Source organism: Candidatus Poriferisodalis sp. (genome assembly GCF_965208485.1).
In the GTDB taxonomy this organism is placed as follows: Bacteria; Actinomycetota; Acidimicrobiia; order Acidimicrobiales; family Poriferisodalaceae; genus Poriferisodalis.
Genome location: NZ_OZ242344.1, coordinates 3,843,190 through 4,073,875, shown reverse-complemented (window position 1 = coordinate 4,073,875; position 230,686 = coordinate 3,843,190). Strand labels below are relative to the sequence as shown.

Annotated in this window: 196 protein-coding genes, 1 tRNA gene and 1 riboswitch (2 of these 198 running past the window's edge); of the genes, 90 read left to right on the top strand and 107 right to left on the bottom strand. The window is 66.1% G+C overall.

Features of this window, described 5'->3' with window-relative positions:
• Together ACOGXQ_RS18675 and ACOGXQ_RS18670 are read left to right on the top strand one after the other, a co-directional pair.
• Positions 1 to 47, top strand: the 3' portion of a protein-coding gene (locus ACOGXQ_RS18675) for a hypothetical protein (RefSeq protein WP_419945106.1). The gene continues 175 nt to the left of window position 1, outside the view; only the last 47 of its 222 coding nucleotides appear in the window; its start codon lies off the left edge, out of view; it ends in the stop codon at positions 45 to 47.
• A 213-nt stretch (positions 48 to 260) separates the two neighbouring features.
• Positions 261 to 2,135 carry a transposase gene (locus tag ACOGXQ_RS18670; protein ID WP_419945105.1) on the top strand — a complete coding sequence of 625 codons (1,875 nt, stop codon included), beginning with the start codon at positions 261 to 263 and terminating at the stop codon, positions 2,133 to 2,135.
• A gap of 465 nt (positions 2,136 to 2,600) precedes the next feature.
• On the opposite strand, the gene ACOGXQ_RS18665 is transcribed toward ACOGXQ_RS18670, so the two are convergent.
• Entirely contained in the window at positions 2,601 to 2,738 is a 138-nt protein-coding gene (locus ACOGXQ_RS18665; protein WP_419945104.1) for a hypothetical protein, read from the bottom strand.
• A gap of 477 nt (positions 2,739 to 3,215) precedes the next feature.
• Here ACOGXQ_RS18665 and ACOGXQ_RS18660 point away from each other — a divergent pair, with 477 nt between their 5' ends.
• The 6 genes from ACOGXQ_RS18660 (at position 3,216) to ACOGXQ_RS18635 (ending at position 9,031) form a co-directional block, all read left to right on the top strand.
• The gene (locus ACOGXQ_RS18660) at positions 3,216 to 3,446 is read left to right on the top strand and encodes a DUF3107 domain-containing protein (protein ID WP_419945103.1); all 231 of its coding nucleotides are present in this window, start codon (positions 3,216 to 3,218) and stop codon (positions 3,444 to 3,446) included.
• Between the two features lie 7 nt (positions 3,447 to 3,453).
• A complete protein-coding gene (locus ACOGXQ_RS18655) occupies positions 3,454 to 5,052 on the top strand; it encodes a sensor histidine kinase (protein WP_419945102.1) in 1,599 nt (532 codons plus the stop codon).
• Between the two features lie 211 nt (positions 5,053 to 5,263).
• Positions 5,264 to 6,400: an AAA family ATPase gene (locus ACOGXQ_RS18650; protein ID WP_419945101.1), complete on the top strand. Its 1,137-nt coding sequence runs from the start codon at positions 5,264 to 5,266 to the stop codon at positions 6,398 to 6,400.
• A gap of 640 nt (positions 6,401 to 7,040) precedes the next feature.
• Positions 7,041 to 7,433, top strand: a complete 393-nt coding sequence (locus ACOGXQ_RS18645) for a very short patch repair endonuclease (protein ID WP_419947429.1) — start codon at positions 7,041 to 7,043, stop codon at positions 7,431 to 7,433.
• A 151-nt stretch (positions 7,434 to 7,584) separates the two neighbouring features.
• A complete protein-coding gene (locus ACOGXQ_RS18640; protein ID WP_419945100.1) occupies positions 7,585 to 8,793 on the top strand; it encodes an ATP-binding protein in 1,209 nt (402 codons plus the stop codon).
• A 67-nt stretch (positions 8,794 to 8,860) separates the two neighbouring features.
• Positions 8,861 to 9,031, top strand: coding sequence for a type II toxin-antitoxin system HicB family antitoxin (locus tag ACOGXQ_RS18635; protein ID WP_419947428.1), 171 nt, complete (start codon positions 8,861 to 8,863; stop codon positions 9,029 to 9,031).
• 163 nt (positions 9,032 to 9,194) lie between these two features.
• On the opposite strand, the gene ACOGXQ_RS18630 is transcribed toward ACOGXQ_RS18635, so the two are convergent.
• Positions 9,195 to 9,914, bottom strand: a complete 720-nt coding sequence (locus tag ACOGXQ_RS18630; protein ID WP_419945099.1) for a NaeI family type II restriction endonuclease — start codon at positions 9,912 to 9,914, stop codon at positions 9,195 to 9,197.
• Between the two features lie 128 nt (positions 9,915 to 10,042).
• On the opposite strand from ACOGXQ_RS18630, the gene ACOGXQ_RS18625 reads away from it, so the two are divergent.
• Both ACOGXQ_RS18625 and ACOGXQ_RS18620 read left to right on the top strand, forming a co-directional pair.
• Entirely contained in the window at positions 10,043 to 11,236 is a 1,194-nt protein-coding gene (locus ACOGXQ_RS18625; protein WP_419943792.1) for an ISL3 family transposase, read from the top strand.
• 66 nt (positions 11,237 to 11,302) lie between these two features.
• Positions 11,303 to 11,671 (top strand): hypothetical protein, encoded by a 369-nt coding sequence (locus ACOGXQ_RS18620; protein WP_419945098.1) that lies wholly within the window; start codon positions 11,303 to 11,305, stop codon positions 11,669 to 11,671.
• Between the two features lie 564 nt (positions 11,672 to 12,235).
• Here ACOGXQ_RS18620 and ACOGXQ_RS18615 read toward each other — a convergent pair.
• Positions 12,236 to 12,700, bottom strand: a complete 465-nt coding sequence (locus ACOGXQ_RS18615; protein ID WP_419945097.1) for a hypothetical protein — start codon at positions 12,698 to 12,700, stop codon at positions 12,236 to 12,238.
• A gap of 196 nt (positions 12,701 to 12,896) precedes the next feature.
• Here ACOGXQ_RS18615 and ACOGXQ_RS18610 point away from each other — a divergent pair, with 196 nt between their 5' ends.
• The gene (locus tag ACOGXQ_RS18610) at positions 12,897 to 13,070 is read left to right on the top strand and encodes a hypothetical protein (RefSeq protein WP_419945096.1); all 174 of its coding nucleotides are present in this window, start codon (positions 12,897 to 12,899) and stop codon (positions 13,068 to 13,070) included.
• A 182-nt stretch (positions 13,071 to 13,252) separates the two neighbouring features.
• Here ACOGXQ_RS18610 and ACOGXQ_RS18605 read toward each other — a convergent pair whose 3' ends face one another.
• Positions 13,253 to 14,335, bottom strand: a complete 1,083-nt coding sequence (locus tag ACOGXQ_RS18605; protein ID WP_419945095.1) for a DNA sulfur modification protein DndB — start codon at positions 14,333 to 14,335, stop codon at positions 13,253 to 13,255.
• Between the two features lie 603 nt (positions 14,336 to 14,938).
• Between ACOGXQ_RS18605 and ACOGXQ_RS18600 the strand changes: the two genes are divergently transcribed.
• Both ACOGXQ_RS18600 and ACOGXQ_RS18595 read left to right on the top strand, forming a co-directional pair.
• A complete protein-coding gene (locus tag ACOGXQ_RS18600; RefSeq protein ID WP_419945094.1) occupies positions 14,939 to 15,871 on the top strand; it encodes a hypothetical protein in 933 nt (310 codons plus the stop codon).
• A 436-nt stretch (positions 15,872 to 16,307) separates the two neighbouring features.
• Entirely contained in the window at positions 16,308 to 17,501 is a 1,194-nt protein-coding gene (locus ACOGXQ_RS18595; protein WP_419943792.1) for an ISL3 family transposase, read from the top strand.
• Here ACOGXQ_RS18595 and ACOGXQ_RS18590 read toward each other — a convergent pair.
• Positions 17,493 to 17,699 carry a NaeI family type II restriction endonuclease gene (locus ACOGXQ_RS18590; protein WP_419945093.1) on the bottom strand — a complete coding sequence of 69 codons (207 nt, stop codon included), beginning with the start codon at positions 17,697 to 17,699 and terminating at the stop codon, positions 17,493 to 17,495. The two genes, ACOGXQ_RS18595 and ACOGXQ_RS18590, sit on opposite strands and share 9 nt — an antisense overlap.
• A 50-nt stretch (positions 17,700 to 17,749) precedes the next feature.
• On the opposite strand from ACOGXQ_RS18590, the gene ACOGXQ_RS18585 reads away from it, so the two are divergent.
• Positions 17,750 to 19,081 (top strand): IS1380 family transposase, encoded by a 1,332-nt coding sequence (locus tag ACOGXQ_RS18585; protein ID WP_419943892.1) that lies wholly within the window; start codon positions 17,750 to 17,752, stop codon positions 19,079 to 19,081.
• 320 nt (positions 19,082 to 19,401) lie between these two features.
• Here ACOGXQ_RS18585 and ACOGXQ_RS18580 read toward each other — a convergent pair whose 3' ends face one another.
• The 4 genes from ACOGXQ_RS18580 to ACOGXQ_RS18565 all read right to left on the bottom strand — a co-directional run bounded on the left by ACOGXQ_RS18580 (position 19,402) and on the right by ACOGXQ_RS18565 (position 21,453).
• Positions 19,402 to 20,319 (bottom strand): DNA cytosine methyltransferase, encoded by a 918-nt coding sequence (locus ACOGXQ_RS18580; RefSeq protein WP_419945092.1) that lies wholly within the window; start codon positions 20,317 to 20,319, stop codon positions 19,402 to 19,404.
• A 167-nt stretch (positions 20,320 to 20,486) separates the two neighbouring features.
• The gene (locus ACOGXQ_RS18575) at positions 20,487 to 20,741 is read right to left on the bottom strand and encodes a hypothetical protein (RefSeq protein WP_419945091.1); all 255 of its coding nucleotides are present in this window, start codon (positions 20,739 to 20,741) and stop codon (positions 20,487 to 20,489) included.
• Complete coding sequence (locus ACOGXQ_RS18570; RefSeq protein ID WP_419945090.1) at positions 20,738 to 21,052, bottom strand: hypothetical protein; 315 nt, start codon at positions 21,050 to 21,052, stop codon at positions 20,738 to 20,740. The genes ACOGXQ_RS18575 and ACOGXQ_RS18570 overlap by 4 nt, the downstream gene beginning before the upstream one ends.
• 41 nt (positions 21,053 to 21,093) lie before the next feature.
• Entirely contained in the window at positions 21,094 to 21,453 is a 360-nt protein-coding gene (locus tag ACOGXQ_RS18565) for a hypothetical protein (RefSeq protein WP_419945089.1), read from the bottom strand.
• Between the two features lie 525 nt (positions 21,454 to 21,978).
• Between ACOGXQ_RS18565 and ACOGXQ_RS18560 the strand changes: the two genes are divergently transcribed.
• Positions 21,979 to 22,143, top strand: coding sequence for an SCP2 sterol-binding domain-containing protein (locus tag ACOGXQ_RS18560; RefSeq protein ID WP_419945088.1), 165 nt, complete (start codon positions 21,979 to 21,981; stop codon positions 22,141 to 22,143).
• Positions 22,144 to 22,245: 102 nt separating this feature from the next.
• Complete coding sequence (locus ACOGXQ_RS18555) at positions 22,246 to 22,668, top strand: DUF3237 domain-containing protein (RefSeq protein WP_419945087.1); 423 nt, start codon at positions 22,246 to 22,248, stop codon at positions 22,666 to 22,668.
• A 38-nt stretch (positions 22,669 to 22,706) separates the two neighbouring features.
• Here ACOGXQ_RS18555 and ACOGXQ_RS18550 read toward each other — a convergent pair whose 3' ends face one another.
• Positions 22,707 to 24,266 carry an MFS transporter gene (locus ACOGXQ_RS18550; RefSeq protein ID WP_419945086.1) on the bottom strand — a complete coding sequence of 520 codons (1,560 nt, stop codon included), beginning with the start codon at positions 24,264 to 24,266 and terminating at the stop codon, positions 22,707 to 22,709.
• Positions 24,259 to 25,509: a mandelate racemase/muconate lactonizing enzyme family protein gene (locus ACOGXQ_RS18545; RefSeq protein ID WP_419945085.1), complete on the bottom strand. Its 1,251-nt coding sequence runs from the start codon at positions 25,507 to 25,509 to the stop codon at positions 24,259 to 24,261. The genes ACOGXQ_RS18550 and ACOGXQ_RS18545 overlap by 8 nt, the downstream gene beginning before the upstream one ends.
• Before the next feature lie 79 nt (positions 25,510 to 25,588).
• On the opposite strand from ACOGXQ_RS18545, the gene ACOGXQ_RS18540 reads away from it, so the two are divergent.
• The 6 genes from ACOGXQ_RS18540 (at position 25,589) to ACOGXQ_RS18515 (ending at position 30,316) form a co-directional block, all read left to right on the top strand.
• Complete coding sequence (locus ACOGXQ_RS18540) at positions 25,589 to 26,512, top strand: TauD/TfdA dioxygenase family protein (RefSeq protein WP_419945084.1); 924 nt, start codon at positions 25,589 to 25,591, stop codon at positions 26,510 to 26,512.
• Positions 26,513 to 26,543: 31 nt separating this feature from the next.
• Positions 26,544 to 26,831 (top strand): DUF1330 domain-containing protein, encoded by a 288-nt coding sequence (locus ACOGXQ_RS18535; protein WP_419945083.1) that lies wholly within the window; start codon positions 26,544 to 26,546, stop codon positions 26,829 to 26,831.
• A gap of 54 nt (positions 26,832 to 26,885) precedes the next feature.
• On the top strand, positions 26,886 to 27,272 hold the full coding sequence (locus ACOGXQ_RS18530) for a RidA family protein (RefSeq protein WP_419945082.1): 387 nt from the start codon (positions 26,886 to 26,888) through the stop codon (positions 27,270 to 27,272).
• 125 nt (positions 27,273 to 27,397) lie between these two features.
• Positions 27,398 to 28,867 carry an AAA family ATPase gene (locus ACOGXQ_RS18525; RefSeq protein ID WP_419945081.1) on the top strand — a complete coding sequence of 490 codons (1,470 nt, stop codon included), beginning with the start codon at positions 27,398 to 27,400 and terminating at the stop codon, positions 28,865 to 28,867.
• A gap of 180 nt (positions 28,868 to 29,047) precedes the next feature.
• Entirely contained in the window at positions 29,048 to 29,488 is a 441-nt protein-coding gene (locus ACOGXQ_RS18520; protein WP_419945080.1) for a hypothetical protein, read from the top strand.
• Between the two features lie 90 nt (positions 29,489 to 29,578).
• Positions 29,579 to 30,316 (top strand): ISL3 family transposase, encoded by a 738-nt coding sequence (locus ACOGXQ_RS18515; RefSeq protein WP_419945079.1) that lies wholly within the window; start codon positions 29,579 to 29,581, stop codon positions 30,314 to 30,316.
• Between the two features lie 497 nt (positions 30,317 to 30,813).
• Here ACOGXQ_RS18515 and ACOGXQ_RS18510 read toward each other — a convergent pair whose 3' ends face one another.
• From ACOGXQ_RS18510 to ACOGXQ_RS18500, 3 genes are all read right to left on the bottom strand, one after another.
• Complete coding sequence (locus ACOGXQ_RS18510; protein WP_419945078.1) at positions 30,814 to 31,242, bottom strand: TA system VapC family ribonuclease toxin; 429 nt, start codon at positions 31,240 to 31,242, stop codon at positions 30,814 to 30,816.
• Positions 31,239 to 31,460, bottom strand: a complete 222-nt coding sequence (locus ACOGXQ_RS18505) for a CopG family transcriptional regulator (RefSeq protein ID WP_419945077.1) — start codon at positions 31,458 to 31,460, stop codon at positions 31,239 to 31,241. Before ACOGXQ_RS18505 ends, ACOGXQ_RS18510 begins: the two co-directional genes overlap by 4 nt.
• Positions 31,461 to 31,647: 187 nt before the next feature.
• Positions 31,648 to 32,289, bottom strand: a complete 642-nt coding sequence (locus ACOGXQ_RS18500) for a nitroreductase family protein (protein WP_419945076.1) — start codon at positions 32,287 to 32,289, stop codon at positions 31,648 to 31,650.
• Between the two features lie 235 nt (positions 32,290 to 32,524).
• Between ACOGXQ_RS18500 and ACOGXQ_RS18495 the strand changes: the two genes are divergently transcribed.
• From ACOGXQ_RS18495 to ACOGXQ_RS18465, 7 genes are all read left to right on the top strand, one after another.
• Positions 32,525 to 33,829 carry an ATP-binding protein gene (locus ACOGXQ_RS18495; protein WP_419945075.1) on the top strand — a complete coding sequence of 435 codons (1,305 nt, stop codon included), beginning with the start codon at positions 32,525 to 32,527 and terminating at the stop codon, positions 33,827 to 33,829.
• A 70-nt stretch (positions 33,830 to 33,899) separates the two neighbouring features.
• Positions 33,900 to 34,586, top strand: a complete 687-nt coding sequence (locus ACOGXQ_RS18490) for an ion transporter (protein ID WP_419945074.1) — start codon at positions 33,900 to 33,902, stop codon at positions 34,584 to 34,586.
• A 169-nt stretch (positions 34,587 to 34,755) separates the two neighbouring features.
• Positions 34,756 to 35,916: an exonuclease domain-containing protein gene (locus ACOGXQ_RS18485; protein WP_419945073.1), complete on the top strand. Its 1,161-nt coding sequence runs from the start codon at positions 34,756 to 34,758 to the stop codon at positions 35,914 to 35,916.
• A 336-nt stretch (positions 35,917 to 36,252) separates the two neighbouring features.
• Positions 36,253 to 38,472 (top strand): DEAD/DEAH box helicase family protein, encoded by a 2,220-nt coding sequence (locus ACOGXQ_RS18480; RefSeq protein WP_419945072.1) that lies wholly within the window; start codon positions 36,253 to 36,255, stop codon positions 38,470 to 38,472.
• A 26-nt stretch (positions 38,473 to 38,498) separates the two neighbouring features.
• Positions 38,499 to 38,690 (top strand): hypothetical protein, encoded by a 192-nt coding sequence (locus ACOGXQ_RS18475; RefSeq protein WP_419945071.1) that lies wholly within the window; start codon positions 38,499 to 38,501, stop codon positions 38,688 to 38,690.
• Positions 38,687 to 40,828: an AAA family ATPase gene (locus ACOGXQ_RS18470; RefSeq protein ID WP_419945070.1), complete on the top strand. Its 2,142-nt coding sequence runs from the start codon at positions 38,687 to 38,689 to the stop codon at positions 40,826 to 40,828. The genes ACOGXQ_RS18475 and ACOGXQ_RS18470 overlap by 4 nt, the downstream gene beginning before the upstream one ends.
• Complete coding sequence (locus ACOGXQ_RS18465) at positions 40,825 to 41,253, top strand: hypothetical protein (RefSeq protein WP_419945069.1); 429 nt, start codon at positions 40,825 to 40,827, stop codon at positions 41,251 to 41,253. Before ACOGXQ_RS18470 ends, ACOGXQ_RS18465 begins: the two co-directional genes overlap by 4 nt.
• 9 nt (positions 41,254 to 41,262) lie before the next feature.
• Here the strand turns inward: ACOGXQ_RS18465 and ACOGXQ_RS18460 are convergent, their stop codons facing one another.
• The 7 genes from ACOGXQ_RS18460 to ACOGXQ_RS18430 all read right to left on the bottom strand — a co-directional run bounded on the left by ACOGXQ_RS18460 (position 41,263) and on the right by ACOGXQ_RS18430 (position 51,901).
• Positions 41,263 to 43,461, bottom strand: coding sequence for a hypothetical protein (locus ACOGXQ_RS18460; protein WP_419945068.1), 2,199 nt, complete (start codon positions 43,459 to 43,461; stop codon positions 41,263 to 41,265).
• Between the two features lie 12 nt (positions 43,462 to 43,473).
• Positions 43,474 to 44,322 carry a phosphoadenosine phosphosulfate reductase family protein gene (locus ACOGXQ_RS18455; protein WP_419945067.1) on the bottom strand — a complete coding sequence of 283 codons (849 nt, stop codon included), beginning with the start codon at positions 44,320 to 44,322 and terminating at the stop codon, positions 43,474 to 43,476.
• Positions 44,315 to 47,896 (bottom strand): hypothetical protein, encoded by a 3,582-nt coding sequence (locus ACOGXQ_RS18450; protein WP_419945066.1) that lies wholly within the window; start codon positions 47,894 to 47,896, stop codon positions 44,315 to 44,317. Before ACOGXQ_RS18450 ends, ACOGXQ_RS18455 begins: the two co-directional genes overlap by 8 nt.
• Positions 47,893 to 48,969 (bottom strand): DUF4007 family protein, encoded by a 1,077-nt coding sequence (locus ACOGXQ_RS18445; protein ID WP_419945065.1) that lies wholly within the window; start codon positions 48,967 to 48,969, stop codon positions 47,893 to 47,895. The genes ACOGXQ_RS18450 and ACOGXQ_RS18445 overlap by 4 nt, the downstream gene beginning before the upstream one ends.
• A gap of 1 nt (position 48,970) precedes the next feature.
• Complete coding sequence (locus ACOGXQ_RS18440) at positions 48,971 to 50,149, bottom strand: cysteine desulfurase family protein (protein WP_419945064.1); 1,179 nt, start codon at positions 50,147 to 50,149, stop codon at positions 48,971 to 48,973.
• A 274-nt stretch (positions 50,150 to 50,423) separates the two neighbouring features.
• The gene (locus tag ACOGXQ_RS18435; protein WP_419945063.1) at positions 50,424 to 51,278 is read right to left on the bottom strand and encodes a DUF3800 domain-containing protein; all 855 of its coding nucleotides are present in this window, start codon (positions 51,276 to 51,278) and stop codon (positions 50,424 to 50,426) included.
• 50 nt (positions 51,279 to 51,328) lie between these two features.
• On the bottom strand, positions 51,329 to 51,901 hold the full coding sequence (locus ACOGXQ_RS18430; RefSeq protein WP_419945062.1) for a MarR family transcriptional regulator: 573 nt from the start codon (positions 51,899 to 51,901) through the stop codon (positions 51,329 to 51,331).
• Positions 51,902 to 52,410: 509 nt separating this feature from the next.
• On the opposite strand from ACOGXQ_RS18430, the gene ACOGXQ_RS18425 reads away from it, so the two are divergent.
• From ACOGXQ_RS18425 to ACOGXQ_RS18415, 3 genes are all read left to right on the top strand, one after another.
• On the top strand, positions 52,411 to 52,989 hold the full coding sequence (locus ACOGXQ_RS18425; RefSeq protein WP_419945061.1) for a carboxymuconolactone decarboxylase family protein: 579 nt from the start codon (positions 52,411 to 52,413) through the stop codon (positions 52,987 to 52,989).
• Positions 52,990 to 53,284: 295 nt separating this feature from the next.
• Positions 53,285 to 54,679: an RNA-binding domain-containing protein gene (locus ACOGXQ_RS18420; protein WP_419945060.1), complete on the top strand. Its 1,395-nt coding sequence runs from the start codon at positions 53,285 to 53,287 to the stop codon at positions 54,677 to 54,679.
• Positions 54,680 to 54,891: 212 nt separating this feature from the next.
• Positions 54,892 to 55,362: a phosphoribosyltransferase gene (locus ACOGXQ_RS18415; RefSeq protein WP_416246710.1), complete on the top strand. Its 471-nt coding sequence runs from the start codon at positions 54,892 to 54,894 to the stop codon at positions 55,360 to 55,362.
• Between the two features lie 22 nt (positions 55,363 to 55,384).
• Here the strand turns inward: ACOGXQ_RS18415 and ACOGXQ_RS18410 are convergent, their stop codons facing one another.
• Both ACOGXQ_RS18410 and ACOGXQ_RS18405 read right to left on the bottom strand, forming a co-directional pair.
• Positions 55,385 to 55,843 carry a Fur family transcriptional regulator gene (locus ACOGXQ_RS18410; protein ID WP_419931265.1) on the bottom strand — a complete coding sequence of 153 codons (459 nt, stop codon included), beginning with the start codon at positions 55,841 to 55,843 and terminating at the stop codon, positions 55,385 to 55,387.
• A gap of 62 nt (positions 55,844 to 55,905) precedes the next feature.
• Positions 55,906 to 56,739 carry a metal ABC transporter ATP-binding protein gene (locus ACOGXQ_RS18405; RefSeq protein WP_419945059.1) on the bottom strand — a complete coding sequence of 278 codons (834 nt, stop codon included), beginning with the start codon at positions 56,737 to 56,739 and terminating at the stop codon, positions 55,906 to 55,908.
• 193 nt (positions 56,740 to 56,932) lie between these two features.
• Here ACOGXQ_RS18405 and ACOGXQ_RS18400 point away from each other — a divergent pair, with 193 nt between their 5' ends.
• Positions 56,933 to 58,264: a metal ABC transporter solute-binding protein, Zn/Mn family gene (locus tag ACOGXQ_RS18400; RefSeq protein ID WP_419945058.1), complete on the top strand. Its 1,332-nt coding sequence runs from the start codon at positions 56,933 to 56,935 to the stop codon at positions 58,262 to 58,264.
• A 71-nt stretch (positions 58,265 to 58,335) separates the two neighbouring features.
• The gene (locus ACOGXQ_RS18395) at positions 58,336 to 59,235 is read left to right on the top strand and encodes a metal ABC transporter permease (protein ID WP_419945057.1); all 900 of its coding nucleotides are present in this window, start codon (positions 58,336 to 58,338) and stop codon (positions 59,233 to 59,235) included.
• A gap of 30 nt (positions 59,236 to 59,265) precedes the next feature.
• Here the strand turns inward: ACOGXQ_RS18395 and ACOGXQ_RS18390 are convergent, their stop codons facing one another.
• The 8 genes from ACOGXQ_RS18390 to ACOGXQ_RS18355 all read right to left on the bottom strand — a co-directional run bounded on the left by ACOGXQ_RS18390 (position 59,266) and on the right by ACOGXQ_RS18355 (position 68,020).
• Positions 59,266 to 60,147, bottom strand: a complete 882-nt coding sequence (locus tag ACOGXQ_RS18390; RefSeq protein ID WP_419945056.1) for an SDR family NAD(P)-dependent oxidoreductase — start codon at positions 60,145 to 60,147, stop codon at positions 59,266 to 59,268.
• 40 nt (positions 60,148 to 60,187) lie between these two features.
• Positions 60,188 to 61,324 carry a nitronate monooxygenase gene (locus ACOGXQ_RS18385; RefSeq protein ID WP_419945055.1) on the bottom strand — a complete coding sequence of 379 codons (1,137 nt, stop codon included), beginning with the start codon at positions 61,322 to 61,324 and terminating at the stop codon, positions 60,188 to 60,190.
• A 79-nt stretch (positions 61,325 to 61,403) separates the two neighbouring features.
• Positions 61,404 to 61,730 (bottom strand): type II toxin-antitoxin system PemK/MazF family toxin, encoded by a 327-nt coding sequence (locus tag ACOGXQ_RS18380; RefSeq protein WP_419945054.1) that lies wholly within the window; start codon positions 61,728 to 61,730, stop codon positions 61,404 to 61,406.
• On the bottom strand, positions 61,727 to 61,948 hold the full coding sequence (locus ACOGXQ_RS18375) for an antitoxin MazE family protein (RefSeq protein WP_419945053.1): 222 nt from the start codon (positions 61,946 to 61,948) through the stop codon (positions 61,727 to 61,729). The genes ACOGXQ_RS18380 and ACOGXQ_RS18375 overlap by 4 nt, the downstream gene beginning before the upstream one ends.
• Positions 61,949 to 62,005: 57 nt before the next feature.
• On the bottom strand, positions 62,006 to 63,841 hold the full coding sequence (locus ACOGXQ_RS18370; protein WP_419945052.1) for a hypothetical protein: 1,836 nt from the start codon (positions 63,839 to 63,841) through the stop codon (positions 62,006 to 62,008).
• Positions 63,838 to 65,775, bottom strand: a complete 1,938-nt coding sequence (locus tag ACOGXQ_RS18365; RefSeq protein WP_419945051.1) for a hypothetical protein — start codon at positions 65,773 to 65,775, stop codon at positions 63,838 to 63,840. Before ACOGXQ_RS18365 ends, ACOGXQ_RS18370 begins: the two co-directional genes overlap by 4 nt.
• 79 nt (positions 65,776 to 65,854) lie before the next feature.
• Positions 65,855 to 66,106, bottom strand: a complete 252-nt coding sequence (locus ACOGXQ_RS18360) for an antitoxin MazE-like protein (protein ID WP_419945050.1) — start codon at positions 66,104 to 66,106, stop codon at positions 65,855 to 65,857.
• Positions 66,107 to 66,133: 27 nt separating this feature from the next.
• Positions 66,134 to 68,020: a hypothetical protein gene (locus ACOGXQ_RS18355; RefSeq protein ID WP_419945049.1), complete on the bottom strand. Its 1,887-nt coding sequence runs from the start codon at positions 68,018 to 68,020 to the stop codon at positions 66,134 to 66,136.
• A 112-nt stretch (positions 68,021 to 68,132) separates the two neighbouring features.
• Between ACOGXQ_RS18355 and ACOGXQ_RS18350 the strand changes: the two genes are divergently transcribed.
• On the top strand, positions 68,133 to 69,050 hold the full coding sequence (locus ACOGXQ_RS18350; RefSeq protein ID WP_419945048.1) for a DapH/DapD/GlmU-related protein: 918 nt from the start codon (positions 68,133 to 68,135) through the stop codon (positions 69,048 to 69,050).
• A gap of 90 nt (positions 69,051 to 69,140) precedes the next feature.
• The gene (locus ACOGXQ_RS18345) at positions 69,141 to 69,476 is read left to right on the top strand and encodes a DUF7508 domain-containing protein (protein ID WP_419945047.1); all 336 of its coding nucleotides are present in this window, start codon (positions 69,141 to 69,143) and stop codon (positions 69,474 to 69,476) included.
• 34 nt (positions 69,477 to 69,510) lie between these two features.
• Here ACOGXQ_RS18345 and ACOGXQ_RS18340 read toward each other — a convergent pair whose 3' ends face one another.
• The 6 genes from ACOGXQ_RS18340 to ACOGXQ_RS18315 form a co-directional block, all read right to left on the bottom strand.
• On the bottom strand, positions 69,511 to 70,656 hold the full coding sequence (locus tag ACOGXQ_RS18340) for a CaiB/BaiF CoA transferase family protein (RefSeq protein ID WP_419945046.1): 1,146 nt from the start codon (positions 70,654 to 70,656) through the stop codon (positions 69,511 to 69,513).
• 72 nt (positions 70,657 to 70,728) lie between these two features.
• A complete protein-coding gene (locus ACOGXQ_RS18335) occupies positions 70,729 to 71,895 on the bottom strand; it encodes an acyl-CoA dehydrogenase family protein (RefSeq protein ID WP_419945045.1) in 1,167 nt (388 codons plus the stop codon).
• A gap of 680 nt (positions 71,896 to 72,575) precedes the next feature.
• Positions 72,576 to 73,907 carry an IS1380 family transposase gene (locus ACOGXQ_RS18330; RefSeq protein WP_419945044.1) on the bottom strand — a complete coding sequence of 444 codons (1,332 nt, stop codon included), beginning with the start codon at positions 73,905 to 73,907 and terminating at the stop codon, positions 72,576 to 72,578.
• Positions 73,908 to 74,091: 184 nt separating this feature from the next.
• Positions 74,092 to 74,865 (bottom strand): SRPBCC family protein, encoded by a 774-nt coding sequence (locus ACOGXQ_RS18325; RefSeq protein ID WP_419945043.1) that lies wholly within the window; start codon positions 74,863 to 74,865, stop codon positions 74,092 to 74,094.
• Positions 74,866 to 74,934: 69 nt separating this feature from the next.
• A complete protein-coding gene (locus ACOGXQ_RS18320) occupies positions 74,935 to 77,478 on the bottom strand; it encodes a S8 family peptidase (RefSeq protein WP_419945042.1) in 2,544 nt (847 codons plus the stop codon).
• Positions 77,478 to 78,452: an AAA family ATPase gene (locus ACOGXQ_RS18315; RefSeq protein ID WP_419945041.1), complete on the bottom strand. Its 975-nt coding sequence runs from the start codon at positions 78,450 to 78,452 to the stop codon at positions 77,478 to 77,480. Before ACOGXQ_RS18315 ends, ACOGXQ_RS18320 begins: the two co-directional genes overlap by 1 nt.
• A gap of 165 nt (positions 78,453 to 78,617) precedes the next feature.
• Here ACOGXQ_RS18315 and ACOGXQ_RS18310 point away from each other — a divergent pair, with 165 nt between their 5' ends.
• Positions 78,618 to 78,845: a hypothetical protein gene (locus tag ACOGXQ_RS18310; protein ID WP_419945040.1), complete on the top strand. Its 228-nt coding sequence runs from the start codon at positions 78,618 to 78,620 to the stop codon at positions 78,843 to 78,845.
• 71 nt (positions 78,846 to 78,916) lie between these two features.
• The gene (locus ACOGXQ_RS18305; protein ID WP_419945039.1) at positions 78,917 to 80,089 is read left to right on the top strand and encodes a HEPN-associated N-terminal domain-containing protein; all 1,173 of its coding nucleotides are present in this window, start codon (positions 78,917 to 78,919) and stop codon (positions 80,087 to 80,089) included.
• 24 nt (positions 80,090 to 80,113) lie between these two features.
• On the opposite strand, the gene ACOGXQ_RS18300 is transcribed toward ACOGXQ_RS18305, so the two are convergent.
• The 5 genes from ACOGXQ_RS18300 to ACOGXQ_RS18280 are packed head-to-tail and all read right to left on the bottom strand — an operon-like array spanning position 80,114 to position 89,006.
• Positions 80,114 to 80,932 (bottom strand): M48 family metallopeptidase, encoded by an 819-nt coding sequence (locus ACOGXQ_RS18300; protein ID WP_419945038.1) that lies wholly within the window; start codon positions 80,930 to 80,932, stop codon positions 80,114 to 80,116.
• Positions 80,929 to 84,162 carry a type I restriction endonuclease subunit R gene (locus ACOGXQ_RS18295; protein WP_419945037.1) on the bottom strand — a complete coding sequence of 1,078 codons (3,234 nt, stop codon included), beginning with the start codon at positions 84,160 to 84,162 and terminating at the stop codon, positions 80,929 to 80,931. The genes ACOGXQ_RS18300 and ACOGXQ_RS18295 overlap by 4 nt, the downstream gene beginning before the upstream one ends.
• The gene (locus tag ACOGXQ_RS18290; protein WP_419945036.1) at positions 84,159 to 85,547 is read right to left on the bottom strand and encodes a restriction endonuclease subunit S; all 1,389 of its coding nucleotides are present in this window, start codon (positions 85,545 to 85,547) and stop codon (positions 84,159 to 84,161) included. The genes ACOGXQ_RS18295 and ACOGXQ_RS18290 overlap by 4 nt, the downstream gene beginning before the upstream one ends.
• Entirely contained in the window at positions 85,540 to 87,924 is a 2,385-nt protein-coding gene (locus tag ACOGXQ_RS18285) for an N-6 DNA methylase (RefSeq protein ID WP_419945035.1), read from the bottom strand. The genes ACOGXQ_RS18290 and ACOGXQ_RS18285 overlap by 8 nt, the downstream gene beginning before the upstream one ends.
• A 23-nt stretch (positions 87,925 to 87,947) precedes the next feature.
• Complete coding sequence (locus ACOGXQ_RS18280) at positions 87,948 to 89,006, bottom strand: hypothetical protein (protein WP_419945034.1); 1,059 nt, start codon at positions 89,004 to 89,006, stop codon at positions 87,948 to 87,950.
• 150 nt (positions 89,007 to 89,156) lie between these two features.
• On the opposite strand from ACOGXQ_RS18280, the gene ACOGXQ_RS18275 reads away from it, so the two are divergent.
• The 7 genes from ACOGXQ_RS18275 to ACOGXQ_RS18245 all read left to right on the top strand — a co-directional run bounded on the left by ACOGXQ_RS18275 (position 89,157) and on the right by ACOGXQ_RS18245 (position 97,715).
• The gene (locus ACOGXQ_RS18275; RefSeq protein WP_419945033.1) at positions 89,157 to 90,272 is read left to right on the top strand and encodes a helix-turn-helix domain-containing protein; all 1,116 of its coding nucleotides are present in this window, start codon (positions 89,157 to 89,159) and stop codon (positions 90,270 to 90,272) included.
• Positions 90,273 to 90,761: 489 nt separating this feature from the next.
• Entirely contained in the window at positions 90,762 to 93,098 is a 2,337-nt protein-coding gene (locus ACOGXQ_RS18270) for a DUF4365 domain-containing protein (RefSeq protein WP_419945032.1), read from the top strand.
• An 81-nt stretch (positions 93,099 to 93,179) separates the two neighbouring features.
• Positions 93,180 to 94,373 (top strand): ISL3 family transposase, encoded by a 1,194-nt coding sequence (locus ACOGXQ_RS18265; RefSeq protein ID WP_419945031.1) that lies wholly within the window; start codon positions 93,180 to 93,182, stop codon positions 94,371 to 94,373.
• A 118-nt stretch (positions 94,374 to 94,491) separates the two neighbouring features.
• Entirely contained in the window at positions 94,492 to 94,878 is a 387-nt protein-coding gene (locus tag ACOGXQ_RS18260) for a hypothetical protein (protein WP_419945030.1), read from the top strand.
• Between the two features lie 15 nt (positions 94,879 to 94,893).
• Positions 94,894 to 95,910, top strand: coding sequence for a hypothetical protein (locus ACOGXQ_RS18255; protein WP_419945029.1), 1,017 nt, complete (start codon positions 94,894 to 94,896; stop codon positions 95,908 to 95,910).
• Positions 95,907 to 96,590, top strand: coding sequence for a hypothetical protein (locus tag ACOGXQ_RS18250; RefSeq protein ID WP_419945028.1), 684 nt, complete (start codon positions 95,907 to 95,909; stop codon positions 96,588 to 96,590). The genes ACOGXQ_RS18255 and ACOGXQ_RS18250 overlap by 4 nt, the downstream gene beginning before the upstream one ends.
• Positions 96,591 to 96,629: 39 nt before the next feature.
• On the top strand, positions 96,630 to 97,715 hold the full coding sequence (locus ACOGXQ_RS18245; protein WP_419945027.1) for a hypothetical protein: 1,086 nt from the start codon (positions 96,630 to 96,632) through the stop codon (positions 97,713 to 97,715).
• Positions 97,716 to 97,934: 219 nt separating this feature from the next.
• Here the strand turns inward: ACOGXQ_RS18245 and ACOGXQ_RS18240 are convergent.
• Both ACOGXQ_RS18240 and ACOGXQ_RS18235 read right to left on the bottom strand, forming a co-directional pair.
• Positions 97,935 to 98,008 (bottom strand) — tRNA-Met (locus ACOGXQ_RS18240).
• A gap of 317 nt (positions 98,009 to 98,325) precedes the next feature.
• Positions 98,326 to 101,352, bottom strand: a complete 3,027-nt coding sequence (locus ACOGXQ_RS18235) for a UPF0182 family protein (RefSeq protein WP_419945026.1) — start codon at positions 101,350 to 101,352, stop codon at positions 98,326 to 98,328.
• A gap of 83 nt (positions 101,353 to 101,435) precedes the next feature.
• Between ACOGXQ_RS18235 and purN the strand changes: the two genes are divergently transcribed.
• The 3 genes from purN (at position 101,436) to ACOGXQ_RS18220 (ending at position 105,508) form a co-directional block, all read left to right on the top strand.
• A complete protein-coding gene (gene purN, locus ACOGXQ_RS18230; protein ID WP_419945025.1) occupies positions 101,436 to 102,062 on the top strand; it encodes a phosphoribosylglycinamide formyltransferase in 627 nt (208 codons plus the stop codon).
• Complete coding sequence (gene purH / locus ACOGXQ_RS18225) at positions 102,059 to 103,630, top strand: bifunctional phosphoribosylaminoimidazolecarboxamide formyltransferase/IMP cyclohydrolase (protein ID WP_419945024.1); 1,572 nt, start codon at positions 102,059 to 102,061, stop codon at positions 103,628 to 103,630. Before purN ends, purH begins: the two co-directional genes overlap by 4 nt.
• A gap of 75 nt (positions 103,631 to 103,705) precedes the next feature.
• On the top strand, positions 103,706 to 105,508 hold the full coding sequence (locus tag ACOGXQ_RS18220; protein WP_419945023.1) for a D-alanyl-D-alanine carboxypeptidase: 1,803 nt from the start codon (positions 103,706 to 103,708) through the stop codon (positions 105,506 to 105,508).
• Between the two features lie 221 nt (positions 105,509 to 105,729).
• On the opposite strand, the gene ACOGXQ_RS18215 is transcribed toward ACOGXQ_RS18220, so the two are convergent.
• The 7 genes from ACOGXQ_RS18215 to ACOGXQ_RS18185 form a co-directional block, all read right to left on the bottom strand.
• On the bottom strand, positions 105,730 to 106,245 hold the full coding sequence (locus tag ACOGXQ_RS18215; RefSeq protein ID WP_419945022.1) for an RES domain-containing protein: 516 nt from the start codon (positions 106,243 to 106,245) through the stop codon (positions 105,730 to 105,732).
• A complete protein-coding gene (locus ACOGXQ_RS18210; RefSeq protein WP_419945021.1) occupies positions 106,242 to 107,003 on the bottom strand; it encodes a helix-turn-helix domain-containing protein in 762 nt (253 codons plus the stop codon). Before ACOGXQ_RS18210 ends, ACOGXQ_RS18215 begins: the two co-directional genes overlap by 4 nt.
• 114 nt (positions 107,004 to 107,117) lie before the next feature.
• A complete protein-coding gene (locus ACOGXQ_RS18205) occupies positions 107,118 to 108,575 on the bottom strand; it encodes a HipA domain-containing protein (protein ID WP_419945020.1) in 1,458 nt (485 codons plus the stop codon).
• Entirely contained in the window at positions 108,572 to 108,823 is a 252-nt protein-coding gene (locus ACOGXQ_RS18200; RefSeq protein ID WP_419945019.1) for a helix-turn-helix domain-containing protein, read from the bottom strand. The genes ACOGXQ_RS18205 and ACOGXQ_RS18200 overlap by 4 nt, the downstream gene beginning before the upstream one ends.
• 1,155 nt (positions 108,824 to 109,978) lie before the next feature.
• A complete protein-coding gene (locus ACOGXQ_RS18195) occupies positions 109,979 to 110,968 on the bottom strand; it encodes a malate dehydrogenase (protein ID WP_419945018.1) in 990 nt (329 codons plus the stop codon).
• Positions 110,969 to 111,098: 130 nt separating this feature from the next.
• Complete coding sequence (locus tag ACOGXQ_RS18190) at positions 111,099 to 111,944, bottom strand: bifunctional 5,10-methylenetetrahydrofolate dehydrogenase/5,10-methenyltetrahydrofolate cyclohydrolase (protein ID WP_419945017.1); 846 nt, start codon at positions 111,942 to 111,944, stop codon at positions 111,099 to 111,101.
• A gap of 93 nt (positions 111,945 to 112,037) precedes the next feature.
• Positions 112,038 to 112,316, bottom strand: a complete 279-nt coding sequence (locus ACOGXQ_RS18185; protein WP_419945016.1) for a hypothetical protein — start codon at positions 112,314 to 112,316, stop codon at positions 112,038 to 112,040.
• Between the two features lie 84 nt (positions 112,317 to 112,400).
• Between ACOGXQ_RS18185 and ACOGXQ_RS18180 the strand changes: the two genes are divergently transcribed.
• Positions 112,401 to 112,706 (top strand): hypothetical protein, encoded by a 306-nt coding sequence (locus ACOGXQ_RS18180; protein ID WP_419945015.1) that lies wholly within the window; start codon positions 112,401 to 112,403, stop codon positions 112,704 to 112,706.
• A gap of 48 nt (positions 112,707 to 112,754) precedes the next feature.
• Here ACOGXQ_RS18180 and ACOGXQ_RS18175 read toward each other — a convergent pair whose 3' ends face one another.
• Positions 112,755 to 114,011, bottom strand: coding sequence for an NAD(P)/FAD-dependent oxidoreductase (locus tag ACOGXQ_RS18175; protein WP_419945014.1), 1,257 nt, complete (start codon positions 114,009 to 114,011; stop codon positions 112,755 to 112,757).
• Positions 114,012 to 114,087: 76 nt separating this feature from the next.
• Between ACOGXQ_RS18175 and ACOGXQ_RS18170 the strand changes: the two genes are divergently transcribed.
• Positions 114,088 to 114,690, top strand: coding sequence for a TetR/AcrR family transcriptional regulator (locus ACOGXQ_RS18170; protein WP_419945013.1), 603 nt, complete (start codon positions 114,088 to 114,090; stop codon positions 114,688 to 114,690).
• A complete protein-coding gene (locus ACOGXQ_RS18165; protein ID WP_419945012.1) occupies positions 114,687 to 116,324 on the top strand; it encodes an aromatic ring-hydroxylating oxygenase subunit alpha in 1,638 nt (545 codons plus the stop codon). The genes ACOGXQ_RS18170 and ACOGXQ_RS18165 overlap by 4 nt, the downstream gene beginning before the upstream one ends.
• 4 nt (positions 116,325 to 116,328) lie before the next feature.
• Here ACOGXQ_RS18165 and ACOGXQ_RS18160 read toward each other — a convergent pair whose 3' ends face one another.
• Positions 116,329 to 116,811 carry a VOC family protein gene (locus ACOGXQ_RS18160; RefSeq protein ID WP_419945011.1) on the bottom strand — a complete coding sequence of 161 codons (483 nt, stop codon included), beginning with the start codon at positions 116,809 to 116,811 and terminating at the stop codon, positions 116,329 to 116,331.
• Between the two features lie 219 nt (positions 116,812 to 117,030).
• Between ACOGXQ_RS18160 and ACOGXQ_RS18155 the strand changes: the two genes are divergently transcribed.
• The 5 genes from ACOGXQ_RS18155 to ACOGXQ_RS18135 all read left to right on the top strand — a co-directional run bounded on the left by ACOGXQ_RS18155 (position 117,031) and on the right by ACOGXQ_RS18135 (position 119,886).
• Positions 117,031 to 117,858, top strand: coding sequence for a glucose 1-dehydrogenase (locus ACOGXQ_RS18155; protein ID WP_419945010.1), 828 nt, complete (start codon positions 117,031 to 117,033; stop codon positions 117,856 to 117,858).
• Positions 117,859 to 117,911: 53 nt separating this feature from the next.
• Positions 117,912 to 118,259, top strand: a complete 348-nt coding sequence (locus ACOGXQ_RS18150) for a putative quinol monooxygenase (protein WP_419945009.1) — start codon at positions 117,912 to 117,914, stop codon at positions 118,257 to 118,259.
• Positions 118,256 to 119,098 carry an SDR family NAD(P)-dependent oxidoreductase gene (locus ACOGXQ_RS18145; protein ID WP_419945008.1) on the top strand — a complete coding sequence of 281 codons (843 nt, stop codon included), beginning with the start codon at positions 118,256 to 118,258 and terminating at the stop codon, positions 119,096 to 119,098. Before ACOGXQ_RS18150 ends, ACOGXQ_RS18145 begins: the two co-directional genes overlap by 4 nt.
• A gap of 345 nt (positions 119,099 to 119,443) precedes the next feature.
• Complete coding sequence (locus ACOGXQ_RS18140) at positions 119,444 to 119,734, top strand: hypothetical protein (RefSeq protein ID WP_419945007.1); 291 nt, start codon at positions 119,444 to 119,446, stop codon at positions 119,732 to 119,734.
• Entirely contained in the window at positions 119,731 to 119,886 is a 156-nt protein-coding gene (locus ACOGXQ_RS18135) for a hypothetical protein (RefSeq protein ID WP_419945006.1), read from the top strand. Before ACOGXQ_RS18140 ends, ACOGXQ_RS18135 begins: the two co-directional genes overlap by 4 nt.
• Positions 119,887 to 119,918: 32 nt before the next feature.
• Here ACOGXQ_RS18135 and ACOGXQ_RS18130 read toward each other — a convergent pair whose 3' ends face one another.
• Positions 119,919 to 121,367: a Fic family protein gene (locus ACOGXQ_RS18130; protein ID WP_419945005.1), complete on the bottom strand. Its 1,449-nt coding sequence runs from the start codon at positions 121,365 to 121,367 to the stop codon at positions 119,919 to 119,921.
• Positions 121,368 to 121,646: 279 nt separating this feature from the next.
• Entirely contained in the window at positions 121,647 to 121,943 is a 297-nt protein-coding gene (locus ACOGXQ_RS18125; protein WP_419945004.1) for a transposase, read from the bottom strand.
• A gap of 306 nt (positions 121,944 to 122,249) precedes the next feature.
• Here ACOGXQ_RS18125 and ACOGXQ_RS18120 point away from each other — a divergent pair, with 306 nt between their 5' ends.
• Together ACOGXQ_RS18120 and ACOGXQ_RS18115 are read left to right on the top strand one after the other, a co-directional pair.
• The gene (locus ACOGXQ_RS18120) at positions 122,250 to 123,047 is read left to right on the top strand and encodes an SDR family NAD(P)-dependent oxidoreductase (RefSeq protein ID WP_419945003.1); all 798 of its coding nucleotides are present in this window, start codon (positions 122,250 to 122,252) and stop codon (positions 123,045 to 123,047) included.
• A gap of 9 nt (positions 123,048 to 123,056) precedes the next feature.
• Positions 123,057 to 124,031: a hypothetical protein gene (locus ACOGXQ_RS18115; protein WP_419945002.1), complete on the top strand. Its 975-nt coding sequence runs from the start codon at positions 123,057 to 123,059 to the stop codon at positions 124,029 to 124,031.
• Positions 124,032 to 124,299: 268 nt separating this feature from the next.
• Here the strand turns inward: ACOGXQ_RS18115 and iolG are convergent, their stop codons facing one another.
• From iolG to ACOGXQ_RS18080, 7 genes are all read right to left on the bottom strand, one after another.
• On the bottom strand, positions 124,300 to 125,325 hold the full coding sequence (gene iolG / locus ACOGXQ_RS18110) for an inositol 2-dehydrogenase (protein ID WP_419945001.1): 1,026 nt from the start codon (positions 125,323 to 125,325) through the stop codon (positions 124,300 to 124,302).
• Positions 125,322 to 127,367: a thiamine pyrophosphate-dependent enzyme gene (locus tag ACOGXQ_RS18105; RefSeq protein WP_419945000.1), complete on the bottom strand. Its 2,046-nt coding sequence runs from the start codon at positions 127,365 to 127,367 to the stop codon at positions 125,322 to 125,324. The genes iolG and ACOGXQ_RS18105 overlap by 4 nt, the downstream gene beginning before the upstream one ends.
• Positions 127,368 to 127,409: 42 nt before the next feature.
• A complete protein-coding gene (locus ACOGXQ_RS18100; RefSeq protein ID WP_419944999.1) occupies positions 127,410 to 128,639 on the bottom strand; it encodes a Gfo/Idh/MocA family protein in 1,230 nt (409 codons plus the stop codon).
• A gap of 8 nt (positions 128,640 to 128,647) precedes the next feature.
• Positions 128,648 to 129,424, bottom strand: coding sequence for an ATP-binding cassette domain-containing protein (locus ACOGXQ_RS18095; protein ID WP_419944998.1), 777 nt, complete (start codon positions 129,422 to 129,424; stop codon positions 128,648 to 128,650).
• Positions 129,421 to 131,715: an ABC transporter permease gene (locus ACOGXQ_RS18090; protein WP_419944997.1), complete on the bottom strand. Its 2,295-nt coding sequence runs from the start codon at positions 131,713 to 131,715 to the stop codon at positions 129,421 to 129,423. The genes ACOGXQ_RS18095 and ACOGXQ_RS18090 overlap by 4 nt, the downstream gene beginning before the upstream one ends.
• 8 nt (positions 131,716 to 131,723) lie before the next feature.
• The gene (locus tag ACOGXQ_RS18085; RefSeq protein WP_419944996.1) at positions 131,724 to 132,752 is read right to left on the bottom strand and encodes a substrate-binding domain-containing protein; all 1,029 of its coding nucleotides are present in this window, start codon (positions 132,750 to 132,752) and stop codon (positions 131,724 to 131,726) included.
• Positions 132,753 to 132,813: 61 nt separating this feature from the next.
• The gene (locus ACOGXQ_RS18080; protein ID WP_419944995.1) at positions 132,814 to 133,707 is read right to left on the bottom strand and encodes a sugar phosphate isomerase/epimerase family protein; all 894 of its coding nucleotides are present in this window, start codon (positions 133,705 to 133,707) and stop codon (positions 132,814 to 132,816) included.
• Between the two features lie 190 nt (positions 133,708 to 133,897).
• Here ACOGXQ_RS18080 and ACOGXQ_RS18075 point away from each other — a divergent pair, with 190 nt between their 5' ends.
• Complete coding sequence (locus tag ACOGXQ_RS18075) at positions 133,898 to 134,041, top strand: hypothetical protein (RefSeq protein ID WP_419944994.1); 144 nt, start codon at positions 133,898 to 133,900, stop codon at positions 134,039 to 134,041.
• 148 nt (positions 134,042 to 134,189) lie between these two features.
• Here the strand turns inward: ACOGXQ_RS18075 and ACOGXQ_RS18070 are convergent, their stop codons facing one another.
• The 8 genes from ACOGXQ_RS18070 to ACOGXQ_RS18035 form a co-directional block, all read right to left on the bottom strand.
• Complete coding sequence (locus ACOGXQ_RS18070; protein ID WP_419944993.1) at positions 134,190 to 136,589, bottom strand: DNA translocase FtsK 4TM domain-containing protein; 2,400 nt, start codon at positions 136,587 to 136,589, stop codon at positions 134,190 to 134,192.
• 30 nt (positions 136,590 to 136,619) lie between these two features.
• Complete coding sequence (locus ACOGXQ_RS18065) at positions 136,620 to 137,339, bottom strand: hypothetical protein (protein ID WP_419944992.1); 720 nt, start codon at positions 137,337 to 137,339, stop codon at positions 136,620 to 136,622.
• 193 nt (positions 137,340 to 137,532) lie between these two features.
• The gene (locus ACOGXQ_RS18060; RefSeq protein WP_419944991.1) at positions 137,533 to 145,083 is read right to left on the bottom strand and encodes a fibronectin type III domain-containing protein; all 7,551 of its coding nucleotides are present in this window, start codon (positions 145,081 to 145,083) and stop codon (positions 137,533 to 137,535) included.
• A 292-nt stretch (positions 145,084 to 145,375) separates the two neighbouring features.
• Positions 145,376 to 154,165 carry a cadherin domain-containing protein gene (locus tag ACOGXQ_RS18055; RefSeq protein WP_419944990.1) on the bottom strand — a complete coding sequence of 2,930 codons (8,790 nt, stop codon included), beginning with the start codon at positions 154,163 to 154,165 and terminating at the stop codon, positions 145,376 to 145,378.
• Positions 154,162 to 154,953, bottom strand: coding sequence for a hypothetical protein (locus ACOGXQ_RS18050; RefSeq protein ID WP_419944989.1), 792 nt, complete (start codon positions 154,951 to 154,953; stop codon positions 154,162 to 154,164). Before ACOGXQ_RS18050 ends, ACOGXQ_RS18055 begins: the two co-directional genes overlap by 4 nt.
• Positions 154,954 to 155,194: 241 nt before the next feature.
• The gene (locus ACOGXQ_RS18045; RefSeq protein WP_419944988.1) at positions 155,195 to 164,374 is read right to left on the bottom strand and encodes a cadherin domain-containing protein; all 9,180 of its coding nucleotides are present in this window, start codon (positions 164,372 to 164,374) and stop codon (positions 155,195 to 155,197) included.
• Positions 164,375 to 164,989: 615 nt separating this feature from the next.
• Positions 164,990 to 167,341 carry a CAP domain-containing protein gene (locus ACOGXQ_RS18040; RefSeq protein ID WP_419944987.1) on the bottom strand — a complete coding sequence of 784 codons (2,352 nt, stop codon included), beginning with the start codon at positions 167,339 to 167,341 and terminating at the stop codon, positions 164,990 to 164,992.
• A 194-nt stretch (positions 167,342 to 167,535) separates the two neighbouring features.
• Positions 167,536 to 169,503 (bottom strand): hypothetical protein, encoded by a 1,968-nt coding sequence (locus ACOGXQ_RS18035; protein ID WP_419944986.1) that lies wholly within the window; start codon positions 169,501 to 169,503, stop codon positions 167,536 to 167,538.
• 281 nt (positions 169,504 to 169,784) lie between these two features.
• On the opposite strand from ACOGXQ_RS18035, the gene ACOGXQ_RS18030 reads away from it, so the two are divergent.
• Positions 169,785 to 170,285, top strand: a complete 501-nt coding sequence (locus ACOGXQ_RS18030) for a hypothetical protein (protein ID WP_419944985.1) — start codon at positions 169,785 to 169,787, stop codon at positions 170,283 to 170,285.
• 57 nt (positions 170,286 to 170,342) lie between these two features.
• Here ACOGXQ_RS18030 and katG read toward each other — a convergent pair whose 3' ends face one another.
• The 5 genes from katG to ACOGXQ_RS18005 all read right to left on the bottom strand — a co-directional run bounded on the left by katG (position 170,343) and on the right by ACOGXQ_RS18005 (position 175,249).
• Complete coding sequence (katG, locus tag ACOGXQ_RS18025; RefSeq protein WP_419944984.1) at positions 170,343 to 172,556, bottom strand: catalase/peroxidase HPI; 2,214 nt, start codon at positions 172,554 to 172,556, stop codon at positions 170,343 to 170,345.
• Between the two features lie 14 nt (positions 172,557 to 172,570).
• Positions 172,571 to 173,014, bottom strand: a complete 444-nt coding sequence (locus tag ACOGXQ_RS18020; RefSeq protein ID WP_419944983.1) for a Fur family transcriptional regulator — start codon at positions 173,012 to 173,014, stop codon at positions 172,571 to 172,573.
• A 111-nt stretch (positions 173,015 to 173,125) separates the two neighbouring features.
• Positions 173,126 to 173,569: an SRPBCC family protein gene (locus ACOGXQ_RS18015; protein ID WP_419944982.1), complete on the bottom strand. Its 444-nt coding sequence runs from the start codon at positions 173,567 to 173,569 to the stop codon at positions 173,126 to 173,128.
• 264 nt (positions 173,570 to 173,833) lie between these two features.
• Entirely contained in the window at positions 173,834 to 174,178 is a 345-nt protein-coding gene (locus ACOGXQ_RS18010; protein WP_419944981.1) for a type II toxin-antitoxin system PemK/MazF family toxin, read from the bottom strand.
• A 129-nt stretch (positions 174,179 to 174,307) separates the two neighbouring features.
• Complete coding sequence (locus tag ACOGXQ_RS18005; protein WP_419944980.1) at positions 174,308 to 175,249, bottom strand: oxidoreductase; 942 nt, start codon at positions 175,247 to 175,249, stop codon at positions 174,308 to 174,310.
• A 110-nt stretch (positions 175,250 to 175,359) separates the two neighbouring features.
• Here ACOGXQ_RS18005 and ACOGXQ_RS18000 point away from each other — a divergent pair, with 110 nt between their 5' ends.
• The 6 genes from ACOGXQ_RS18000 to ACOGXQ_RS17975 are packed head-to-tail and all read left to right on the top strand — an operon-like array spanning position 175,360 to position 179,175.
• Complete coding sequence (locus ACOGXQ_RS18000; RefSeq protein ID WP_419944979.1) at positions 175,360 to 175,971, top strand: dimethylsulfonioproprionate lyase family protein; 612 nt, start codon at positions 175,360 to 175,362, stop codon at positions 175,969 to 175,971.
• 34 nt (positions 175,972 to 176,005) lie between these two features.
• Positions 176,006 to 176,284 (top strand): hypothetical protein, encoded by a 279-nt coding sequence (locus ACOGXQ_RS17995; RefSeq protein WP_419944978.1) that lies wholly within the window; start codon positions 176,006 to 176,008, stop codon positions 176,282 to 176,284.
• A gap of 26 nt (positions 176,285 to 176,310) precedes the next feature.
• On the top strand, positions 176,311 to 177,204 hold the full coding sequence (locus tag ACOGXQ_RS17990) for an AAA family ATPase (RefSeq protein WP_419944977.1): 894 nt from the start codon (positions 176,311 to 176,313) through the stop codon (positions 177,202 to 177,204).
• Positions 177,197 to 178,336, top strand: a complete 1,140-nt coding sequence (locus tag ACOGXQ_RS17985; RefSeq protein WP_419944976.1) for a vWA domain-containing protein — start codon at positions 177,197 to 177,199, stop codon at positions 178,334 to 178,336. The genes ACOGXQ_RS17990 and ACOGXQ_RS17985 overlap by 8 nt, the downstream gene beginning before the upstream one ends.
• Before the next feature lie 34 nt (positions 178,337 to 178,370).
• A complete protein-coding gene (locus ACOGXQ_RS17980) occupies positions 178,371 to 178,655 on the top strand; it encodes a hypothetical protein (RefSeq protein WP_419944975.1) in 285 nt (94 codons plus the stop codon).
• Positions 178,656 to 178,707: 52 nt separating this feature from the next.
• Positions 178,708 to 179,175 (top strand): hypothetical protein, encoded by a 468-nt coding sequence (locus tag ACOGXQ_RS17975; protein ID WP_419944974.1) that lies wholly within the window; start codon positions 178,708 to 178,710, stop codon positions 179,173 to 179,175.
• Positions 179,176 to 179,185: 10 nt separating this feature from the next.
• On the opposite strand, the gene ACOGXQ_RS17970 is transcribed toward ACOGXQ_RS17975, so the two are convergent.
• From ACOGXQ_RS17970 to ACOGXQ_RS17910, 13 genes are all read right to left on the bottom strand, one after another.
• Positions 179,186 to 179,548 (bottom strand): hypothetical protein, encoded by a 363-nt coding sequence (locus tag ACOGXQ_RS17970; RefSeq protein WP_419944973.1) that lies wholly within the window; start codon positions 179,546 to 179,548, stop codon positions 179,186 to 179,188.
• Positions 179,545 to 179,835: a hypothetical protein gene (locus tag ACOGXQ_RS17965; protein ID WP_419944972.1), complete on the bottom strand. Its 291-nt coding sequence runs from the start codon at positions 179,833 to 179,835 to the stop codon at positions 179,545 to 179,547. The genes ACOGXQ_RS17970 and ACOGXQ_RS17965 overlap by 4 nt, the downstream gene beginning before the upstream one ends.
• Position 179,836: 1 nt before the next feature.
• Positions 179,837 to 180,115 (bottom strand): hypothetical protein, encoded by a 279-nt coding sequence (locus tag ACOGXQ_RS17960; RefSeq protein ID WP_419944971.1) that lies wholly within the window; start codon positions 180,113 to 180,115, stop codon positions 179,837 to 179,839.
• Between the two features lie 13 nt (positions 180,116 to 180,128).
• A complete protein-coding gene (locus ACOGXQ_RS17955) occupies positions 180,129 to 180,356 on the bottom strand; it encodes a hypothetical protein (RefSeq protein ID WP_419944970.1) in 228 nt (75 codons plus the stop codon).
• 11 nt (positions 180,357 to 180,367) lie between these two features.
• The gene (locus ACOGXQ_RS17950; RefSeq protein ID WP_419916528.1) at positions 180,368 to 180,619 is read right to left on the bottom strand and encodes a hypothetical protein; all 252 of its coding nucleotides are present in this window, start codon (positions 180,617 to 180,619) and stop codon (positions 180,368 to 180,370) included.
• 10 nt (positions 180,620 to 180,629) lie between these two features.
• Complete coding sequence (locus ACOGXQ_RS17945; protein ID WP_419944969.1) at positions 180,630 to 181,214, bottom strand: SRPBCC family protein; 585 nt, start codon at positions 181,212 to 181,214, stop codon at positions 180,630 to 180,632.
• Complete coding sequence (locus tag ACOGXQ_RS17940) at positions 181,214 to 182,287, bottom strand: XdhC family protein (protein ID WP_419944968.1); 1,074 nt, start codon at positions 182,285 to 182,287, stop codon at positions 181,214 to 181,216. The genes ACOGXQ_RS17945 and ACOGXQ_RS17940 overlap by 1 nt, the downstream gene beginning before the upstream one ends.
• Positions 182,284 to 184,665 (bottom strand): aerobic carbon-monoxide dehydrogenase large subunit, encoded by a 2,382-nt coding sequence (locus ACOGXQ_RS17935; protein ID WP_419944967.1) that lies wholly within the window; start codon positions 184,663 to 184,665, stop codon positions 182,284 to 182,286. Before ACOGXQ_RS17935 ends, ACOGXQ_RS17940 begins: the two co-directional genes overlap by 4 nt.
• Before the next feature lies 1 nt (position 184,666).
• Positions 184,667 to 185,221: a (2Fe-2S)-binding protein gene (locus tag ACOGXQ_RS17930; RefSeq protein ID WP_419944966.1), complete on the bottom strand. Its 555-nt coding sequence runs from the start codon at positions 185,219 to 185,221 to the stop codon at positions 184,667 to 184,669.
• Position 185,222: 1 nt separating this feature from the next.
• On the bottom strand, positions 185,223 to 186,095 hold the full coding sequence (locus ACOGXQ_RS17925; protein ID WP_419944965.1) for an FAD binding domain-containing protein: 873 nt from the start codon (positions 186,093 to 186,095) through the stop codon (positions 185,223 to 185,225).
• 118 nt (positions 186,096 to 186,213) lie between these two features.
• Positions 186,214 to 186,456, bottom strand: coding sequence for a hypothetical protein (locus tag ACOGXQ_RS17920; RefSeq protein WP_419944964.1), 243 nt, complete (start codon positions 186,454 to 186,456; stop codon positions 186,214 to 186,216).
• An 83-nt stretch (positions 186,457 to 186,539) separates the two neighbouring features.
• Positions 186,540 to 186,848: a type II toxin-antitoxin system PemK/MazF family toxin gene (locus ACOGXQ_RS17915; RefSeq protein ID WP_419944963.1), complete on the bottom strand. Its 309-nt coding sequence runs from the start codon at positions 186,846 to 186,848 to the stop codon at positions 186,540 to 186,542.
• A complete protein-coding gene (locus ACOGXQ_RS17910; RefSeq protein ID WP_419944962.1) occupies positions 186,835 to 187,080 on the bottom strand; it encodes a ribbon-helix-helix domain-containing protein in 246 nt (81 codons plus the stop codon). The genes ACOGXQ_RS17915 and ACOGXQ_RS17910 overlap by 14 nt, the downstream gene beginning before the upstream one ends.
• Positions 187,081 to 187,259: 179 nt before the next feature.
• Between ACOGXQ_RS17910 and ACOGXQ_RS17905 the strand changes: the two genes are divergently transcribed.
• The 5 genes from ACOGXQ_RS17905 to ACOGXQ_RS17885 all read left to right on the top strand — a co-directional run bounded on the left by ACOGXQ_RS17905 (position 187,260) and on the right by ACOGXQ_RS17885 (position 195,097).
• Entirely contained in the window at positions 187,260 to 188,261 is a 1,002-nt protein-coding gene (locus ACOGXQ_RS17905; RefSeq protein WP_419944961.1) for a sterol desaturase family protein, read from the top strand.
• Positions 188,262 to 188,345: 84 nt separating this feature from the next.
• Positions 188,346 to 189,092, top strand: coding sequence for a sulfotransferase family protein (locus ACOGXQ_RS17900; protein WP_419944960.1), 747 nt, complete (start codon positions 188,346 to 188,348; stop codon positions 189,090 to 189,092).
• 257 nt (positions 189,093 to 189,349) lie between these two features.
• Positions 189,350 to 193,054: a cell wall-binding repeat-containing protein gene (locus tag ACOGXQ_RS17895; RefSeq protein ID WP_419944959.1), complete on the top strand. Its 3,705-nt coding sequence runs from the start codon at positions 189,350 to 189,352 to the stop codon at positions 193,052 to 193,054.
• Positions 193,055 to 193,115: 61 nt separating this feature from the next.
• Positions 193,116 to 193,835, top strand: a complete 720-nt coding sequence (locus tag ACOGXQ_RS17890; protein ID WP_419944958.1) for an HAD family hydrolase — start codon at positions 193,116 to 193,118, stop codon at positions 193,833 to 193,835.
• A 50-nt stretch (positions 193,836 to 193,885) separates the two neighbouring features.
• A complete protein-coding gene (locus ACOGXQ_RS17885; RefSeq protein ID WP_419944957.1) occupies positions 193,886 to 195,097 on the top strand; it encodes a hypothetical protein in 1,212 nt (403 codons plus the stop codon).
• A 65-nt stretch (positions 195,098 to 195,162) separates the two neighbouring features.
• Here ACOGXQ_RS17885 and ACOGXQ_RS17880 read toward each other — a convergent pair whose 3' ends face one another.
• Both ACOGXQ_RS17880 and ACOGXQ_RS17875 read right to left on the bottom strand, forming a co-directional pair.
• Entirely contained in the window at positions 195,163 to 195,489 is a 327-nt protein-coding gene (locus tag ACOGXQ_RS17880) for a transposase (RefSeq protein ID WP_419944956.1), read from the bottom strand.
• Positions 195,450 to 195,716, bottom strand: coding sequence for a hypothetical protein (locus ACOGXQ_RS17875; RefSeq protein ID WP_419944955.1), 267 nt, complete (start codon positions 195,714 to 195,716; stop codon positions 195,450 to 195,452). The genes ACOGXQ_RS17880 and ACOGXQ_RS17875 overlap by 40 nt, the downstream gene beginning before the upstream one ends.
• Before the next feature lie 238 nt (positions 195,717 to 195,954).
• Between ACOGXQ_RS17875 and ACOGXQ_RS17870 the strand changes: the two genes are divergently transcribed.
• The 4 genes from ACOGXQ_RS17870 (at position 195,955) to ACOGXQ_RS17855 (ending at position 197,405) form a co-directional block, all read left to right on the top strand.
• The gene (locus ACOGXQ_RS17870; RefSeq protein WP_419944954.1) at positions 195,955 to 196,212 is read left to right on the top strand and encodes a ribbon-helix-helix domain-containing protein; all 258 of its coding nucleotides are present in this window, start codon (positions 195,955 to 195,957) and stop codon (positions 196,210 to 196,212) included.
• A complete protein-coding gene (locus tag ACOGXQ_RS17865) occupies positions 196,209 to 196,517 on the top strand; it encodes a type II toxin-antitoxin system PemK/MazF family toxin (RefSeq protein ID WP_419944953.1) in 309 nt (102 codons plus the stop codon). Before ACOGXQ_RS17870 ends, ACOGXQ_RS17865 begins: the two co-directional genes overlap by 4 nt.
• 177 nt (positions 196,518 to 196,694) lie before the next feature.
• Entirely contained in the window at positions 196,695 to 196,925 is a 231-nt protein-coding gene (locus ACOGXQ_RS17860) for a CopG family transcriptional regulator (RefSeq protein ID WP_419944952.1), read from the top strand.
• 6 nt (positions 196,926 to 196,931) lie between these two features.
• Positions 196,932 to 197,405 carry an AAA family ATPase gene (locus tag ACOGXQ_RS17855; RefSeq protein ID WP_419944951.1) on the top strand — a complete coding sequence of 158 codons (474 nt, stop codon included), beginning with the start codon at positions 196,932 to 196,934 and terminating at the stop codon, positions 197,403 to 197,405.
• Positions 197,406 to 197,465: 60 nt separating this feature from the next.
• On the opposite strand, the gene ACOGXQ_RS17850 is transcribed toward ACOGXQ_RS17855, so the two are convergent.
• Positions 197,466 to 197,759, bottom strand: coding sequence for a DUF2442 domain-containing protein (locus ACOGXQ_RS17850; protein ID WP_419944950.1), 294 nt, complete (start codon positions 197,757 to 197,759; stop codon positions 197,466 to 197,468).
• A gap of 126 nt (positions 197,760 to 197,885) precedes the next feature.
• A complete protein-coding gene (locus ACOGXQ_RS17845) occupies positions 197,886 to 199,175 on the bottom strand; it encodes an ATP-binding protein (RefSeq protein ID WP_419944949.1) in 1,290 nt (429 codons plus the stop codon).
• 371 nt (positions 199,176 to 199,546) lie between these two features.
• Between ACOGXQ_RS17845 and ACOGXQ_RS17840 the strand changes: the two genes are divergently transcribed.
• On the top strand, positions 199,547 to 200,731 hold the full coding sequence (locus ACOGXQ_RS17840) for an ATP-binding protein (protein WP_419944948.1): 1,185 nt from the start codon (positions 199,547 to 199,549) through the stop codon (positions 200,729 to 200,731).
• Between the two features lie 177 nt (positions 200,732 to 200,908).
• On the opposite strand, the gene ACOGXQ_RS17835 is transcribed toward ACOGXQ_RS17840, so the two are convergent.
• Together ACOGXQ_RS17835 and ACOGXQ_RS17830 are read right to left on the bottom strand one after the other, a co-directional pair.
• Complete coding sequence (locus ACOGXQ_RS17835; RefSeq protein ID WP_419944947.1) at positions 200,909 to 201,655, bottom strand: amidase family protein; 747 nt, start codon at positions 201,653 to 201,655, stop codon at positions 200,909 to 200,911.
• A 40-nt stretch (positions 201,656 to 201,695) separates the two neighbouring features.
• A complete protein-coding gene (locus ACOGXQ_RS17830; RefSeq protein WP_419944946.1) occupies positions 201,696 to 202,181 on the bottom strand; it encodes an amidase family protein in 486 nt (161 codons plus the stop codon).
• Between the two features lie 336 nt (positions 202,182 to 202,517).
• On the opposite strand from ACOGXQ_RS17830, the gene ACOGXQ_RS17825 reads away from it, so the two are divergent.
• From ACOGXQ_RS17825 to ACOGXQ_RS17815, 3 genes are all read left to right on the top strand, one after another.
• Complete coding sequence (locus ACOGXQ_RS17825; RefSeq protein WP_419944945.1) at positions 202,518 to 202,805, top strand: antitoxin; 288 nt, start codon at positions 202,518 to 202,520, stop codon at positions 202,803 to 202,805.
• 17 nt (positions 202,806 to 202,822) lie between these two features.
• The gene (locus ACOGXQ_RS17820; RefSeq protein ID WP_419944944.1) at positions 202,823 to 203,218 is read left to right on the top strand and encodes a type II toxin-antitoxin system VapC family toxin; all 396 of its coding nucleotides are present in this window, start codon (positions 202,823 to 202,825) and stop codon (positions 203,216 to 203,218) included.
• A gap of 541 nt (positions 203,219 to 203,759) precedes the next feature.
• Positions 203,760 to 204,803, top strand: a complete 1,044-nt coding sequence (locus tag ACOGXQ_RS17815) for a nucleotidyltransferase domain-containing protein (RefSeq protein ID WP_419944943.1) — start codon at positions 203,760 to 203,762, stop codon at positions 204,801 to 204,803.
• Between the two features lie 310 nt (positions 204,804 to 205,113).
• Here ACOGXQ_RS17815 and ACOGXQ_RS17810 read toward each other — a convergent pair whose 3' ends face one another.
• Positions 205,114 to 206,094: a transposase gene (locus tag ACOGXQ_RS17810; RefSeq protein WP_419944942.1), complete on the bottom strand. Its 981-nt coding sequence runs from the start codon at positions 206,092 to 206,094 to the stop codon at positions 205,114 to 205,116.
• Between the two features lie 203 nt (positions 206,095 to 206,297).
• Here ACOGXQ_RS17810 and ACOGXQ_RS17805 point away from each other — a divergent pair, with 203 nt between their 5' ends.
• Genes ACOGXQ_RS17805 through ACOGXQ_RS17790 form a run of 4 tightly spaced genes read left to right on the top strand, consistent with a single transcriptional unit; the run spans position 206,298 to position 210,795 of the window.
• On the top strand, positions 206,298 to 206,978 hold the full coding sequence (locus ACOGXQ_RS17805) for a hypothetical protein (protein WP_419947427.1): 681 nt from the start codon (positions 206,298 to 206,300) through the stop codon (positions 206,976 to 206,978).
• On the top strand, positions 206,975 to 207,232 hold the full coding sequence (locus ACOGXQ_RS17800; RefSeq protein WP_419944941.1) for a hypothetical protein: 258 nt from the start codon (positions 206,975 to 206,977) through the stop codon (positions 207,230 to 207,232). The genes ACOGXQ_RS17805 and ACOGXQ_RS17800 overlap by 4 nt, the downstream gene beginning before the upstream one ends.
• Before the next feature lie 59 nt (positions 207,233 to 207,291).
• Complete coding sequence (locus ACOGXQ_RS17795; protein ID WP_419944940.1) at positions 207,292 to 208,488, top strand: DUF1214 domain-containing protein; 1,197 nt, start codon at positions 207,292 to 207,294, stop codon at positions 208,486 to 208,488.
• A gap of 24 nt (positions 208,489 to 208,512) precedes the next feature.
• Positions 208,513 to 210,795: an SDR family NAD(P)-dependent oxidoreductase gene (locus ACOGXQ_RS17790; protein ID WP_419944939.1), complete on the top strand. Its 2,283-nt coding sequence runs from the start codon at positions 208,513 to 208,515 to the stop codon at positions 210,793 to 210,795.
• A 10-nt stretch (positions 210,796 to 210,805) separates the two neighbouring features.
• On the opposite strand, the gene ACOGXQ_RS17785 is transcribed toward ACOGXQ_RS17790, so the two are convergent.
• Both ACOGXQ_RS17785 and ACOGXQ_RS17780 read right to left on the bottom strand, forming a co-directional pair.
• On the bottom strand, positions 210,806 to 211,300 hold the full coding sequence (locus ACOGXQ_RS17785) for a hypothetical protein (protein ID WP_419944938.1): 495 nt from the start codon (positions 211,298 to 211,300) through the stop codon (positions 210,806 to 210,808).
• On the bottom strand, positions 211,297 to 212,727 hold the full coding sequence (locus tag ACOGXQ_RS17780; RefSeq protein WP_419944937.1) for an AAA family ATPase: 1,431 nt from the start codon (positions 212,725 to 212,727) through the stop codon (positions 211,297 to 211,299). The genes ACOGXQ_RS17785 and ACOGXQ_RS17780 overlap by 4 nt, the downstream gene beginning before the upstream one ends.
• Positions 212,728 to 212,921: 194 nt before the next feature.
• Here ACOGXQ_RS17780 and cysD point away from each other — a divergent pair, with 194 nt between their 5' ends.
• From cysD to ACOGXQ_RS17755, 5 genes are all read left to right on the top strand, one after another.
• Complete coding sequence (gene cysD / locus ACOGXQ_RS17775; protein ID WP_419944936.1) at positions 212,922 to 213,845, top strand: sulfate adenylyltransferase subunit CysD; 924 nt, start codon at positions 212,922 to 212,924, stop codon at positions 213,843 to 213,845.
• Entirely contained in the window at positions 213,845 to 215,827 is a 1,983-nt protein-coding gene (cysC, locus tag ACOGXQ_RS17770) for an adenylyl-sulfate kinase (RefSeq protein ID WP_419944935.1), read from the top strand. The genes cysD and cysC (ACOGXQ_RS17770) overlap by 1 nt, the downstream gene beginning before the upstream one ends.
• A 23-nt stretch (positions 215,828 to 215,850) precedes the next feature.
• On the top strand, positions 215,851 to 216,441 hold the full coding sequence (gene cysC / locus ACOGXQ_RS17765; protein WP_419947426.1) for an adenylyl-sulfate kinase: 591 nt from the start codon (positions 215,851 to 215,853) through the stop codon (positions 216,439 to 216,441).
• 308 nt (positions 216,442 to 216,749) lie between these two features.
• Positions 216,750 to 216,995, top strand: coding sequence for a hypothetical protein (locus ACOGXQ_RS17760; protein ID WP_419944934.1), 246 nt, complete (start codon positions 216,750 to 216,752; stop codon positions 216,993 to 216,995).
• 38 nt (positions 216,996 to 217,033) lie between these two features.
• A complete protein-coding gene (locus tag ACOGXQ_RS17755) occupies positions 217,034 to 217,345 on the top strand; it encodes a hypothetical protein (protein ID WP_419944933.1) in 312 nt (103 codons plus the stop codon).
• Positions 217,346 to 217,566: 221 nt separating this feature from the next.
• Here ACOGXQ_RS17755 and ACOGXQ_RS17750 read toward each other — a convergent pair whose 3' ends face one another.
• From ACOGXQ_RS17750 to ACOGXQ_RS17735, 4 genes are all read right to left on the bottom strand, one after another.
• The gene (locus ACOGXQ_RS17750; RefSeq protein ID WP_419944932.1) at positions 217,567 to 218,955 is read right to left on the bottom strand and encodes a hypothetical protein; all 1,389 of its coding nucleotides are present in this window, start codon (positions 218,953 to 218,955) and stop codon (positions 217,567 to 217,569) included.
• A gap of 79 nt (positions 218,956 to 219,034) precedes the next feature.
• On the bottom strand, positions 219,035 to 220,291 hold the full coding sequence (locus ACOGXQ_RS17745; protein ID WP_419944931.1) for an acyl-CoA dehydrogenase family protein: 1,257 nt from the start codon (positions 220,289 to 220,291) through the stop codon (positions 219,035 to 219,037).
• A gap of 133 nt (positions 220,292 to 220,424) precedes the next feature.
• Positions 220,425 to 220,937 carry a hypothetical protein gene (locus ACOGXQ_RS17740; protein WP_419944930.1) on the bottom strand — a complete coding sequence of 171 codons (513 nt, stop codon included), beginning with the start codon at positions 220,935 to 220,937 and terminating at the stop codon, positions 220,425 to 220,427.
• Positions 220,934 to 221,803, bottom strand: coding sequence for an HAD family hydrolase (locus ACOGXQ_RS17735; RefSeq protein WP_419944929.1), 870 nt, complete (start codon positions 221,801 to 221,803; stop codon positions 220,934 to 220,936). Before ACOGXQ_RS17735 ends, ACOGXQ_RS17740 begins: the two co-directional genes overlap by 4 nt.
• A 101-nt stretch (positions 221,804 to 221,904) precedes the next feature.
• On the opposite strand from ACOGXQ_RS17735, the gene ACOGXQ_RS17730 reads away from it, so the two are divergent.
• Positions 221,905 to 222,057 (top strand): hypothetical protein, encoded by a 153-nt coding sequence (locus ACOGXQ_RS17730; protein WP_419944928.1) that lies wholly within the window; start codon positions 221,905 to 221,907, stop codon positions 222,055 to 222,057.
• A 46-nt stretch (positions 222,058 to 222,103) separates the two neighbouring features.
• Here ACOGXQ_RS17730 and ACOGXQ_RS17725 read toward each other — a convergent pair whose 3' ends face one another.
• The 3 genes from ACOGXQ_RS17725 to ACOGXQ_RS17715 form a co-directional block, all read right to left on the bottom strand.
• Complete coding sequence (locus ACOGXQ_RS17725; protein ID WP_419944927.1) at positions 222,104 to 223,039, bottom strand: PaaI family thioesterase; 936 nt, start codon at positions 223,037 to 223,039, stop codon at positions 222,104 to 222,106.
• Positions 223,036 to 223,662, bottom strand: a complete 627-nt coding sequence (coaE, locus tag ACOGXQ_RS17720; protein WP_419944926.1) for a dephospho-CoA kinase — start codon at positions 223,660 to 223,662, stop codon at positions 223,036 to 223,038. The genes ACOGXQ_RS17725 and coaE overlap by 4 nt, the downstream gene beginning before the upstream one ends.
• A 162-nt stretch (positions 223,663 to 223,824) precedes the next feature.
• Positions 223,825 to 224,604, bottom strand: coding sequence for a TIGR03084 family metal-binding protein (locus ACOGXQ_RS17715; RefSeq protein ID WP_419944925.1), 780 nt, complete (start codon positions 224,602 to 224,604; stop codon positions 223,825 to 223,827).
• An 81-nt stretch (positions 224,605 to 224,685) separates the two neighbouring features.
• Here ACOGXQ_RS17715 and ACOGXQ_RS17710 point away from each other — a divergent pair, with 81 nt between their 5' ends.
• Complete coding sequence (locus ACOGXQ_RS17710) at positions 224,686 to 226,785, top strand: acetoacetate--CoA ligase (protein ID WP_419944924.1); 2,100 nt, start codon at positions 224,686 to 224,688, stop codon at positions 226,783 to 226,785.
• 29 nt (positions 226,786 to 226,814) lie between these two features.
• Here the strand turns inward: ACOGXQ_RS17710 and ACOGXQ_RS17705 are convergent, their stop codons facing one another.
• The 3 genes from ACOGXQ_RS17705 to ACOGXQ_RS17695 form a co-directional block, all read right to left on the bottom strand.
• Positions 226,815 to 228,479 carry an ABC transporter permease gene (locus ACOGXQ_RS17705; RefSeq protein ID WP_419944923.1) on the bottom strand — a complete coding sequence of 555 codons (1,665 nt, stop codon included), beginning with the start codon at positions 228,477 to 228,479 and terminating at the stop codon, positions 226,815 to 226,817.
• 23 nt (positions 228,480 to 228,502) lie between these two features.
• Positions 228,503 to 229,633 (bottom strand): thiamine ABC transporter substrate-binding protein, encoded by a 1,131-nt coding sequence (locus tag ACOGXQ_RS17700; RefSeq protein WP_419944922.1) that lies wholly within the window; start codon positions 229,631 to 229,633, stop codon positions 228,503 to 228,505.
• A riboswitch (TPP riboswitch) is annotated at positions 229,621 to 229,729 on the bottom strand. It overlaps the preceding gene by 13 nt.
• A gap of 70 nt (positions 229,730 to 229,799) precedes the next feature.
• Positions 229,800 to 230,686 carry the 3' portion of a 6-phosphofructokinase gene (locus ACOGXQ_RS17695; protein WP_419944921.1) on the bottom strand. The gene runs 181 nt beyond the window's last position, so only the last 887 of its 1,068 coding nucleotides appear in the window; its start codon lies off the right edge, out of view; its stop codon occupies positions 229,800 to 229,802.

The window sequence follows — 230,686 nt, the reverse complement described above, 5'->3', positions numbered from 1 at the left end:
CTCACGGCTGTGTGCTCGATGCTGGTGGGCGGGTCGTTCTTTTCTGACGCGGACAGGCTGCGGGCAGGCTCGGCTGGGGCGGTGGTGGGGTTCGCGCCGGTGGCGCCGTCCACGCTGGGGACCTTCGCCCGGTCGTTCACGTGGGGTCATGTGCGCCGGCTGGACCGCGTCGGGGAGCTGGTGTTGGGCCGTGCGTGGGCGACGGGCGCAGCCCCGGCGGCGAAGGCGGTCACGGTCGATGTCGACTCCACGCTGTGGGGGTGCGCAGCGACGCGAAGCACGGCGCCGCGTACGGGCACGGCGGTCGGCTGGGGTATCACCCGCTGGTGGCTTCACGCGACGACACCGGCGAGATCGTGCACTCCCGGATGCGCAAGGGCTCCTCGCAGCGGGGCCATGTCCGCTTGTTCGCCGAGACCGTCAACCGGATGCGCCGCCTGGCGCCCGACGCGGCGCTGAGGGTGCGCGCGGACGCGGGGTTCTTGTCGTGGGGCCTGATCGACAAGCTCGACGCGCTCGACGCCAGGTTCGTGATCGCTGTCGACTCCAACCCCGCCGTCGACAGGGCCATCGCGGCCGTCGACGATGCGGACTGGACCCAGATCGGCTGCACCGACGACGGCGAGGCCCAAGTCGCCGAGACGACGCTCACCAGCGCACGGCGGCCCAACCCCAAGCCCAGCCGCACGGTGCGGCTGGCGGTGCGCCGCACTCGCCTGGTCGGCGCCCAGGCCGACCTGTTCCCCGACTGGCGTCACCACGCCTGCGCCGCCGACATCGACGCCCGGGCGCTCGACGCCAAAGCAGCCGACGCCGCCTGCCGATCCCACGCACGCGTCGAGCTCGCCACCGCCGACCTCAAAGCCGGCGGCCTCGCCCACAGCCCCTCAGCCGGCTTCACCGCCGACGCAGGTCTGGGCGCGTCGAGCTATGGGGAGCTGCGGGACCGCATGGTTGACCTGGTCACTGAGCGCAATCGCATCGAAGGCGAATACCTGGCCGTGGTGGGCGAGCTGACGGCCCTGCACGGCGCCCAGTCGGTCGCCTATGAGCTGCGCGAGCTGACCCGCATGAACGCCTCCCAAGCCCGCTCGGAGTCCCGGCTGGCCCACAGCCTCGCCACACAAGCGATGTCCGACACCGTCGAGGCGCTGCGAGCCGGCCAGATCCACATGTCCCACGCCAAGGTCATCGCCCGCGAAGCCCCCAAGCAGCACCGCCGCAGCGAAGAGAGCTTCCTGGGCCTGTGCCGCGCTTATCCCTCCGACACCGTCGCCCGCCACACCCTGGCCTATGAGAGCCAGCAGGTCTACGCCGACCTCGCCGCCGAGTCCGCCGCCAAGAATCTCGACCCCGTCGACGCAGAGCTGGCCCTTCAACGGCACAAGCGCAAGGTCTCTCTGCGCTGCGGCGACGACGGCATGTGGGACCTGCGAGGCCGCTTCGACTTTCTCGCCGGCCGACGACTCAACCTCGCGCTCCAAGCCGAAGTGCGTTCACAGCGCCAGCACGGCGAGCACCGCGCAGACCACGCGAGCAGACCCGGCGACGATTCCGAAGCCAACACGGGAGACATGCCGCAGCCCACCACCGCGCAGCTCACCGCTGACGCGCTCGCACAACTCGTCTGCGGCACAGCGAACTCGCGACGCTCAGGCACGAGCCTTCTGATCATCGCGGACTACGACGCCACGAGCGACCGGCTCGCCAATCCCCGCCTCGACGACGGCACGCCGCTGTCGGCGCAATTGCTCGCCGAGCACGCCGTTGACGCGAACGTGCTGCCAGCGGTATTCAAGGCCGACTGGAACGAACTGGCACTCGGGCGCACTCGCAACGCCAGCGATGCCCAACGCCTCGTCCTCGCTGCACGCGACGGCGGCTGCATCGGCTGCGAGCTCACCTCAGAGCACACCGAAGGCCACCACATCGACCGCTACGAGACCGGCGGCCTCACCGAGATCCCGAACCTCGCCTCACTGTGCCGGCCCTGCCACAAAGATCTCCACCAACACGGCCGCCAGATCGAGACCTCACCCGACGGCCGACCCCGGCTCCAACCTCCCGAACCCACCGACAACGCACTGCGCAGCCCCGATCCCGGCAAAGAACCGACTGCCGCACAAGGCCCCTAGCAGGCTGGTCGGAAATGGGGATCTTGCCGACACAGCAAGTCCCTGACCTGCGGGTTTGCATCTGGCAAACGCCGAAATAGCGGCTTTCCGACCATCTTCCTAGCAGGCTGCTGAAATATGCAGGTCTGGCGGGAAACGCAAGCCCCTGACCTGCGGGTTTGCAACTGGACACCGCCCGAAAATCGACTTTTTCAGCAGCCTGCTAGTGCCGTGTCAAGCAACCTTCGCTGTGGCGGGGATCGCTGGAGGGCCTGCTCGCAGGCGAAGCGACGGCGCCAGCAACCGCGCAAACGTTTGCTGACGCGGCACTAGTGGTGCGTCGGCAATTTGCACAGGGCCTGCCGAAGCCTGTTTCCGCAGGTCAGCGGGCCGCGACCTGCCCGCAAGAAAACCGCGACACACCACTAGCCGATCGCGCATGCGGTAGGCACCAGTAGCCGCGCTGCCATGCCTAGCCCTGACTATTCACGAGTACGGCTCCGCAGCCAGCTCTGGCACCTGCCTGCTGCGGTGTGCCGCAGCGCACGACGCGTCCTGTTGCGCCTGCCCCAACAGCACCCAGGCGCCGAAGCGCTGCTCGCCGTCGCCCACCCCCGCTGACACCGCGCCCCCCTATCCCAAACCGGCACCCAACCGTCCCCGGCGGGCCAGCCCCAGCACACCCCAACAGCCCCACCCGCACCGGCCCCGCCACCTCACACCGCCAAAAGACGAGCGGGCTTGGGAATGGCTGACGACTCACGACGAGCGCAGCTACTCCTATGTCGACTATGTCGACGCCACGAGCTTCGAGATCATGCGCCGCGAGAGAATCACTGAGGCGCTCGCATTCGGCGGCGACTTCAGCGCCGCAGGATTCGCTGCTCAGCACCACCCTCGCTGTCGCCATGCCGACACGAACCGAGCTGTCAAGCGTGCTTAGCTACACTCGTAGCAACAACAGACGTTTGATCATGGTCTCGGCATGCTGGCGCGAGCGTGTCCGTTGCGCCGGAATCGAATTCACGAGGCAGAACTGAGCGCCAGCTACTCGATCCGGTCCGGCAGTCGCGGAGGGTGCCACCGGTAGCCTGCGGGGCCATGGACATCCGAATCGGCATCACGCACGGCGGCCGCGAGCTCAGCGTCGAGATCGACGACGATTCCGCTGATGACGCCGCAGCCGCGCTTGAAGGCGCGCTGGGAGGCGATGCGACGGTGCTGTGGCTGACAGACCGCAGCGGGCGCCGCGTCGGCGTGCCCGTCGACAAACTGGCCTTCCTCGAGCTGGGTCCGACCGGGGATCGGCGCATCGGCTTCGCCGCGGACTGAGGCATCGATGCGGGCGCCCGCTGATCGGCCCCAGCCCGCACCGCACGCGCTCGACAGCCCGCGCGAGCAGCTGCGCCGGCTCATGGCGTGGTGGTCGCTGCTTGCAGACCTGTCGTTCTCGGACCTGCTGCTGTTCGTGCCTGGGCAGGTGAACTCGCTTGACGAGCTGCCCGAGGACTTGGTGGGGACTGCTCCACACGGCGGCGGCAGTGAAGACCGACCGACGCGCCAACTTGGCTCCAGCGCACAGATCACTGTCATCGGCCAGATTCGGCCCACCACCGGGCGCACGCTGTACCGCGACGACCACGTAGGGCTGTGCGTGACGGCCGGCGAGCGGCCTTTGGTGTCCGAAGCGTTCGCCCGCGGCGAGATCGTGACGGGCGAGGGCCTGCGGGTGCCGGGGGACCGCCGGGCGCGCATCACCGCAGTGCCGGTCACCTTTGACGGCGAGACGATCGCCGTGATGAGCAGCGAAGTCACCCCGCGCTTCACCGACATCCGCGACCCGGGCGAGCTGGAGCGAACCTACATCGCCACGTTCGGGCGGCTCGCCCGCATGATCGCTGACGGGTCGTTCCCCTACCGCGGGATCGACATCGCGGGCGAGGGGGCGCCGCGCGTGGGCGACGGACTGCTCCTCGCGGACGAGACGACACGAATCGGCTTTGCCTCGCCGAATGCCGTGAGCGCGCTGCACCGCATCGGTGTCGGCGGCAACGTTCAGGGGCGGCGCGTACGGGACCTCGATCTGGGCCCCGACGTGGTGGGACGCGCGATGAGCAGCGGCACCTTGGCCGTGGGCGAGGTTGAGCACCGCTCCGTCACGGTGCAGCTGCAAGCGCTGCCGTTGACAGACACCCCGGTGCGCAATGCGCTGGTGCTGCTGCGCGACGTCACCGAGCTGCGCCGCCGTGACCGGCTGCTCATCTCCAAGGACGCCACCATCCGCGAGATCCACCATCGGGTGACCAACAACCTGCAGACGGTCTCCTCGCTGTTGCGCATCCAGGCGCGTCGATTGGAGTCACGCGAGGCCAACCGGGCGCTCGAGGAGGCAGTCCGGCGCATCCGCGCCATCGCTCTCGTCCACCAGACGCTCTCGAGCGAAACCACCGACGACGTGGATTTCTGCGACGTTGCCGAGACGTTGACCGAGACGATGCGCCAGAGCATCACGTTTCCGGAGCGGCCGATCGAGTTCACGGTTGCCTGCGAGGCAGGCATGCTGCGATCCCAGACGGCGACGGCGCTGGCGGTGGTGCTCAATGAGCTGCTGCAGAACGCTGTCGATCACGCCTTCCCCCAGTTGTGGGACATCGAGAACGAAGCGCTCGCCGCTGCTCCGAGCCTCGATGAGAGTCCCATAGGTCGTGTCGACGTCGAGATCACGCGGCCTTCCGCGGATGTGCTGTCGATGGTCGTGCGAGATGACGGGGTCGGGATCCCAGACGGCTACGACACCCAGCGTTCAGGCGGGCTGGGCACCTCGATCGTGCGGGCGCTGTGCGGCGCCGACCTCGGCGGCACCTTCGAGGTGCGACGGCGGACACCGCCGCCGGGCTCGGAAGCCATCGTGCAGACCCCGCTGCGCACCACGACCTGACCGATCTGGGGCCATCTGCCGGACCAGCGAATCAGTGGATGGACGCTCAGTCAGGAGCGAACGCCTGCTCCAGTATCTGCAGCGGGTTGGCGCCCAGCCACAACCCGGCAGCATGTGACGCTGCCATCGCTGCGGACGGCAACATTCACAAAAATTGCAAAATTTGCAAAAGTGACAAAAGGCGCAGCTTGGACTCGGCTACGCTGAGACGGTGGCAAGGAACAACCCGTTCTCGCCGACGTTCGGCACCTCTCCGCCTGCACTGGCAGGGCGAGACGAGATCTTGGAAGACCTCGACGAGGCGTACGAGACCGGACCGATGCACCCCGACTTCACGGTCTTGTTCATCGGCGTCCGGGGTGCGGGCAAGACGGCGATGCTCAATGCCGCTGAGGACATTGTCCGCGAGCAGGGCTGGCTGGTCATCACTGAGCAAGCGAGTCCTGACGGACTCATCGAGCGCCTGACGAACCGGGCTGTCACCCTCTTGGCGGGATTTGCCGGGGAGTCGAGGCGTCGCGTCGGATCTGTGCAGGCTGCGGGCTTCGGCGTCTCGTTCGAGCCTCGTGCCACGACGGAGCACCCACCCGACCTGCGCGCGGCCCTCACCGAACTCGGCGATCGACTCGGGGAGGCCGGCAGCGGCGTGCTCATCACCATCGACGAGTTGCATGCAGCCGATCTCGGCGAAGTGCGCGAGTTCGGCGCGATTCTCCAGCATGTGACCAGACGCGAAGGCCGACCCGTCGCCTTCGCGGGCGCAGCGCTGCCGTACATCGAGGACGACCTCCTCGAAGGCCGAGCGGCCACGTTCTTGCAGCGCTGCTCCCGTTACGACATCGGGCTGCTCGACGCCGCCGCCACCCGCCATGCCCTCAAAGTCCCGATGGACCGATCATCGGCGGCGATCGAAGCGGGCGCACTTGACCGCGCTGTCGAGGCCTCCAACGGCTACGCGTTCATGGTTCAGCTTGTCGGTTTCTACACCTGGAAAGCCGCTCACGACCCGAGCGCAGGGATCAGCGACGCCGAGGTCGCCGACGGCATCGACAGGGCCGAGAGGAGGATCGGCCGCCTGGTCATTGCGCCGACATGGAACGATCTCTCCAACACTGATCGGCGTTTCCTCGCCGCCATGACGGCAGACACTGGCGGATCGTCGCTCGCTGCCATCGCACAGCGCATGGGAGTGTCCACCAGCTACGCCCACGTCTACCGGCGTCGGCTGGAACGGGCAGGGATGATCGCGACCTCTGACAGGAACATTGTGCGGTTCGCTTATCCCACGGCGAAGGCCTGGGTCACCAGCAAGGCCGCGGAGCTGTCGCTGCAGCAGCCCGCTCCATAGCGAATCTGGGCGAGGAACTGCAGGGGAGCCGGCAGCAGCCGACGCGGGCGCGGGCACAGTGTGGGCGCAGCAACGGCATCCTCGGCCGAGCCGTCAGTGTCGACAAGCCAAGGAACTCGCGACGGCGCTGCGTGCTGAGGGCGTGAGCCTGCGCAAGGTTGGCATCGTCCTCGAAGCGGCCGGACTTCGCACCCCCACGGGCAAGTCCGCCTGGTCGCACGCCAGCGTCCAAGTCCTCCTGCGTAGCTTCGAACTTGTCGAGCCTTCGCGTTTTTGTGGGATGGGGCTGCTGGGCTCGGCGGGGTCAGGTTAGGTGATGAGGATGCCGCGGGCTTCGAAGTTCGTGTGGTTGGTGGAGCCGTGGGCTCGGCGGCGCCACGACGTATGGAGTCGAGATCGAGTCATGTCCAAGTTTCCGGTCTGCTGCAGGACTGTTGCCCCATAGGCGGTCGGCAGCGTAGGAGCAGGGCTGCGGCACAGCACGCTCGGTTCACCTTGTTGGTGGTGCTGTCATCCTTGGTCTTGCTGTCATCCTTGGTCTTGCTGTCATTTCGGCCCGCGCACTTCCAGCGTCCCGCCTCCGGCTGGTAGAACCGACCAGGTGGAGCCGAAAGCGCTGCCCGGACCAGCGTCGGAACGCATGTCCAAGCAGCGGTCCCGCGACACGGGACCGGAAAGGCTCATCCGCTCAGCGCTGCACCGGCGCGGTCTGCGCTACTTCGTGCACCGACGTCCGCTGCCTGAGGTGCGCCGCGAAGCCGACTTGGTGTTCCCCCGCCTGCGGGTAGCAATCTTCGTGGACGGCTGCTTCTGGCACGGCTGCCCCGAACACGGAACGAAGCCCCGCCGCAACGCCGAGTACTGGGAGACCAAGATCGCCCGCAACCGCGCCCGCGACGCAGACACCGACGCCCGCCTCGAGACCGCCGGCTGGACCCCTGTACGCATCTGGGAACACGAACCACCCGACGAAGCCGCCGACCACATCGAACAACTCATCCGCGCCCGCGCCCGCGACCTCGCGAACCCCTGACGCCCCGTCTGTTGCGACCACGGATACTCACTATTCCGCGCCAAACATGTAGTAGTTCGCGTGTAAAAGTAGTACTCCATAGTGTGCAAAAATTGTATTCAAGATCGTGCAGAATTAGTATCCTCCCGGCATGACCGGATACATCCCTCGAATGGCTGATGCCAGGATCGAGTTCTTGGCCGAGTCCCCTGCAGCACTGTTTGTCACCGGTGCTCGTGCTACCGGCAAGACGACGACAGCTCGCAGGCACGCAGCGACAGTGATCCAACTGGACAACGCCGAAGAGGCCGCGGCTGTGCGTGCTGACCCCGACGCCGTCCTGCGAGATCTCGAACCGCCAGTCCTGCTCGACGAGTGGCAGTTTGTCCCCGAAGTGCTCAGTGCAGTCAAACGAGCCGTCGACACCGACCGTTCGCCGGGAAGGTTCATTCTCAGCGGTTCGGTCCGTTCTGGCCGCGACCCCGCCCTGTGGCCCGGAACAGGTCGCTTGCTCGGAGTGACCATGCATCCAATGACGGTGCGCGAACAGCTCGGCACGATTGGCGTCGAATTCCTCGATCTACTGCGCGCCGGCGTTGACATCCGGTTGCCAGCGGACCCACCTGACCTGCGTGGCTATGTCGAATTGGCGCTGCGGGGCGGCTTCCCCGAAGCAATCCTCGAAGGCGAGCCCGCACGCCGGGACGCATGGCTCAACGGCTATCTCAGCCACATGTTGAGCCGAGATCCCTCGACACTGGGCGCGTCACCCGACAGCGCCCGTCTCGGCCGCTTCTTCAGCGCGTATGCGCTCAACAGCGCCGGCCTGGCGACGGACGCCACGCTCAATAGCGCTGCTGCGATCAACCACCGGACCGGCACCGCCTACACGCAGCTGCTGAGCGACCTCGGCGTCATCGCTGAGATGCCTCCGTGGCACAGCAACCGGCTCGCGCGACTCGTCAAGGGACGCAAGCGCCTCGTAGCCGATGCGGGCTTGTGGGCAGCAGCGGTCGGCGTCGACATCGCGACCGTGATGTCCAGCGGTGACCTGCTCGGGAGGCTCTTGGAGACCTTCGCGATCAACCAGCTCCGGGCCGAAACGGTGCTGATGACCCGGAGTCCACAGCTCTGCCACCTGCGGGCAGCGGACGGTCGCCGTGAAGTCGATCTGATCGCCGATTTTGGCGCTCGCGGCATCGTGGCCGTCGAGATCAAGGCAACTACTGCGCCAGATGCCGACGATGCCCGCCATCTCACATGGCTCCGCGACGAACTTGGACCGCGGTTCGCAGCGGGCGCCGTGCTGCATGTCGGTCGTCGCAAGTACCGCCTGTCAGACCAGATAGACGCCATCCCCATCTGCGCCCTCTGGGCCTGACTTACGGCGATACGGTGCACGAGTACGCCCACAATCGGCCCTGAAGGGCACAGTCGAGGCGATGCCGATGCAGAACTTCACTGCTGTTGTCGAACGTTGCGCCGACACCGGCCTCTTCGTCGGCTACGTCCCGGGATTCCCGGGTGCGCACTCCCAAGGCGAGACGCTCGAAGAACTCAACCACAACCTCAAGGAAGTCATCGCGATGATCTTCGAGGACGGTGCCTGTCGCAGCTAGCAGGCTGCTGAAATATGCAGGTCTGGCCGGAAGCGCAAGCCCCTGACCTGTGGGTTTGCAACTGGACACCGCCTGAAAATCGACTTTTTCGGCATCCTGCTAGCTGGTCACACGCGGGCCATGCTTGTCTCCACCATGAGCGCCGAGTGGTTGCGCCGATTCGCTACTGAGACGGCAGTTCTGGCGCTGCAACAATCGGGTCGTCATCTCGTGCTAGGCGCCAAAACGCACCATCGATCACGACGGCAGGACCTTCGCCGGGCAGGGCCGGGTAAACGCGGCTCGTAACGGTGTCTCCAAGGCCAGGTACGGACAGACCCAGGGCTTCTGCGACCAGCTGATGGCGCTCGTACTGACCCAGGATGATGATTCCTTCCGGCCGAAGATCGCTGCGAGCACCACCATTGCCACGCAATCGCTTCATGTAGTCAACCTGTTGAGCCACCGTCGCAACGATTTCCCTTCGGATGATCGTGCGCTGCACCAGCCGACACAGTCTTCGGACGCGCTCGGCACCCGATCCACCAGCCATGATCTCGTCGGTGACACCCCGCTCCAAGTGCAGCAGCGTGTTCTTGGCAAGTACGCCACAACTGAAAATCCAGCAGACGGCCTTCCGGCCCTCTCGGTTTAGCGTCGCCTTGGAGTCGCGGTTCGAGCCGCTCAGGAGTTCGTCCTTGGCGCGCACCAAACCCATTTTCCAGCGTGACGCCTCATCGCTCGCCCAGAGGACCATACATATCTCGCCGCGGGCCTCCGGCGGGATCATCCACCGACCTTCATCTTGAGAGTACTTGCAGTCGACGTCGAAGCCCGCGATGTTGAAGTCCTGCGTCTCGCCGTCATCGAAATCGAATTCGCGTTGCATGTTGATCTCGACCAAGGTCCCGCAATGTGTCTTTTCGGTCCTTCGCCTTTTTGTGGGATGAGGGGCGGTTGAGGGTCCGCTTGTAGGGGTCGAGGCCCTGCTGGGATCGGTGTTTGAGAGACGCCGAACCCCAGGGGGCCTCGATGAAGCGTGATGTTATGTCGGTGCGGCTGTGGCTGCCGCGTATTGAGGTGCTGGAGGTCGCGGTCGACGCGCCTTTGGAGCTGGTGGTGCGGGTGCGCTCGGCGGTGCGTCGCCCCGAGTGCCCGGGTTGTGGGACGCCGAGCGGGAGGGTCCATGACCGCCGGGACCGCGAGATCCGCGACTTGGAGGTGTCGGGCCGGCCGACCACGTTGGTGTGGGATCGGCGGCGGATGGTGTGCGAGCCGTGCGGGCGGCGGTTCATGGAGGACCATCCGGCGTTCGAGGGCAGCGTCACGGCGCGTCTGGCGCGGCGGGTGGTCCAGGACGCACGCGCGATGACGGTCAACGCGGCAGCCAAGCGCCATCAGGTGGGCTGGAAGCTGGTCAATGCTTTGGTGGTCGCCTATGCGGGGCTGGTCGCCGGTCATCGACGCCGCCGACGGTGCCGTGTTCTGTTGGTGGACGAGACCTCGATCCGCAAGCGGCACCGCTATGTGACGGTGCTCGTGAACGGCGACACCGGCGAGGTGCTCGCCATGGTGCCGCATCGCAACAGCCAAGCCCTGTCGGGGTTTCTGGCTGCTCAGGGCCACAAATGGTGCAAAGGCGTCAAAGTCGTGGTGTCCGACGGTTCCAAGGCATACAAGGCCGCCATCGAGGCGCGGCTCGGCCACGCCCGCCACGTGCTGGACCGGTTCCATGTGATCCGATGGTTCGCCGCCGGGCTGACCGCGGTGCGCCGAGACGTGCAGCGCCGCCCCGAAGGCTCCAAGCCTGTGTTCGACCGCGACGTGTTCCGGGCCAGGTTCTTGCTCATGAGACGGCCCGACAAGCTCGACGCCGCCGAACGCCAACGGCTCGAGGAGCTGTTCGCCGCCCACCCGCGGCTCAAAGCCGCGTGGGACGCGCTCGGCGAGCTGCACGGCCTCTATCTCGCCAAGGACCGAAAGGGCGCCCTCGAAGCGCTCGACCGGTTCGCGGACATCTACGGCACCGGGCTGATCCCCGAGTTCAGCGACACAGTCGACACCTTCTTGGCGTGGCACCCCCAGATCCTCGACTGGCACCAAGCCGGCCGGCCCAGCAACGGACCCATCGAAGGAACCAACAACCTGCTGCAGATCCTGCGCCGCAAAGCCCACGGCTTCACCAACTACACGAACTTCGAAGCCCGCGGCCTGCTACTAACCTGACCCCGCCGAACCCAGCAGCCCGAATCCCACAAAAGGACGAAGGCTCGTATTGCAAGACCGGCCATCATGACCGAACACTCGCAACCACCAGTGGAGTTCGCCAACACACTCAACGAGATCAAGAACAACCAACTCCGTACACGCGCACTCATGCCCATCACTGAGAACAACCCTGACTTCTCGCGCATGCACGGATACCGCCAAGACAGCGAATCGCTCAACAGCGATTTCGAACGGCGGCTGATTGCGGGGCGCGCCAACGCCGTCACCCGCGAACGATTCCAACTCGAACTCACCGGCTATCAGCAGTCCTGCTGCATCAGAGCGCTCGCCTGCTACATGATCGAGAACAAGACCAGCAAGCTCCGCGAGTGGTTCGGCGAGCACGAACTCCCCGACTACGTCATCAAGTCCAGACTAAGAGCCGGTCTCTGACGAGGAAAGTACCTCCCCGGACCAGCCCGAGTCCTACAGCGCCAGCGTGCCCGCTGAGGTTGAATCCGTGACGCCACAGCGCGACACGTCCCCCACACCGCATCGGTAGCCTCCACGCGGTGCCGAATCCGACGCAAACAGCCGCCTCAGATCACTGAAGCGGAGAAACGCGCCACGTTTCGCGCCACCCCCGGCCCGAGAGCGCTGGCGCGAAATTGCATATGCGCAGGTCAGCCAGTTGCGCGACATGGCGTCTGAAGGCAATTGCACGCAAATTGGAAAGGGATTTCGTCCAAGTTGGAAAGCTGCCTTCAGCTGCGGTTCGCGAAACCGCAGGTCAGAGGCTTGCACCCACCGACGTGACGGAACTGCCCGGCGCTGACGTGTCCGAGCTAGAGAGTCTTAAACATGCTGGTCACAGCGTCGCGACGTTCAGCGCAGCCTGCGGGGACTGTTCCTCAAGGTGCACCCGCGGGTGGACACGAGTTCCAAACTCCTCAGCACCTATGCGGATTTGCGGGCGCTTCATCGTTGACGCACACGCCTGAGCGCGCTGGCGAAGCGCTACCGCGAATGGGCGTTGATGTCCAGCGAGAATCGAATGCGCCGCCCGCGATGCACGCTCCCTGCGGCAGTCGTGACCCGCGGACGGAGCGTTGCTGTAGTGCGTCGGGGCGAGGAACTAGGCGACCATGCCTTGAGCACTCCGGCGATCGTCTCCGCTGGGAAATGCCACGTTTCAGCGGTATCGGGAAGAAGCCGCGCAGGCAGTTGCGGGTTGGGTGGCACCGGAGGCTCGGCTTTCGGAGGAAATCCCCACTTGCGAGCGAGCATGAGACGGACGTCCCGTATCTCGATCGTGCGACTTCCTCTGACCGCGACCTCGACCTTGACGGAGTTCTGCGCGTAGCCGTATTCCCATGTCGGCGGGTTGGGTGACTCCTCGGAGGTCACGCGCACCCGCCATCGCCAGTAGAACCAGTACTTCAGGAGGTTCAGCAAGACGGTCGCCAGCCCGACAGCTTCCACGACGAGATCCTATGGAGCAGATCCTCAGCCGCTCTCAACTGCCAACCCGACCGCAGGGGTGTCCGAGTTAGCGCACCCGAGCTTGATCTGCCCGACACGGGAACAGCTTGCAGGGGGTCGACCACGATTGAGCAGCGTCGCCCAGTTCGCATGGAGTGGTGAGGCGAACCGAACGAGTGCTCAGTAGCTTCGCGGCGTGGCGACCTATGAGACCTATCGCGGGCTAACTCTGCCCGAAGCCTTGCTGGAGCTTGTCGAGCATCACGGCAACGCACGCACCCGGCATCTGAGCCAGTACGAGTGCAAGCTGCTTGAGGTCGCCGCCGACTGGTTGGACCGCAACGGGTGCCGCATCCATGTGCCGCAGTAGCGGCAGCCCGACGGCGAACACTCCACTCATCGGCAGAGTGTCACCCTTTCACAGTGCGTTGCCGAGGACATTCTCTCTTTCGCGCACGGGTGCGGAGTCCCGTGTCCGTCCCGTCCGCGGCGGCAAGTCCGGTCGCCTGACAGATTTCGTTTCTCGCCACCGCGGACGGGAAGTGCCGTGGTCTACGGCAGTTGGAGGACTGCGTCCGGAGCATCAGGGCGAAGCCCGAGCTTGTGCTTGAGCAATTCGCCGGTGGCGTCGCGTGTTGATGTTCTGGTGATGATGTCGTTGCCGAGGATGCAGATGCCTTCCCATTCGGGGTTGTCCTTGCGCCAGTCCACGTCAGCGAGAGCGCTGAGGGCATCGAGGCTCGCGCCTCGCTCTCTCAACACAGCGCCGACGCGTCCGAGTGCCCACAGGACCAGCGTGTACGAGGACAGGTAGTCCTGGCGTGCTTCGACCGCGGACATGATCCCCTCAGCGATTTCCGACCAGGGCTGTACGAACTCCGTAGTGCGCTTCCAGAATTCGATTGCGTAGTCACGTGCTTCGGCGACCGTCGCTTCGTCGGCGTCCTCGGGGATGTCGCCCAGAAGCTGCGTGTTGGCTCGCTGCAGTCCCGACAGCGTGGCGAAGTTGCGGTTCCTCACCGACAGCGACACGCGTTCCTTGTCGGTGCGACCCCGAAACAGCGGCACCGCCTTCACGCAGTCCATCGTGATCTGATTGATCGGCAAACGGTGGTCATAGAGGATGTCGAGCGACTTGGACGTCTTGTGGACCGTGCGGTTCAGGTCGCTGAAAATTTGCTGGCTGCGCTTAGTGCCGCCGTCGGGCAGCACGACTACAGAGATGGAGTCATTCTTGAGCGTGGGGTCGTCGCGCAGCGCCCGCTCGATACCAGCGATGCGATGCTGACCATCGTTGACGATGTAGTCCGCTTCCGCAGGCAGGTGGAGCCAGCCGATGTCGCTGTCGCCGCCGATCGGCTCGAAGTCGAACTTCTCGACGCCGACCGAAACGGTCACTGCCGAGAAGATGTAGTCCTCGTGACTCAAGATGTAGTCGGCGATCTCGGGCACACGCCGCGTCTTCAGCTCTCGCTGAGTGCGGTCCTCGGCTGCGAGCAGCGGCATGTTGGCGGGGTCGAAGGTGAACACCTTGACGACGATCCCGAACGGCAGCGAGGTCGTGAAGTACTCGGTCTTGCCCATCTTGCCCCGCGTGGCGGGCACCCTAAAGGTCGCTTGCATTGAGGTAGGCATCTGTCTGTGTCCTTTCTGAGACAAAATATGTCTCTAGGGAGTTGTGTATATGTATTTTACACTGTATTTCCGATGTACACAGCTCACAACTCGATAGACGCGCCAATTCTCGATTTCTCAGCAACGGTGCGGGTTCCCGCACTCCCATGCAAAGAGCGCTACCCGATCAGATCGCGCGGCGAACACACCATGCCCCTGCCACGAGCGCCTCTGGCAGCGCACCGTCACGGAGTCGCATGCCCAGACGCGAACAAGGGCAGTGCTAGGAGCGGAGCGAACGGTTCCCCAACACCGCCGCGGCGAGACGCTCAGCGTACGAATTCACGACAGTCGCGCCGGAGCTGCCCGGCGCAGGAACGGCTTGGGCTGCTGGTTAGCGAAAGCAGAGCGGTCGCACGATGCGTTCCATGCACCGAGGCAGGTCGACAGTACGTCCGGTGTGATGTTGCTGACTGGTCTGGTCGCGCGGTCGGCTCTTCGCAGAGGGCGGCGCGACAGCACCGAACGCCGTAGAACCGCTGTGTTTACTGGGGTTTCGGCAGTTGCGAACTACCGGTGTGAAATTCAGTTTGTCCACAGGTTCAGTGTGTCCATAATCGGTTTATGGAGACCGCTACGCGCAACTTCGGACAGCTTGACGCGGGCAGCTTGCTGGTGGATGCCGCAGCGACGATGACTCGGTGGGATGCCTTGGTGGGTCTAGGGGTTGGCGCGCGCCAATCTGCGCAGACTTTCAGCGCTGTCGAATCCACGCTCGGGCGTTTGGACCACTCGCATTCCTTGTCGGCGATCGGATCGTGGCGAAGCGACCTGGGTCGCATGTCGAACTCGACACTCGGACTCGACGCTCACCTGCTCGGACGTCCTGGCGTGCACGTCGAGCACATACTGAGCAAGCTCAATGCGCTCGCCCGGGCTGGCGTCGTGACGCGGTATCGCGTCGATCCGACGGACCTCGTGGACTCAGAGCATCTGGCTGTGCTGATCGCCAACGACTGGTACCTGCCATTCGAGGCAACCGACGCAGAGATCCGTGCTGTTGTCGAACAGTTCGAGCACGACAAGGCTGGCGCGAACGAGCGGATGTGCCGCCTGATCCGGGACCACCTCGACCGGATCGAAACTGACATCGTGCAGCAGTCCCCACATCGCGAGTCGATCCTGCGCGAAGCGTTCGCGGCACATCGAGAAGGACGCTTCAATCTGTCGATACCAGCGATCCTCCCCCAGATCGACGGCATCTGGCACGAACGCTGCGGGCACAATCTGTTCGGAAGCGACATACGCAAGGTCGTCGCAGCAGCCCAGGACCCACAAGTCAAGGGCGGCATCATCGCACGACTGCTGCAATCCCTGACCAACCCGGAATGGAAGCTCCGGCAACCGCGAAGAAAGCGGGCAGCAGGCTTCGTCGCCCTAAACAGACATCAAGTCCTGCATGGCGAGGTGACTGACTACGGCACGGAGGAGAACAGCCTCAAAGCGATCGCACTGCTGCATTTCAGCAGCTTCGTTCTGCCGTCACCAGCGGACTGATCGCTCGGCTATCAGAGCGGCATCCGCTCGATCCACCATGCCAACGCCATCATCGCAGCCAGATACGGTGCCTGAGCGCGCATGTTGTTGACAGCGTGTGCAGCCGGTCGGAGCCAGTCGGGGTGATAGACGGTCAGTTTGCCGCTGGTATTCGTGTCCTTCGCGCCCGGGAGGCGAAGTCTGCGTTGGTCCGGCTGCGCGGGAACGTCACCGGACTGCTCGATCCGAATGAACCTGCCGATCCTCTCGTCGCTGCGGTTGACGAGTGCTCCGACCAGATTCAGCGAGAACCATCCCGCAACCGCGACAACTGTCCAGAGAATCGAATTGGTCCTTCGCCTTTTTGTGGGATGAGGGGCGGTTGAGGGTCCGCTTGTAGGGGTCGAGGCCCTGCTGGGATCGGTGTTTGAGAGACGCCGAACCCCAGGGGGCCTCGATGAAGCGTGATGTTATGTCGGTGCGGCTGTGGCTGCCGCGTATTGAGGTGCTGGAGGTCGCGGTCGACGCGCCTTTGGAGCTGGTGGTGCGGGTGCGCTCGGCGGTGCGTCGCCCCGAGTGCCCGGGTTGTGGGACGCCGAGCGGGAGGGTCCATGACCGCCGGGACCGCGAGATCCGCGACTTGGAGGTGTCGGGCCGGCCGACCACGTTGGTGTGGGATCGGCGGCGGATGGTGTGCGAGCCGTGCGGGCGGCGGTTCATGGAGGACCATCCGGCGTTCGAGGGCAGCGTCACGGCGCGTCTGGCGCGGCGGGTGGTCCAGGACGCACGCGCGATGACGGTCAACGCGGCAGCCAAGCGCCATCAGGTGGGCTGGAAGCTGGTCAATGCTTTGGTGGTCGCCTATGCGGGGCTGGTCGCCGGTCATCGACGCCGCCGACGGTGCCGTGTTCTGTTGGTGGACGAGACCTCGATCCGCAAGCGGCACCGCTATGTGACGGTGCTCGTGAACGGCGACACCGGCGAGGTGCTCGCCATGGTGCCGCATCGCAACAGCCAAGCCCTGTCGGGGTTTCTGGCTGCTCAGGGCCACAAATGGTGCAAAGGCGTCAAAGTCGTGGTGTCCGACGGTTCCAAGGCATACAAGGCCGCCATCGAGGCGCGGCTCGGCCACGCCCGCCACGTGCTGGACCGGTTCCATGTGATCCGATGGTTCGCCGCCGGGCTGACCGCGGTGCGCCGAGACGTGCAGCGCCGCCCCGAAGGCTCCAAGCCTGTGTTCGACCGCGACGTGTTCCGGGCCAGGTTCTTGCTCATGAGACGGCCCGACAAGCTCGACGCCGCCGAACGCCAACGGCTCGAGGAGCTGTTCGCCGCCCACCCGCGGCTCAAAGCCGCGTGGGACGCGCTCGGCGAGCTGCACGGCCTCTATCTCGCCAAGGACCGAAAGGGCGCCCTCGAAGCGCTCGACCGGTTCGCGGACATCTACGGCACCGGGCTGATCCCCGAGTTCAGCGACACAGTCGACACCTTCTTGGCGTGGCACCCCCAGATCCTCGACTGGCACCAAGCCGGCCGGCCCAGCAACGGACCCATCGAAGGAACCAACAACCTGCTGCAGATCCTGCGCCGCAAAGCCCACGGCTTCACCAACTACACGAACTTCGAAGCCCGCGGCCTGCTACTAACCTGACCCCGCCGAACCCAGCAGCCCGAATCCCACAAAAGGACGAAGGCTCGTCTTTTCGGTCTTGTACAGCTGGTCCCAGCGGTACCGTCCGGTGCGCACACCGTCGTAGAGCTGATCGAGCGTCTGCCTAAGCCCCGATCCACCGGTTCGGTTGGGCTGGTGGGGGTTTGCGTCCACCAGAAAGGCCTCCTGACGTGGCATTTTGCCGGTTGTGAGAACGCGGCGTGATGCCATGACGGGAGGCACTTTCTGTGAGCGATGATACGCGGTTGTTGGACCGGGTCGAGGCAGTGTTCGACGAGGGCTCTTTGGTGGGGGACGCGGGTCTGCTGGCGGTGGGCACCTTGGCGGGCCGGCTGGGCTTGGAGGGCTTGATCGACGAGACTGTGCGTCCGCCGGCGGCGGGCCGCGGGTCGGGAGCGAAGGTGCTCACGGCGGTGTGCTCGATGCTGGTGGGCGGGTCGTTCTTCTCTGACGCGGATCGGCTGCGGGCCGGCTCGGCTGGGTCGGTGCTGGGGTTCGCGCCGGTGGCGCCGTCCACGCTGGGGACGTTCGCGAGGTCGTTCTCGTGGGGTCATGTGCGCCAGCTCGACCGCGCCCAGGAGCTCGCGTTGGGCCGTGCGTGGGCTGCTGGGGCCGCCCCGGCCGCGGAAGCGATCACGGTCGACATCGACTCCACGCTGTGCGAGGTGCACAGCGACGCGAAGCACGGCGCCGCGTACGGCCACGGCGGGCGGCTCGGCTATCACCCGCTGGTGGCGGCCCGCGACGACACCGGTGAGATCGTGCACTCCCGGATGCGCAAGGGCTCCTCGCAGCGGGGACACGTCGATTTCGCCGCGGAGACCTTGGCGCGGGTGCGCCGCCTGGCGCCGGGCGCGGCGCTCACGCTTCGAGCTGACGCGGGGTTCTTCTCGTGGGACCTGATCGACAAGCTCGACGCGCACGGCACGAGGTTCCTGATCGCGATCGCCCGCAACCCTGCTGTCGACAAGGCGATCGCCGCCATCGGCGACGACGACTGGACACCGATCGGCTACACCGACGACGGCGAAGCCCAGGTCGCCCAGGCCACGCTGACCAGCGGCCGACGCGCTGCGGGCAAGCCCAAGCGCACGGTCCGCCTCGTGGTGCGCCGCACCCGCCTCGTCGGCGACCAAGCCGAGCTGTGGCCGAACTGGCGCCACCACGCGTTCGTCACCGACATCGACGACGACGAGCTCGACACCAAAGCAGCCGACACCGCCTACCGCGCCCACGCCCGCGTCGAACAAGCAATCAAGGACCTCAAAGCCGGCGGCCTCGCCCACAGCCCCTCAGGACGGTTCGCGGCCAACGCCGCCTGGCTCGCCTTCGCCGTCCTCGCCCACAACATCGCACGCTGGACCGCGCGCATCGGCCGGGTCCACGAACCCCGCAAGCTCACCGTCGCAGCCACCATCGCCCGACGCCTGCTCAACATCCCCGCCCGGCTCGTCAACCGCAGCGGCCGACCCACCCTGCGGCTGCCCGCCAAATGGCCCTGGGCAGCCCAGTTCACCGCCGCGCTGCGACACATCCGCAACCTGCCCCAGCGCTGCTGAGCAAACCCCAGCGCCACGCAGCGCCGCGCAGCACACCCCAGGCGCAGCACACAAACCAACCCCCGAGCCGACGCCGACCAACCACGCGTCCGCCCAGCCCTCACCCCGCCCCCACGACAAACCGCGCCACCGACATCCCGCCCAACCCGACACCGCACACCCCACCGGTGGATCGGGGCTAAGCACCCGAGCTGTGCGTTGGCCACCCGGATCTAGGCCCCGCAGCGCAACAGCCACCTCTGTCAAATCAGAATCGGGGTCGGGCTCTGCTTCCGGGACCTGCTCCACGTCGCGGGTCTAGCGATGTGAGGCCTGCGCCGTCAACCCGGTTGCAGCGCCTCAGCGATGTGCAGTGCTATGGCGCGTGCCATCAGCGGCGGGACTGCGTTCCCAATCTGGCGAGCGATTTCGATCTTGGTGCCTTCGAAGATGAAGGTGTCCGGGAAGCTCTGCAGCCGCGCCGCTTCGCGGTGAGTGATCGGACGATCAGCCTTCGGGTGGAGATAGCGCCCCTTCTCGGGCTTGTAGAACTCGGTTCGAATCGTCTGAGCTGGCCGATCCCACCACAGACGGCCCATGACATCCGTGGTTCCCGTCGGCTTGTTGGCCCAGCAAGGTGGCGTCAGGTCCGGCCGTTCGCGCTGTAGGTCAAACCGGTTGCCACCTTCGGGAATGGCCTGATAGCGCTCCAACGAAGTTGGGCGCGGGTTGCGCTTGATATGGAGGTCTTGCAGGTCTCCGCGCATCACAGGCTGACCCGTCGTCGGCGTTTCGGGCAGGTCGCCGATGGCATCGCCCACCGTCCGGAACGGCAGCTGGCCATGCTCGACGACACCGTGGGTGGCAGGTGGCGGCCATTCGACGCCTTGACCGAGGATGCCCACGAGGATGCCTCGGCGGCGCGTCTGGGGCACGCCATAGTCCGCTGCATTGAGCACCCCGTATCCGAGTCCATAGAGCCGCAGGAACGAGTCCGACCCAAGGCGGCGCAGCAGTTCTTCGAACTCCGCCGATTTCTGGAACTGAGGCACGTTCTCGATGACGAAGGCCAGCGGTCGCACGACAGCGATCGCCTCTAGGCAGTGCTCCCAGAGCCCATTCAGCTCAGCGCGCGATTCCTCGTCGCGATCCCGGCCGAGCGGCGAGAACCCTTGACACGGCGGTCCAGCCAAGATCACATCGGCCCTCGGGTACGCGGCCGAGTCAAAAGCCTCGATGTCGCCATCGAACACGGTCACGCCGAAGTTCGTCTTGTAGGTGCGCGCCGCCGCCGCATCGTGCTCGACGGCGAAGTCAGACGCAACACACCGGCCCGGAGTCCTTGAGACGCGCGACGGCGTCTTCGACGTCGGCGTGTTTTCGCGTGAGCTTGTCGAGCTGGGCCGGCGGCGTCGGTGAGGAATCCTCAGCAGCGGAAGTTCTCCGACTCGAACAGGCTGCGCTGCGCGTCCGGGTGCAGCGGCTCGCGTCGGAACATCAGCGGTGTCCGTTGTGGCCGGCCTGACAGGTCCACCAGATCGGTCAGCTCCGCGACATGGGCTTTGGGGTGCCGCTGGTTGGGGTTCGCCACAGCAGCGATCCAGCGTCGGGGATCGCAGCGGGCAGCCGCGATAGCGGCGTCGGTGCCTGCGGTGGCCCGAGCGGACACGAAAAACGTCACGCTGCGGTCCCCGCATGCCTCAGCGACACGCGCCGAGCAGCCGCCGGCGCCCGCAGCACCATCTCGCGTCCCCCCAGCGCCGCGGCGTCGCCCGCGCGGCGGCCTGCGGCGTCCTCGTCGGGCAGCACCGATATCGCAGCGTCGAGCACCTCTACGCGATCGGCGACGTCGCCCGAGCGCAGCTTGACCCACAGCGGCTCGCCGCCGCCGGCCAAGCACATCATCGGATGAAACCCGTAGCCGCCCTTGCAACGAGGCGCGGCGCCCTGCTTGTCCTCCGAGCGGACCTCCCGCCAGCGCCGAGCCGACATCGACCGCCAACAGTCCCCGGCGACGACGCTGGGACCACGCCTCAGCGCGCGAGGCCGCCGCGGCCCCCCACAACGCGCCCAGCGCCGAGCCGCCGACGCCGCGCAGCACCCGATACAGCGTCGAGCGCGACCCCACCGCCCCGAATAGCTCCCGCTGAGAACGCAGATGCTCGATATCTGCGCACGCCCCCGCCGCCAGCCAGCACCGACAACAGATGAACCAACAACACGCCCCGGCCATGAACCGGCGCCCACTCGCCCCGCCCAAGCACCGCCGCCGACAACGCCCCGGTCAGCCCCACCCAGCCCGCGAAACCGCCCAAAGCGAACAACCCCGCACCCCACACCACCCGATCCCCGCCACCAGCCAGACGCGCATTCGCCACACTGCTAAATCCCACCTCGAAGACGCCCCCTGAACCGCCCGACACAAACAACAACAACAACACCCATCATCGCAGACCAACAGAACTCTTCCGCGAACCACCACAGCCCAGCCCACCAGACTCACGCACAATCAAGGCTAGTGGTGTGTCGCAGTTTTCCTCCGGGCATCATGCATCTCGCTGACCTGCAAGAATGGGCTTGCTTCAGCCCCAGCCATTTCAGCGACACACCACTAGAGGCGGGCGGCGTGCGCTGAACATCCCTTAGATCTAGAAGGTTTCCTCCGTAGGAACCGCGCGGAAGAGCAACAACCCGCCAGTCGTCGCACCGGGACGGCTGTAGTGCAGACTGCTATGCAATGGGTTCATCGACGGTTACCGCGAGCCGGTCATGACGCGCAGATACTGTTGACCGAAGCCACTTGGCCGGCTGCGAGATTGACGCCTACCGGCTGATCAGGGTCATGACGCGCAGATATTGTCGACCGAAGCCACCAGCGAGCTAACCCTTGTGATAGGAGCGCCCGTGAGGTTGATCAAGTGGACAGCTCAGATGTGACGCTGCACTGCGATTCGATGGCGTTCATGGACCTCACCTGCGGGCGCATCAACCCTGAGGGCCCGATCGCTGCGGGACAGGTGACGTGGTCGGGTGATGCCGAGCTCGGCGCGCACGCCGCCCGCAACCTGCGCTTCACGATGTAGTCCCTCGCCAAGGCCTGATCTCGATAAGCCCCGTCTCGATAAGCCCCGTCTCGATAAGCCCCGTCTCGATAAGCCCCGTCTCGATAAGCAAGGAGCACCCAGATGTCAGAGACATCCCTGCCAGTGCGGCACCTGTTCAGAATGGACATCGATGCCGACCTGTCGAATGCCACTCGGATCCGCGGCGGGCCCGCAGGCACCCGGATGGTCGCCTCGGTCGACAGCGGCACCGTCACCGGCGAGCGCATCAACGGCACCATCCTGGGCCCGTCGGGCGACTGGCTGTACCGATCGGCCGACGGCACGATGCACCTCGACGTGCGCATCTCGATCCGCACCGACGACGAGGTCGACATCTTGATGGAGTACCAGGGGAAGATCTACCCTGACGGCACGCCGCGCTCCGCGCCCACCTTCCAGACATCCATGGAGGGCCCGTACAACTGGCTCAACAAGATCCAGGCCATCGGCATCGGCTCGATCGACGGCGGCAAGCTTGCCTACGAGGTCTACGAACTGCTGTAGCCCGTTGGCGCGCCCGCCCGCGCCCGTTCCGAGTCGCGTCATCTAGCGCTCGAGGGGCCGCGCGGGTAGCCGAACCACATCAGCGGGATGCACAGCGCCTGCAGCAGGCCCAGCAGCAGCCACATCCAGTTGTAGAGATGCACCTGGTGGGTGCCGCCGAGCACCGCTATCGCGACGGCCACGCCGACGGCGGCCAGCCCGTAGCGCAATGACTGGTGGACGCCATTGGCTGTCGCGATCGAGGCGGTCGGGATGTCGGCGAGCGCGGCGGAGTTGAGCTGGCTGGCGAGCACGCCGAGGCCGAGCCCGAACAGCATCGTCGAGGGGAACATCGCGAACCAGTAGCGCACGTTCTCATCGAGGAAGAACAGCAGCCACAGCATCCCGGCAGTGGCGAAGATCGATGCCAGGGTCATCAGTCCCCGGAATCCGTGCTTGTCGGCCCAGCGGCCACTCAAGATCGCCACCGCGCCCGAGACGACGGGCGCCGGCGTGAATGCCAGACCGACCCCCAGCAGGCTGTAGCCCCAGACGCTCGTGAGAAAGAGCGGCCACAGGAACCAGCTCGTAAAGGCGCCAATCATCGAGAGCGCGACGGCGAGGTTCGCCACGGCAAAGCTGCGAATCCGGAACAGGCGCGGATCGAACAGCGGCTCTGGGTGCCGGGCCGATCGCAGCAGCAAGAGCGGCAGCAAAATGGCACCCCCGCCGAAGCACGCCAAGGTCCACGTGGACGACCAGCCCCAATGGCGGCCCTGCAGCGTTCCGAGCACGATCAGGAACACCGCCGCTGTGCCCATGATGACGCCGAGCAGGTCCAGGGGCGTACTGAGGTCCCGCTTGGCCGTCTCGTACAGGAATCTCAGTGATCCCAAGAATGCAAGGGCCGCTATGGGGACGATCGCCAGGTACACGCCCCGCCAGCTCGAGACCTCCAAGATGACGGCGGCCAGTCCCGGAGCGATGCCGGAGGCGACCATGCCCGCGGCTGCCCAGATGCCGATGACGCTGGCTTGGCGTCCTGCGGGGAATTGCGGCAGCACGAGGGCCAGCGATGAGGGAACCGTCAGTGCGCCGCACAGGCCTTGGATGGCGCGGGCAGCGAGCAGGACGCCGACGCCCGGCGCCAGCCCCGCAATGATCGACGAGACCACAAGCCCCAGCACCCCGACACGGAAGACCAGCAGACGGCCGTAGCGGTCAGCCAGGCGACCGCCGACGATGATCGTCGAGGCGAATGCCAGCGCGTAGCCGCTGACGATCCAGCCGGTGATGGCATCGGACACGCCCGGAAATGACCGGACGATGTCGGGGAACGCCACGTTGGTGACCGTGACGTTGACGGTGCCGAGCACGAATGCCAGCGACCCTGTCGCCAGCGCGAGGCCTGCCCGGCGGCGGGGAGGCTCGGCATCGCCGGAGGCCCGCCGCTCGACCGCCGGCGGCGCGGGCTGCGGGGGCTGCGGCGGCGTGGCGCGGCCGATGCGAACCGGCGCGGCACTGACCGCAGCCGGCACCGGGCGCGATGCACCGCCAGCGAGCCGGAAGTGGACGACCCGCGGTACGGAGCGGGACGCGGAGGCGGGACCCTCAGTCATCGCCCGCCGGTGGGCGCCGGTCTCGGAGGCCGTCGAGCCGTGTCGGATGTGCCGCGAGGGCTTCTTCGATGGGCTCGGTCCCCCACCCGGGTGCATCGCCGAGCACCAGGTGGCCGTCGACGTAGTCCGGAGCGACCGTGACGATCTCGTCGTCCCAACCGATGCGGTCGATGTCGGTCTCCATGATGATGATGTTGGGGGTCGCTGCCGCCCAGTGCGCGTTCATCATCGTGGCCAGGTGGCCGTAGAAGTTGTGCGGCGCCACGCTGTGGCCCATGCCGTCGGCCATCGCGGCCATCTTGGAGGACTGCCAGAAGCCGTTCCAGATCCCGTCGATGATCGGCACGTCGAACGAGCCGGCCTGCAGGTACGGGTAGAGCTCGCGCACTCCGAACAGGCTCTCTCCCCCGCTGATGGTGCAGCCGGCCTTCGAACGGATGTGGGCCATGGCGTCGGGATGGTCGGAGTCGATCTCGATCCAGAACATCCCGAAGTCGGCCAGCTCGCGCACGATGCGGACGTAGCCCTCGGTGCGGGCGTTGAAGTTCAGGTCCAGCAGCAGATCCATGTCGTCGCCGGCGCCATCCCGGAATGCCCCCAGGACAGCCAGGATCTCGTCGATGAGACGGCGCGACACGTTCAGCTCGGGCTCGGCAGGCGTGCCGAATCCGGGAAACCAGCCCCGCAGGCCTTCGGGTGTCTGGCGGAAGATGTTCGTCTTGAGGGCGGTGAAGCCCCTCTCGGCAACCTCCGCCCCGAGCGCACGGACGCCGTCGAGATCGGTGACGCGATTGCCGTAGATGTGGCCCAGGTTGATGCGCCAGGTCCCGCAGTGCGACCAGTACACCCGGATGCGGTCACGCACCCTGCCGCCGAGCAGGTCGTAGCAGGGCACCCCCAGCGTGCGGGCCTTGGCGTCGAGCAGCGCATTCTCGATGGCGCCGATGGCCTCGCCGATGATGCCGCTGGCGGCCTGGCGGGTGCGGGCGAACAGGTACTGGTAGGTGGGTTCGTGATCGAACACCGAACGGCCGACTACGAGCGGCGCCAGCGCCTCGATGGACGTGGTGAGGCCAGGCGAGGAGAACCCCTCGTCGTACTCGGCCCAGCCGACCACGCCGTCGGCGGTCGTGAGCTTCAGGAAGTGGTAGTTCCGCCACGCGGCATCGCACGACAGCGTCTCGATGCGCTCGACCAGTGTTCCGCGGTGCGGCGATCCGGTGTGCCCAGTCATGTCACTCATTGCTGCCCTTCGGGGATCAGGCGTGCGAGACCGCCCGCCAGCCCTGAAGCTAATTCGGGGCCGGTGGTACGATCCGGCCATGACGGCTGTCCCGCTCAACATCGAACCGCTCGATGCCACGTTCGGAGCGTGGGTGCACGACATCGAGCTGCGATCCATCGACGACGCCACCTTCGAGGCACTGCACGAGACGTGGCTGGAGTACGCGCTGCTGATCTTCTCAGATCAGTTCCTGGCCAATGACGAGCAGGACGCGTTCGCTCTGCGCTTCGGCAGCCTGGAGTTCAACGCGGCCCCGATCTCGAACGTCGGCAAGGACGGCAAGGTCCACCACGAGCCCGGCGACGATCTGGTGAAGTCGCTGAAGGGCAACTGGGGCTGGCACCACGACAGCACCTACATGCCGCTGCAGGCCAAGGGTGCAGTGTTCACCGCCGAGCTGGTGCCCGAAGACGGGGCCGACACCGGCTGGGCCGACATGCGGGCTGCCTATGACGTGCTCTCCGACGAGGACCGTGAGCTGGTGCACACGCTGGAGGCGCACCACTCGCTCTACTACAGCCAGGGTCGGGCGGGGCTGCTGCCGAAGCAGAAGGACGACGGCAGCTACGGCATGTACGGCTACCACGACCTGGATGTCTCGGTCCGGCCGCTGGTGAAGTACCACCCCGACACCGGGCGGCCGAACCTGCTGATCGGCCGGCATGCGCACGACATCATCGGCATGGATCCGCAGGAATCGGTAGCGCTGCTGGACCAGCTCAACCGAGAGGCCTGCCAGCCACCGCGCATCTACCAGCACGCGTGGACCGCGGGCGAAGCCGTGATCTGGGACAACCGCCGACTGATGCACCAGGGCGTGCCCTTCGACATGTCCCAGCCCCGCAAGATGTGGCACACCCGGATCGCCGGCGAGCTCGACACCGAGCTGGCGCTCAACCACACGGCAGAGACGGCGGGCTTCAAGCACGGCCGCGACGCCGTCATGAACTCGGTCTCGTAGCCGATCCGGTCTTTGGACCGAAGGGAGCAACGTGACTGCTTACGTCATCACGCGGGTCGACGTGACCGACCCTGACCAGTACGAGAAATACAAGGCGCTGTCTCCGGCCGCTGTCGCCGAGAGCGGTGGCAGGTTCATTGTCCGAGGCGGCGAATCGGTGACCCTCGAGGGGCCCGAGGAGACCCGACGCCTCGTCGTGCTGGAGTTCCCCGACGTGGACTCGGCGACGGCGTTCTACGACTCCGAGAAGTACCGCCATGCCCGCGATGTCAGGGCTGGTGCAGCCGAATTCCAGATGGTGGTCGTCGAGGGCGTCTAGCCCAGCCCGCGTCTACGGTTGCGTTCCGGCACTACCCAACCAGGAGCAAGCACTATGGCGCGCACGTCGATTGAGATCGAGAGCTTCCAGCACGCGAACCCGATTCCCGCCGCGACGCGGATCGGACCGTTCATCACCAGCAGCATCACACCGCCGACCAATCCCGGCGGCCGCGACATCCCCGACACCCTGGAGGAGCAGATCGAGAACCTGTTCACCCACGTCGGCCAGATGCTCGAAGGGGCCGGCGCCACCTGGGACGACATGGCCAAGATGACGTTCTACGTCACCGACCCGGCGGCATCACGACCGGCGCTGAACGGGCCGTGGCTGGAGCGCTTCCCCGACCCCGAGTCGCGGCCCGCCCGCCACAACATGAAGGTGGAAGGCGGCGGCCCGGTGCAGATCTCCTGCACCTTCGAGGCCTACGTCGAAGACTGAGCCGCCCTGTCGGTGTGTATATGCACCTGTGTATATACACACCGGTGTTCATAACCACACTCTTGTAGACTCGGACGCGCAGGCACGGACATTTCGACCGTGCCATCCCCAACCGAGGGAAGACTGTGGCTGACGACCTCATCGACCGGGAGGACGAGGCGCGCCTGCTACGCGGACTCAGCGAATCGAGTCGATCGGCTATCGCCTTGGTGTATGGGCGGCGTCGGGTCGGCAAGACGTTCCTGCTCAAGAGCCTGTGGCCTGCAGACCGCAGGCTCTATTTCACTGCAACCGACGCGGGTGCCTCCGTGAACCGTCGAGTACTCATCGATGAGGCCGCTCGATGGTCGGGCACCGATCTCCGTCCCGAGGACCTTCCGACCTGGCGGGCGGTATTCGGCGCGCTCTTCCGGCTGCGCCCGCACACACCAACCGTTCTGGTGCTCGACGAGTTCCAGTACCTAGCTGATGGACCGCGGGGCCTGCGTGAACTCACTTCCGAGCTGAATGCCGTCTGGGAAGGGCCTCACGAACGTCAGGCACCGCTGTTCGTGGTACTCGCTGGCTCCGCTGCCAGCACGCTCGAGGGTCTCTCGCGTGGCGGTTCTCCGCTGTACGGGCGCCTGGAGACCGCCATCTCGCTGACGCCATTCGACTACTTCGACGCGGGCGCAATGGTGCCGCACTACTCCGCTGCAGATCGAGTGCGCACGTACGCAGCCTTCGGCGGCATGCCGGCCTTTCTCGCCCATGTCGATGACACGATCCCCATCAACCAGAACATCATCGACCAGTTGCTCACGCCGACGGGAACGGTGGGATTGATGGTGCGCTCAGCCATAGAGCAGCAGGAGGGCCTGAGGAACGTGGCTCGCTACCGCGCGATCCTCGCAAGCGTGGGCATCGGCAGAGCGTCGTTGGGAGAGATCGCAGCAGAGCTGGGCGCTTCGCGGGAAGCACTGCGCGAGCCGCTGAGGAACCTTGTCGAGATGTCCTTCGTCGAGGAACGATCCGACTTCGGCACGAGCAGGAGGAAGACCTACCAGCTGAGTGATCCCGCAGAGCGCTTCTTCTACGGCATCACGCTGCCCTTGGAGTCCGCGCTCGCTGCAGGTGGTCCCGACTTGGCGTGGGCAGAGCGCATCTCCCATGAACGCTGGCCCACCTACATCGGCCAGCACGTCTTTGAAGAGGTGGCGGCGCAGGCGTACCGACGCTGGGGGGCGGTGCGCGGACTGCCAGTGGTGCCGGAGTGGAGCAGGTGGACCGGCAAGGACCGCACTCGACGGCAGGTCGACATCGACCTCGTGGGTCGCACGCTCGACGGGGCTGTGATCACCGGGTCGGTGAAGTTCCGCAATCGGCCTGCCGATGCCCGTACCTATCTCGAGCACATCGAAGCCCTGCGACGGCTTGCCGGCAGCGGTCATGGCTGGGCCAGCGAGGTGTTGCAGAAAAACGCTCCCTTCTACTTCGTGTCCGCAGGCGGCTTCAGCGACTCGTTCTACGAGGCCGCCGAGCCAGGTCACGAACTCATCTGCTGGACGCTCGACGACCTCTACCCCGCCGGTGGGCAAGGACCTGAGCCCGGCTGATGCGGGTCCGAGTGCCAAGAGGACGCGACCACCCACCGTTGAGTGACGCACAGCCTGCTCGGCTTCGCCATTTCGGTTAGGTTCTGCCGCCCGAGACTGTGTCCGTCGAATAGCCGGTAAAGAGCACGAGCAAACGCCGAAGCCGACATCAGCGAACCCGAGGCTGAACCTTTGTCGCGCGTGACCGACGAAGAGGCCCCTGAACCAGCGGGCGACGTGGCCAGCGAAGCCGGGAAGTCGGGCGCTGCTGACAGCACGGATGATCGCGATGCCGACCACGTCCGCGACGATGTCGAGGCCGCGAGGACGCCCGAAGCTGTTGTAGACGACCATGGTGAGACCGGGATCGTCGGCGCTCTCGCGGAGTATCTGACGACTCTCGAACCCCAAAACCTCACTCGATGCCTGACCACCTGCCTTGCTGCCATCGGCGCCGAGGACCTGACGTTCGGCACCGGAGTTGGTTGCTTCGATATCAGCGCCCGCGGCGTCATAGTCGCAGCCGGAATATTGGCTCTTCGTCTTTTGTTGGGATGGGGTCGGGTTGAGGGTCCTCGGGTAGGGGTTGAGGCTCTGCTGGGATCGGTGTGTCTGACGCCGATCCCAGCAGGGCCTCGATGAGGCGTGATGTTATGTCGGTGCGGCTGTGGCTGCCGCTGAACCGGTATGTGACGGTGCTGGTGAACGGCGACACCGGGGAGGTGCCCGCGGATGGTGCCCCACCGCAGCGAGGCGGCCCTCAGCGGCTTCCTGGCTGCTCAGGGGCACCGCTGGCGCCGCGGCGTCAAGGTCGTCGTCTCGGACGGGTCCAAGTCCTATGCGGCGGCGATCGCCGAGCGGCTCGGCCACGCCCGCCATGTGCTGGACCGGTTCCACGTGATCGGCTGGTTCGCAGCCGGGCTGACCGCGGTGCGACGCGACGTGCAGCGCCGCCCCGAAGGGGCCAAGCCGGCGTTCGACCCCGAGGTGTTCCGGGCACGGTTCGTGCTCATGAAACGCCCCGACACCCTCGGCGCAGACGAACGCTCCCGGCTCGACGCGCTCTTCGAGACCCACCCGAGGCTCAAAGCAGCCTGGGACGCGCTCGGCGAGCTGCACCGCTTCTATCTCGCCAAGGACCGCAAAGGCGCCCTCGAAGCCCTCGACCGGCTCGCCGACATCTACCGCACCGGCGACATACCCGAGTTCAGCGACGTCGTCGACACCTTCCTCGCCTGGCATCCCCAGATCCTCGACTGGCACCAAACCGGCCAGCCCAGCAACGGCCGCATCGAAGGCACCAACAACCCCCACCCGAGTCCTACGCCGCAAAGCCCACGGCTTCACCAACCACACGAACCTCGAAGCCCGCGGAACACTCATAGCCCGAACCCGCCGAACCCAGCAGCCCCCATCCCAACAAAAGACGAAGGCTCAACAACACAGGCAAATGCAGCACGGCGAGCGTGAAAGTCGAACCGTCATCATCGAACGGATAGGCGTTGATGACGGCTGCGGAAGCTGCGAAGACGGCGACGATCACGGCCGTTGCCCAACGCGGCGGCCTCTTCAGCCAGACGAACCAGCCGCCCAGCGGAGCCAAGACAAGCAAGCTGACGTTGCGCGCATAGAAGCCGGCGTCGTCGGAGTCGATCAAGCCGAATCCGAACGCCTCGGGCAGGCGCACAGCCACAGCCGCCGCGACGGCGAACGCCGCCATGACCCAGAACCCGCGTCGCTCAGAACCCCGCTCGTCGGCCTCTGTCGGCGCCGGCTCGGGTTCGTCCCACAGCCCGGCGAAGCGCTCTCGTGCCAGTTGCCGCACGACCGGATCACTCAGCGACCGTCGCTTGGCAGCAATCAGATCAGCTTCGTCGGCGGCAAGTCCCGCCGCCCGCAACATCTCGCTTTCGGGTGCCAGCAGGCCACCCAACCGATCCGAGGCGGATGCGGCCGGGTCGTCGTCATCAGGCATTCAGAACGAGCACCCGCGACTCATTGTCTGCCAGCGAAGCCATGGCCCTGTCGAAGGTCGCGACGCAGCCTCCGTGACGTTCGGCCAAGGCGATGAGGTGTGCGTCGGTCACCTGTCGATAGCCCGTCAGCCGCTCCGGGCCGCCGGAAAGTGCCTGGGAAGGATCGACATCATCAATCCAGAACTCATGGCCGTCCACCGCAGCAAGAGCGCGCATCACTGAGGCGGCCTCATGGGGCGATCGCGCATCGGGCAAGACCCGACGATTCGACGACACCCGTATGAAGCCGAGCTGTACCAGCGGTGTCGTCGCCCAGGGTGCTCCGTGGAGAGAGGTGAACCAGTCAACGGCTGCGGCATGGTGTGTGTGGGTCGGCCAAGCCAATGCCACGAGCAGGTTGACGTCAAGAAGGGGCGTCACCAATCCTCGCTCGCCGCACGAACCATCTCCGGTGTAATCGGACCGCTGTCAGGGTCGACCTCGAACCCAGGCACTCCCCCAGAAGCAGCAGGCGGGCGTTGCCGGCAACCGCGACGAGCCAGTTCCGACATGGCTGCCCCGATCGAAACGCCTCGCTCTCGTGCCAACGAGCGCGCTACCGCAAGCACATCGTCGTCCAAGTCGAGCGTTGTCCGCATCGTGTCATCATAACATCACAACATCACGCCCGATAGCCCGCTCCAGTCGCTTCGCACTCGTGAACTGGCAAGAACTCTTGACTGGCGGCAAGCGGTGCAGACGGCGACATAGGCCCGTCATAGCGCGCCGATAGATGTGCTTCCAGCGAATATTGTGCTCGTCGTTGCCGAGCCGCTGTCACATGGGCTAGTAGGTCGGGTTGCCCCAAGTCTCGTCGAAGACGATCTCCGACAGCGGCAGGCGGTCCAGCTTGCGCGGGAACGGCGTCGCCCGGTAACCGACCGCGATGTGGGCCGCGGTGGCCACGCCTTCGGGAATGTCGAGCATCTCGGCCACCTGCGGCTCGTACATGCACAGCAGCGTGGTGAGCGCCGTGCCCAGGCCGGCCTCACGGCAGCCGAGCAGGAAGTTCTGCACGGCCGGGTAGATCGAGCCGCCGCCCACGACGCTGAGGCGTCCCAGCTCGGTGTCGGTGGGGTGGACGCCGTCGAGGTAGCCGCAGGCCACCACGATGACCGGCACTTCGGCGAAGTGCTCGGCGAAGTAGTCAGCGCGATCGAGCAGGCGGCTGGCCTTCTCGCCGATGATGTCGATGTCGCCCTGCCGCGCCATGCCCAAGTAGGCCTTCCACGGCTCCAGGTACCACTCCTGCAGCTGCCGCTTCTTCGCCTCGTCGCGGACCACGATGAACCGCACGGGCTGGCGGTTGCCGCCCTGGGGCGCATGCCGCGCATAGTCGAACGCCCGCTCCAGCGTCTCGTCCGACACCGGATCGGTTGTGAAGTACCTCGTCGTCATTGACGTCAGTGCTGCCTCGCCAAGTTCCATTCGTCCGTCTCCTCGTTTCCTTGGATTGCGCCGTTGCCGGCCCGACGCCGACCCCCGCCGACGGCGGCGCAACAGTAGCCATCGGACACGTCCGTGGGAGCATCGACCATCAATTGCCGCAAGAAATGACTGGTAGAAGATGCGAGGAATGACCTATAGTCGATGCGAGAAATGACTGGTAGCGCCACAGCCAAGTGACGATCACGGGTGCGTGCTGCGCGCAGGCGAGACATCAATGTCGGAGAACTCCCTTATACAGCGCCGAATCGAGCGCACCCTGCGAGAGCGGCTCGCGACCTTCCGGGTGGTTGTGCTGCACGGTGCCCGGCAGGCGGGCAAGACGACACTGGTGCGCCTGCTGGCCAACGGCGGCACGTTCGTCAGCCTCGACGACCAAGCCCAGCGGGATGCGAGTCTCCAAGATCCGCGCTCGTTCATCGAGATTCGACAGCGCCCCGTCATCATCGACGAAGTGCAGCGCGGCGGCGACGCGCTCGTCCGAGAGATCAAGATCGCTGTGGATGCCGATCCCGCACCGGGCGCGTTTCTTCTCACCGGGTCGGCGAACTTCCTCACGGTTCCGCATCTGAGCGAATCGCTCGCCGGGCGAGCCTCGTTTCTCGATCTCCTGCCGTTGAGCGAAACCGAGCATGAGCGCACCGGCGGCCTGCTGACCGAGTTGCTCGCAGACAGCGCTCATCGACGCCACGCGAGCGGTACCCGCGACAGCGGACGAATCACCGACAGCGTGCTCGCAGGCCGCACAATCTCCAGCGACACGCCCCATGACTATGCAGAGCGAGTAGCCCGAGGCGGCTACCCGGCGCTCATCGGCATGTCGGAACGCATGCGCGCAGTGTGGTTCGACGATTACATCCGGGCGGTCATCGCCCGTGACGTGCGGGAGCTGACAGGAGCGCGCAAGATCGACGATTTGCCGCGCCTGCTCGAAGCGGTAGCGGCCCGCACAGCGTCCGATTTGGTGATCGAAGACCTGCGCCGCGATCTCGGCTTCGGCACGAGAGACACCACCTCCGACTACCTCGCCCACCTGCGGATGCTCTACTTGGTGCACACGCTGCCCGGGTGGGCGACCAGTGCCGCCACACGTGCGCGACGCCGCCCCAAGCTCTACCTCGCCGACACCGGGCTCGCCGCATCGGCATTGCGGCTCAGCACGTCGCAGCTGCTCGATCCCGCCGAGCGCATGCGCGGGCCGCTGCTGGAGACCTTGGTGGTGAATGAGCTGGCCAAGCAGGCGACGTTCACGGACGACCGCGTCTCGCTGAGCCATTTTCGCAGTGCCGACGGCCGACGAGAGATCGACATCATCGCAGAGGCCGCAGACGGGCGAGTCTTCGGCTTCGAGGTGAAGGCCAGCCGCTCTGTCAACTCCCGGCATCACCGGAACCTCGCATGGCTGCGCGACGTCCTCGGCGACAGGTTCGCCCTCGGGATCGTGTTCTACACCGGCGATGTCAGCTATCGCATCGACGACCGGATCGTCGCGCTGCCGATCAGCGCACTCTGGGACCGTTGACCCGCACCCTGTGAGCACGAGACGGAGTCGCCAGACTCGCGCCTCACCAGGTCAGCGAGAGGGGCGATGCGTGCGCGAGATCTTCGATTTGGATACCCGGCGCGGCCGTCGGGTCAACGCGTTCATCAGCGCGGTCATCGTGCTCTCGATGGCCACATTGGTGGCCGACACGCATTACGCCGCAGCCGACGGTGGCCTGCCGGGATGGCTGTGGACCCTGGAACTCGTCATCTGGCTGATGTTCGTCGTCGAGTACATCATGCGCATCGCGCTCGCACCGTCTGCGTGGCGTTACGTCTTCTCGTTCTACGGCATCGTGGACTTGCTAGCGGTGCTCGGCGGCTTCGCGAACGTCCCGGCCGGTACCTCGTTGCGCTTGCTGCGACTGCTGCGAGTGTTCCGCGTCGTGAAGCTGGTGCGAGGCAGCGCGGCACTCGACCGCTTTCGTGCAGCGTTCCGGGACATCGCCGATGAGCTGCTGGTGTATGTGTCGGCCTCGGGGATTCTGATGTTCATCGCATCGGTGGGCATCTACGAGCTCGAACACGATCAACCCGACACGCTGTACGTCAGCATCTTCGACAGCTTCTACTGGGCAGTGCTGTCGCTGACCGCCGGCGCCGAGGGCTATCAGCCGCTCAGCTTCGGCGGCAAGCTGCTCAGCATCTTCATCGTGCTGATCGGCCTCGGCGTGGTCGCCGTGCCATCAGGTCTGCTGGCCTCAGCGCTGTACAAGCACGACTCGCAGGCCACATGACGCATGGGACTCCCCGAGCCAGCAGCGCAGGCATCAACTGCCCATTCGGCCGCAGCCACCCGTCAGGCACGGCAGCGACGGCCGTGCCGGCTCGAAGCGGCGATGTCAGACTCAGCCAGCCAACACAATCAACATTGCTCAACCAGCGTTGAAGCAGGCGAGGTCAGCCATGTCACTTCAGCAACGGATCGTCGCCATCGACTGCGAGACAACCGGCTTCGGCAAACACGACCGAATCGTTGAGTTCGCAGCTGTCGAAGTCGACATCGACACCGGGCAGGTCGTGGACGAGATCGACACCCTCATCAATCCTGAACGTGATGTGGGCCCGGTCAATGTGCACGGCGTCACCGCATCGATGGTCTCCGCGGCCCCGACCTTCGAGGAAGTGGCAGGAGCGCTCGGCCGGCGTCTGCAGGGGACCGTTCTGGTGGCACACAATCTGGCATTCGACGCCCGATTGCTTGGCCAAGAGTTCCAGCGCCTCGGAACCGCATTTGATCCCGGAGCGGGATACTGCACCTTGCGCGCCACGTCGCAGAAGCTCGGACTGGCTTGCGAGAGCTTCGGCATTGCCCATGCCGACCAGCATCGTGCGCTCTCGGACGCGCGAGCTACTGCACAGCTCGCGTCGCTGCTGCTCGACGATGATGCGCTGCCGAGCAACAGTGCCGAGGCATGCCGCATCGGCTACATCGAACAAGGCTCTCGACCGAGAACGCTCCGACGCCCGAGCGGCGCCGCAAGCACCAACGACATGGTTCGGACCGTGTCGCGTGCCCACTACCCCTTCTCCGACGAGGCGCTCTTGAGCTATCTCGACCTGCTCGACTGGGTACTCGACGACCACATCGTCACCGACACCGAACGACGCGAACTGCTGGAGACAGCGCAAGATCTCGGCATCAACCAGCGGCAAATCGACCAAGCGCATCGTGCCTACTTCGACTCCATCGTTGCCGCGGCACAACGCGACCACGTCATCACCCGTGAAGAGCATGAACTCATGGAGCGCATAGCGCTAGCGCTCGACATCACCGATGCGACGATCCCAGAGGTGACCGAGACTCAGCCTTCCGTCGACTTGGCGGAGGGCACCCGCGTCTGCTTCACCGGCACAGCGACCATCGGGGGCGAAGCCGTCGGACGAGACGTGCTGGAGCGCTTGGCAGCGCTGGCCGGACTTGTCCCAGTCAGCTCGGTCACCAAGAAGAACTGCGACCTGCTGGTTGCAGCCGACGCATCGAGCAGCTCAGGCAAGGCTCGCAAGGCCCGCGACTACGGCATCCCAGTGCTGTCCGTCGCAGAATTCGTCGAACAACTCGGGTGAACGGCGCCCACGCGCCCATGCCCCTGCACGGTGAGCGCTTCCGTGAACTGACCTCCGCCGCGCACGCCTCCGGTTTCCAAGCGACAAATCCGGACCCCGAACAGACGGACAGGCCGGCTGGACCACCTAACAGGTCCCCGTCACAGCTTCCAGAAAACGCACAGCCGGGCACAGAGTCGGGCCGATAGCGTGCGGCGAGTCTTGACTCCGCCACGGATTCTCGAGGACCGGAGGGTTACACGATCAGCATGGACGGATTGGCCGCGGCACGCTCGACGAATGGCGAAACAAATCGAGGCCGACTAGACGGACTGGTCGAATGGGCATCTAGCTGGTGTGAAGTTTGTGCCTGCTGATGCCACGCCCGAAGGCGGGTGGGGTTTGCGGGCGCTGGGTGAGACGCAGCCTCTCTATGAGGCACCTCAAGATGACTTAGCGGGTGAGGTGCTCATTCCCGCCTTCCAGTGCGCTGCGGAAGCGCGGATCGTGTCTGCCTACTTCACCTCCGACGCGCTAGCGAAGCTGAGCCCAGGGCTCGCGAGTTACATCAACCGGTCCACCGCATCCCTGCGCCTGCTGCTGAGCCCGCACCTCACCGACGACGATCTTGTTGCTGTGCAACGGGGGTCGCGCGAGCCGGAAGCAGTTGTGTGCGAAGCAATCGAGCGGACGCTCGCGACACCGGGAGGCGATCTCATTCCCTCCGCTCTCGCACAGCACGCTTCGGATTGTCTTGGCTACATGGTTGCGCGGGGACAGGCCGAGCTTCGCTTCGTTCTGATGCGGGCCGGGATGTTCCACCCCAAGCAGTGGCTGCTTCGACATGGCGACGACTGGCTAGCGGTGCACGGCTCCGGCAACGTCACCCACAGCGGTCTGTTCGTCAACGGTGAGCAAATGAGTGTTGATCGCAATTGGTGTGACGGCCCTCAAGCGGCGAAGCGAATCTCGAAGATGGTGCGCACATTTGAGGAGTACTGGTCAAACCAACGCGATAGAACGCTGACGATCAGCGCCCCTCAAGCGGCCGAGTTGATCACTTCACTCGGAAGCACCAGCAAACCGCCTACCACGCGGGACTTCTGGGCAGCTTGGCGGGCTGACCGACATGCAGGGCTCGAACCTGAGTTGCCACCGGGCTCCCCGCTGCCGCCGCCCCAGCTCGCTGTGCCAGCCGGACTGCAGTGGCGAGAAGGTCGCTATGGCCATCAGGGCACAGCTGTTGACGAGTTCTTGAGTGCAGCGGCTCGGGGTGTGATGGCGATTGCTACAGGCGGTGGCAAGACGCGGACAGCCCTCATCGCCGCCACGCAGCTACAGGACAGACGCTCTGTCGGTAGACCGATGCTGGTGATGATTCTTGTTCCGACCTTGACGTTGGAGAGGCAGTGGAGTGAGGACGTACGGGAGTTCGGCATCGAGCCTGTCCGGCCCTCACAGCTCTCAGGAAGTCGCCGCGCAGAGCGAATTTCGGAGATTCAAACGGCATTCGCGACCGGCGGGGAGCGAACCGAGGTGGTCGTCTGCACGCAGCAGCTGTTCCGCACTGACCGCTCCCTGAGAGAACTCGCTGAGGATGTCGCCCAAACTGGCGCGGACACGATGCTGGTCGGCGACGAGGTGCACAATCTGGGAGCACCATCGTTCTTGTCCAACCCTCCCGAGGCCTTCGCGTGGCGATTAGGCCTGTCGGCTACGCCAATTCGGCAATTCGACAGTCTTGGCACCGACGAATTGTTCGCGTTCTTTGGACCCCAGGTGTTTGAGTTCGGCCTTCGAGCTGCGATCGACGCAGGTTGCCTCGTGCCGTACGACTACCACGTACACACCGTCAGCCTCACCGAGGATGAACTCGAGCGCTACGCATCGCTCACCGACGATCTCTTCGCCGCAGGCTTCCGAATGACGGATGAGGGCCAGGCAGTCATACCCAACTCACGTGTGGAGCACCTCCTAAGGCAGCGCCGCGCCGTTCTCGAGCAAGCAAGCGGCAAGGTCCCCGCTCTGTCAGCCGTCTTGCGCCAGATCGGGCCAGCAAGTGTGCGGCGGACGCTCATCTATGCCTCTTCGAAGCCCCCGGAGCTCTCTGACCGTCGCCAGATCGAGGAAGTCAACGAAGTGCTGCAGGATCTCGGCATCGTCGCCCATGAGCTCACCGCCGAAGAGAACGCAGCAGGACGCGGCGATGAGATTCTTCACCGATTCGCCGCCGGTGAGTACAAGGCACTTACCGCCATGAGAGTGCTCGACGAAGGCGTCGACGTCCCTGCGACAGAGTCAGCATTCATACTTGCGTCCACAACTGTCGAGCGAGAGTGGGTCCAGCGGCGTGGCCGCGTGCTTCGTCAGGCCGAGGGGAAGGAGGCGGCAGCCATTCATGACTTTGTTGTCGTGCCACCTGATCTCTCGGAATCTGCCGCTGGGTCAATTCTCCGAAGCGAGCTGAGGAGAGTCCGGGCCTTCGCTAGCTTGGCACGCAACGAGTGGGACGCTGACGGCCCGCGAACGATTGCCGAGGAGTTAGATCAAATGGAGCGAGAGGCGAGCCGAGCATGATGGGAGGACGTCGACAACTTCGAGCAGTGGTCGCGGAAACGATCGAGGCTGTCGATGAGCGTTATCCCGGTTATCGCGTGGACTTGGCAAAGGCGATCATCGAAGTTGTGAATTCACAGGAGACGGCAGCCACCGAGGCAGCCCGTCGCGACCGCATCCAAGACTTAGTCGAGTCTTTGGGTACGACGATTACCTCAAAGGCTCCTAATCCGAAATGAGGCTTCACCGCGTAGAGATACAGAACTTCAAGCTTCTTGAGGACATTCGCCTAGAATTCTCAACCGATCCGCAAAAGCCACTGACGCTTATTCGGGCCGAGAACGGCTCGGGCAAAACGAGTTTGCTCGCTGCAATGCTCTGGGCCTTCTATGGCCGTCCCGGTTTACCTAGTCATGCTAGCGATCTTCGTCTGGCCTCAACAGCGACTGCAACTGGACAACCGATTGATGTTTCCGTTATGGTCGAATTCACGCACGATGCTGGTGGAGGTGAGGGACAATACCGGTTGATCCGATCTGTCGCGGAAACTCCAGAAGACGGCGACACATTCAGATCTACCGCGGACCGAGTACAGCTCTACCACCTAACACCACAAGGCGAAGACCCGGTCGAGCCTCCGGAGGCGTTTGTCGAACAGATGATTCCGCCGGACCTCCGACGCGTGTTCTTCACCAACGGGGACGACGTCCAAGAGTTTATGTCTGGCAAGGTCAACACACGCGAACGGCAGGAGCAGGTACACAGTGCCATAAAGTCGTTGCTCGGTCTTGAGCAGCTCTACATCGCCCGGACCGATTTGACGCGCATCGAAACTCGAATGCGAAGAGACTTTGCACAGAGTGGCTCGAGCGACCTCCAGGATGCCTCGGTTGCGGTTGAAGGTGCCGAAACTGCAGTTGAGCAACTGACGTCGAAGATTGAAGATCTCGAATCATCGCTTCACCGCATGCGCGAAACACGTGCCGGTTGGGATTCGGAGTTAGGCAGAATCAAAGATGTTGGCGATATCGACGAGATTAACGCAGAAATAAGCGGTCTCAAGGCAGACCTAAACGATCTCAACGAGCGCGAAACGTCGCACTTTGCCGATATGCGAGAAGCATTGAGGTCGGAAGCGCTATCGTGGGATGTTGCAGGCGAACAGCTCCACACGGGTCTTATGTCCTTGGGTGAACTCGCTGATCGTGGTGTGATCCCAGGCACGGCAGTCGAAGTACTAGTCGACCGCCTTCAGCTCGAAGAGTGCATTTGTGGCACAAGCCTCGCCAAGGGTAGCGACGCCCGCACCCACATCGAGCACCTGATCGAGCGCCAGCGCGCAGTTAGTGAGCGCGATCAGAGGCTCACGGAAGCGCTACACGTTGCGCGCGCAGCTCATCAAGCGCACGAGGCGCAGAAGGCTGACCGCAACGGGTTCGCTGACCGGCGCCAACGAGCCTTAGAAGTGTCCACATCGATTACCGACACGATCCGCTCGAAACGACAACAACTGGCACATGCAGAGGGCAAACGGGCTCAGATTGATGAGGAGCGGGTCAGAACCCTCGTAGATAACATCGCTGACGTTGATCCCAAGATCGCGGAGGCGGACCGACAATTGGCCCGCGATGGCCGCGACCTAGAGATCGCACAGGAGAAGCTCAGGGCAGCAAAATCGGTCTTTGAGACGCTTGAGCGCGAGGCTGACAGATCGGCCGCGAAGAAAGCCCGACTTGACGCAGCCGTGGATCTTCATCATCTCGTTGATCAGATGATTGACACCCTCGAGGGTAATCGTGTTCGTCAAGTCGAGGCACGCATGGCGACGATGTTTCTCGACATAGTCGGCTCCGATCCGGAGATTGATTCATCGGTTTTTGCCGAGGTGACTATCAACGAATCCTTCGACATCGAGGTCCGCGATCTTGGAGGTCGCAAGCTCGACTTCGATGGGGAGATTAATGGCGCTTCGCAACGTGCCCTCACACTCTCGTTCATTTGGGCTCTGATGGAAGTAGCTGAGGTCGAATCACCTAGAATCATCGACACCGCGCTTGGCATGGTCTCAGGGTCAGTAAAGAGCAGAATGGTCGAATCCATCACCGATCCTCAACCCGAGCTGCCTTTCCAAGTCCTGCTTCTTCTTACTAGATCGGAGATTCGCGATGTGGAGGCCCAACTTGCGATGCGGGCAGGCGTATCGCGGACCATGACCTGTTCACGCGACAGCGGTGAACTAGCACGAGTTTGGGGGCAAGATCGTCCGGTGGTTCGGATGTGCACTTGTGGAATCGAAACGACGTGCAGGATTTGCGCCAGGATAAACGATGACCAGCGGGGGCTGGCCTTTCGCGATGAGGAGGCAGAAGCCCGATGAGCCCCATGGCAAATCCGTTCTCGTCAACCGATATCGAAATCTCGAAGTCAGTTCGCGAGCGCATGGATGATCTTCAATCGCAAGGCGATCGCAGAAAGCCCTTTCCGAGAATGATAGATGTTTGGTGGGCGGGCATGTGCATAGGATTGCGGGAAGGGCAGAAACGCGCGCTAGAAGGAGACACTGTTAAGTTTGCGACTGGTGTGATCTTCGACAGCGACCCGTGGCGTATCGCACACCTTCAATTGCTTGGACTATCAGAAACTGGTACCGACGCAATCGCAGACGACGGCTGGGCAAATCGCGTCGTTGCATTGGCATCCGAATACGCCAACTATGGGATGAACTGGCTATTCGATGTTGTGGCTGGAGCGCCCAATCCGACACTGGCTGTGTACCGGCGTCTTGATGAAATACTTGACTGAGCAGCTAGCTCAGAGTTCGTCAAGGAAATCTGCAAGCCTGTCCAACTGAGTCTCTAGGGCTGCATCGGGTTGCCGCGGCAACAATCCGATCAACTCCTCGTCGCCACGATTTCGGAGCGACGCCCGCACCTCTGCCGGTTCTACACCGATCGCAGCTGCGAGCGCGGCGACCATGTCGGGGGGTTCAACCAAGCCCGTAAGGGCCTCAAACCTCTCATGGCCCTGCAGTGACTCGTCTACGAGCCCAAATGCCGCTTCCTCTTTGTCTAGGTCGAGGTCGACGATGAGCAGATCACCCTGATGCGCCCCGAATGCTCGCGCCGCGGGGGCGAGGGAACCAACATCAGGACCGGTGACGCTCCATGGCCGCCAACCGAACCTGACCTCTTGGTGGGACGAAGTGAAAATAAGACGTCCACCGGGTCCGAGACCCAGTTGCGTCGCCAGTCCTATGTCGATCGCTTGGCCTGAACCTCTCAGCAAATCCCTATCTACTAGGAAGTTCGCCACTAGGCGAATCGGCGAAGGTCGGAAGACGCCACGAGTATGCCGTAGCGGCTTCGGCTTGAGTTTGAACTCTTCAAGGCGTCGCTGTCGGACGTGAGTTCCCTCAACGACAAAGGCCGGGGTGCCGAGGTAGCTACGCACCGAATTCTCCGAGACACCAAACTGCCCGACAAGCTCTTCAACTAGGGCAGCGGTGTCCGTCGTTCCCCCATCCCTCTCGATCCGCTCGATGATCTCCTCGACAATTCCCGAGTACTCTTCAAGGCCCCATTCCGCGAGCGCCCACTCGGTCATGTTCGTGCGATAGAAGCGATCGTCTGCCGCGAGAGCGTTCTTCACGCTCGTGACACTGCGGTCGCTCAAGAAATGTTCGAGGATTTCTTCAGCTGTGGCCGGCCTACCCAGCAGCGCGAGCACAACTTCCACCTTGTCAGGTATCGCCCCATACCAGCGGACCAAGCACCCTTGACCAATGTCTCGAATGGCATCGGTGCAGGAAATGACGTTGTCGAGGGCGGCCACTGGGACTCCCGCTGCGCCCAAGATGCCCTCTAGCTCATCCTTGTGAATCAGCGGCCCAGGAAGATCCCGGATAGCGGCCTCGACGACGCTCTTGGGACTCTCGCCCTTACGGACGAGCCAGCCATCTCGCTGAACGTACGGACCTGCGTGCCACAAGGCGACAGCGTGCTCTTCGGACTGATCGGAGAGCGCCAAAGTTGCTAGGGAACTCGCTAGCGGGACGCCGCTTCCCAGTTGCTGGCCAAGCCGGTGCGCACGCCACCGAATCGACTCGAATCCCTGGTCAGCTTCGATCGCGGCCGCCATAGTTTCCGTAACGCGCCTGTCCAGCTGACGGACGCGTTCTCGCGTCAAGTCAAATTCCTCGCCGATGTCGGCGAATGTTGGCTGCGCATCGGCCCCGAAAAAGTTCCTGGCCTTCCAGACCTCCCAATTCCGGTCGTCTCCAATGAGAGCCCGGGCTGCGGCAAGGGGATCCGCGGTATCAGGGCTGTCGTCGGCTTCCCCCACGTGAAGCGGCTGCGAGAGTAGCTCAACCGCCGCCTGCGTGACCTCGACGGGCAATAGCTCGAGGTCTGAGGCCAGGAGCTCAAGGAGCTCCTTCATCGTGGGTTGCTGCGGTCCTGTGATCGCCAGCCAGCGGCGGAGCGTGTCAATCGCTGTTGGTGCCGGGGTTGGCGCCGCTCGCCCCACGGGCGAAGAAGTCCCGCTGGCATCGTCCTGCTGGCCAACTTTCTCATCCGTTACGCCAGGCGAGGGATTCAGGGCTGCGGTACCGGAACGAGCTATCTCCTCAGCGTGTCTGAGGCACCAGTCAATGACTGCACGCAATGTCTTGTCACCGGCGTGCTTGAAGTCCCCGATCGTTCTCAGATCTAGCCGCCGTACTTGTTCCCAAGTCTCAACGCCCGCACGGAGCAAGCAGTTCTTTGTGCGAGTAGGCAACTCGGCCAGAGGAGCGGGTCCCTGACGGGAGACGAGGATGGGAATCAACTCGTCAATTTGCACCGCGTCCGTAGCCATGACGAACTCGATGACTAATTGGCGCGGGTCTGAAATGCTCTGTAGCCGCTCGAGCCATCCCGATTCGGCCGACTGAATGATTGGACAGATTGTGGTGAACAGCGTGGCCTGCTGCAGGCCCCGGGTGTCCTGCACTCCCTCGTCGGCTTCTGACATTCTCGTCCGTGCCTACAGCGCACAGACTGCACAAGCCGTGTCGTCGTTCTCGTCATCCAGCGCTCCGGCGAGTGCTTCGAGGACGGGAACGGCCGTGCGCACTTGGCGGACGCGGTCCATGGCGGCTTCATGTTTATCGAGAATCTCCTGGCCACGGGAGCGTAGTTGTACCAGGGTCTCACCGCCACTCCATGTGTATTGGCGGCCAGACATTGCACGTTCACTGAAGTCCGCGTCGCCGTCAACGCCGGCATCGAGCAGAACCTTCTGCTCAATAGCAATCGCGCGCTCGTAGAGCTCGGGGTGACGCTCGGCGAGACCGACCCACTCTGCCTTGCGTTGGAAGAAGCAGAAGTAGCAGCCCGAGCGCGTTCGCCATTCGTAGTAGTCGGGCAATCCGATGCCGGCGTCGTCGAGGATCTTCATGACACCGTCGTGGTCGACGCCGTCCTCGACGAACGGGAAGCGGCTCTCGATGTTCGGCTTCGTCGAGATGTAGCCCTTGCGGTTGGCTTCGTCGGCACGGATGGCCACATACGAGATTGCAGGCTCGTCGCCGATCCACGCCTCGATGGGCTTGATCTTCATCACCTTCGTGCACCAACGCATCTGAGGCGACGGCAGAGCGCCACGGAAGACTTCGAACCAGTGGTCGAACCCTCGCTCAGAGTTGAGGCGGGCGATCGGCTTGCCCAAGATGACCTCGAGCCGGGTGAGGAACTCATACGTCTCGGGCAATTCTGCACCGGTGTCACAGAAGAAGTACTCCATCTCGGGCACGCGATCCCTCAGGTACAGCGCCAACGCGCTCGAGTCCTTGCCACCTGAGATGCCGCAGATGTGACGTGTCTGATCAGCCATGCCCAATCGCCCTCCGTGGTGCCGAGTCCTGAGATGGGCCGATGTCGACTGCGTCGCCCTGTTCGAGGAGCCGCTTGCCCAGATCGGCAAGTGAAACATGGAGAGCGCGCTGGGGGGAGCCGATTTTCCCGGCCAGGTCTCCAAGCATCCGCGAGACAGCGTCACTCACGAGTGTGTCCTCGTCTTGAGCCACGTCGACGAGTCGCACAGCCTCGCTACCAGATGGATGCGTAACGGCTAGGCGCAGAGCGTTGAACGGCGTTCCTCCAACGGCTCGGTGCTCGGCGTGAAGTGCTCTGAGGCGATTGAACGCGGCCAGCCGACGCGGGAGTTCTGACCGCATGCTCGCCAGGTCGTCATCACTCCACTCCGTTGGTGCCTTCTTGGCGACCACCGTCGCGACGGATGCCATCCAGTCGTCATCGTCGTCGTATACCTCGTTTGACAACGCCAAGACGAATGCCCGCATCTCGCGATCGAGTACTTCATCGACGAGACCTGCAGCCGGACCGCTAACCGCGAGCCGCGTGCGCTCACCAGCGGATGCGAGCAATTCATCCCGAAGCTCGCCGAGCATCACACGACAGCGAGAAGTGAGTTCGTCGATGCATTGGGCAAGTCCATCGGCAAACGCCTCGAATACGCCTTTCCGTGAGTCCTGCCGCGTCTCCACGCCCCTGCGACCCGGTGCGATGGGCGCATAGCCGAGAGCGACGGGCAAGAGCTCGAAGAGCAAGACATCGGGCTCCGTTGCCTCGTTCAAGGCGTCTCGGACTGCGAGCGCATCGGCCGATAAGTGTGACGTGCGGCGCGCCCACTGCTCAAGGCCGCGCATCCGCCCAGCCAGGTAGAGCGTGACAGCGAGCACGTTGCCAACCCGGCGACCACCGAGACCCGCATCTATGCCGAACCGAGCCGCGAGCACGTCGAGTGCATCGCGGCGCCGGCCCGAGATGTTCGCGAAGTGTTTGATCTCGAAGTGCTCGGGATTGCGAACCATGCGCTCAGACAGCTCCGGAGAGAGACCGAGCTGGAAGGTGCCGTGTTCGTAGATCGCAATTCGGTCAGCTCGTGCCAAGAGTGCTGCCGTAACGATTACGGGGATGACGCCGACCTTCACCCCATACGGCGGTGACGCCAGAGTGACGTACAGGTCCCGGATGTTGAGTCGTGATTTCTTCGCAGACTCGAATGCCCCCTCAATCGCCTCCCAGGCCGGTGCGAGGCGAATCTGCTCAATCTGCTTGAGCTCCTCAGAGGCCTTGCTGTTGCTGCGGATGCGCGGCTTGCCGAACACCGGATCACCGCCAGCCCTCTTTGGACGATGCAATCCTGCGTGCTTTAGTCCAGCCTCGTACATCGCAACCTCAGGTCCGTAGCCCTTGAAGCCGAGTCGGTATTCGTTACTGCGCTCGATCATCGCTTCGAGGAGGATGCGGCGGGCCTTCGCGCCTTGTGAGGTCAACTCCGAACGGTTCAGCATCTCGTTGGGCACGCGTGGCGTCTTGGGGTAGGCAAGGTCGGCGGCTTCCGACAGCGGCGCACTTCCCCGCCCTGGGCTGAGAGGCACGCCCTCGCCGCAGTCGAGCAGCCTCCACCGGCAGGCATCAGTGCTGAACGCCGACGACACTGCCATTTCCAAGCGCGAGCGTGCCGAAGCCAACCGCTCACTGATTTCGCGGCGAGCGACCCAATCGGCTTCGACCTGCGGTGTTGTGAGCACGTCGCTCAGCGCTGCTACCTCACGCGCAGCGCTGTCTAGCTCTTCGACGTCCTCCGGCAGAGCCACGACTACGGGTCTTGAGCGCAATGTCCATTCCTGATCCGATGAGCTCTTGGCGTGACTGACTGAACTCGTAGCCGTATCCGCCAACGACGGAATCTCGCCATCGGCGCTGGTGACGAGCAAGAGGTTGCCGTCAACCGCGTCAAGTGCAGCGGGTGGCTCAACGGTCTCGTCGCCGTGAGCGAACCGACGCCTGAACAGCCGCACCGTTTCGTTCTGAGCGCTGTGACGAGCAGCGACCATGGGTTCGAGCGTGTGCACTGCTTCGAGTACGTGGTGCAATGGCCGGTCGGCGATCCGATCAAGAGCTGCCGCCGTCAACTCAGCGACGTTGACGTCCGAGCCTTGCCAGATTCGATACTCGTCGGCAAAGGCTCGGTATGTCACCAAGCCCCGCTCTTCGAGGCCCGAGAGCACGTCACTCGATGATGGGTCGACAAGCTTCAGGACGGACGCGCTGGCCCGTACCGCGCCAGATGCCGACACCAAGTTCAAGAGCGCTACTGACTTGACGAGACGCTGCTCAGCGTCAGTAAGGCCATTGGCATCACGCAGCCGGCTTGCGATTTCCATCCAACGTCCCGAGCGCCCGGCGACACTCACACCGGCACCATCGGTGCCCATGAAGTAGTCGTACACAGCCTCGGGGCCGACCGACGGAAGTTCGCCTGCACCGTCTATGTCGATGCCAGAAGCAAGCGTCGCGACTGTGCCTGACTCGTTGCCAGCCAAGAATGAGAACAGCGTCCGCTCGTGCTGCCCGAACCGATTGCACAGCTCTGGCAACACCAGTGTCGAGACAGGGTGCAGGGGCCAGCACGACGCGATCGCGGCGGGATCGCTGAGATCGGCGATGCCTGCGGACGCAAGTGTCTGCGCATGCGACTCGGCCCAAGCGTCGATACGCGGGCGAATGGCCTCACCGATCTCAAGTGCTTGGGCGATCAGCGCACGCGTCTGGGCTGCCGACTCGGTGAAGGCGATGTCGACGAATCGACCCTGAACTTTCGCCCAATCGCGGCGTCGACGGTCATCGACATCGGCGAGGTACTCCTCGAACGACAGGTGCTGGAGCGTGATGACAAAGATCGGCAAGCCAGTGCCCTGACCGGCTTCTGCCAGTCGCTGCAGGAGGTAGGTGTCGCTCGACTCGTCGTCTCGGGCTGCTTCGAGGTTCTTCCCGAATTCGTCGATGACGATGAGCAGCGGCGCCAGCGATGCCATGCAGCGTGCGATGTCCACGAGTTCGCTGACAGATGGATCGACCGGATCCTCCTTCCGGCCAACGCGTCGCTGAGCAAGCTTGAGCACAGAAGAAGCCGGGAAGTCGGCAGAACCGGGAACTTCGCCGTGACGGCGCACCACGGCCCGATGCAGCCCGCGCAGCACGGTGCGCGCCACTGGTTCACGGTCGGCGGTCACGAGCGCCCGATAGAAGCCTTGTGATCGGGCGCGGTGATTCGACAGTGCCTGAAGCACTGCATCCTCGGCGGTTGTCGAGGCTTCTGAGATCTTGTCGAGAGCGCGTTCACGGCCGATACCCGGCGGCCCGAAGGCCGCGTCGAGCAGGAGGCCCAGCGACGACTTTCCTGAGCCGTACGGGCCGGTAACGGACCAAGCGCCTCCTGCTGGTCCTGAGGCCGCGTCGGCGACGCGACTCACAACGTCGAGCGCCCTCGAAGTGACGACGTACCCGTCGAGGGACTCGGTGCTCTCGGCGTCGCGTTCGAAGTTTGCCGATCGCGCGAACTGGCTTCGCACGGCCAGCACGTCTGCCAACGTCGTCACCGCCGTCTCCTCGGGTTGCGCTTCTGCTGCAGGGTGTCAAGACGGGTCAACGCGTCTTCCGGCTCGTTACTGTCGGCCGTCTCGCTCACGTAGCCCGACGGTTCATCGCCTCGCAGCCCTGCGACAGGATCTGCGGGGGCAACGCCGAAGTGCTCGGACATCAACTCGGCAGCGACCGCGGAAGGATTGCCCTTCCACGACAGCTGAGGTACCCCTGTCGGAGTCGCCAGGTCGAGCGAGTCCGAGGCTTCGACTGCGGGCGTCAATGCGGCCGTCAAATCGGTGGCACTCAGCTTGAACACACTCGCCGGCGAGCCTCGTTCTGCCGCAATTCGTTCGAGCGTGATCGTCTGACCGGTCAGCCCGATGCGCGCGATCCAGTCGAGCACGGCGTGTGCTGCGACTGCCGACGCCAGCGTGGGCTTGGGACCCAGCTTGTAGCGATGGGCTCCCGTCGCCTCAGAGCGGCCGACCAGGCGCAGTTCCCGCAGTGGGCAGTCAGCGGCGTCATCAAGCGTCTCTCTGCCGACACGCGTCGTCGGTGCGTAGGTTCGCATGAAGGCGCTGAGGTCTTTCTGGACTGCGGACTCGCTCGGCTCCTTCCAGTCCGGCACGGCGCGCAGCTGTGTCATGACGGTCCTGTTGAGGTCCTCCAGCTCGAACTCAACCGCATTGAAGTCGCAGAGCGCCAGCCACCAGACAGGCAACCTGCACGGCTGAGCCAGCATCCGCCAGTGCAGCAGCCACAGCGTGCCTGGGTCTTCCATCCACGGGTCCCAGCCGCCATCGCCGAACAGCGCCTCTCCGAACCGGGTCGGCACGACGATGTTCGGCTTGCGATTCGATGCCGCTTCGGGATCAGGCGTTTCCGTGACGACCTTCGCGGCCAGTCCCCAGAAGCGAATCGACCGGACCATGTTCTTGCCGACACCCAGTCGCACCGGAGCGTCTTCGCTCGCAAACACGTAAGGGTCGCGTGACGCCGCGACGTAGGCCTTCCTGAACCAGCCGTAGCGAGGGTGGAAGGTCTCGTGGCGTGCGAACACCGGCTGTGCTGCTTCGCTCAACTGCATGTCATGCCACCTCGGAGGTCATGAGGCGAACGTAACGAACGGCTGTGACAACCTCTCGGGCGGCGACTTCGATTTCGGCAGCAGTTGTGAAGCGGCCGAGGCTGAACCGGACCGACTCGAAGGCTGCTTCCCGTGAGAGCCCCATCGCCGTCAGCACGGGAGATGGCTCGATGGCGCCCGTGCTGCAAGCGCTCCCCGCCGACGCTGCGACGGGATCCATGTTCACCAGCACTGCATCGGCATCGGCTCCGCAGAATCGCAGGTTCGCGGTGTTGGGCAGGCGTCGCTCGACATCGCCGTTCTGCACGACGTCTGCCAGTTCGCCTTCCAGCGCTGCCACGAAGCGGTCACATAGTGCGCCAACTCGCTCGGCCTCGGTCGGCTGCTCGTCAGCGGCGATCTCGGCTGCGACTCCCAATCCGACGATGCCCGCCACGTTCAGTGAGCCCGAGCGAAGGCCGCGCTCGTGACCGCCGCCCCACACCGTCGGATGCAGTGCCGCGAGAGCCTCCCGGGTTCCCACCATTGTTCCCACGCCTGTCGGACCGCAGATCTTGTGGCCGCTGAGCGAAACGAGATCGCATCCCAGCGCCGTCATGTTGAACGGGAGGCGCCCCACCATCTGTGTGGCGTCGCAGTGGAAGAGTCCGCCGGCTTGATGAACCAGGTCGGCAATCTCGGCGATCGGATTCAGGACGCCCGTTTCGCTGTTGGCGGCCATGACCGACACCAGCAGCTCGCTCTCGGTCACCTGCACCAAGCCCGCCAGCGGTTCCAGATCGACGAAGCCTCCCGGCGTCACGGGCGTTATCTGCAGATGGCAGCGGCCGGCCGCGGCGAGCGCCTCAGCCGTCCGTCCCACAGATGCGTGCTCGACCGCCGAGGTCACGAGTGTCGGCCGGACGCGACTCAGGGTCTCAGAGTCAGCGGCAGCAAATCCGACGAGTGCCAGATTGTTGGCTTCTGTCGCGCCCGCAGTGAAGATCACCCCACCAGGTGGCCCATCCACTAGCTCGGCCACCTGTTCGCGAGCCTCGCTGACCGCTGCATCCTGCCGCCGGCCGAACCGATGAGCCGATGATGCGTTGCCGAACCCGTCGGTCATGGCCTTCGCCACCGCTTCGGTCACCCGTGGATCGCAGGGCGCGGACGCGTTGTAGTCGAGATAGATCTCGTTCACTCAAGACCCCGGACCGGTAGCGGCATCAGCCTTGCGGCGAGCGTAAGCCAAGCACCTCCACAACCCATGGACCCAGCGGATTTCGCGCCGCGGCCCGATCTGGGCGACCACGACGGCCTGCGAAAACAGACCAACAGCCACACCCGACGGTCCGCACAGGTACAAAAAAGGGACCCCGTGCGGTCCGGGGCCCCGTTGCCGCGGTACTTCGGTTGCATTCGGCGCATGCCTACTAACCGAACCATTCGACACCTGAAGCATAGCCAGCCCCGCGCTATCGGAGCAGCAAGATTTCGTTGCGGAAACTGCAGCCAGCATGGGTGGTTGCATCGGCGCGGGGTGTCACGTTGCAGACACCGGTCATCGCTATGGCCACATCGGCGAGTGATTGGTCGCCTTCTATGCAACGCCTGCGAACGCCCGATAGGAGATCCGCTACCTGGAGCGGTTCGGAGGTGTGGGAGGCAGCGAAGTACACACCACGATGAAGCGGCAGCTTGTTCGTCGCGATGAAAGACGCCACCGAGGAGCTCGTATGGGCATCGAGGTGGTGGCTTGAGCGATCGACCACGACAATGCCGATTGAGTTCTCAAGCTCGCACTCGACCGAGAAATGCTCTGCCAACACCTGCGCCTGCAACGGCAGGGCGGTCCCGAGCGCCATCGAGTGCTTCAGTCGGGACTTGTCAATCCCCGCCGTGTACACGGTGCAACCGAGCCCGCCGATGATCCGCAGCACTTCCGCGACAAAGCGCCGGTTCTTGCTGCGACGCCAAGGGTTGGGCTTCACGATCTGGTGCGACTTGAGTTCCCATTCCGACGGGTGACCCCTGTTCGGAAAGAACCGTGCCTTTGCACCCAGCAGCCTTCGGGCGAGCGACGGCACATGCACAGACGGAATCGACAGGCCACCGAGCACGACGGCGCGCGAGGGATGGCTCGCGTCGGGCTTACCCGAGTCATCGAGAAAGAGAAGACGTGTGCTCACCGGAGTTGTCGCGGTGCATCCCAAGGTCGGCTGGTGAAGCCAAGACGCTAGTTCCTGCGTTGCGGATCCGAGCCGGAATTTCGGAGCAAGAACGCGCCTTGGCAGGTAGCTGAGAAATGCGCCAAATCGTGGAATCGCCAAGGCAGAACCGCAGGTCAGAGCGTTGCAGGCACGCTGGAAACCGTTCTTTTTCAGCAGCCTGCCAGCGGCTGTTCCTGAATCTGCGCGATGAACGGCTCCGGCTCGTCGGAGTCCCAGCTCGCTCGGTCGACCACGACGGGGTTGATATCAACTCGAAGGTCCTGCTCCACCTTGCGGCAAGCCTGGCGGATCGTCCGGAGCGACGCTGTGCCGATCACCACGACGTCGACGTCGTTCGGGAACGGACCCGGTTCGCCTTCGAGTCGCGCAGCCCACGAACCGAATACGAACGCCTCGTGGACTCCGTCGATCCCCCGAAGCGCATCGCCGAGGCGTCCCACCACGCCAACGGTTTGCATGAGGATGGAGCGCAGTTCGGGCGCCCACGGGAGGCTCCAATTGGGGCTGACCAGCCTGTTGCGGCCCAGTAGACGAGTCACCACGAGACCGTGCTGCGCCAGGCGTGCTACTTCTCGACTTGCGGTTGCCTGCGCGACGCTTGCGCGTTCCGCGAGTTCCCCGATGGAGACCTCTGCACCAGTGCCCGCAAACAGGACGCCGAGCAGACGAAACTGCTGGTCGGATCTGAAGAGCGGAGCCAGAGCCGGCGCTGTTTCACTCACATACTCGATTATATCATTGAGAGTGTGAGACAATGCCGGCTGCCGCAGCCACAGCGGAGAACGCGAAATATAGGAAGTGACTTTCGTTATCCCGCGTAAGCTCACTCGGCGCGGGCTACCGGAGAAGGATGCCGCAGCGAAGGATGCTCTGGCGCGGCCACGGGCTGGCGGCGCTACCGCTACAACCTCAACCCCATAGGCCCGAACGGCACGAATCGCGGGAATCAGTCGGTGTCGCCGGTCATGAGCAGATGGACTTCAGCCCGCTGGTCCGCCGGCTTGACGGCATCCATGAGCATCTCGACGGCGAGGTTCACGTCGGTCTGCTTCTCGGTCTCGAATTGACCTCGGCACCGCAGTGGCGCTAGCCATCTCGCACAACCCATCTGTATGGTGGCTCCCAGAACCGTTTTGGCGGGTGACTGCCAAGAGTGAGAAACGCCCTCCACGTCGCTGGAGGGCGTTCCTGCGCATGAGGTGGATCATCACCCACAGCAAGGGAGCGCACTATGCGGCTGGACGAGATCACGGCGGAGGACCTGACACCCGATCAAGCGGCGGTGCTCGACGCCATCCGCAGCGGGCCGCGGGGCACATCGGGCCGGGGACCGAAGCTGCGAGGCCTCGCCGGGCCCTACGGGGTATGGGTGCGGGCACCCAGCGTGGGCATCGAGGCCCAAGCACTCGGCGCTGCCGTGCGCTTCGCATCATCGCTGCCCGAGAGCGTCAAGGAAGCCGCCATCTGCACGGTCGGAGCATTCCACCGGGCCAAGTTCGAGTTCGCTGCCCATCGCATCCTGGGACTCGAGGCCGGACTCGACCCAGCCGATCTCGAAGCCCTGCGCGTCGGCGACTCGCCGAACTTCACCGGCCACGAAGCCACCGCGCACGCCGTCGCCGCCGAACTCGTGAACGACCACCGTCTCAGCGACGCCACCTACGCCGCCGCCCTCGACGCCTTCGGCGAAGCGGGCCTCGTGGAACTCGTCACCACCGTCGGCTACTACTGCCTGATCTCCCTCACCCTCAACGCGTTCGAGATCCCGCTGCCCGCCGACTGGGACGACCCCTTCGCAGACGAGGCCTGACCTCCCGGCGAGCATCAGCAGGCGCCTCGGCCCTCCAAAAGCGGTGAATAGAACGGGAATAGAACCAGCAGCGATAGTCCATAGCGCGAAACCGCAGGTCAGGACGCTGTTGCGAACACTTGTAGGTACCCCGAATAGAACCGGAATAGAACGGGGTAAGCGAGAACGCAGGATCGCGGACTCGTCGGCGGGGATCATCCGCGGATGACTGTGCAACCGACATGAGCGGGTGCAGCCGCCGCCCGCGCGACCTGGTGCCGCGGACCGATCAGCGCTGCGGCGATACTGGCAGGCGATGACGCCCGAGGAGATTGAGCGCCTCGCTCAGCGAGGCGAGTCCGAGACCGTCGAGTTCAAGGCGACCACGGGCCAGCGGCACGAGGCAGTCAAGACGCTCTCCGCGATGCTCAACGGCCGGGGCGGCCAGGTGATCTTCGGGGTCAACCCGAAGGGCAACGTCACTGGCCAGCAGGTAGGCGAAGACACCCTCACTGACATCACCAACGCATGCCAGGAGATTCACCCGCGGTATCCCCCGTCGATTGATCGAGTCCCTCTCCCCGACTGTGCCGGCCGCGAGGTCATCGTGGCAGGGGTTCCGTCCGGCACGCGCAAGCCATGCGCCTATCGCGGTCGTCACTATGTGCGCGCTGGGGCTGCGACCCTCGACATGCCCGAGGAGACCCAGTTGTCGCTGGTGCTGGAACGGGTTCACGGCACGGCGCGGTGGGAACTCGAGACATCGGGACTCGGTTTCGAAGCAGTCGACGAACGCGAAGTGCAGCAGTTTCGAGACGACGCCATAGCAGCGGGGCGTGCTGCTTTCGATGCAGATGCCTCGGTGCCTGACGTGCTGCTGGCGCTCGGCCTCTTGGATGGCGAAGGCTTGCCGAACCGTGGTGCCATCGCGCTCTTCGGACGTGTCGGGGAGTTAGGCGGTCGCTACCCGACACTCGGCTGCCGGCTCGTGGTCGTGGACGGCACAGAGCTTGCAGACGAGCTCCGCGACGATGTGCTCGTGAACGACAACGTGTACGCCTCACTGCGCAAGGCAATGGCGTTCTGCGACCGGCACTTGAGTTGGCGTACACAGATCGGCAGCGGCCTGCAGTCCGAGACCGACTCGGAGATCCCGCGGGCCGTCGTGCGTGAGGCACTGGCCAACGCCTTCGGCCATCGCGACTACGCAGTTGCCGGACTGGTGCAAGTACGGCTGTATGCCGACCGCCTCGAGGTGTCGTCGCCCGGGCAGCTGCATTTTGGCCTCACCCCCGCTGACCTGTACGTGCCGCACAGTTCGCACCCGTGGAATCCGGTGATGCTCGGCTGCCTGTACCGGCGAGGCATCGTCGAGCAGCTGGGCTCGGGAACGTTGCGCATGATCCGAAGGTGCGCCGAGGAAGGCCTCGGCCGCCCGGTCTTTGTGGCCGGCGCTGCGTCGGTCGCCTGCAGCGTGCCGCGCTGGGGACACTGGCTGAGGCCGGACGGGACGAGCGTGGAGGTCTCCAAGCTCGAAGCGGCGGTGCTGTCGGCGCTGATCGTCGGCCCTGCTTCGCGGGGCGAGCTTGCCGATGCGCTCATGGCCGATGCAGCCGACGTGCGCGAAGCGCTCGTCGAACTGCGAGAAATGGGCCTCGTTCGGGTCGAGGGTCACGGCCGAGGTTCGTTCTGGCTGCTCGACACTCCCTGAATGGAACCCGAGCACCCTGCCCATGACGCGATGCTCCGGGCCAGAGGCGTATTGCGAACATTTGTAGGTACCCCCGAATAGAACCGGAATAGAAACGAAGCGGCGGAATCGCACGGGAACAGGCGGCGCGCGCCTAGGTTCGGGGCAGTACGGAGCGGGACGGCCTGGGAGGGCGGGTGAGCGAGGCAACTGACGCTGAAGAACGCGAGGTGATGGACTGGCGGCGTTACGGCGTGGCCGTGCGGGAGCTGGCGCAGATGATCGCCGACGACGGCTACCGGCCCCAGATGATCCTGGCCATCGCCCGCGGCGGGCTGTTCTGTGCGGGCTCGCTGGGCTACGCGCTGTCGGTCAAGAACATCTACGTCATGAACTGCGAGTACTACACCGGCGTCGACGAGCGCCTCGAAGTGCCGATCATGCTGCCGCCCACCCCCGATCTCGTCGACCACCGAGACTCGGACATCCTCATCGCCGACGACGTGGCCGACACCGGCCACACGCTCAAGCTGGTGTACGACTTCTGCCTGCCGCGGGTGCGCAGCGTCCGCACCGCCGTGCTGTACGAGAAGCCGTGGTCGACGGTCAACTGCGACTGGGTGTGGCGCCGCACCGACTTGTGGATCAACTTCCCCTGGTCCACCGAGCCGCCCATCGTCACCGACGAGCAGGCCCGAGCCTGACGCAGGCGTCGGCTGAGGCTGCCTAGGTCTCGTCGCCGCAGTCGGAGCACTCGCCGTACAAATCGAGGCTGTGACGCAGGGGTGTGAAACCCGCCTCGCCCGCAGCGCCGACAAGCGCTCGGTCGACCTCGTCCTCGAGCTTGCCGTCGAGGCGCATGTCCTCGATGGTCCCGCACGACACGCAGATCAGGTGATGGTGATGCCCGAGCAGCGACTCGGCCAGCTCGAAGTGGGCCCGATCGCCGCCGGCGCTGATGCGGTAGACGATGCCCCCCTCCCGGAGAGCGTCGAGATTCCGGTACGCCGAGCTCTGGGGCAGTTCGGGAACCAGCAGCACGATGTCGCGCAACGTCAGCGGCCGCTGCGCCGTCGCAAGCACGTCGACGAGGGCACGCCGCCCGCCCGTGTAGCGCTGACCGGAGACGGCCAAGCGCCGCCCGACTTCTTCGTGGAGTTGATCGAGATCCTTCGGAGGCTCCATCTGGCTTTCCCGGTCAGGCTGGCAAACAGATCAGCGGGGCGACGGCAGGCCGCCCCGGGCGGTCATAGACGTCGGGCGTGCTGGTGCTCTGCCTCGTGGTCATGGTCGTGGTGGTGGCCGTGGTGGCTGCCTGGCGGCGCAAGCTGGCCGTGACGGGCCTGCGAGACAACGCCGACATACGGGCTGTGACCGGGATCGCCTGCCTCGTGGGCGTGGGCGCTCTCCATGATGAACTCGTGCTCGGTGCCGTCGTGGGCCACCACTGCGCCGCCGAATGCCGCCGTCAGGTGCGCATCGGTCAGCACCTCATCGGGAGGCCCGTCGGCAAGCACCATCCCCTTCAGCAACAGAACACGATCACAGCGTCGTGCCTCCTGCAGGTGGTGCGTCGACATCACCACGAGGTGGCCGGCCGCACGCTCAGCCTCGATCACCTCGAGAATGGTCGTCTGGCTCGGCAGGTCCAGGCCGGTGATCGGCTCGTCCAAGAGCAAGCAGTCATAGTCCGACGCGAGCACCATCGCCACCATCACTCGCTGACGCTGGCCCCCGGAGAGCTCGCCAAACGATTTGTGGCGGAGGTGTGCAACGTCGAGCCGCTCAGCAGCAACGCGAACCGCTTCCTTGTCGCTGCGACGAAACCGTTTGAGCAGCCCGCGACTGCGGTATCGCCCGATGGTCAGCACCTCTTGCACAGTCATCGGCATGAAGGGATGCGGTTGGTGATGCTGGCACACAAACCCCACCTTGACGTCGCCGGCCGATTCCAATCGGCCCGACGTCGGGCGTTGCAACCCGCTGAGCACCCGCAGCAAGGTGGTCTTGCCGCTCCCGTTCGGACCCATGAGTGCGACCGACGACGGGCCGTCGAGCTTCAGATCGCCTGTCTCGAGCACATGGCAGGACCCGAACGAAACACGGATGTCGTGGAGATGAAACAGGGCCTGCCTCGCTTCGATTTCGAAGGTGCTTGGGTTACCAAGCCTCGATAGGGTAGCTGAAACTGATTCTCATTCTCACAATCTGAGGTGAGGCGAGAGCGCCAGCGGGGCTCTTCCGCACTTGCATCGGAGCATACGGGAGGCACACATGACGGTCGAAGCGGTCGCGAATCGACAAAGGCCTCGGCGGATCCGCCGAAGCGGATTGGTGGTAACGGTTGCCGCGGTGCTGTTCGCAGCAGCTTGCACCGGCACCGACAGCGACACCGAGGCGGTTGACGCGACGGACGCATCGTCGACGGTGCCTTCGGTGGTCGCTACCACGGGTATCTGGGCCGACGTGGTCAGCAACGTGGGCTGCGACGACAGCGTCTCGGTGACCACCCTCATCCCGCAGGGCGGCGACCCGCACACATACGAGCCGTCGTTGCGAGACCGCGAGACGATGGACGCAGCCGATTTGGTGGTTGCGAACGGCCTCGGTCTCGAGGAGCGCCTTGAGGACACGCTGGAAGCTGTCGCAGCCGAGGGCGTGCATGTGTTCGAGGTCGCCGAGCACATCGACACGATCGAATTCGAGTTCAGTGGTGGGCACGACGACCACAGCCACGGCGAAGAAGACGGGCACGACGACGACCACGAAGGCCACGACCACGACGACGAAGACGGACACGACGACGACCACGAAGGCCACGACCACGACGACGAAGACGGACACGACGACGACCACGAAGGCCACGACGACGAGGACGGGCACGACGACGACGATCACGAAGGCCACGACCACGACGAGGAAGACGGGCACGACGACCACGAAGGCCACGACCACGACGAGGAAGACGGGCACGACGACCACGAAGGCCACGACCACGACGAAGAGGACGGGCACGACGACCACGACGAGGAAGACGGGCACGACGACCATGACGACCACGCCGGTCACGACCACAGCGGTGGGGACCCACACGTTTGGTTCGATCTGCAGCGTGTCGCAGGTGTCCTCGGCGAACTGGCCGACGAACTGATCCATGCCGGCGCCGATGCCGACACGGTCAACGGCTGCCTGGATGCCTACCGTGAGGCGCTGGCCGAAGCCGATGCCGAGGTCGCCGGAATTCTCGACGCAGTGCCGGCCGACCGGCGCATCATGATCACCAACCATGATGCGTTCGGCTACTTCGCCGACCGCTACGGCTTCGAGGTCGTCGGCACGGTGATTCCTTCGCTCTCCACGACAGCGGAGACCAATCCTGCGCTGCTGGAGGAGCTCGCCGAGATCATCGAGCACGAGGGTGTGCCTGCAGTGTTCTCCGAGACGACGCACTCTGACGTCGATATCCAAGCCTTGGCTACCGCCGCAGGGGACATCTCCGTGGTGCAGTTGCTTACCGGCAGCCTCGCGCCGGCAGGCGAAGACGGCGACACGCTGATCGGCATGCTGAGGTTCAACGCGCAAGCAATAGCCGACGCATTGGGCTGAGAGCCGTAGCGTTGCAACGACACCACCCCTAGCCAGGGGCGAACCGACCACCAGCCCACCAGGGGGATGACATGACGTTCCTCACCGATCCGGTGGGCTGGTGGATCGAGCCGTTCACCTCCAACCCCTTCATGACCAAGGCGCTGGTCGCGGGCCTGCTTGCTGTGCTGACCACCTCGATGGTGGGCACATGGGTGGTGCTGCGGAGCTTGAACTTCCTCGGCGACGCCTTGGCGCACGGCGTGCTTCCGGGCATCGCGATCGCATTCATCGTGGGATTCGACACGGGCCTCGGCGCGCTGGCCGCTGCCGTCGTGATGGTGAGTGCCATCTCGTTCATCCCGCGCATCTCGCCGCTGTCGGAGGACACGTCCATCGGCGTGCTCTTCGTGGGATTGCTGGCGCTCGCCGTGGTGATCATGTCGTCGGGGGCAGCTGCCGGCAGCGGTGACATCGAACGCTTCCTGTTCGGCTCGATCACCGGAGTGCAGAACGCCGATCTCGTGCGTCAGGCGGTGGTTGCTGTGGTGGCTGTCGGCGGTGCGGTCGTGTTCTACCGGGCGTTCTTTGTGATGACGTTCTGCGAGGTGCAGGCAGAGATGGCCCGGCTGCGCCCGCGCCTCATGCACGGTGTGCTCATGGCGTTGCTGGCCGTCTCCATCGTGGGTTCGTTCCAAGTGGTGGGAAGCCTGCTCGTCATGGCCTTCCTGATCGCTCCTCCGGCGACCGCCTCGATGTTCGTGCGACGTGTGCCGCTCATCATGGTCGCAGCGGTGCTGATCGGAGCTCTGTCGGTCTATCTCGGGCTGCTGCTGAGCTATCACCACCGGCTCGCCGGCGGGGCATCGATGGCGTTGACGGCGGTGGCGATTCTGTTCGCCACGATGCTGATCAGAGCCCTCGTGCACGCGTTGCGGCCGGCACCGCCGGACGACGCACTGCCCGTGCAGATGCTCGCCGACAGTCGCTGACCTGTTGTCCCGGGCAACAGCGGCCGGCTGCTACTCGCCGTCGGTGAAGCTCGTGTAGATGGTGGGGTTCTCGAGGTCGGCAAGCTGCTGGTTGCGGTGATTGACATCGGCCAGCAATTCAGGATGTGAGAGCACCCAGAAACGCCGTTCGTACATCGCCTCGATGACCTTGGCGGCCACCTGTGCGGGGTCCATGCCCCGCTCCAGCGCAGCGGCGATGTTGGCGTTGCGGCGGCGGGCGTCGGCAGTTTCCGTCGGTGCTTCGCCTTCCGGCCGGGGCCGCCGCTCGCGGCGCAGCTCTTCGGGCCGGTTGCGCTGGGCGGTGGCGATGTTGGTCCGCACCACGCCCGGGCACAGCACCGATACGCCCACATCGGCGTTGCGGTCGCGCTGCATCTCGAGGTGCAGCGTCTCCATGATGGCCACCACGCCGTACTTGGCCGCGTTGTAGGGGCCGAGCCCCGGCACCGACATGAGCCCTGCCACCGAGGCGGTGCTCATGATGTGGGATTCCTCCGCCTCGATGAGGTGGGGCAGGAAGTGATGCACTCCGTGGATCACGCCCCACAGGCACACGTCCACCACCCATTTCCAGTCGACAAGCTGCTGGTTGCGGATGAGCCCTCCCCCGCCGACGCCGGCGTTGTTGCACACCATGTGCACGGCGCCGAAGCGGTCGAGGGTGGCCGCCGCGAGCGCTCCCACCGAGTCGGGGTCGGTCACGTCGGTGATGACGCCGAGTGCCTCGACGCCGTGGTCAGCGACCTCAGCCTCGGCGGCACGCAACGGGGCCTCCTCGATGTCGGCGAGCACCACGTTGGCACCCTCGCCGGCAAAGCCCAATGCCAAGGCCTTGCCGATGCCCGATGCCGCCCCGGTCACCACCGCGACGCGTCCGGTCATGGTTTCCATGTCTGTCCCCCTGTGTCGGTTGGCCCGAACCCGGCGGCGCTCAGGCGTTGAGCTGCTCGAAGCGCTCCATGACGTCGAGATACTCGCTGATCATCTCCTCGACGACCCGCGTGGCCGAGATCGACTCGTTGAGCTGCCCGACCACCTGGCCGACGAAGTAGTTGGCCAGCTCCACCGCGCCCTTGTTGGAGGGGTTCATGGCCGCTCGGTCGATGCGGCGGCTGGCGGCGCCGATCAGCATCGGCTGCAGCGGCATCGGGAGCGTCCCCGGCGAGTTCTCGCCCTCCCACTCGTCGGTCCAGGCCGAGCGAAGCTGGCGGGCAGGCTTGCCGGTGCGCGAGCGCGAGCGAAGCGTGTCCGACGAGCCGGCCGCCAGGAACTTCTCCTTCACGACGGGGTGCGTCTCGGCCTCCTGGGTGGTGAGCCAGACCGACCCGCACCACACACCCTGGGCGCCGAGCGCCAGCGAGGCGGCCACCTGGCGGCCGTTGCCGATGCCCCCAGCGGCCAGCACCGGCACCGGTGCGATGGCGTCCACCACTTCGGGCACCAACACCATCGTGGCGATGTCGCCGGTGTGGCCGCCGGCCTCGTGGCCCTGCGCGATCACGATGTCGACGCCTGCGGCGACATGGCGCTCGGCGTGCACCTTCTTGCCGGCCAGCGCCCCCACCAGCACGTCGTTGTCGTGAGCGCGCTCGATCATGTCGGGAGGCGGCGGGCCGAGTGCGTTCACGGCCAGGCGGATCGGGTACGAGAACGCCACGTCCATGAGCGGCACCGCCTGCGCGTAGGTCATGGGCGGCTCGGAGTCGCCGGCGATCGCCCCGGGTTTGTCTTCGGCCGGCAGCGGCGGGACGTCGTAGCGCTCCATCATGTCGTCGAGGAACTCACGGTGCGCCGGCGGGATCATCGCCTTGAGGTCCTTCACCGACAGTTCGCCTTCAGACTTGCCCTCGTACTTGGCGGGCACGATGATGTCCACGCCGAAGGGTCGGCCGCCCACCTCGTCGGTGATCCAGCCCATGTCGATGTCGAGCTGCTCAGGGGTGTGACCTGCTGCGCCGAGCACGCCGAAGCCCCCCGCCTTGGTCACCGCCGCCACCACGTCCCGGCAATGGGTGAACGCGACGATCGGAACGTCGCAGCCCAGCATCTCGCACACAGGTGTCTTCATGCCCCGAAACTACCGGCGCAGCACTCTCCCCCGCAGCGCACACACCTCCTGTCGGACTGGTGCGGATCGCCTCGCTTGGTCAGGCCAATCCCAAGAAGACGACCAGAGCGCGGCCCAGCCGTGTCATGTCCTCATCACCGAGCCGACCGATGTGTTGGCCGAGCCGGGACCTCGGAACTGCGGCGACCTTGTCGACCATCAGGCTCGAGGGCCGCTCGAGGCCATTCTCGTCGTCAGGCTCCACGGGCAGCCGAAAATACGGCGCTGCGGTCTGTTCAGTCGTGAAAGCACAGATCGTGACCGAAGCCGTGGTGTCGAATCTGTCGTCTTGGATGATGACAACGGGCCTGGGCTTGCCCGCGTACTCGCTGCCGCCTGCTGCCGTCCATACTTCGCCGCGCTTCATACGTCGAGATCGGAGATGGCATCGATGAACGCCTGATCGTCAGCCTCGCCAGCGCTCTGCGCCACCGCTGCACCCTGCCTGCGAGCCTCTTCGGCGAAGTCGGGGTGCCGCGTGTCAATGACCCACATCTGGATCGGTCGCAGACCCTGCTCGCGCAGCTTCTTGCGATGCCTGCTGACTCTGGTCGCCACCCCTGAAACGTCCTGCTGCTTCGCCACGTCTCCATCTTAGGCAGACAGCGTTACATGTAACACCGTGCATTTCGCCGCAGAGGTTCAGGGCACGTATGCGACGAACAGACGGGGTGCCGCTGGCGAAGTCGGATCAGAACTGTCACCGTCGCCTGGGTCAGCGATCCGAGGCGGCGTGGAGGGCTGCAGCATCGCGACGAGGTAGTCGGCGCCGACAGCGAGCCTGACATCGGCCCCCGAATCGCAGGTGTCGAATGCCTCGGGAAGTGCTTGCCAGCCCCAGTCGACGCCGTCTGCGGACCATCCGACCCACGGCCAGAACTCCGGAAAGACACCCGCGGCCCATCCCGACTGCGTCCCCTGCCGCTGCACCAAGACACCAGGTCGGCCGGAGGTCCACCAGCATTGCCCGAACACCGGCTGGAGGTCGAAGGCATCAAACGTGACAAGCTCATCGGCCGTATCGGGATCGTCGAACACCAGCTTGTACGACAACCCTTGACCCTGCTGATGCGTGCCCGCAGGCGTGTCAGGGCCGTCGAAGAGGCGGCTCTCGAACACGTACACCGCCCTCTCCGCACTGAGATCCCAGAGCGTCATGCCGCCGGACGGTTCGTCGTAGCGCAGTTGGTAGCCGTTTTTCGCGGCATACCCGGCCCGGGCGTACGACCATCCATCGGGCATCGACAACGTGGCAAACGCCACGAGACCTGCTGGTCCGGCCTGTAGCTGATCGATGGTGCTGAGGTGCTCGAATACCGCCGTCTCGACAGGAGGTTGGTCGGCAGACTCGCGGGTAACGCGCACCCGCCCCCGCTCGGAGCCTTCCCTCCATGATGACCAGACGAATCCTGCCGCGTCGATCGCTGACGCTTCTCGATGAGTGCCCTCCGCGTACTCGTCGAATGGTCCCTTTCGCCATTCGTTGCCGTCAGGCGAGCTCAGCTTCCTAGGGGATTCAGTCGTCACGATCAGGACGACTCCATCGGAGGCTGGCCCCGGTGGCGCTTGTGGCTGCGGTGCGACGTGTGACCAGTCATCGGTCAGCAGGATGAAGCCCGCTTCGGTCCACCGCCCGACCGCTTCCGAGCCGCCTGATTCCGCCTGGTGCATAAGGGTCGTGCCGTCACCACCGAAGAGATGAATGCGAGCGTCGCTCTGGTCGCGCTCGATAGCGACAATCTGCTCCGCGCTGAGCGCGAGCTCGGTGTAGGTCAGGATGACTTCAAACTCCTCCGCAGCACTGTCGTCATTCGCCGGGCGGCGAAACTCAACCGCGATCGCGTCGTCGTCCAGCGTCCGATACACCATGAAGGCACCATCGGGGATCAGACCTCGATCCGCAAGCAGCGACTCGAGGTCGAAAGTCGAGAAGCTGAGTACAGCTACGACAACCTGACGGCCCGACGCGAACACGTCCACTACCCGCATTGACCGGGATGCGTAATCCGGGGGCTGCTCGTCCGGCATTGAAGCGAGCGTCGCCTCGATCCAGCTCGCACCACGGTCGTCGCTGACGAACACATCGCCGAAGACCTCAGCATCGCCGCGATGGATGCCGGGGGGCGCGCCGATGAGCACCCACCGATCACCGCTCGCGTCCACGGTGAGCGGTACCACACCCTCGGGCAACGGCAGCGCGCTCCACTCTTGACCGTCGTCAGTGACGCGAATGGCGAATGCTCCGCCAGGCAGGCGACCGCCGACCGCGACGCGCCCGTCGCTCGTGGTCTCCACGAACGTCGCAGACTCGAGCCCGAGGTCGACCTCAGCCCACTGCAGAATCGGACCGTTCGACAGATCAGCAGGCGTCGGGACGTCCCCGTTGCTGGGCGCGCACGCCGCGAGGATCAGCGCAGCCGCAGCGATGAGAAGCAGGGCGGAGCGGCAGCTCCGTCCGCGAGTGCCCAAGAGGTTCACGGCACTCGGGCGATGAACCAGCGCTGCTCTCGGGCGACTGTGCTCGCCACGACCGCTCCGCCGTCAGCGGAACCGCCTTCACGGAGACTGCTCGTTCCTAACGGCTCGAAGACGTGTACGGAGGCGACCACGAAGTCTCCGCCCACGGCGACGGTTACATGTGCATCAACGTCGCCGATTCCGAACGCCTCTTGGACGGTCTGCCAACCCCAGGCCGTGCCATTGGCCGACCATCCCACCCACATTTCCGGGCTGTGGGAGTCCAGAGTCTCCATCTGATCGCCGAATACGGCTTCGAGATCCTCCATCGTGAACGTCACGAGGTCCTCGCCCGTGTCAGGATCCTCGAACGTCAGCTCGAAGACATCGCCTTCCTCGACTTCGCGCACGCCCTCTGGAGGCTCAGCGCTCTCGATGATCTCAGGGCCGAACACGTACACGGGTGAGTCGGCGGTGAGATCCCACAGCGTGATCCCGCCCTCCGGCTCGCCGTAGCGGAGCTCGTAGCCGTCCTTGGCCACCCGACCGACCGGCAGTCCAGAATCGTCGGAACCTCCTCCAGAGAGCTCAGGACGGGACGGCATTGCTGTCGCGGCAAGGCCTGCAGGCCCCACGCTGAACTCCCCGAAGCGACTGAGGTCGCCTAGCCACGTTGTTCGGACATCGTTGCCGCTGTCGCTCCAGCGCGTGAGGGAGCTGCCCCTTCCGTCCGAACTGGTCATCCACACGGTGCCGTCTGGCTCGAGAACCGCACCGCTGAACCAGCCTTGTGCCGACGACAGATCGACAGCATGGCTGTCCCACGCCCGGCCATCTGCCGAGGTGAACATCGTGAGTCCGTCTCGGCCGGAGTCGACCAAGAGTGCAAAGCTGTCATCGGTGCCGATGCCGCCGGCCAACCAACCGTCGACGACGGCCGTTTCGGCGAGTTCAGGGCCGGAGCCCGAGTACACGCAAATGGACCCCGGTTCGTGCGCTCCTTCGATGATCGCCATCTGCTCAGCCGACAATCCGAGTTCGTCGACCGTGAATGTCAGGGGTTCGGCGGACACCCCCGAAGCACCGCCTGGTTGAGCGCCATCGGAGGCAGATTCTTCAAGCACATCGAAGCTCATATCGAAGCCGAATCCGTCACCGGCGATGGAGATCCAATGTGGGCGTGTGCCTGGCGGCAACAGGCCGCGGTCGCGCAACAGCGCTTCGAAATCGAGGGAGAAGTGTGTTCTGACGACTGCAACGACGTGCGGGCCCGATGTTGCAACTGCGGCGACGCTCGAGTGAGCGATGGTGTGCTCGGGCAAGTCGGGCGGGTCCACCCGAAGTCTCGCTTCGGTCCAGCTGACACCTCGGTCGTCGGAGACGTAGATCCGGCCGCTGAAGTCGGCGTCGCTCGGATCTTCGTGCGACCATCCAGCAACCGCCCACCGTTCACCGGTCAAGTCGAAGGCGTGCGGCGACACAGCCGCTGGCAACGACACGACCGACCAGTCGGAGCCGTCTGAGGTGCTGACGAGCAACGACGCCCCTGCCGACGTTTCTTCACGGATCACGACCCGGCCGTCGCCAATCGAGGACAGCCCACCGAATCCGCTGACGCCCGGATGGAACTCACTCCACTGCAGCAGCGGCCCAGTGGACGCGCCCTGGGGTGTGGAGACCCCGGCATTGTCGTCATCGGTGATCGCTGTGGCGTCGATGCGATCGGACTGGGCTGCCGATTGCGAGGAAGCGTCTTCGCCGGCGACTGTCTCAATCCGCTCGTCGGCGTGTTTGTCCGCTTCGGTGTCGACCGCCTGGTTGGCGTCGTCGCTGCCTTCAGCCGCGACCACGCCGCTCTCGCCGCCTCCACACCCCGTCAACGCCCACGCCGTGGCCACGATGCCGAGCAACGCAAGCAGCCGCCCTGCTGCTCTCGTGAGCCGCTGACGAACCACCGAGTCAAGCCTACGTCTGGGCTTCTCACTGGAGGTGTTGCGGCGGCAGTCCAGATGTCGCCGCGCTTCGTGCGTCGAGTTAGGAAATGGCGTCGAAACAGGATTGATCGTCAGCAGCTTGCTCACTCGCCGCAGTTGCTGCGGATTGCCGTCGGGCTTCTTCAGCGAAGTCCGCATGCGGAGTGCCAATGACGCACATCTGGATCCATCGCAGACCGCGTTCGCGCAGTTCCTTGCGACGCCTGCTGACGTTGGCTGCCACCCCTGAAGCGCTCCGTTGCTTCGCCTTGCCTCCAGCCTCGGCACGGATTGTCGCATCTGACACGTACATGCAACACCCAGATTTTTCTGAAGCGGCTCAGGGAACGCGAGCGATGAACCAGCGCGTCTCGGGAATTCGGCCGGCCTCATCGGCGCCGCTGGAGAGTTCAGGTGGTGGGATGAGCCACACCATTGCGATCGCGAATTCCTCTCCTACGGCGAATCTGGCCACAGCGTCCATGTCGCCAAGGCCGAACGCTTCCTGGGCTGACTCCCAGCCCCACTGAACGCCGTCGCGAGACCAACCGACCCACTGCTCCGGAACGCCTGCAGCCATCGGCGGCGGAGGACCCATGACTTCGAACAGTTCGACCATCGAGAACGAGACGAGGTCCTCGCCGGTGTCAGGATCCTCGAACGTCAGCATGGCGGAGTCGCCGGATCCCTCAGTGCGAACACCAGGCGGTTCCGTGGTGCCTTGGACTGCCTCAGCACTGAAGACGTATACCGCCTCACCGGCAGTCAGGTCCCACAGAGTGATTCCACCCTCGGGTTCGTTGAAGCGAAGCTCGTAGCCGTCCTTGTTCAGGCGCCCGTCGGGCATGGACTGGCCGGTTGCGGAATCTGAGCCGTCGAGCGCTGTGAAGCCCCCGACCACCAGGCCTGCGTCCCCGACGGCGAGACCGCCCAACGCCTCGAAAACTGGGAAGTGTGCAGTCTGTGTACCCGACTCGCCGGCCTGCTGGCGGTGAATCGAGCTGCCGAACCCTCCGCCGAGGATGGTCGAGAATCGGGCAGTCCACAGGGTGCCGTCGGGGGCGAACGCGTCGAGGTGAAGCACGTCGGCGGACGAGTCGCGGCCAAGTGGATGGACGCTCCACGACTCGCCGTCGGGCGATATCAGCAGACTGTCGCCCTCGTCTGCGTACAGGATCAGGCGAAAGCCGCCGTCAACGGCACTCCCCGTGCTCGCCCATCCGCGAAACGACCCGTGAAACGTGAGTTCTGTCTCCTCGCCGCTGAACAGGAAAACCCGCCCGCCGCTGAGGGGATCGTCGCGCTCGTCTCGAAGCAGCGCCTTCTGCGAGTCCGAGAGTGCCAGGTCATCGTGGGAAAAACGAATCTCCGTCTCGCTGCCGTCGCTGTTGTCCAGCCAGACGCGCACCGACTCGCCGTCCGACTCCCAGCCAGCGACGCGCGCGTCGGACTCCAAGCGTCCGGCATCGACAAGCAATGACGCGACGTCCAGCCGAGTGTGTCCCTGAACCGCAGCCACAACACCGTCGCCGGATACATACACCGAAGTACGGCTGAACCCCACCGTCTCGTCAACGCCGACGTCTCGACGGGCGGCCTCAATGTCCAACGCCGCCTGGCTCCATGTCGCGCCCTGATTGCCGGAAACGAAGACCTGCGCGCCGATATCGGCAACGTCTCCTCCGGCGGGAGGCTCTGCATAGAGCGCCCCGCTGATCGCAACAAGCTCATCAGACATGTCGATGCTCGACGTGAGCAAGAGCATCTCGTCTGGCAGCGGCATCCGCGTCCAAGTTGTGCCATCTCCGGTGACGAGCAGATGCGAGGTCGTAGGGAACGAGTCGCTCGCGGCTGAACTCCCTGCCGCCACGATCCTGCCGTCGCTCGTGGCATACAGCGCGATGCCATTTGGCAGGTCGAGCTCGACCTCGGCCCATTCGAGTACCGGGCCAGTCGACAGTTCCTCGGGTGACATGTCCGCCGCAGCGTCAGCGGTCGTCGAGTCTTCGGCGTCGAGGGAAGTGGACTCTGCATCGACGGTGGCGACCTGTTGTGGCTCACGAACGGATTCAGATCCGACGGCGTCGGATTCCTCAGGCTGGTCGCCACCCGTCGAGACACGATCGGTCGTGATGCCACCGCAACCTGCTAGAGCGCCGATTGCGAAAGCGGCACCGACAAGCGCCAATCGAAGGATCGGCGGGTCCAGCAGTTTCTGAGGAACCACTGAGTCGAGCCTATGTCTGGGCTTCTCGACGTAGGTGTAGCGCTGGCAGGGACGGCGACGCGGGAGTCGAATTCAGCGACGGGTTGGGGGGTTGGGGTGGCAGGATGTGCGGATGAGCGACTCGGGAAGCATCAGCGCAGTCGGCCACAGCTATGTGGACGCCGCGACAGGAACGCAGCTGGACGCCTGGTTTCCGGTGGGCGCGACGGCGGACTTTCCACCGGCGCGGTCATGCCTGGCGGTCGAACTGGGTGTGAACGTGGGCGAGACGGTCACCGTCACGATTGACGACCTCGATGCGCCGCCGGCGGACCTGGCAGATGCGTACCTGCGGCTGCATCTGCTGAGCCGCCGGGAGATCAAGCCTCACGACGCGAACCTCGACGGCATGTTCGGCCTGATGACGAACTGCGCGTGGACCAGTGCAGGGCCGGTGCTGCCTGAACGCGTCGACGATCTGCGGTCTGCGGCGGCCGCCGTCAGCCAGCCCGTCTCCGTCACCGCCGTCGACAAGATCCCGCGCATGGTCGACTACGTGATCCCAGCGGGCGTGCGCATCGGCGACGCCGACCGGGTGCGCCTGGGTGCCCACCTGGCCGAGGGCACCACCGTCATGCACGAGGGGTTCGTCAACTTCAACGCCGGCACGCTCGGCCCCGCCATGGTCGAGGGGCGCATCTCCGCTGGCGTGGTGATCGGAGCGCATTCGGATCTCGGCGGCAGCGCGTCGACCATGGGCATGCTGTCGGGCGGCGGCAGGGAACGGGTCTCGATCGGTGAGCACTGCCTGCTGGGCGCCAACTCGGGCATCGGCATAGCACTCGGCGACAACTGCACCGTGGAGGCAGGCCTCTACGTGACCGCGGGCAGCCTGGTGACCCTTCCCGACGGCTCGGTCGTGAAGGGTCGGGACATCTCGGGACACTCGGGCATGCTGCTGATACGCAACAGCGTCACCGGTGCCATCGAGATGCGGGTAGCCGATCCTGGCCGCTGGGAAGGCATCAACCCCGAACTTCACAAGAACTGAATCGCGGCCTCTCATCGAGCCTGCTGGCTCGGGATGGCACTGGGGGCGACCGGTAACGTCTGGAGCCACCGCGAATGCTCGGGAAGGCACATGGGGATTCGGCTTGACAAGCCTTGGCGGCCGCTCGACGAGGCCGCGATTGCCACGCTGCCGGCACAGCTCGGCGTGTACCACGTGGCTGATTCGGACGGCACGGTGCTGTCGGTCGGCTATGCCGGCGCCCGTGAGCTGTTCGGCATGCAGTCCGCTCTGTGGAGAGAAATCGAGCGACTGGGTGCCGCGGCCACGCAGTTCCGCTGCGAGTTCACCTCTAACTACCGCAGCCGCTGGGACGAACTGCTGATGCTGCACCTCGCCGACCGCGGCGATCTTCCCGAACTGCAGCGCGACCAAGCAGCACGAGTCGGGCGCCTCTCCCCCGCCTGACCGCCCCGGGTCGCGGCGCTGAGGCTCCGGCAGATCAGATGATGCGCTCGTCGGCCAAGGCGGCGAGATCGTCGGCGCCGAGACCGCAGAACTCGCGGTAGACCGCCTCGTTGTCAGCGCCGACGGGTCGGTACGGCTCGAGCTCGCGCAGGTCCGAGCCGTGCCAGTGCAGCGGGCTGTGCGCCAGCGGGATCTCGCCCAAGCCGTCCAGCTCGGTCCATTGCAGGAAGCCTCGCTCGATCATGTGCTCGTCGTGGACCACGTCGGTGACCTCGCGCACTTCGGCCACCGGCACACCGGCCGCCCCGAAGGCCGCGGCCGCATCCGCGCGGGTCTGCTCTGACGTCCAGCGCGACACCAACTCGTCCACCTCGTCCATGTGCTCGCAGCGTCCCGCATTGCTGCGCAGGCGCTCGTCGTCGAGCAGGTCAGCGCGGCCGACCACCTCCAGCACCGCCCGCCAGTGCGAGTTCATGGCTGCGATCAATGCGATGTGCCCGTCGCTGCAGGGGTACACGTTGGACGGCGAAACGCTCATGGCGGCGTTGCGATTGCCCATGCGTCCAGTTACCCCGTGCATCTGCCATGCCTGCAGCGACGTGGTGAGCGTGTAGTAGGTGGCCTCCGCCATGGACGTCGACACCAGACGTCCCCGACCTGTCCGCTGCGCCTCGAACAACGCCGTCACCACCGCGCCGTACAGGTGGGTACCGCCGAGGAAATCGATGAACGTCGCCCCGGATTTCACCGGCGGACGATCGGCAAAACCGTTGATGCTCATGACGCCCATGTGCGCCTGAACGGTGACGTCCATGGCAGTCCGCTGTGCATCCGGGCCGTCGAGGCCGTAGCCGCTGGCCTGCGCGAACACCAGCTTGGGATTCGTCTGCCACAGCGTCTCGGCATCGATGCCGAGCCGCTCCGGCACGCCGGGAGCGAAGTTGCACAGCACCGCATCGGCCCCGTTGGCCAGCTCGATGAACAGTTCCCGGCCCCGTGGCGACTTGAGATCCAGCGACACGGTCTCTTTCGACGAGTTGAGCATGGCGAAAGGCAGCCCGTGGCTGTGCCCCCGCAGCGTCTCACCGCGGGGATGCTCCACCTTGATCACGCGGGCTCCCGAATACGCCATGAGCAAGCCGGCATAGGGGCCTTGGTAGATCTGCCCGAGATCCAGCACCACCACCCCGTCGAGCGGCAGCGGTGCGCCGCAGCGGCCGCAATGCGCCGCCTGGCTGGGCGTCTGACTCGCTCACTTGAAGCTCCCACCGAGGATGTCGCGGGCCATGATCAGCCGCTGTACCTCGCTGGGACCCTCGCCGATCCGGCGGATCCGCAGCTCCCGGTACCAGCGCTCGAGCGGCAGGTCCTTGGTGACCCCGATGCCGCCGTGGATCTGGATGCAGCGATCCACCACCCGACCGGCCGCCTCGGAAGCGACGAGCTTGGCCATCGCCGCTTCGGTGCGGAACCGCTCGCCGCGGTCGGCCTTCTGGGCTGCCTCGAGCACGCACCAGCGTCCGTGACGGATGTCGATCTCGTTGTCGACGATCATCCACTGGACCGCCTGCTTCTCGGCCAGCAACGACCCGAACGTCTCACGGCTGCGGACCCACTCGATCGCCATCTCCTGCGCCAGGATCGCCGGCCCCAGGCAGCCCGCCGCATACGGGATGCGCTGGCGGCTGAGCCGATCGTTGGCGATGCCGAACCCCCCGTTCACCTCGCCGAGCACATGGCTGTGGGGCACCCGCATGTCGGCGAACTCCAGCTCGGTGGCATAGCGGGTGGCTCGCAGCGTGTGCACCACGCGGCGCACGTTGAACCCGGGCGTGTCGGTATCGACGATGAACGCCGTGACGCCGTTTCGGCCGGGGTCGTCGGAGGTGCGGGCGAACAGCAGCGCATAGTCGGCCTTGTCAGCGCCGGAGATGAACAGCTTCGAGCCGTTCAGCACCCACTCGTCGCCGTCCTTGTAGCCCCGGGTGCGGATGGCCCGCCCGGGATCGGAGCCGCCCGAGGGCTCGGTCAGGGCGAAACAGCCCATCTTCTCGCCGCGCAAGGTCGGGTAGAGCCAGCGTTCCTTCTGCTCGTCGGTGGCCTCGTAGAGCTGCGCCAGCCCGGCCCCGCCGAAGGTGCCGTAGCACGGGTTGTACAGGCCAGCGCGATGCTTGGACATCTCGATGGCCATGAGGGCTCGAGTGGTGGTATCGAGACCGGGACCCCCGTACTCGGCGGGAATGTCGAGGCCGTAGAAGCCCATGTCACGGGTCATCTGGATGAGACGGGCAGCGTCATCGGGTTCCAGCTCGCCGGCGTCAGGGTCGAGGTCGGCCTCCAGCGGGATGATCTCGCTTTCCACGAAGCGCCGAACCGTCTCCACGATCAGCTCCTGCTCGTCGCTCATGGAGAAGTCCACGCCGTGCCCCCTTCGCGCTGTCGCCGCGTCGGCGCCCGATGCTAGATCTCCGAGCCGAATCGAGCGGGTCCACGTCGACTGGTGCCGTCGAAGCGGACCCTCGATTTCACGTGTATCAGACTGACCTGCTGCCTGTGAGACACCCGAATAACGAGTTGCCGTAATGCGGGCTTGGGGCAGCCAAGCTTGATGAGTCTGACTGCAAAGCAGGACTCCCGCCACTGACGCCCGCAGGACGCCTTGGGTGTGTTCGCTCAACAGACCCATCTGACGCAGTGCGCGCTCCGGGTCGGTCAAGCCGCGGGCGCTGAACAAGGGTCGCCACAGCGACGGATCGAGGCTGGCGAAGCCGGATTGCAGCACCGGCTGCTCGTCAAACCACATGTGCCGCGCCTAGCAGGATGCTGAAAAAGTCGATTCTCAGGCGGTGTCCAGTTGCAAACCCGCAGGTCAGGGGCTTGTGCTTCCGGCCAGACCTGCATATTTCAGCATCCTGTTAAGCCCGGATCCACCGGTGGGGTGGGTGGTGTGGTGTTGGGCGGGTTGTGGGTGGGTTGGTTTGTGGCTGGGGCGGGTTTGGTGGGTTCGGACGCGTGCGGGGTCGGCGGCGGCTTGGGGGGTGGTTTGTGTGCTGCGCCTCGGGGGTGTGCTGCGCGGCGCTGCGTGGCGCTGGGGTTTGCTCAGCAGCGCTGGGGCAGGTTGCGGATGTGTCGCAGCGCGGCGGTGAACTGGGCTGCCCAGGGCCATCGGGCCGGGAGCCGCAGGGTGGGTCGGCCGCTGCGGTTGACGAGCCGTCCGGGGATGTTGAGCAGGCGTCGGGCGATGGTGGCCCCAACGGTGAGCTTGCGGGGTTCGTGGACCCGGCCGATGCGCGCGGTCCAGCGTGCGATGTTGTGGGCGAGGACGGCGAAGGCGAGCCAGGCGGCGTTCGCCGCGAACCGTCCTGAGGGGCAGTGGGCGAGGCCGCCGGCTTTGATGTCGCGGATGGCTTGCTCGACGCGGGCGTGAGCGCGGTACGCGGTGTCGGCTGCTTTGGTGTCGAGCCCCTCAGCGGGTATGTCGGTGACCACGGCGTGGTGGCGCCAGTTCGGCCACAGCTCGGCTTGGTCGCCGACGAGGCGGGTGCGGCGCACCACGAGGCGGACCGTGCGCTTGGGCTTGCCCGCGGCGCGTCGGCCGCTGGTCAGCGTGGCCTGGGCGACCTGGGCTTCGCCGTCGTCGGTGTAGCCGATCGGTGTCCAGTCGTCGTCGCCGATGGCGGCGATCGCCTTGTCGACAGCAGGGTTGCGGGCGATCGCGATCAGGAACCTCGTGCCGTGCGCGTCGAGCTTGTCGATCAGGTCCCACGAGAAGAACCCCGCGTCAGCTCGAAGCGTGAGCGCCGCGCCCGGCGCCAGGCGGCGCACCCGCGCCAAGGTCTCCGCGGCGAAATCGACGTGTCCCCGCTGCGAGGAGCCCTTGCGCATCCGGGAGTGCACGATCTCACCGGTGTCGTCGCGGGCCGCCACCAGCGGGTGATAGCCGAGCCGCCCGCCGTGGCCGTACGCGGCGCCGTGCTTCGCGTCGCTGTGCACCCCCCACAGCGTGGAGTCGATGTCGACCGTGATCGCTTCCGCGGCCGGGGCGGCCCCAGCAGCCCACGCACGGCCCAACGCGAGCTCCTGGGCGCGGTCGAGCTGGCGCACATGACCCCACGAGAACGACCTCGCGAACGTCCCCAGCGTGGACGGCGCCACCGGCGCGAACCCAACCACCGACCCAGCCGAGCCGGCCCGCAGCCGATCCGCGTCAGAGAAGAACGACCCGCCCACCAGCATCGAGCACACCGCCGTGAGCACCTTCGCTCCCGACCCGCGGCCCGCCGCCGGCGGACGCACCGTCTCGTCGATCAAGCCCTCCAAGCCCAGCCGGCCCGCCAAGGTGCCCACCGCCAGCAGACCCGCGTCCCCCACCAAAGAGCCCTCGTCGAACACTGCCTCGACCCGGTCCAACAACCGCGTATCATCGCTCACAGAAAGTGCCTCCCGTCATGGCATCACGCCGCGTTCTCACAAACGGCAAAATGCCACGTCAGGAGGCCTTTCTGGTGGACGCAAACCCCCACCAGCCCAACCGAACCGGTGGATCGGGGTTAAGGGAATGCGGCAAGCGAACCAAGCGGTGTTCGGCGCTGATCTCGAGATGGCGGTCAGTGCCTCAGTCGGTCTCGGGGACTCGGTCGGCGAGCCAGGCGCGCCAGCGGGCATCGTCGCGCTCGGCTATGGCGGCGCCATCGGGGCCGTAGAGGTACAGCCAGACCGAGACCATGGTGAAGCCGCCGCCGTCCTCGGAGGTCAGGAAGGCCGTGCCGGGGGCGGGGGTGTCGGCCAGCAGGCTGATGCGGCGGGGGCCGGTGTCGATGACGATGCCGCCCAGCCTCGTGTCGTCGTCCGCGGCCACGTCGAACCGCTCGCCGACCTCGGGCATCTTGTCGATGCCGAGCCCGCCGGCGAGGATCTCCCACCCCTCCTCGGGCGTGACCGGCCACATCACCATCGGCAGCGCCGAGGTGGCGGTCTGCCCGGCGAAGTGCTCGAGGTGGAGCTGCAGGTTGGCCATGAACAGCTTCCAGCCGTCCACCATGGCGTCGTACTGCGGGTCGCCGTCGCCGAAGCCGGCGTTGTGCAGACGCACGGTGCAGGTGTTGTCGCCGTGCGGCTCGACGGTCCACTCGAACGTGAGCCCGCCGACGCCCTCGCCGCCGTCGAACACGATCCGATGCGGCGGCTCCCACACGGCGACCCGGCCGGCGATCTGCATCTCGGGCTCGGGCCCGAACGATGCAACCCCCGCTCCCCCAGCACGTTCCTCGACAGTGTGAGGCACATACCACGACGAGATCCCCGGTCCCGTCGCCACCGCTCGCCACACCGTCTCAACGTCGCCGATCACCTCGACCGACAGATCAATAGCCCGTCCCGTGTCCGTCATGCCCTCAGCTTGCCCGATTGCGGCAGCATTGGCAGACCCTCCGGAGCGGGGCAGAGTGCCCTGGAAGCGTCAGCCATCGGTGCGGACCTCGATCGGGACAGCGGTGCCTGCCGCAACTGCGACAGGTGTCCAGAGATCGACCTCGACCTCGGGGCTTTCTATGGTGACGATGAGCGAGTAGCGAGCACCAAGATCGCTGCGGTCTCGGTTCCGCAATTCCTTCCACCAGCCAGTAACAGGAAAGACGGCGATCGTGGCACGCTGCGCCAGATCGGCCGCTGAACCTGTCCAATGATCGACGTGCAAGGAGCCACGGACGCGCTCCTGCGGGCCTAGAAACCACTCGCCGGTGTCATCGGCGGGAGGAGTTCGCTCTTCGTCCTCGGCGCGCGCTAGGAGATTGAGGCGCTCGCGAAACTCGTCCCGGGACTCGGTTGCTCGGCGAATGTCGAACCTCAGCCCATGCGATGCGTAGCGAAACCTGCTCTTCCATCCGAGACGCGACGGGTTCGGCAAGACGAAGTAGGACAGAGCGACCCGGAGCTGGACTTGTGTGACCCCAAGGTCAGCGAGCACTGCACTGGGCCACGGAAGGTCATGGAGATGCATTTCCCGCATCGTTCCGTCGCTGAACGGATGGATCGTGTCCTGGACTATCAAGGTCACGGCGTCATCGGCACTGCGTAGCGCCCGATCCCGGTCCGGCACCCCCCATCCGTAGCGACGCACCCGATCCCGATGATCCCGTTTCCGACCATCCGGCGTACTGGCGACCATTCGAGGCGACCACCGTGCCGACTGCACGACGAGGGCGCGAAGCGTCTCCGGCCAGAAGTCCGGATAACCCGCCTGAAGGTCAGCAGCGATGCCTCCAACCGCGGCCGTTGCCGGACTGGTTCCCGTCATCGTCGTGAGTAGACGGCCGCCTAGAGCCGTGGAGCGGGTTGTCAGCACACCCAGCGAACCGGGCGTGTCGATAGTTGTGCCAGCAGGCGACTCGGCGGCATTCCCGCCTTCAAACACGACATCGGGCTTGTGAGGCCAAATGCTCTTGAAACCAACAGAAGTGCGGCTGAACGGCGAGAGTTCACCGTGCGGTGCCAGCGGGCGCCAGCCGCCAAAGCCGACCTCAGCAGACAAGTCCTGCAATTCCGTCGAAGCTCCGACAGTGACGGCATTCCACGCTTGGCCGGGGTCTTCGACCGGCTCAAGATCAGACCGCGTGAGATGGTCGGGTTCGTACGGTCGCCGCACATTTCCGGCGGATACCAGAAACAGCCGCGCGCGGGTCTGCTCATCATCCAGGAGCGTGACAACGCCATCACTAGAAGCGTCAATCGCCTGTCCGGCAGCGAGTGCATCGAGTGCAGCTGACCACCCTGAGGGTTGGCCGAGCGCTGAGCCATCCGCATCGCGCCTCCGTGCTGCCGACACCGCTGTAACGAAGATGCGATCCCGTGCTGGGTGCGCGATTTCCGGCAGCGAGACTGCCTGCGCCGTCAGGGCAGCGTAGAGCTGCTCCTCGTTATGGCCTTGGTTCGGCAGGATCTTCACCGACTCAAGCCACCTAGTGATTCTCACTGGCTCAAACGAGAGCAGTGCGTGGCCGAGATCCAGGTAAAGAGCTGCTCCGGCCATTTGTGTCCCGTGTCCATGACGGTCGGTCGCATCCCACAGCGGACTACACGCCTGTGCATCCGCGCGTGCCAGCGCGGGCGCGATGAGCGGATGGACCGCGTCAATGCCGGTGTCAAGCAGACACACTGCGGGCGCGCCCGGTTCAGGCGGTTCGATGCGGTTAGCAAGGTCATCGACGAGAGCGCTCTGATCGGCTGCGGACCAGTCCGCCAAGGGTTGAGCTGCCACGGTTGGGCGGCGAAGCTCCGCAAGGTCATCTAAGACGCCGATCGCCGACGACAGCTGCCGCGCTGTCGCCTGGACGAGCATCACGCGCCGTTCGCTGAATATCAGCCGGGACGGACCGACTATCACGTCTGTCTGTTCGGCGAACGAACTGACTCGCTCCTCGACTCCATCTCTTTCGCGTAGCCACAGCTCCCACCAAGCGCGTTCATCGGGCGGGGGAAACAGCTCAGCCGGTTCAGTCCAGAAAGCCTCGAGTGTCGCGAGGCGCAGGTCAGCGATGCGCTCAACGAGCTGTTGGTTGCGCGGATTGCCCTTCGGCGTGTTCTCGTTGGCGTACTCCTCAAACTTGCGCAGAAAGCCACCGACTTGTTGATCAGGCACGAAGACTGTCGCCACTTGGACGACGCGCCCTTCAACGGTGACGTCCTTTACTGCGCGCAGCTCCGGATGGAGTTTGGAATCACGGGGTTCGAGAGATTGAAGCGCGAGCTCATATCCGGGAAATGACTCGAATTCCACGTAGATGCCGTCGATGGTTCCTTCCACTTCGATCTCGCGCTCCGACGTGCGCTGGTTCTGGGCGACATCGAGTGCGGACTCAAGCCGTTCGCTCAGAAGTCGGCTGTGCGCCTCGCGATCGCCCGGCGACGGGGGTGATTTTCCATCGCGACCTGACGAGGCAGGTCGGTAGCTCTCGACGGCCGCCGGTGCAGTGACGACTACGTGGGGGCGATTCCGTTCGGCCACTACGAGTGAGCGTTGTCTCGATGTCGGGCTTGGAGCGCATCCAAGAGCGTCTGAGTGTCGACGGTACTTCTCTCGGCCAGGATGCTGGCCTTGGCTGCCTGTTCTGCTGCGAGGGTGATCTCGCTGTGGCTCAGCCCCTTCGCTGCAGGACCGACCTTGCGCCAATCAATGTCAGCGAGATCGAGTGCTGCGAGACGGTTGCGGATGACCATGTTCCCGATCCGCACATCCGGAAGGCAGTACTCCAAGCGGGTGTCGAAACGTCGAAACAGGGCTCGGTCCAATGCCTCGGGCACATTGGATGTCGCAATCAGAATGCTGTCGGAAGTGTCGTCTTCCAAGAACTGCAGGAAGGAGTTCAGCACACGCTTGATCTCGCCCACGTCGTTCGGCGCCGCTCTCGTGCCCGCCAGCGCATCGACTTCGTCGAACAGATAGACGCCGGTCGTGGCGGCCATGGCATCGAAGATCATTCGCAGCTTGGCAGCCGTCTCGCCCATGAACTTCGTAATGAGGCCGTCCAGCCGCACTGCGAACAGCGGCAGCGACAATTCACCCGCTAGTGCCCGCGCGGTCATTGTCTTGCCAGTACCTGGCGGCCCTACGAGCAGCAGCAGCCGAGCAGGCACGAACCCGCGAGAACGCAGCCGGTCCCGCTGGCGCTGCTCGTGGAGCATGCGTTTCAGCTCGCGGCGCAACGGAGCCGCCAATGCCATGTCGGCGAGACGCTCATCGGGATACGCGGCCGTGAGCAACGATGCGAGCTCTCCACGAGGTGCCGCGACTGGGGTAGGCACCGCGGCATGCGGCTGGCCCCTCCCCGCGTCAATGAGTGCCTTGAGGTCCTGCGCGTACGTCGCATGGCCGCTGCGAGCCTCTGTAGCAGCAAGCTGCAACGCGACCGCGTAGAAGCGCTCGTCATCGCCAGACGCATGGCTCTTGATGAGCGCCTTGACCTGGTCCGCCGTCGCCATGCCACCAGCCTCCCTGAGCCCCTGACGGTACCCCGGCCCACCACCTCGCATCAGACGAAGCGAAGGCAGCGCGGTGGGCCAATACTGTATATGCAGATAGCTAGATATCATACTATCTAGATGTCCCGCGGCGTGCGACGACAATCCTGCTGTGGGGAGGATCAGATGCCTGCAAGGGAAGACATGAAGAACCTGACGCTGCGCATTGACCGCACACTGGCCGACCAAGCCCGAGCCGTTGCCGAGATCACAGGATCGACCGTGAGCGACGTGATCCGCAACGCTCTCGCAGAGCACGTCGAGCGACGTCGCAAGGATCCCGAATTCCAAATGCTCCTGAGAAGGAACCTCGAGCGCCACCAGGAGCTACTGAACATGCTGGCCGACAGCTGAATTCGTCCGCGTCGAACTCGACGCTTGAGGACGTCAGGAAGCGTTGAATGGGATATTGGAATCGCCGCCAGATGGAAGAACATGAGCGAGGTTGGTCGAGTAGCGACAAGTCTGTCTGCATGGGCTGCATCGAAGAAGATGCGCTTGAATCGATTGTCCAAGCAGATTTAGACATAGATCACTGCTGCGACTTCTGTGGAAGATCACCTGCGGCGCCTCTCGATTCGCTTGTCGGTGCCTTCGTGGATGGGCTCAAGAATGAATTCGAACTAGCAATTGACAGCGTTCCTTGGGAAGGACGCGAAGGCGGGTTTCTTATCAACCTAAAGTGGGATACGTATCAGCTCGTCTGGGACTTTGAGTATGTCTTCAAGTCAGAAGAGCTCCTCATGGCTGTCTGCGATGCCATACACTATGATATTTGGGTGGAGAAGGACTGGGTTACACGTCGTCGCGATGAGGTGCTCACTGACGCCTGGACAGAGTTTTGCGAAGCCGTCAAGTATCACACTCGATATGTGATTTGGCTGCTCCCTGAAGTCGAAGATATCGGCGCAGGCGAGATTCAACTCTCTCGCATACTGGACTACATTGCGCGGCTTCTTTCAGAGCTCGAGCTCTTCAAGGACACCACGGACGAGCGATGCTTCTGGCGGGCGCACTGCCACGACGAACCCGAGATTCAACTCAGCGCAACGCGACTCGGAACGGTTCCGAAGAAACTGGCGCGCAAAGACAACCGCATGAGTCCTGCGGGTATCCCTCTGTTCTATGGTGCCCTCGATGAAGAGACAGCAGTCAAGGAAGCCAGCGAAGACGACAGCCGTCGATATGTGACTGTGGCCGCATTCGAGCCATCATCGAAGATAAAGGTAGTCGACCTTACATCACTACCGGACACTCCTAGCATCTTCGACCCAGACTTAGGCCATTTGCGCAGGGAGATCGATTTCCTACATCGGTTTGCCGCAGAACTCAGCAAATCAGTCGATTCAGATGACGCAGGATTAGAGTATGTACCGACCCAGATCGTAACTGAGTTCCTGCTGCATGTCTTCCGCGCTGACCAAGAGCCGCCCACCCGCGGACTGATATATCGTTCGTCGGTTGCTGATGGTGAGTGCATTGCCCTGAATATTCCGAACCATCGCTGTCTCGATGCTCCTGAGTGCGATGCCAGTTCGGAACCAGGGCTTCTCCTGATCGAAGGAAGCGCAAGCACAAGAGCCAATACGGGGATCTAGATGCAGAGCGCGGACTTGGCTCCACTAAACCTTCGTGGCGGTGCCGAGCCAGATGGTCTTGCCGATGGTGGCGAGCGTGGTCTTGTGGGCTTCGTAGTCGGGCATAAGTCGCGCGACGGTGGACCAGAAGTCAGGCGTGTGGTTGACCTCGCGCAGATGGGTTAGCTCGTGGACGAGGATGTAGTCGATCAGCGTCGGCGGCATCTGCAGAGCCGCCCAGTGAAGGCTCACGCGCCGCGGAACGCCCGTCGGACGAGTTGAGCCCCAGCGATAGCCGAGGCCGCGTACTTCGGCATCGACGTCCGGTTCGCCGGCGCGGGCGGCCCAGGGCTGGATTCGCCTTCGGATCCATGTTCCGCCGGTGTCGATGTACCAGCGGCGCATGGCGGATGGACCATCGCCGGTGATGGCATCAACTGCTGGCAAGTGGAATCGGCCTCGCCCTAAGCGCACCTTGGTACCGGGCGGGTCGTCGCTGAGCGTGAGTCGGTAGCTGTGACCGAGGTAGGCGAAGCCTTCGCCCTCGACGAACTGCTTGACCACAGGCGGACCGGTGAGGGCGTCCTTTTCCGAAAGCTTGCTGTGCACCCATTGGCGCTTCTTGGCGATGAATTGCTCGGCACGCTCGACAGTCGTGCCATGAGGAATCTTGAGTTGGAGCGAAGCGTCGCGCTCGACGATGATCTCGATGGTCTGGCGATCGCTGGGCAGAGCGACCACGAACGTCAGGTCGCCAGCGATGAGGGTCGACTCGCCGTCGAGCAGCTTGCCGTCACGCTCCGAATCGGTCGGGTCCCGGTGCGGCGCCAAGCTGCTATCGGCAGGCGTGGCGATAGCAGTCATGTCAGATTGTGCTGGTTGGCCTTGGCGACTGCGACAATCACGACGGCCAACTCGTCCAGGCTCTCGTAGGTGAACATGTCGCTGTAGTCCAACTGACCCTTGACGGCCTTCCGAAGATCGTCCTGTCGGATCGCATTGCTCCAGAACCCGGCCTTGCTCGTGATACGGCGAATCTCGGTTACTAACGCGGTGGTCAGGTCCACTAGCCGGTCCCCAACATCAGTATCAGAGCTCGCTACCTGCTCGGCCATCAGGCTGTAGAACGGCAGCTCAGTGACCGGGTCGAGTCCGGTGTTGTCCTCGTCGGCGGGGCCTGCGTTGACAGTCTCGACGAGAGGCTCGAACTCGAGCGCTATCTGATCCCACTGACTCTCGAGCCGTTCGAGGATGGCGTCGATTCGCTCGGAGAGCTTGGTGTAGTACGCCGGGTTCTCGTCGAGGTGCTCTCGAATGTGGTGCCGTAGTGCGTGCTCCATCTCGGACGCCTTGGCCCGGTCCGAGGCGAAGCCTTCGACATGGTTGCTGAAGTCGACATCGGTGATCCGAACGGGCGGGACCTTCTGGCTGAGGTCGAGCACAGTGACATGCCGGTCGATCAGCTGCCGCACCTTCTCCTTGTACTTGTGCGGATCGAAGTCGCCGTCTGGCGTGTCGCGGTAGCGGCGCCGGGTCTGCACCTGGACTTCTGCGAACAAGTTCACGTCAGCAACGAAGGGCAGCGCCTCGGGCCGTGGCAGCACGGTGTCGAAGGTGGTCAGCAGCTTCCGCAGCGCAGCATCGAATTCGGCACGCAGCCGTTCGTCGGCAAGCAGCGCAACGCAGTCCTCCACCGTGTCGGCCGACGGCGACACGCCGCGCTGCGCGAACAGCTGCCGTACCCGCTGCCGCTGAGGCTCCAGCTTCTCGATCTCGGCTGACAATGGCCGCAGCGCGGCACCGGCGTCGGGGTCCATCTCGCCGTCGCTGCCCCGGTAGGCCGCCAACGCCTCGGTGAGCTGGGCCGATACGCCGTAGTAGTCGACCACCAGGCCGTAGGACTTCTTGGGAGCAGTCCGGTTCACTCTCGCGACGGCCTGCAGCAGCTCGGCTTCTTGGATCAGGCGGTCGAGGTACAGCACTTGCGCCTGCGGGGCGTCGAAGCCGGTGAGCAGCATCGACTGCACGACCAGCAGCGCGAGCGGGTCTTGGCCTTCGCCGGTGCCGAGCGGCCGTTGGAACCGGTCGATCACTGCCCGTTGCCGCCCCTTGTCGGTCCACGCTCCCCAGTCCGCCGGATCGTTGTTGTCGCCGGAGATGACCGGCACGAATCGGAGCTCGCGGATCAGGTCGACATGCTGGGACGCTCCCGCCAAGAACAACTCATCAGCATCAAGCCGCCCAGGACCCTTCCCGCCCGCCGCCGCGTGCTCAAGCAGGTCATCCACCAGTTGGTCTCGCGCCCGGTTCAGGGCATCGACATAGAGCGTGCTGGCCCGCCGGCTCACGGCGATCACCATGCCCTTGAAGCCGTCGGGCATGGCCGTGCCGACGTAGTGGCGCACCATGTCGCGAGCCTTGGCCTCGATGAGCCGGGGTGCTTCGAGCACCTGTGCTGCTGTGGCGTACTGGCGCTGGAGTGTGTCGCGGTCCTCGTGGTTGAGCTCGGAGAACCACTGGAAGAACAGGTCGTCCATCTTGGACGCACCCGACACCGCCGCATCGGTGGTGCGGCCCTCGTAGTGGATCGGCACGGTCGAGCCGTCGGCCTCGGACTGCGCCAGCGTGTACTGATCGAGATAGCCGCCGAAGATGGCTGTCGTCTCTTTGCGCTTGCCCATGATGATCGGCGTGCCGGTGAAACCGATACGGGCCGCTTTGGGCAGCGCAGCCATCAGGTTGGCGTGCAGTACCGATGCGTGGGACCGGTGGGCTTCGTCGACCAGCACCAAGATCGACTCCGAATCGTTCAGCACTCCAAACGACTCGCCCTCACTCAGACCCTCGGCGTCGCTGCCGGTGTCGTTGTACTTCTGGATCATCGCCATGACCACGGCAGGACCGGGTTGGCTGAGCAAAGCCCTCGCTTGGGACCCGTTGCGAGCCATCTTGACGGTCTCACCCGTCAACTTGGCGGTGTCGGCGAGCTGCTGCTCGAGGTCGATCCGGTCAGTGACGAGCACGATCTTGAAGCTGCGCAGCGCGGGATGGCTGCGCATGGCGCGGACAAGAAACACCATGGTCAAGCTCTTGCCGGAGCCTTGGGTGTGCCAGACGATGCCGCCGCGGCGGTCCACTTCGCCGTCTTTGGCACGGGTCTTGCCGACCATCAGCCGATCGATGGCCTTGTGAACCGCCCGGTACTGCTGGTACCGGCACACCAGCTTGACTACGCGACCCGAAGCGGCCCCGGCGAACAGTGTGAAGTGGCGGATGATGTCCAGCAGCCGTTCCGGTGCCAGCATCCCGGCGGTCAGCACTTCTTGCTGGGTGACTGCAGCAGCGTCCTTGCCGAGCGACGCGGCCACCTCGGCCACGGTCGCCGGAAACGGGTCCTTCCAAGCCATGTAGTGCTCGGGCAGCGCTGAGAACGTACCCGCCTCGGCCCGTTCGCCGGTCGTGGCGACCGTGAACTGGTTGGTCCAGAACAGATGCTCAGCACCCTCAGCGATGTAGCCGCCTCGTTGATTGGCGTAGCGGCGAAGCTGATCGATGGCATCTGCTATGCCGCTCTCAGTACCCGGCGACTTGGCCTCGATCACCACTAGCGGAATCCCGTTGACGAATAGCGTCACGTCGGGCCGGATGTTCGGCGCCTGCCCTGGCGTCGCCACAGCGAACTGCGAGACAGCGAGGAACTCGTTGGCTGACCAGTCATCCCAGTCGATGTAGTTGATCGTCTGATCCCGACCACCGTCCCAGCCGTCGAGACCGGGAACGGTGACACCACCAAGCAGCAAGTCAGTTGACCGCCGATTGTTCTCCAGCAGCTTGCCGCCAGGAGGCATCGACCGCAGTTCTGCTACCGCTGCGCTGACCCGGGCATCATCAAGCCAAGGCAGACCGTCGGCGCCGCGATTGATCCGCCGCAACGCCGACTCCAGCCGCCGCTCAAGAAATACGTCGCGCTCCGACGCTCGCTTATCAATTCCGTCGGCCTGTCGCTCGGACCAGGTCAGCCTCTCCCACCCCAACAGGGCCAGATGCTCAAGCAGTGGCCTTTCGACCTGTTCCCACTCGGGACCGGGACTCATGCTGCAACCGCACGGATTCGCCCTGAGAGCAGATCCTCAGCAAGACCGGTGCGAAGCTGCCACAGCTTCGCCTGCCCGGCCTGTTCCACTCGGATGGCGTTGTCCGAGGTGTCGAGAATTTCCGCGATCCGCCGCTGTTCCTCCAGCGGCGGCACGCTGATGGGCAATGAGACCAAGTCTCGCTGAAAGAGATGCGGGATAGAACTGCCTGAAACTCGCTCGTCCACGAGCCGCCTGAACACGGTGCCCGTTAGGAGGTGGGACAGGTACCTGTAGTCGAGGCTCGGCGACGGACGCACAAGCATCATGGTGCCGTTCAGAGTTGCGGGGCCTGGCAGGGCGTCGATACGTGCCGTGCGTCCAATCGTGCCGTCCTTCGAGACGATGACATCACCGATCCGAAGCGCGATTTCTGGTGATTCTCGGTATCTGTCAACCGTCAAGTGATCGCATCTGGCCCAATCAACTGCTCCAGACTCAATGTGCTTTCCGGCGATCAGGAAGGGTCCGCTATCGACGTACTCTGAAGCCGAGAGTCCGCGCCAGCCGATTCTTGCCCTGATCTGAGCGTGATCGCCCAAGCACTCCTGCCTCCATTCAGCTATAGCCGAGTCCATAGAGGCGCCTCTTGAGACGGGCGACTGTTGCGCTGGGTTCGGATTCGATTGAACCCGGATTCGTGCGGTGCCTCTCGGTGATTCAGCGTGCGGGTGCTCCTGACTTGGCTCCAGAGAACCGGGAGTCGAGCCGTCAGGAGCTGCATCCAGAAGCTCTTGCGCGAGACCGGCGCGGACTTGTCGGCGTTTGGCGATGACACGTTCCGAGGCGCGGATGGCGTCGTCAACCGAGTCAAGCACTTCCGCAATCCGCCGCTGCTCCGCCAACGGCGGCATCGGAATGACCATGTTCCGAAGCTGTTCGGCGTAGATGTGGATAACCGTCGAGCCGCGTCCCATGCGTGACTTCTGGATACGAGAAAGTGCGCTGTCGGCAGCGTGCCCCAAGAAACTGGAGTTGATTTCGATTGCTGGACGCAGGATGATCACGTCACCGCCGCAGTAGACACGCTCACGCATGAGATTCACAGCGGATCGACCTATGTCGTCGGCCGTCTCCCCCGACCCGGCGAAAAGGAGGTCGCCGTAGTGGAGCGCCGTGTAGGAGCTGGTTCGATCAGGGTCAATTCGCGACCGGGTGTCGGTGACTCGGCCGTCGTGGTGGGTGTACAGGTCCCCATAGCGAACACACGGAAGGCCGTCATCGACCTCGTCTTGCTTGGAACCGCCGCCGCCCCGCAAGAAATGGCCAATATTCCCCAACCGCTCAGCCATCCATTCGCTCGGTAGTGCTCCGAGCAGTCCGCTCTCGGTGCCTTGGTCACCCATAGCCGAGTTGCTCGAGATGCGCATCGATGCGAGCCGTGGCCTTGTCGCGTGCGGCTTCGAATGAGCGCAGGGTGGTGCCGTACTTGGCAACGAGGTCGTCGTATCGGATGACAGCATCGCGTTCGATGGCGGCGAAGTGGTCTGTCGTCAGCCGATCGAATCTGCTGTGGAGCGCGCCGATCGCCGGCGAGGGAGCGTCGTCGGCCAGCATCGCTTCAAGCGTGCGGCGTGCCGTGGCGACGAGCGAGCCGTCAATCTCCTTGAGCGCCTTCTTGAGCTCGGTCCGCGCGGTCTTCAGTTTCCTGATGTCGCCCGGGGACAGCGCGTCCGCGTCGGCCTCATGATCGCCTTCAGAGGCTCCGGCTGCTGCGATCTCCGCATCGAGGTCCGCTAGCTTGGCAGCAATGTCGGTGCGGCTATCCGACTGGGAACCGGCCAGGAGCTTGATGGCGATCTGATCAGCCAAGTCGGGCAAACCCTTGTTGCCTTGGCTGGCTTCGGCGGTGGTGAGCCACGCCTCGATGACGGCCTTCCAGCCTCGGCTAAGCGCTGTCTGAAGCTCATGGACGCTCTCGTCCCACCATGTGGCCGCCATGCCTGCCGCCTCGAAGGGGCTCATTTCGGCTGGCGCCATCTGCTCGACGAAGCTGCTGGTCAGCCGCTGCCGCAATCCGGCCAGGCTGTCGTAGTCGGGCAGCGCCAACAGCAACGGTTCGACGATGTCGGCCCACCAACTGGGCCACGGGCTGGCCGCCTGCCGCTGAGCGGCAGCGCAACCGATGGCACGATGGGCGCCCTCGCGCCCATCGGCGCTGGCGATGTCGTGCCGCCAATCGGCGTAGCCGTCGCCCCGGTCAGCGAACAGAACCTCCAGCGCATTCAGACCGACGCGCTCCAGCAGTTCCGATGCTTCATCAATCTCTGCCATCGGCACGCCGCCGTGCAGATGAGCGCGGACATCATGGGGCTCGGGCGGCGGGGAACTGTCCGCGTAGCGGCGGATGTTGCAGTTGAAGTCGTTGTCTGCCAATTCGTCGATCGTGACGATCTTGGCAAAGCCATCCACATCGACGAAGTCTCGGTAGGCAGCCGTGATCTTCTCTTCGTCCCGAGGGCGGAGGTGATTCTGGGCACGGCCCTCGCCGTAGTCGCGATCGGCGTTGATGAACAGGACCTTGCCCTGACGCTCGGGCGGCTTGGAGTTCCTCGCCCGCAGGATCAGGATCGCGGCCGGGATGCCGGTGCCGTAGAACAGGTTGGGGGCCAAGCCGATGACGGCTTCGAGCAGGTCGTCCTCAATGATCTGCTGGCGAATGTCGCCCTCGGCCCCGCTGCGAAACAACACACCGTGGGGCATGACGGTGGCCACGATCCCCTTGGGCCGCAGCACGGCGACCATGTGTTGGAGAAACATCAAGTCGGCCTTCTTGCCGCCCTCGGGCGTGTAGCCGTACCGGAAACGTTCCTGATGGCCCATGTCGGCCTTGTCGTAGTTCTGGCTGAACGGCGGGTTGGTGATCACCCGATCGAAACGCTGCAATTCGCCGTCCTCGACATGAGCGGGACTGGCGAGGGTGTCGTCGTTGCGCAGGTCAGCGTCGGGGATGCCGTGCAGCAGCATGTTCATCTTGGAGATTGACCAGGTGGTGCCGTTGTTCTCCTGACCGGCGAGCACGAGGTCGGTCGGGTCGCCGCCTTCTTCGGCGACGTGATTCGCTGCGTAGATCAACATGCCGCCCGAGCCAGCGCACGGGTCATACACGCTCATGCCTGGCTCGGGGTCGACCAACCGCACCATGAGCCGGACAACGGGGCGGGGTGTGTAGAACTCACCGCCCTTCTTGCCGGCGGAGTCTGCGAAGTCGCGGATCAGGTACTCGTAGGCCGCCCCCAGCAGGTCCGGGAACTCGAAGTCCTCGTTGCGCAGCGAGTACTCCGAGAAGTGGTCGATCAGGTCGCGCCACTTCCGATCCGACACCGTCGTGTTGCCGACGCGTCGGTTGAAGTCGATGTGCTGCAGCACGCCCTCGAGCGACCTGTTGCTTTCCTCCAGCGCTGCGAGCGCTTTGTTCAGCCCATCCCCGACCTGGTGGTGTACCTCGTTGCGTAGGTACGACCAGCGCGCCAGCTCGGGCACGAAGAAGGTGTCCGTGAAGGAGTCGGGGTCGTCGGCTCGCGCCTGCGCCTGTTCCTCTGTGCGCCCCAAGGCGCGCTGGCGAGCGAGCACAGCCTCCCGCTCGACGTCGAACTCATCGCTTGCCCGCTTCAGGAACAGAGCGCCGAAGATGTACTCCTTGAACTCCGACGCATCCATCTTGCCCCGCAAGATGTCTGCGGCAGCGAACAGATGCCGTTCAAGCTGAGGCAGCGTGAGCACGACGCGAGGCTAGGTCGCCCCGATCAGCAAGCGCCGATCGCCGCCAGGGGATTCACAAACGACTTGAGGCGGGTGCGATTCTCTGCACCGCATGATCCGCAGCGGTGCCTCGTCACCGGCTCGATCCAGCCAGTGGTCGGACTGAGAAGCGAGTGACCGCAGCTTGCACAGTCCAAAGCAACGATCGGTACATGCGTCTCTTTTGCAAGCATCCGCTGGACCGCCAACATGCGAAGGGCGCACTCGTCGACGATCTGCCCATCCAGCACCACAGGTGAGTACGTCTCGTCGAGATGCAGGTGTGGGCCTCCATCGCCGTCGACCCAAGCGTGAACGTGAATCCCTACGTCCTCGGGTCGAGACATCGTCGAAACGATCGCGCTGTTCGATGGCCACATCGCGACGGCCGCAAAATCGCTGGACCGGATGTTCAAGGGCCGATGCACGCGCTGAGGTGGTGGCGGTGGCGGCAGGCCCAAGTCTCGCTGCAAGTTGGCGAGCGGATTCGAGATCGACGGCACCTTGTCCCAGAAGTTGCGACCGCAGCTATTGCACTGGTGCTTGCGGTGGGGCTGTGTCGCGAACTTCTGTTCGTCGATGTGAATCTCACGACAATGCGGGCAAGGCAGTGGCACCATCTCTTGCGATGTCAAGCGGCTGACGGCGAGCGCTTGGGCGGCCATACTCTCGACCACGGCCTCCGCGGTGCCGTTCTGCAACCGAACGATCTCGAAGGAGCTGTCGATCAACTTCTTGCTGCCAGCGGATTCTCGGAAGTGGACATGCACCTTGCCAGGCTCGGTAGGTATGTCGCCGATAGCGATCCCCGGCGGCACGACGCCCCAAAGCGCCACCTCGCCTTCGCCGAGACAAATGTCCCGCTGGGCGTGGCGCGGCACCGGCTCGAACCAGGCACCGGAACACGCAGGCAGCGGCTGGCCGCTGGGATCCGATGCCTCAAGGCCGTGCGTCCGGCACCACCAGTTGGGCTTGCCGTTGCGCTTCTTGACCTCGTACCTGATGTCGCACGGGCCGATGCCCTTCTTGGTCTCCGGAATGTTGTGGTTGCAATGCTTGTCCATGGTTCCTCCCATCTCGCGCTTGCTTCCAACCTCGGCGGTTCCGAGGCACCCAGATTACCATTCTAACGAACAGAACCTGTTACAATGAACTTTTGAGCAACAAATATGGTTTCTTGCAGTCGTGGACGCTGCGAGGCAAAGGGAGAGACCATGACTGAGGGATCAGTTCCTATTGGCGCGCCCCCGCGGCCTGACCGCATCCGACTGGCGCGGGATCTGCGTGGGCTCACACAGCGCGACGTCGTAGACCGCATGGACAACCCGATCTCGACGCCCGCTCTGAGTCAGATCGAAGCAGGCAAGCTACGCCCGGCCGACGAGACGGTCAACGAACTGGCCAGCGCTCTGGGTGTACCGCCGTCGTTCTTCGCTGCGCAGTGGCCCACGACGAGCAACCCGGTCACGTTCTTCCGCAATCTCCGGTCGACAAGCGTGCGTGAACGGCGACAGGCGGCGGCGCGTACACAGCTGCTCGCGGACTTCACGACCGCCCTCGAACAGCATGTGCGGCTCCCTGAAGTCTCGGTGCCGCCAATTCCCGTGGCGCGAGGCGCTTCGTCCGACGAGATCGAGAGCATCGCGATGCGTGTTCGTGACGGCTGGGATCTCGGTCGTGAACCGATCGCGCATGTCGTACGAACGCTCGAGCGTCGCGGCATCGCGGTCGCTCGGCTGCGTACCGGTTCCACGGCCGTCGACGCATTCTCAACACCGGACGGCCGGCGACCTCTTGTGCTGTTGACGGACGACAAGTCCGACAACTACGCCCGATCTCGACTTGACGCGAGCCATGAGCTCGGGCACCTCGTAATGCACCGCGACGCGGAGCCTGGCTCGAAGGAAGTCGAGCGTCAAGCACAGGAGTTTGGCTCCTGCTTTCTGTTGCCCAGTGAGTGCGCTCTGGAGGAGCTGCCGTCGCGGCTTGATGCTGCCGGTTGGTCGCGGCTCGCCGAGATGAAGCGCATCTGGGGCATCTCCATCGCTGCGTTGCTTTATCGGGGACGTTCGCTGCGCGTCATCTCGCAGGACGCGTATCAATCGGCCATGCGCTACATGTCAGCGCGCGGTTGGCGTAGGCAGGAACCCGGCGATCTCGAGATGGGCGCACCCGAGGCGCCGCTACTGCTGGAGCGAGCCGTGCGGCGTGCCGAAATCGAGCTGGGGATTCCCATCGACGAACTTGCGCAGTCCGCTCATCTCCCGCTCGATGACATACGAGGTTTGCTCGAAGCCGCCGTCGACAGCCGGCCGACAGTGGAGCTCTAACCGGAGGACGGCAAGTTCCCGATCGGCACCTGCGTCGGTCAGCAACCACCCCGCGCGTCAGAGATGCGGCGGACCCATTTTGAGGCCGGACGAGAACGCAAGGACCCGCCGAAGCGGGCCCCGCACCCAGCCACCGAAGCGCCTGGGGGGATCTGCTATCAGGCTACGACCGTCCCTGATGGCTACGACGACGCGAGATGCGTGACTTACTCGCCCGGCGATTCAGGATCCTCCTGAGGCAGTCGCGGAGGAGGCGGGGGCGCCTTGGCGTTCGGCCTTGGCAAGCCAAGCACATCGCCCAAGCCCGGCCAGCGCCGCCTGCGGCGTCCGCCCACTAGCAGGAGCCTTACGGCGACTAGCGGCCGCTCGTCGAACTTCGGGAGACTTAACTCGGTTTGTCATCCGCATTGCTTTCGACAGACTTCAGTTTCGCGCTTGTCCTACTCACGAACGCGTCGAATTCCCGACGGAGAACGAAGAGGAGCCCAGTTGGCGACGAAGCCCTCAACCCAGCAACTCGGCAACATCGGAGTCAGCGCAGTGGGTCTCAAGTTGGAGCGAGAGCCGTTCTGGTGGGGCATCATCGACAACTCACGGGACGATCGAGGTATCGATTTTCTCGCGAACGTTCGCGATGCGAGTCTGGATCCGCATGAGTTCCGAATCGGGGTCCAAGTCAAGACGGGAGACTCGTACTTCCGACGGCCGAAACGTGCGGCCGACCACCGCATCACCGGTTGGTGGTTCGCGGAGTCCAACAAGAAGCGCTTCAACTACTGGCTGGGATGCGACACGCCCGTCTTGCTAGTGCTCCACGACGAAGCCCAAGACGCGTCCTATTGGGTACGTGTCACGAAGAGGACAGTCATCTCGACTGGCAAGGGCGCCAAGATTCTCGTACCCAAGCATCAGACGATCAGCGAGCAATGCAAGGGTCGGTTGCTTGCTGTTGCCGTTCGACAGGGCGGGTCGCTCGCGCTGGAGGGGACTGTTCTCTCGGACGGACTTGGCGAGATTCCGTCCAGACGGCGATTGCGATACGCGCTTGTCGTGCCGCGGATGGCTTCGCCGCACCCACGGACGTCCCTCGAACGCCCGATTGATGCCTACGAGGCGGTCGCCCTGCTGGCTCAGGGCAACTTCCGGGAGCTGGACGAGATGGCCGATCGGCATGAAGAAGTGCCTCGCCCCGACGCAGTGCCAGTGGACGCGGACTGGGCGTGGCAGTTCACCGGGGCGATCTGGCACTGGCTGGCGACCGACGGACTCGACAAGCTCGAAGAGATCCACGCGTCCGCTCCGGACCAGCACTGTGCAACTGCCAGCGGCGTCCTACTGGCCTGCGCCCTATGGCGTCAAGAACGGCGTGAGCGCGCAATCGCGCTGCTCAATGCCCTCGTCGAGCGTGACGACCTCGATGCACTCGATCAGGGATGGGCCCTCGTTCAGCGCAGTCGGTTTGGCGCCGATCTCGGTGAGTTTGACCAGGCTGAGACTGACGTCGCAACGGCGCAGCAGTTGCTCGAAGCGGTTCACGACGACTCCACAGTTTCGGCACCCATGGTGTCGGCGCTCGCCGCCGGGGCTGTTCGAACCCTCGAAGTCATCGCCTCGACGAGACGATTCCGAGACGACACGGAGAACGCCGAATCCATAGACGCCTGGGTAGCCCAGCGACAAGACGCCTACCTAGAGCTTCTCAAGGCGTCCGACACCACCGTCTCCTGGTGGCGCTCCCAAGACTTAGCCACTGCACTCGGCCGAGAACAGGACACCAGCTTCAACGCGTGGACCTCGGATGACCCACCTCGGCGCGTGTTCGGCGGTCCGATGCCCGAGACGAAACTCTTTGCCGCCGAGCTCAATGCCGACCTCGCAGGAGAGCACGGGCAATGGAAGGCCCTCGCAGCTCGACGAGGGATTCAGTCCCTCATGCGCGCGGCGTCTTTCCCCGACACAGCGATCGAGCTAGAGGAGGGATTGGATGCTCTCCGACGCTGTGGCGATTCGGGGCGCCTTACCAAGGCGATGCGTCATCTGCTCAAGGTCGGCCCCCTCGCGCCAATCGCCGCCTCGATGGCCAAGATCCCGACGTCAGAGTGGACCCATACCACGGCAAGAACGAACTTCGAGGCGCTCGCACTCGCCGGCGACCTTCTGGACGAAGCGGCTGCGGATCGGTTGCTTGAGCAGTGTGCTCGCGTCGCGTGCGGCGAGCCGACCGAACTCGGTTGCACACAGGACGAGGGCTACTTCAACAGGCCTTCCTTCGCGACGGAAGCTGCCGCTGGCGTGCTGCCGGCCGCGTCCCGCACTTCGCACGACGGTTTTGCTGGTTATCTGGCCCGGCTGCCGGAGGTTCCGCCGGTCACGTTTCGCCGTGGCCTCACGAACGCTCTCTTCTTCTTGGATTACGAGCAGATCGGCCCTGGGAACCGTCAAGCGCTGCTTTCGCTCGCAGAACGCGGCGACGCTGTGCTGAGCGCCACTGTCCGGGGTTGGTCGGCGAGTCACGGCGATACTGTCGCCGCACGTTCGCTGACGCAGGCTGCTGCGCAAGGCGACATCCACTCGTTGGCCGAGATCAAGGACGCGTCGGCATTCTCGGACTCCGAGAGAGCTGCGCTCATGGACAATCTGGAAGGCCATGTCGAGCAAGCCCGCGCCGACGCACTCGCAGGTAAGGGCAACAGCGGGAGCAGCGCATTCTGTCATGCGCTCACCCGGCTGAACTTGAGGCTCCCGGGAGCGGCACGCTGGGAGCCGATAGTCGTATTCTTGGGCGAGCCTCGAACCTTCCTGGCCCTTCGCGATTTTGTGGGATGAGGGTGGGTTGAGGGTCCGCAGGTAGGGGTCGAGGCCCTGCTGGGATCGGTGTTTGGAGACGCCGAACCCTGGAGGGCCTCGATGAATCGTGATGTTATGTCGGTGCGGCTGTGGCTGCCGCGGATCGAGGTGCTGGGGGTCGTGGTTGACGCGCCTGAGCGGCTGGCGGTGCGGGTGGGCTCGACGGTTCGGCGCCCGCGGTGCCCGGACTGCGGGACTGCGAGCGGGACGGTCCATGACCGGCGGGAGCAGAAGATCCGGGATCTGGAGGTCTCGGGCCGGCCGACCATGTTGTTGTGGGATCGGCGGCGCATGGTCTGCGATGGGTGCGGCCGGCGGTTCTTGGAGCACTGCCCGGTGTTCGAGGGCCGTGTCACGGCGCGTCTGGCGCGGCGGCTGGTGGCCGATGCCCGCGAGATGACCGTCAGCGCCGTGGCGCGCCGTCATCGGGTGGGCTGGCATGTGGTGATGGGTCTGGTGATCGCCTATGCGGGGCTGGTCGGCGAGCACCGCCGTCGGCAGCGGTGCCGGGTGCTCTTGGTCGACGAGACCTCGATCCGCAAGCGGCACCGCTATGTGACGGTGCTCGTGAACGGCGACACCGGTGAGACCCTCGCCATGGTCCCTCACCGCAGCGAGGCGGCCCTGTCGGGCTTCCTGGCCGCTCAGGGGCACCGATGGTGCAAAGGCGTGAAGGTCGTCGTCTCCGACGGGTCGGCGGCGTACGCGGCGGCGATCGCCAAGCGGCTCGGCCACGCCCGCCACGTGCTGGACCGCTTCCACGTCGTCAGATGGTTCGCGGCCGGCCTCACCGCGGTGCGACGCGACGTGCAGCGCCGCCCGGAGGGCTCAAAGCCGGCGTTCGATCCCCAGGTATTCCGGGCCAGGTTCGTGCTCATGCGACGCCCGGACACGCTCGACGGCGCCGAGCGGGCACGCCTCGACGCCCTCTTCGAGGACCACCCGCGGCTCAAGGCCGCGTGGGACGCGCTCGGCGAGCTGCACGGCCTCTATCTCGCCAAAGACCGCGAAGGCGCCCTCGAAGCGCTCGACCGGTTCGCCGACATCTACGGCAGCGGCCAGATACCCGAGTTCAGCAGCACCGTGGACACCTTCTTGGCATGGCACGAGCAGATCCTCGACTGGCACCACGCCGGGCGGCCCAGCAACGGACGCATCGAAGGCACCAACAACCTGCTCCAAGTCCTGCGCCGCCGAGCCCACGGCTTCACCAGCCACGCCAACTTCGAAGCCCGCGGCATCCTCGCCACCTAACCTCATGCCGCCGAGCCCAGCAGCCCGAATCCCACAAAACCGCGAAGGCTCTTTTTTTCGGCCTGATTACTTTCTCGACGCCGCGATCGGAGGATCGCGCGGAAGGGAGGAAATCACCATGACCGACACGCAGATCGATAGAGGAATACCCGGCGCCTCGGACTCAACGCCCGAGCCGACCAACAGCGCCTCTGATTGCTGTCCCGACGCGACGCAGGCTCTCCCGTCACCGGACCCCGATCATCACGGAGACGACTCGATCAACGCGGCGATTGATCGAGTCAAAGATCGGCTGAACCGGTGGCCTGGCATTTCGGAGGACTCCGCCGAGAATCTTGAACGCCTCGGCGGTCAGTTCCTCGAATGTCTCGTCATGTCCACGGGTGACAGTTGGCAAGCCACGACCGGCGAGATGTTCGATTGGTTCCACGCAGGCGGATTCACCCATCCGACCACGGGCCGAAAGCTCGCCACGGCCCGAGGGTCTCGGTCAGTGCGGGGCTAGGGCGCATTGCGGGCCGTGCTGGTTGCGCGGGATCCGGGGCTGCTCGCGCCCGACAGCGACTTGGTGCTGCGGGTCGATCCCCCGGTCGTCGCCGACCCGATCAAGGAATTGCCGAGCAGTCACCCCGACCGCATTCACGCGATGGTCATGCGGTACCGGCCGCGGGCCAAGTCCGAGGACGAGGCGCAGAAGTTGGAGTCACTCCTGCCGACAATGCGTGACTGGGTCCTGTCCGCCGGTCCGTCGGAAGCCAAGACGGCGACGAAGTGGATGCGCATCGTCGCGAATGCGCTGCTGTGGGCGGACCACACGCTCGGCACGACTGACGAGGCGTACGTGCTGCATCGGACCAACATCGACGTATTCATCAGCACGGCGGAGCACGCGGGGAAGAACGGATGGCGCGGTGCGTCGCGCCAAGCCCTGTATCGGATTAGCCGCGCCAGGTTCCCGGACCAGTGGGACGAGAAGCCTGTCGCGATCCGCAAGAACGAGACTCCCGAGCCGTATGCCCCTGTCGATGAGTTCTTGTTCCGCGCGGCGGCGCTCCTCGAAGGCAAGCGGTCGCGCCGAGAACGCCTGTGGCTCACAGCCGCTCTTCTCGGCGCCGGTCTCAGCATCGCCGACGCGGCCAAGCTCGGCCCTTGGAGTCTGGTTGACCTCGACGACGGCCGGATCGGCATCCGGGTCGACGGTGACCTGCCGCGCATCGTCCCGGTACGCGCGGCCTACACCAGCCTCGTCCTAGAGGCCGCCAGGCTGTGCGACCAGCGGGCGTTGTTCGTCCCTGCCGATGCGCCAGCGAGGCCCTACAACCTGTTCGCAAAGATCCGGGTGGAGGGTCTCGGTCGCCTGATCGTCGCGCGCGCCCGCGCCACGTGGGTGTGCGCCCACATACAGCACGGGACGGCGCTCGCGGATCTTCACGCCTACATGGGCCGCATGAGCGCGGCGTATCTGCAGGCGATGCTCGATCACTGCGACGGTCCGGCCGACCCCCTCGCGGCAGCAAATCGGGGGCTAGGCGCGTGACCCGCCGTCCCAAGCCCGCTCCGGAGCTTCCGCCGGGGGAGGTCGCGCGGCGCCTGGCTCTGCGCCGGCCTCCCCCTGACGACCCGACGGGGACGATGAAGCTGTCCATGCCCGACTCGGGGCACGTCAGCGAACTCGTCGAGACGATCACGGCGTCCGGAGTGCTGGCGTATCTGCAACGCCGCGTGAAGCCCAAGCGGGGCGGCGGCTCCCGCCTGCCGCTGCTCGCTCTGCTCGTGTCGATGCTGTACTGCGCCGGGGAGGGCAATAGCTACTGGCGGCTGAGCCTCACGAAGTTCATCGCGTCCCTGCACCCCAATGACGCAGTCCGTCTCGGCGTCCACACCTTCGAGAATCTCGAAAAGCCCATCACCTACACGATCATCTGCAAGCAGGCCAAGCGCGTCGAAACGGCGTTGCGCCAGGGATGGACAGACCACGACGGGACGCGCTGCGACTGCCAGTGGTTCATCGACTCGATGCTGCGTGCGTCAGTTCCCGCCGAGGTCGCCCGGCGCGTCCTGGCAATCGCGATCGACAGCACAGACTTCCCGACCTGGGCGGCTCGACGCCTGTGGAGAGCAGACGACGTGCCGGTCACCGACGAAGAAATCGTCAAGCTCAACAGAGTCGCCCGTCCCCGCAAGGGCGCCGAGCGTCGCAGGTTCGCGGACCCGTAGGACGTCATCGGCCATCGCCGCACCAACGGCAAGCGCATCGTGGGACGGGACCCCGACGCCGGGGCCGGTCATCGCAACAAGTCAGGCGACCACGAGGAGGGAATCTTCTACGGCAGCCACGTCACACTCGCAGTGGCCACCAAGGCTCGTCGAGTGACCGGGAACCGCAAGAAAGCCAAGTTCGGCCAAGACGAGAACGCCTACGTCGTCGGTGCCGATCTGAGCGCAGCGGGAACCAGCGCCGCAACGGTAGGCGTGCACGCCGCGGTCAGCGCAAGAGAAGTCTGCCCCAACGCCTGCGACGCGACAGCCGACATCGGCTTCACGCAACTGCGACCGACGTTCAACCGGACGATGCACGAGATGGACTTCCACGTCACCATGGACATCAAGCCCATGTATCTCGAAGCGGCACGGCCCGTGAAGATCGGCCCGCACGGATACCCCGCGTTCATCCACGGGGGCGCGCTCCTGGTCGCGTTCACGCCCAAGAACATGCGCGTCCCCGCACCGGACCTCAGCGACGAGGAGCTGTTCGACTTCTACGAGCGGCGCAAGCCATTCGAACTCATCGCCGTACAGCACTTCGACAACGGCGACAAACAATTCGTGTCCCCCATACACCGCGGCCACCTGAATGTTGACCCGAACAAACGAACCGGCGCTCGCGGCCAGCCCCTGTACCCCCGACCGGCCGACTTCGAGGAACACTTCGGCGAAATCCCCGACGACGTCATCTACCAGCGATTCATTACCGTCGGCGTCGAACACCTCGACGACTTCCAACTGCCGCCACACGGCACCCGCGCGCAAGACGAGAGCTACGGACGGCGACAGCAGAGCGAGAACGCGATCGGGCAGATCAAAGAGGACTACGGCCTCAGCCCGAAGAAGTGCCGCATCATCGGCGACGGCGGACGGACAATCGCGGCGATCTCGCGCGTCGTTTGGTACAACCTCAACATCACCCGCAAAGCCAAGAACGAGAAGCAGGCACGGCGAGCCGACAACGCGGCCAAACCCAAGACACATCCGCTCCAAAGCGTCGCCATCCAGGACGCTGCGACCACACCCGACGACAACAACGACAGCCCTGAGATCGCAGAGCCGCGCGCCCCGCCCTAGAGATCACGCATGTCGCACTCACTAGGCAGGCGGCCGAAGCGCCGTCTGCCTAGTCGCGCCCGCGAACAGGAACAACGCGGCCCGCAGCACGCCCGCTGACCCACCGACACGCCGACAGACCCCAAGAGTGCGCCCGAACGGCGGCCAATCAGGTCGAATGGACCCGATTTCACGGATACCGGCCAACATCCACACCCGTTATTGGCCAACGTGCCTAAGTGGCGGGGGCAGGATTTGAACCTGCGACCTTCGGGTTATGAGCCCGACGAGCTTCCAGACTGCTCCACCCCGCGGCGAGAGGGACAATCTTACCAGCGGCCCTGCAAGATCGGCAAGGCTGAGCGCGGGGCTTCGCTCAGCTCACGGTTGAGGGCGGCTGAGCGGCTAGGGCGCCTCGGAGTTCGAGGCTCGACAGCTGACGCTTGCGCCGCCTCGGACCTTGTTCGAACGCAGTCCCGCAGCGGCGCGAAGCAGCGCTCATCGACTCACCCGACGACTGAACTGGCGGGGCGGGGCCGTCAAGGAATCATCTCACGGAGATGTGATCGTGCTTGATCCGTTGGCATCAGCCCGCAATCGCCCTCGTCCATAGCGACGCTCGACCCGCGAGTTAGCCGGTGGCGGTTTGTTCGAGCATGCGGGCGGCTCGGGCGATGAGGCGCTCGGCCTCGTCGACGGCCTCCTGGTAGGCAGCCAAGTCGCCTTCACGCAGCGCGGCGTCAGCTCGGTCGAACGCCGTGGCGGCTCGCCCGAGCAGATCGCTCACATTGTCAGTGTCGGGCGTCGAAGCCGGATCGTCAGCCTCGTCGTCGGGCGCAACGGCGTCTCGCTGTTCGTCATCGGGGTCGGCCCGCGTAGGCCGTATCGTCCCGTTGCCGATGTCGATGTCCGCGCCGCCGATGGCCTTCTCGATCGCTCCCTCGAAGGTCTCGGAGATCGCAACGTTCGAGCCGATGCCTGCGATCACCAGTTGCAGCTCGGGCACCGCCGTCGGACCGGTGGCCGCGATGAACAGCGGCCGCACGTACAGCAGAGAGTTCTCCACCGGGATCAGCAACAGGTTGCCGGGCCGCACCACCGAGCCGTTCTGGTTCAGCAGCGTCAGCCGCTCGGAGATCTCCTCCTCGGTCTGGATGTTCGAGTTGAACAGTGCCGGACCGTCGATCGGCTGATCCGACCGGATCTCGAACACCTGGATGTCCCCATAGCGGTCGGGGTCGTTGTGGACCACCATGAAGCCTTCGAGGTTCTTGCGGGAATCGTCCTCGGAAAACGGCACGAACGGCCGGAAGCTCACGAACGACACAGCATCGTCGCCCGGCAATCGGAACAGCAGGTACTGCGGCGAGATGCGGGCCTCGACCGTGGCGATCACCTGCCCAGTCGTCTCGTCCCGCACCGTCTCGACCGTCGTCTGGCCGATCGAGTCACCCGGGTCCTGTGCCACCGCCCACGCACCGGCTGCGTCGTAGAACTCCGACGGGTCGCTCAGGCGGTACCGGCCCCACGCATCGGTCTGCACCCGGAACAGATCCTCGGGATAGCGGAAGTGCTCCTGCAATTCCATCGGCGGCGGGCCCTCAGCGAACAGGTCCGGGAACTGCTTGATGTACGACTGCACGATCGGGTCGTCTTCGTCGACCACGTAGAAGGTGACCGTCCCGTCATGGGCGTCCACCACGGCCTTCACCGAGTTCCGCACGTAGTTGACCGTCTGGCGCAGGTCGCCGCCGAGCGTTGCCGCCCGCGGGTTGGTCCGCTGCGCGTACGGGAACTGCGTGGTGGTCGTGTAGGCGTCGAGCACCCATTTGACCTGCCCGTCGATCACCACCGGATAGGGGTCGTTGTCGTAGGACAGGAACGGGGCCAGCAGACGCACCCGCTCTTCGATGTCACGGTTGTAGAGGATCCGGCTGTCGCCCTGGATCTCCCCTGACACCAGCAGGTTCGGCTCGCCGAAACGCACCGCGAACGCCAGCCTCCGGAAGATGCCGCCGATGCCGACGCCGTCCTCACCGTCGTAGCGGGTGGTCTCGGTGCGGTCGTCGTCGTCCTGGAAGTCGACCTCGGCACGCTGGGCGCCGACGATGGCGTAGCCGACGAGGCCCTCGCCCACATACAGCCCCGGTTCGTCCAGCTCGAGCGCCTCCGCGCCCGATTCGGCGGCGCCGGGGATGTCGCCGAGCACATATGCCGGACGTCCGTTGGCATCCACACCATTGGCCGGCGCCGCCGCTACGCCGTAGCCGTGGGTGTAGGCGACATGCTCGGTCTCCCAAGTGTCGGTGGGCAACTCGGTGGGCCGCAGCTCACGGGCCGCCAGCACGATCTGGGTGATCTGACCGTCGATCTCGTAGCGGTCCACGTCGATGTCGCGGAAGTCGTAGAAGCTCTTGATGCCCTGGGTCTGCTGGAACGTGTCCTGCATCACGGCCGGATCCAGCAGCCGCACGTTGCGCACCGTCTCGAAGTTGTTCTCGATGTCGGTAGCGGTCAGCTCAGGTTCGTAGTTGAACTCGCTCGTGGTCACGGCGTCGAGGCCGAGCGCGATCCGGGTCATCTCGATGTTGCGCTCGATGTACGGCGCCTCACGGGTGGACTCAGAGGGCTCCACTTGGAAGCGCTGGATAATGGCGGGATAGGCAGCGCCAGCCAAGCCGGCCACAACCGCCCACAGCGCCACCGCGATCACCGGGTACGTGAAGCCGCGGCGCCAGATGTTCACCACCAGCAGCACGAAGCTGAACGCGCTGATGACCATGAGCAGCTGCAGCACCGGCAGCTGGGCGTTCACGTCGGTGTAGGTGGCGCCGTCCACGAAGCCCCGGGTGGACAGCGTCAGCTCGAATCGGTCGAAGTAGTACCCGACGGCCTTGATCAGCGCCAGCAGACCCAGCAGCAGCGACAGGTGCGCCTTCACCTGAGGCGTCACCCGGCTGCCCGCCGGCGCCTGCACCCGGATGGATCCGTTCAGGTAGTGCCAGATCGCCGTGAAGATGAACGTGACCAAGACGGCCGCGAACGACCAGCTCACGAGGAAGTTGAAGAACGGCAGGCGGAAGACGTAGAAGCCGATGTCACGTCCGAACTGCGGGTCTTCGAGGCCGAAGTCGGCGGCGTTCACGAAGAACAGCCACGATTCCCACTGGCCCGAGACGCCCGCCCCGACCATGAGGGCCAGGATCAGCGCCACGGCGATGCGAATGAGGCCGCGGCGCCGACCGCTCATCCGGCGCCAGCGGACAGCGATGTCCTCGGGCTGACCCGCTGCTGCAGCGCTGGCAGCCAAACGCTCGGCGATGAAGAGGTTCACCCACAGCAGAACGAAGAAGACCGCCGTGAACAGCAGGCCGAGACCGACCTTGGCCCACAGCACCCTCCACCACACCGAGGCGTAGCCCAAGCTGTCGAACCACAGATAGTCAGTCCAGAATCCGGCGATGCCGCGGATGGACAGCAGCAGGACGAGGCCCGCGGCAGCGATGATGCCGATGATCAGCTGGAATCGGGTGATGCCCCGTGGACGCGGCGGCCTGCGGGGCCCGTCCGGACCGCCTGTGCCCGGCGGACGGCGGGGACCATCGGGCCCAGAAGGCTGCTCGGATGAGGGAGGCGGCATGCCCTCAGGGGGACGCATACGGCAGCAAGACTACTGGGACGCGTCGCTGCGGCAGGCAGCGGACCGCCAAGTCGGCAGGCGCGTCGCGTAGGTTCAGCAGGATGCGCTTAGCGGTCTTGGTCTCGGGGACCGGTTCGATCCTCGAAGCAATGCTGGGACGCGATCTGCCAGTGATGCTGGTAGGTGCCGATCGGGCGTGCAGGGGGCTGTCGATTGCGCATGATGCGAGCATCGAGACGATCCTGGTGGGACGTGACGACTGGGTGGCCAGCGGGACCGATGCCTCAGGCAGGCGCGGCTTCGACCGCGACGGCTACAGCTGCGATCTGGCCCGGAGGCTTGCCGGCGCAGGTGCGGACGTGGTCGCGATGGCGGGCTTCGGGACGATCTTGGCCGACTCGTTCTTTGCCTGGGGCAGCGGGCGCTACCGAGGCCGAGTTCTGAACACGCACCCGTCGCTGCTGCCGGCATTCCCGGGTTGGCATGCGGTGCGTGACGCCTTGGCGGCGGGGGTCTCCGAGACGGGCTGCACGGTGCACATGGCGATTCCCGAGGTGGATGCCGGCCCGATGCTGGCCCAGCAAGCGGTGCCAGTGTTGGACGGTGACGACGAGGCTGCGCTGCACGAGCGCATCAAGACAGTCGAACGGGAGTTCTATCCGGCCACGATTGCGGCGTTCTTGGAGCGGTGCGGGCAAGAACGGATCCTGGAAGGGCAGCCCCGATGAGAGCATTGATCTCGGTGTGGGACAAGACCGGCGTGGTGCAGTTCGCGGCACGGCTGTCGGACCTCGGATGGGAGATCGTCTCGAGCGGCGGGACCGCTGCGGCGCTGACCGATGCGGGCGTGTCGGTGCTGGCAGTCGAGGACGTCACAGGCAGTCCCGAGATGCTGGACGGCAGGGTGAAGACGCTGCACCCGCGCATCCACAGCGGGATCCTGGCGGACAGATCCAAGCCGGCTCATCTGGCGTCACTGGACGCCCACGGCATCGCGGCGATCGATCTGGTGGTGTGCAACCTGTACCCGTTCCGGTCCGATCCGGGCCCCGAGATGATCGACATCGGCGGACCGGCGATGGTGCGGGCTGCCGCGAAGAACCACGGCGACGGCACGGTCGGCGTGGGCGTGGTGGTAGACCCAGCAGATTACGAAGCGGTGCTGGCCGAGTTGGGCGAGCACGGTGCGCTGAGCGCGGCCACCCGGCGCCGGCTGGCGCGGGCTGCCTTCGCCCATACCACGGCGTACGACGCAGCGATCGTGAGATGGCTGGATGAACCGGTCGGCGGGGATCGAGACGGGGACCGAGCGGGCAGCAATTCTGGCTCGGAGCCCACTCCTCTGCCGCCGACGGTGCACCTCGCCTTGGAGCGGGCGGACGAGTGCCGTTACGGCGAGAACCCGCACCACTTCGGGGCCCGCTACCGCCCTGTCGGCGAATCGACATGGTGGGACCACGCCTACCAGCACGGCGGGCTGGGGCTGAGCTACCTGAACTTCTTCGACGCCGACGCGGCGTGGCGGATCGTGCACGACCTCGGCGACGCCGAGGCCAGTTCGGCCGTGGTGATCGTCAAGCACGCCAACCCATGCGGAGCGGCAGCCGGCGACGAGCTGGCCGACGTGTACCAACGGGCGTACGACTGTGACGCCCGCTCAGCGTTCGGCGGCATCGTGGCCTTCAACCGGATCGTCGACCTCGACACAGTGGAACGGATCGAATCAGCGGCACAAGCCGATCTGATCATCGCTCCCGGCTATGAGGACGGTGCCGTCGAGCGCATCGCTGCAAGGCGGCGCAACACACGGGTGCTGGAAGCGCCCCGGCCCGACGCTGCGGGACTGTCGCTGCGCCAGATCAACGGCGGATGGCTGGTGCAGTCGCCGCATGCGTTCGCCTCTGCGCCCGAAGACTGGCAGGTGGTGACCGAACGACGGCCGACGGCGGGCGAGTTGGCCGATGCCCGTTTCGCCTGGCGGGTGTGCGGGCACGTCACGTCCAATGCGATCGTGCTGGCACGGGACCGCACGGCGTGGGGCATCGGCGCCGGCCAGCAGAACCGGGTGGAGTCCGGTCGGCTGGCAGCGGCGAAGGCCGATGGACGGGCGGTCGGCGGGGCCTGCGCCAGCGATGCGTTCTACCCGTTTCCCGACGGCGTCGAGGCCGCATCGGAGGCCGGCGCGGCGGTGGTGGTGCAGCCCGGCGGCGCCCTGCGAGACGACGACGTGATTGCCCGGGCCAACAAGCTCGGCCTCGCCATGCTGTTCACCGGCGAGCGGCAGTTCAGGCATTAGCGACAGCGCGTGCCGGACCACTCAGACACACCAGGGATGCGACAGCGCGTGCCGGACCACTCAGACACACCAGGGATGCGACAGCGCGGCACCGCGATCGCTGCGGTGATCCTGCTGCTGACTGCACTCGTCGTGCAGCTGCCCAGTCCCGCAGGCGCACAGGCGGCATCAACCGGGTCGGCGGTCCTGCCGCCACCGGACGTGCTGGGCGACTGCACCGACGCCGTGCCTGTGATCGTCGCGTCCGACGCCGCCGCGCAGTCTGACATCTACTCGGCGGTCACGCTCGCCGGCGTGCTGGAGGCGAAGCGCTGCATCGTGCTGGCAGGCGGTCGCGACGAGCCGTTCCCGGAAGACCAGCTCGACAGACTCGCCACAGCGGCAGCGGGCGGCTATGTGGTCGGCGGGCATGCAGCCGTACCGGACGACAAGCTGTCGGGCCGCAGCATGACCCGCGTGTACGGCGCGGATCGTTGGGAGACCGCAATCGCGGTGGGCGACGTCGCGGCAGCACTAGCAGCAGAGGGCGAACCCGGCGCCTCGGACGGCGCCGAAGATGAACCCGACAGCGACACGCCTGCCTGGCAGCAGCGACTGGCAGCCGAGTTCTCGGCCGCGCTGCGATCCAGCGAAGCGCCCCAGGACATGTGCATGTCGCTGTATCGCAACGGCGAGCCGATCTTCGAGCACGATGCCAGCACACCGCTGCTGCCGGCGTCGCTCATCAAGCTCGCGACCGCCACGGCGGCACTCAGTGAGCTGGGCGCAGACACGACCTTCACCACTCGCGTGGTTGCCGATGCCGACGCGCTCGCTGCGGTCAGCGACGGCGTGCTGCGTGGCGACATCTACCTGATCGGCAGCGGCGACCCCGTCTTGGCCACACCCGGTTACATCAACCGGATAATCCCCGAGCGCCCCTACACCGACGTGACCGAACTGGCGGACAGCGTCATGGCGAAGCTCAGCGCTGCAGGCATCGACACCATCGAAGGGGCGATCGTCGGGGACGGGTCGTGGTTCGCCGACGGAGAGCAGACCTACACATCGCACTACCCGCCCGGCGCGACGCCAGAAACGCCGCCGGTGTGGAAGCAGTCATACATGTCGGAGAACTTGGTCGGCGTCCTGTCGGGGCTGGTCATCAACGACGGCTACTCGCCCTACACCGTCAGCCGGCGCAGTCACACCCGAAGCGCCGACGCAGCCCAAGCAGCGGCGTCGGACTTCGACGACCTGCTCGAAGCACACGGCATGGTGATCCGTCACCGGCCCCGCTCTGGTCGCGCCCCATCGGCAAGCGAGGTGACCTCGCTGGGCAGCATCACCTCGCCGACGGTGGAGGAAATCCTTGTGCGGATACTGAGAATCTCGGAGAACACCCCGGCGGAAATGCTGTTCAAGCAGATCGGCCGACGCCACGGCGACTCGTCCCGGGCGGCCGCTGCAGCAGCAGCGACAGACGCGCTCAGCGACATCTTGGGAACGGCAGCCGACGAAATCGTCTTGGTCGACGGCTCGGGGCTGTCAGTCCACAACCGCATGAGCTGCGAGGCAGCCGTGCGACTGCTGCTGTCGGCTGGCGACGATTCCCGCTTTGCGGCGTCACTGTCGATCGCGGGTCGTACCCCGACGCTGCAAGGCTGCGGGCCACGTCCTGCTCCGGGTGGCGGCTCGACCAACACGATCTTCGCCAAGAGCGGCCAGCTCAACGACAGTTCGTCCATCGCCGGCGTCAGCACCACGGCCAACGGCGACGTGCTCACCTTCGCCATGATCGCCAACGAGTCACTCATCATCCGCCTAGGGAGCTGCAACACACTCCGCCAACTCACCCTCGACGCCATCGGCCGTTACACCTACGGCCCCGACAGCTGATCACCGCCGCCGAACCCGACATCGGCAGCCTCCTCATCTGAGACCGCCAACCCTGACCGATGCTGCCTGAAAAACTGGCTCTTCGCGTTTGCGCGTGGAGTAGTCCGGTGAGGGTGCGGGTGGCGCGGTAAGAGCATTAGCAGGCCGCACGCGCCACCGGAAGAGACGAACTCGTCTCGCGCCACTGACACAGCGGCGCGGAACGCCATCGCGCTAAAGAGCTACCACCACTCGTTCATCGGCTTGCGCGAGATCATGCGGGCGTTGCCGGTGTCGGGGAACCAGGCCAGCTCTCGGTTGCCGCCGACGGCCGCAGATCGACAGTCGACTCCGTTGAGTCCGACGCTGTGGGCTTGGTGCCCGATGGGCTGGCATTGGCTGCGCGGCACGGTGCGGCCGTCGGTGCCGGTCGGGTAGCCGGCCGGCAGTCCGGCTGCGGCGATTCCCTGGGAAGTGAACGCGTCGAGTGCTGTGCCATCGTCGATCTCGATTTCGACGAGATGCGGGGCGCTTGCGGGGTCGACGTCGTGGATGTTGACGGGACGGTCGTCGAACCGGCTCAGTGCGTTTGCGCGGGCAGTGTCGATGTCCGCGTTGAGGTACAGGCACTGCAGCCCGGGCGGGTTCCATCTGCCGCCTGGGGGTCGTGCTGAGTGGGAGGCGTCGAGCGGGTCTCGCCAGCGCCAATCGACGACGCGCAGATAGCGCCCGCCGATGCCCGAGGTCAAGAAGTTCATGCAGTCGTGGAGTAGTCGAACATCTTCTCGATGTCGCGCAGCAACCACTCGTGCTCGTCCGCTGCGATCAACTCAAGCATGGTGCGGTCTTCATAGGCAGGCGCGCTGCGGCGGGCCACGATCGACGGCATGCCCTCCCGCAGCCGGTAACGCAGGATGTCGGCTATCTCGACGATGGTCGCGATCTTGGGGAGCCGCTGCGACGGCGGGCCGCTGACGAGCCACTTGTCGACGGCTTGGCGTGTGACCCCCATGAGCTCAGCGAACGCACCGCTCGACAGGTCCAGCGTGGCCATTGCGCGGCGCAGCGGAGTGGCGCTGTTGCGCTCGAACTCGATGTCTCCCATCGCCTTGGAGAACCACGCCAGATAGTGTTCATCGATGTCGTCGCGTGCACGAACGCACTGATGCGGCAGACCTCCGGCAAGCCCGCGGACTCTGTCGACGAGCACTGTTATGGCGCCGATACCGTCAACCGACGGTGCGATCCAAGGCAGCTGTACGAAGACGGGCGAGATCAGCGCATACGCAACAGCCGGCGACATGGCGAACTCGGAGTAACGGGCCTGCATCTCGACCAGCGCCGACGCCGCCGATTCGACATTGCTGCGGTACCGCCGCAGGATCGCGGGGTTCGCATAGTCGCCGAGCATCGGCATCAGGAAATCCAATGCAGCTACGACGTCCGGCACCTCGCGCGCGGCTGCTTGGGCGGCGTCTTCCAAGTCACTGCCGAAGAGAGTGTCCAAGCGGTCCACACAGCAATCATACCGCAACTCGACAGCAACACATTTCGTTGCCAGTTGAACCTGTTCAGGGCTGGCGCTGCTGGATACTGCCTTGTCGGGCCAAGGCGCCCAAGCGCTTGGCAGTTATCTGCTGTATCTGTGCGGCTGTCCGGGGTGGGGGTGCTTGAGGATGCATTGCCTTCTTGATCTCACGCCGATGTGCTGGCAATGGGATGAGGTGTTGGCCGGCTGGTTGGACGATGCGCCAGTGATCGCCTCATCCACGGCCGTCTCGACTTCTTGTAGGGCAGCACCTGTCGCGCGAGGCGAAAGCAGCGAACCGCACTCGCGTTCTCGTGTGCTCATGATGTCTGCCAGCCGTTCGACGGGTTCGATCGCATTCAGATGGGCTGGCAGCATCTCGGCTTGCTTGATGACAGCCTTCGGCAACGAACTTGCAAGCTCGTCCATGCGTTCCAGCAGATCGGCGGCGGGCAGTTTCAGCGCCATCGCGCATGACTGCCACTCGTCGAGTCTCATTGAGTACGCGTCGTATGACTCGCCCGACTTCATGGCCATCTGCAAGTACTGAAGCGCTTCGTCGTCTCGCCAAGGTGCCATCGAGCAGATGTCGTAGAGCGGGGCGAACCGGACAAGGTAGCCACGCAGCTGGACGCTGTAGTTCTTCGCGTGTGCATCCGGTGCGAGCAGGATCCAGTTGGCCAGCAGCGCATCTCTGAAACGTGATATGTCGAGGTGCGCCTGCTGCGACTCGCCGCGCAGCAAGTCTGCGGTCACGGCCGGTGACGGGCCGCCGTCCCATTGGTACTTGCGGTCCGACGGCGTGCCGGTTGCTTGGCACATGTCCTCTTGGTGAACGCGCCGCAGAACGCCACCAGCGTCAATACGGCGGTCGAACCTGCGCACAGCGATCGCGCGCTCGCCACCCGCTTCGACGATCTCCGTCTCGGCCGCATCGATCCCGACATCTCGCAACGCAGACATGCACACATGCTCCACGACATCGTTGGAGTCGAAGCTCGGCAGCGCAATCTTCACGATGTGCGTCGACGGCGTATTCCCGTAGGGGACACCCCAGGTGCCCTCGGGGCTCTTGTGAATGGCGACCTTCGTCTGAGCACCGGAGAGACTGAACGACAACGGCTGGCCGACTTCCTGCTCCCATGCGACAGCGCCCCGCCTCAGGGCATGGAGGCTTCTTTCCATCGCGGTCTCATCCATGGGGGTGACACCGCTTCTACGCTCAAGCACCGACTCGGCGTTCTCGGGACGACAGAACTGAACGGCACCGGCACAGTCGGCGCCGATCTCGGTCGCCAACAGGTCGACGGGATGCTGGCTTGCTGCACCGTGGGCGCGCCCTATCTCCCTTCGCAGGTCCAGCAATGGCGGCAGCAGCCCGTCAAGCCAGTCTCCGACATCGTGCTCAGGCATGCGCAGCGGGAAGGCCAACGACAAAGGCGTCTGCCCGTGATCGTCTGCGTATTGCTTCTCGTAGTGCAGCTTCGCGGCGTTCCGGCGTCCTTTGGTGATGTGTCCCGTTATGCGCCCGTGCATGAGCACGGTCAGGTCCGCAGTCATGATGTCAGCGACGATTCGGAGTCGTCGTTGTTATTCGGCCAGCTCTCGTAGGGATGAAGAGAGACGCTGCACTCCAAGACCGCTAGCACCTTGAAGACGTTCTGCACGCCGACGGATCGATCAGCTCTCTCGAGGTCGCGCAGGCAGAACAGTGACACGCCAGCTCGTTCCGCGAGTTCTTTCTGCGTCAGATTCTTGTGCTTGCGAATCAAGCGGATGCTCGAGCCGAGCCGTGTCGGCGTCGTCACTCCGGCAAGCGATGGAAGGCTGCTCTCGGAGTGCATGACATTTCTGCCTTTCCGTTGCAAGCTCGGAATGATGAGTATATCTGCTTTTTCTCTAGAGACGTCAAAAGATGCGTATATCTGTCATGCGCATTCGGAGACGCCGCGGAGTTCGGCGGGTGCGGCGCCGGTCTTGCGCACCTATATGCCGCCAAGAGCATCTCTCACTGCCTGCTGCCCCGCACGGCCTAACGCTGCGCTCGAGCGTTGTCGTACGGCGTTGCTGCCTGGGCTGTGCGGGTGGAATGGGCACGGGACGGTCGTGAGGCGGCGCTTGCATTGGCCGCGGTCCTGCGGCAGGCGTTGTCGGCAGATGAACACTCTGGAAGACGGGTCGGCGGACGTTGACGATCTGGTCTTCGGCTTCTTGGATTGCTTCGAGGCACGTGACGGCTGGACGAATGCATGGCGGACATCCTTGCATCGCTGTCGGATGAGCTGGTCCAACCGCTGCACAGCCGGCGCTGTCCGGTCAGCGTGATCAAGCTCGCTGACTGCCGCTCTGATCGCGTCAGGAACGCCATCGAGCATCTCGAGCGCGCGTTCAACGGTCTGTTCGCGGTCGAGTCCGAGTGTGTCGGCCATCAGTTCCCATCCCGAGACCGCCGAGCACGCCGGTCCGCTGCGGCCTGCGCGGGCTCAGCCCGATAGACGCCCTCCGGGCCGCGGCCGCGTTCCAGCTCCCGGTACACCGTCGAAGGAGCACGGCCCAACAGCCCCGCCACCGGTCGGCGGCGGGGCGGGCTGACGGGGTGCTGGTTTGTGTGCGGCACTTGGGTGGGCATGTGCTGCGCGATCCGGAAGGGGGGGTAGATGAGTCAATGCTTCACAGCTCCCGTATTCCTTTGATTCCGTCACGGGCCAAGTCGCGCGTTTGATTCGCGGACATTGTCAAAATCCAAACAGGAAGCCAAGCGCGGCACCGTTCGACTCGACTCGACTTGTAGCCAGATGGTTGTAGCCAGATGGGTTTTCCCTTCGAAACTGGACGCCGGCGAGCGTGCCGAGCCGGTTCGGCATTTCTCGATCAGGATCTGTCGCGTCAGGTGCAAGCGGCACCACCGACGCTGACCCGATCCGAGAGCCGCTGCCCGAAGCAGACGCGGAATAGTTCGCGGGTCAGCCGAGGAGGCCCAAGCCTGCGACGGTGTCGCGTTCGTCGACCAGCTCGGCCCAGGAGGCCTCGATGCGGGAGCGGCTGAACTCGTCGAGCTCGAGACCGGTCACCACGTGGTATTGGCCGCCGGAGACGGTGACCGGGTACGAGGTGATGATGCCCTCGGGGGCGCCGTAGTCGCCGGTGGACGGGATGCCCATCGACACCCAGTCGCCGCCGGGCGTGTCCGACGCCCAGTCGCGCATGTGATCCACCGCGGCCGACGCCGCCGACGCCGCCGAGGAAGCACCCCGCGCATTGATGATGGCCGCGCCGCGCTGCTGCACGGTCGGGATGAAGTCGTCCTCCAGCCACGCTTGATCGTCCACCAGGGCTGCTGCGTTGTGGCCGCCCACCTCGGCATGGAAGATGTCGGGATACTGGGTGGCGGAGTGGTTGCCCCAGATGGTCATGCGGGTCACGTCGTTCACCGACACGCCCGCCTTGGCAGCGAGCTGGGCGACGGCACGGTTGTGGTCGAGGCGGGTCATGGCGGTGAACTGACCGTCAGCAATTCCGGGCGCATTGCGCATGGCGATCAGGCAGTTGGTGTTGGCCGGGTTGCCCACCACCAGCACCCGCACCGAGGGGTTGGCCGAATCGCTGAGCGCCTTGCCCTGCACGGTGAAGATGCCGCCGTTGGCCTCGAGCAGGTCGCTGCGCTCCATGCCGGCCTTGCGGGGCATCGAGCCCACCAGCAGCGCGTAGTCGGCACCCTCGAAGGCCTCGTTGGGGTCCGAGGTGCCGGTGCGTGACGCCAGCAGCGGGAAGGCGCAGTCGTCGAGCTCCATCATCACGCCGTCGAGCGCGCCCATCGCCGGAGGGATCTCCAGCATGCGCAGCTCGACGGGCTGTTCAGGGCCGAGCATGGCGCCCGAAGCGATCCGGAACAGCAGGCTGTAGCCGATCTGGCCGGCGGCACCCGTGACAGCAACTCGTACGGGATCGTTCACTGCACTCTCCTGGTTCGACGCGCCGGGCACGCCTCCCGGCTGCGGGCGTTTCTAGCGCAGCGGCAACGCCGCCGCACCTGCGTCACCGCCGTCCTCATCGAGCGACACCGGCGCCGGTCTTGGATGTGTCTCAGCCGGCCGCGGCGGCGGCGTCGACGGTGTTGGCCAGCAGCATGGCCCGGGTCATCGGGCCGACGCCGCCGAGGCGGGGCGTCACCCAGCCGGCTACCTCGCCGACCGACTCGTCCACATCGGACAGGATCCTGCGGCCCTCGCGGGTGATGCCGCCGCCAATCACCGCTGCGCCCGGCTTCACCATGTCAGGTGTGATGAGGCCGGGCACGCCAGCCGCCGCGATGACAATGTCGGCCTGGCGGGTGTAGGTGCCCAGGTCAGCGACACCCGTGTGAACGACCGTGACGGCTGCATTGGCGACCGGCCGCTTCAGCGCCATCAGCAGCGCCATGGGCCGGCCGATGGTGAGGCCGCGGCCCACCACGACCACATGGCGTCCCTCCACCGGCACGCCATAATGCGCCAGCATCACCTGGATGCCCCGTGGCGTGCACGGCAGCGGGCCGTCGACCCCCATCACGAGGCGGCCCAGGTTCACGGGGTGCAGGCCGTCGGCGTCCTTGTCGGGATCGATGGCCAGCAGCGCCGCTTCCTCGTCGAGCTGGCGGGGCAGGGGAAGCTGCACGATGTAGGCGTGCACCGCCGGGTCGGCGTTGAAGCGCTCGATGACCGCGTCCAGATCGGCCTGGGCGATGTCGGCGGGGAGTTCCTCGTGAACCGAAGATATGCCCACTTCGCCGCAGTCGCGGATCTTGGCGCCCACGTAGCTGTGCGATGCGGGATCGTCGCCCACGAGGATCGTGCCAAGCCCCGGCCGCAGGTCTTCCTGGGTGATCCGGATGCGCAGGTCTTCCTTGATCTGTTCGGCCAGCACCTGACCGTCGAGCAGCACTGCAGTCACGGCGAGCCACCGTAGTGGCGCTGCGCTGGGATGCTTGCCCTCAGACGCAGTCCTATGAGGTCACTCCAGTGATCGGCGGCACCGCGCCACTGCTCAGCGAGGCGGCGTCGACCCTGGCGGCCCGCCACTCAACAGCACTTCTTTGACTGCGGCATGCACGTCGGCCTGGGTCCACCCAGCAGACGTGGCCTCAGCAACAATCCGCAGGGCCTCCAGAGCCAGATTCGACGAGTCCTCGGCCGCGTCGAGTACCTCCAACAGGCTGTTCTGCAACTCGTAAGCCGTTGACTGACCCGAGGCGAGCCAGCGTTCAAGGAGATCAACGGTGGTCTGAGAGGGGCGTGAAGCCCCGATCGCCGCCGTATGCGCCATGGGCACGACTGTACACAGCAGCTTTCGCCGGTCCTGATCGAATTCGTTTCTCGTAGGCAGGCGTGCTCGGGCAGTCTGCTCGCGATGGAGCGCACGCGATTGACCTCGGCCGGCGAGCTGCGGGCTCTGTTCAACGTATTCATCCTTCCTCGGGTTCGACACGGCGAACTCGATGAACTTGTGCTGATGAGCGCTGCGGCGGCAGCTACATCGGGACAGCCGCCAGGCACGGTCAGTGAGCTTGTCGGCTACTACGAAGCTGGACAGCGAGTTGCCGTCGCGCATCGCTTCATGACGCCCGACGGCGAAGTGGCAGCGTCTGGCAAGCCTGATCCCAAAGAGGTGCGCTGGCAAGGCGAGCTCTTGCGTCTGACGGAGCATGCCGACTGACCACGCCAACGACCAGCTGCGAGGCACAACAGCCCCCGGGCTCGTGCCTCAGCCGTTGTTCTGAAACGCTGAGCCGCGGGTGCGGGCCGTGTGGCGCCGGTGCAGCCGGCGCAGGGCTGGCGATGCTGCGGCGAGCGCCCGGTCGGCAGCCCCCAGCACCCGGCCCGCCGTGCCGGGGGTCTCGTTGTCGATGAGGTTGCCCATGACCTGCAGGGTGAGCCGTGCAATGGCATCGGTGCCCACCGCCAGTCGCAGACCGGTCCGCAGAATGCGCGGGTGGCCAATCAGGAACGAGAAGCGCCGACCGGTGCGCAGGAAAGCATCGAAGCGCTCAGCCACGAGGCGGTCATAGGTGTCGGGCACTGCGGCGGGGTCGGCCGCGAAGAGATCGGCAGCGAGGATGCCGGTCTCGAGGCCGTAGTCGATGCCCTCGCCGTTCATCGGGTTGATCAGCCCGGCCGCGTCGCCGATGGCCACCCAGCCGGGACCGTGCCGCCGCACCGCGCTCATCGGCAGGCGCCACGCCCGGGGACGCTCCAGGTAGGGGCCGAGCTGCCAGCTCTCGGCCACCAATTCGCGGTAGCTGTCGCAGAGCCGGTTCAGGTTCAGCTTCGCGAAGCCCTTCATGGTGCTGAGCGCGCCGACGCCGATGTTGACGGTGCCGTCGCCGGCGGGGAAGAGCCAGCCGTAGCCGGGCACCGCGGTGCCGTCGGGGTCGCGCAGCGTCAGGCACGCCTCGAGGTACTCCTCGGCGTGGCGGGGTGTTTCGGCGTAGGTGCGGATGGCGAGGCCAAACGGCTCGTCGGGATCGCGCAGCGCACCCAGCATCCGGGCCGCCTGGCCCTGGGCGCCCGCTGCCAGCACGACCAGATCGGCGGTCCAGCGCTCACCGCCGGCGGTGACGCCGACCGCCCGCCCGTCCTCGAGCATCGGCAGCGCCTCGGTGCCGAAGCACAGCTCAGCACCGGCCGCCGCAGCGCCGTCGCACAGCGCGCTGTCCAGCCGGCGGCGGGGCCACACCGCCCCGTAGGGACCGAATTGCCCGTTCGCGGGCCAGTCCAGCTCGCGCGCCCGCTGCCCGGCGATCATGCGCAGCCCGGCGATGCGGTGTGCCTCGTCGAGCGAAATGCCCAGCTCGTCGAGCGCCGCAACCGCACGCGGTGTCAGACCGTCGCCGCAGACCTTGTCGCGCCCCGGTGCGCCTTTCTCGAACGCGGTGACATTGATGCCGGCCCCCGCAGCGCGCATGGCCGCCGCCGCACCGGCGGGGCCAGCCCCGATCACGATCATGTCCCGGTGCGGCACCGCTACAGCCTGCCGAACCCGGCGCCGGATCGCTCAGCAGACGGGTGATGGACCGGTGGCCCATACTGACACCGACATGTCCGAATCCACGACGAGGCCGGTCGGCCGCCCTCCCAAGGAAGATGCCGATGGCGTTCCGACGCGGGAACGGCTGCTCAGGTCGGCTATCGCTGCCTGCATCGAGCACGGCTTCGACGGCGTGACATTGACCGATGTCGCCCGTCGGGCTGATGTGTCGACGCCAGCCGTCTACAACCACTTCGCCAGCAAGCGCGAGCTACTCGTGGAGGCCTGCCGCGCCCAGCTCTACGGGCTGGCGGGGCAGCAGCCGGTGCGCCCCGCAGATCCCGACCTCGGCATCAAGACGTTCCTGTCCCCCGTCTTCGGCGACGGTCGGCCTGCTGCTGGAGATCCATCTCGCTGCCTCAGCAACCCCGACGTTGCCGAACTGCTGGACGACTGGATCTCGACCCGGGCACAGGAGTGGATGGAAGACACGGGCATGGCGCTGGCAGACGTGAAGGCTGCGTACATCTTGTTGATGGGTCTGGCGCACATCGACTCGCTGGCAGCGCTCGATGTCGACCGAAATGAGATCGTGAACAGAGCCAGCGAAATGCTCGCTGCGATCTACGACCATCCCAATAGGCAGAGAATGGACAGTGATCAATTGCCATGACTGAGACGTTGACTGGAACAGATCGCTCTGCGGGCATCAGCTACGACGAGCTCTTCGACAACGACACGCACCCCGTGTCAGAGGCACTGCGACGAGTCGGGGAGCACCCGCCGGGCAACACGCGGGTGCCGGCCCGGGTGTACTACGCGCAGGACGTTCATGACCTTGAGGTCGAGCGACTGTGGAGCCGCGTGTGGCAGCTCGCCTGCCTCGAAGAGGAGATTCCCGAAGTCGGCGACTACCACGTCTACGACATCGCCCACCTGTCGTTCCTGGTCATTCGCACCGCCCCCGATCAGATCAAGGCCTATCGCAACGCCTGCCTGCATCGGGGCCGCAAGCTGCGCGAGACGCACGGCCACGGCGCCGCAAACCTGCGATGCGCATTCCACGGCTGGTGCTGGGAACTGGACGGCTCGATGAAGGAGATTCCCTGCCAGTGGGACTTCCCCGATGTGGACATGGCTGACTACGGGCTGCCCGAGGCCCTAGTCGGCACCTGGCAGGGCTTCGTGTTCATCAACCCCGACCGCAACGCCGCACCGCTGGGCGACTACCTGGGCGACCTCGCCGACCACTTCGAATTCGTTCCGTTCGAGCGCCGCTACAAGGCCGTCCATGTCCAGAAACTCATGCCGATGAACTGGAAGACCTGCCAAGAGGCGTTCATGGAGAGCTACCACGTCGTGGCGACCCACCCGACGCTCATGGAGAACCTCGGCGACGCGAACAGCCGCTACGACGCCTTCGGCAACTACAGCCGGGCGATGTCCGCGCACGCCGTCGCAAGCCCGCACCTCGGCGACGCGCCGCGGTACGAGCGGTTGGCAGACGGCAAGCAGTTCGCCCGCTGGCGGCACCCGATGAACGGCCACATCTACGAACGCGTTGGCGAATCCCGAGTCTCGGTCACCGACACCGACGGCAATGTCAGCATCTTCGACGACGACGGCAACCACATCGACGGTCCGCAGACGCAGGCAGACCCGCATTTGTGCAAGTGGATCGGCGGACCCCTGCTTGCGGGCATGGAGGACGTGCCGCTCATGACTCCCGATCCTCCGCCGGAGGTGACCAACGTCCGAGGATGGATCGCCGATCAGAAACGGGCGCAGGTGCGCGAAGAGATGGGCGACGCTGTCGACGTCGACGCGATCAGCGATGCGGAGATGATCGACGCCATCTTCTATTCGGTGTTTCCGAACTGGTCACCCTGGGGCTGTTTCAACCCGATCATGTACCGGTTCCGGCCCAATGGCGACAACCCTCATGAGTGCATCTTCGAGGTGATGCTGTTCCCGCTGGCACCCCCCGATCCCGACGACCGGCCGCCGCCGGCGACGGTCCATCACCTCGGGCTCGACGACGACTGGACGCTGGCGCCCCAGCTCGGGCCACTCGCCAAGATCTTCCAGCAGGACTCGCTGAATCTGCCGCTGGTGCAGAAGGGGCTTCGAGCCCAAGAGCAGCAAGAAGTGATCTTCGCCTCGTACCAGGAGACCAAGATCCGCCACTTCTATCACCACTACTTCGAGTGGCTGGGACCGGCACTCGATCGCTCGAACGGTGCCGTGGATGCTGCGTCCGAAACCGCGGTGGGCGTGACCACGCCCCGAAACGGCAGCCGTGACTGATCCGTCAGGTGCGCTCGCTGCCGAGCCGCCCGCCTGACCACCACGACTCGAAGCGGGGCTCGATCGCCGACCAGACCAGCTCGACGATCGGACCGCTGGGAGGCACGACGTAGGTGAACGCGCCATAGCCGTCATCGGGCGAGGCGCCCGCCGCGGCGACCTGCCAGCCGGCGTGCAGGCAGCGCTCGGTCTCTGCGACCACGTCGTCCACCCACACCCCCACGTGATGCACCCCAGGGTCGGCCGAGCCGTCCCAGATCGTCCCCGGCTCGCCGCACAGCAGCTCGAGATGCTGGGGTCCTTCGCATGAGTACGTGAAGACCAGCTCGGCGGACTGCAAGCCTCGCTGGGGGGTCCACACCTGCTGCGCCGGGTTGTGCTGAACCGACGCCCAGCTCACCCCCAGCGTCTCGCCCATCTCTGCCATGGCCGCATCCACGTCAGGCACTCGTATCCCCGTGTGGAACAGCCGCTGGTAGTCGATCATCGGACAATCCTCCTGAAGAACCGCATTGGCAGGTACGCCTTCCGTTGTCGCACCAGATGCTTCCCGCTCTTGTTCCCAATTTCAATCGGATACGGGCTCACGGGCCGCTCAGGCCCCGGCTTCGCCTGCCGGCTCAGCCTCTGATGCGGCCATACTCTCGCATGCCGCGTCGGTCCCGACCGGGAGACGTGGCTGGGCGGACTGGAAGGACCGACACTCATGGGACGACTCGACGGCAAGGTCGCACTCATCACCGGGGGCGCGAGCGGCTTAGGCGAAGGGACGGTGCGTCGTTTCGTCGAGGAAGGCGCCCGCGTCGTGGTGGCCGACATCCAAGAAGAGGCCGGACGCGAGCTCGTCTCGTCGCTGGGCGACGCCACGCGATTTCACCGCACCGACGTCACCGACGAATCCGATGTGGAAGCCGCCGTGGGGACCGCAGTCAGCGAGTTCGGGCAATTGGACTGCATGTTCAACAACGCCGGCATCGTCGGAGCGGTCGGCTCCATCGTCGAGACGCCGGTCGAAGCGTGGGATGAATCGCTGGCCATCCTGCTGCGAGGCGTGTTCCTGGGGTGCAAGCACGCGGCTCGGGTGATGATCGCCCAAGGATCGGGCGCGATCATCTCCACCTCGTCGGTCGCGGGCGTCGCGGGAGGTCTCGGCCCCCACGCCTACACAGCGGCGAAGCACGGCGTCATCGGGCTGACCAAGTCGATCGCGAACGAGCTCGCGCCGCACGGCGTGCGGGCCAACGCCATCGCGCCGGGCAGCATCGTCACTGCAATGACCGCGTCGGTCATCAGCGGCGACCACACCGACACCGACAGTGCGCAGCAGCACATCTCCGCAGGCTCGCCGCTCGGATTCGGCGGCATGCCGATCGACATCGCCAATGCTGCCCTGTATCTCGCAAGCGACGACGCTCGCTACGTGAGCGGGCACTGCCTGGTCGTGGATGCCGGATGGACCACCGCGGGCACGACGCCCAACCGCTTCCACCGCGGTGCCGGCTCGGTCATCGGCGAAGCCGGCCGGCGCGGGTAGCAGTCGCAGGCACCCGCGAGCGCCGTCAGAAAACACCGACAGAGGGCAATCTCATGATCATCATCGCCGGAGAGATCGACTTCGACACCGCCGCCAACCGGGACCGCGCCGTCGAGCTGGGCCGCCCGCTGCAGCAGGCAACCCGCGACGACGAGCCGGGCTGCCTGGCCTACTGCTTCTCGGCCGACCCGTGCATTGACACGCGGGTGCTGGTCTACGAGCTGTGGGCCGACGAGGCGTCGCTGGCGGCCCACTTCGAGCACCCGAACTACTTCAACATGCGGGCCACGCTGGGCGACTGCGGCATCGTCGGCGCGGACAACAACAAGTACCGCTGCGACCTGCGTGAGCCGGTGTACGACGACACGCGCACTCCCAGGGCCGACTTCTTCACCGCATGAGCGATCCGCCTGCGGCAGACCCGGGTAGGGCAAGTGCCGAACCGGCAACCCGCATCGCACCGCTGTTCCGCATGGACGGCCGGGTCGCCGTCGTCACCGGCGCAGGCCAAGGCATCGGACGCTCGATTGCCGTCGCGCTGGCGGAGCACGGCTGCGACGTGGCGATCAATGCCCGCCGTATCGGCGATCTGGAGATCACCGCCGCCGCGATCGAATCGCACGGCCGGCGGGCGCTCATCGTGCCGGGCGACATTCGCGACTTCTCTGCAACGCTGGCCGACCGCACTCTGGCCGAATTCGGGCGCATCGACGTGTGGGTCAACAACGTGGGCGGGTCCGATGAGAAGACGGTGCGCTCGCTGGCGGACACACCCGACGAGGTGTTCCGCTCCCAGCTCGAGCTGAACCTGACAACGGCGTTCCAGGGCTGCAAGGCGGCGGCTGCCGCGATGGGCGACGCGGGCGGCGCCATCGTCAACATCTCCTCGGGCGCCGGCACCCGGGGCTCGCCGATGACCGGACCCTACGCCGCAGCGAAGGCGGCCATGAACAACCTCACCCAGACACTGGCTCTCGAGCTGGCGCCGCGCATCCGCGTCAACGCGGTAGCGCCCGGACCGATCGCCACCGAGGCATTCCTCGAAGTGCTGGGCGTATCGGACCGACTGGACGAGCTGACGGCGAGCATCCCGCTGGGGCGGATGGGCGAACCTGCCGACATCGCCGCGGCGGTCGTCTACCTGGCTTCAGATGCGGCGGGGTGGGTCACCGGCCAGCTGCTGCTGGTGAGCGGCGGACGAACCCAGCGCACGACGACCTACCGACCAACGCCGGCGTAGCAGCAAGCGCAGCGATTCCCCGCATCGCGCAAACGGCGACCGGCGATCGGCTCACGGGCAGTAGGTGAGGTTGCAGTTGAGTCGCGGTGCGCACCGGTCGGCTCCGGCAACGGCTCCCGGACGAGGCGTGCACGGCGGCACCGTTAGCCTGTCCGCGACGACGGGGGTCGAGCGATGCCGGTCCGGATCCAGCCTCGACGGTCAGAGCAGGCGGTACTGCCCATCTTCAGGCGGGTGTGCGCCTCCGATCTTCCTGCCGCGATGGCCGGGGACAGTGTCCGGGAACATGTGCCGTTGACGTTTCTCGTCCGCGAGTGGGATGCATGGCCAGCGGAGCGGACCACAATGACTGCCGACGAGCCGGCAGGCGACGATGCGGCCGATTTGTGCCGAATCGCTGCGGTCGTTCACGAGCTGTGCGACCGTGATGGCGTCGCGGTGCCGGAGTGGGTGTTCGCCCACCGGTCCGAGGTGGACATCGCATGGGGTCGCCGCTGCGTCATGGAGGGCTTCGTCTGGGAGCAGACGCTGGCTGATGCGCCCGAGGCGTGCAGCTTCCACCGGGTGTGGTTCGATCGGGAGTTCGTCGGCTACCCGTCCCCGAGACGCTCCCGGCAGCCGCCCGCCGTGCCGTGAGCGATCTTCCCCAGCGCTCGTTCGCGGACATGCTCGGCCTCTTCGACGAGGTCGACAGCGTGCTGTCACAGACCACCCCGCCGGGCGTCATGTATGTCCTGTACGTCACCGCCGAGGGCGCCGACAGCTATGGCGCGGGCCTCGCGAGTTGACTGCACCGCAATGACATCGCCACTGCGAGTGTTCAGTAGGCGTGGTCGCCTGTGTGCCCTGCCCGTCGCTGGCACGGTTTGTGGCTGCGCGCTCCGATGTGCCCGCAACGTGGGGCCCGTTTCAGCCCAGGAGACTTGTCCGCTGCCCGCTTCGCGGCCTCAACGATGGCATCCTCAGAGGTACGGCGAGGGCCGTCCAGAGGTGTCGACAAGTGGCTGCCAGCCAGTTCGTGCAGCCGATCGGGAATGTCTGCTCGGCCATCGAGATGCAATCTCCATGCTTCTGCGATCAGCGCGTCGCGGTTGTCGGCGACGCCTATCAGGTCCGGAGCCTCCAGAATCCGCATCCCGCTCTCGTGGTCACGGTGCTCGGCCAACAAGCCGAGGCTTGTGAGCCGGCTCACCGCTCGCTCCGCCGTGCGCCTATTGAGCCCAGAGCGCTCAACCAGAAAGGGCAGCGTCGCTGCCGGGGCGGTGCGCATGACCTGCAGAATCTCGTCCGCAGAGGACCGCTGCCTCGAAGGCACCTGGCTGCACCTGTTCTCCCAGTCAGCAACACACTTGGCAACCGTCGTCGCGTAGTCGCAAGCGACGACTACGGCGTCTGCTGTGAACTCGACCGAAGCCGTCATGGAAGCGGAGCGCCCCTCATCGGATCGCTCGCCGATGTACGCACGGCTCTCCTGCAAGCTGTCGTAGTACTCCTGCCGGCGTGCGTCGATTGCCGCTGACAGCGGCACGGGGACCTCAAGGTGGCCAGCTCGTCTCAGCACGAGGTTCGTGAGCGCGCGGCCGATTCTTCCGTTGCCGTCCGTGAACGGGTGGATCGTCTCGAACTGCGCATGCACAACAGCCGCCTTCACGACAGCCGGTGCCCAAACGGTGCAGTCCGATATGTAGTCGGAGAGGTCGCTCATCAACGCCGGCACTTCTGTGTGCGGCGGCGGCACGAAGTGCGCTCCTACAGGCGTGCGTTGCCCGCTGCCAATCCAGACCTGCTCCTTGCGCAGCTGTCCGGCGTCGAACTGGTCCTCGGTGTCGGTGAACAGGATTCGATGGAGTCGTTCAATGTCCCCGACCGACACATCGGCATCCGCGCGAGAAGCGAGTGACATGGCTTCGGTGTTCATGTGCACGCTGCCGAGTGTCAATCGGTCCTTCCGGTCAGTCTCGGCCCGTCGCCGGCCGCGCAGCGAGTCGAGCAAGCTCAGCGAGCGCATCGTGGTTCTGATGTTCTCAACGCTGCTCGTGGCAAGACCTTCTGCTCGAGTGAGGAGCAAGTGCAGCGTGGGTGAACCGGAGATATCGAGCCGGTTCGCATCGGCGATGCGACGCTCGGCCAGCCTGACGAGTTCTCGCACATGGGGCTGCACCGAGGGCACCCATCCCTTCAGGGCGCATGGCACATACGCCCTGAAGGGAGAGGACACCATGCTGGTGCCGACCCAGCGGGTGTAGTCGAGTTCGAGGTACCTGCCCATATTCTTCAGGCGTTCATAGACACTTGCTTGAACGACACTACCCCATTGAACTGTCGCAGTCTTGTGTTCGTGCGGACACTTCTTGCTCATGCTCACGCCGTACATCGAGAGCGATGTCTTGCTGCATGAACGCTGGCGAACTCCACCGGTGGTTGCGAGTCCGACCGGTGCTCACGGGACCTCCTGCGCGGCGGATCGTCGTCAGAGAGCGAAACGAACAGGGCGGCCAGCGGATACTCCACGCGTGCGGCTTCCACGGCTCGCGGAGATGGGTGCCGCCTACTCACGGGAGGCCGTTGCTCGGGCAGCGGCCAGCCACTCATCGACAAGAACCCGATTGGCAGCAATCCACCCGGCAGCAAGGTCAGCGGGATCGCTGCCAGCGGCTTCGCGCGCGAGCGGCGGCGCCCGTCGCCATCTCGTACCGTTCGAGGTATCCGACGTTGAGTTGCCCAAAGTCCCCGCATGAATCCCCAGATCCCGGGCCACATGCGCGATCGGCTTGCCGGTCTCGATCACGATCCTCACCGCGCCAGCGCGGAACTCCGGATCGAACCTTCTTCTTGTCTCAGGCATCGCTCCCCTACTCCTCTGAGAACATGCCTCCTAGTGGTGCGTCGGCAATTTGCACAGGGCCTGCCGAAGCCTGTTTCCGCAGGTCAGCGGGCCGCGACCTGCCCGCAAGAAAACCGCGACACACCACTAGATTCCGGGGGAAGCCCACCGAATCCGAATAAGCCAGATGTCTCCTAAGGTCGCCAAGCAACGTGGACCCAGATTCAGCAGCCCATGCTGAGAATCGCGACACAGCGGCCCAATACGCTGCAATGCTGAACAAGCGAGCAGTCAAAGACGGCCCGCCTCACAACCGAGGAGACAGCCATGAACGACGGCGTCGAAGCCGGGACTGCAGACAGCGTTGCGCCGCAGTGGTCGGCTGACCTCAGCGGGCAGACGGCGTTCGTAACGGGCACGACGTCGGGTCTGGGCCGCCGATTTGCCACGGTGCTCGCTGCGTGCGGGGCCAGTGTGGCGATCTGCGGCAGGCGCGCCGAGCGGCTCAACGCCTTGGCGGCCGAATTGGAGGCTGACGGCGCCGCGGTGCTGCCGATCCCGCTCGACGTGACCGACACCGAGGCCCTGTTCGACGCCGTGGCCACCGCCGAAGAACATCTCGGCACCGTGCAGATCCTCGTCAACAACGCCGGCAAGCCTGATGCCCGGCTGGCCCTCAAGATGGACCCGGCGTTCGTGGACGAGATGATCGCCACCAACCTGACCTCGCTGTTCCACCTGTCGTGCGAGGTGACGCGCCGCTTGATCGCCGCCGAACTGCCGGGACGAATAGTGAATATCTCTTCCATGGGCGCCTACCGGGCAGGAATCGGCACGGCCATGTATGCGATAACCAAGAGCGCCGTGGTGCGCATGACCGAGACGCTGGCGCTGGAGTTCGCCCGCTGCAACGTGAACGTGAACGCCATCGCGCCCGGCGCCTTCGAGAGCGAGATGATGGACGGGATGCTCGAACGCATGGGCGACATCACCAAGGACTTCCCCCGGCGCCGCCTCGGCGTGCCCTCCCAGCTCGACTCGACGCTGCTGTATCTGGTGTCGCCGTCGTCGGATTTTGTGTCGGGAGCGTGCATCAACGTCCACGACGCACAGAGCTCGGGCTGAACGCCGCCCGTGTCTGAAGCAGCCAGCGTCGGCGGTCGCACAGACGCCGACGCCGCGAGCATCGGCATTGCCGATCTCGATGAGGCAGCGCAGCACTGGCAAGAGCACGGCTGGGTGCTGGTGGACGGGCTCGTGCCGACTGCCGACGTAGACCATGCGGTCGAAGAGCTCTGGGATCTCTACCCACGCCCCGAGGAGTTCCACGGCGGAGACCCGGCTCATCGCGAGCAGTTCGTCGGCACCAGCTTCAATCAGGGACACAGGTTCCCCAAGGCCGACGACGAGGGTCCCGCATTCCGTCCGAAGCAGTTCCTGGGGCACATCCTGTTCCCGTACAGGTCGCCGCGGCTGAACCGGCTGCAGGTTCACCCCAGCGTCATCGGCTTTGCCCGCCGGGCGATGGGAACGGCCGACATCCGCATCTACCAGGCCCGCATCTGGGGCAAGTACACGGGCGTCACCAACTACGAGCAGCCGTTCCATCAAGACCGCAACCACAACGTGGTGCCCGACCGCCTCGAACCCGGATGGTGGAACCTGGAGGGGTTCCTGTACCTCAGCGATGTCGAAGACGGCGTGGCGCCGACCGAGCTCGCCGGAGGTCCCGCCGACCGGGCACGGCCCTATGACGGACCGCCCGACGGCGAGCGCATCTCCGCGGCCGGTCAGCGTGGCAGCTATCTGGCGTACCGGCCCGATGTGTGGCACCGAGGCGTCGACTTGACGAGGCCAGGCGGCAGCCGGTTCCTCATGAGCGCGTCGTTCAAGCCGGGAGGCGCGGACTGGATCGGCTACGACAACGTGCAGCCGGTCTCGACGGCCCGGCCGTGGTCCTCGTTCGCCGCGACCTGCGTCCCAGATGAACTGGCGCTGTTCGGCGCCCCGCTGCCCGGCCATTCCTACTGGACACCCGATCTGGTCGACGCCCTCGAACGCCGCTACCCCGGCATCGACGCATCCCCCTGGCGCGACGCCTTGGATTGACGCCGCCGCAGCGCTGGCTTGGCAGGAAGCCGAGCACAGCCGCGCGGTAGCGTCGGCGGCCATGAGCTTTTTCGGCCCTGATCACTTCGAGACCATCACCGACGGCCCGATCTTCCCCGGCAACTGCTCGGCCCAGAGCTACGCCTGTTGTTCGTCTCTGGCAGGATGCTGAAAAAGTCGATTTTCGGGCGGTGTCCAGTTGCAAACCCGCAGGTCAGGGGCTTGCGTTTCCCGCCAGACCTGCATATTTCAGCAGCCTGCCAGCCGTTCAGGCCGAGATCTCCGCGACTCTGACTGGGCATCCCTGTTGCGCCGAGCGGGTGGCCGCCAGCGCTATCGCCAAGCACGCACGGCCGTCTTCCAGCGTCACAGGCGGCGGCTCGCCTGCGAGCACCTCAACGAACGCGGCCCACTCCGCACGGTACGACTCGGCATACCGCTCAGCGAAGAACCACGGCATCGGCGCAGACGCCGCTCCTGTCGGGGCGGAACGAATGGCGCTGTGGACATTCGGATTCTGCGAGGCCATCGCCCCGGCGCTGCCGAACGCCTCGACCCGCTGGTCGTAGCCGTAGACCGCCTGTCGGCTGTTGTCGATGGTCGTGATGGTTCCGTCGGTGTGCGTCAGCACCGACGCAACAGTGTCCCAATCGCCGAACTCGCCGATCGCGGGATCGACGCGCACCGCGCCGACGGCGTACACCTCGGCGGCCTCAGCGCCGGTCACGAAGCGCGCCATGTCGAAGTCGTGAATCATCATGTCGGCGAAGATGCCGCCCGAGCCGACGACATAGTCGTGCGGCGGGGGTACCGGATCGCGGCTCGTGATCCGCACGATATGGAGTTCGCCGAGCTCGCCGTTGCGGGCAGCGATGGCGACGGCACGGTGCGATGGATCGAAGCGGCGGTTGAAACCCAGTTGCACGGCGGTGCCTGCAGCGGCAACCGCCGAAATGGCGCGTTCGGCCTCGGCCAGGTCCAGCGAGACAGGTTTCTCGCAGAAGGCAGGCAGCCCGGCTTCCGCCGCCGCCACCACTAAGTCGACGTGCGTTTCCGTGGGCGAGCAGATGGCCACGGCATCAACATCGGATCGGGCCATCAGCGCCGCCGGGCTGCCGGCAACCGGCACACCCAGCTCCGCTGCAAGCGACGCCGATGCCGCCGGAACGGCATCGCACACAGCGGCAAGGCGGAGGCCGTCGATGCCGGCCAGATGGCGTGCATGCAGCCGGCCGATCCGGCCGCAGCCGATGAGGCCGACGCCGGCAGAGCCAGCAGGCAGGGACGGGCTCACAGGCCTCGCCGCTGCGTGCGCATGGCTTCAGCCATGGCAGCGGCCGCCTCTTCGACCTCGGGGCGGTCACTGGCTTCTGGCACGCCCACCTGCCACGCCGCGCCGCCTTCGGTCCACGACACGGGGTGTGTGGTGAGCACGATCACATAGGTGCGCCCAGACACCTTCGCCCGCTGCAGGGCCGTCCCCAGTTCAGCGACGGTGGCAACAGATTCCGCAGCGCATCCCATGGATGCAGCGTGTGCGGCGAAGTCGACATGGGGCGGTTCGTCAGAGGATGCGCGAACCGAAGCATCTTCCCGTCGGGTCACCTGTTGCCTGCCGCTCTTGCTCGCTCCGCTCACGGGCCGCTCGGGCCACTGCTTCGACGCTCGGTTCAGCCCCATGCCTGATCGATCAACCGTCCCCGACGATGTCTGGGTCATCGTGTCGGCGAGGAAGTTGTTGAATGGCTCACCGCCTTGAGCCCGCTGCAGCCGATCGATGACCGCAAAGCCGCCGTTGTCGCAGACCACGACCGTGATCGGATGCCCGCTCAGCACCGAGCTGTACAGGTCGGAGTTCATCATCAGGTACGAGCCGTCGCCGACGAGGGCGACTACGTCTCGCTCTCCCAGCGCCTGTTTCGCGCCCCACGCACCGGAGATCTCGTATCCCATCGTCGAGTAGCCGTACTCGCAGTCGAAGGAGTGCTCCACATCGCTGCGCCAGCCGTTCACCGTCTCGCCGGGCAGACCGCCGGCCGCGGTGACGACGTAGGTCCGCTCGTCGGCAGCTCGCGACACCGCCCCCACCACCTGCGCATAAGTCGGCGGCGTCGCGGGCGAGCCGTCGGCTTCCGGCGCGGCGAGCTTGTCGATGTAGGCGTGGTACTGAGATGTCTCGGTCTCCGCACGCGCCGTCCAGTCGACGGGCGCCCGGCAGTCGCCGATGGCGGCTCCCAGTTCGGCCAGTCCCTCCCGTGCGTCGGCGACCAGGGGCAAGCTGCCGTGCTTGGTCGCATCGAACCTGGCTGTATTGAGTCCGATGAACGTCGAAGCATGGTCGAACACGGTCCACGAGCCGGTGGCGAAATCGCCCAAGCGCGTGCCGACAGCCACGATCACGTCTGCGGCACCAGCCATCGCATTCGCGGAGACGCAGCCGGTCACGCCGATCGGGCCGCAGGCGAGGGGGTGGCTGGACGGAAAGCTGGTGCGTCCGGCCACAGTCTCGACGACCGGGATGCCATGACGCTCGGCAAAGCTGCGCAGCTCGGCCTCCGCCATCGACCAGCGCACGCCGCCGCCGCTGATGAGCAGCGGATGCTTCGCTGCAGCCAGTGCAGCGGCCGCAGCCCGCAGCTCGCGCCGGTCCGGGCGCGGGCGCCTCACCCGGTGCACCACAGGCTCGAAGAAGCGCTCCGGGAAGGAACACGTCTGTGCCTGTGTGTCCTGCGGCAGCCCGATGAAGGCAGGACCGCAGTCAGCGGGATCCAGCATCGTCGCCACGGCGTTCGGCAAGCTCTGCAGAACCTGCTGCGGCGTGGTGAGCCGGTCCCAGAAGCGGACCACCGAGCGGAAGGCGTCATTGACCGTCATGGACGGATCGCCGAAGTGCTCCACCTGCTGCAGCACGGGGTCAGGCAGGCGATGGCTGAAGGTGTCCCCCGACAGCAGCAGCAACGGCATGCGATTCGCGTGTGCCACTGCCGCGGCGGTGACCATGTTGGTGGCGCCAGGGCCGATGGAACTGGTGGCCGCCATGATCCGGCGGCGACGCATGGCGCGCGCAAAGCCGACACCCGCCAGCGCCATGCCCTGCTCATTCTGCCCCCGCCACGTCGGCAGCTCATGGCGAGCGCGGTGCAGCTCTGGTCCCAGGCACGTCACATTGCCGTGGCCGAAGATTGCATACACGCCCCCGAACAGCGGCACCGATTCATCCTCGGCGCCGGCCGCCAACTGCTCGGCCGCTGCTTGGTCGAGATCGTCGAGCGCGATGCGCTGCGCCGCGAGAAAGCGAACGATCGCACCGGCGGTTGTCAGCTTGATGTCAGCCATCGCACAGCTCCCTGAATCGCGACTTGACCCGCTGGAGGCGCCTCACCGGCTCGTCAGGCCCGCCGGGTCGTGCGGTGCCAGCTCGTCTACATTGCCCGTCGTCAGCGGGATGACGTCTTCCCAAGCACCGCTCACCCAGCTCCGCAGCAGCGCCGCCTGCACGCTGACATACGCCACCGCCTCGGCGAAACCCGCGGCATGCGGGCGTCCGGCGCTGACAGCGGAGAGATACTGGTGATCCTCGAGAGCCACGAGGTCCTCGAATCCGATGGCGTTGGCGTCACCGGGAACGAAAGCACGGTGGCCGGGGTGCCGCTCGCCGGCGCGGACCGTCGTGTAGCCACGCTCGGCAGTGCTCCCGGCCTTGGGGGCCAAGTACAGCCCGAGCTCGTTCATCGTCTCCAGGTTCCAGTTCGCCGCACCCTCGGTGCCGTAGATGTCGAACGCCATCTGGCTCTCGGGCCCCACCATCGTGCGACTGACCTCGAACGTGCCGCGCGAGCCGTTGGCGAAGACGGCAAGCGCCCCGAAGTAGTCCTCGTTGGTGACCGGTCCGGTCGGGTCGCCCGGACGCCCTCGGGCGTAGTGGCTTGCGCCGACCGTCGCGATGGGCCGCTCCGCGATGAAGGTGGCACCGCTGCCGATCACCCTGATGATCGGCCCGTTCAGCATCATGGCCAAGTCGACGGCGTGGCTCAGAATGTCGCTGGTGACGCCGTGGCCCGCTTGATCGAGCTCAAAGCGCCACGACAGAAGACCCAGCGGATCAGCGCCGAACATGGAGAAGAAGCGACCCCGGTAGTTGGTGATCGACCCGAGCGCGCCGCTGTCGATGAGGGTCTTGACGTGCTGCACGAGCGGCGCGAAGCGGTAATTGAAGCCGACTCCAGTGATACTGCCGGCCGTCTTGGCAGCCTCCAAGCAGCGCACCGCCTGCGCCGGCGTGCCGCCGACGGGCTTCTCACAGAACACGTGCTTGCCGGCACCGGTTGCCGCAGAGACGATCTCCTCATGCAGCATGTTCGGCGCGGTCACGTACACGACATCTACATCGGGGCGATCAACAGCGGCCCGCCAGTCTTCGATTGTGTCACCGAAGCCGAAGCCCTCGCGGGCCGTCGTGCGCCGCTCGTCCACCGTGTCAGCGCACACCACGAGCTCAGGTGCGTAGCTGCGATCGTCGAACAGACTCGGGATGCGCATGACCGAGCGCGCATGAGCTTGGCCCATCCAGCCGAAGCCCACCACGGCAATGCCCAAGCGCCGTCGCATCGGTCGGCTCAGTGTGTCGCCAGCTCGTGCTGCAGCGCTTCGAGCTCTGCACCGCCGGCCATCATCTGGGTGAGCTCGGCCTGGGAGATGTCTTCCTTGGCGAAGTTGCCCATGGAATGGCCGCGGTTGAGGATCACGAAGCGATCGCCGACCGGGTAGGCGTGGTTGGGATTGTGCGTGATGAAGATCACTGCGAGTCCTCGATCACGCGCCTCGGTGATACGCCGCAGGACGACACCGGACTGCTTCACGCCGAGCGCCGATGTGGGCTCGTCGAGGATCAGCACACGAGCGCCGAAATAGCTGGCACGGGCAATCGCTACCGACTGACGCTCGCCGCCGGACAGCGTGCCGACCGGCTGCTCGGTGTCGCGGATGTCGATGCCCATCTCGGCGAGCTGCTCTTTGGCGATCTGCTTGGCCTTCTCGACGTCGATATGCCGGAACGGTCCGAAGCCCTTGGTGGGTTCGGCACCGAGGAAGAAGTTCCGCCACACCGACATGAGCGGCACCATGGCCAGGTCCTGGTACACGGTGGCGATGCCGGCAGCGAGGGCTGCCCGGGGCGAGGAGAACTTGACCTCCTCTCCTTCGAGCAAGAGTTGGCCCTCGTCGTGCTGGTGCACGCCGGCGAGGATCTTGATGAACGTGGACTTGCCGGCACCGTTGTCGCCGAGCACGCACGTCACCTCGCCGGGGTTGACCGTGGTGGACACCCCGGTGAGGGCGATGATGTTGCCGTAGAACTTCGAGATGCTGCGGAGTTCGATCAGCGAATCGCTCATGACTGTCCTCCGGCTGGCGCTGCATCGCCAACGGACTCCGCCGGTGCGGGCGGCTCAGGCCCGGGCGCGTCTTCGTCGTCGGGGTCGCCGCGCGCCGATTGCGACCGCTCCGCCCGCTGGCGTACGTAGTTGTTCACGATGACGGCGACCACCAGCAGCCCGCCGAGCACAAGGAAGCGCCAGTCCGTGTTCCAGCGCGCGAAGCCGATGCCCTGGCTGATCATTCCCCAGATGAGGGCGCCGATCGCCGAGCCGACCGCCGATCCGTAGCCGCCGGTCAACAGGTTGCCGCCCACGACGGCCACGATGATGTAGCGGAACTCGTTGCCGTCGCCGACGTTGGCCTGCACCGAGTTGAGGCGGAACGCGATGAGCATGCCCGCGACCCAGGCGCAGACCGAAACCAGCATGAACAGCGTCGTCTTGGTACGGGCGGCCGGGACGCCCACCGATCGGGCGGCGTCCTTGTTGCCGCCGACGGCGAAGGTCCAGCTGCCGAAGCGTGTCTTTGCCAGCACCCACGCGCCCACTGCCGCGAACAGCAGGTAGAAGAGCACTGAGACCCGGAACCGGGTCACCGCCTGGGTCGCCTCCTCCTCGATCGTGGTGATGAACATCAGCTTCACCGCGAGCGCCAGGCCCGCAGCCGCCAACCCGACTGTCACGAGGGGTCGGCCCATGCCTTCGTCGCTGCTGAACAGCAACCGGCAAAAGGTGCCGACGGCGAAGATGCCCAGCGCGATCGCACCGCCCTTGGCGGCACCCGTCGAGAGCGCGTACATCAGGCCGTCGCCGTCGATCAGCTCGATCACCGCGAACACGACGGCCGCGGCCCCGCCGACAGCTGAAGCGACGCGGGGCCACAGCCCCATCTGGGGTACAGGCACCGCCGTGCTGCGACGCTGTGCGAGGGCCCTGGCCACGGCAGTCGCCGCAAGCGCGAGCGCAATCAGCAGCAGCACCGAGAACAGCTCGACACGCAGCTTGCGCGATTCGGACTCGGCCTGTACCACGAACGCAGCGACGCCGACGATGGCGGCAGTGGCCATCGGCAGCCGCAGCGACAGGTCGGCCCGAGCCGTGACCAGCATCAGCGTCACGACGCCCGCAACTGCGAGACCGCCGAACAGCAGGGCCCGCGCCGCCTGGATGGTCATCATGAAGCTGATGGCGGGCAGCAGGGACACGATGACGCCGATGACTGGCGCGCTCGAACGGACATGTCCAGTTGCGGCCAACGCAGCCAGCACGCCGGTGGCGGCGATGCCGATGGCGAAGACCGCACGCCCGAGGCCGCCCCCGAGGAAGTCGATCTGGTTTGCATTCGTCGCATCCATGACGAGTGCCAGCACAACAGCGGTCACCACGGCACCGACACCCATGCCGATCATCCGCGTTGCGCGGCCCGCCAGCGTCCCGCTGTGGCGCTGCACCGGCTCGTAACGGGAACTGCACCAGATCGCGACGCCCGCCAGCGTCCCGACGGTGATGACCGCGCTCCACAGCCAATTCGACGCCGTGCCGTCGGTGGTCAAGAGCATGATGAATCCGAACAGCGGCACCGCAACAGCGCCGGCGAACGCACCCGCCGACGCCCACGACGGTGCCTCGGCCCGTCGCGTGTAGCTCATCTCCAGCAGCCCCAACAGCAAGGCGACGCCCGCCAGCACGAGCAGCCCCGCCCAAGCCCAGTCGCGGCCGTCCCAGATGTGCTGGTTGCGGATCCACTCGGCGCCGAAGATGTCGTCCCAGAAGGCGTAGCCCTGCGCCTCGTCGAGGCCCTCGACGATGACCTTGTTGGTGAACAGCTTGCCGAAGCCGAGCTTGGCGCCGATGAGGATGAAGAACGTGCCCAGCGTCACGATGAAGCTGGGCAGCGACGTGCGCTCGACCAGCGTGCCGTTGAACCAGCCGATCGCCAGCGCGAAGCACAGCGACAGCGGAACGGCGAGATGCAGGCTGAACCCCGCACCGCCGAGCTCTCCCACCTCGCGGCTCATCAGGATGACGAAGATGGCGGTGGCGCCCGTCATCGCGCCCGACGACAGGTCGAACTCGCCGCCGATCATCAGCAACGCCACCGGCACCGCCATGATGCCGAGCAGCGCTGCGACGTCGAGGAAGTTTGCCGTGCCTCCGGCCGTGCCGAAGGCTTCCGATGTCAGCCAGAACAGCAGCCACACGCCGGCGAGGCCCAGCAGCGCACCTATCTCAGGACGGGTGAGCAGCTGTTGGATCGGCCCGCGATACGCGAGCCGTTCATCGGCCCCGCCGGCGGTGAAGGCCGCCACGGGGAGGGTTACCTCGTGCCTTCGCTGACGAGCGCGGCGACCTCGGCGGCGTTGTCAGGCGTGACGAAGCCAGGACCGGTGAGGATCGGCAAGCCGCCGCCCGCAGTGTTCTGGTTCGTCGCCTGCAGGTGCATGAGGATGACCGGAAGGTAGCCCTGCAGGTACTGCTGCTGGTCGACGGTGAAAGCGATGTCGCCCGCCTCGATCGCGGTGATCAGGTCAGACGACAGATCGAAACCGCCGATGTGCAGCGTGCGTCCGGCCGACTCAGCGGCATCGAGCGCCCGCAACGGCACGTTCGGACCGACACCGAGCACACCGTCGATGCTGGAGTCAGCCGTGAGGATCGAAGCGATCGTCTGCTCCTGCTCGTCGGGATTCGCGTCAAGGCCGATGAACTCCGAAGTCACCTGACCGTCGAAGGTCTCCGCGAGACCTTGGCAGCGCTCCTCGAGGCCGATGTTGGCCTGTTCCTGACGAGCGCACAGCACATGAGTCGCGCCTAGGGCGTTGAACCGTTCGCCGGCGCCGTTGCCGGCCACGATCTCGGTCTGGCCGATGTGGGTCACCGCGCCGAGGTCCTTGTAGTTGTTGACACCGGAGTTCAGCGTGTACAGCGGGATACCGGCTGCCACGACCGCACGGGCGGCAGCTTCGAGGCCCGCCGGGTCCGCAAGGGAGATGGCGATGCCGTCGGAGCCGTCGGCAATGGCGCCCTCGATGGACTGTGACTGCGCCTGTGCGTCGTTGTTCGCGCCGAAATAGACGACGTCGCAACCGATGGCTTCGGCGGCGTCCGCTACCGCTACCTCTACGACCGACCAGAACGTGCCTGAGTCGCCGTGGGTGATGACGTGGTACGTCTTGTCGCAGTCACTCTGGGTGAGCGTGACCTCGGTCGCATCCGATGCGGCCTCGGTGGTCTCCGCCGCCGGGGCTTCCGGCTCGTCAGCGGCGTCGCCGTCGTCACTCGAGCACGCTGCCGCAGACAGCGTCATGACCGCCAGCACTGCCAGCAGTTTGTAAATGCGTTTCATTCTGTACTTCCTCCCGGGTACGTGAAATGGCACCGCGCAAGCACCCGATTCCCCCAGGGCGCTAGCACGCGAAGTCGGAGTCTTGCACAAATCGCAGGCTCTGAACGACGCCGCTCCGCAACCGTTCCATGTCATCGGCGCCAGGTCCGCTCAGCGCAGCGTCCTGCTCGAGCACGTACCACAAGTCCGGTCGTGACTGCTCCAGCGAACGGATGATCTCGGTGAGCGGGACCACACCCTGACCCAAGGGAGGGAAGAGCCCCTGCTGGACTGCCCTCATCAGGCCGATCTCACCGCTGCGCAGACGATCCGCCACTGCGGCATCGACGTCCTTGAGATGCACCAGCCCGATGCGGTCGCTGTGGCTGCGCACCAGCGCCACAGGATCGGTGCCGCCCAAGGTGAGATGTGCCGTGTCCAGCACGATCTGCGTATCGGTGTGCTCGAGCACTGTGCGTGTCTCGATGTCGTCCTGGATCAGCGAGTCGACATGGGGATGGAACGCATGGCTCATCCCCGCCTGCGCTGTCAGGTCATCGATGGCTGCGAGGCCGTCGAACACACAGTTCCACTGCACGTCGTCGAGTCCGGGACGCTGCCAGTCATCGTGATCGAATACCGGGCAGCTGATGAACCACATCCCCCCTGCGGAGGCCATCTGCCCGACGACTGACGCCACACGTTCCATCTCCGACTCGAAGCGGTCAGGATCATGCAGCACCACAGCAACGAAGCCGCCGAGCAGCGACAGCCCATGGCGCCGCAGCACCGCGGCGAGTTCGTGGACGTCAGTCGGCAGGAATCCCACCGGGCCGAATTCCGTGTGCGTGAAACCCAGCGCAGCCATGTCAGCGAGCACTTTGTCAGGGCTGAGCTGGTATCCCCATCCCGGCACCTCGCACACGCCCCAAGTGATCGGGGCGGCTGCCAGGCGCTCACGCAGTGATCTTGTCACGGACGGATCTTGCCATCGACGCCGCCGAGAGCCGGCTGATGCTCGCAGGAACCCGTTTCGACTGCTGCATGTCCCGCGTGTGCTGCATGTCCCGACATATTCCCCTCACGCCGACGAACGGACCTTCGTACGCGACTTCGCCGCGGCCCGATCTGCGGCGCCAGGAGCGGGCCGACGACCTGCCCTCGAAATGGAACTGAAGATCGCCATTGAAGAATGGCTCGCCCGCTTCTCCCGCTTCGAACTGGCCACCGAGATCGGCCGCGGCGGCATCGAGTGGGGCGGCGCACAGGTGCGCGGCCCCCGCAGCCTGCACATCCGCGTCGGCCTCTAGTTCGCGATCGGCAGGCCACACGAAGCCGGGCGGACGCCGCTCGTGCGACGCAAGCGCAGAGTCAGGCGCGCGCATCGTGTCAGGGTCACGTTCGAACTGGATGCGGATTGTGCTCGCAACGCCGGGCCGGGTCTGCGCACAGGCGTGGTCAATCACCGAGCGCCTCGCGGAGCTCCTCGACCGTCATCAGCACATCGCGGGCCTTCGAACCCTGCGACGGTCCCACCACGCCTCGCTGCTCGAGCAGGTCCATGAGCCGGCCGGCCCGGGCAAAGCCCACCTTCAGCTTGCGCTGCAGCATCGAGGTGGAGCCGAGCTGGGTCTCCACCACGATGACCATCGCCTGGCGCAGCAGATCGTCATCGTCGCTGTCGCCGGTCGTGCCGCCTGGCAGGCTCGACGCGCCCTCGTCGGGCTCGCTGCCCCCGACGCCTTCGACATAGCTGACCTCGGGTGCCTGGCGACGCCAGTGAGCGGCCACATGGGTGATCTCGGTCTCGCTCACCCAGCTTCCCTGGAGGCGACGAGGGTTGCTCGAATTCGCGGTCAGCACCAGCATGTCACCTTGACCCACCAGTCGCTCCGCGCCGGGCTGGTCCAAGATCACACGGCTGTCGGCCAGGCTCGACACCGCGAACGCCAGACGGCTGGGGATGTTGGCCTTGATCACCCCGGTGATGACATTCACGCTCGGGCGCTGGGTGGCCACCACCAAGTGGACGCCGACAGCGCGTGCCATCTGGGCCAGCCGGGTGATGGAGTCTTCGACGTCGCGGGCCGCCACCATCATGAGGTCGTTCAGCTCGTCGACCACCACGACGATGAACGGCATCGGCTCATAGGGCTGGTCGTTGCCGAGCAGCTCGCTCTCGTCGCTGTGGAGGGCCCCGTCGAGCACTGCAGCGTTGTAGCCGGTGATGTCCCGGAAGCCCGCCTCCGAGAGCACGTCGTAGCGGCGTTCCATCTCCTTGACCGCCCACGCGAGGGCGTTGGCGGCCTTACGCGGATCGGTGACGACGGCGGTGAGCAGGTGCGGCAAGCCGTCGTACTGGCCGAGCTCGACCCGCTTGGGGTCCACCAGGATCATCCGCACCTGATCGGGAGTGGAGCGCATCAGCAGCGAGGTGATGATCGAGTTGATGCACGAGGACTTGCCGGCCCCGGTGGCGCCCGCAATGAGGACATGGGGCATCGTGGCCAGGTTCAGCATCGTCTCCCGGCCGGAGATGTCCTTGCCCATCGCCACCTCGAGCGGGTGCATGGCTTCGGTGGCTGCCTTCGACGAGAGGATGTCGCCGAGCGCCACTAGGTGACGATCAGAGTTCGGCACCTCCACGCCGATCGCTGAACGGCCCGGGATCGGCGCCAGGATGCGGACATCGGCCGCCGCCATGGCATACGCGATGTCCTTGTGCAAGGCGGTGACCCGGGACACCTTCACCCCAGCCCCGAGCTTCAGCTCATACCGGGTGACCGTCGGGCCGGGCTCCCAGCCGGTCACCTGCGTCTCGACGCCGTGGCTTGCCAAGGCATCCACCAGCGCCGCGGCGCCTGCCTGGAGCTGCGCACGATCGACCTGTTGGGCGCCGCTGCGCTTCAGCAGCGACTGCTTGGGCAGCTTCCAGCGCGGGCGCCGGCCCGATCCAGCAGCCGAGCGGGCCGCAACGCGGGCCGGCGGCGGCGCAGGGGCAGCCGCGCTCTGCGGCTGGTTCACGAACTGCGGAGCAGCCGGTTCGGCGTCGCCTCGAGTGTCCTCAGCGCCTGAAGGATCCAGCCCGGGTATCAGCGGCTCGTTGCCACGCGGCACCCCGCCATCCGCAGGCTGCTGCTCTTCCGCAGCATCGAGGTCGTACTGCTCAGACGCGAACGATGAAGGCCCGGGTTCGGCGCCTACCTGCTGCAGACTGCGCGCCCCCCGCGACGCCGCGACGCCCAGCAAGCGTCCGAGCGCTGCCGTGGCGGCCCACACCCAGCGCAGCAGCTGGCCGAGCCCGATGTTGGTGACGATCATCACGGCAAAAAGCATGACGAGCAGCAGCACTGCCCAAGTCGCGGGATCGTCGATCAGGCGTCGCAGAGGCTCGGTCGCTGCAGCGCCCAGCACTCCCCCGCTGGCGCGCAGATCGTCCAGCGACCCGAAACCGTCTGCAGGACCCGACAGGTGCGCTGCGGCAGCGAACGCGGCGGTCAGCAAGCTCAGCCCGAATGCCGCACGCCCGCTGCGCTCTGAGGCCGTCAGACGCACCAACGTCACCCCGATCCACGCCAGCAGGACCGGCACGACGTAGCGGAACACCCCCAGCAGGACCGCCAGCGCGCTGTCGAGGAGCCTGCCGACGATGCCCGCTCGGTCGCCGAGCAGCCCCAGCGCGCACACCACGGCAAGCGCGAAGAGCGCGAGCGCGATCATCTCGCGCAACCTGCCGTCAAGAGCGTTGCGGAGGATCCGGCCGAAAGTGCTTGGGGTTCTATCGGGGCCGACGGACTTGGACGCGCCGCGCGTCGATCCGTCGACGCCATCGTCGGTGGCCGAGCTGCGCGCGCTCACCCCTGCGAGAGTACCGAAGCATCGACGGACTCACGGCGACCCATCGGCGCTGCGCTCTGCCCTCGCAGCGCGTTGCTGGTTGCGGGCTGTCTGCAGCGCTACGAGGACGAACATGGCCACCGTGAAGGGCATCGAATAGCGGTTGATGAAGCGGATGACCGCACCAAGCGGACCCGAGAACAGGTCGGCAACCCACCACACCAGCGCCAGACGGGTGAATGTGCCAGCGAGATTCACCACCACGAACGGCAATTGGCGCATACGCGCGATGCCCGACAGCAGGCACATCGGGTAGCCGGGAACGGCGAACAGCAACAGCCAGCCCGCTCGCGGGAACCAGTGCTCCAGCCAGACCATGGTGCGGATGACACGGCTGCTAGGACCGAATTCAGCGGCCAGATAGGCCTTCGCATCGGGGCCGTAGTCGTAACCGAGCCGGTACAGGAACGGGTCGGTGATGAACAGGCGAGCAAGCCCGATCGCCATGAATGCCCACAGCGGCGCCTGATGGGCCACGCCGAGCAGGATCGGGTCGGTTGCGTTGAGCGACAGCAGCAGCAGCGGCGCCCGAGCAATGAGGGCCGCGAAGAAGATCTGCCCGGCGTAGGCCGCCAGCGCGAATCCCACAGGCACCGCTGCCAGCAGCTGCATCCGCCGCTTGTCGGCATCGGTGATGACTGGCTCGTTGGATGGGGGACCCCCGTCGACAGCATCAGCCGCTGCTGCCTCGTCGCCGTCCTCCTCAGACACCCCCGCTGAGGCTACGCAGTGGTGACGCCCGCCCAAAGCCGCAACAGCGCGTCGGGGGTCCGTTTGCGGTTGTCGGGGTCAGGGCGGTGCGGGCGGGGCTTGTCGGGAAGCTGTGGGGTTGTCTGCGTGGGGCTTGTCGGGCGCGTTGTGCCCGGGGTTTTGGGGTTGGGCGTTCTTGTCGGCTGTTGTGGTGTCAGTTGCGTTGGCGGAGGATGCTGCGGGCGGCTTGTGCGGCGGTGTGGGTGCGGGTGGTGCCGGTGATGCGGCGTGTTTCGGCGTCGGCGGGCACGTGGTCGGCGATCTCGGCGCGCACCGCGTCGGCGACGGCTGTTCTGCCGCCGATGATGATCACTTGGGCGGGCTGGTAGTCGCGTATGAGCGCTGCGGTCGTCTCGGGCAGCGAACCCGGGGCGGTGTACGCGACTGCGGCTTTGTCGGTGGCTGCTGCCAGTGCTGCTGCTACGCCCACGTCGGGCGGGGACCAGCCGTTCGCGATCACCAGTGTGAGGTTTTCAGGTGCGTCGGCGGCGCTGCCGAGCACTTGGCGCGCGGCGCCGGCGGCGGTCTCGGCGCGGCCGGCGCCGGTCAGTCGTGTCATGTCGGGGTCGCTCGCTGCTGCTTTGATCTCGTCCTCGGCGCTGCCGCTGACAGCGGCAGTGCCTCCGATGAGGATCACGCGGGACACGTCGTAGTCGCGCAGCGCTTCCGCGGTGGGCTGGGGCAGCGAGTCGTGCTGGGTGTACAGCACCGCGGAGCGGGGGGTGCTCGCTGCGAGCGCGGCCGCTGCGCCGATGTCGGGCGGGGACCAGCCGTTGGCCACGATCAGGGTCACTCTGCCGGCGTCCGCGGGCAGGCCCAGGACGCGGCGTGCTGTGCGCGCGGCGGTGTCGGAGCGGTCGGCGCCGGTGACGCGCTCGATGTCCGACGGAGGCGACGCTGCGCCGATCTGGGTGCGCACGAGGTTGGACACTGCGGCGGTGCCGCCCACGATGAGCACCTCAGCGGGGGAGGCGTCGCGCAGCAGGCCGGCTGTCTCGGCGGACAGCGCGTCGCCGGCGGTGTAGGTCACCACGGCATTGTCGGTGCGCGCCGCGAGCACCGACGCCGTGCCCACGTCGGCGGGACTCCAGCCGTTCGCGACCACGAACGTGGCCACGCCCACGTCCAGATCGCCGCCCCCGCCGCCGCCGCCGCCGCCGGTGCTGCCGGTGGTGCCGCCGGTGGTGGTGGTGGTGGTGTCTGCGGTGTGGGGTGTCAGCACGAGGCGGGGGGGGGCGTCGTTGTCGATGATGGTGCCGGTGGCGCTGGCGGCTTCGCTGAGCACTGCGTTGTCGGGGTTCGCGAGCTCGATCGTGAAGTCCTCTGCTGGTTCTTGTGTCTGGTCGTCGGTGATCTCGACGCGGATGTCCGCGGTGGTGTCTCCCGCGTCGATGGAGACCTGCCCTGAGGCCGACGCGTAGTCGCTGCCCGCGGTGGCGGTGCCGTCGGCGGTCGCGTAGTCGACGGTGACGTCCGAGCGGGCGCGGCGCGACAGCGACACGGTGAACACGATCTCGCCGGCGTCCTCGCGTGCTGAGGAACGCGCTATCGAGACGCCTTCGAGCGGCGCCGTGGTCGCGTCGGCGTGCGCCCACGGCCCGGGGGCCGCAGCGGCGTTGACCGCGCGCACCCGCACGCGGTACTCGGTCCCGCCGAGCAGCTCGTCGACGGTGACAGCGAACCCGCCGTCGGCTCGCGGCTGCGGGTCGAGGCCGGTCGCCTGCTGCCACGGCGCGCCGGGCTGCGCCAAGGCGAACTCGATCTCGTAGCTCGAGGCCTGCTGTGCGCTGTTGCCCGCTGGCGGCTGCCACCGCACCTCCAGCTCAGCCACTGTGGCAACAATCTGGAGTTCTCCCACACGGCCCGGCGGGGCGAGCGGGGTGACGCTCACGACGCTCCACGGACCGCCGCCGACGCGGTTCACCGCGCGCACCTCGACGCTGTACCGCGCCTCGTTGGTCAGCCCGCTCAAGACGGTCTGGACGCGGCCGCCGCCGGGGGGGGCGCTCACCGTGGTGGTGCGTACCGCGCTCGAGCTGCCGAAGCTGTATCTGATGTCATAGCCGGTGACCGCAGCGCCGCCGTCGGCGCCCGGCGGATCCCACGCGACAGCCGCTCGTGCGCTGCCTGGGCTGGCCGCGAGCTCCTCCACCGCTCCGGGTGTCGTCGCAGGGGTGGCATTTGCGTTCGCGCATTCGCTGCCGCCGTTCATATTGGACGCGGCGACGCACACCACATAGTCGACGCCGTTGTCGGCGCCGGTGATCTCGACGCGCAGCGGATCAGCCGCGTCCACCGGCGGCAGGTCGGTCCAGTTCAGCGCCGCTGCGGTGCGGTACGCGACCCGGTACTCGGTGATCGGGGCGCCGCCGTCGCTGGGACTCGGCTGCCACGACACCTCGATGCTCCCGTCGCCGCCGACGACGTCGGCCAGCCTCGGCGGCGACGGCACAGTCGACGGGGTGCCGACGTCTTGGCCGGGCGGGCCGTGGCCGTTCGCGTTGCGGGCCTGCACCTGCACGTCATAAGCGGTCCCGTTGGCCAGCCCGTCGATCGTCCACGCGAACGTGTCGGCCGCCGCGGCGCCGCCGTCGACCCAGCCGCCGACCGGCCGCGCGACCCGATAGCGGACCCGGTAGCCCTCGATCGCGGCGCCGTTGTCGGCGGGCTCGGCCCACGCCAGCGCCAGCGTCCGGTCGCCGTGAGTCACCGACGACACGAGCGGGGCGTCGGGCGCCGAGGCGGGAGTGCCGCTGCCCACGGCGCAGTCGCCGTCGCCGACCGCGTTGTACGCCCGCACGCACACGTCGTAGCCGGTGCCGTTGGTCAGCGACCGGACCGTCGCCTGGCCGCCCGCCGCGGCCGGGCCGCGGCTGTGCCTGCGCCACGACCCCTGAGGGCTGCTGGTGCGCCAGCTCACCTCATAGCCCAGCACCGCGCTGCCCCCGTCCGCCGCGGGCGCGCTCCACTGCACCGCCAGCAGGGCCTCGCCAGAGCTCACCTCCAGGCCGCTGGGCCGCCCCGGCACCGTGGCCGGCGTCCCCGGCGCCGCAGCCGACCACGGACCGGCGCCCGCAGCGTTGCGGGCCGACACCGACACCTCATAGGACCTGCCGTTCACCAGCCCGCCCACAGTGTGCGGCGACGCGGCGCCCTCGCCGCCCGACGCCCACGCAGCGTCCTCGTCGTCGGCCGCCCGGTAGCGCACGTCGTAGTCCAGCACCCCGCCGGCGCCCTCATGAGACGGCGGCTGCCAGCTCACGCTCAGCTCCCCGCCGGCGCCGCGCGCCGCGGCCACCGACCTCGGCGCCGACGGCCGGTCCAGCGGCGTCGCGGCGCCCGACGCCCACGCGCCGTCCTCGCCCGAGCCGTTCACCGCGCGCACCCGCACCTCATGGGACACGCCGTTCGGCAGCCCCGAGATGGTCTCCTCCAGCGCAGCAGGGTCCGTGCGCGACACGGGGATCCAAGGCCCCGGCGGCGCGGCTGCGGCGCGGTGCTCGACCTCGTAGCCGGTGATGGGCGAGCCTCCGTCGTCGGCCGGCTCGCGCCACGCCAGCTTCAGCTCGCCCGACGCCCCCGCAGCAGCAGCCAGCGACAGCGGCGCGGACGCAGGACCCAATGGCGTCACCGTCACCGTCGTCGGCTCGCCGAACGTCTGCTCGTTGCGAGGACGGATCGTGACCGTGTACTCCTGCCCGTTCACCAGGCCCGTCAGCACCTCAGACGTGGAATCCGGGTCCTCGCGGTCCACCGTCCCGGGATCGTTGCGAGGCACGATGCGCCTGCGGTGTGCGTCATCTGGGTTGCCGTTGTCCGGCAGCACTGTCAGCGTCTCGGTGCGACTCCTCTGCACCAACGTGTTCTCGGAGTCGCTCTCCTCGCTCTCGGACTCTGAGATCGTCATCTCGTACAAACGCACGTCGCTGCTGCCGACGTCACTTGGGGGCGACCACCGCACCGTCGCCGTCGTGTCGCCCGGCTCAGCATCAGCGTTCGTGACCTCATCAGGAGGCTCAGACAGGACCGAAGTCACGATCCGCGGCCCAGCAACACCCGCGTCGAGCATGTACAGCAGACGTGAAGCCGTGTCGCCCCACAGTCCCCTGATATCCATGCCCACCTCAGGCAGCAGCACGTCGCGCAGCACGTCGCGCTGCCGGGTGGCGAGGTTGAACGCGTACACGCGGTCCGCCGACGCGCCGGCCACCCACATCGTGGCGCCGTCGGACCACATCCCCCGCGGCTGCTGCACGCTGCGCAGCGGGTCGAGCCGCGCCTCGGGATCCCGAAGCCAGAAGAACTCCCGAGGATCCGGATCCGCGGCCTCGCTGATCAGCCCGGGAAGCACGTTCGTCCCGACGTCGGTCCCGGTTCCCTCCGCCAGGCGGTAGGCGAAGATCTCCCTGAAGTCCGTGTCGTTGACGTAGATGTCGGTCCCGTCGCCCCACACGCCCCACGGCTGATGGTTGACACTGACCCTCAGCGGCGAGCCGGGAAGCGCGAGGTGCGCGCCGGGCTCGGTCAGATCCGCCGACCTGACCCAGCGCGGCGACAGCACGTGCTTCACCAGCGCGTGGGTCTCGCGGTCGATCACCCGGATGCCGATCCCCGACTCGCCGAAGTACCAGGTGGCCGGCTCCGCCACGTACAGGTTGTCCTCGTCGCCCCACAGGCCGCTGCTCGGCGCCCACGTGCCGGTGTCGCCGATGTCCTTGTCCGGGTCGCGCAGCTTGGTCGCCATGTCGAAAGCCCTGATGACAAGCGGGAACTCGACGTCGAGAACCCACATCGTGGCGCCGTCGCTCCAGATGCCCTGCGGCGACGTCTGCGCCGCCCCGAGGTCCTCAGCAGCCAAGTTGTAGAAGCCGTCCCCCGCATAGCTCGCCGTGACAGCCCACCTGCCCTGGCGGGCGCTGGAATCGACGGCTCTCACATGCACGTCATAGAGCCGGCCCGCCTCGAGCCGCGTCAGACGCGCCGACGTCGCGCCGTCGGCCACCGTCTGGGCGGCCCACGCACCGCGGCGGTCGCCGTCGCGGGTCCTGTAGCGCAGCTCATAGGACACCGCCCCCGCAACCGCGTCCCATTCCACGCTGATGGCGCGGTCCTCCAGGACCGGATCCGCGGGATCCTCGTCCGGGTCCTCCTCGAACAGCTCAGCATCGCCCGCCGCTGAGATGTTCGCCGGCGCCGCGGGCGAGCCCGGCGCCGCGGGCGAGCCCTCGACCGGCACCAGCCCCGGAACAGGCGACCACGGGCCCGCCAGCCCGTCGCCGTCGACAGCCCTCACCCGAACCTCGTAGTTGCCGCCGTTGTCCAGCCCGGTGACGGTCTCGCTCAGCAGCGCGCCGTCAGAGCGGGTCACCGCGGTCCACTCAGCCGCCGCAGCAGAGTTGTCGCGGTACTCCAGCTCGTACCGGCCCGCGAAACCGGACGCGGGAGCGGCCCAAGCCACTTCCAGCTCGGCGTCGCCCGCGGTCACCGCCGGGTCGCCGGGCCGCGCGGGGCGCCGCGCGAGCCGCTGCGAGAGCAGCGTGCCGCCGTCGACCACCACAGCGGTCTCCCCGTCGGACCACAGCGCGCTGCGCACCGCGAACGCCTCGGCATTGCCGCGCGCGTTCGCCGGGACCTCTGCATCCAGCGCGCTGACGCGCTCGCCGGACTCGAGGTCGTAAGCCGCCAGCCTGCCCGAAGCGATCTCGTACACCCACATCGTGGTGCCGTCGGACCAGACGCCCGCCGAGTCGACATCGACGACGCCGATGTCCCTGTCGCTGCGGCGGGTGCCGTTCGACATGCGATACGCCCGAATCCTGCGGCTGGCGTCGTCGTAGACCCAGAACGTCTCCCCGTCGGACCACGCGCCGCGCAGCACCGAGTCGCCGTCCCCCACGCTGAAGGCCCTGTTGCGGTCACCGCTGCGGGCGGACAGGCTGAAAGGAGTCGCCCTGTTCTCGACGACCACCCACAGATCGGTCCCATCAGACCACAGCCCCCCGACGCCGTGCCTGGGGACATGAGTGAGGTGAATGCTCCCCGGTATCACCCCCGTGCCGATGGTCCCGAGGTCGAGATCGGCGCTCTCCTTGCGCGCGCCGGTGGTCGAGTCGAACGCGTACACCCACCTGACGCCGACATGAGGGCGTCCCTTCGGAGCGACCCACAGCGTCGAAGCCGACGTGTCGGCCCACATCCCGCCCACCTCGCCGATGCCCAGACCCGACAGGTCCACAGCGCCCGTGCTCGCCACAGCCGACCTGCCCGCGCCGGCGGCGTTGACAGCGCGGACCGCGAAGTCGTACGGCGCCAGCCGCAGCAAGCCCTCCAGCGTCGCCGACGTGCCAGACACCATGCTCTCGGCCCACTCCGACCCGGCCAGCTGAGAATCGCGGTAGCGCACCGCATAGCCCGTCGGCGCGTCCGCCCCGACCACCGCGTCGGGCGCATCCCAAGCCAGCACGGCGCCGCTGCCGGTCCGCGTCACCGCCAGATTCCTCGGCGGGCCCGGCGCGCCGTCGGCGATGTCGTCCGCGGGCGTGCCCGTCACCTCCGCCCAACCGCTGGTCGTCTCCCGGTTGACCGCGCGCACCTGCACCTGGTGCGAGATGTCGTTCGCCAGGCGCAGCGTCTGGCTCGTGGACAGGCGGCTGGCACGACGGACATCAGTCCACTCCACCGACCCGTCCCTGCGATAGCGCATCTCATAAGCCGTCACCGCGCTGGAGCCGACATCCGCGGCCGGCACCGCATCCCAGCTCACATCGAGGCGACCGTCGCTCTCGGCGGCCGCGAGGTTCGCCGGGACGGCGGGAGCACGAGGCAGCACATAGGCCTCGAGCCTCGAACCCGCGGCCACCCACATCGTGGCGCCGTCAGACCAGATGCCCCGCAAGGAACCCCAGACATCGTAATCCGCGTCCCATACGGTCTGCGGCAGCACGCCGACGTCCAAGAGCTCCTTCCGCTCCAAAGCGGACGAGCCCAGCGTCGACAGGTCATAAGCCCAGATGCCCCAAGAACTGATGGCCTCACGCCATGCCAGCACCCACAGCGTCCGCGAAGCCGTGTCGCCCCAGAGGTCATAGACCCAAGTGGTGCTGCCCCCGTCGCCGAAGCCGAAATCGCCCCTCCCATAGGTGACCGAACCGGCCGCGCCCGTCGCGAGATCGTACGAGCGCAGCCACGTCGACGACCCGGACGACTGATCGGCCACCCAGGCAGTCGTGCCGTCGGACCACATTCCCCACGGGAACGACGAGTCCACGCCGAAGTCGCCGGCAGTGTTCCGCGTCCCGTCCAGACCGTACGCCTCGACCCTCTCATCGGTGTGGTTCGTGACGTACATCGTCGTCCCGTCGGACCACAGGCCGTTCGCCGTGAAATCAGAGCCCAAAGCGAACTCCTTGGACACGTCCCTCGCCTTGGTGTCCATCGAGTACGCGAAGACCCGCGGCGTGTACACATCCGCGACATACATCGTCGCCCCGTCGGACCAGATGCCCGACGGAGTCGCGTTCCGCGCCGCGAGCTCGAAATCGAGATTGTTCGCATCGGTCACCGCCCCGCTCGGCGCCGCCGGCACGACCGCCAACACCGCAGCCGCGCACACCACAGCCGCCAACACGCGCACACACACGCCCGGCCCCGAACCGCCGCGCCCCCGAACCGCCGCCCCGATGCCGCCAGCCGCCCGCCCCGTCATGTCCGACCCGCCATGTCCGACTCCTCTCGGGAAGACCGCCCGACTCTCCCGGGAACGCTACACCGCAGCGCCCAGCCGAACAGGAAAGCCTGCACAGGACCCATCCGAGGCCTGCACAGGACCCATCCGAGGGAAGAGGGATCGGAGTCGGCTGAGCGACTGCCGAAACAGCCGACCCACAGACACAAAGCCGCAGGCCGGAGCATCGCAGACAAGCCCGGAACCGAGCAGACCAGCAGCCCCCCGCCCCAACAGCAGGCCCCGGCTCAGGACACCGCCGGCCGCCGCGGCGTCAGCCGCGCTCGCGCAGGACAGTGCGGGCCGCCCGCGCGGCGGTGTCGATACGAGTGCTGCCAGTGACGCGGCGCACCTCAGCCCCGGCAGGCACAAGACCCGCGATCTCGGCGCGCACAGCATCAGCCACCGCCGCGCGACCGCCGACCACCACCACCCGAGCAGGCCGATAATCGCGAATCAGCGCCGCCGTCGCCTCAGGCAGCGAACCCGGCGACGTGTACGCGACCGCAGCACCGCCCGTCGCAGCCGCGAACGCCGCCGCCACACCCACATCAGGCGGCGACCACCCATTCGCCACCACCACCGTCACCCCCCCCGCCGCACCAGGATCGCCCAGCACACGCCGCGCCGCAGCCGCCGCCGTCTCCACACGATCCGCCCCCGTCAAACGCGACACCAGCGCTCCGCCCGCAGCCGCCGCGACCTGCCCCTCCACGACAACGCCGACCGCCGCCGACCCGCCGACCACAACCACCCGCGACACGCCATAACCGCGCAGCACACCAGCCGACGCCTCAGGCAGCCAACCCCGCTGCGTGTACAGCACCGCCGAACGCGGCGTGCGCGCCGCCAACGCCGCCGCCACACCCACATCAGACGACGACCACCCATTCGCCAACACCACCGTCACCCCCCCCACACCCGACGCATCCCCCAGCACACGCCGCGCCGCAGCCGCCGCCGTCTCCGCGCGGCCCGCCCCCATCACACGCTCCACACCCGAACCCGGCGACACCCCACGAACCCCAGAACGCACATCACGCGACACCGCCGCCGTGCCCCCCACAATCAACACCTCAGCCGGCAACACATCACCCAACAACACCGCCGTCCCAGCCGACAGCACATCACCCGCCGTATAAGCCACCACCCCGCCATCAAGCCGAGCCGCCAACACCGACGCCACACCCACATCAGCCGACGACCACCCATTCGCCAACACAAACACCCCAACACCCACATCCAAACCACCACCACCACCAGAACCACCACCACCGCCGCCACCAGAACCACCACCAGAACCACCACCACCGCCCGTGACGACTGGCGTCGTCGTCGGACGGGGCGGGGGGACGGGATCCGCAACGAGCTGCACCGGACCCGCGGTCTCGATGCGCAGCGTCTTGTCTGCCGGCGCCGGATCTGCCGGGCTGAACCGGTCCTTGTAGGTCGCCGTGACTCGCAGCCAGAAGCCGAGATCCGCTTCGACCGGCCGGTAGCTGGATCCGCTCGCACCGTCGATCACGGTCCATGCGTTGGCGCTCATCGGATCGCTCGCGCGTTCCCATGCCCATTGCACGGCGGTCACGCCGCGATCGGGTTCACGCAGGACAGCGGACACAGCCGTGCCCACACCCGGCCGGTCGTTCGACAATTCGAGAACGCCCTGCTCGTCCACATCGGTCACCGTGACCGTCACATCGACCGTGCCGTGGCTGGCGCCGTCGAAAGCACGAACGGTGACTGCGTAGACGTTGTCGCGGTTCGCATCGACGGGATTCTCGTGATCGGGCGGAACCGCGAACCTGAGAGCGCCGCCGGCCTCGTCGATCTCGAAATCATCCCGGTCAGCCCCAGCCAGCGACCACGTCACGGTCACACCCTCGGGGTCGACGGCGCTGTAGCTGCCCACCGTCGCGTCGCGGTTCTCCTCCCACGAAATCACTGCCGGTCCGCTCATCTGAGGCAGCTCGTCGACATCGGTGACCCTCACAAGCACGTCGAGCGTGCCGCACAGAGCGACGCCGTTCGCCACGCCGTCGCAGGCCCGCACCGTCACCTCGTAGCTGTCGCCCGATCCGGAGTCGAAGTCGGGCGGACTGCTGAAGCCCAGAACCCCCGAGTCCGCGTCAATGACCAGACTGCTGCTGTCCCGACCGGTCAAGGACCACTCGACATCCTCACCCTCGGGATCCACCGCGGCATACGTCGCCACAGCGTCCGTCCGGCCCTCGGCATACCCCAGCGTCGAGGGACCCGAGACAACCGGCGCCTCGTCCACATCGGTCACCGTGACCGTCACATCGACCGTGCCGTGGCTGGCGCCGTCGAAAGCACGAACGGTGACTGCGTAGACGTTGTCGCGGTTCGCATCGACGGGATTCTCGTGATCGGGCGGAACCGCGAACCTGAGAGCGCCGCCGGCCTCGTCGATCTCGAAATCATCCCGGTCAGCCCCAGCCAGCGACCACGTCACGGTCACACCCTCGGGGTCGACGGCGCTGTAGCTGCCCACCGTCGCGTCGCGGTTCTCCTCCCACGAAATCACTGCCGGTCCGCTCATCTGAGGCAGCTCGTCGACATCGGTGACCCTCACAAGCACGTCGAGCGTGCCGCACAGAGCGACGCCGTTCGCCACGCCGTCGCAGGCCCGCACCGTCACCTCGTAGCTGTCGCCCGATCCGGAGTCGAAGTCGGGCGGACTGCTGAAGCCCAGAACCCCCGAGTCCGCGTCAATGACCAGACTGCTGCTGTCCCGACCGGTCAAGGACCACTCGACATCCTCACCCTCGGGATCCACCGCGGCATACGTCGCCACAGCGTCCGTCCGGCCCTCGGCATACCCCAGCGTCGAGGGACCCGAGACAACCGGCGCCTCGTCCACATCGGTCACCGTGACCGTCACGCTCTGCGTGTCAGACGCACCGGCGGGATCATTGACGGTCACCGTCACCGAGTACGACGGCCTCGCCTCATGGTTCAGCTCAACGCTGTCCCCGACACGAAGCTGGCCCGACCTCGCATCGATGTCGAACGCCGCGGCGCCGGAGCCTCCCAGCGTGTACACCAGACTGGCCGCGTCGGCCGCATCTGCGTCGGTGGCCGCCACCGGCGCGCCGACGGCGCTTCCGGCGGGAGAGTTCTCCGGCACTGACCGGGCAATCGTCCCCGAACCTGGGAACTCCGGCGCATTATTCGCATTGGGATTGGCGCGAACTGCGCTCTGCGACACCGCCCGTACCGTTTGGAGGGTGGTACCGCCCTGGCGGTCACGGTAGGTCGCCGTGGCCCGCAGATAATGGTTCTCGTCGCCGGTGACCGGCGTGTAGGAGCGTCCAGACGCCCCGCCGATGACCGACCAGTTCGTTGAGCCGTCCGGCGAACGCTCCCACACCCAAGTCGTGCCCGTGACGCCCCCGTCGGGATCGATCAGCGTCGCCGTGAACGGCGTGTCGATCTGCGGCTGAACCGACGAGAACGACAGCGAACCCGTCTCGGACTCGTTGGTCACCGTGACGGTGATCTGCCGGGACGCGCTCAGGCTGCCGTCGGACGCCACCACAGTGACCACATAGGAATTGTCGCGGTTCGCGTCGCCGGGACTCTCGAAATCGGGCGCTGACGCGAAGTGCAGAAGGCCGCCAGCGGAGATCACGAAATCGTCGCCGTCGGCACCCGAAACGCTCCACACGATGCTGTCGCCCTCGGGATCGACAGCCGTGAACACCAAACCCGTGTTAAATCTGTTCTCGGCGACCGTCGCCATGCTGCCGCCTGTCAGCGTCGGCGGCTCGTTCACATTCGTCACCGTGACCGTCACATCGAAAACATCATCGACATCGGGCACACCCGAAGACACCGCATCACCGTTGACGTCCTTGCGGTCCGACGCCTGCACACTCACCATGTAAACGTTCCCCCGAGCCGCCTCGCGGTCCGGCGGACTCACGAAACGCAGCACCCCACTGCTGTCGATCACAAAGAACGACGCATCGGCACCCGCCAACGACCAAACGACAGCCTCACCCTCCTCAGGATCATTCGCCTCATAATCCCCCACAGCACCCACCCCGTTCTCCACGAAATTCCGAACCGACGGGCCACTGATCACCGCCTCCTCGCTCACATCAGTCACCGTGACGGTGATCTGCCGGGACGCGCTCAGGCTGCCGTCGGACGCCACCACAGTGACCACATAGGAATTGTCGCGGTTCGCGTCGCCGGGACTCTCGAAGTCAGGCACCGACACGAACGTCAGCACACCGCCGACGACCGCGAAATCATCGCTGTCCGTACCCGAAACGCTCCACACGATGCTGTCACCCTCGGGATCGGCAGCCGCGAACGACGCCACAGCACCCGAATGCCCCTCCACAACCTCCGCCGCAACGGGCCCAGAAGCAACAGACGGCGGCTCGTTCACATTCGTCACCGTGACCGTCACATCGAAAACATCATCGACATCGGGCACACCCGAAGACACCGCATCACCGTTGACATCCTTGCGGTCCGACGCCTGCACACTCACCATGTAAACGTTCCCCCGAGCCGCCTCGCGGTCCGGCGGACTCACGAAACGCAGCACCCCACTGCTGTCGATCACAAAGAACGACGCATCGGCACCCGCCAACGACCAAACGACAGCCTCACCCTCCTCAGGATCATTCGCCTCATAATCCCCCACAGCACCCACCCCGTTCTCCACGAAATTCCGAACCGACGGGCCACTGATCACCGCCTCCTCGCTCACATCAGTCACCACCACAAGCACTGCCTTGACATCTTCATTCACGCCATCGGACGCCACCACATCCACCCAGTACCGGTTGTCGCGGTTCGCGTCGCTAGGATTCTCGAAATCGGGCACTGACGCGAAGTGCAGAAGGCCAGCGGTGATCACGAAATCGTCGCCGTCGGCACCCGAAACGCTCCACACGATGCTGTCGCCCTCGGGATCGACAGCCGTGAACACCAAACGCGTGTTAGATCTGTTCTCGGCGACTGTCGCCATGCTGTCGCCTGTCAGCGTCGGCGGCTCGTCCACATCGCTGACAGTGATTTCGATCTCACGAATGGTCGCCGTCGTACCGTCGAATGCCCGCAAGCCCACTTCATACACGTTGTCGCCGTCGCTGTCAGCAGGAGACTCGAAATCGGGGATGTCGATGAACGACAATGCATACGTGGCACGAGAGACTGGGTCTAATTCGAAATCGAACAGGTCGATGTCATCGCCTACCAGGTGAAAGTCCACCCCCGACGAATCTGGATCGTTGATCGCGTATCGATCAATCAGGCCTGTGCCGTTCTCCGAAAAAGTCACCTCATGAGCACCAGTCAGCACATAACACCTCGTTGACGGCGGCGTTTCGCAATTGTGCAGTACTCTCGGCGGTTCGTCCTCATCCACGATGTCGATGGTCACCACGATCATGTCATCGACCTTCGGGTCCGCAGCACCGCTGTCATCCTTGCTGTCGGTGACCGAGACCGTCACCGAATACGACTTCTTCTGGCTGACGCTCTCGAAGTCGGGATCGAATTGCGTCGTCAATTGACCTGTCGACGCATCAAGCGCGAACGAGCCAGCATCAGGACCCGTCAGGCTGTACGTCAACGGCTCCGAGGCAGTCAGACTCTCATAGTCCTGCGCCGCCACCGGTGCACCCACCATCGCACCTGTACCGGTGTTCTCCACAACCTGGCGCACCGTCTGCTCGCCGTCCACAAAAAACGGCTCGCTGTTCACAGTCCCAGAAGCAACCGGGGTGCCGCGTCCTGTCACTGTCCAATCGCCCGGCAGCGCCGTATCATCTGTCACCGCCCGTACCTGCACATCACGGCGCGACCCAGCAGTGAGTCCGCTGATCGTATGCATGCGCGTGTTTGCATTGCCTACGCTCGTCGCCGGAATCACCGACCACTCGGCATCAGACTTGTCCGCAGCACTGCTGTCGATATGACGGACTTCATAACCCGTGATTGCCAAAGTACCCGGATTGGTCGGCGCCGTCCACGCCACCGTCAAAGAACCAGAGCCGGGCAGCACGTAGCTCAACCCGGGCGCTTCGGGTGACCGCCGATGCCCATACACCCGCAGCTCCCACGACTTGACCGTATTCGCCACGCCGCCCACGATCTGGTCAACCACTCGCAGCGTCCACGTCCCACGTGGGTCCTCGCCCAGATGCCGCGCCGAGCCGAACCTGAACACACCGGTGAGTGGGCATCCGCCTATGCGGACCTGACACTCACTCGCATCAGTGCTCAGCACCGATACCGCTCCTGACGGCGACTCCAACTCGATCCGCAGATCGCGAAACTCCGGAGCGGCGAAATCTATGTTGACCTCGACCGCTTCGACGAAGTCCACGTCGCCGCCCAGCGAGACGGTGCTGACGATGCTGCCGTTGGTGCCGGCAACGCTGCGCGAGGTGCCGTCCTCTGCGACCGCTGTGCGCATCTTGGGAACCTTGGTCCAACTCTCGGCGAGCGCGACGGCGGTCGAGACATCCACCACACCGAATCCGTACTTGTGATTGAAGCTGTAGTCGCCGGCAGCGCCGCGCTTGGATGCGCCTGTTTCCCAACCGGTATCGGCGGCGTCATTCTTGCGAGCCGAGGCGGCCAGGATCAGCTTCACATCACGCCACGACAGCGTCGAGTCCACATCGCGCAGCAACGCTGCCGTCCCGGCCACGATCGGCGTCGCTGCACTGGTACCGCCGACGGATTCGTACCGGCTGTAGACGCCAGTGGTCGCCAGTTCGGTATCGCTGGGCAAACGAAAGGGAATGCCCGCCTTGGGAGTGGTATCGCCCGACGGAGCGCACACCCACAGATTCGGCCCTGACTCCGTGAAACGGTTCTGTTCGCCGTCATTGTTTACCGCGCAGGCGGCAATGACTCCGTAGTAGTTGGCATATTCGTCCAATGACGACCAATCACCGTCGAGACGTCCGTTGCCCGCAGCCCATACGTACACCACGCCGTGCCCACCGGCACCCTCAGATAACCCCGTCTCAATCGCCCGCTCCCACAATTGGTGGGACCGACTGGCCAACGGATTATCCAATGGACCCCAACTGTTGTTGGAGACAGAAGTCGTCACGCGATTGCGTGTCATCGCGTCCGCTTCGTTGCTCAACTCAACACGCTCAGCGCTGAGCATGTCGAAGAAGCCGAACGTTACGCGCGGCGCAACGCCGCGCACGCCCACACCGTTGTCGCGCGCTGCGAGCACGCCCGCCACTAGGGTGCCGTGCGCCCCTGCGAACACGTCATTGGCTTCGTTGTAGCTGTGGTTTCTTGTCGTATCCACATTTGCAGCCAAGTCCTCATGAAAATAGTCCCCTCCGTCATCCACCACAACGACATTGACGCCATCGCCCTTGTAGGTGTCCCAGACTGATCCGAGGTTGATGTCCTCGCCCGACGTGCCGCCGAACTGCCCGACATTGCTCAAATACCATTGACATCCGAACAACGGATCGGCGATACCCGATACTGCGCTGCTGCGTGCCATCGTGCACTTATTCGTCTGATAATCAGTGTACTCACGCAATCGCAGGAGCACCATGTAGTCGCCGACGGCAACACCATCTTCCGCCTCCACCTTGAGGTAGTAGGTACCGGCATTGAGCGTGCCGAAAAAAGCAATAATCGAAGAGCCGAATATTTCGGCAGCAATATCATATTTCTGCACACCGGTATCGACTTCGGCACCGACATTGTTCTGCAGCGTCGCATCGATGACAAACTCGTCGCTCGAACCTACTAATTCCACATAGGCGGCTTCACTCAGTTCGAACCTGAAGTAGTCGGATTCACTCGCCGCACTGATCGTACCGCCTGCTGCCTTGCCGAAGCCGACCGACTGTGCCGCCGAGCGAGAGCCGCCCGGCTCAGGCGACTCATAGACATCCAAGGTGTACAAGCCGTAGCCACTGCCATCCAACGGCCGGACAGAAATATAGTATATGCCGGGCGAAAGCTCCTCTCGCAGCGCGAATTGATGTCGGCTCGGCACCAAGTTCGCGTCATTGCTCTCAGCGATTACGGATCCGTCGCCCCCGTAGAGTATGCCATACGTGTCGGACACAAAACCGCTGGCACGAACGGTGATTGTGGTCGTCGCGCTCAGCTCCAACTTGAAATAGTCGACATCGCCAGAACCAAGCCGACCGAAGCCAGTGTTATGCATGACGGCTTGGACAGAGCTGTTGAGCGCAAGGTCGCTCGCCGTGTCGAAACCCGTTGTGTCGACAGCCGTCGCCCAGTGCAAAATGTAGGTACCCGTATTTCCCCCATAGCCAGAGACCTCGAGATAATACGTGCCAGAGGTCAACAGTCGGCCATCCATCTCGAAATTGTGCGGATTGCCCGTAAGACTCACGTCAGCATTCAATTCCCCGTAGTTGTTCGTACCTCCGTCAACGTCCTCGTGCAGCCTGGCTCCATTGCTGTCGTACAGGATGGCCTGCGTATCGGTAGTGCCAGATGTCAGGAAGTAATACTCGCTCGGGCCGCTGATCTGGAACGAGAAGGTGTCTCTATCACTGACGGCATCCAAAACGCCACGCACTGGCAATCCGCCCACCAGCGCCGTGGCGGACGACGCGCTGCTGCCCGGATCACGAGGCGTGCCGGTCGACACAGCCGACCACGTCCCCTCTGAGCTCGTCACTGCCCGCACCTGCACGTCATACGTTGTCTCATTGACGAGCGACGTCACGATCGCAAGAAGGCTCCCCTCGGTCCACGCGTCGTCGATAAAAACCCACTTGTCGGGATCGGCCTTGTCCTGGGCGCTCGCGGTGGTGTCTATCAGGCGCAGGTCATAGGCCGTGACGTCGGCAACGACAACGCCAGACGGATGATTCCATGCCACCGTCAAGGCTTGGTCACCCGAAGCTATCCCTGTGATCGTGGGCGCTGCGGGCGTCGTCTGCGCGCTAGCGAGCCGCTCGTCAAAAATCGGGGCTTGCAGCGCGGCAACAAGCAAGCACACCGCCAAGGCGGCTTTGCCCGGCCGACAGCGGAAGCGTGACACAGGCACCGTCACTTGAGTGAGTATTCGGTCTGCCAGTTCGGACTGGACAGTTCGACACCGATCTGCGCGGCGAGCAAGTTGGCCAAGTTCAGCGACGGGAATCCGGGGTCGGTCTCGATGAAGAAGCCGTTGTCGACGTAATCCAACTCGGCCACGCGGGCGGAACTGATGCCGTTGCGCGTGAAGAAGTCATCGACGCTGGCTTCGTCCCAGCCAGGGTCGAGCAGCAGCAGCACGCCGCCGGGCAGCGTCATCATCTCGCCCGACTCGGATCGGAACACCGGGGCAGGAGACATGGGCTGCCCCTGCTCGACCGCATCGCCCTGCGTCACAGCGCCGGAGGAGTTCTCGCTGCCGTCCCTGGCGCCGTGCTGGACTTCCCATTCCGGTTCCAGCTGCACCCGCAACACGCGATCGCCGTCATGCCAAGTGTAGAAGTCGCCGACAGCGGGAGACGGAGACTCTGCCTGCCTCTCCGGGGATTCCCGCATCTCCGCATCGCCGCCCTCCGCATCGCCGCCTTCGGCTTTGGGCACCGCATTGTCTGCGTCCGCTTGCAGAGCGCGTCCCTCCAAGTCAGGAAACTCCGCAGACACCACTGCTGGCCGCTCGTCAGGCGCAGCACCCGCGCTGAGCTGTGCCGGACTGTGCTCGCCGGATACTCCCGCACGGACCACAGCATTCGAAGGCGGCTCGGAATCCTCATGCGGCCACAGCAATACTGCCGCGATCGTGACGCAGACAGCCATAAACAGCAGCCTCGCAGTCGACACCCGCGACAGCCGCAGCTTCGCCCTCATCGAATCCCTTCTTGTCACTGCTCAGTGCTCGATTGGCTCAACTGTTCTTTGCTCACTCGATCCGCTCACTCGGGTTCGCTGGAACTCTCAGGTGGATTGATACCTCGCTGCTCAGCGCCTGAACAGCGAGAAGTCAGAGGCGCAAGCGCTTGTCCAAGGCCGTAGCGCCCCAAAAGAATACAGGAATCCGGATTCTCGGAGCACAGCACATTGGCTGCCTTGTTGCCGAACCGATCAAGGCTCAAACCACCGTGCGTCGGGTGCCGGGGCTGAGTATGCGGCGGGCGGCCTGAGCGGCGGTGTGTGTGCGGGTGCTGCCGGTGATGCGTCTCACGATCGATTGGTCGGGCGCAGCTTCCCGGAGGGCAGCGCGCGTGTCGTCGCTGACGGCTGCGGCGCCGCCGATGATGACGATCCCGCTGGGCCGGTAGTCACGGAGGAGTCCTGCTGTCGTCTCCGACAGAGTCTCGCCGGCTGTGTAGGCAACAGCGGCGTTGTCGGTCGCGGCCGCGAAAGCTGCCGCGACGCCGATGTCGGACGGGGACCAGCCGTTCGCAACCACCAATGTGATCCCGCTCGCGGCGCCGGCAGGCTCCCCGAGCACCTCCCGCGCTGCCGCCGCGGCTGTGTCGATGCGATCGGCGCCGGTCAGGCGGGAGAACTCTGCCTCGTCACCGGCGACGGCGACGATCTCATCGGCGGTCGCCTCGCTGATCGCAGCAGTGCCTCCTATGACGACCACTTCGGATACGTCATAGTCGCGCAGCACCGCCGCAGTCGCCTCGGGCAGCACGCGAGGATGCGTGTACAGCACCGCCGCACGCCTGCTGCTCGCTGCCAGCGCCGCCGCCGCGCCTATGTCAGGCGGGGACCAGCCGTTCGCTACCACCAGCGTGACTGGCCCGACCCTCGTCGGATTCCCCAGGACTTCGCGCGCCGCTCGCGCTGCGGTGTCAGCACGGTCATTGCCGGTGACGCGGGAAATGTCGGAACCCGGCGACATGGTGCCGATGCGCGTGCGGACAGTTCGCGTCACCGCAGCGATGCCGCCCACGATGACCACCTTCGCAGGCTGCGTCTCTCGCGCCAGTTCCGCGGTCTCGGTGGACAGATTGTCGCCCTCGGTGTAGGCCACCACCGCGTTGTCGATGCGCGCCGCCATGACCGACGCCACACCCACATCGGCCGGACTCCACCCGTTCGCCACCACCAGAGTCGCCACACCCACATCGAAATCACCGCCGCCGCCGCCACCGCTGTCACCGCCACCGCCACCGCCGTTACCGCCACCGCCGCTGCGGCTGCCGCCGCCCGACGGCGGTCGGACGGGAGTCGGAGGGACGGGATGCACGACCGTGACGGGTTCGTCGACATCGACCACCTCGATGGACAATGCGAGCATGTCGTCAACGACGGCATCGGCTTCCCCGGAAGGACTCTTGTTGTCGCTGACATTGAGATGCACGAAGTAGGAGCGCTTGGTCTCGTAGTCGATCTCCGCAGTGTCCCTCACCGTGATGTCACCGGTGGTCGTATCCCACTCGAACGCCGCCCCGACGTCGAACGCGGCAGCGTCGTCGCCGGTGACGGTGTAGGTCACATCGTCGCCATCGGGATCGGTCGCGAGGAACGCGCCCAGCATTCCCGACGTGGCGTTCTCCTCCACCGTCACCGTCGCCGCGGCAGCCGCAAACGCCGGAGCACCGTTCACCGGCTCGACGTCGGCACCGCTGCCGTCATCGCACATCGCGGCGTTGGTGTCGATCATGCCGCCACTGCCGGGCACCAGCTCGTCGGCGTAGGCCTTCTTGCCCGAGTCGAGGCCGTCCTCATAGGTGGCCACGACGCGCAGATACATGCCACGGTCGGTGTCGTCGATGGTGTGCGACGTCGTGCTCGCAGTCTCTGCAGCGCCGACCTCGTGGAACGGCCCGGCCTCGGCAGCCGACTTGCACCACTGCCATGTGGGCTCGCCCACGAGGCCGTCCGGGTCGCTGCGGTGCTCGACGCTGAGCACATCGCTCTCGAAGGTGAGCAGCACGAAGCCGTCGGGGTGCTGCTCGTCGACATTCACGACCTCGATGGTCAAAGCGAGCATGTCGTCGACGGCGGGGTCGGGTTCCCCGGCGAGGTTCTTGTTGTCGGAGGCGTTGAGCACCACGCTGTATGAGCTCTTGGTCTCGTAGTCGATCCCCGCGGTGTCCCTCACCGTGATGTCACCGGTGGTCGTATCCCATTCGAACGTCGCCCCGACGTCGAACGCGGCAGCGTCGTCGCCGGTGACGGTGTAGGTCACATCGTCGCCTTCGGGATCGGCCGCGAGATACGAGCCCAGCGTTCCCGACGTGGCGTTCTCCTCCACCCTCACCGTCACCGCAGCAACCTCGAATACCGGCGGCGCTGATCCGCTCACCGTTGCCGATGTGACGGCATGCGCCTCGCGCTCGTCGGTGGCAGACGACGCGTCGCGGTAGGTGACGGTCGCTCTGAGCACCTTGCGCAGGTCGTCGACACCAGGCGTGTACGCGGCAGCGTCGGCACCGACGATCTCGGTGAACGGCCCCGCGGCCGTGTCGGCGCTCGCCCAACTCCACTGCGCGGCCGTGACAGCCCCGTCAGGATCGGTCAGCGTCGCAGTGATCACGACATCCCCTACTGGCGCCACGTCGAAGGTCACCACGCCGGGCTCGTCGACGTTCACGACCTCGATGGTCAAAGCGAGCATGTCGTCGACGGCGGGGTCGGGTTCCCCGGCGAGGTTCTTGTTGTCGGAGGCGTTGAGCACCACGCTGTATGAGCTCTTGGTCTCGTAGTCGATCCCCGCGGTGTCCCTCACCGTGATGTCACCGGTGGTCGTATCCCATTCGAACGTCGCCCCGACGTCGAACGCGGCAGCGTCGTCGCCGGTGACGGTGTAGGTCACATCGTCGCCATCGGGATCGGCCGCGAGGAATGTGCCCAGCGTTCCCGATGCGGTGTTCTCCTCCACCGTCACCGTCTCCGTCGCAGAAGCGAACTCGGGCGGCACCGATCCGCCCACTTCTGATGATGTGACAGCGTGCGCCTCGCGCTCGTCGGTGGCAGACGACGCGTCGCGGTAGGTGACGGTCGCTCTGAGCACCTTGCGCACCTCGTCGACACCAGGCGTGTACGCGGCAGCGTCAGCACCGACGATCTCGGTGAACGGCCCCGCGGCCGTGTCGGCGCTCGCCCAACTCCACTGCGCGGCCGTGACAGCCCCGTCAGGATCGGTCAGCGTCGCAGTGATCACGACGTCCGCTACGGGCACCACGTCGAAGACCACTACGCCGGGCTCGTCGACGTTCACGACCTCGATCGTCACATCGATGGTGTCGTCGACTATCGGCGGGTCTTGTGCGTTGCCGTGGTCGTCGACACCATTGGTGACAGAGAACGTCATCGAGTATGTCGTCTTGGTCTCATAGTCCAGTCCCGTAGCGGTGGCTGAGTCGGCGACGGTGATGGCGCCGGTCGAGGCATCGAAGCTGAACGGGCCGTTCGCGCCGAATGCGGCGGCGTCGGTGCCGGTGACCGCGAACGTCAGCCTGGACTGGTCGGCGACGTTGCGCACCAGCACCGTCGGGGTGCCGACGTCTGCGCCGCCTGCTGAGTTCTCCTCGACGGAGAAGGTCACCGTCGCCTCGGCGTACTCCGGTTCTATCGATCCGCTCACGGGCGCGGTGACGGCATGCGCCTGACGCTGGATCGTGTCCGACGACGCATCGTTGTAGGTGACCGTCGCCCTGAGCACCTTGTGCAGATCATCGGCACCAGGCGTGTACGCAGCAGCGTTCGCGCCAGTAATGGGCGCGAACGGCCCCGCAGCATCGTCGGCACGCGCCCAGCTCCACTGCTCAGCCGTGACACCCCCGTCAGGATCGGTCAGCGACGCAGTCAACATGACGTCCAGCGCCGGCGCCACGTCGAAGTCCACCACACCGGGCTCGTCGACGTTCACGACATCGACAGTCAACGCGAGCGTGTCATCGACAGCCGGATCGGCCTCCCCGGCGGAGTTCTTGCCGTCGCTGACGTTGAGCACCACGCTGTAGGAGGTCTTGGTCTCGTAATCGATCGCCGCGGTGTCTCTCACCGTGACCGCGCCGGTGGTCGTGTCCCACTCGAACGTCGCCCCGACGTCGAACGCAGCAGCATCAGCGCCGGTCACCGTGTACACCAGCGCGTCGCCATCGGAGTCGGTCGCGAGGAACGTCCCCAGCAGCCCCGACACAGCGTTCTCGTCCACCGACACCGTCGCCGACGCCTGGCCGAACTCCGGCGGCACCGATCCGCTCACGGGCACGGTGACGGCATGCGCCTGCCGCTGGATCGTGGCCGACGACGCATCATGGTAAGCGACCGTCGCCCTGAGCACCTTGCGCAGGTCGCCGGCGACAGGCGTGTACGCAGCAGCGTCCGCGCCGGCGATGACGGTGAACGGCCCCGCAGCATCGTCGGCACGCGCCCAGCTCCACTGCTCAGCCGTGACACCCCCGTCAGGATCGGTCAGCGACGCAGTCAACATGACGTCCAGCGCCGGCGCCACGTCGAAGTCCACCACACCGGGCTCGTCGACGTTCACGACATCGACAGTCAACGCGAGCGTGTCATCGACAGCAGGATCGGCCTCCCCGGCGGAGTTCTTGCCGTCGCTGACGTTGAGCACCACACTGTAGGAGGTCTTGGTCTCGTAATCGATCGCCGCGGTGTCCCTCACCATGACCGCGCCGGTGGTCGTATCCCACTCGAACGTCGCCCCGACGTCGAACGCAGCAGCATCAGCCCCGGTCACCGTGTACACCAGCGCGTCGCCGTCGGAGTCGGTCGCGAGGAACGTCCCCAGCAGCCCCGACACAGCGTTCTCGTCCACCGACACCGTCGCCGACGCCTGGCCGAACTCCGGCGGCACCGATCCGCTCACTGCTGCGGTGACGGCATGCGCCTGCCGCTGGATCGTGGCCGACGACGCGTCGTGGTAGGCGACGGTGGCTCTGAGCACCTTGCGCAGGTCGCCGGCGACGGGCGTGTACGCAGCAGCGTCCGCGCCGGCGATGGCGGTGAACGGCCCCGCAGCATCGTCGGCACGCGCCCAGCTCCACTGCTCAGCGGTGACGCTTCCGTCGGGGTCGGCCAGCATCGCAGTGAGCTGCACGTCCAGCGTCGGCGCCACGTCGAAGTCCACCACACCGGGCTCGTCGACGTTCACGACATCGACAGTCAACGCGAGCGTGTCATCGACAGCAGGATCGGCCTCCCCGGCGGAGTTCTTGCCGTCGCTGACGTTGAGCGTCACGCTGTAGGAGCTCTTCGTCTCGTAATCGATCACCGCGGTGGCTCTCACCGTGACCGCGCCGGTGGTCGTGTCCCACTCGAATGTCGCCCCGGCGTCGAACGCGGCGGTGTCGGCGCCGGTCACGGTGTAGACCAGATCGTCGCCGTCGGAGTCGGTCGCGAGGAACGTCCTCAGCACCCCCGACGTGGCGTTCTCGTCCACTGTCACGGTCGCCGACGCCTGGCCGAACTCCGGCGGCAGCGATCCGCTCACTGCTGCGGTGACGGCATGCGCCTGCCGCTGGATTGTGGCCGACGACGCGTCGTGGTAGGCGACGGTGGCTCTGAGCACCTTGCGCAGGTCGCCGGCGGCGGGCGTGTACGCGGCGCTGGTGGCGCCGGGAATGGCGGCGAACGGCCCGGCGGGGTTGTCGGCGCGTGCCCATGTCCACTGCTCGGCGGTGACGCTTCCGTCGGGGTCGGTCAGCTCTGCTGTGAGCTGCACGTCCAGCGTCGGCGCCACGTCGAAGGTCACCGTGCCGGGCTCGTCGACGTTGACGACCTCGATGGTCAGAACGAGCGTGTCGTCTGCAGTCGGGTCTGCCTCCCCTGCGGGGTTCTTGCCGTCGCTGGCGTTGAGCGTCACGCTGTAGGAGTTCTTGGTCTCGTAATCGATCGCCGCGGTGGCTCTCACCGTGACCGCGCCGGTGGAGGCGTCGAAGCTGAACGAGCCGCCCGCGTCGAACGCCGCAGCGTCGGCGCCGGTCACGGTGTGGGCCACGTCGTCCCCGTCAGGGTCGACAGCGAGGAACGTGCCCAGCACCCCCGACGTGGCGTTCTCGTCCACTGTCACGGTCGCCGACGCCTGGCCGAACTCCGGCGGCGCCGATCCGCTCACTGCTGCGGTGACGGCATGCGCCTGCCGCTGGATTGTGGCCGACGACGCGTCGTGGTAGGCGACGGTGGCTCTGAGCACCTTGCGCAGGTCGCCGGCGGCGGGCGTGTACGCGGCGCTGGTGGCGCCGGGAATGGCGGCGAACGGCCCGGCGGGGTTGTCGGCGCGTGCCCATGTCCACTGCTCAGCGGTGACGCTTCCGTCGGGGTCGGTCAGCGACGCAGTCAGCGGCACACCCTGCGTCGGCGCCACGTCGAAGTCCACCGTGCCGGGCTCGTCGACGTTGACGACCTCGATGGTCAGAACGAGCGTGTCGTCGACAGCCGGGTCTGGGTCCCCTGCGGGGTTCTTGCCGTCGCTGACGTTGAGCATCACGCTGTAGGAGGTCTTGGTCTCGTAGTCGATCGCCGCAGCAGCCCTCACCGTGACCGCGCCGGTGGTCGTATCCCACTCGAACGTCGCCCCGTCGTCGAATGCGGCAGCATCAGCGCCGGTGACGGTGTAGGTGACGGCGTCGCCGTCGGGGTCGGCCGCGAGGAACGTCCCCAGCATCCCCGAGGTGGCGTTCTCGTTCACCGTCGCCGTCGCCGTCGCAGCGTCGAACTCCGGGGCGCTGTTGACTTGCTCGGTGACGGTGCCGTCGTCGCACCGGTCAGCGGTTGTGTCGACGGTGCCGCCGGTGCCGGGCACCATGTAGTCGGCGTAGGCCTTCTTGCCCTCGCCGTGACCGTCGTTGTAGGTGGCCACGACACGCAGATAGGTGCCGTGGTCGTCCGATGTCGGGCGGCGGAGGACTGTATTTGTGGTCGCGGGGTCGCCGATCTCGTAGAAGGGTCCGTCCGCGCTGGCGGACTTGCACCACTGCCAAGTGGGATTGCCCATGAGGCCGTCCGGTTCCTCTTGGTGCCCTACGAGGAGGAGGAACGCACTAGCGTTTATAAACCTCACAAAGCCGTCGGGATTCTGTTCGTCAACGTTGGTGACATTGATGGTGACGTCGATGGTGCTGTCAGCTGTGGTGTCGGGGTCACCGTTGTCGTCGACGCCGTTGGTGACCTCCAGGGTCACCGTGTAGGTCTGCTTGGTCTCGAAGTCCAGTGCCGCGGCGCTGCTTGCGTCGTTGACGGCGATAGCGCCGGTGGAGGCGTCGAGGCTGAGCGGGCCGTCGGTGTCGAATGCGGCGGCGTCGGCGCCAGTAACGGTGAAAGCCAGCCTGTTCTGGTCGGCGCTGTTGCGCAGCAGCACCTCAGGAGTGCCGATGGGGGTGCCGCCCGGGGAATTCTCCTCGATGCTGTAGGTCGCGGTGCCCTCGACGAACTGCGGTTCCGTCGAGCCGCTCACCGGTTCTGTGACGGCGTGCGCCTGCCGCTGAACCGTGGCCGACGACGCGTCGTGGTACGTCACGGTGGCTCTGAGCACCTTGCCCACATCGCCGACACCGGGTGTGTACGAGGCGCCGGCAGCGCCGGAGATCGCAGAGAACGGCCCGTCGTCGGTGTCGGCGCGTGCCCATGTCCACTGCTCGGATGTGACGCTCCCGTCGGGGTCGCTCAGCTCTGCTGTGATCTCGACGTCCAGCTCCGGCGTGCCGTCGAAGCTCACGGTGCCGGGCTCGTCGACGTTCTCGACGCGGACCGTCACCTCGATCGTGTCGTCGACGGTGCGGGCATCGATCGGCTCGGTGTAGCCCGAGGCGTCCAGCCCGTCCGTGGCCTGCACCGTCACCAAGAACTCCGTCGTGCCGTTCTCGAAGTCGAGCACAGCCGACTCGCGGACGGTGATCTGGCTCGTCTCGGGATCGTAGGCGAATGCCTCGTTGAACTCGTCGAAGCCGGTCTGGTGCTCCGCCGAGGGCGAGCGCGCCGCCACTGAGTAGAAGACCACGTCTCCGTCGCTGTCCGCGGCCGCCGCCACAGTGCCCACCACGGTGCCCGACTCAGCGTTCTCGTCGACGGGCAGAGACACCGAGGACTGGCCGAACGCGGGTTCGCTATTGCCCGACCCCGACCGCGGCACGCCTCCGACATGGATCGCCAGCCGGTGACCCCGTTTGGACCACCGCCCCGTGTTGTCGGGTCCTCCGAAGGCGAAGCTCCAGGCATCCTCGTGGATTCCCCAGCCGGGCGATTTGCCTGCATCCTCGGCGTCGCCTACTTCGAGCTCTGTCAGTTTGGCGCGACTCGACCCCTCCGGCGTGTCGACGACGACGAAATAGGCCGTGTCGGCCTCGAGCCGCACCCGCTGACCCGCAGGCGTGCTGAAAGTGTTGACCGCGTTCGGCTGGATTGCGGCGGGACCGGACATCTCGGCGAGCGCCGCGCCGGGTCCGCTGTCGGCAGTGGCGGCGTGCAAGCGCACCAGCACCGGGTCCGTGACGCTGTCCCGGTGCACGTGGATGCCGACTGAGGTCACGTCGTAGCCGTCGGGGCTGCTGCCGGTGGTGAATCCCTGCGCGCTGGGAGGACGTTCGGTGCTCGATTTGGGAGACAGCATCACGTTGGACGCCAGCGTGCCGACCCGCGCCGTGGTGAGCGTCAACGACTTGGTCGACCCATGGCCGTCGTCGTAGCCCGCGGTGACACGCAGGTGCTTTGCGTCGTCGTCGTCGGTGACCGTATAGCTCGCAGACGTCGCGCCGGCGATGTCGGCGAACGCTCCGCCGGGAAGGTTCCCGCGGGACCACTGCCAAGAGACGGCTTCCGCCGACGTCAGGTCCTGGTCGGTCACCCTCGCTTGGAGCGTGGCATCGACCTGGGAGGCCCCGCTGACCGAGAGCCTGCCGGGATCGTCCTCGTCAGTGACGTTGATCGTCACCTCGACCGTGTCGTCGACGGCCGAGTCCGCGTTCCCCGCAGAGTCCTTGTAGTCCAGGATCGTGACTGGGAGCGTGTACGACGACTTCGCCTCGTAATTCAGCCGTCCGCTGACCACTATCCGCAACGTCTTGCCGCCGAAATTGTCCCAGTTGAAGGCCCTGTTCGCCTCCGTGGATGCACCCACAACGATCTGCACCATGTCGTGGTCGGAGTCCTGCACGTAGACGTTGCCGACGATCGTGTCCGCTGATGCGTGCTCGGACACGCTGAACGTCAGCGACTCCCCGTCAGCGAGCATCGAACCGTTCTGGCCGTCGAGAAAAAACGGCTGGCTGTTCGAAGCCGACGCCGGATCGGCCCACACCAGCACCAACGACGCACCGAACACCAACGCCGCTCCCGCACGCAACAACCTCATGAACACACCTCAGGGGGGGGGGGGGGGGGTACGCAGCATCGGAACCCGCCGACGCTCCGCCGGCTGCTTCCCGCAGCCGGCCCCGGAACGCGCTGCAGCGACCGGGACGCGGACTCGATCCGCAATGGAAGTACGGGCAGCTTGCCCCGGCAAGCGCTGAAACAACCGGGATGCCCGCATGCGGCCCGCAGGGTAGCCGACCGTGCCCAGAACTCAGCGGACCACGCGCCGACCGCGGGGCTGAAGCAGAGGTGCCGCGGACCGCAGCCAGCGCAGATGATCGCAGACGCTCGGTGCAGTCGGGCTGCTGCAATCGGGTCAATGCGACCCACATCCGGTTCTGGGCGACCCGGCGCTCGAACGGCGCCCGTCGGCGCCGGTCACGGTGTAGGCCACGACGTCGCCGTCGGGGTCGGTACGGCAATGTAGCACTGAGACGACAGGGTTCGGGGAAACAGCAGATCAGCGCACTCGAATCAGCACGCCGAAGCCCCCGCCGGCCGGACAGGAGAGCGCGCCGCGGCCGACAGCGCCCCGACCGGCCCGACAGGGTCGGGTCCGACAGGGTCCACGAAGCCGTCCAACGCGAACTGCTCCGCTTCCCACACCACCCGCTCACCGGGGAATATTCACGCTGCCGGTGGTGCACAAGGCACTGCACCTGGCGAAGTTCTGAACAATCCAGATGGCGTCGCCCTGCACCACGATGCCGATGCCCACCTCATTGAACTCGGCATGCATCAGGTTGGCGTGATGGCCCGGACTGCCCATCAATTCTCTCAGGAGGAGGTCCACCTTGGCCTGCAGCGGCGAGACACTGAGCGCCCAGGCCAGATTCTCGCCGGCCAAAGTCCATCCCGGCGGATACCAATCGCCGTAGTCGGGATTGTGCAGAAGGTTGCTGCCTCGAAGCCGCAGCGCATCGGCCCACGTGTGTGCAACCAAGGCCAAGTTGTCATTGTGAGCGTACGGCGCGAGGCCGCGTTCGGCGCGCAATACGTTGATCTGGCGCAGCATCTCAAGTCCCGCGTCTCGTATCTCCGCGACTGTCGGGGCGGCTTCTTGGCCGGGCACCGGCTCTTCGGAGTCTTCGCCGGATTCTCCGTCGGAATCGCCGATGCCTCGTGAACCTGCGGGGGGAATATTCACGCTGCCAGTGGTGCACAAGGCACTGCACCTGGCGAAGTTCTGAATCACCCAGAAATCGCGGCCCCTCACAGCGATGCCGATGCCCACCTCATTGAAGGTCTCGTGCACCAGATTGCGGTAGTGGCCCGGACTGTCGATCAGTCCTTGCATGGCCGAGTCGACCTTGTCCAGCAGCGAATCAAGATTGAAGAACCAAGCCAAGTTCTCACCAGCGATCGTCCAGCCGGGCGGATACCAGTCCTGGAAGTCGGGATTGTGCTCGGGGGGGTGTATCTCTCGGTCCCGCAACGTCTCGGCCCATGTGCGTGCGACCAGCGACAGATTCTCGCTGAGCTTGTACGGTTCCAATCCGAGGCCGGTGCGCAGTTCGTTGAGTTGGCGATGCATCTCACGCTCCGCGCTCCGAATATCGGCGTGGGTGATATCGCAGAGTCCGTTGGGGAACCAGCAGAGGTCTCCGAAGTACTGTGTTGCCCACATCTCGTCGCCGTCCACGACGATGCCGACACCCACCGAGTCGAATTCGCTGCCGATGATCTCCCGGAGGGAGGCTGGGCTGTCGATCATGCGCTGCATGACGTCGCTGACCTTCTCTATCAGCGCCGCATCGGACTTCTCGTGGGCAACGTTCTGGCCGGCAGCGCTCCATCCGGATGGATACCGCGAGGTATAGAAGGGATCCGGATCACGCCGACCTCGTTCGCGCATGACTGCGGACCAATCTCGCGCCTGCTGGGTGAGGTTTTCGTTCGCGTCGAGCGCAGACAAGCCGCGTTCGACGCGCAGTTCGTTGATCTGGCGGAGCATCTCACGTTCCGCTCGACGAGTCTCCTCAGCAGTCGGGCCGCCGTCTTTGCCGGACTCGAACTCCTCGGAGTCTTCGTCGGACTCGCTGCCGGGGTCGGGGCGTTCGTGCGGGACCGCGGCCAGCTCACGGGCCAGTTCGCCCACCAAACGCGCCGTGTCCCACCGATTCGACCCTGCCAGCCTGCTCAAGCCCAACCCCGCCACCTTCCCAGCCGGCACCGCCCCCAAGCCGCCCACCACATAACCGCCCACAGCAGCAGCCTCCAGCCGCTCCCGCTGCGCCGCAGGCATCGACCCGCCACGAGCACCTGCCAACACCACACAATCAGTGCCCAGCACACCCGCCAACGTCACCGCCGAATACAGATCCGACTGCGCCGCAGCATCCGACGCCACCACCACCGCAACATCGCCCGCACAATCGCGGCCAGGATCCTGCGCGCCCGCCGACGCCGCAACACGGCGCTCGCTCTCCGCGCCGTCGCCGCCGGCCAGCACGAACGCCTCCGCTCCCACCAAACGCGCCGTGTCCCACCGATTCGACCCTGCCAGCCTGCTCAAGCCCAACCCCGCCACCTTCCCAGCCGGCACCGCCCCCAGGCCGCCCACCACATAACCGCCCACAGCAGCAGCCTCCAGCCGCTCCCGCTGCGCCGCAGGCATCGACCCGCCACGAGCACCTGCCAACACCACACAATCAGTGCCCAGCACACCCGCCAACGTCACCGCCGAGTAAATGTCCGACTGCGCCGCAGCATCCGACGCCACCACCACCGCAACATCGCCCGCACAGTTCCGTTGCGATTCCGGCGGCACGTACACCCGCACAGACCCGGCCGCCCCACCCGCTCCCTGCTGCGGCGTCTGCGAGCCAGGAGACTCGGCATCCGCCTCAGGAGGGACCGTCACGGGCGGCAGGTCAGCCAACGCCGCCGGCGCGCACACGGCCAACACCGCGAACGCTGCCAACAGCGCCGAGAGACACCGAAGCCCGAAAAAGCCATCAGCCATCCGGCTCCTGCCTAGCACAGGCACACTGACCAGGCTTCGCAGACCGGCCGACCCGTCACCATGCAGTCAACCGCCATGCCGTCGATGCTCCGAGCACCGGCACACCAGTGCAGAATCGAACGCTGCGCGGCGCTGTCTGCGCCGATCGGCACTCAGCGTCTCGAGATTCCCATCGCTGCAGCGTCTTCCCATCGCTACAGCGTCGTAGAGCACTGTCCTTTGAACGCTTCGATGCCGAGCGCGGAGCTCGTGAGAGCGGGGGACGGACTGCACCAGTTCCTCGGCAGCGTGCCCCAGCAGGTCGCCGTACCGTCGCTGCGCACCCCGCACGAATGGATGATTCCGGCACTCACTGCCGTGAAGTTGCTGCCGGACGGCACATCCGTCTGCCCGCGGAGGTTCCGGCCCCAGCAGACCACCTGCTTGTTGGTACGCACCCCGCACGAATGGAAGTGCCCGGCACTCACTGCGGTGAAATCGTGGTTCGGCGCACTCGTCTGACCGTAGTCATTGTCGCCCCAGCAGACCACCTTCTTGTTGGTGCGCAACCCGCACGAATGACGATAGCCGGCACTCACTGCGGTGAAATCGTGGTTCGGCGCATTCGTCTGGCCATCGGAATCGAAGCCCCAGCAGGCCACCTTCTTGTTGGTGCGCAACCCGCACGAATGGGACCCTCCGGCACTCACTTTGGTGAAATCGCCGCTCGGCGTTTTCTCCTGTGCTCGATGGCCCGAGGGAAAAGAACCCCAGCAGTACACCCTCTTGTTGGCGCGGATCCCGCACGTATACCACAACCCGGTATCCATCGCCGTCCACTCGTACTCCCCGTAACGATGGCAGGATCCGTCGTCATTGTATTCGACACACGGTCGGGGGTGCGATGTCTGCCGACTGGGGGCGTCGTTGCGGCCCCAGCACTTCAGCACGCTGTTGCTGCGCAGGCCGCAGGTATGCCATCCTCCGGCGCTCACAGCCGTATACATGCCCTCCGGACTTCGCGCTTGCCCGAACTTGTTGCCCAAGACCTCGGAGCTTCCGAATATCCATCCATAGTGACCGGCAGCCTTGCACCTCACAGAATTGTCGCTGCGCAGTGCGCACATGTGCCAGCTTCCGATGGACAAGGCGGTGATTGTCGGGTCGCTGCGGGGGGACACAGCGCCGGGATCCCTGAGGACGGAATCATCGCCGGGGTCACCGCGGCGGAACGCATCGGCGGGGTCCTTGCCGACAGGATCATCGCCAGACTCGCCGCCGACAGGATCAGAACCAGAGTCTGTGTCGATGTCTTTGCCGGCGGCAGTACGCCCGACGAGATGCGCGGTGGCCCAGCGGTCGCTGCCTTGGACGCGTTCGGCGTCGCGGCCGGCCACTTTGGCCTCGGGGACCGCCGCGGTGCCGCCGACGACAAACCCGCCCTGGTCGGCGGACTCGAGACGTTCGCTTTGGCTGGCGGGCATGTCCCCGTCGCGAGGCCCCGCCAAGACCACACAGTCCGTGCCGAGCGCCCCTGCGAGCGTGACGGCACTGTAGATGTCCGACTGCGCGTTCGCGTCGGAGCCCACAATGACCGGCACGTCGTTCGTGCAGTCCGATGCGACCCACGCCTCAGCGCCGCCCAGAACCACACCGGGCTGCTCCACATCTGAGGGAAGGCTCAGCGCCGTTCTCGGCACCCTCGGCGTGCCGCCGCCTCCGGCCTGGGCACGGGCTTCGACGCCGACGAGATGCGCTGTGGCCCAGCGATTGATGCCGCCCACACGCGTCAGGTTGCGGCCCAGGACCTTCGACGCAGACACCGCGCCGGTGGTGCCCAGCACATAGCCGCCTTCGCCCGCGGCGCTCAGACGCAGCCGCTGCCGAGCAGGCATGGTCCCGTCTCGGGGTCCTGCCAAGATCACACACTCAGTGTCGAGCGCTCCCGCAAGTGCGACGGCGCTGTACACATCCGACTGCGCCAGCGAGTCAGAAGCCACCACGATCGGAACGTCACCCGCACAGTCCGATTCGGTCCACTGCTCTGCGCCGGACACGTATGCGCCAGCGGACTGTGCGGACACCGCAGTCGGCAACGCCGCCAAGGCCGGCAGCAGTGCGGCGACCACGACGACGGCTCGCCTGACCCCCCCCCCCCCCCACTTGAGGTTCAACAGTTCCACACAGGACTCCATCTCCACGCAGGACTTCAGCGCGCACTCACCGCACTCATCCGGGTGTCGTCAGGACGCTGCTGCCGCAGACGCGTTATACCACAGTCTCAGTGCACATCTCAATAGACTAGACATCGAGACCCGGCCGGCAGTCAGCTGGTGCATGGTCATCGCATACGCGGCGGTGACCATCGGATGCCGGGTGTGGTGATTGGTCGCAGCAGTGGCGATGCCGATGCGCAGACCTGCCCGATTCGCGGGCCGCGGGCCGACTGTCTACGAGGGATGCCGTGCTGAATCGCTTCGGCGACTATCCGATCCGCCAGACGCTTGAGTCCTTCGCGCGCCCCGCTACGTCCGATCCGTGCTTCTACGACCGCATGTGGTTCAACGGGTACGCTGACGATGCCGGCCAGTACTTCGGGCTGGGCATGGCAGTCTGCCCTCATCGGGGGATTCTCGACTGCCACTTCAGCGTCACTTGGGCCGGCGGGCTGCTGCACTGCTTCTGCGCTTCGCGCCGTGCCCCGGCTGAGCGCATCGAGCTGAGCGTCGGGCCGTTTCGCTTGGAGATTGTCGAGCCGTTGCGGCAGGCTCGCGTGATCCTCGACGACAACGAGAGCGGCGTGGCGTGCGACTTCATGTTCTCCGCATGCATGTCTGCGATAGCTGCCACGACGCTGGTCGATCGAACCGAGCGGGGTGATGCGCTGTTCATGCTGATGCTGAACCGCCACGGGCGCCACGCGCTCGACTGGCAGGCGCTCGACGAGGTCGCCGTCCGAATCTGAGCTCTGGCCGGTCAGGACTCGTCGAGGGCCGGCCGGGTGCTGCTGAGCGCAGCGGTCTCAGGCGAGGTCGTAGCGGTCGAGGTCCATCACCTTGTGCCACGCCGCCACGAAGTCGGCGACGAACTTGGCCCCGGCGTCGTCCGCGCCGTACACCTCCGCGATGGCACGCAACTGGGAGTTGGAGCCGAAGACGAGGTCGACTGCGCCGGCGGTCCACTTGAGATCGCCGGTGACGCGGTCACGGCCTTCGTAGACGTGCTCGGTGTCGGACACCTGCCACTCGGTGCCCATGTCGAGCAGGTTCACGAAGTAGTCGTTGGTCAGCGCTCCGGATCGGTCGGTGAGCACGCCAAGCGACGAGCCGCCGGTGTTGGCGCCGAGCACTCGCAGGCCGCCGACCAGCGCTGTCATCTCCGGCGCTGTCAGCGACAGCAGGCTCGCCCGGTCCACGAGCATCACCTCGGGGCGGCGCTTGTCGTCGGCACGCCAGTAGTTGCGGAACCCGTCCGCGGTCGGCTCGAGCACGGCGAACGACTCGACGTCGGTCTGTTCGGCCAGAGCATCAGCACGGCCCGGCGAGAACGGAACGACGACATCGTGTCCGCCCGCGCGGGCTGCCTGCTCGACGCCGACGCATCCGCCCAGGACGATCAGGTCCGCGAGCGACACACGCTTCGATCCGTTCTGCGCGCTGTTGAACGCTGCCTGGACGCCTTCGAGCGCAGTGAGCACGGCCGCCAGCTCGGCCGGGTCGTTGGCTTCCCAGCCGCGCTGCGGAGCGAGCCGGACGCGGGCGCCGTTCGCGCCGCCCCGCAGGTCGCTGTCGCGGAACGTGGACGCCGACGCCCACGCCGCCTTCACCAGCTCCGAGACCGACAGGCCCGATTCCAGAATCGCCGTCTTGAGCGCTGCGACGTCAGCGTCGTCGATCACGTCGTGATCCACAGCAGGCACCGGGTCCTGCCAGATCAGCACCTCGTCGGGCACTTCGGGCCCGAGATAACGCGAGACGGGGCCCATGTCGCGGTGGGTGAGCTTGTACCAAGCCCGAGCGAACGCGTCGGCGAACTCGTCGGGGTGTTCGAGAAAGCGCCGCGAGATCGGCTCGTAGATGGGATCCATCCGCAGCGACAGGTCGGTGGTGAGCATCACCGGCGCATGCCGCTTCGACGGGTCATGAGGATCGGGCACCGTGCCGGACGCAGCCGGATCGGTCGGCACCCACTGGAAGGCGCCTGCGGGACTCTGGGACAGCACCCACTCGTAACCGAACAGCACCTCGAAGAACGTGTTGTCCCACGTCACCGGCGTGGGCGTCCAGATGCCCTCCAGCCCGCTGGTGATCGAGTCGCCCGCCTTGCCGCTGCCGAACGTGCTCGTCCAGCCCAAGCCCTGGGATTGGAGGCTCGCGCCTTCAGGCTCAGGACCGACATGGGCATCGCCGTCAGCGGCGCCATGAGTCTTGCCGAAGGTGTGACCGCCCGCGATGAGCGCCACCGTCTCCTCGTCGTCCATCGCCATGCGGGCGAACGTCTCGCGGATGTCGCGGGCTGCCGCGAGCGGATCGGGCGTGCCGTTGGGCCCCTCGGGATTGACGTAGATGAGGCCCATCTGGACGGCACCCAGCGGGTTGGCGAGGTCGCGCTCGCCGCTGTAGCGCTCGTCGTCCAGCCAGACGGTCTCGGGACCCCAGTAGATGTCCTCCTCGGGCTCCCACACGTCGGGACGGCCGCCGCCGAAGCCGAAGGTCGTGAACCCCATGGTCTCCAGCGCCACGTTGCCCGCCAGGATCATCAGATCAGCCCAGGAGATCTTGCGGCCGTACTTCTGCTTGACCGGCCACAGCAGGCGCCGTGCCTTGTCCAAGTTGGCGTTGTCCGGCCAGCTGTTCAGCGGCGCGAACCGGTGCGTGCCCGAGCCGCCGCCGCCCCGTCCGTCATGAATCCGGTACGTGCCGGCGCTGTGCCAGGCCATGCGGATCATCAGCGGCCCGTAGTGGCCGAAGTCGGCTGGCCACCAGTCCCGGGAGTCGGTCATCACCCCGGCAAGATCCGCCTTCACCGCGGCGAGATCGAGCGTCTTGAATTCGGCGGCGTAGTCGTAGCCCTCGCCGGTCGGGTCGATCTTCGGCGAGTTCTTGTTGAGCGGCCGCAGGTTCAACTGCTCGGGCCACCACTGCTGGTTCGCCAGCGAGCCGATGTACGCGGGGTCATGCAGCACCGGGCATCTGCCTGCCGCCGAGGCTGCGTCGCTTGCGCTGGTATCTGTCATTGCTGCTCCTTCACTCAGATCTGAGCGGTCTGTTGGACTGGTGGCGATGCTTGGCATGCGGGGCAATGGCCCCAGTAGATGACCTCGGCCTCGTCGATGATGTAGCCGTTGTCGTCAGCGGCCTCGAGGCACGGCCGGTACCCGACCGCGCAGTCGACGTCGACCATCTGGCCGCAGCCACGGCACACCAGGTGATGGTGGTTGTCGTCGACGCGGTCCTCGTAGCGGGCCGCCGATCGAGCGGGCTGGATGCGCCGGATCAGACCTTCTTCGGTCAACATGGCCAAGGCGTCGAACACGGCCTGACGAGACACTGCCCCGATGCTGGCACGCACATCGTCGACCAGATCGTCAGCAGTGGCATGCGGTCGGCCAGCGACCGCATCGAACACGGCAAGCCGCTGCGCGGTCACCTGAATGCCTCGTTCTCGCAGCAGCTGAACAGCGTTCTCGGCCATGCCGGAGAGTATATATCTAATTCTGGATTATGTCTAGAGTCAGATCGAATTTGCGAAGGGATCCGACGATCCCCAACCCCGAACGACGAGCGTGCGAACGGCGGTTGGGGGTTAGGCCTCGGCGACTGCCTTGAGGTTCTCCAGAGATTGGGCGATGTTCTGCACCAGCAGGCTGTGCCGGTTCATCTTCTGGAAGAATTCCTGGTCGAGGATCGGCGAGTCGAAGCTCTCGGTGACCCGGCAGCCTGAATCGGTCGCCTCGATCTCGTAGCGCCACAGCGTGCGACGGCCGTCCTGGGCCGGCACCTCGAAGGCCCACTCCCGGCCGGGGTCGGCAGCTACGACGACACAGCCCGCATCCCACTTCATGTCGCCGGCCTGGTTGTAGCCCCGGAACTTCGCTCCGACCTCGGGACCGGTCGAGCCGTCCTCCCATTCGGACCGATAGCACTCGGGGCTGAACTCGCTGACACGGGAAAGATCCGTGAGGATCCCGTACACAGCTTCGGGGCTTGCGGCGATGTCGATGCTGGTGCTGGCGGTGGTCTCAGCCATGGAACTGCTCCTGTCGGGGGTCTTGGGGCGCCCTGTGTGGGGCCGGCGTGATCGTATCGACGCGTCCCCAAGAAATTTCGTTCGACCTCCGGCGACGCCGACTGGCACCATTGCGATCCCGATCCGAGAGGATGTCCCGCCATGAGCACAGCCGGACCACTCTCAGGTCGCGTCGCATTGGTCACCGACAGCGGCGCCTGGATCAGAGGCCAGGTCATAGACGCCGAGGGCGGCTTCGACCGCATCCGGCGACCCTGATCGGTGCTACTCGGCGATGTCGAGGATGAGTCCAAGCAGTTCGCGGACTTGTGAGAGCGCGGCTGCACCGATGTTGCCGGAAAGCCCGTGCACCCGCCCCACATCGACCGCCCGTATGTGCTGACACTGGGCAGCCGACGCTCGGTCCAGCCCATTGTGAGCATCAGGTTCGAGCTCGACCTCAGAAGTGAACCCCCGGATTCGGGAGGTCAAGGGCACGACATGCACGACATTCGGTTGAGCGTCGAGCACGCGCTGCGCCGTCACCACGACAGCAGGATGTCGGAATCCGGCTTCGCGCCCGTGTGGCATGCCGAGATCGAGGTCGACGACGTCACCCGAGGTCAGCATCGAGCCATGTGCTCTCGGACTCGCTCAGCCCGCCTCGCAGCTGTTCGCCGATCAGGTCCTGACGCAGTCGACGCACGGCGAGCTTGACCGTCTCGCCAACGGTTATTCCCCGATGTGCGGCGAGTATTTTCAACTCTTGGTGCGTCCTGACATCGATCCGGACACTCGTGCTTTGCATGCAATCACGTTAGCAATCTTGCATGCAATAGCGTCAACCATCATTCTCGGAGCTTCGTCGTCAGAGCAGGTCGGTGGGTCCGGGCTCGAAGCCGAGAACCAGCCGTCTGGTCCATAGAACTCGCCCCCAGCGGACGCCGGATCGGTGGCAGCGCGCAGCGTGGCCAGCGCCCCCACCGCGGCACTGTTCCGCAAGGGCCCCATCAACGGCTGGAGATAGCGGATGCCCCGGAGGTGGCGCAGGATCTCGGTCTCGGCCCAGCCTGGATGAGCTGCCAGCGCCGAGGCGGGCGAGCCCGCGGCCGTCAGCCGGCGTTGCAGCTCGTAGGTGAACAGCAGGTTCGCCAGCTTCGAGCGACCGTACGCAGCCGACTGGCTGCGACCCTGCTCCATTCCGAAGCGTTCGAAGTCGATCCGCGCCCGGTACCGGTGCGCGTTGCTGCTGACCGTGACGATCCGCGCCCCCTCAACGCCAACGATCAGGTCCGCCAGCAAGCCCGTCAGCGCGAAGTGCCCGAGATGATTCGTGCCGAAGCGGATGTCGAAGCCGTCGCTCGTCTGCCTGCGTGGCGTATGGAACACCCCACCGTTGTTCACGAGCAGGTCGATGCGCTCGAAACGGTCCCGGATCTCGGCGGCGGCGCGACGCACCGAGTCCAGCCAGGCCAGGTCGAGCTCGACGATTTCCAAGCGAGCAGCGGAGTGTTCGGCCGCAATGTCAGAAACTGCCGCTTCGCCCTTGGCGAGATCCCGCACGGCAAGCACCACCACCGCTCCCCGACCGGCGAGCGCCCGCGACGTCTCGAGTCCGTTCCCCGAGTTGGCGCCGGTCACGACGGCCACACGTCCCGTCTGATCGGGAATGCGATCAGACGTCCAACCTTGGCTGCTCATGCCGCTCTTCCTCCCCTACCGGGAGCGGCAGGGGTGAGTTCGCACGGTACGCGACGCTAGGGAATCGCCGGGGCGACCTGCTGCGCACCGGTGGGCGTAGCGTTGCCGACGTGATCGACGAACTGCTGCGCCGGATCGCCGCCTTTCACCGGAGCCGCCCGGTGGTCCCGGAGTACCCGATGGCGGCCGAGGTGCTCGACGCTCTCGACGGGGTCCGCATCCCCAAGGGGATCGAAGCCGTGCACCTGCCGGTGCTGCGGCACCTCGAGGGGATCGAGCTCAGCGGCCAACCGGCGATCGATGCAGTGCTGGAGGAGTTCCTGCGCATCGCGAAGCAGCTGCCGTGGCAGCACACTGCCGGCTACCTCGACGTACTTCCCCAGGACTACCTCGACAACTTCGGCTACGTGCAGCTGCTCGGTCCGGGCTCGATCGTCGAGCACCCGTTCGTGCGGGTCGGGATCGGCCTCTGGGGGCCGCACCTGCACTACCCCTCCCACCACCACGAGGCGGAAGAGCTCTACCACGTCCTCGCGGGCGAACCCGTGTTCAGCAGCGGCGACGGCCGCCGCGGACGACCTGCCCGGGCGACGCCGTTCACCACGCGCCGTGGCAGCCCCACACCCAGGACTTCGGCGCGACCCCGTCCGTTCTCCTGTATTGCTGGACCGGGGCCGTCGTCGGCGACGCCGAGCTGGTGGGCAGCAACTGAGCGGGTCTGATCGGGAATTTGCGCCTGCGGCTACTATCGAGGCGGTGACATCGGCTGATTCGGTGGCGACGCATTCAGAACCAGGCGCCGATCCGCCTGTCCTGACGGACGTCTGGCAGGCAGGCGAAGGCAGCGATCCCGACGCGGCATCGAGCAACGCCAAGGTCTGCCGCAATGCTCGCCACTTCACCTTCGACGGCTTCTCTGAAGACGACGACGACATCGCCACGTCATGGCGAAAGCTGCTCGAACGCGAGGGCAAGTCCTCGCCCGACGGCGGCTCATTGCGCGACCTCGTCCTCGGTCCCGCGCCTGGGGACTGAGGCCGGCAACCTCCCGGGCTCGAACCGTGAGCGAACAACCCCGTGGTGAGACGCCGGAGAGCGTCGCCGATCTGCAAGCGCAGCTCCATTCGGCCGGTTACCTCGCCGGCCGCGGCCTGGCCACCGCAGCGCTCATCGGGATGCGACTCGGTCGGCCGATCCTGCTTGAAGGCGAGGTCGGCGTCGGCAAGACCGAGATGGCCAAGTGCCTCGCGCAGATCGGCGGGCGGCAGCTCATCCGCCTGCAGTGCTATGAGGGCATCGACACCTATCAAGCGCTCTATGAGTGGGACTACGCCCGGCAGATGCTGCAGGTCAGGGCGCTGTCGGAGAGCGAATTGACCGACACCACCGCAGTCAGCGGCCTGTACGGCCCTGACTTTCTCATCGAGCGGCCGCTGCTGTCGGCCGTACGGGCCGGCCGCGAGGCGGTGCTGCTCATCGATGAGATCGACCGGGCCGACGACGAGTTCGAGGCGTTTCTGCTGGAACTGCTGTCGGATTTCCAGATCACGATCCCCGAGATCGGCACCATCACTGCGCCCAGCCGGCCGATGGTGGTGCTGACCTCAAATCGCACCCGGGAACTGCATGACGCATTGAGGCGACGTTGCCTCTATCACTGGATCGGCTACCCCAGCTTCGACGAGGAAATCCAGATAGTGCGCCTGCGCGCCCCAGAAGCCGTCGAGACTCTCGCACGCAAGGTGGTCGCCGCAGTCCAGCGCCTGCGCGATATGGACCTCGCCAAGCCGCCGGGCGTCGCCGAGACGCTGGACTGGGTGGACGCACTGGGCGTGCTGGGCACCGAGGATCTCGACGTTGCCGCTGCAGCCGACACGATCGGCGCGGTCATCAAGGACCGTGACGACCTCGAACTCGTCGAGGCCGAACTCGGCCGCGTCGTCGCCGATGCCTGAGGGGGGCTCCACACCCGAGATCGTCGAACGGCTCGTCGGATTCGGTCATGCGCTGCGGCACGAGGGTCTGCCGGTGGGCTCTGACGACGTGGTCATGTTCTGCTCTGCGGTCTCCGAGCTCACGCCCAGCGATCTCGAGGACGTCTACTGGAGCGGTCGGTCCACGCTGGTCCATCGCCGCGACCACCTCCCGCTCTACGACGAGGTGTTCCGCCGCTACTTCGGGGGTCACGCGGCCCCGGCCGGTCCCGGGCCTCCCGCGTTCGAGCCGATCACACCGGGCCTCAGCGGCACGCTGAACGTGCCAGACAGCGAACCCGGCTCGGGAGACAGCGACGACCGGCCCATGGTGCTCGGGCGGCAGGCATCGGGGGTCGAGATCCGGCGCGACAAGCGCTTCGCCGAGTGCACTACCGCCGAATTGGCTGCACTGCGGCGCATCATGGCCCAGGTTCGCCTCGAACCGCCTCGACGGCGTACCCGGCGGCGGCGATCAGACCCGTCGGGAGCACGGCTCGATATCCGCCGGATGGCTCGCGACGCCATGCGGCTCAGCCATGCCGCTCCGGTCCTTCATCGCCTGACAAGAAGGGAACAGCCCCGCCCACTGGTGCTGATCCTCGACGTGTCGGGATCGATGGCCGACTACTCGAGAAACCTGCTGCAGTTCGCGTACTCAATGCGCCGCGCAGCCCAGAAGGTGGAGGTGTTCTGCTTCGGCACGCGGCTGACGCGCATCACGGCAACGCTCGACCGACGCAACCCCGACGACGCCATGAAGCTGGCTGCTGCCCGCGTCCTGGACTGGGACGGCGGCACCCAGATCGGCGACTCGCTGAACACCTTCATCCGCCGGTGGGGCCGCAAGGGACTCAGCCGTGGCGCCACCGTCGTCATTTGCTCCGACGGACTGGACCGGGGCGAGCCGGCCGCCCTGGCAGCCGCCATGGAGCGCCTGAGCCGGCTCTGCCACCGGATCATCTGGATGAACCCGCTCGTCGGCGACAGCACCGACACGCCGCCCGCCACGCTCGGCATGATGGCCGCCGGACCGTTCATCGACAGCCTCGCCTCGGGACGCGACTTGGCGAGTCTGGAATCATTTGCCGCTGATCTGGCCCAGATTGGCTGATCGTGGCGGAGCGCGTTCTGACGGGAACGAGACCATGAGCCGGTGGAGCGTCTCCATCCAAGCCGAAGGCGACCGCCCCGTCGAACTGGATGAGGTGGTCGCGCTGGCCGACGCCGTCGCACCGCTCGAAGGCATCGCATCGGGAGTCGGCGCGATGGCCTACGGCGCCCAGATCGTCGTCGATGCCGAAAGCGCCGACCAAGCCGTCGAGGCAGCCATGATGGCGTTCGCCGCTGCCGTCGAGACCGCGGACCTTCCCGCTTGGCCGATGACCCGAGCCGAGGTGATCGGCCCCGACGAGTTGGGGTTCGACGAATGATGCGATGCAGATGAGTCGGCCCAGATGAGTCGGCCCAGATGATCAGGCCCAAGTGATCAGACTCGGTTCGCTCGCCGGCTACCCCTTCGAGGGCCCCAGGGTGCTCGGGGGATGGACGCCCCCGGAGGCAGCCGCCGTCTACGCGATCTTGTTCCGGGCCGATCCCGAGAACCGACCGCACGACTACGCCGTCATCGACGTGGACCATGCCGACAACCTGGCTGAGACCGGTCTGCCGTTCGGCCACCCGCGTGCGAAGAGCTGGGAACGGCGCGCCGGCAACAAGTGGAACCTGCACATCTGCACCTATGAGGTTCCGGGTGGCCTGCGCTCGCATCGCGCCCAGATCGCCCGGGAGCTGATCGCCGTGTACCGGCCCGGCTGCGCGCCCGACCAGTACATTCAGAAGTGGGAAGACGAGTGGATCGGCAGCTACCGAGCGCCGACCGCGGGACCGCTCACGACCGCTCGCGACCCGAGCGGCTCAGCCGCTCAGACCCCGCAAGACGACTCGGCCTGAACGCCGGCAGCTACTCGGGTCGGTAGCCGACAGCTTCGTGGAAGCGGCTGCGGCGCGTGCCCATCGCCGGCCGGGCCGGCGACGGCACGCGAGGCTCCGATTCGGGCTCGTAGGTGGCGCCGGCCACGATGCCCTCGGCCATGCCGTACAGCAGCGGCAGCGCTCCGGCGATGACGCCGGCCGTGTTGTTGATGCGCTCGACGCCCGGCTCGACGGCCTCAGCGTCGGACTTGATCTTCCACACGATCCGCGAGCACTCCTCGAGCAGCCCGGCGATGCGGGTGAGCTGGCTGCCCACCACGAACAGGTAGAACGCGAGCCCGGCGATGAACAGCCCGATCAGGATGACGGAGAGAACCACGAGCAGCGTCATGAGCGCACCTTGTCGAGGACACGGCCCAAGAACAGGTGGTGTTCGAGGCCTTCGGACAGCACCGCATCAACCTGGTCGGCAGTGTCTGCGATCAGGGCGGTGTCAGAGGTGTTGGCGGCGGCCCGTTCGAGCGTGTCCTTGATGGTCTCGACACGGCGCTCGATCGTGCGCACCAGCAGCACCAGCATGGTGAGCAGCACCACCACCGCCACGATCACGACGAAGCCGCCGATGATGACCCCCCACCACAGGTTCTCTTGGGTGTCGGTGAGAGCCAGCAGGTCCATGTCAGCCTCCTAACCGGTTCCGGCCGCGCTTGAGGCCGGCAACGATCACCGACGCCGCCGCGATCGTCGTATTCAGTTCCCCCAGCGCCGCCGTGTTGGTGACGGCGTCTTCCAGTCCGTCGTTGATCTCGGTGGCCCGATTCCCGATCGATCGGGCCAGTATCAGGATCGGCACGACGAGGGCGACGACGGCAATCACCACGACGATGCCGATCACATAGCCGATCACCCATCCGGTGGTGGATCCGGCGTCTGAACTCTGGGCGAGCAAAGCCAGCATGGCGGTCCCTCCCTCAGATCGATTCGCAGAAGTCGTGGACAGGCATGAGCGTCGAGTTGACCGACGGCAGCACGGCGGGCACCGTCGAGGTCTGCTCGGCGATGACGGCAACACCGCCCGCCAGCGCAGTGAGCGTGCGATGAACGGCCACCAAGTGCAGCACCACCCGGAGCAGCCCGACGGCAGCCGCCAAGATGATGAGGCCGGAGATGATCACGGTGACCCAGGCGACAACAGGCATCACGTCCCCTTTCAGCCCAGAAGCTTCCCGACCGAACCGGCGTAGCGGACCGCGCCGTCCGCCACCTCTTCGATCGTCTCGTCAGTCGTTGCGAGCAAGTCCTGCGTGGTGTCGAGCTCGCCGATGATGCCCACGCCGCCGGCCAGGATGTCGTCGCTGGCCTTGCGAATGCGCTCTATTGCAGCGAGTACCCGGTTCAGCAGTGCAAGCGCGACCGGCACGACCACTAGGAGCAGTATCAGGTTTCCTATCCACCAGAGCACAAGCGCCTCCTCAGACGGCCTCGGGTCGGTACGGCAGGGCAAGCCGGCGCACGACGCGGGCGAGGCCCATGCCCGCCGCTCGCAGACCGATGGCGACGCCGCCGGCGGCTTGCACCTGTTCGACCTCGTCGGGATCGCGGCCGTCGGCGATCGCGGCGAGCCGGTTCTGCACATTGGCGGCGAAGTCCTCCAGCAAGACAGCCGTGATGTCACCCACCAAGCCTCGGCCGTACTGTGCGGCCGGCCCGGAGAGCTGCAGATCCATGGCGACGTCCACGGCGGTTCCACCCGCAGTCGGGGCAAGGCGTGCGTCGAGTGCGAGCGTGGCTTGGCCCCGGCCCTTGCGATCGCTGCCGCTGGCGCTGACCGAGATCGTGCGGGCGTCTTCGTCACGCTGGGTGATCTCAGCGCTGCCGTCGAAATCCAGCTTGATGGGGCCGAGCCCGATCGACACAGTGCCGCCGTAGCGGTCGTCGCCGAGATCAGTGCTCAACTCTGTGCCGGGCAGGCATGCGGCCACCTGCGGGATATTGCCGAAGAAGTCCCACACGGCTTCGGTCGGCTGCGCCACCTCGAACTGGCTGGTGATCTGCATCAGGTGACTCCCTGCTCACGTGCGAAGGTGGACCGGCACCCTGCACAGCAGAAGTAGAAGACCTCGTCCCCCACTTCGAGCAAGTGGGCGGACGAGTCGATCTGGACGGTCATGCCGCAGACGGGGTCAACGGCCAGCGCGGTCCCAGGTGGCTGCGCCGTGACTGGAGCGGCAAATGCGCCCTGCGCCCGCAGTTGCACCAACTCGGCGAGGATCGAGACGGCGACCTCCTTGTGGGAGGTGCTGCCGAGATCGAGTCCAGCGGGATATCGCAAAGCGTCGAGCCCCGATTCGCCGACTCCTTGCGAGGCCAGCACCGCTCTCACGGACTCGCCGCGCCGGCTGGACGCAACCAAGCCCACATAGGCCGGGGCTGCCTTCAGCGCAGCGGCCAGCACGTCTTCGTCGCCGTGTCCTTGGGTGGCCACCACGACGATCGACTGCGGCGTGAGCAGCCCCTCGCTGAACTCGGCGCCGCTGACCCGCTCGACTCGCCAATCGAGCTCCTGTGCCAGGACAGCCAGCGTCACCGCCATCGGCGAGCTTCCGACGATCACCACGTGAGGTACAGCCACGACGGGTTCCAAGTAGATCTGCAGGGCGCCTTCGCTCTGGCATGACATCGGGACTGCCGTCGTGCCTGGGAAGCAGCGCGGAAAGGCGCAGACACCGGCGTGTCCGGCAATTGCTTCCCGCTCTTGTTCGCTGCGCTCACGGGCCGCTCGGGCCACGGCTTCGCCTGCCGGCTCTGCCTCGGGCTGCAGGTCGCCGAAACGGTCGCTGGCCCCCAGCGCCAGCAAGCGCGGCGACCCGGCCTCAAGCGTGGCCTTGGCCTCGCGGATGAACGTCGGCTCGGCGCAGGCGCCGCCGATCCAGCCGTACATCTCGCCCGAGGCCGTGTAGATGGCGCGTGAACCCTGCTGGCCCGAACTCGGCCCTTCACGCCAGACCACCGTGGCCAGCACGAATGCCTCGCCGCTGCGTGCGAGATCGACGGCGCGTTCCAGCACTCTCCAGCCCTCGACGGCACTGTGCCCAATGAGACTGGGCCCGGCGCGACGGCTCTGGCTCATGGCTCGGTCTTCACCGGCGGCGCGCCGGAGACGTCATGGCCGACGGTGATGGCCTCGTACACCCGATCCGGCAGCAGCGGCATGTCGATGTTGCGGACGCCGGCGTCGCCGATGGCATCGATCACGGCGTTGACGAACGCAGCCGGCCCGCCGACGGTGGCGCACTCCCCGATGCCCTTCGCCCCGATGGGATGGTGCGGGCACGGCGTCACCACCTCGTGCAGCTCGAAGCCCGGTGTCTCCCATGCGGTCGGCAGCAGGTAGTCCATGTAGTTGGAGCCGATGCAGTTGCCGTCTTCGTCGAAGGTGATGAACTGCATGTTCGCCATGGCGTAGGCCTCAGTGAGCCCGCCCATGATCTGGCCCTCCACGATCATCGGGTTGATGCGCACGCCGCAGTCGTCCACGGCGACTACCCGCAGCACGTCCCACACACCGGTCTCGGGATCCACCTCGACGGTGGCGATGTAGCAGGCAAACGGCCACGTGAGATTGGGCGGGTCGTAGTAAGCGTTGTTCTCGAGGCCCGGCTCCATGCCGTCAGGCATGTTGCTGTACGCAGCGACGGCGCAGTCCTGGATCGTCACACCCCGGTCGGGCGCGCCCCGCACCGAGAACCTCCCCAGCTCCCACTCGATGTCCTCCTCGGACACCTCCAGCAGGTGCGCAGCGATCCTGCGGGCCTTGGCGCGGATCTTGCGCGACACCATCGCCACCGCCGCGCCGGCCACCGGCGTGCTGCGCGAGGCGTAGGTGCCCATGCCGAACGGTGCCGTGTCGGTGTCGCCCTCCTCGACGAGGACGTCCTCGGCGGGAATGCCCAATTCGTGCGCCACGATCTGTGCCCACGTGGTTTCGTGACCCTGGCCTTGGGTCTTGGCGCCGGTGCGCAGCAGCGCCTTGCCGGTCATGTGCACTTTGAGCTCGGCCGAGTCGAACATCTTGATGCCCAAGATGTCGTACTCGCGGCTGTTGCCCGCCCCCAGCGGCTCGGTCATCGTCGAGATGCCGATGCCCAGCAGTCGCCCACGCTGGCGGGCCTCCTCCTTCTGGCGCAGGAAGTCCTCGTAGCCGATGGCTTCGAGGCCCAAGTCGAGGCACTTGGCGTACTGGCCCGAGTCGGTCAGGAACCCCCACGGGGTGCGGTGAGGGAAGTCGTCGTCACGCACCAGGTTGATGCGCCGGAACTCGGCCTGGTCCATGCCCAGGTCGGCCGCGGCGGCCTGCACCATGCGCTCCTGGAAATACATGGCCTCGGTGACCCGGAACGAGCACCGGTACGCAACCCCGCCCGGCGCCTTGTTGGTGTACACGCCCTGAGCGGTGAGGTGAGCGGCCCCGATGTCGTAACAGCTGAACGCCGAGTGCATCAGGCCGACCTTGAACTTGCTCGGCTGGGCATCGGAGAAGAACGCGCCGTGATCGGAATCGGTATGCATCCGCACGCCCAGGATCCGGCCGTTCCGGCGCAGCGCCATCTCGCCCTTGAGGTAGATGTCGCGGCCGAAGCCCGTCGAGATGAGATTGCCGGTCTTGTCCTCGATCCACTTGACAGGACACTCGAGCAGGATCGACGCCAGGATCGACACCACGTAACCGGGGTACACCGGCACCTTGTTGCCGAATCCGCCGCCGAGGTCGGGCGACACGATGCGGATCATGTGCTCGGGCAGCTCGGCCACCAGAGCTACTGCGGCGCGGATGATGTGCGGCGCCTGGGTGGTCATGTACACGGTGAGCTTCGAGGTCGCCCGGTTGAAGTCGGCGATGGAGCCGCAAGTCTCGATGGGCGACGGGTGCGACCTGGGGTAATGCATCTCGATGGTCGACACCACGTCGGCCTGCGAGAACGCCTGGGCGGTGCCCTCGCGGTCGCCGACCTCCCAGTCGAAGACGACGTTGTCGTTCTGGCCGACCTTGTCGTCGCGGATCAGCGGGGCGTCGGGGGCCAGTGCCTGGACCGGGTTGACGATCGGCGGCAGCGGCTCATAGTCCACCACGATCGCCTCGCAGCCGTCCTTGGCGATGTAGGGATCGTCGGCGACGACACAGGCCACCTCCTGGCCTTGGAACCTGACCTTGTCCGTGGCGAGGACGGCCTGGGTGTCATAGGACAGCGTCGGCATCCAGGCCAGGTTCCGCGAGGCCAGCATGTCGCCCGTGAGCACCATGCGGACGCCGGGGATGGCCCAGGCGGCGCTGGCGTCGATGGAGCGGATGCGGGCATGGGCGAGGGGGCTGCGCAGGATCTCCAAGTGCAGCATTCCGGGCAGCGCGATGTCGTCGACGTAGTTGCCCTTGCCGCGGATGAATCGATTGTCCTCCACCCGGCGACGGCTGGCGCCGAGGCCGCCGATCTTGATCTCGTCGAGCGCCATCTCAGCCCTCCTCGCTGTCGTCGCCGCCGGCTGGTTCGGCGCCTCGTAGCTTGTCCGCCGCCCACATCACGGCCTTGACGATGTTCTGGTAGCCGGTGCAGCGACACAGGTTCCCCGACAGCGCCCAGCGGATCTCGTCCTCGCTGGGATCGGGGTTCTCCTCCAGCAGCGCCGTGGCGCAGAGCATCATGCCCGGGGTGCAGAAGCCGCACTGCAGGCCGTGCTCGTCCTTGAAGCCCTCCTGGATCGGGTGCAGTTCGCTGGCCGTCGCGAGACCCTCGACGGTGAGGATTTCGTGGCCATCGGCTTGGACAGCGAGCATCGTGCAGCTCTTGACCGGCACGCCGTCGTACAGGACGGTGCACGCACCGCAGTTGGTGGTGTCGCAGCCGGTGTGCGTGCCGGTCAGGCGGAAGCCGTTGCGCAGCAGGTGCGCCAGCAGCAGCCGCGGCTCGACATCGGCGGCGCGGCGCTCGCCGTTGACGGTCAGGGTGACACGCCGCACGGGAACGTCGTCACCGAAGCTCGCCGGGACCTCTTCGAACAACGTGCTCATGTCAGGCCGCCTCCCCTCCGGATCGCTGGATCTGCACCCCGATCCGCCGTACGAAGGTGGCGACGACGTGGCGCTTGTAGTCGGCGCTCCCCCGGTGGTCGGAGCGTGGCTGAGCCGCCTCGGCGGCGAGCTGGGCTGCGGTATCGAGGGCCTCGGCGTCGAGCGAGGTGCCCACGAGAGCCCCTGCCGCCGCGGCAGCGTCGATGGTTGCCGGCCCGACGCCGGTGAGCCCGATGCCGGCCCGCGACACGGTGTCGCCCGACATCTCGGCGGAGACGGCCACGCCGACCGTGGCAAAGTCGCCGACCCGGCGCTCGAGCTTGAGGTAGCCGCCGGCTCTCGTCCCGATCGCCGGTGGCACCACGGCTTCGACAGCGATCTCATCGCCGGCCAGCACTGTCTGGAACGGCCCGTCGATGAGGTCGCCAACGGGGATCGCCCGGCGCCCGTTCGGACCCTCGGCCACGATCGATCCACCCAGCGAGACCATCACCGACGCCCAGTCGCCTTGCGGGTCGGCGTGACACAGCGAGCCGACGAGCGTGCCGCGAGTGCGTACAAGCGGGTCGGCCACGACGGGAGCTGCGGCCGCAATCGTGGGCTGGTGGTCGGCGAGCGTTGCCGACTTCTCAAGATCAGCATGACGGCACAATGCCCCGATCCGGTAGCTGCCGTCGGCGTCAGGATGGTGGTAGTCGAGGCCGCCGATGCCGTTGATGTCGACCAGCATCGCGGGCGCTGCGAACCGCAGCTTCATCATGGGGACGAGGCTCTGGCCTCCGGCGAGGATCTTCGCGTCGCCGTTCGCGGCGAGCAGGGCTACCGCTTCGGCAACGGTCGAGGGCGCCTCGTAGCGGAATCGGGATGGGTACATGCGACCGCTCCTCCTCTAGCAGGCTGCTGAAATATGCAGGTCTGGCTGGAAGCGCAAGCCCCTGACCTGCGGGTTTGCAACTGGACACCGCCCGAAAATCTGCTTTTTCAGCATCCTGCTAGGGCGCGCCCGTGCCGCCGGGGTCGGGGACCGCTCTCGGCATGCCCTCAGCATCCGGATCGGGACGGCGCTCCTGATGCGGAGGCCACGGACCCTGCACTGGCTGACCGGCAACCTTGAGGTAGTCGATGATCTGCGGCCACGCCCAGATCGTCGGACTCGGCCCCTCTTTGGGCGCACCCTCGATGACCTCGTACAGCCTCGGAGTGGCGACGCTGTGGCCTGATGACTCGATCGGCATGGATTCCTCTTCCCCTTGGAGATCCGGCCTCGTCTCCCCGGTGAACATATCACTGCCCCTCTCACGCAGGAAAACGCAGCGGCTTAGCAACCGACGGCGTCTTGCAGGCGGCGACATGCCTGCTCCATGCGACCCTCGCTGAGCTTGGCGACGAACCGTCGGAAGCGGGTGCGCTCGATGGTGTGGATGTTGTCGAAGTTGACGACGCAATCAGTCGGCACACCGTCCGTCGATGCGGTGAGCTCCAGTTCGGACACCAAGCCACGCCGTGTCCTGGTCAGCACCGCGACGACGACGGCGTCGATCCGGTCGGCTACCGGGTCACGGGTGAGAACGAGGACCGGCCTGTCGCCGTCAGGTGCGCGAGCGAACCAGACCTCACCGCGTTGCATCGAGCCAGTCCGACCAGTCTTCGGCTGGCCCCCAGTCGGCAACTGCGGCAAGCGACATCTCTTTTTCCGTCACCGGCTCGGCTTCATACAGCGCGGCCTCGTGCACGGCGGCGAGTCGGGCGAGTTGGCGGCGCAGCGCGTCGCGCATCAACTCGGAGCGCTCGATGCCGAGGCGCTCAGACCATTGCCGGATTCCTTCGACGTCTTCCTCATCGGCTCGAAAGCTCAGCATTATCTTCATCATACATTCAACTCTATTTCGTATGACGCCCCACATGACTCTGGACGGCATCCTTGATTGTTTTGGACATCTGTCCAATACTGGCAGCAGCTGAGGACAGGCGAGTGTCGGCACATTGCCAACAGCACCGATCAGCGAGCGCACACGGTCTCTGAACAGGCGGTACTGCGATGTCATCGTCCGTCGGTGAGCGAGCGGCGTGGAACTATACGCCGGAATTGCCGCTGCGCTCAGCGCCGTTCCTGCATTGGCCTCCCCGGCCGGCCGCCATAGCGAGACATCTCGGACGCACATGGCTGCCGCTTCGATCGCGCTTCTTCATGCTGGCGGCAGCGCTGGGGGTCTGGGCGTGGTTCGTGCCGTCGCTCGAGCGCACCAAGAGCTTCGCGTTCGGCTGGATCTTCGAGGTCTGGCTGCGCAACCTGATCCTGGTGACGCTCGTCGCCGGCGGGCTCCATATCTGGTTCTACGTCATCCGCCGCCAAGGCGACGGACTGCGCTACGACGCTCGCCCATTCGGCCGGAACAAGCGGGTGTTCCTGTTCGGCAACCAGGTGCACGAGAACATGTTTCTCACACTGGCGCCGGCCGTGGTGATCTGGACCGCCTTCGAGTCGTTGATTTTGTGGGCGTACGCCAACGGGCACGCACGCCTCGTCTCCTTCGATGCCAATCCCGTCTGGTTCGTGGCGTTCGGGGTGATCATCCCGTGGTGGTCGATCCTGTACTTCTCGGCCCATCACCGGCTGCTGCATGTCGGGCCCGCCTACCGTCACGTGCACTCGTGGCACCACCGCAACACCAACGTCGGTCCATGGTCAGGGCTGTCGATGCACCCCGTCGAGCATCTCGTGCTGTTCTCCGACGTGGTGCTGCTGTTCCTGCTGCCGTCGCACCCGCTGCACCTGTACTTCATGATGATGCACCACGGTCTGGGGGCGCCCCTGTCGCACACCGGGTTCGACGCGCTGCTGCTGGGCCCGCACAACGGTCGTCGAGCCAGGTTCGATCTGGGCGACTTCCACCACCAGATCCATCACCGGTTCATCGAGTGCAACTACGGCGGGTACGAATCGCCGCTGGACGAGATGCTCGGTGCTTGGCACGACGGGACGCCCGAGGGCGCTGCCGTGCTGGCTCATCGCTCTCGCAAACGGGCCCGGACATCATGAGCCGGGACTTGACACCATGAGCCGGGACATCATGAATCTGAAGACCGGCGCGGACCCGAACGTATGGCGCCGAAAGGCCGGCTGATGTTCCTGACGCTCTGGGCAACGCCGCGTTCGATCTCCACCGCATTCGAGTGGATGATGCGCCAGCGAGGCGACTTCGAGTGCTTCCACGAGCCGTTGAACGAGCTCTACTACTACGGAGAAGACCGCCGGTCGCAGCGAGACGCGCATGTCGAAGCGCGTCCTGGCCACACCTTCGCAGCGTTCTGGAACGAGATCACTGCGCTCGCCGAGCGCCGCAACGTGTTCGTGAAGGACTTCGCCTACTCGGTCTCCCACGACCTCGACGACGCCAAGCTCGCAGTGATGACCCACACATTCCTGATCCGGGACCCCGAGCGGGTGGTGCAGGGACTGGGCCACCATTGGCCCGACTGCACATGGGAAGAGGTCGGGTTCGAGTCGCTGCACCGTCTGTTCAGCCGGGTCGCGGACCGTGACGGCGCTGCACCGCCGGTCATCGACGCCGCCGACCTCACCGGCAATCCGGAAGGGACGATCCGGGCGTTCTGCGCTGCGGTGGGCATCGAGTTCATCGCGGAGGCGCTGTCGTGGGAACCCGGCGAGCGCGCCGAGGTGAGCTGGTACGGCGAGGGCACCGGCCCGTGGCACGACAACCTGCGGCAGAGCACCGGCATAGCTGCACAGCAGACCTCGTATCCACCGCTGGAAGACTCCCCCCGCCTCGTCGAAATGTACAAGCGCAGCCTGCCGCTGTATGAAGCCCTGGCGGCCCACCGGCTTGGAGCTGCACCGCCCCCAACGTGACGACCGCCGCCCGGCAGCAGCAACAACTATGACCGGCCGCTGCTACCGTGCCGACCGATATGAGAGCGAAGCAACACTTGTTGGGCATCTTCGAATGCCGGGTCTGGCGCTTCGCGGTGCGTTGTTCAGTCTGCTTGATTCAGAGGTGAACCCGCTATGACCCCCCCCCCCCCCCCCCATCGGGACTCGCAAGGCGCCGTAGCACCACAAAGCGCCGCAGCCGGGGCATTGCGGCTGCGGCAGTTGTCGCCGCTGTCGTGGCGAGCGTGCTGATGCCGGTCGGCTCGGGTCCTGCCGCGGCCCAGGCCGGCGGGGCCTCCGGCAACGGTGTGGTGGTGATCGCGAACGGCTGGTCGCCGCCTGATGTGGGTGCCGCTGCGCCGTTGGCGGGCCGGCTGGACGCAGCGGTGCTGTACGCATCGAAAGACGAGTTGGGCCAGCCCACGATCGACGCGCTCGAACAGCTCGACCCTTCGCGTGTGCTGTTGATGGGCGGCCCCGCAGCGCTGACGTCTGCAGTGCAGTCGCAGGTGCGCCGTGTGCTGGGTGGCGCCCGAGTGGAGCGTTTCTCGGGCGCGGACCGCGTCGACACCGCTGCAAGGGCTGCATTGTCGGCGCCAGCAGTGCCCGCCGGGCGACCGGTGGTGATCGCGAACGGCTGGTCACCATCCGATGTCGGCACGGCTGCGCCGCTGGCCGCGTCGCTGGGCGGCAGCGTGCTGTTCGCGCGGCGCGACTCGCTCGGCGCCCCCACCGTCAACGCGTTGGGGCGCCTGGCGCCGTCACGGATCATCGTCGTGGGCGGCACCGCTGCACTCCGCCCCGGCATCGAGTCGCAGATCGCGTCTGTCGTGCCCGGCGTTCGGGTCGAACGGCTCGCCGGCACCGACCGCGTCGACACCGCTGCCCGCGGCGCCGCGCGGGCAGCGGTGGAACTCGGCGAGCCGGTGGTGCTCGCGAATGGCTGGGAACCCGCAGATGTCAGCATCGCGGCGCCCCTCGCAGCGGCACTGGACGGCAGCGTGCTGTTCACCCAGCGCAACAGCCTGGGTGCGCGCACCGCCCGGGCGCTGTCCGAGCTCGTTCCGTCGCGGATCATCCTGGTGGGCGGCAGCGAAAGACTCGCCGCGACTCTCGCCGCCGATCTTGAGCGGCTGCACCCAACAACGCCGAGGGTCAACATCGCCGGTCCCGATCGCATCGCGACCGCCGCGCTTGCGGCGCTGTTCGGAGTGCAGGTCAGCGCTGAGCAGCAGCGCTTCGAAGAGGCCGTCGCCACCATTGCCCCCGGAGAAGCCGACTGCGACGCATGGCAATGGGACCTGGATGACGAAACCGATGAACCGATCAACTGGAGAGAAACACCCAACGCCGTCAACGCGTTCTCGCTGCCCGCAGGCTTCGACACGGTTATCGCCGTTGGCGCAGTGGGCCGAGACGGCAATCTGTCCGACTTCAGCACGGTTCAGGACTATGTGTACATCGCCGCTCCCGGCGGCAGCCACAGCCCCGGAATCCTGTCCACGGTCCCGCTCCTGACCTGCGTCACCAAGACCCACCCAGAAGCAGGCAGCACCTACTGGGCACCCAACGGATGCGGCATCGACGATCCCCCAGCCGAATGCACCGACACCACGACACCCGATCCCGACCCGTTCAACGAGCCTGCGAAGTGCGCACACCACGTGGGCTACGCCAGCGGCACATCGATGGCGTCGCCGTTCGTGGCCGGCGTGGTGGCGCACATGCTGAACCGCTATCCCGAGGCCACCCCCGAACAGGTGCGTCTCGCTCTCGCCGAGTCCGCGCAGGATCAAGGAGCCGAAGGAAGGGACCCCGAGTACGGGCACGGCCTGGTCCAGCCGCTGGCTGCGATCGAGCGACTCGGCGAAATCCTCGCAGGCGCCACCCCCGAACCAGGCGTCACTGTCAACCCGCTTCGGCTCGACATCGAACAGGGACCCAGCGGCAGCTACACGATCGCGTTGGACTCTGAGCCCGCCGGCACGGTCCGTGTCAGTATCGACTTGTCGGCGCGCACCGATGTGCGAGCCGCGCCCAGCAGCTTGGTGTTCACCCCGGAGAACTTCTGGGTGCCACAGACGGTGACCGTCACCGTCCCCGTCGACCCCACCGGCACAGGCCAGCCATTCGCGGCGCTGCACACTGCGGCCGGCGGCGGCTACGACGATGTCGAGATCGCGAATGTGGCGATCATCGTGCGCTCCGAGGCGCCCGCGCCGTCGTTGGAGTCGCTGAGCCTGTGGAGCTCATCGTGTGATCCAGTCACGTCCGGGCTCGTGCTGTTCAGCTCCTGCGGATCCGTGACGAGTCCGGCGTTGGCGACCGATCCGCTGTTCGACCCAGAGCGGTTGACATACACCGCCTCGGTAGCGGTGGGCACACGGTTCGTGACCATCGATGCAGGGCCCGCCGACGGCGCCGAGATGCGGTCGCTGTCACCGAAAGACGCCGACCCCGGCATGCCCGGCCATCAGGTGAGGCTCGACGAACCCGTGAACATCCCGTCATCGGACCGTGCCGACAAGCCCGGCACCTCGGCCGCGGTCGGCGAGCGCTTCCTCGAGGTGGTCGGCAGCGACTGGTCGGGTGCGGTCATCGTGGCCTCCAGCGAGAACTTCCCCGACGGACTGGCCGCCGCGTCGCTCGCCGGGGCGCTGCGGGCGCCGATCCTGCTCACGCCGAAGAACCGGCTCGATCCCGCGATCGCCAGCTTCGTACGCGACAACGACGTGAGCGAGATCGTCATCATGGGCGGCACTGCCGCAGTCTCCCAAGCAGTCCAAGACGAACTCGACGAGATTCTCGGCCACCGCGGCTGGACATCGCGCTTGTGGGGCCAAGACCGCTACCAGACAGCTCTGCGCATCGCCGAACGAGTCGTCCAAGACACCGGCACCGTGGGCGAGCTCTGCGGCCCCGACGAAGCCCTTAGCCAGCGAGCGGTGTTCATCGCCACCGGCCGCGGCTCAGCCGACGCGCTCACAGCATCGCCCGCCGCCTATGCCACCAAGATGCCCGTGCTGCTCGTCGACCCCAACGCCAGAGCGCTGCCGGGCGGCGTGCGCGACTTCATCCGCACCCACGACGTCGCAACCGCGGTCATCCTGGGCGGCACCAGCGCAGTCCCCGAGTGTCTCCAGCGAGAGCTCTCCCAGCTCGGCTCGATCAACCAGGTCACCGGGGTCGCCGGCGCCGACCGGTACGCCACCGCCTCCCGCCTCGCCCAAGACATCACCGCTCACTGCTACGACGGCGGTGTCGAGACCATCGCCCTCGCCAACGGTCGAGGATTCGCCGATGCCCTCGCCGCTGGGCCACTCACCGCCGAACTCCAAGGCGTCATGCTCCTCACCGGCCCCGACGACGTCCCCCCGGCAACCCTCGACGCCATGACCCAGATCGGCAAAGAGGCCCAGCTCACCAACATCACCCTCGCTCTGCTCGCCATCGGCGACATCGCCCAAGCCGAAAACGCCGTCACCGACGCCAACACCACCGCCGGCCAACAACTCCACGGCCAACCCGCCCTCGGCCCGGTCTCCGCCATAGCGGCGGGTGGCACCGCTTCGTGCGCAATCAAGACTGATGGCGCGGTCCAATGCTGGGGCGACAATTCCCACGGTCAGAGGGATGCTCCGTCGGGGAAATTCACCGCCATCGCCGTCGGCACCGGTTATGTCTGCGGAATAAGGACCGATGGCACGGTCCGATGTTGGGGCAGGAGCGAATTCAGCGTATTGGACCCGCCATCGGGTCAGTTCCGAACAGAGGCTCCGAGCCAACCTGAGATCGACACACCACCCCTTACCGGTGCGGTCGAGTCAATTTCAGTGCCCGCTTCCGACACCCCGCAAGATGTGCAAGTCACACTGACCGTCACCTATCCCCAAGACCCCACCACCACAACCACCTACCAAATCACCATCCGTCAAGACTGACCTGCATCATGGATAGGGCAAATGCTCAAGTGTTGAATGTCGCTGGCACTGACCAGTGCCTATGGCGGAACGAATCGGAGGAATAGACCGCATGATACGAGCCATCATTCTTGATGCCGACGACACTCTCTGGGAAACGGAATTGCTGTACCAGCGCGCACTTGACCTTACTCAATTTGAAGTTGAGCGCCATGATATCGATGGCGACGCGTGGCGTAAATTGCAACTCCAGCTCGATCTCGAAGCCGTCAAGACAGCGGCCTTCGATATCGACCGATTTCCTAGTTCATCTGCGCGTGCATACAAAGAGCTTGCCCCAAGGTATGACGCTGAGGTTGAACAACGGGTTTATGACCTTACATCAACGGTGTTCCGTTCAGAAGCGCGGCTCTTTCCCGAGACCAGCGGTGTGCTCGAGCGGCTAGTGGGACACTACCGGCTGGCAGTCATTACTAAAGGTGACGTCGAGATCCAGCATAAGCGACTCGATCACTCAGGCCTGGCGCATCGGTTTGACAGCATCTCGATTGTCGAGACTAAGCGTCCCGAGACATTCGGCTCTATGTGTGATCTGCTGGCGGTGCATCCGTCCGAGGCAGTTTCAGTGGGCAACAGCCTAGCATCCGACGTTCTTCCTGCAATCGAGGCCGGACTCTCGGGAATCTGGATCGATGCGCCCGTCTGGGCCCATGAGCGGCGAGCGGCGGAATCGGTCCCATCAGAGGTCATCAAGCTAGCGTCCCTGTCCGAGTTGCCCGACGCCGTCGGCAACCTCTCTTAGCCGGCTAGGCACGGCAACGCGGCGACAGGCCCGCAGAGCAGCTGATCATCGTGTCTTGCCTCGGCAGCAACCGCTGCGCTGGCATCAAGCGTCTCTTCCGGACGGTACCCACCAAATCCGAATCCCAAACGGGCGTCCTCATCGTCTCGGTGCTGTTTGCCATCGTAATCGGCCGGTTATTGGCGAAGATTTCGACACTTGTAGTCGAAGTTACACGAGCAAAGTGCCTCCGAGCCGAAGTGGACCTGCTGGAGATAGTGTCCAAGGGCGAAAAGGTCGAATGCTTGCATGCGACTTGGCTGGATGCGCTGGGCGAACGCAGTGAGGTCATACTGCATCTCAGCATCGCCGTAGCTCTCATCATGACAAGCGCCGTAGGTTACTACAACAGCCGGCAGATGCCCAAGCTCGATGTCAAGTTCTTCAATATTCCATTGTTGCAGGCATTGCTGGATATAGCCATGGTGGCCACCTACTACTTGTTGGTAGACTTGGCGGAACCAAGTATCAATCAGGTCAGCGCACGTCCTGAAGCCGTTCTCATCACTATTGTCTTCTTGCTCTATGTTTTGTGGGACTTCGCGAATTATCGAGTGCTCAAGGACGAGTACTCACAAGTAGCACTGCGCAAAGTACCAGGGATCTGCGTCGAATACGACTATCGGCGAGGAGTGACGCTGGCATTCTTCGCAGTAATCGCCGGCGTCACCATCATCTACTTGCTTCTTTACAGTGCCGGAACTGCGACAGGCCGAGCATCCACAGTGGCAATGGATGTCTTCTTGCTCTTCGCGATCATCATGTACCGGGCGTTCAAGGTTCTCCGTGACTCATCGTCATACTTCCGCGGTGAAACGCTATGCGAACGTCCTCATGATTGCAAACCGTGGGACCGACCCACGAAAATCACATCCGACGACCTTAAGAGGCTGTTACCCGAAATCGACGAATTCACGCGACACATGATCAGAACGCTCGCGGTATCGCAGGACCGCAAGATCGAGATTTCCAGCGACGCACGTCTGCTAACTGCGGAAGCGTACGCACCCTTGATGCTCTCCGCAGCTCATTCCGCGACGGTTCGCAGAGACGAGATGCCGTTCTTCGAGACCGCCGTAACCTGCAGCTCCGAAGACAACTCGATATACCAAATCGAGCTTAAGCTAACCGCTTTCGGCTGCTTCATTGCGCAGATCCTCCAAGACAACGAGAAGAACTGCAATCCGCCGGAAGATCGAGAGCAACACGCGACCAGCCAGTAAAGGGCGTTCGCAATTTGTGCATCGGGCAACTCCACGCGCAAATGCGAAGCGTCCGAAATATGCGCTCACGGGCACTCCCCCTGCGCTCTTCGCTCAAGATGCTCATCCAAGCGCACCGCGGTCAGCCCCGCCGCGAACCATCTGACGACGTGGAACCGGCGCAGGACGTGGCGGGCGTGGCCGAGCCGCTTGGCGATCGCCGCTGCATAGGACTTGGAACCGTCCGAGACGACGACCTTGACGCCTTTGCACCATCGTTGCCCCTGCGAAGCCAGGAAACCGCTCAGGGCTGTCTCGCTGCGGTGAGCCGCCATGGGAAGGGTCTCGCCGGTGTCGCCGTTGACCAGCACGGTCACGTAGCAGTGCCGCTTGCGGATCGAGGTCCCCTCCACCAGCAGCATTCGGCAGCGCCGGCGGCGGCGGTGATCCCCCACGAGGCCCCCCTATAGGCGATCACCAGGGCCATCACCGCGTGCCAGCCCACCCGATGACGGCGCGCCACAGCATTGACGGTCAGGCCGCGGGCATCTGCCACCAGCCGCCCGGGCGCGTCAACGACCACGCTCAGCACCACAATCTGCGACAGCCACAGCCGCACCGACATAACATCACTCGCCATCGAGGCCCTCCAAGGTTCGGCGTCTGCAAACACCGATCCCAGCAGGGCCTCGACCCCTACCCGCGGACCCTCAACCCACCCTCATCCCACAATAGCGCCATGGACCCGAAACTCATGAGATGCCTGATCACCGATGGCTCCGAAGCGATCCAGATCCGCAAAATTGCCGACAAGTTGCTCTGCTTCGCCGGAACGGCGAAGGGCTGACCCAGGTACACGACCCAAGTACACTTTGTGTATGGCTCAACTGATGACCCGTGTGGATGACACACTCATAGCTGACTTGGATGACATTGTGTCGAGCGGCGAGTTCAAGACTCGCTCGGACGCGGTGCGCAGTGCCATTGAGCACATGCTCACCGAACGTCGGCGGCGGCTCGAAGGCGAGGCCATCGTGGAGGGCTACCGTCGCCTGCCCGAATCCGAGGAAGAAATGCTCTGGGCAGCGCAGAACGCACGCGACATGGTCGCCGAGGAACCCTGGGAGCGCTGGTGAGCCCCTCACAGGGCGACATCTGGTGGGCAGAAGCCGAGGACAGGGTCCGACCGGTGCTGGTGGTCACACGGGATGAAGCGCTCCTAGCGCTGCGCAGGATCATGGTCGCACCGATCACACGAACCGTGCGCGGCATACCGACCGAGGTGCCGCTCGACGCCGAAGACGGCATGAGAGAACAGTGCGCAGCCAGCTTCGACAATCTCCGGGTCATCCCGAAGTCGTCGCTCACAAGCCGCATCGGCACCGCACGACAGCGACGCCACGAGATCTGCGCCGCCCTGAACGCGGTTGCCGACTGCTAAGCGACATCCGGCATCCTCACCGACCTACTCCACGCGCAAGCGCGAAGCGCCTCGTTGCCTTCAGCCGTCGAGGCGGGCGGTGGCCTTGCCGGTGAGGCGCGCGCTCCTGACCTGGTTGGCCGGCAGCCGATGCATAGAAGTGCGTCCGACTGCCCATGTGCATGTTATGTTTCACACATGCGCACGACAGTGGAGTTCGACGACGACGCGGCGCAAGCCCTTGCCCGACTGCGCCGCGAGAGCGGCATGGGCGTGTCAGAAGCCGTGAACCATCTCGTTCGGCGAGGGTTGGCAACCGAGACAGCACGCGAGCCGTTCATCCAGCAAACCCACTCGCTCGGCATACGTATCGACGTCAGCAACGTGGCGGAAACCATCGACCTGATCGAGGGTCCGCACAGCAGGTAGGCATCCGTGCTCGTCGACGCCAACGTCCTGCTCTATGCCGTCGACGACCCGCGCAGGTTTCTGGCCCAGTTCCCAGATGGGGCGATCATCGACGAGATCCAGCGGGCGCCCGACCTGCCGTCCTATCTCCAAGGCCTCATCGACGCCGATCCGACCCCCGGCCGGTGGATCCTCACCGGCTCGCAGCACTTCTCCCTGGCCGAATCGGTCAACCAGTCACTGGCAGGGCGCACGGCCGTACACCACCTGCTGCCGCTCAGCCGGGGCGAGGCGACCCGCTTCGCCCACTATCCCGAAAGCCTCGACGAGACCCTCATCACCGGCGGGCATCCCCGCATCCTCGACCGAGGACTCGACCCGCCGAAGTGGATCGGCTCATACATCTCCGCCTACATCGAGGCGAGACGCGGGGACTGTCGCACTACCGCGACCGCGGCGGGACCGAGGTCGGCCTCGCTGTCGAAGACTCCTGGCGGCTGACATTGATCGAGGCGAAGGCCGACATACATCTTGATGACGATGCCGCCGAAGCGGCACAGTTCAGGCATCTGCCAGAGCCCGCAGGCCCGGCATGATCTCCTCTGGGGCGCCGCCTGTGATTTCGAGATACACGGCATCGGCGCACAGTTCTGCATCGTCTGACCAGCGGATGGTGCGATGCGGCGAGATGACGGCAGACTCGAACACGCCGGACTCATCCCAGATCTTGAACACACCCCGCCCCGCCCTGGCCGACAGGTCGATCTCGCCTTCTGAGCCGTCGTTGAATCGGACCCAGAGCCGAAAGTCGCTCCGCGGCTGGATCTCGGTCGGGTGAAGCTGCTCAACCGGCATTTCGACACTCCATGACGATGCTCTTCGCCGTGCATGAGACAGACATGCCTCTCGGAGCCCAGCGTAACGCCGCACTCCGTCATGTCCGAAGAGACTTGCGGCAGCACGGCCGATTGCGAGCGGAGTTCAGGGGCCGAGGGCTGAAATGGGCACGACGGTGATGTCGTCGGTGCGTTCGTAGCCGTAGCCCCCGGCAGTGATGACCAGTTTCTTCGCCGGATCTCCTGTCTTGGAGGCGTCGATTTGCTCGCACGCCCGCTTCAGCGATTCGGCCGCTTCGTCCAGGCGCTCTCCTGAGCCCAGCTTGACTTCCACGGCCAGCCACCTTCCGTCGCCGTGTGTGACCACCGCGTCAAGTTCGTGGCCGTTGCTGTCTTGATAGTGATGCACCGTGGCGTCGTTGGCTTCCGCATAGACACGCAGGTCGCGCACCACCAGCGACTCGAAGGCCTGGCCCAAGTAACCGGTGTCGCGCCACAAGCGCTCGGGTCCAGCGCGCAGGGTGGCCGCTGCAAGCGAGGGATCGACAAAGTGTCGCTTCGGGGATCGCCTCAGCCTCGCTCGGGATCGCAGGTGTACGGCCCACGCGGGCAGGTCCTCCACCACGAACACCCGCCGCAGAGCCTCGAGGTACGAGGCCACCGCGGCCCGGGACGGTGATCGGTCGCCGGCGATGTCCTCGGACAGCGTGGTTGCCGCCGCCGCCGTCGCGATGTTGCGACTCAGCGATTCCAGAAGCCTCAGCACCGACTCGGGCCGGTGCAGGGTGCGGCCCAGCCGGGGAATGTCCGCCCGGGCTACTTCTGCGAGATACGCGCTGCACAGGGCCTGAGCGCCAGGCACGGCCATGCCGAGATGACGCGGCCAGCCTCCTCGGCACATCGCCTCCACGACGTCCTCGATCGTGGCCGCCGACGGCGCGCACCAGCAGTCGTCGCCGTCGAGCAACGAGCCCAGCGAGATCTCCGCAGTGGACTCTCCCGATTCCGCCAACGACATCGGGCGCATTCGCACGCGCATGACCCGCCCGGCGCCGGAGTGGCGCGTGCGGTCGTCGGGCGGATGAGCCGATCCGGCAAACACGAACTGACCCGGCCCGGGCGAGGCGTCGACCGTATGCCGGGCGACGTTCCACAAGTTCGGCGCCAGTTGCCACTCGTCTACCAGCCGCGGCTTGTCGCCCTCCAGTACATGCTGAGGCCGCAGCAGAGCAGCCTCGGGCGCGCCCGGGTCGCTGTCGAGCCGAACCTGACTGTGGGCGTGACGCAACCCGGTCCACGACTTACCCGTGCCCCTGGCGCCTTCGACGACCACGATGGGCGCCACAGCGAGCGCTTGGGCCATCACCGTGTCGGCGACCCTGGGCAAGTATCCCTGCGGCGTGAGCGACGACGGCTGGCCCTGCGGGGCGATCACTCTCGCAGTGTAGGTGACGGCACGCCGGATCGAACAGATTGCAGAAGCTTTGCCCTACAGATTGCAGGTTTTCTAACATACACATTGCAGTACTTGCGACATGCATTTTGCAGGCTCGTCAAGATTGCGGGACGACGCCGGTTGAGCAGCGCAGTTGGCGCTGGGTGTCTGCGGTCATCAAGACCGGACCGCCGCAACCACCGGTGGAGTTCGCCGAGCGTTATATGAGACTTCCGATGGATCAGAATTGATGTCTGCGACGCAGGGTGCTCTTGCAATCTCGCTGCTCAACTCCCTCTCGCGAGAGTCCGAGATGGAATCGGCTGATTCAAAATTGAAGTTTGGATCAGCCGATTCGGTAGGATCGGGGCATGGCTGTCGAGCGTGACTTGGCGCCTCTGCTTTTGCAGTCGGCACGGAGCGCACCCGCCATCACGCTCACCGGCCCCCGCCAGAGCGGGAAGACCACCCTCTGCAGAGCTGTGTTTCCCGACCATCCCTATGCGAGCCTGGAAGCACCCGACGTGCGCTCATTCGCCGTCGACGACCCGCGCAGGTTTCTGGCCCAGTTCCCAGATGGGGCGATCATCGACGAGATCCAGCGGGCGCCCGACCTGCCGTCCTATCTCCAAGGCCTCATCGACGCCGATCCGACGCCCGGCCGGTGGATCCTCACCGGCTCGCAGCACTTCTCCCTGGCCGAATCGGTCAACCAGTCACTGGCAGGGCGCACGGCCGTACACCACCTGCTGCCGCTCAGCCGGGGCGAGGCGACCCGCTTCGCCCACTGCCCCGAAGACCTCGACGAGACCCTCATCACCGGCGGGCATCCCCGCATCCTCGACCGAGGACTCGACCCGCCGAAGTGGATCGGCTCATACATCTCCGCCTACATCGAGCGCGACGTGCGGACGCTGCGAAACGTGGGTGACCTCGCCGCATTCGGACGATTCGTCCAGCTGTGCGCAGGACGCACCGCACAGCTCGCCAACCTCTCAGCGCTTGCGGGCGACTGCGGCGCCTCCCAACCGACGGCAAAGGCCTGGCTCCGCATCCTCGAAGCCAGCTTCGTGGTGTTTCTGCTGCCGCCATTGCATTCCAACCTCCGCAAGCGGCTGGTGAAAATGCCCAAGCTGCACTTCTACGACACCGGCGTGGTCTGCCACCTGCTCGGCATACGCACCCCCGACGAACTGCACTCGCACCCGCTGCGCGGCTCGATCTTCGAGACCTGGGTGGTGTCGGAAATCGCCAAACAGCGCGTCCATCGGGGCGAGACACGGGGACTGTCGCACTACCGCGACCGCAGCGGGACCGAGGTCGACCTCGTTGTCGAAGACTCCGAGCGGCTGACATTGATCGAGGCGAAAGCCGGCGCCACGCCCTCCCCGAGCTTCCTGGCAACGGCGCGGCGGGTGGCCGCCCAATTCGAGGGCCAGCACGTCGGTGAGCTGACAGCCGTGTACGGAGGCGACCACATTCAAGAACGAAGCGAAGGCCGACTGGTGCCATGGGCGAACCTCCATCGCGCAGACGTTGCCGCCCCACACAGCTGACTCGCACAGAGTTTGGCGTGCGTTACTCACTGCGGGCCGGCGACGACGAGTCCCAGGCAAGGCACCCGCCGCGAGCAGGGCCGGTTTCGCGCCAAGTCACACGCCAACAGCCCGCTCCCCGCGAACATCTTCACTGTTTCGCGCAAGAGGATTCCTGCGGGAGGGGCATTCATCGGCTCAGCCGGGTTCAGCCCCTGCGCCGTGCGGCGTCGCGCACCGTCCGGGTGAGCATCCCGTCCACCGCAAACCCACCGCGGTGCTCGCCGAGGCGCGGCGCAGTCGAGACCCGGCCCGGGTCGGCTTCAGTCCCACCAGTCCGCAGGCAGCGGCGGGAACGCGGATTGAGCCGCCCCCGTCGTTGCCGTGCGCCACCGGCACGATGCCTGCCGCAACGGCCGCTGCCGAGCCGCCACTGGAACCGCCGGGGGAGCGGTCGAGCGACCACGGGTTCGCCGTCGGGCCGTAGGCATCCGGCTCGGTGGTGATGGTGGTGCCGAACTCCGGTGTGTTCGTCCGACCCACCGAGATCAACCCGGCACCGCTCAGCAGGCGGTAGAGGTGGCTGTCGAGCGAACCTCGCCAACCCAGCTCCACCAGGAAACGGGCACCGGCGTGGTGAAACTCGCCGGCCTGCTCGCAGCCGAGGTCCTTGATGGCCATGGGCACGCCGTCGAACGGCACGCCAACGTCCGACGAGTCGTCGAGCGCGTTGCTGCCGGCCCGTCGCCGCGACCAACGCTGCGCCGATGCTTCAGCCTCGGCCAACGCCAGTTCCGGGCGGGGATGGATGACCGCATTCAACGCCGGATTCAGCCGCTCCATCCGTTCGAGCCCTGCGTTCACCGCCTCGGTGGGGTCTGTCTCGCCTGCGGCAAATGCCTGCGCCAGCGCCGTGGCGTCCTCGAAGCGGCGGTCAGCAGACATGTCCCCGCTTCCCAGCCTCTCGACCTCTCCGCAGCCGACCTCAGCCGGTGCCGGGCCACAGGCTCGGCATGCGGCCCGCCCACGGAGCCGCCCGCTCGAGCTGACCCGCCAGCGAGAGCAGCATCTCCTCGCAGGCGTGCGCGCCCACGAACTGCACGCCTACGGGCAGATCGCTGGCGGCCCAATGCAGGGGCACCGACATCGCCGGCTGGCCGGTCACGTTGAACTGCGGGGTGAACTGCAGCAGGTCACCCAGCCGGCCGCGGCCGGTTTCGGGATTGCGCAATTCGCCGAGGCGAGGCGGCGGCTCGGCCATGATCGGCGACACCAGCACGTCGCGGTCAGCCCACCATGCGGCGAGCCGCCGGGTCCAGGCATGGCACCACTCGAGCGCCGACACGTACTGCGCCCCGCTGACCTCGAGCCCGATGTTCATGAGTGCCCACGTGTCGCCTTCCACATCGGCACGGCTCATGTGCCGGCCCAAGGCCTCCTCGAGGCCAGACAGCATGACGACGTTCTGCACGGACACGATCGTGCGAAGTGCTCGAAGAACTCTGCGTGGAACATGTCGTCGGGCGCCGAATAGTCGACGCGGTGTCCGAGGCTCTCCAACAGCTTCCCGATCGCTCGAACCCGCAGCGAGGTGTGATCGGCACCCGCCATCAACCGTGCACACCGGCGATCTGGCGGACTCTCATGAGCCGGGTGACACGCTTGGCTCACCCGATGCCCCTCGGAGCGCAGTTCCGCTGCGACGCATGGACACGGACCGTCCTCGGTGCCGGAAACGCTTGCGAGGCCGGGCTGTCGACGGTCTCCGGTGTTACTCATCCAACAGCAGTCAGATAGACTCATGTTTGTGCCGAAACGACTGCAAGTGCTGGTGCCTACCGATGAGTACGCAGAGATTCAAGACGCTGCGAACAAGTGCCGGATGACGGTCGCCGAATGGGTTCGCCAATCGTTGCGCGAAGCTCGCAGCCTCAGCCGTCACCGGCCTGATGCAAAGCTGCGGGCCATTGCGGCGGCATCACAGCACGCGTTCCCCACCGCCGACATCGACGACATGCTGGCCGAGATCGGCGCAGGCCGGTCAGATGGTGCAGATCAAGCGAGCGGGGCGAGCCTTGCCGACCGCGTCGGCTGAGCCGGCCGGACGACGTCATGATCTTCGTGGATTCCAACGTGCCGATGTACCTGATCGGCGCTGCTCATCCCAACAAGGATCGGACAGTCGCAATGCTCACGCGCTTGGCACAGGACGGCGAGACGCTCGTCACCGACGTCGAGGTGTACCAGGAAATCCTCCACCGCTATGTCGCCATCGGCCGTCGTGAAGCGATTGACGCTGCCTTCGCCGCCCTCGACGACCTCGTCGACGATGTGCTCGGCTTCGGCGTGGCCGAAGTGCGCGCCGCACGCACGCTCATGGACAGCATCGAAGGCATCTCAGCGCGAGATGCCCTGCATGCGGCAGTGATGACCAAGGCCGGCATCAGTCGTATCTTCAGCTTCGACCGAGCATTCGACAAGCTCCCAGCACTCGAGCGCCTGAGCTGAGGCAGTCAGTTGCTACTCCGCCTCGGTTGCCGTCGTTGTGACCGCTGAGTGCAATCGGGCCGACGAGCGCTCCGCTTGCTGCTGTGCGAGGTCCGTCTTCGACGGCGGGCATCTTGGCTCTGCATATTGCAAGGGGGCTTACATACAATAGTTGACGACACGGCTGTGATCTGCGGAAACGCTTTTCACGCGGAAACGCTTTTCACATCCATCAACGTTCTTGCTGATCAACGTTCTTGCTGGTCGCACCGTTGCAGGAAACTATTCTACATAAGCGGCCGCGCGGATAGGCGGGAGCGATTTCGGTCCCTCCGGCGCCTCTGGCCGGCAGCGTCGGCAAACGCGCTGGTCAGGGTGTTGTGTGTGCAATCGGCCGGCCGGGCGTTTCCGCAGGTCAGCACCTATCCGCTCACGCTCTTAGCCCTGATCCACCGGTGTGATGTGGGTGGGTGGTGCGGCGCGTCCACGAGAAAGGCCTCCTGAGGTGGCGTTTTGCCGTTTGTGGATGTTCGGCGTGATGTCATGACGGGAGGCGCTTTCTGTGAGGAGCGTAACTGGGGGTTTGGACCGGATCGGGGCTGTGTTCGACGACGGGTCTGAGCCTTCCCGGTCGCTCTGTAGTCTCGATGTCATGGCTGCTCCCGACATTGCTACGGCGCGACGCGCAGCCGCCCAGCTCATCGACGCCGGCGCTGGCCGGGTGCTGGTATTCGGCTCAGTGGCGCGCGGGGAAGCCACCGAAGACAGCGACATCGACCTGGTGGCCATCTTCGACGACCTCGGCGACTACAGCACTCGCGCCAATCGGCGATGCGCGCTAGAGGCGAAAGCCCGCAAGGCCACGGGATGCCCGGTCGACGTGATGGTCACCGACGCACCCGAATGGGCTGTGCGCACCACCGAGGTCCCGTGTTCGGTGGAAGCACGCGTCGCCGGCGATGCGGTCGAGCTGGCGGACATCGGCAGCCACGCCGGCATCTACTGGGACAAGGAGATCGGATTGCCTGCAGACCCCACCGCCGAGCTGGAGAGTCGCTTCTCGGACATGTCGAGAGCGCTGCTCCGCCTCAAACGGCATCTAAGTCCCGATCAATTCGAACACGACGCGGCCGACGACGGTGACGCGGCCAGCCTGGAGCTTCATGAAGGCGAACGCTTCGCCTCAGCGATGACAGAGATACTCGCAGTCATCGAATGCGCCGCCAAGGTCACCCACGTCGTCTCGGTAGGCACTGCGCCCGCCCACAAGCACGAGATCCCGCTCCTGCTGGGACCACAGCCAGATTCGGTCGAAGACGCATTCTGGAGCCTCGCCGGCGACAGGGCCGACCTCGCCGGACTTCACCGCTGGCGGCCAGGCGTCACCTACGTCGACAGCCGCCCCGACCTGCCCACCGAGGACCAATTGCGCGACCATTGCGACGCGGCCCTTGACATTGCCGCCTTCGCCACCGACCTGTGCCGCCAGAGGGACATCTCCGCAGACCAGCTCAATACCTGGGAGCAACACGTCCAAGCCCTAGAAGACGCTCTCGACGGAGCAATCCGCCATCGGAACGCTCCTGGGCTCGGCCTCGAACGGTGAAGTCCATAGTTGCCCCGCCGCGGGTCGCGCCCAGGCCACTGGCTCCCCCATACCCGATGCGCCGCTGTACCTGCGCGTCCGCCTGATGCCGCGACCGGACTAACCGAGCACTGAGCCCGGATCCACCGGTGGGGTGGGGTGTTGGCGGGTTGTGTGGGTTGTGGGCGTTGTGGGCGTTGTGGTTGTTGGCGGGGCGGCTTTTGTGGGGTTCGGCGGTGGTGGTGGCGTGGGTGGTCGGTGTGGGTGTGTGGGTTGGTTTGTGTGCTGGGCTTGGTGGTGCTGCGCGGCTCGGCGTGGCGCGGGCGGCGGCTCAGCGGTGCTGGGGGATGCTGCGGATGCGTCGCAGTGCGGTGGTGAATGTGTCGGCCCGGGGCCATCGGGCCGGGAGTCGCAGGGTGGGCCGTCCGCTGCGGCGGTCGAGCCTGCCCGCGATGCTGGGCAGGCGCCGGGCGAGGGTGGCCCCAACGGTGGGCTTGTGGGGTTCGTGGACCTTTTCGATGCGCGCTGCCCAGCGTGTAATGTTGTGCGCCAGGGCGGCGAAGGCGAGCCGGGAGGCGTTGGCCGCGAACCGTCCTGAGGGGCTGTGGGCGAGGCCGCCGGCTTTGATGTCGCGGATGGCTTGCTCGACGCGGGCGTGAGCGCGGCAGGCGGTGTCGGCTGCTTTGGTGTCGAGCCCGTCGGCGTCGATGTCGGTGGCCACGGCGTGGTGGCGCCAGTTCGGCCACAGCTCGGCTTGGCCGCCTGCCAGGCGGGTGCGGCGCATCACGAGGCGCACCGTGGCTTGGGCTTGCCCGCGGCGCGTCGGCCGCTGGTGAGAGTGGCCTCGGCGACCTGGGCTTCGCCGTCGTCTGTGCAGCCGATCGGTGTCCCAGTCGTGGGCGCCGATGGCGGCGACAGCCGCTGTGACGCTGGGGTTGGGGGCGACAGCGACCGCGAACCTGGTGTCGTGCGCTTCGAGCTTGTCGATCAGGTCCCACGACAAGAACCCCGCGTCGGCGCGCAGCATCAGCGCCGCGTCGGGCGCCAGGCGGCGCACCCGGCACAGGGTCCCCGCGGCGAAGCCGACGTTTCCGCGCTGCGAGGAGCCCTTGCGCATCGGGGAGTGCACGATCTCGCCGGTGTCGTCGCGGACCGCGACCAGCGGGTGATAGCCCAGCCGCCCGCCGACCAGACCCTCCAAGCCCAGCCGGCCCACCAGCGTGCCCGCCAGCACCAGCCCCGCGTCGCCGACCACAGACCCGTCGTCGAACACAGCCCCGATCCGGTCCAAACTCCCAGTTACGCTGCTCACAGAAAGCGCCTCCCGTCATGACATCACGCCGAACATCCACAAACGGCAAAACGCCACCTCAGGAGGCCTTTCTCGTGGACGCGCCACACCACCCACCCACATCACACCGGTGAATCCGGGCTAAGCCCCCAAGGCAGACATGGGCCTCGGTGCCACGCGTCACGCCTCACTCTGCCGGCAATAGGATTTTCGAGGTGGCCGAGATGAGCGCGACGCTGCGACGGGTGTTGCAGTCGGCGGCTCGCCTGCAGTCGGTGGTCCCCGATGCAGTGCTCGTGGGAGGCGCCGCGGCGGCACTGCATGCGGGTCACCGTGACTCCTTCGATCACGATCACGTCCTGTCCGATCTGGTCGACCGGTACGAACTGGTGCTGGACGCAGTGGAGGCAACCGCGGGATGGGCAACCTCAGTGCGGGCTTCCAAGCCGCCGTTCACCATCATGGGCAGCCTCGACGGAGTCGAGGCCGGACTGCGCCAGATGCGTCGCACGCGGCCGCTCGAGACAATCCGGGTGGACGTCGGCGCTGATACCGATGTCGTGGCGCCTACCGAACAGGAGGCGCTGCGGGTGAAGGCCTTCTTGGTAGTGCAGCGCAACGTCGTGCGCGATTATCTGGACGTGGCGGCGCTCGCTGACCACTTGGGGGCTGACGCAGCCGTCAAAGTGCTGTCGGGCATCGACGACTTCTACGCCGACCGCTCCAACGATCCGGCGTCGGTGCTGACCTCGCTGGTGATGGCACTCGTCGAGCCGACGCCGCGCGATGTCGATGTGATCAACGAGCTGCCCCGCTACAAGGGGCTTGACCGACGCTGGCACCAGTGGCCGGATGTGGTGGAGACTTGCCAAGAGTTGGCCTTGCGTTTGGCGGGTGCGGTGTGAGCCCGTTGCAGTTCCGCAACGTGGATGCCGACCCGGACGACGAGGTCCGCACCTGGCCCTATGAGGCGTTGGTGACCGCCATCGACCGTGGCTCCGTGCCTGACTGGCGGCGCGTCATCGCAGAGATCCGGCGCTCACCGCACGGACTGGTGGCCCAGCGCATCGACCGCTTTCTCGCGTATCGGCCGGACGACGCGGTCAGCACGCTGTTCTCGCTGGCGCTCGAGCGGGCACGCGCAGCCGATCCACGATGAGGCGGCGCCGCTTGGCCGTCACGTTGACGCTGGCCGTCTGCGGTCAGTAGATGTACGCCATGCGAAGGTTCGTCATCGGTCTGCTCGCGGGGATTCGGGGCATCTCTGGGTGGGTGTGGAAGCTCCAAGGCAAGTCGCCCGATGACGTCGCTGACCAGCGGGTCACCACCGGGCGGTCCTGGGATGAGTTCTGCGATTCGCTCAAGGCGGCGGGAGCTGCGCTGCAATTCCCCGGAACGCCCCGGGATGGGTTCAACCAAGCCGAGGGCTACCGCTACCTGAGCCGCATCGCCCGAGCGGGCCTGATGGCCTTCGTCGAGCACGCCGACCCGAAAGCGCCAGTGCTGCACCGTGTGGTCGGCGAGACCGCCAAGATGGGCGCGGACAACCCGGACAACTTCTACCTGACCGCGGTGCTGGAGGGGACCTTCGAGTACAGGATCACCGGCCGCCGCAACGACATCGCCTACTTGAGCTTCGGAACCCAGGCCGGCCACTACGGCCAAGGCGGCGGCCTGCCCCCCACCGGCTACCTCGAATCCGACGACATCGACATCGACGCCGACGGGCACTTCGAGCTGGTGCTCAGCAGCACGCCGCACGAGGGCAACTGGCTGCCGATGACGGCAGAGACGGGCGTGCTCGTGGTGCGCCAGACCTACGGCGACCGCAACGCCGAGACACCTGCCGAGCTCACCATCGAGCGCATCAACTGCGCCCCCGCCGATGCTCGTGCCTCCCATCTGACGCCGAAGGCGCTCGATGACGGGCTCCGCAACGCCGGCTCGCTGGTGATGGGGGCACCCTTGCTGTTCGCGAAGTGGGCGCGGGACTTCCAGAAGCACACCAACGAGCTGCCCCGGTTCGACCCGGACGTGTCGCTCGCGGCCGGCGGCGACCCCAACATTGCCTACTACCACAGCCACTGGGCGCTCGAGCCCGGCGAGGCGCTGGTAATCGAAGCCACGCCACCCGACTGCGAACTCTGGAACTTCCAGCTCAACAACTACTGGATGGAATCGCTGGACTACCGCCACTACACCATCCACACCAACAACCATCTCGCCAGCTACGAGGCCGACGGGTCGGTGCGGATCGTGGTAGCCCACGCCGATCCCGGCCTGCCGAACTGGATCGACACCGCAGGCCACACGTCGGGAACGATGTGCTTCCGCTGGGTACGAGCCGCCGAGTGCCCCCAACCGAGCTGCCGGGTGGCCAAGTTCGCCAGCCTTGCGGGACTGCACCGTGGCTGACGCCGCGGGCTTGGAGCAAGTGCGGTGACCTCCACCGACTACGAGCGCCCCTTCCGCCCCGCTCCGGTCAGGCTCCTCAACCGGCTCGGCCGGGCCGGCTCGAGCTTCGGGCTGTCGGACCGGCAGGACGCGGAGGCGCTGCGTGACGCGGCACGGCGCAAGACCGGCCTCAGCGACTTCGGCGACGACGGTCACGCAGAAGCCCTGGAGGTGCTGGTTACTTCGATCAACGCCGAAGCCCACTTGAGCACGACGGGCCGCTTGATCCAGCGGTCACGCCTCACCGGGGCGCTCGTGCAGCGGCTGCGAATCGAAGAGCTGCTGCGACGGCATCCCGAGATCGCCGACATCGACCTCGGGACGGTCATCGTGATCACGGGCCTGCAGCGCACCGGCACCACCCTGCTGCATCGCCTGCTGACCTCCCATCCGGACACCCGCGGCCTCTCCGGCGCCGAGGCTCTGGTGCCGGTGCCGGGTTCGCCGGACAGCGACCGCGCCGAACGGGCGCGCAAGCGGCAGGCGGTGCTCGCGCAGAAGTCGATCTCGTACCTGGCGCCTGAGTTCATGGCCATCCACTCGATCGGCCACGACGAGCCAGAAGAGGATGTCCTGCTGCTTGACCTGTGCTTCATGAGCCAGTCGGCTGAGGCGACGATGCATGTGCCGACGTATGCCCGCTGGCTGGAGTCCCAGGACCACGCCCCGGCGTACGAGTACCTCCGGCGGGTGCTGCAGGTGCTGTCGTGGCAGCGGCCCGGCCGCATGTGGGTGCTGAAGACGCCGCACCATCTCGAGCATCTCGACGTGCTCCTACGGGTGTTCGAAGTCGCCACGGTCATCCAGACCCATCGAGATCCGCGCATCGCGCTCGCCTCGTTCGCCAGCATGGTCGCCCACGGCCGCGGCATGTTCAGCGACCGGATCGACCCAGCCGAGATCGGCCGCCACTGGAGTGCCAAGACGCACCGGATGGTGGACCGGGCGATGACAGTTCGAGCCGAGTCACCGCCCGAACAGTTCGTCGACGTGTCGTACTACGACCTCATGGCCGACCCGATCGCCGAGGTCCGGCGCATCTGCGAGCACGCAGGAATCCCCTTCGACGAACGCGTTTCCCAGGCGGCCACCCAGTACTTGGAGGCGAATCCGAAGAACCGCTTCGGCAGGCACGACTACCGGCTCGGCGACTTCGGCTTGACCGACGACATGGTCGATGAGACCTTCGCGGCCTACCGGGAGGCCTACGCGATCCCTGTCGAGAGCGACCAGGACGACGCCGACGCTGAGCAGCCTGCCGATGCGGGGCGGCCGGGACGCGGGCTCGGCGACAGCAACTTCGTCGGAGCCTTGCTGACGGCGGTCCGCGACCTCCGCAACCCGAAGGCTCCCGATGTCGACCCGGTCCCCGACGACGTGCGGATCGACGGCAAGACGTGCCTGGTGACCGGTGCCAACAGCGGGCTGGGCAGAGCTGCCGCCGTCGAGCTCGCCCGACGTGGCGGCAGGATGATCCTGGCGTGCCGCCCGGGCCACGACACCATCTGCGACGAGATCAAGCGGGAGTCCGGCACCGAGAGCGTCGAGCTGGTCGAGGTGGACCTCGCCGATCTCCGGTCGGTTCATCGCTGCTGCGACGATCTGCGTGACCGGGGCGGTCGCGTCGACATCGCACTCATGAACGCCGGCCTCATGACCCCTGCCGCGAGGCAGTCCCCGCAGGGCTACGACACCATGCTCGCCGTCCATTTCCTGGCCAACCGCGTGATGATCGACCGCTGGCTGGCCGATGGCGTGATCGACCCGTCGCACGCCGGCGGCGACACCCCGAGGATCGTGTTCGTCTCCTCAGAAGCGCATCGCTCCAGCGCCGACCTCGACATCGAGCATCTCGACGCCTTCACGCCCTATGGCATGAAGGACGCCATGGCGCACTACGGCTTGAGCAAGCTGGCGCTGTGCACCTACGCCACCGAGCTGTCACGCCGCCTCAACCCCGTTGACGGCGACAGCGTCGAGGTCGCCGTGCACTCGCTGTGCCCCGGCGGCGTCGCCACCAACATCGCCCGCGAGGCCCCGCCGATGCTGAAGCCGATCGTCGATCCGGCGCTGCGGCGGCTGTTCCAGTCGCCTGCGGACGCCGTCGATCCGGTCATCTACCTCTGCTGTGCTCCCGAGGCCGGCAGCGCCACCGGCCTCTACCTGCACCTGATGCACCGCAAGCAGGTATCAGAACGCGCATCTGACCCGGCCAACGGCACCAAGCTGTGGGAAGCCAGCCAAGCGGTGGTGGACCGCCCGCTGTAGCTCAATCCCATCAACTGGCCTGCTTCAGATCCGTGGGACAGAGCTCAGCAACCGCGACGCCGGCGCGACTGAGAGCTTGTTGGTGGTGCGAATAATCGGAATCGACCGCGTTCACGATCTCGTTCGGAACCGGGCTGCTCGCTGACGAAGCGGCAATCGAAACGGCCACGAACTTCCGGTCTGCCGGATCGAACGTCTCGAGAGCAGGATCGTCGGGAAACTCCTGGAAGTACCTGTCTGCGTGGGGCGTGAGGTCGAACCGACGCAGCCAGCCTTGGTGCTCGTGCGCCCAGCGAAAGAACTCGTCTCCGATCCCCGGCTGCCCTGAATAGTTGCAGTGCTTCTGGTACTCGGCGAAGATCTCGGCGCCCGAGTCCAGCAGCAGCGAGCGCGATTGGGTCACTTCGTTGAGTCGGCCGAGGGCGGCGAGCCGGCAAGTGGTGCTCGCGTTGTCACTGCCGTTGGCCACGACGAGCACGTTGGTGTCGACGACCGAGTGGATCACAGATCCGATGCTGCTCGTTGCTTGAGGCCCGCCTCCACGATGGCAGCAGTCTCGCCGAATCGATCTCCGAAGAAGTCGTCAGGCCAGTTGCGAATCTCACCGTACTCGTTGATCACCAGTTCGCCGATGCGCGACGCGCCGCTGCTGCTCTCGCAGAAGTACAGGGCTACCTGATCGGGTGCGATGCGGCGTTCGGCCACCCTCCGCTGCAGCCGCTTCAGTAGATGCTCACTGTGACTCTCGACGATGACCTGCACCCTGCGAGCACTCGACGCCTCGATGATGATGTCTGCCAGTCCCGCCTGGACTGCGGGATGCAGGTGGATCTCGGGCTGCTCGAGCAGCACGGTGGACCCTTCGTCCACATATGCAAGCAAGACGAGCACGGGCAGCACCTGTGACACGCCGAAGCCCACATCGGTCAGATGAACCCATCCCTCCGCATCAGAGCGGCGCACTCGAACGCGATAGATGTCGGCCTCCGCCGATATGCGCTCCACCTCGAAATCCGCGATGAGCTGTAGCTGCTGCAGCCACTGGGCAACGTGCTCTTCCACCGTGATGAGCCGCACGGCGCGGCCCCTCCGGTCGAGCTTGCGCGCATTGCGCCTGCCCATGCTTCGTGACGCCAAGAGCGCCTCGACGGCACGTTCGCCGGCTCGGCCGACATCGGCCGGTGATGAACCCTGCCATGTGTACTGCCGCTCGGGGTAACTGCGGAGCGGACCGAGATAGAACAGCCGATCTCGGAACTGCCTCTCCAGTTCGAGCTCGATGTCTCCCATGAATTCGGCATTCTGGTAGTAGGCGAACACCTCGTCGGGGAAGCCGTAGCACTTGCCGGGAGGGGGCAGCGCCCATCCTCGACCGCGGAATCTCGTCAGATAACCCGTATCTCCCTCAACGGAAGCCTCAAGCTTGTACTCCGGATCTCTGCGATGCCGCGGTGCCTTGCTTGTCGTCATCTGCACGTGTGTGCTGCCGAGCGAGTACTCGAATTGCTCGACATAGAGTTGCACCTCGCCCGTCGAGCCATCAGACCCATTCCGGTCCCGTGCGGTCAGGGTGGTGCCGAACCAGATGGCGTCCGCCGAGAACAGCGTCTTGTCAGGATCCCGGGGGTCTGGGGGCTCGACGCGCTCAGGCGGCGTCCAGCCGAACCCGAACGACATGGGCGCTTCGAAACTGCCTCGGTGGGTCACGTCCCGGACAAGGCCGAGCGAGATCGGCGAGCGTTCGTCTCCGCCGAGATTCAGGACTTGGCGGCGGTCCGCGGAATCAACCGTCTGCTTCAGCAGCAGGAGCGTTTGCAACAGGCTCGTCTTGCCGGAGCTGTTCGAGCCGAAGAAGCCGGTCACGGACGCAAGGCCCACCTCTCCGGCGTCTTGCCAACTCTTGAAGTTCTTGGTGCTGATGCGCGTAAACATCCCGCCGCAGCATCCCCTCGCGCCGTGCATCGGTCGTAGGGGCGAGGCTACTTCTTGGAGCATTCGAACCCAGCCGCGCTTGCTGCGTCGGCCTCACGGCATTCCGCGAGAATGTTCCGCAGCGTGACCGTCACGCCTGCTGTCGATCCACGACCTCCGGACAGTCACTCGTCGCCAGAATTGAGCAGTTCCCCATGAACACGACGCTGCCGGCCGAGCTGCGGCTGACCCATCTCGAGCAACTGGAGGCCGAGGCCATCCACATCATGCGCGAGGTGGTCGCCCAGTGCGAACGACCCGTCATGCTGTACTCGATCGGCAAGGACTCCTCGGTGCTGCTGCATCTGGCCCGCAAGGCGTTCTTCCCGGGCAAGATCCCGTTCCCGCTCCTGCATGTGGACACGACCTGGAAGTTCACCGAGATGATCTCGTTCCGCCAGCGCATGGCCGACGAGATCGGGTTCGAGCTGATCGTCCACACCAATGCCGACGGCGTCGCCCAGGGCATCAACCCGTTCGACCACGGGTCGAAGAACTACACCGACATCATGAAGACACAGGCGCTCCGGCAGGCGCTGGATGCGGGCGGGTTCGACGCGGCGTTCGGGGGTGCGCGGCGCGACGAGGAGAAGTCACGGGCCAAGGAACGGGTCTTCAGCTTCCGTGATGCTCACCATCGCTGGGACCCGAAGAATCAGCGGCCCGAGCTGTGGAACCTCTACAACGGGCGGGTCAACAAGGGCGAGTCCATCCGGGTGTTCCCGATGAGCAACTGGACCGAGATCGACGTCTGGCAGTACATCCACCTCGAGGAGATTCCCATCGTGCCGCTGTACTTCGCCGCCGAGCGGCCCGTGGTGGAGCGCGACGGCGTGCTGATCATGGTGGACGACGACCGGTTCGTGTTCGAGGACGGCGAGACGGTCACCCAGCGGTTGGTCCGGTTTCGCACGCTGGGCTGCTACCCGCTGTCGGGGGCGATCGAATCGACGGCCACCACGCTGCCCGAGATCATCGGCGAGATGCTGGTCGCCACCCGTTCGGAGCGGGAGGGCCGGGTGATCGACTTCGACCAGTCGGGCTCCATGGAGCAGAAGAAGCGCGAGGGCTACTTCTGATGGATCTGCTGCGCCTGCTGACGTGCGGCAGCGTGGACGACGGCAAGTCGACGCTGATCGGCCGCCTGCTGGCTGACTCCCAGCTGATCCACACCGATGTGCTGGCCAGCCTCGAGGCCGACTCGGCTGTCCACGGCTCAGCGGGCGATCAGGTCGATCTGGCGCTGCTGACGGACGGCTTGCGGGCCGAGCGCGAGCAGGGCATCACCATCGACGTGGCGTACCGCTACTTCTCCACGGCCAAGCGGAAGTTCATCATCGCCGACACCCCTGGGCACCCCCAGTACACGCGCAACATGGCGACGGGCGCCTCGACCTGCGACCTCGCGGTCATCCTGATCGACGCCCGCCAGGGCGTGCTGGCACAGACCAAGCGGCACAGCCACATAGCGAGCCTGCTGGGCATCCGCCAGGTCGTCGTAGCGGTCAACAAGATGGACCTCGTGGGGTGGTCGCGCGAGCGCTTCGCCGAGATCTGCGAGAGCTACCGCTCCTTCGCCAAGGCGCTCGACTCAGAGGCTGAGCCGACAGGCGAAGCCGTGGCCCGAGCGGCCCGTGAGCGCAGCGAACAAGAGCGGGAAGCAACAGGTGCAACAACGAGAAGGTTCGCCTACCCGAGCGGCTCCGTACGCGAGCCGTGCTTCATTCCGATCTCGGCGCTGCTGGGCGACAACGTCGTCGAGCCCGACGATCATCTCGGCTGGTTCGACGGGCCGACGCTGCTGGAGCACCTCGAGACGGTTGAGATCGACGCCGGGGTCGACACAGGGCATTTCCGCATGCCGGTGCAGCTGGTCGCTCGCCCGGATGCGAGCTTCCGCGGGTATGCCGGCACGATCGCCTCGGGAACGCTCCGGCCGGGTGATGAGGTGGTGGCGCTGCCGTCGGGACTCAGCTCGTCCGTGGAACGGATCGCAACCTTCGATGGCGACCTCGACATCGTCGGGCCGGGGCGGGCGGTGACCGTGACGCTCGCTGACGAGATCGACATCAGTCGAGGCGATCTGCTGGTGGCACCCGGGGGCGAGCCGCAGCGGGCGCACGATCTCGACGCCATGGTGGTGTGGATGGCCGAAGCCGGCGCCGAACCCGGCAGCTCCTACTTGCTCCAGACGGCCAATGCTGTGTCGAACTGCACGGTTCGCAGCATCCGGCACCGGATCGACATCAATACCGGCGCGCAGGAACCGGCCCCGGGACTCGGGCTCAATGACATCGGGCACTGTGTCATCACGTCGGATCGCGAGCTCGCGTTCGATCCGTACAGCGCCAACCGGGCGACCGGCTCGTTCGTGCTCGTCGACCGGCTCACCAACGCAACCGTGGCCGCCGGCATGGTCATGGGGGCGGCATCGGCGTGGGATCGCACACCCGATGCGGCGCTCGTTCGTCAGCGTTCGGAGATCAGCGATGGGGAACGGGCCATCCGCTTCGGCCAGCAGCCGTGCACCATCCTGCTGACGGGGCTCACTGCGGCCGGCAAGTCCACGCTCGCGACGGCCCTCGAGCGGGAGCTGTTCGACCGGGGCAAAGTGTCGATCCGCCTCGACGGCGAGAACGTGCGCATGGGCATCTCCCGTGACCTGGGTTTCAGCATCCAGGAGCGCTCAGAGAATCTGCGCCGCGTGTCGGAGGTTGCACGGCTCGTCAACGGCCAGGGGCTGATCGCGATCGCCGCGCTGGTGGCACCCGACGGCGTGGTCCGGCAACGTGCCCGTGACCTCGTGGGCGCGGATCGTTACGTGGAGGTCTTCGTGGACACGCCCATCGAGGTCTGCCGCGAGCGTGATCCCCACGGCCTGTACGCGATGGCCGATCAGGGCGAGATTCCGCGTTTCCCCGGCGTGTCGGCTCGCTATGACCGGCCGACCGATGCCGACCTGCGGGTCGATACGTCGGCCCAGAGCGTGGACGAATGTGTCGAGGCGATCCTGCGCATGCTCACCGAGTTCGGCTTTCTGCGAGGACCGAGCACCCCGTGAGCGAGGGTTCCGAGAACGAGCCGGTGTCGCGCAACATCGTGCGGGCTGAAGGGCGGGTGACCGGCGCCGGACGAGAGGCGCACTTCGGCCATCGCGCCATGACGGTGTGGTTCACCGGCCTGTCGGGCAGCGGCAAGTCGACCTTGGCGTTCGCACTGGAAGAAGCACTGCTGCAACGCGGAGTTGCGACGTACGTGCTCGACGGCGACAACATCCGCTTCGGGCTGAACCGCGACCTGGGCTTCTCGCCGGAGGACCGCACCGAGAACATCCGCCGCATCGGCGAGGTGTGCCGGTTGTTCACCGACGCCGGGCTTGTCGTGCTGACGGCGTTCATCTCGCCCTACGTCGCCGACCGCGACCAGGTGCGTGCGATCCATCCCGACAGCGCGTTTGTGGAGGTATACGTCGACACGCCGCTCGACGTCTGCGAATCCCGCGACCCGAAGGGCCTGTATGTGAAGGCCCGGGCCGGCGAGATTCCCGACTTCAGCGGCATCTCGGCCCCCTACGAGCCGCCACCCGTCCCCGAAATCACCGTCGACACCTCCCAGCCCCTCGACGCCTGCGTCGCCCAACTCCTCGCCGCCCTCCCCCTGACGCCCGACCGCTGAGTCGTCCTTCGCCGGCCCTCACTCTTTGCAGATCTCGGCGATCGTCTGGGGCGAGGCGTCGGCGACCGCGGCGATGTCCCGCAGCGATGCACCATTCGCTTGGGCAAGCCGGATCGCAGTCGCCCATTGCGAGGCCAGAGTTTCCTTCTGACTGGTCAGTCTGCGAACGACGTTGAGTGCTGCCCACTCCGAACTCGTGGCCAGGTCGAGTCCAGACAGATCCCACTTCGACGGCCATGTTGCTCATCTTGCCTGATCGTCGGCAAATCTGTTTGCCAGTATGGGTAAGGGTTACATACCATAGATGTATGGCTCACAAGACGACGATCGACTTCGACGACGAGATGGAGGCGGCGCTCGCCGAACTGGCAGCGATCGATGGCACCAAGAAGCTCGCCATCAAGAGATCGCTCCTAGCTGAGGTGAAGCGTCGCCGCCGCAGCCAAGCGATGCTCGACTTGATTGCTTCATGGGAAGCGGCGGAAGGCCCGATCGATCGCGAGCACCTCGAATGGGCCGACGAAATACTCAACCGCCAGGGTGTCAGCCATTGATTGTCGATGCTGGACCGTTCATCGCCGACGGAGAACGCGTGAACTCTCGGCTGTGGGCACTGATCAAGCGGGCCGCCCAGCGCGGTGACGAACTGCACACGACCCACCCGGTGCTCGCCCAAGTCTGGCGCGACCCTGCCCGGCAAGCGAATCTGGCCCGTGCATTGCGTCACTTCGATGTCCATGCCCTCGACGAGTCGGTCTCGGTCGGTCGCCGATTGGCCGCTTCGAGCACTTCAGACGTCGTCGATGCCCACCTCGCGGTGATCGCCGAACGCCTCGGTACGTTCATTCTGACTACCGACGGTGATGACATGCAGAAGCTGAACGCCCGCTTCGAGGCGTACTGAGCGCTCGGAGAATGGAGTGACGGCATAGGGGATGCTGCCGACCGCCGTCGGCTGACCTCTCAGACGCTGCTGCCGGGACTCTCTTCGATCTGCACCCCGCCTACCCCCGCAGGAGATTTCGATGACCGTGGTCGGCCATGACATCGTCGAGATGCCGGACGACCCAACGGTCGGCGCCATGCCGCCTTACCGCCGCAGAGCCGAGTCCAAGAGGTTGAGTTCTACGAACTGCTGCGCAGGATGATGTGCTCGAGCGGCTCGCCGATTTGGGCCCGGCCGGAGGGAAGCTGTCCCGGCGCGGCCTCGACATCCCACACCATGACATCGTTGTCGAGCGTGTACAGCAGGAACCGACTGTCAGGCGCCCACGCCATGTGCCCGAGATCGACGCCGATCTCGGGCGAATGACGCCCCCACCCCTCGTCGAGATCCACGACCACCACCCCTGCGGGCGTCAAGTCGCCGTGCCGCAGCCGAATCGCGACCCGGTTGCCGTCAGGCGACATCACGCCCTGCTGGCTCCAGCGGTCCGGCGACGCCGCTGCCAGCTCTGAGGGCAGGTCGATGATGCGCTCGGAGATCGTTCCGGTGACGATCGGGTAGCCCTCGCAGATCGTCTCGCAGTCCTCGGCCCGCTCGACTCGGCTGTCCTGGTCATCTGAGTTGCCGAACTGCCCCGCTGCCTCGGCGCAGATTTCCTCGCACCATTCTTCACGCCGGTCTTCTCCGACCGTCGCGCTGAAACTCGTGTCGGTGATCCGGCAGCCGTATTCCTCGCATTGCAGCCGGACGACATGGCTGTCGCCCACCGCCAGCACCCGCCCGGCGCCGAGCTGGAGCGCCTGGTTGCGGCCGTCCACCGCCATGACGCGGCCGGCCATGGACGCCACGACATGATCCCCGAGCGCCCCGTGCACGCGGGCCTCGTTCGGCAGCTGCACCGCCGAGCGGAAGACGCCGTCTGGTCCGACGACCCGGGCGAAGAGATGCTCAGCGCTGCGGACAACAGCGACGATGCCCGGCGGGCTGTACGCGGGCAGGACCTCCCCGGTGTCCTCGGCGACGACGACGGTACCGCCGGTCTCGGGATCCACCCGCAGGACGTCCTGTCCGATGCCCACGACGACGGTGCCGCCGAGATCGATCAGCGTGTGCGGCAATCCGGGCAGCGGCACATACGCCGCGGCGCCGCTCAGCAGGTCGAGTTGGAACAGGAACCCGCGAGCGTTGCCCGTGGGATCGCCGGCCAGCGTGGCGATCATCTCCGCCTCGGGCCGCACCGGCGGCAGATCGCCTATCCCTCCGTCGAGCGCCGTGGGCGGGGGCAGCGTGGTGCGCGGCGGGGACTCGGGCGCCCCAGTCGTAGTCGTCACGGGCGGCTCTGTCGTGGTGGCCGCAGCCGTCTCGGCATCGTCGGGTTCGGAGTCGCCGCGCAGCCACGCCACGACCACCGCAGCGACGGCCAACGCCAGCACCAGCACCCCCAAGGCCGTCAAGCGGGGCGGCAACGGTGACAGCCGCCGCTCGACGACCGTCTCCTGTACGTCGGCGAAGTCGGCACCGCCTTCAGGCAGGATCTCCAAGCCCCGTGGCGGTTCAGGGATGCTCACTGTCTCACATTCTGCGCCGCATGCCGCATCAGTGCGTCGCGATCGCCTCGATGGAACGCCGTTGTGCTGCCGGACGGCCCTACCAAGACGTGGCGTTCTGGGAAAGCTCCCGGAACGGCGTCGCCGGGTCGGGACCGGGCTCGCGGGGCAGTCCGAGCACCCGCTCGCCCAAGATGTTGCGCTGGATCTCGTCGGTGCCGCCGTAGATGGACGGCGCGGGCGAGAACACCGCCATCTCCTGCAGCACGCCGTCCGTCGCTGCAGCGTCGCCCCACAGCGTCATGTCCGCTCCGAGGATGGTGCTGGCGAGCGACCGGGCACGTCGCAACGCCGCCGTCATTCGCAGCTTCGCCAGATTGCCCTCGCCGCCGGTGCGTTGAGATCGCTGCCGCCCGCGGACGGCCGAGAGCCGCATGAGCTCGAGGTCGATGTGCATCGCAGCGAGTCCTTGACGGACGAGTGCGTCGCTGTCACGCCCACGAGCACGAGCCTCAGCGCTGAGCTGGTTGAGCGTGCCGGGACCCACTCCCCCGGCTGCCAGCGGGAGCCGCTTGCCGCGGAACGTGCCGACCGGTCGGTCGAGGTGTCCCGCGATCGATCCGGGGTGCGCGGCGGCGAATGCGAGTCCGTGGCTGCCGCCGATGCCCGCGCGTTCGACCATGAGCGTCGTGTTGGTCACGCGCCATCCGTCGTTGAGCTCGCCGATGATGTTCGCGTGCGGCACCCGGGCCCCGTCGATGAACACCTCGTTGAACAGCGAACGCCCGGTCATCTCACGCAGCGGCCGCACTTCGACGCCCTCCTGGTCCATCTCGAAGGCGAACCAGGTGAGGCCGCGGTGCTTCGGCGCCTCGGGATCTGTGCGCGCCACGAGCATCCCTAGGTCGGCGTGCGAGCCTTCGGACGTCCAGACCTTCTGGCCGGTGATGATCCACTCGTCGCCGTCGCGGATGGCCTTGGTCTGCAGACCGGCGAGATCACTGCCCGCGCCGGGCTCGGAGAACAACTGGCACCAAGATTCGGTGCCGTCGAGAATGGCCGGCACGAAGCGCTCGATCTGGGAGGGCGTGCCGTGCTCGAGGACGGTGGGGGCAGCGAGCAGCATGCCGAGTCCGGCGGGCGAGCCAACGGCTTCGGCAGCGCGGATCGCATCGACGAGCACGCGTGTCTCGGCGCGGCCCCAGCCCTTGCCGAACGGTTCGGAAAGCGTCGGGTTGGACAGTCCGGCCGCAGCCAGCCGACCCCACCACTCCCGCACGCTGATGTCGGGATCCCAGTTCTCCGCCAGCCAAGCATCGAGCTCAGACTTGAGCTCGGGACCAGACGTCGCGCTCACCGCAGGAACTCAGCAATGATCCAGATGATCCCACCGACCAAACACGCGCCGATGACCACGCTCCTCCTCGTCGCCGACAGGCGTGGCTCATCCGGCTGCGCTTCATCCACGGCTCGAAGGCTATAGGTGCGAATCAGTCCGCAAAGCGGAGAAAGATTGCTGTGGCCGGGGCGAAGAACAGCCGCCACGCCTGCAGGATGCCGCCGTTGGGGCCGCAGATCATGCGCGTCTCGGTGCCGGCGGGCAGCTCGACAACGACCTTGGGGCTGAAGAGCCACAGCAGCTGCAGCCGCAGCGTGTAACTGCCGGGGCGCAGCACGAAACTCTCGGTCTTGTCGTCGCGGATCTGACCCACGCGCTGGCCCTCGATGAGCACGTGATAGCTGCGGATGGTGTCGCGGTAGTGATGGATGCGCTCGAGCACCAGCTCGGCGGTTGCTCCCTCCGACGATTCGTCCTCGCCGTCGGCCGAGTCGTCGCCTGAGTCGTCGTCGGGAACGACCTCGGGCATTCCCATGGGCGTACGCGGCGCTTTGGCGTTGTGATCGGCCATGCCCCGCCGCATCCGCTCCCAGACAGACGGCTTGGGCGCCGACGCCTCGCCTGCCATTGCGGACTGCTCTTCGCTGCCGGGCTCCGTCGTCATGAGACCCCCTCCAGCACGTGCTCGATCACTGCCGCGACGCCGTCGTCGTGGTGATTGGGGGCCACCACATCGGCCGCCGCCTGCACCTCGGGCGGTGCATTCGACATGGCGACTGCCTGGCCGGCCCAGCGCAGCATGTCGATGTCGTTGAGCCCGTCGCCGAACACCAGCACCTCTGACGCATCGATGCCGTAGCGCTGGCAGATGATCTCGAGCCCCGCTGACTTGTTGACCCCGGCGGCTGCAATTTCTGCCATGTCCAAACCCGACGGGCGAATCTCAGTGCCGAGGGGCATCTCGGGCGCGAGCTCGTCGATGATCGTCAGCGTGTCGCTGCTGGGCGCGTGCACCAACCACGTCAGCACCGGCCCATCGACGGCGGCGAGCGCGTCGTCGACGCGGGCAACGCTGATGTCTGCCAGCAGGTCAGCGGGCATTGCGGGACCGAAGTCGTGCTCCCACACGTGACGCCCGTCGGCCAAATCGAGCCCGAGCCGGACATCGGGCATCAGCTTGCGGGCGATCTCTGCTGCTTCGATGGCCTCGATGTGCGTCATGGCCCGATCGGCAATCTGCTCGCCTGCGACGGCGTCCATCACGACCGCCCCGTTGAGACAGACCGCATAGGAAACGCTGGGCGCTCGGCGCAGGACCGACTGGGCCTGCGGCCACGGCCGACCGGTGGCCAAGGCGGCGACGACGCCCGCTTCGGTCAGCGCCCGCAGCGCCGCTGCCGTCCGCTCGGTGAGCACGCCATGGCGGTTGATCAGCGTTCCGTCCACATCGAACGCCGCCAGCCGCGGCAATCCGCCTCGAGGCATCGACGCTGATCCTCCAGATGCCGTGCCTGCGGCCGCGGTGTTCATGCCCTGCACGGTAGAGGGCCGGTGTGACTCGCACGCCCGTGACTTCCTATATTCCTGCATTCCGGCTAGAGCCGATCAAGGCGCTTGCCTGAACTGAGCCTGTGGACATCTACGGCGAAGCCGAGCACATCGCTGCCGATACCAATCGCCGACTCGCAGATGCACAGATGCAGGCGACGACGCCGGCGACACCCGGTGGCGACGGGGAGCGTGCACTTGCTTTCCCTTCAGCAATGTTCACCGATGTCCCGTGAACCGGAACACAGACATGATCTGCGAATCCGCCGGACGCCGGCTGGTTCAATCCAGGTACGCCGCTGTTGCGGTAGCGGTCTGCAGCAGCCGGTCGGCGCCTCCGGCGGTCTCGAAGATCCGGGTGCGGCTGGTGACGAGGTGATCGGTGCGAGCCAGCATCTCCCCGCCGACGCGGAACGGGCCGCCCCGGCCCGGCGCCAGGTAGTGCATGTCGGCGAACACGCAACGTGACCTGCGCTCGCGCTCTGATGCCAGGCCGGCAAGGTGGTTCGCCATGACCTCGGCCACCACGATCGAGGCGCCCCCCTGCAGCGAGCCGAATGAGTTGCGGATGCGGTTGTGCATCGGCAGCTCGATGCGCGGCTCGCCCGGCACCGGCGTGATACGCAGGTACTCATCAAGCGGCGGTCTCGGGTCCAGCTCGTCGTCTTCCCGGTAGTCGACGGTGTTGTCGCGTGCCGTGCTGTCCACCACCGGCGTGTCGTCCCGGCGCGGCAGGCGTGCATAGGTGCAGACCGAGCGGGCGATCTCGGTGCCAGCCTCATCGACCACCGAGGTCTCCGTCACCACTTGGTTGCGTCCCACCCGCAGCGGCACGCAGCGGGCTGTCACCGCAGAACCCTCCGCGCGCGCCGCCAGCACCGTGGACAGGTGCAGCGTGGCCGTCCAGTCCGGCGATACCTGCAGGACCGCATGGTGACCTGCGACGGAATCCACCAAGGTGGCGACTGCGCCCAAGCGCAGCCAGCCGCCGTCGGACAGCGGCCTGTCCGCCAGATCGTCCAGCACCGGCATCGTCGCGGCCAGCGACCCGTCACCCGACATCCAGTGGCTCAGACGCAGATGGCGCAGGATGTGATTCTGGGGCGGGTAGCGGAACGACGCCTCAGAGGCGACGGAGGCCACAACGGCGGCAGGCGCCGCAGCGGCGGCAGCGCCGCCCGACGGCCCGCCGGCCGCGTCGCCGGGGGCAGTGCTCATGTCGCGCGCTCGTCCGCAAGACGCTGCAGCGCATCCCACAGCTGCGACGTCACCTCGGCAAGCTCGTCGGGCACTCCGCCGTTGGCGATGACGAAGTCAGCAGCGTCCCGCCGCTGGTCGTCAGTGGCCTGCGAACCCAGGCGAGCCCTGGCGTCAGCCTCGGTCATGCCGCGCTCGGCAAGGCGCTCCAAGCGCACATCGGGCGGCGCCTCCACCGTGACGACGACCTCGTAGGGGAATCGGGTCTCCCGACCGAGCGTGCTCTCCACCAGCACCGCCATGTCGAGCACGACGACCTCTGCGTCTGCGGCAGCGGCAATGGCTTCGATCCGTTCGTCCAGGAGTTGGTTGACGGCCGGATGGCTGATCTCGTTGAGCGCGGCGAGTTCGTCGGCGTCGTTGAACACGATCCGTGCGAGCGCGGGGCGGTCGATGCCGCCGTCTGAAGCTGCCAGCTCGGCACCGAATCGGTCGAGCACACCGGACACTGCGGGACCTCCAGGCGCGAGGATCTCGCGGCCCAACGCATCGACGTCCACGACTGCCGCCCCGTGACCGGCAAGCAGGTCGGCGACCGTGCTCTTGCCGGCTCCGATACCGCCCGTCAGCCCGACAATCAGCACAGCACTCCCGAAGGACTGCGCGGATGGGTGAACGCTCTCGCGGATGCGCCAGTTCCTTGCCGCTCTTGTTCCCTATTCCCATTGGATACGGGCTCACGGGCCGCTCGGGCCACGGCTTCGCCTGACGGCTCAGTCTCTGGGAGCGCGGCATCGAGCACAGCGTCAGGCGACGCGGCGATGCTGGGTGTCGGTGGGCGGGCCGGCAAAAGCCTGCGCGATGCCCATCCACTCGAGCGCCAGCGGACCCTCGATCGACAGCCCGGTCTCGGTGTGATGGCGACGCTGGGTCACTGCGAGGCAGAACTCGTACGCGTCGCCGCTGACCTTGTCAGCGGCGACGTCCGGTCCCCAGGTCCATACATCGCCGTTCGGGCCATCCAGCTCCACCCGCACCGGTCCCGGCGGCACTTCGAGGCCCCGGTTCGCGTAACTCCATCCGCGGGTGCTGACCCCGATGTGGGCGACATGGCGCAGCCGGTCGGTCCTGGGCAGCTCCCGCGCGTGGGTGTCGGCCACGTCGTGGCCGTGCGACCATGTCTCCATCAACCGGGCGGTGACGAACGAGAGGGCGCCCATGCTGGGTCCGAACCAAGGGATCCGGTCCTTGGTGTCCAGCGGTCGAACGGCGGCCAGCATCTTGGAGCGCTCTTCGCAGAGCCAGTCCCAGATCTCCGCCCCTGACATCGCGGCGAAGTCGAATCCCGCCGCGGTGTGCAGGTCCATCTCGCCGCGTGCGGCTGCCGCAGTGAAGTCTTCGAAGCGCTCGGGATCGACTACGGCCACTGTCGCCACCCAGTCGGTCATGCCGAGATGGACCATGGTCTCGCGACTGTCCCAGCCCTCCGCGGGCGTGGGCAGGCGCCACTGGTTCTCGCTGATGTCACTGACCACATCGCCGAGCGCGTCCGTCTCGGCCTGAAGGTCGTCGCAGATGCCGTCCATGAGCGTGGACCCTACCCCTCGACGGATTATCGGATCTTGCCGGATCACTGCCCTTCGCAGTGGCTGAGTAGGTTGCGCTCGATGAGCAGATCAACCGATCGCCACGATCCGGCGTCTCCTCCGGGCGGCGCTGTGCTGTGGCAACCCGATGACAAGCGACGCCGCTCGACGCAGCTCTGGCGCTTTGCCTCTCAGGTCGGCCTGGGGCTCGATCGGCACTCCTACCAAGACCTGCATGAGTGGTCGGTGAGCCAGCCGGGGGCGTTCTGGCGTGCGGTGTGGGACTTCAGCGACGGCATCGGCGAGCTCGGGAAGGACTTCGTTGCGCGGAGCTCGCAGCGCGGGCATGCCGTCGTGCCGAGGCCAGGACTCGGGTTCTTTGCCGGCTCGAGCCTGAACATCGCCGAGCACTACCTGCGCTCCCCAACGGCTGGCGGCCCACCGCTCGACGGCACCGCGCTGGTGTTCATCGGCGAAGACGCCGTCGAGTCCACCATGACCTATGGCGAGCTGCGAGCCGAAGTTGCGGCATGCCAGCGAGCGCTGAGCGCTGACGGTGTCGGCGTGGGCGATCGGGTCGCCACGATGCTGCCGAACGGCCCGGCGGCGCTCATCGTGTTCCTGGCGGCAGCCTCGCTGGGAGCGGTGTACTCGTCGGTCAGCCCCGACTTCGGCATCGACGGCGTACTCGACCGGTTCGGCCAGATAGCGCCGACGGTGCTCGTGGCCGTCGACGGCTACTACTACAACGGCATCCGCCATCGCACGTCGGCGAAGGCTGCCGAGGTGGCCTCCGGCCTCGCGAGCTCGGGAACCGCGCTGCGCCGCCTGGTGCTCGCTCCTTACGACCTCCGGGCCGACATCGTCGGCTCCGATTTCGACACCGCAGGGATCGACCCATCGAGAGTCACCGGATGGTCGACGTGGCTCGAGCCGTTCCGGACGGCCACAGGCGACGACCTGATCTTCGAGCGAGGCGACTTCGACCAGCCCGTGTGCATCCTCTACTCGTCGGGCACGACCGGCAAGCCGAAGTGCATCGTCCACCGGGCAGGCGGTGCGCTGCTGAAGCTCTGGAGCGAGCAGCGACTGCACTTCGACGTCCGCCCCGGCGACCGCGTCCTGTACTTCACGACCACCGGCTGGATGATGTGGAACTGGCTGGTGGCAGGACTGGCGGCGGGGGCCTCGCTGGTGCTGTACGACGGGTCGCCGTTTCACCCCGGCCCCGACCGGCTCTTCGATGTGGCGGATCGCTGGGGCGTGACGCTGTTCGGTGTCAGTGCCAAGTTCATTGAGGGCGCGATGAAGGCGGGCATTGCGCCGGCGGAGACCCACGGGCTCGACACCGTGCGCGCCATCGCCTCGACGGGCTCGCCGCTCGCGCCCGAGGGCTTCGACTGGGTGTACTCGCAGGTCAAATCCGATGTCCACCTGGCGTCATTCTCAGGCGGCACCGACATCTGCGGCGGCTTCGTCATCGGCGATCCCACCGGACCGGTCCGCCGCGGCGAGATCCAGGTGCCTGCGCTGGGGCTGGACGTCGACGTGGCCGACTCGAGCGGCGGCTCGCTGGGTGCCGGCGCGCAGGGCGAGCTGGTGTGCCGGAATGTCTTCGTGTCGATGCCGCTGCAGTTCTGGAGCGATCCCGGCGACGAGCGCTACCGCGCCGCGTACTTCGACCGCTACCCGGGCATCTGGCACCACGGTGACTTCGCCGAGTGGACGCCTGGCGGCGGGATCATCATCAGCGGACGGTCAGATGCCACGCTGAACCCGGGCGGCGTGCGCATCGGAACCGCCGAGATCTACCGGCAGGTGGACCGGATCGACGAGGTGCTCGAGAGCGTCGTGATCGGTCAGCGGGTTGCGGCCGGCGAAGGCTCGACGGCCAGCGCCGACACGCGAGTCGTGCTGTTCGTGAAGCTGCGCGACGGGCTGACGCTCGACGGCGAGCTGATCGGCAGGATCCGCGCGCAGATCCGATCAGGAGCCTCGCCCCGGCACGTGCCCGCGGTCATCGCCCAGGTGCCGGCAATCCCCCGGACCCGGTCGGGCAAGCTGGTCGAGCTCGCCGTGCGGGATGTGGTCGAGGGCCGCCCGGTCGCCAACGTCGAAGCGATCGACGACCCCGACGCGCTCAGCCACTTCGCCGACCACCCCGCCCTGGCGCTCGGCTGAGCGCCGCTGCCCACTGCGCGACTGCAGCCTCAGAACAACGACTCGTCCGTGCGGCGCAACCCCTCGATGACGAGCACCGATAGCGCGGTTGCCGCCATCAGCACCACTGCCAGCGCCATCGCCTGACCCCGCAGGGTCTCCCCCGGCGTGCCGAGCAGGCGGAACAGCGCCAGCGGCGCGGTGAGCGTGTCGGGCCGCCGGGGCAGGAACGCCGTCGCCCCGAACTCGCCGAGCGAGACGGCAAAGGCGAAGGCTGCACCGACGGCAACCGCCCGTGATGCAATCGGCACGTCGACCTCCCGGCGTGTGCGCAGCGGCGATGCCCCCAGCACCGCAGCGGCCTCGCGGAGCCGGTGGTCAATCGAGCGCATCGTGGGCACCAGGGTCCGCACGACAAACGGCATGCCCACGAGCGCGTGCGCTACCGGGATGATCCACCATGCGGTGCGGAAGTCGAACGGGGGCGTGTCCAGCGCGAGCAGCATGCCGAGCCCGACCGTGACGGCGGAGACTCCCAGTGGCAGCGTCAGGCCCACATCGAAGAGGCGCCGCAGCCACGCCGAGCCGCGTGCCGCGATCGCCGCCCGAGCGCGGCCTCCCACGACGACGATCGACGCCAGGACGCCGACCACTGTCGCGATGACCATCGCCAGTGCAGCGAACCACAGCGAGTGCCCGAGTGCGGCGAGCGCCGTGGCGGGGAGCATCTGCACCCGCTCGGCGAGCGCGGCGAAGTTGCCCAGTCCGTACCCGTCGCCGGTCGCGAACGCCCGCTCCACCAGCGACGCGATCGGCACCCCCAGCAGGATCAGGGCGACGGCGGCATTGGGCACGATCACCCCTCGACGGCGCCGCGGCGCCGTGCGTCCGGGGCCCCGCCGCGCGACCGTCCTGCGCCGCTCGGCGACGCCCGCCAGTGCGACGAGCGCCGCTACGGCCACGAGCTGGCAGAGCGCCAGCGCCGAAGCCGTGGCGAAGTCGAGCCGTGTGATCGCATAGCGGTAGATCTCGGTCTCGACCGTGGCGCGTGCGGGCCCGCCGAGAATCAGGATCACACCGAACGACGTGAACGAGAACAGGAAAGTGACCGCCGCTGCGGCTGCGACGGCGGGGCGCAGCAGCGGCCAGGTGACCCCGATGAAGGCCCGGGCAGGCGTGGCGCCCAGCACTGCCGCCGCGTCCGCGTTGCGACCGTCGAGTCCGGCCCACCAGGAGCCGACGGTCCGCACCACGACGGCGTAGTTGAAGAAGACGTGCGCCGCCAGGATCGCCCACACCGTGTGGTGCAGCGACAGCGCACCCTCGTCGAGTCCGAACCGGTCGAAGGTGGCTTCAAAAGCGCCGGCCACCACCACCGTCGGGAGCACGAACGGCACAGTGATGACCGCACGCACGATCCGCCGGGCACGAGGCTGCAGGCGGGCCAGCATCGCCGCGGCAGGAATGCCGACTGCGAGCGTCAGCGCAACCGACACAGCCGCCTGCCAGAAGGTGAACCACAGCACGCCGCGGATTGCGGAGCGGCCCAGCACGTCGGCGAGCCCGCTGAGCCCGTCGCCGACGACCGTCAGGACGGGGTACACGAAGAACACCGCCATGAACGCGAGCGGCGCGGCTGCCGCAATCGCCCATCCGGCGGCTGGTGCCGCCCGGCGCTGCCGCAGCGGCCGGCTGCGGGTAGCTGGCGGTGGCATCTGCGTCCGGCTCAGCGGCGCCCTCAGCGCAGGACGATCTCCACCCAGCGCTCAGTCCAGGCGTCACGGTTGGCTTCGATCTCAGCCGGGTCCAGCATCAGCGGGTTGTCCGGCACTGCGGTGTGCTCGACGAAGGGCGGCGGGAGCGTCGCGCTCTCGATGACGGGATAGACGAACATGTTGAGCGGGACGTCGTTCTGCCACGTCTCGCTCAGCATGAAGTCGATGAGCGCCCGAGCCCCCGCTTCGTTGTCGGTTCCCGACAGGATCCCGGCGAACTCGATCTGGCGGTAGCACGACTCGGTGATGACCCCGGTGGGCGCGACCTCGGTCGGCGGGTCAGCGAAGATCACCTCGGCCGGCGGGCTCGACGCGTACGACACGACGACGGACCGGTCGCCGCCCCCGGCAGTGAACTCGCCGTAGTAGGCGTCTTCCCAGCCGGCGGTCACGGTCACGCCATTGGCCCGCAGGTCCTCCCAGTACAGCTCCCAGCCGTCGCCGAACGCTGCGATCGTCGCCAGCATAAATGCGAGCCCCGGCGATGAGGTCTCAGGATGCTGCACGACGAGCTGGTCAGCGAACTCACCGAACGTCAGCTCGTCGAGCGTCACGGGCTCCCACGGCACGGCGTCCTTCCAGTAGTTCACGCACACGTCGCCATAGTCGACCGGCGTCACCCGGTGGCGCGAGTCCAGCTGGAACTCTTCGGGCACGCCGGCGAGCGCCGGGGACTCGTAGCGCTCGAAGATTCCGGCGTCGAGGCCGCGTTGGAGGAACGTGTTGTCGATGCCGAACAGCACATCGCCCAGCGGCGCATCCTTGGTGAGGACGGCCTGGGCCACGAGCTCGCCTGTATCGCCGACCTCGAGCAGTTCGACGGTCACGCCGGTCTGTGCCGTGAACTCTGCCAATGTCCCTTCGGACAGGTTGAACGAGTCGTGGGTGATCAGGGTGACCGTGGTGCCCTCGATCGAAGGCTCGGTCGTGGTCGCAGCGGCCGCCGCGTCCCGTGCCGGGATCTCCGTCTCGGGCGGCGGCACCGGGATGTCGGTCTCGGGAATGTCGTCGTCGCCGCAGGCGGCAACCAGCAGCACGGCTGCTGCCACGGCGACCACGATGCGGTACGACTTGCGCAGTTGATGGGTGGTCATGTGCTTCCTCCGCTGGCATTACCCAGATCAGGTTCTCGGGTCGGCGGCCGCACAGGTGTCGCCCTCTCAGCCCAGTGGGCTCCCCGGTATGTGATGTGGCTGCCACCTTACCGTGCAGCGCCATTCGCCCTGGCGTGGCAGTGATCGCAACGCGGGAGGGCCGGCTTCAGAACCAGCGTCGCGACGTGCGCAGCGCGGTCAGCACCGGCGCGGTGGAGATGAGGTCCAGCAGCTCGAGCTGGTCCTCGCTGAGATAGCGGGTACGGCCTGCGATCTCGGCCAGGGGCGGCAGCGCGATGCCCGTCGAGTGAACGCCCACCATGCACCCCGATGTGCCCTCCATGAGCACCTCGACGGCGCGAGCCCCGAGCCGGCTGCCCAGCAGCCGGTCCGCCGGTGTCGGCGGGCCGCCCCGCTGGATGTACCCCAGCACGGTCGTGCGTGTCTCGAAGCCGGTGCGCTCGGTGAGCAGATCGCCGACGAAGTGCCCCATGCCGTCGAGGACGCGGTTGCCCCACTCGTCGGTGCCCGTGTCGGGAACCTCGACGCTGCCGTCGGGGATCGCTCCCTCCGCAACGACGACGATCGATGCGTTGCGATCGCGATGGTGGCGCGCGATGAGTCGCTCGGCGATCGCGTCGATGTTGAACGGCGCCTCAGGCACCAAGATCGCGGCAGCTCCCCCGGCGAGGCCCGACCCGGCCGCAATGTGGCCCGCCTCGCGCCCCATCACTTCGAGCACCATGATGCGGTCGTGTGACTCGGCGGTGGTGTGGAGCCGGTCGACAGCTTCGGTGGCGACGCCGAGCGCGGTGTTGAAGCCGATGCAGACGTCGGTGCCGACGACGTCGTTGTCGATGGTCTTGGGCACTGCGACGACAGGAAAGCCGGCCTCTGACAGGCGCCCGGCGGTGATCAGGGTGCCATCGCCGCCGATCGGCACCAGCGCCTCGACGCCGTCACGTTCGAGTTGCGCGAGCAACGGCGCTGTGCCCTCGGTCTCCAGGCGACGGCTGCTGCGGGACGTGCCGAGCATGGTGCCGCCGCGCGGCA

Bases quoted from the DNA above. Each gene is read 5' to 3' on its own strand.
- ACOGXQ_RS18660 (WP_419945103.1), top strand. From the start codon at position 3,216: ATGGACATCCGAATCGGCATCACGCACGGCGGCCGCGAGCTCAGCGTC.
- ACOGXQ_RS18655 (WP_419945102.1), top strand. From the start codon at position 3,454: ATGCGGGCGCCCGCTGATCGGCCCCAGCCCGCACCGCACGCGCTCGAC.
- ACOGXQ_RS18645 (WP_419947429.1), top strand. From the start codon at position 7,041: ATGTCCAAGCAGCGGTCCCGCGACACGGGACCGGAAAGGCTCATCCGC.
- ACOGXQ_RS18640 (WP_419945100.1), top strand. From the start codon at position 7,585: ATGGCTGATGCCAGGATCGAGTTCTTGGCCGAGTCCCCTGCAGCACTG.
- ACOGXQ_RS18635 (WP_419947428.1), top strand. From the start codon at position 8,861: ATGCAGAACTTCACTGCTGTTGTCGAACGTTGCGCCGACACCGGCCTC.
- ACOGXQ_RS18625 (WP_419943792.1), top strand. From the start codon at position 10,043: ATGAAGCGTGATGTTATGTCGGTGCGGCTGTGGCTGCCGCGTATTGAG.
- ACOGXQ_RS18620 (WP_419945098.1), top strand. From the start codon at position 11,303: ATGACCGAACACTCGCAACCACCAGTGGAGTTCGCCAACACACTCAAC.
- ACOGXQ_RS18605 (WP_419945095.1), bottom strand. From the start codon at position 14,335: ATGCCTACCTCAATGCAAGCGACCTTTAGGGTGCCCGCCACGCGGGGC.
- ACOGXQ_RS18600 (WP_419945094.1), top strand. From the start codon at position 14,939: ATGGAGACCGCTACGCGCAACTTCGGACAGCTTGACGCGGGCAGCTTG.
- ACOGXQ_RS18595 (WP_419943792.1), top strand. From the start codon at position 16,308: ATGAAGCGTGATGTTATGTCGGTGCGGCTGTGGCTGCCGCGTATTGAG.
- ACOGXQ_RS18590 (WP_419945093.1), bottom strand. From the start codon at position 17,699: ATGCCACGTCAGGAGGCCTTTCTGGTGGACGCAAACCCCCACCAGCCC.
- ACOGXQ_RS18570 (WP_419945090.1), bottom strand. From the start codon at position 21,052: ATGTCGGCTCGGCGCTGGCGGGAGGTCCGCTCGGAGGACAAGCAGGGC.
- ACOGXQ_RS18555 (WP_419945087.1), top strand. From the start codon at position 22,246: ATGTCAGAGACATCCCTGCCAGTGCGGCACCTGTTCAGAATGGACATC.
- ACOGXQ_RS18550 (WP_419945086.1), bottom strand. From the start codon at position 24,266: ATGACTGAGGGTCCCGCCTCCGCGTCCCGCTCCGTACCGCGGGTCGTC.
- ACOGXQ_RS18545 (WP_419945085.1), bottom strand. From the start codon at position 25,509: ATGAGTGACATGACTGGGCACACCGGATCGCCGCACCGCGGAACACTG.
- ACOGXQ_RS18540 (WP_419945084.1), top strand. From the start codon at position 25,589: ATGACGGCTGTCCCGCTCAACATCGAACCGCTCGATGCCACGTTCGGA.
- ACOGXQ_RS18530 (WP_419945082.1), top strand. From the start codon at position 26,886: ATGGCGCGCACGTCGATTGAGATCGAGAGCTTCCAGCACGCGAACCCG.
- ACOGXQ_RS18515 (WP_419945079.1), top strand. From the start codon at position 29,579: ATGGTGCCCCACCGCAGCGAGGCGGCCCTCAGCGGCTTCCTGGCTGCT.
- ACOGXQ_RS18505 (WP_419945077.1), bottom strand. From the start codon at position 31,460: ATGCGGACAACGCTCGACTTGGACGACGATGTGCTTGCGGTAGCGCGC.
- ACOGXQ_RS18500 (WP_419945076.1), bottom strand. From the start codon at position 32,289: ATGGAACTTGGCGAGGCAGCACTGACGTCAATGACGACGAGGTACTTC.
- ACOGXQ_RS18495 (WP_419945075.1), top strand. From the start codon at position 32,525: ATGTCGGAGAACTCCCTTATACAGCGCCGAATCGAGCGCACCCTGCGA.
- ACOGXQ_RS18485 (WP_419945073.1), top strand. From the start codon at position 34,756: ATGTCACTTCAGCAACGGATCGTCGCCATCGACTGCGAGACAACCGGC.
- ACOGXQ_RS18470 (WP_419945070.1), top strand. From the start codon at position 38,687: ATGAGGCTTCACCGCGTAGAGATACAGAACTTCAAGCTTCTTGAGGAC.
- ACOGXQ_RS18465 (WP_419945069.1), top strand. From the start codon at position 40,825: ATGAGCCCCATGGCAAATCCGTTCTCGTCAACCGATATCGAAATCTCG.
- ACOGXQ_RS18460 (WP_419945068.1), bottom strand. From the start codon at position 43,461: ATGTCAGAAGCCGACGAGGGAGTGCAGGACACCCGGGGCCTGCAGCAG.
- ACOGXQ_RS18455 (WP_419945067.1), bottom strand. From the start codon at position 44,322: ATGGCTGATCAGACACGTCACATCTGCGGCATCTCAGGTGGCAAGGAC.
- ACOGXQ_RS18445 (WP_419945065.1), bottom strand. From the start codon at position 48,969: ATGCAGTTGAGCGAAGCAGCACAGCCGGTGTTCGCACGCCACGAGACC.
- ACOGXQ_RS18425 (WP_419945061.1), top strand. From the start codon at position 52,411: ATGCGGCTGGACGAGATCACGGCGGAGGACCTGACACCCGATCAAGCG.
- ACOGXQ_RS18420 (WP_419945060.1), top strand. From the start codon at position 53,285: ATGACGCCCGAGGAGATTGAGCGCCTCGCTCAGCGAGGCGAGTCCGAG.
- ACOGXQ_RS18415 (WP_416246710.1), top strand. From the start codon at position 54,892: ATGGACTGGCGGCGTTACGGCGTGGCCGTGCGGGAGCTGGCGCAGATG.
- ACOGXQ_RS18410 (WP_419931265.1), bottom strand. From the start codon at position 55,843: ATGGAGCCTCCGAAGGATCTCGATCAACTCCACGAAGAAGTCGGGCGG.
- ACOGXQ_RS18400 (WP_419945058.1), top strand. From the start codon at position 56,933: ATGACGGTCGAAGCGGTCGCGAATCGACAAAGGCCTCGGCGGATCCGC.
- ACOGXQ_RS18395 (WP_419945057.1), top strand. From the start codon at position 58,336: ATGACGTTCCTCACCGATCCGGTGGGCTGGTGGATCGAGCCGTTCACC.
- ACOGXQ_RS18390 (WP_419945056.1), bottom strand. From the start codon at position 60,147: ATGGAAACCATGACCGGACGCGTCGCGGTGGTGACCGGGGCGGCATCG.
- ACOGXQ_RS18385 (WP_419945055.1), bottom strand. From the start codon at position 61,324: ATGAAGACACCTGTGTGCGAGATGCTGGGCTGCGACGTTCCGATCGTC.
- ACOGXQ_RS18380 (WP_419945054.1), bottom strand. From the start codon at position 61,730: ATGAAGCGCGGCGAAGTATGGACGGCAGCAGGCGGCAGCGAGTACGCG.
- ACOGXQ_RS18360 (WP_419945050.1), bottom strand. From the start codon at position 66,106: ATGTACGTGTCAGATGCGACAATCCGTGCCGAGGCTGGAGGCAAGGCG.
- ACOGXQ_RS18350 (WP_419945048.1), top strand. From the start codon at position 68,133: ATGAGCGACTCGGGAAGCATCAGCGCAGTCGGCCACAGCTATGTGGAC.
- ACOGXQ_RS18345 (WP_419945047.1), top strand. From the start codon at position 69,141: ATGGGGATTCGGCTTGACAAGCCTTGGCGGCCGCTCGACGAGGCCGCG.
- ACOGXQ_RS18325 (WP_419945043.1), bottom strand. From the start codon at position 74,865: ATGACGGACACGGGACGGGCTATTGATCTGTCGGTCGAGGTGATCGGC.
- ACOGXQ_RS18315 (WP_419945041.1), bottom strand. From the start codon at position 78,452: ATGGCGACGGCGGACCAGGTCAAGGCGCTCATCAAGAGCCATGCGTCT.
- ACOGXQ_RS18310 (WP_419945040.1), top strand. From the start codon at position 78,618: ATGCCTGCAAGGGAAGACATGAAGAACCTGACGCTGCGCATTGACCGC.
- ACOGXQ_RS18305 (WP_419945039.1), top strand. From the start codon at position 78,917: ATGGAAGAACATGAGCGAGGTTGGTCGAGTAGCGACAAGTCTGTCTGC.
- ACOGXQ_RS18300 (WP_419945038.1), bottom strand. From the start codon at position 80,932: ATGACTGCTATCGCCACGCCTGCCGATAGCAGCTTGGCGCCGCACCGG.
- ACOGXQ_RS18295 (WP_419945037.1), bottom strand. From the start codon at position 84,162: ATGAGTCCCGGTCCCGAGTGGGAACAGGTCGAAAGGCCACTGCTTGAG.
- ACOGXQ_RS18290 (WP_419945036.1), bottom strand. From the start codon at position 85,547: ATGGGTGACCAAGGCACCGAGAGCGGACTGCTCGGAGCACTACCGAGC.
- ACOGXQ_RS18280 (WP_419945034.1), bottom strand. From the start codon at position 89,006: ATGGACAAGCATTGCAACCACAACATTCCGGAGACCAAGAAGGGCATC.
- ACOGXQ_RS18275 (WP_419945033.1), top strand. From the start codon at position 89,157: ATGACTGAGGGATCAGTTCCTATTGGCGCGCCCCCGCGGCCTGACCGC.
- ACOGXQ_RS18265 (WP_419945031.1), top strand. From the start codon at position 93,180: ATGAATCGTGATGTTATGTCGGTGCGGCTGTGGCTGCCGCGGATCGAG.
- ACOGXQ_RS18260 (WP_419945030.1), top strand. From the start codon at position 94,492: ATGACCGACACGCAGATCGATAGAGGAATACCCGGCGCCTCGGACTCA.
- ACOGXQ_RS18235 (WP_419945026.1), bottom strand. From the start codon at position 101,352: ATGCGTCCCCCTGAGGGCATGCCGCCTCCCTCATCCGAGCAGCCTTCT.
- purN (WP_419945025.1), top strand. From the start codon at position 101,436: ATGCGCTTAGCGGTCTTGGTCTCGGGGACCGGTTCGATCCTCGAAGCA.
- purH (WP_419945024.1), top strand. From the start codon at position 102,059: ATGAGAGCATTGATCTCGGTGTGGGACAAGACCGGCGTGGTGCAGTTC.
- ACOGXQ_RS18220 (WP_419945023.1), top strand. From the start codon at position 103,706: ATGCGACAGCGCGGCACCGCGATCGCTGCGGTGATCCTGCTGCTGACT.
- ACOGXQ_RS18215 (WP_419945022.1), bottom strand. From the start codon at position 106,245: ATGAACTTCTTGACCTCGGGCATCGGCGGGCGCTATCTGCGCGTCGTC.
- ACOGXQ_RS18205 (WP_419945020.1), bottom strand. From the start codon at position 108,575: ATGACTGCGGACCTGACCGTGCTCATGCACGGGCGCATAACGGGACAC.
- ACOGXQ_RS18185 (WP_419945016.1), bottom strand. From the start codon at position 112,316: ATGGCGCATACGGCGGCGATCGGGGCTTCACGCCCCTCTCAGACCACC.
- ACOGXQ_RS18180 (WP_419945015.1), top strand. From the start codon at position 112,401: ATGGAGCGCACGCGATTGACCTCGGCCGGCGAGCTGCGGGCTCTGTTC.
- ACOGXQ_RS18170 (WP_419945013.1), top strand. From the start codon at position 114,088: ATGTCCGAATCCACGACGAGGCCGGTCGGCCGCCCTCCCAAGGAAGAT.
- ACOGXQ_RS18165 (WP_419945012.1), top strand. From the start codon at position 114,687: ATGACTGAGACGTTGACTGGAACAGATCGCTCTGCGGGCATCAGCTAC.
- ACOGXQ_RS18160 (WP_419945011.1), bottom strand. From the start codon at position 116,811: ATGATCGACTACCAGCGGCTGTTCCACACGGGGATACGAGTGCCTGAC.
- ACOGXQ_RS18155 (WP_419945010.1), top strand. From the start codon at position 117,031: ATGGGACGACTCGACGGCAAGGTCGCACTCATCACCGGGGGCGCGAGC.
- ACOGXQ_RS18150 (WP_419945009.1), top strand. From the start codon at position 117,912: ATGATCATCATCGCCGGAGAGATCGACTTCGACACCGCCGCCAACCGG.
- ACOGXQ_RS18145 (WP_419945008.1), top strand. From the start codon at position 118,256: ATGAGCGATCCGCCTGCGGCAGACCCGGGTAGGGCAAGTGCCGAACCG.
- ACOGXQ_RS18140 (WP_419945007.1), top strand. From the start codon at position 119,444: ATGACTGCCGACGAGCCGGCAGGCGACGATGCGGCCGATTTGTGCCGA.
- ACOGXQ_RS18130 (WP_419945005.1), bottom strand. From the start codon at position 121,367: ATGGGCAGGTACCTCGAACTCGACTACACCCGCTGGGTCGGCACCAGC.
- ACOGXQ_RS18125 (WP_419945004.1), bottom strand. From the start codon at position 121,943: ATGCCTGAGACAAGAAGAAGGTTCGATCCGGAGTTCCGCGCTGGCGCG.
- ACOGXQ_RS18120 (WP_419945003.1), top strand. From the start codon at position 122,250: ATGAACGACGGCGTCGAAGCCGGGACTGCAGACAGCGTTGCGCCGCAG.
- ACOGXQ_RS18105 (WP_419945000.1), bottom strand. From the start codon at position 127,367: ATGGCTGACATCAAGCTGACAACCGCCGGTGCGATCGTTCGCTTTCTC.
- ACOGXQ_RS18100 (WP_419944999.1), bottom strand. From the start codon at position 128,639: ATGCGACGGCGCTTGGGCATTGCCGTGGTGGGCTTCGGCTGGATGGGC.
- ACOGXQ_RS18095 (WP_419944998.1), bottom strand. From the start codon at position 129,424: ATGAGCGATTCGCTGATCGAACTCCGCAGCATCTCGAAGTTCTACGGC.
- ACOGXQ_RS18085 (WP_419944996.1), bottom strand. From the start codon at position 132,752: ATGAAACGCATTTACAAACTGCTGGCAGTGCTGGCGGTCATGACGCTG.
- ACOGXQ_RS18075 (WP_419944994.1), top strand. From the start codon at position 133,898: ATGGAACTGAAGATCGCCATTGAAGAATGGCTCGCCCGCTTCTCCCGC.
- ACOGXQ_RS18060 (WP_419944991.1), bottom strand. From the start codon at position 145,083: ATGACGGGGCGGGCGGCTGGCGGCATCGGGGCGGCGGTTCGGGGGCGC.
- ACOGXQ_RS18050 (WP_419944989.1), bottom strand. From the start codon at position 154,953: ATGAGGGCGAAGCTGCGGCTGTCGCGGGTGTCGACTGCGAGGCTGCTG.
- ACOGXQ_RS18045 (WP_419944988.1), bottom strand. From the start codon at position 164,374: ATGAGGTTGTTGCGTGCGGGAGCGGCGTTGGTGTTCGGTGCGTCGTTG.
- ACOGXQ_RS18040 (WP_419944987.1), bottom strand. From the start codon at position 167,341: ATGGCTGATGGCTTTTTCGGGCTTCGGTGTCTCTCGGCGCTGTTGGCA.
- katG (WP_419944984.1), bottom strand. From the start codon at position 172,556: ATGACAGATACCAGCGCAAGCGACGCAGCCTCGGCGGCAGGCAGATGC.
- ACOGXQ_RS18020 (WP_419944983.1), bottom strand. From the start codon at position 173,014: ATGGCCGAGAACGCTGTTCAGCTGCTGCGAGAACGAGGCATTCAGGTG.
- ACOGXQ_RS18015 (WP_419944982.1), bottom strand. From the start codon at position 173,569: ATGGCTGAGACCACCGCCAGCACCAGCATCGACATCGCCGCAAGCCCC.
- ACOGXQ_RS18010 (WP_419944981.1), bottom strand. From the start codon at position 174,178: ATGCTGACCTCGGGTGACGTCGTCGACCTCGATCTCGGCATGCCACAC.
- ACOGXQ_RS18005 (WP_419944980.1), bottom strand. From the start codon at position 175,249: ATGAGCAGCCAAGGTTGGACGTCTGATCGCATTCCCGATCAGACGGGA.
- ACOGXQ_RS17985 (WP_419944976.1), top strand. From the start codon at position 177,197: ATGCCTGAGGGGGGCTCCACACCCGAGATCGTCGAACGGCTCGTCGGA.
- ACOGXQ_RS17980 (WP_419944975.1), top strand. From the start codon at position 178,371: ATGAGCCGGTGGAGCGTCTCCATCCAAGCCGAAGGCGACCGCCCCGTC.
- ACOGXQ_RS17970 (WP_419944973.1), bottom strand. From the start codon at position 179,548: ATGACGCTGCTCGTGGTTCTCTCCGTCATCCTGATCGGGCTGTTCATC.
- ACOGXQ_RS17965 (WP_419944972.1), bottom strand. From the start codon at position 179,835: ATGGACCTGCTGGCTCTCACCGACACCCAAGAGAACCTGTGGTGGGGG.
- ACOGXQ_RS17960 (WP_419944971.1), bottom strand. From the start codon at position 180,115: ATGCTGGCTTTGCTCGCCCAGAGTTCAGACGCCGGATCCACCACCGGA.
- ACOGXQ_RS17955 (WP_419944970.1), bottom strand. From the start codon at position 180,356: ATGCCTGTTGTCGCCTGGGTCACCGTGATCATCTCCGGCCTCATCATC.
- ACOGXQ_RS17945 (WP_419944969.1), bottom strand. From the start codon at position 181,214: ATGCAGATCACCAGCCAGTTCGAGGTGGCGCAGCCGACCGAAGCCGTG.
- ACOGXQ_RS17940 (WP_419944968.1), bottom strand. From the start codon at position 182,287: ATGAGCCAGAGCCGTCGCGCCGGGCCCAGTCTCATTGGGCACAGTGCC.
- ACOGXQ_RS17935 (WP_419944967.1), bottom strand. From the start codon at position 184,665: ATGGCGCTCGACGAGATCAAGATCGGCGGCCTCGGCGCCAGCCGTCGC.
- ACOGXQ_RS17930 (WP_419944966.1), bottom strand. From the start codon at position 185,221: ATGAGCACGTTGTTCGAAGAGGTCCCGGCGAGCTTCGGTGACGACGTT.
- ACOGXQ_RS17925 (WP_419944965.1), bottom strand. From the start codon at position 186,095: ATGTACCCATCCCGATTCCGCTACGAGGCGCCCTCGACCGTTGCCGAA.
- ACOGXQ_RS17920 (WP_419944964.1), bottom strand. From the start codon at position 186,456: ATGCCGATCGAGTCATCAGGCCACAGCGTCGCCACTCCGAGGCTGTAC.
- ACOGXQ_RS17915 (WP_419944963.1), bottom strand. From the start codon at position 186,848: ATGCAACGCGGTGAGGTCTGGTTCGCTCGCGCACCTGACGGCGACAGG.
- ACOGXQ_RS17910 (WP_419944962.1), bottom strand. From the start codon at position 187,080: ATGCTGAGCTTTCGAGCCGATGAGGAAGACGTCGAAGGAATCCGGCAA.
- ACOGXQ_RS17905 (WP_419944961.1), top strand. From the start codon at position 187,260: ATGTCATCGTCCGTCGGTGAGCGAGCGGCGTGGAACTATACGCCGGAA.
- ACOGXQ_RS17900 (WP_419944960.1), top strand. From the start codon at position 188,346: ATGTTCCTGACGCTCTGGGCAACGCCGCGTTCGATCTCCACCGCATTC.
- ACOGXQ_RS17890 (WP_419944958.1), top strand. From the start codon at position 193,116: ATGGCGGAACGAATCGGAGGAATAGACCGCATGATACGAGCCATCATT.
- ACOGXQ_RS17875 (WP_419944955.1), bottom strand. From the start codon at position 195,716: ATGGCGAGTGATGTTATGTCGGTGCGGCTGTGGCTGTCGCAGATTGTG.
- ACOGXQ_RS17870 (WP_419944954.1), top strand. From the start codon at position 195,955: ATGGCTCAACTGATGACCCGTGTGGATGACACACTCATAGCTGACTTG.
- ACOGXQ_RS17860 (WP_419944952.1), top strand. From the start codon at position 196,695: ATGCGCACGACAGTGGAGTTCGACGACGACGCGGCGCAAGCCCTTGCC.
- ACOGXQ_RS17850 (WP_419944950.1), bottom strand. From the start codon at position 197,759: ATGCCGGTTGAGCAGCTTCACCCGACCGAGATCCAGCCGCGGAGCGAC.
- ACOGXQ_RS17840 (WP_419944948.1), top strand. From the start codon at position 199,547: ATGGCTGTCGAGCGTGACTTGGCGCCTCTGCTTTTGCAGTCGGCACGG.
- ACOGXQ_RS17835 (WP_419944947.1), bottom strand. From the start codon at position 201,655: ATGTCTGCTGACCGCCGCTTCGAGGACGCCACGGCGCTGGCGCAGGCA.
- ACOGXQ_RS17820 (WP_419944944.1), top strand. From the start codon at position 202,823: ATGATCTTCGTGGATTCCAACGTGCCGATGTACCTGATCGGCGCTGCT.
- ACOGXQ_RS17805 (WP_419947427.1), top strand. From the start codon at position 206,298: ATGAGCGCGACGCTGCGACGGGTGTTGCAGTCGGCGGCTCGCCTGCAG.
- ACOGXQ_RS17795 (WP_419944940.1), top strand. From the start codon at position 207,292: ATGCGAAGGTTCGTCATCGGTCTGCTCGCGGGGATTCGGGGCATCTCT.
- ACOGXQ_RS17780 (WP_419944937.1), bottom strand. From the start codon at position 212,727: ATGTTTACGCGCATCAGCACCAAGAACTTCAAGAGTTGGCAAGACGCC.
- cysD (WP_419944936.1), top strand. From the start codon at position 212,922: ATGAACACGACGCTGCCGGCCGAGCTGCGGCTGACCCATCTCGAGCAA.
- cysC (WP_419944935.1), top strand. From the start codon at position 213,845: ATGGATCTGCTGCGCCTGCTGACGTGCGGCAGCGTGGACGACGGCAAG.
- ACOGXQ_RS17760 (WP_419944934.1), top strand. From the start codon at position 216,750: ATGGCTCACAAGACGACGATCGACTTCGACGACGAGATGGAGGCGGCG.
- ACOGXQ_RS17740 (WP_419944930.1), bottom strand. From the start codon at position 220,937: ATGACGACGGAGCCCGGCAGCGAAGAGCAGTCCGCAATGGCAGGCGAG.
- ACOGXQ_RS17735 (WP_419944929.1), bottom strand. From the start codon at position 221,803: ATGAACACCGCGGCCGCAGGCACGGCATCTGGAGGATCAGCGTCGATG.
- ACOGXQ_RS17725 (WP_419944927.1), bottom strand. From the start codon at position 223,039: ATGAGCACTGCCCCCGGCGACGCGGCCGGCGGGCCGTCGGGCGGCGCT.
- ACOGXQ_RS17715 (WP_419944925.1), bottom strand. From the start codon at position 224,604: ATGGACGGCATCTGCGACGACCTTCAGGCCGAGACGGACGCGCTCGGC.
- ACOGXQ_RS17710 (WP_419944924.1), top strand. From the start codon at position 224,686: ATGAGCAGATCAACCGATCGCCACGATCCGGCGTCTCCTCCGGGCGGC.
- ACOGXQ_RS17705 (WP_419944923.1), bottom strand. From the start codon at position 228,479: ATGCCACCGCCAGCTACCCGCAGCCGGCCGCTGCGGCAGCGCCGGGCG.
- ACOGXQ_RS17700 (WP_419944922.1), bottom strand. From the start codon at position 229,633: ATGACCACCCATCAACTGCGCAAGTCGTACCGCATCGTGGTCGCCGTG.